At 63.1% G+C, this 225,158-nt stretch carries 213 protein-coding genes, 2 tRNA genes and 7 pseudogenes (2 of these 222 running past the window's edge); 117 read left to right on the forward strand and 105 right to left on the reverse strand.

The genetic code is table 11. The features are described 5' to 3' along the window. On the reverse strand, window positions 1-436 hold the 5' portion of the coding sequence (gene ilvD, locus ACZ46S_RS06255) for a dihydroxy-acid dehydratase (RefSeq protein WP_464063784.1). Its footprint begins 1,409 nt before the window's first position; only the first 436 of its 1,845 coding nucleotides appear in the window; the start codon lies at window positions 434-436; its stop codon lies off the left edge, out of view. A gap of 101 nt (window positions 437-537) precedes the next feature. Here ilvD and ACZ46S_RS06260 point away from each other — a divergent pair, with 101 nt between their 5' ends. Further along, window positions 538-1,452, forward strand: coding sequence for a LysR family transcriptional regulator (locus ACZ46S_RS06260; RefSeq protein WP_464063785.1), 915 nt, complete (start codon window positions 538-540; stop codon window positions 1,450-1,452). A gap of 242 nt (window positions 1,453-1,694) precedes the next feature. Then, window positions 1,695-2,135: a septal ring lytic transglycosylase RlpA family protein gene (locus tag ACZ46S_RS06265; RefSeq protein WP_464063786.1), complete on the forward strand. Its 441-nt coding sequence runs from the start codon at window positions 1,695-1,697 to the stop codon at window positions 2,133-2,135. A 114-nt stretch (window positions 2,136-2,249) separates the two neighbouring features. Here ACZ46S_RS06265 and metW read toward each other — a convergent pair whose 3' ends face one another. Together metW and metX are read right to left on the reverse strand one after the other, a co-directional pair. Continuing rightward, on the reverse strand, window positions 2,250-2,849 hold the full coding sequence (gene metW, locus ACZ46S_RS06270) for a methionine biosynthesis protein MetW (protein ID WP_295740709.1): 600 nt from the start codon (window positions 2,847-2,849) through the stop codon (window positions 2,250-2,252). 14 nt (window positions 2,850-2,863) lie between these two features. Then, entirely contained in the window at window positions 2,864-4,006 is a 1,143-nt protein-coding gene (gene metX / locus ACZ46S_RS06275) for a homoserine O-acetyltransferase MetX (protein WP_295740658.1), read from the reverse strand. A 117-nt stretch (window positions 4,007-4,123) separates the two neighbouring features. On the opposite strand from metX, the gene ACZ46S_RS06280 reads away from it, so the two are divergent. From ACZ46S_RS06280 to glmU, 5 genes are read left to right on the forward strand one after another with little or no spacing between them, the layout of a single operon-like run. Beyond that, window positions 4,124-4,984, forward strand: coding sequence for a chorismate mutase (locus ACZ46S_RS06280; RefSeq protein ID WP_295740655.1), 861 nt, complete (start codon window positions 4,124-4,126; stop codon window positions 4,982-4,984). Between the two features lie 2 nt (window positions 4,985-4,986). Next, the gene (gene hisC, locus ACZ46S_RS06285; RefSeq protein ID WP_464063787.1) at window positions 4,987-6,072 is read left to right on the forward strand and encodes a histidinol-phosphate transaminase; all 1,086 of its coding nucleotides are present in this window, start codon (window positions 4,987-4,989) and stop codon (window positions 6,070-6,072) included. After that, the gene (locus tag ACZ46S_RS06290) at window positions 6,065-6,952 is read left to right on the forward strand and encodes a prephenate/arogenate dehydrogenase family protein (protein ID WP_295740653.1); all 888 of its coding nucleotides are present in this window, start codon (window positions 6,065-6,067) and stop codon (window positions 6,950-6,952) included. The genes hisC and ACZ46S_RS06290 overlap by 8 nt, the downstream gene beginning before the upstream one ends. Window positions 6,953-6,963: 11 nt before the next feature. Beyond that, the gene (locus ACZ46S_RS06295) at window positions 6,964-7,284 is read left to right on the forward strand and encodes an NIPSNAP family protein (protein ID WP_464063788.1); all 321 of its coding nucleotides are present in this window, start codon (window positions 6,964-6,966) and stop codon (window positions 7,282-7,284) included. Window positions 7,285-7,286: 2 nt separating this feature from the next. After that, on the forward strand, window positions 7,287-8,570 hold the full coding sequence (gene glmU, locus ACZ46S_RS06300) for a bifunctional UDP-N-acetylglucosamine diphosphorylase/glucosamine-1-phosphate N-acetyltransferase GlmU (protein WP_464064265.1): 1,284 nt from the start codon (window positions 7,287-7,289) through the stop codon (window positions 8,568-8,570). A 32-nt stretch (window positions 8,571-8,602) separates the two neighbouring features. Here the strand turns inward: glmU and ACZ46S_RS06305 are convergent, their stop codons facing one another. After that, on the reverse strand, window positions 8,603-9,163 hold the full coding sequence (locus ACZ46S_RS06305) for a zinc-ribbon domain-containing protein (RefSeq protein ID WP_464063789.1): 561 nt from the start codon (window positions 9,161-9,163) through the stop codon (window positions 8,603-8,605). Window positions 9,164-9,308: 145 nt separating this feature from the next. Between ACZ46S_RS06305 and ftsE the strand changes: the two genes are divergently transcribed. The 4 genes from ftsE (at window position 9,309) to ACZ46S_RS06325 (ending at window position 12,184) form a co-directional block, all read left to right on the forward strand. Further along, window positions 9,309-9,983 (forward strand): cell division ATP-binding protein FtsE, encoded by a 675-nt coding sequence (ftsE, locus tag ACZ46S_RS06310; RefSeq protein ID WP_295740645.1) that lies wholly within the window; start codon window positions 9,309-9,311, stop codon window positions 9,981-9,983. Beyond that, window positions 9,973-10,866 carry a cell division protein FtsX gene (locus ACZ46S_RS06315; RefSeq protein WP_464063790.1) on the forward strand — a complete coding sequence of 298 codons (894 nt, stop codon included), beginning with the start codon at window positions 9,973-9,975 and terminating at the stop codon, window positions 10,864-10,866. Before ftsE ends, ACZ46S_RS06315 begins: the two co-directional genes overlap by 11 nt. Next, window positions 10,863-11,495, forward strand: a complete 633-nt coding sequence (locus ACZ46S_RS06320) for a YdcF family protein (protein ID WP_464063791.1) — start codon at window positions 10,863-10,865, stop codon at window positions 11,493-11,495. The genes ACZ46S_RS06315 and ACZ46S_RS06320 overlap by 4 nt, the downstream gene beginning before the upstream one ends. 263 nt (window positions 11,496-11,758) lie before the next feature. Further along, window positions 11,759-12,184, forward strand: coding sequence for a lysophospholipid acyltransferase family protein (locus ACZ46S_RS06325; protein WP_464064266.1), 426 nt, complete (start codon window positions 11,759-11,761; stop codon window positions 12,182-12,184). Here the strand turns inward: ACZ46S_RS06325 and ACZ46S_RS06330 are convergent. From ACZ46S_RS06330 to ACZ46S_RS06345, 4 genes are all read right to left on the reverse strand, one after another. Further along, window positions 12,175-13,296 (reverse strand): MFS transporter, encoded by a 1,122-nt coding sequence (locus tag ACZ46S_RS06330; protein WP_464063792.1) that lies wholly within the window; start codon window positions 13,294-13,296, stop codon window positions 12,175-12,177. The two genes, ACZ46S_RS06325 and ACZ46S_RS06330, sit on opposite strands and share 10 nt — an antisense overlap. 96 nt (window positions 13,297-13,392) lie before the next feature. Beyond that, complete coding sequence (locus ACZ46S_RS06335; protein ID WP_295740635.1) at window positions 13,393-13,650, reverse strand: GlsB/YeaQ/YmgE family stress response membrane protein; 258 nt, start codon at window positions 13,648-13,650, stop codon at window positions 13,393-13,395. Window positions 13,651-13,728: 78 nt separating this feature from the next. Beyond that, the gene (locus ACZ46S_RS06340; RefSeq protein WP_464063793.1) at window positions 13,729-14,733 is read right to left on the reverse strand and encodes a lysylphosphatidylglycerol synthase domain-containing protein; all 1,005 of its coding nucleotides are present in this window, start codon (window positions 14,731-14,733) and stop codon (window positions 13,729-13,731) included. Beyond that, complete coding sequence (locus ACZ46S_RS06345) at window positions 14,730-15,677, reverse strand: ferritin-like domain-containing protein (protein WP_295740631.1); 948 nt, start codon at window positions 15,675-15,677, stop codon at window positions 14,730-14,732. Before ACZ46S_RS06345 ends, ACZ46S_RS06340 begins: the two co-directional genes overlap by 4 nt. A gap of 77 nt (window positions 15,678-15,754) precedes the next feature. On the opposite strand from ACZ46S_RS06345, the gene hpnA reads away from it, so the two are divergent. The 7 genes from hpnA (at window position 15,755) to ACZ46S_RS06380 (ending at window position 24,744) form a co-directional block, all read left to right on the forward strand. Then, a complete protein-coding gene (hpnA, locus tag ACZ46S_RS06350; RefSeq protein ID WP_464063794.1) occupies window positions 15,755-16,777 on the forward strand; it encodes a hopanoid-associated sugar epimerase in 1,023 nt (340 codons plus the stop codon). After that, window positions 16,774-17,877 (forward strand): glycosyltransferase, encoded by a 1,104-nt coding sequence (locus ACZ46S_RS06355; protein WP_464063795.1) that lies wholly within the window; start codon window positions 16,774-16,776, stop codon window positions 17,875-17,877. Before hpnA ends, ACZ46S_RS06355 begins: the two co-directional genes overlap by 4 nt. Continuing rightward, the gene (gene hpnC, locus ACZ46S_RS06360; RefSeq protein WP_464063796.1) at window positions 17,874-18,743 is read left to right on the forward strand and encodes a squalene synthase HpnC; all 870 of its coding nucleotides are present in this window, start codon (window positions 17,874-17,876) and stop codon (window positions 18,741-18,743) included. The genes ACZ46S_RS06355 and hpnC overlap by 4 nt, the downstream gene beginning before the upstream one ends. Continuing rightward, a complete protein-coding gene (gene hpnD / locus ACZ46S_RS06365) occupies window positions 18,740-19,585 on the forward strand; it encodes a presqualene diphosphate synthase HpnD (RefSeq protein WP_295740623.1) in 846 nt (281 codons plus the stop codon). The genes hpnC and hpnD overlap by 4 nt, the downstream gene beginning before the upstream one ends. Further along, window positions 19,586-20,767 (forward strand): hydroxysqualene dehydroxylase HpnE, encoded by a 1,182-nt coding sequence (hpnE, locus tag ACZ46S_RS06370; protein ID WP_464063797.1) that lies wholly within the window; start codon window positions 19,586-19,588, stop codon window positions 20,765-20,767. A 60-nt stretch (window positions 20,768-20,827) separates the two neighbouring features. Continuing rightward, a complete protein-coding gene (gene shc, locus ACZ46S_RS06375; RefSeq protein WP_464063798.1) occupies window positions 20,828-22,741 on the forward strand; it encodes a squalene--hopene cyclase in 1,914 nt (637 codons plus the stop codon). 122 nt (window positions 22,742-22,863) lie between these two features. Beyond that, window positions 22,864-24,744, forward strand: a complete 1,881-nt coding sequence (locus ACZ46S_RS06380; RefSeq protein WP_464063799.1) for a putative bifunctional diguanylate cyclase/phosphodiesterase — start codon at window positions 22,864-22,866, stop codon at window positions 24,742-24,744. Between the two features lie 9 nt (window positions 24,745-24,753). On the opposite strand, the gene ACZ46S_RS06385 is transcribed toward ACZ46S_RS06380, so the two are convergent. From ACZ46S_RS06385 to cysD, 3 genes are read right to left on the reverse strand one after another with little or no spacing between them, the layout of a single operon-like run. After that, window positions 24,754-25,491: a 3'(2'),5'-bisphosphate nucleotidase CysQ gene (locus ACZ46S_RS06385; protein ID WP_464063800.1), complete on the reverse strand. Its 738-nt coding sequence runs from the start codon at window positions 25,489-25,491 to the stop codon at window positions 24,754-24,756. Beyond that, on the reverse strand, window positions 25,488-27,398 hold the full coding sequence (gene cysN, locus ACZ46S_RS06390) for a sulfate adenylyltransferase subunit CysN (protein WP_464063801.1): 1,911 nt from the start codon (window positions 27,396-27,398) through the stop codon (window positions 25,488-25,490). The genes ACZ46S_RS06385 and cysN overlap by 4 nt, the downstream gene beginning before the upstream one ends. Beyond that, the gene (cysD, locus tag ACZ46S_RS06395) at window positions 27,398-28,360 is read right to left on the reverse strand and encodes a sulfate adenylyltransferase subunit CysD (protein ID WP_464063802.1); all 963 of its coding nucleotides are present in this window, start codon (window positions 28,358-28,360) and stop codon (window positions 27,398-27,400) included. The genes cysN and cysD overlap by 1 nt, the downstream gene beginning before the upstream one ends. Window positions 28,361-28,612: 252 nt before the next feature. Here cysD and ACZ46S_RS06400 point away from each other — a divergent pair, with 252 nt between their 5' ends. From ACZ46S_RS06400 to ACZ46S_RS06430, 7 genes are all read left to right on the forward strand, one after another. Then, window positions 28,613-29,383 (forward strand): SDR family NAD(P)-dependent oxidoreductase, encoded by a 771-nt coding sequence (locus tag ACZ46S_RS06400; protein WP_464063803.1) that lies wholly within the window; start codon window positions 28,613-28,615, stop codon window positions 29,381-29,383. Between the two features lie 69 nt (window positions 29,384-29,452). Next, the gene (locus ACZ46S_RS06405; RefSeq protein ID WP_464063804.1) at window positions 29,453-30,709 is read left to right on the forward strand and encodes a gamma-glutamyltransferase; all 1,257 of its coding nucleotides are present in this window, start codon (window positions 29,453-29,455) and stop codon (window positions 30,707-30,709) included. 1 nt (window position 30,710) lies between these two features. Next, window positions 30,711-31,871, forward strand: a complete 1,161-nt coding sequence (locus tag ACZ46S_RS06410; protein ID WP_464063805.1) for a pyridoxal phosphate-dependent aminotransferase — start codon at window positions 30,711-30,713, stop codon at window positions 31,869-31,871. A gap of 93 nt (window positions 31,872-31,964) precedes the next feature. Then, the gene (locus ACZ46S_RS06415; protein WP_295740603.1) at window positions 31,965-32,714 is read left to right on the forward strand and encodes an electron transfer flavoprotein subunit beta/FixA family protein; all 750 of its coding nucleotides are present in this window, start codon (window positions 31,965-31,967) and stop codon (window positions 32,712-32,714) included. 2 nt (window positions 32,715-32,716) lie between these two features. Continuing rightward, window positions 32,717-33,646: an electron transfer flavoprotein subunit alpha/FixB family protein gene (locus ACZ46S_RS06420; RefSeq protein WP_464063806.1), complete on the forward strand. Its 930-nt coding sequence runs from the start codon at window positions 32,717-32,719 to the stop codon at window positions 33,644-33,646. 2 nt (window positions 33,647-33,648) lie between these two features. After that, window positions 33,649-34,515: a 3-hydroxybutyryl-CoA dehydrogenase gene (locus ACZ46S_RS06425; protein WP_464063807.1), complete on the forward strand. Its 867-nt coding sequence runs from the start codon at window positions 33,649-33,651 to the stop codon at window positions 34,513-34,515. A gap of 90 nt (window positions 34,516-34,605) precedes the next feature. After that, window positions 34,606-35,554 (forward strand): IS630 family transposase gene (locus ACZ46S_RS06430; RefSeq protein ID WP_464061470.1). Its coding sequence is split into 2 segments (ribosomal slippage): window positions 34,606-34,947 and window positions 34,949-35,554, totalling 948 coding nucleotides; the frame shifts between segments, so codons are not numbered across the junction. 186 nt (window positions 35,555-35,740) lie between these two features. Here the strand turns inward: ACZ46S_RS06430 and ACZ46S_RS06435 are convergent. Then, window positions 35,741-36,075: pseudogene (locus tag ACZ46S_RS06435) on the reverse strand (integrase core domain-containing protein); the annotation flags it as partial. Between the two features lie 108 nt (window positions 36,076-36,183). On the opposite strand from ACZ46S_RS06435, the pseudogene ACZ46S_RS06440 reads away from it, so the two are divergent. Continuing rightward, window positions 36,184-37,392: pseudogene (locus tag ACZ46S_RS06440) on the forward strand (IS110 family RNA-guided transposase). Between the two features lie 58 nt (window positions 37,393-37,450). On the opposite strand, the gene ACZ46S_RS06445 reads toward ACZ46S_RS06440, so the two are convergent. From ACZ46S_RS06445 to ACZ46S_RS06500, 12 genes are read right to left on the reverse strand one after another with little or no spacing between them, the layout of a single operon-like run. Further along, window positions 37,451-38,461: an SMP-30/gluconolactonase/LRE family protein gene (locus ACZ46S_RS06445; protein ID WP_464063808.1), complete on the reverse strand. Its 1,011-nt coding sequence runs from the start codon at window positions 38,459-38,461 to the stop codon at window positions 37,451-37,453. 11 nt (window positions 38,462-38,472) lie between these two features. Further along, window positions 38,473-39,171, reverse strand: coding sequence for an SDR family NAD(P)-dependent oxidoreductase (locus tag ACZ46S_RS06450; protein WP_464063809.1), 699 nt, complete (start codon window positions 39,169-39,171; stop codon window positions 38,473-38,475). Window positions 39,172-39,179: 8 nt separating this feature from the next. After that, window positions 39,180-40,316: an FAD-dependent oxidoreductase gene (locus ACZ46S_RS06455; protein ID WP_464063810.1), complete on the reverse strand. Its 1,137-nt coding sequence runs from the start codon at window positions 40,314-40,316 to the stop codon at window positions 39,180-39,182. A gap of 13 nt (window positions 40,317-40,329) precedes the next feature. Further along, window positions 40,330-41,442: an alpha/beta hydrolase family protein gene (locus ACZ46S_RS06460; protein WP_464063811.1), complete on the reverse strand. Its 1,113-nt coding sequence runs from the start codon at window positions 41,440-41,442 to the stop codon at window positions 40,330-40,332. A gap of 57 nt (window positions 41,443-41,499) precedes the next feature. Next, complete coding sequence (locus tag ACZ46S_RS06465; RefSeq protein WP_464063812.1) at window positions 41,500-41,835, reverse strand: Rieske (2Fe-2S) protein; 336 nt, start codon at window positions 41,833-41,835, stop codon at window positions 41,500-41,502. Further along, window positions 41,817-42,743 (reverse strand): VOC family protein, encoded by a 927-nt coding sequence (locus ACZ46S_RS06470; RefSeq protein ID WP_464063813.1) that lies wholly within the window; start codon window positions 42,741-42,743, stop codon window positions 41,817-41,819. The genes ACZ46S_RS06465 and ACZ46S_RS06470 overlap by 19 nt, the downstream gene beginning before the upstream one ends. After that, complete coding sequence (locus tag ACZ46S_RS06475; RefSeq protein WP_464063814.1) at window positions 42,743-43,699, reverse strand: NAD-dependent epimerase/dehydratase family protein; 957 nt, start codon at window positions 43,697-43,699, stop codon at window positions 42,743-42,745. The genes ACZ46S_RS06470 and ACZ46S_RS06475 overlap by 1 nt, the downstream gene beginning before the upstream one ends. Continuing rightward, complete coding sequence (locus ACZ46S_RS06480) at window positions 43,696-45,531, reverse strand: phytoene desaturase family protein (protein WP_464063815.1); 1,836 nt, start codon at window positions 45,529-45,531, stop codon at window positions 43,696-43,698. The genes ACZ46S_RS06475 and ACZ46S_RS06480 overlap by 4 nt, the downstream gene beginning before the upstream one ends. A 12-nt stretch (window positions 45,532-45,543) precedes the next feature. Further along, a complete protein-coding gene (locus ACZ46S_RS06485) occupies window positions 45,544-46,524 on the reverse strand; it encodes a fumarylacetoacetate hydrolase family protein (protein WP_464063816.1) in 981 nt (326 codons plus the stop codon). A gap of 10 nt (window positions 46,525-46,534) precedes the next feature. Then, on the reverse strand, window positions 46,535-47,284 hold the full coding sequence (locus ACZ46S_RS06490; RefSeq protein ID WP_464063817.1) for an SDR family NAD(P)-dependent oxidoreductase: 750 nt from the start codon (window positions 47,282-47,284) through the stop codon (window positions 46,535-46,537). After that, on the reverse strand, window positions 47,281-48,582 hold the full coding sequence (gene hisD, locus ACZ46S_RS06495; protein WP_464063818.1) for a histidinol dehydrogenase: 1,302 nt from the start codon (window positions 48,580-48,582) through the stop codon (window positions 47,281-47,283). Before hisD ends, ACZ46S_RS06490 begins: the two co-directional genes overlap by 4 nt. Further along, the gene (locus tag ACZ46S_RS06500) at window positions 48,579-49,067 is read right to left on the reverse strand and encodes a VOC family protein (RefSeq protein ID WP_464063819.1); all 489 of its coding nucleotides are present in this window, start codon (window positions 49,065-49,067) and stop codon (window positions 48,579-48,581) included. The genes hisD and ACZ46S_RS06500 overlap by 4 nt, the downstream gene beginning before the upstream one ends. A gap of 128 nt (window positions 49,068-49,195) precedes the next feature. Here ACZ46S_RS06500 and ACZ46S_RS06505 point away from each other — a divergent pair, with 128 nt between their 5' ends. Then, window positions 49,196-50,077 carry a LysR family transcriptional regulator gene (locus ACZ46S_RS06505; protein ID WP_464063820.1) on the forward strand — a complete coding sequence of 294 codons (882 nt, stop codon included), beginning with the start codon at window positions 49,196-49,198 and terminating at the stop codon, window positions 50,075-50,077. On the opposite strand, the gene ACZ46S_RS06510 is transcribed toward ACZ46S_RS06505, so the two are convergent. The 3 genes from ACZ46S_RS06510 to ACZ46S_RS06520 all read right to left on the reverse strand — a co-directional run bounded on the left by ACZ46S_RS06510 (window position 50,078) and on the right by ACZ46S_RS06520 (window position 53,500). Continuing rightward, window positions 50,078-50,881, reverse strand: a complete 804-nt coding sequence (locus ACZ46S_RS06510; RefSeq protein ID WP_464063821.1) for an SDR family NAD(P)-dependent oxidoreductase — start codon at window positions 50,879-50,881, stop codon at window positions 50,078-50,080. Continuing rightward, window positions 50,878-52,185, reverse strand: coding sequence for a carbohydrate porin (locus ACZ46S_RS06515; protein ID WP_464063822.1), 1,308 nt, complete (start codon window positions 52,183-52,185; stop codon window positions 50,878-50,880). Before ACZ46S_RS06515 ends, ACZ46S_RS06510 begins: the two co-directional genes overlap by 4 nt. Window positions 52,186-52,267: 82 nt before the next feature. Beyond that, a complete protein-coding gene (locus ACZ46S_RS06520; protein ID WP_464063823.1) occupies window positions 52,268-53,500 on the reverse strand; it encodes an MFS transporter in 1,233 nt (410 codons plus the stop codon). A 565-nt stretch (window positions 53,501-54,065) separates the two neighbouring features. Here ACZ46S_RS06520 and ACZ46S_RS06525 point away from each other — a divergent pair. Next, the gene (locus ACZ46S_RS06525; protein ID WP_464063824.1) at window positions 54,066-56,363 is read left to right on the forward strand and encodes a hypothetical protein; all 2,298 of its coding nucleotides are present in this window, start codon (window positions 54,066-54,068) and stop codon (window positions 56,361-56,363) included. Between the two features lie 38 nt (window positions 56,364-56,401). On the opposite strand, the pseudogene ACZ46S_RS06530 reads toward ACZ46S_RS06525, so the two are convergent. Beyond that, window positions 56,402-57,753 (reverse strand): annotated as a pseudogene (locus ACZ46S_RS06530) (IS3 family transposase). Window positions 57,754-58,413: 660 nt separating this feature from the next. Between ACZ46S_RS06530 and ACZ46S_RS06535 the strand changes: the two are divergent. The 6 genes from ACZ46S_RS06535 (at window position 58,414) to ACZ46S_RS06560 (ending at window position 64,298) form a co-directional block, all read left to right on the forward strand. Next, on the forward strand, window positions 58,414-59,559 hold the full coding sequence (locus ACZ46S_RS06535) for a porin family protein (protein ID WP_464064267.1): 1,146 nt from the start codon (window positions 58,414-58,416) through the stop codon (window positions 59,557-59,559). A 156-nt stretch (window positions 59,560-59,715) separates the two neighbouring features. Then, window positions 59,716-60,816, forward strand: a complete 1,101-nt coding sequence (locus tag ACZ46S_RS06540) for an ABC transporter substrate-binding protein (RefSeq protein ID WP_464063825.1) — start codon at window positions 59,716-59,718, stop codon at window positions 60,814-60,816. Further along, window positions 60,813-61,673: an ABC transporter permease gene (locus ACZ46S_RS06545; RefSeq protein ID WP_464063826.1), complete on the forward strand. Its 861-nt coding sequence runs from the start codon at window positions 60,813-60,815 to the stop codon at window positions 61,671-61,673. Before ACZ46S_RS06540 ends, ACZ46S_RS06545 begins: the two co-directional genes overlap by 4 nt. A 32-nt stretch (window positions 61,674-61,705) precedes the next feature. Then, window positions 61,706-62,455, forward strand: a complete 750-nt coding sequence (locus ACZ46S_RS06550) for an ABC transporter permease (RefSeq protein ID WP_464063827.1) — start codon at window positions 61,706-61,708, stop codon at window positions 62,453-62,455. Beyond that, window positions 62,455-63,516 carry an ABC transporter ATP-binding protein gene (locus ACZ46S_RS06555; RefSeq protein ID WP_464063828.1) on the forward strand — a complete coding sequence of 354 codons (1,062 nt, stop codon included), beginning with the start codon at window positions 62,455-62,457 and terminating at the stop codon, window positions 63,514-63,516. The genes ACZ46S_RS06550 and ACZ46S_RS06555 overlap by 1 nt, the downstream gene beginning before the upstream one ends. Beyond that, complete coding sequence (locus tag ACZ46S_RS06560; protein ID WP_464063829.1) at window positions 63,513-64,298, forward strand: inositol monophosphatase family protein; 786 nt, start codon at window positions 63,513-63,515, stop codon at window positions 64,296-64,298. Before ACZ46S_RS06555 ends, ACZ46S_RS06560 begins: the two co-directional genes overlap by 4 nt. 323 nt (window positions 64,299-64,621) lie before the next feature. On the opposite strand, the gene ACZ46S_RS06565 is transcribed toward ACZ46S_RS06560, so the two are convergent. The 6 genes from ACZ46S_RS06565 to ACZ46S_RS06590 all read right to left on the reverse strand — a co-directional run bounded on the left by ACZ46S_RS06565 (window position 64,622) and on the right by ACZ46S_RS06590 (window position 71,733). Beyond that, on the reverse strand, window positions 64,622-64,849 hold the full coding sequence (locus ACZ46S_RS06565; RefSeq protein ID WP_464062722.1) for a hypothetical protein: 228 nt from the start codon (window positions 64,847-64,849) through the stop codon (window positions 64,622-64,624). After that, complete coding sequence (tnpC, locus tag ACZ46S_RS06570; protein ID WP_464063830.1) at window positions 64,846-66,504, reverse strand: IS66 family transposase; 1,659 nt, start codon at window positions 66,502-66,504, stop codon at window positions 64,846-64,848. The genes ACZ46S_RS06565 and tnpC (ACZ46S_RS06570) overlap by 4 nt, the downstream gene beginning before the upstream one ends. Before the next feature lie 69 nt (window positions 66,505-66,573). Next, the gene (gene tnpB / locus ACZ46S_RS06575; RefSeq protein WP_464062720.1) at window positions 66,574-66,921 is read right to left on the reverse strand and encodes an IS66 family insertion sequence element accessory protein TnpB; all 348 of its coding nucleotides are present in this window, start codon (window positions 66,919-66,921) and stop codon (window positions 66,574-66,576) included. Continuing rightward, window positions 66,918-67,376 (reverse strand): IS66-like element accessory protein TnpA, encoded by a 459-nt coding sequence (tnpA, locus tag ACZ46S_RS06580; RefSeq protein WP_464062719.1) that lies wholly within the window; start codon window positions 67,374-67,376, stop codon window positions 66,918-66,920. Before tnpA (ACZ46S_RS06580) ends, tnpB (ACZ46S_RS06575) begins: the two co-directional genes overlap by 4 nt. Before the next feature lie 543 nt (window positions 67,377-67,919). Next, the gene (locus ACZ46S_RS06585; RefSeq protein ID WP_464063831.1) at window positions 67,920-69,878 is read right to left on the reverse strand and encodes an ATP-binding protein; all 1,959 of its coding nucleotides are present in this window, start codon (window positions 69,876-69,878) and stop codon (window positions 67,920-67,922) included. Between the two features lie 328 nt (window positions 69,879-70,206). After that, window positions 70,207-71,733, reverse strand: coding sequence for a DUF6538 domain-containing protein (locus tag ACZ46S_RS06590; protein ID WP_464063832.1), 1,527 nt, complete (start codon window positions 71,731-71,733; stop codon window positions 70,207-70,209). A 269-nt stretch (window positions 71,734-72,002) separates the two neighbouring features. Between ACZ46S_RS06590 and ACZ46S_RS06595 the strand changes: the two genes are divergently transcribed. From ACZ46S_RS06595 to ACZ46S_RS06610, 4 genes are read left to right on the forward strand one after another with little or no spacing between them, the layout of a single operon-like run. Next, on the forward strand, window positions 72,003-73,298 hold the full coding sequence (locus tag ACZ46S_RS06595; RefSeq protein WP_464063833.1) for a tyrosine-type recombinase/integrase: 1,296 nt from the start codon (window positions 72,003-72,005) through the stop codon (window positions 73,296-73,298). 48 nt (window positions 73,299-73,346) lie between these two features. After that, window positions 73,347-73,628, forward strand: coding sequence for a type II toxin-antitoxin system RelE/ParE family toxin (locus ACZ46S_RS06600; protein WP_464063834.1), 282 nt, complete (start codon window positions 73,347-73,349; stop codon window positions 73,626-73,628). Window positions 73,629-73,638: 10 nt separating this feature from the next. Continuing rightward, the gene (locus tag ACZ46S_RS06605) at window positions 73,639-74,001 is read left to right on the forward strand and encodes a HigA family addiction module antitoxin (RefSeq protein ID WP_464063835.1); all 363 of its coding nucleotides are present in this window, start codon (window positions 73,639-73,641) and stop codon (window positions 73,999-74,001) included. Between the two features lie 16 nt (window positions 74,002-74,017). Continuing rightward, window positions 74,018-74,401: a helix-turn-helix domain-containing protein gene (locus tag ACZ46S_RS06610; RefSeq protein ID WP_464063836.1), complete on the forward strand. Its 384-nt coding sequence runs from the start codon at window positions 74,018-74,020 to the stop codon at window positions 74,399-74,401. 354 nt (window positions 74,402-74,755) lie between these two features. Here ACZ46S_RS06610 and ACZ46S_RS06615 read toward each other — a convergent pair whose 3' ends face one another. Beyond that, window positions 74,756-75,661 carry a LysR family transcriptional regulator gene (locus ACZ46S_RS06615; RefSeq protein ID WP_464063837.1) on the reverse strand — a complete coding sequence of 302 codons (906 nt, stop codon included), beginning with the start codon at window positions 75,659-75,661 and terminating at the stop codon, window positions 74,756-74,758. 102 nt (window positions 75,662-75,763) lie between these two features. On the opposite strand from ACZ46S_RS06615, the gene ACZ46S_RS06620 reads away from it, so the two are divergent. From ACZ46S_RS06620 to ACZ46S_RS06630, 3 genes are read left to right on the forward strand one after another with little or no spacing between them, the layout of a single operon-like run. Beyond that, on the forward strand, window positions 75,764-77,074 hold the full coding sequence (locus ACZ46S_RS06620) for a CitMHS family transporter (RefSeq protein ID WP_464063838.1): 1,311 nt from the start codon (window positions 75,764-75,766) through the stop codon (window positions 77,072-77,074). After that, window positions 77,071-78,411, forward strand: coding sequence for an acyclic terpene utilization AtuA family protein (locus tag ACZ46S_RS06625; RefSeq protein ID WP_464063839.1), 1,341 nt, complete (start codon window positions 77,071-77,073; stop codon window positions 78,409-78,411). The genes ACZ46S_RS06620 and ACZ46S_RS06625 overlap by 4 nt, the downstream gene beginning before the upstream one ends. Then, on the forward strand, window positions 78,411-78,710 hold the full coding sequence (locus ACZ46S_RS06630; protein WP_464063840.1) for an AtuA-related protein: 300 nt from the start codon (window positions 78,411-78,413) through the stop codon (window positions 78,708-78,710). Before ACZ46S_RS06625 ends, ACZ46S_RS06630 begins: the two co-directional genes overlap by 1 nt. Here the strand turns inward: ACZ46S_RS06630 and ACZ46S_RS06635 are convergent. The 3 genes from ACZ46S_RS06635 to ACZ46S_RS06645 all read right to left on the reverse strand — a co-directional run bounded on the left by ACZ46S_RS06635 (window position 78,707) and on the right by ACZ46S_RS06645 (window position 79,753). Continuing rightward, complete coding sequence (locus ACZ46S_RS06635; protein ID WP_464063841.1) at window positions 78,707-79,033, reverse strand: helix-turn-helix domain-containing protein; 327 nt, start codon at window positions 79,031-79,033, stop codon at window positions 78,707-78,709. The two genes, ACZ46S_RS06630 and ACZ46S_RS06635, sit on opposite strands and share 4 nt — an antisense overlap. Before the next feature lie 197 nt (window positions 79,034-79,230). Beyond that, window positions 79,231-79,446 carry a hypothetical protein gene (locus ACZ46S_RS06640; RefSeq protein WP_464063842.1) on the reverse strand — a complete coding sequence of 72 codons (216 nt, stop codon included), beginning with the start codon at window positions 79,444-79,446 and terminating at the stop codon, window positions 79,231-79,233. A gap of 70 nt (window positions 79,447-79,516) precedes the next feature. Beyond that, window positions 79,517-79,753 carry a helix-turn-helix domain-containing protein gene (locus ACZ46S_RS06645; protein WP_464063843.1) on the reverse strand — a complete coding sequence of 79 codons (237 nt, stop codon included), beginning with the start codon at window positions 79,751-79,753 and terminating at the stop codon, window positions 79,517-79,519. A 132-nt stretch (window positions 79,754-79,885) separates the two neighbouring features. On the opposite strand from ACZ46S_RS06645, the gene ACZ46S_RS06650 reads away from it, so the two are divergent. From ACZ46S_RS06650 to ACZ46S_RS06735, 18 genes are all read left to right on the forward strand, one after another. Then, the gene (locus tag ACZ46S_RS06650) at window positions 79,886-80,350 is read left to right on the forward strand and encodes a hypothetical protein (protein WP_464063844.1); all 465 of its coding nucleotides are present in this window, start codon (window positions 79,886-79,888) and stop codon (window positions 80,348-80,350) included. Window positions 80,351-80,419: 69 nt separating this feature from the next. Then, window positions 80,420-80,845, forward strand: coding sequence for a hypothetical protein (locus tag ACZ46S_RS06655; protein ID WP_464063845.1), 426 nt, complete (start codon window positions 80,420-80,422; stop codon window positions 80,843-80,845). Next, window positions 80,842-81,033, forward strand: a complete 192-nt coding sequence (locus ACZ46S_RS06660; protein ID WP_464063846.1) for a hypothetical protein — start codon at window positions 80,842-80,844, stop codon at window positions 81,031-81,033. The genes ACZ46S_RS06655 and ACZ46S_RS06660 overlap by 4 nt, the downstream gene beginning before the upstream one ends. Beyond that, on the forward strand, window positions 81,030-81,536 hold the full coding sequence (locus tag ACZ46S_RS06665) for a hypothetical protein (RefSeq protein WP_464063847.1): 507 nt from the start codon (window positions 81,030-81,032) through the stop codon (window positions 81,534-81,536). The genes ACZ46S_RS06660 and ACZ46S_RS06665 overlap by 4 nt, the downstream gene beginning before the upstream one ends. 476 nt (window positions 81,537-82,012) lie before the next feature. Continuing rightward, window positions 82,013-82,690 carry a hypothetical protein gene (locus tag ACZ46S_RS06670; protein WP_464063848.1) on the forward strand — a complete coding sequence of 226 codons (678 nt, stop codon included), beginning with the start codon at window positions 82,013-82,015 and terminating at the stop codon, window positions 82,688-82,690. A gap of 70 nt (window positions 82,691-82,760) precedes the next feature. Then, window positions 82,761-82,958: a helix-turn-helix domain-containing protein gene (locus tag ACZ46S_RS06675; protein ID WP_464063849.1), complete on the forward strand. Its 198-nt coding sequence runs from the start codon at window positions 82,761-82,763 to the stop codon at window positions 82,956-82,958. A 431-nt stretch (window positions 82,959-83,389) separates the two neighbouring features. Then, complete coding sequence (locus ACZ46S_RS06680) at window positions 83,390-83,665, forward strand: hypothetical protein (RefSeq protein WP_464063850.1); 276 nt, start codon at window positions 83,390-83,392, stop codon at window positions 83,663-83,665. A gap of 14 nt (window positions 83,666-83,679) precedes the next feature. Beyond that, window positions 83,680-84,624 carry a DUF7146 domain-containing protein gene (locus ACZ46S_RS06685; RefSeq protein WP_464063851.1) on the forward strand — a complete coding sequence of 315 codons (945 nt, stop codon included), beginning with the start codon at window positions 83,680-83,682 and terminating at the stop codon, window positions 84,622-84,624. Continuing rightward, window positions 84,617-85,834, forward strand: a complete 1,218-nt coding sequence (locus tag ACZ46S_RS06690; RefSeq protein ID WP_464063852.1) for an AAA family ATPase — start codon at window positions 84,617-84,619, stop codon at window positions 85,832-85,834. The genes ACZ46S_RS06685 and ACZ46S_RS06690 overlap by 8 nt, the downstream gene beginning before the upstream one ends. Next, the gene (locus ACZ46S_RS06695) at window positions 85,831-86,115 is read left to right on the forward strand and encodes a hypothetical protein (RefSeq protein ID WP_464063853.1); all 285 of its coding nucleotides are present in this window, start codon (window positions 85,831-85,833) and stop codon (window positions 86,113-86,115) included. Before ACZ46S_RS06690 ends, ACZ46S_RS06695 begins: the two co-directional genes overlap by 4 nt. After that, window positions 86,112-86,594 (forward strand): hypothetical protein, encoded by a 483-nt coding sequence (locus ACZ46S_RS06700; RefSeq protein WP_464063854.1) that lies wholly within the window; start codon window positions 86,112-86,114, stop codon window positions 86,592-86,594. Before ACZ46S_RS06695 ends, ACZ46S_RS06700 begins: the two co-directional genes overlap by 4 nt. A gap of 14 nt (window positions 86,595-86,608) precedes the next feature. Further along, window positions 86,609-87,106 carry a crossover junction endodeoxyribonuclease RuvC gene (locus tag ACZ46S_RS06705; protein WP_464063855.1) on the forward strand — a complete coding sequence of 166 codons (498 nt, stop codon included), beginning with the start codon at window positions 86,609-86,611 and terminating at the stop codon, window positions 87,104-87,106. Continuing rightward, window positions 87,103-87,561 carry a DUF5681 domain-containing protein gene (locus ACZ46S_RS06710; RefSeq protein WP_464063856.1) on the forward strand — a complete coding sequence of 153 codons (459 nt, stop codon included), beginning with the start codon at window positions 87,103-87,105 and terminating at the stop codon, window positions 87,559-87,561. The genes ACZ46S_RS06705 and ACZ46S_RS06710 overlap by 4 nt, the downstream gene beginning before the upstream one ends. Before the next feature lie 74 nt (window positions 87,562-87,635). Beyond that, window positions 87,636-87,842 carry a hypothetical protein gene (locus ACZ46S_RS06715; protein WP_464063857.1) on the forward strand — a complete coding sequence of 69 codons (207 nt, stop codon included), beginning with the start codon at window positions 87,636-87,638 and terminating at the stop codon, window positions 87,840-87,842. Then, window positions 87,839-88,132, forward strand: coding sequence for a hypothetical protein (locus ACZ46S_RS06720; RefSeq protein WP_464063858.1), 294 nt, complete (start codon window positions 87,839-87,841; stop codon window positions 88,130-88,132). The genes ACZ46S_RS06715 and ACZ46S_RS06720 overlap by 4 nt, the downstream gene beginning before the upstream one ends. Window positions 88,133-88,274: 142 nt before the next feature. Beyond that, on the forward strand, window positions 88,275-88,535 hold the full coding sequence (locus tag ACZ46S_RS06725) for a hypothetical protein (RefSeq protein WP_464063859.1): 261 nt from the start codon (window positions 88,275-88,277) through the stop codon (window positions 88,533-88,535). Next, window positions 88,532-90,085, forward strand: coding sequence for a hypothetical protein (locus ACZ46S_RS06730; RefSeq protein ID WP_464063860.1), 1,554 nt, complete (start codon window positions 88,532-88,534; stop codon window positions 90,083-90,085). The genes ACZ46S_RS06725 and ACZ46S_RS06730 overlap by 4 nt, the downstream gene beginning before the upstream one ends. After that, on the forward strand, window positions 90,082-92,265 hold the full coding sequence (locus tag ACZ46S_RS06735; protein ID WP_464063861.1) for a lytic transglycosylase domain-containing protein: 2,184 nt from the start codon (window positions 90,082-90,084) through the stop codon (window positions 92,263-92,265). The genes ACZ46S_RS06730 and ACZ46S_RS06735 overlap by 4 nt, the downstream gene beginning before the upstream one ends. On the opposite strand, the gene ACZ46S_RS06740 is transcribed toward ACZ46S_RS06735, so the two are convergent. Beyond that, entirely contained in the window at window positions 92,234-92,410 is a 177-nt protein-coding gene (locus ACZ46S_RS06740; RefSeq protein WP_464063862.1) for a hypothetical protein, read from the reverse strand. The genes ACZ46S_RS06735 and ACZ46S_RS06740 overlap by 32 nt on opposite strands. Window positions 92,411-92,985: 575 nt before the next feature. On the opposite strand from ACZ46S_RS06740, the gene ACZ46S_RS06745 reads away from it, so the two are divergent. From ACZ46S_RS06745 to ACZ46S_RS06765, 5 genes are all read left to right on the forward strand, one after another. Further along, window positions 92,986-93,657 carry a heavy metal response regulator transcription factor gene (locus ACZ46S_RS06745; RefSeq protein ID WP_464063863.1) on the forward strand — a complete coding sequence of 224 codons (672 nt, stop codon included), beginning with the start codon at window positions 92,986-92,988 and terminating at the stop codon, window positions 93,655-93,657. 44 nt (window positions 93,658-93,701) lie between these two features. Next, entirely contained in the window at window positions 93,702-94,325 is a 624-nt protein-coding gene (locus ACZ46S_RS06750; RefSeq protein WP_464063864.1) for a hypothetical protein, read from the forward strand. Then, window positions 94,253-95,059: an ATP-binding protein gene (locus ACZ46S_RS06755; protein WP_464063865.1), complete on the forward strand. Its 807-nt coding sequence runs from the start codon at window positions 94,253-94,255 to the stop codon at window positions 95,057-95,059. The genes ACZ46S_RS06750 and ACZ46S_RS06755 overlap by 73 nt, the downstream gene beginning before the upstream one ends. Window positions 95,060-95,203: 144 nt before the next feature. Further along, window positions 95,204-96,097: an efflux RND transporter periplasmic adaptor subunit gene (locus tag ACZ46S_RS06760; protein WP_464063866.1), complete on the forward strand. Its 894-nt coding sequence runs from the start codon at window positions 95,204-95,206 to the stop codon at window positions 96,095-96,097. 3 nt (window positions 96,098-96,100) lie between these two features. Continuing rightward, window positions 96,101-99,139 (forward strand): efflux RND transporter permease subunit, encoded by a 3,039-nt coding sequence (locus ACZ46S_RS06765; protein WP_464063867.1) that lies wholly within the window; start codon window positions 96,101-96,103, stop codon window positions 99,137-99,139. On the opposite strand, the gene ACZ46S_RS06770 is transcribed toward ACZ46S_RS06765, so the two are convergent. From ACZ46S_RS06770 to ACZ46S_RS06780, 3 genes are all read right to left on the reverse strand, one after another. Next, the gene (locus tag ACZ46S_RS06770; protein ID WP_464063868.1) at window positions 99,094-99,546 is read right to left on the reverse strand and encodes a DUF4113 domain-containing protein; all 453 of its coding nucleotides are present in this window, start codon (window positions 99,544-99,546) and stop codon (window positions 99,094-99,096) included. The genes ACZ46S_RS06765 and ACZ46S_RS06770 overlap by 46 nt on opposite strands. 129 nt (window positions 99,547-99,675) lie before the next feature. After that, window positions 99,676-99,981, reverse strand: a complete 306-nt coding sequence (locus tag ACZ46S_RS06775; protein ID WP_464063869.1) for a hypothetical protein — start codon at window positions 99,979-99,981, stop codon at window positions 99,676-99,678. 35 nt (window positions 99,982-100,016) lie between these two features. Beyond that, window positions 100,017-100,244: a helix-turn-helix domain-containing protein gene (locus tag ACZ46S_RS06780; RefSeq protein ID WP_464063870.1), complete on the reverse strand. Its 228-nt coding sequence runs from the start codon at window positions 100,242-100,244 to the stop codon at window positions 100,017-100,019. Between the two features lie 133 nt (window positions 100,245-100,377). Here ACZ46S_RS06780 and ACZ46S_RS06785 point away from each other — a divergent pair, with 133 nt between their 5' ends. Further along, the gene (locus ACZ46S_RS06785; protein ID WP_464063871.1) at window positions 100,378-100,608 is read left to right on the forward strand and encodes a hypothetical protein; all 231 of its coding nucleotides are present in this window, start codon (window positions 100,378-100,380) and stop codon (window positions 100,606-100,608) included. A gap of 98 nt (window positions 100,609-100,706) precedes the next feature. Here the strand turns inward: ACZ46S_RS06785 and ACZ46S_RS06790 are convergent, their stop codons facing one another. From ACZ46S_RS06790 to ACZ46S_RS06830, 9 genes are all read right to left on the reverse strand, one after another. Beyond that, entirely contained in the window at window positions 100,707-101,750 is a 1,044-nt protein-coding gene (locus tag ACZ46S_RS06790; protein WP_464063872.1) for a ParA family protein, read from the reverse strand. Between the two features lie 668 nt (window positions 101,751-102,418). Then, window positions 102,419-102,494: transfer RNA gene (locus tag ACZ46S_RS06795), tRNA-Glu, on the reverse strand. Window positions 102,495-102,533: 39 nt separating this feature from the next. Beyond that, complete coding sequence (gene recJ, locus ACZ46S_RS06800) at window positions 102,534-104,303, reverse strand: single-stranded-DNA-specific exonuclease RecJ (protein WP_464063873.1); 1,770 nt, start codon at window positions 104,301-104,303, stop codon at window positions 102,534-102,536. Between the two features lie 40 nt (window positions 104,304-104,343). Further along, window positions 104,344-105,159 carry an energy transducer TonB gene (locus ACZ46S_RS06805; protein WP_464063874.1) on the reverse strand — a complete coding sequence of 272 codons (816 nt, stop codon included), beginning with the start codon at window positions 105,157-105,159 and terminating at the stop codon, window positions 104,344-104,346. 200 nt (window positions 105,160-105,359) lie between these two features. Continuing rightward, window positions 105,360-105,755 carry a hypothetical protein gene (locus ACZ46S_RS06810; protein WP_464063875.1) on the reverse strand — a complete coding sequence of 132 codons (396 nt, stop codon included), beginning with the start codon at window positions 105,753-105,755 and terminating at the stop codon, window positions 105,360-105,362. 133 nt (window positions 105,756-105,888) lie between these two features. Beyond that, window positions 105,889-107,043 carry a molecular chaperone DnaJ gene (dnaJ, locus tag ACZ46S_RS06815; protein ID WP_464063876.1) on the reverse strand — a complete coding sequence of 385 codons (1,155 nt, stop codon included), beginning with the start codon at window positions 107,041-107,043 and terminating at the stop codon, window positions 105,889-105,891. 187 nt (window positions 107,044-107,230) lie between these two features. Next, the gene (gene dnaK, locus ACZ46S_RS06820; RefSeq protein WP_026440234.1) at window positions 107,231-109,141 is read right to left on the reverse strand and encodes a molecular chaperone DnaK; all 1,911 of its coding nucleotides are present in this window, start codon (window positions 109,139-109,141) and stop codon (window positions 107,231-107,233) included. 196 nt (window positions 109,142-109,337) lie between these two features. Further along, a complete protein-coding gene (locus ACZ46S_RS06825; protein ID WP_464063877.1) occupies window positions 109,338-110,912 on the reverse strand; it encodes a 2-isopropylmalate synthase in 1,575 nt (524 codons plus the stop codon). A gap of 263 nt (window positions 110,913-111,175) precedes the next feature. Then, a complete protein-coding gene (locus tag ACZ46S_RS06830) occupies window positions 111,176-111,499 on the reverse strand; it encodes a TM2 domain-containing protein (RefSeq protein ID WP_295738858.1) in 324 nt (107 codons plus the stop codon). 148 nt (window positions 111,500-111,647) lie between these two features. Here ACZ46S_RS06830 and ACZ46S_RS06835 point away from each other — a divergent pair, with 148 nt between their 5' ends. Next, window positions 111,648-112,685: an HAD-IA family hydrolase gene (locus ACZ46S_RS06835; protein WP_464063878.1), complete on the forward strand. Its 1,038-nt coding sequence runs from the start codon at window positions 111,648-111,650 to the stop codon at window positions 112,683-112,685. A gap of 127 nt (window positions 112,686-112,812) precedes the next feature. Here ACZ46S_RS06835 and ACZ46S_RS06840 read toward each other — a convergent pair whose 3' ends face one another. Then, window positions 112,813-113,703 (reverse strand): SDR family oxidoreductase, encoded by an 891-nt coding sequence (locus tag ACZ46S_RS06840; protein WP_464063879.1) that lies wholly within the window; start codon window positions 113,701-113,703, stop codon window positions 112,813-112,815. Between the two features lie 82 nt (window positions 113,704-113,785). Between ACZ46S_RS06840 and ACZ46S_RS06845 the strand changes: the two are divergent. Further along, window positions 113,786-114,532, forward strand: a pseudogene (locus ACZ46S_RS06845) (helix-turn-helix transcriptional regulator); the annotation flags it as partial. 114 nt (window positions 114,533-114,646) lie between these two features. Continuing rightward, entirely contained in the window at window positions 114,647-117,367 is a 2,721-nt protein-coding gene (locus ACZ46S_RS06850; RefSeq protein WP_464064268.1) for an ATP-dependent DNA helicase, read from the forward strand. A gap of 206 nt (window positions 117,368-117,573) precedes the next feature. Here ACZ46S_RS06850 and ACZ46S_RS06855 read toward each other — a convergent pair whose 3' ends face one another. Together ACZ46S_RS06855 and ACZ46S_RS06860 are read right to left on the reverse strand one after the other, a co-directional pair. After that, entirely contained in the window at window positions 117,574-117,867 is a 294-nt protein-coding gene (locus tag ACZ46S_RS06855; protein ID WP_464063880.1) for a hypothetical protein, read from the reverse strand. 12 nt (window positions 117,868-117,879) lie between these two features. Beyond that, entirely contained in the window at window positions 117,880-118,224 is a 345-nt protein-coding gene (locus ACZ46S_RS06860) for a hypothetical protein (RefSeq protein ID WP_464063881.1), read from the reverse strand. 223 nt (window positions 118,225-118,447) lie between these two features. Between ACZ46S_RS06860 and ACZ46S_RS06865 the strand changes: the two genes are divergently transcribed. Further along, window positions 118,448-119,062 carry a recombinase family protein gene (locus tag ACZ46S_RS06865; protein ID WP_295738873.1) on the forward strand — a complete coding sequence of 205 codons (615 nt, stop codon included), beginning with the start codon at window positions 118,448-118,450 and terminating at the stop codon, window positions 119,060-119,062. A 159-nt stretch (window positions 119,063-119,221) separates the two neighbouring features. After that, on the forward strand, window positions 119,222-119,596 hold the full coding sequence (locus tag ACZ46S_RS06870; RefSeq protein WP_464063882.1) for a VOC family protein: 375 nt from the start codon (window positions 119,222-119,224) through the stop codon (window positions 119,594-119,596). Window positions 119,597-119,646: 50 nt separating this feature from the next. On the opposite strand, the gene ACZ46S_RS06875 is transcribed toward ACZ46S_RS06870, so the two are convergent. Further along, the gene (locus tag ACZ46S_RS06875) at window positions 119,647-120,510 is read right to left on the reverse strand and encodes a LysR family transcriptional regulator (protein ID WP_464063883.1); all 864 of its coding nucleotides are present in this window, start codon (window positions 120,508-120,510) and stop codon (window positions 119,647-119,649) included. 93 nt (window positions 120,511-120,603) lie between these two features. Here ACZ46S_RS06875 and ACZ46S_RS06880 point away from each other — a divergent pair, with 93 nt between their 5' ends. Then, a complete protein-coding gene (locus tag ACZ46S_RS06880) occupies window positions 120,604-121,899 on the forward strand; it encodes a chloride channel protein (protein WP_464063884.1) in 1,296 nt (431 codons plus the stop codon). 26 nt (window positions 121,900-121,925) lie between these two features. Here ACZ46S_RS06880 and ACZ46S_RS06885 read toward each other — a convergent pair whose 3' ends face one another. Beyond that, window positions 121,926-122,996 carry an IS630 family transposase gene (locus ACZ46S_RS06885; RefSeq protein WP_464063885.1) on the reverse strand — a complete coding sequence of 357 codons (1,071 nt, stop codon included), beginning with the start codon at window positions 122,994-122,996 and terminating at the stop codon, window positions 121,926-121,928. A gap of 179 nt (window positions 122,997-123,175) precedes the next feature. Between ACZ46S_RS06885 and ACZ46S_RS06890 the strand changes: the two genes are divergently transcribed. Further along, window positions 123,176-123,673: a hypothetical protein gene (locus tag ACZ46S_RS06890; RefSeq protein WP_464063886.1), complete on the forward strand. Its 498-nt coding sequence runs from the start codon at window positions 123,176-123,178 to the stop codon at window positions 123,671-123,673. Here the strand turns inward: ACZ46S_RS06890 and ACZ46S_RS06895 are convergent. Further along, a pseudogene (locus tag ACZ46S_RS06895) lies at window positions 123,657-124,535 on the reverse strand (IS5 family transposase). The gene ACZ46S_RS06890 and the pseudogene ACZ46S_RS06895 overlap by 17 nt on opposite strands. A gap of 178 nt (window positions 124,536-124,713) precedes the next feature. Here ACZ46S_RS06895 and ACZ46S_RS06900 point away from each other — a divergent pair. The 9 genes and pseudogenes from ACZ46S_RS06900 (at window position 124,714) to ACZ46S_RS06940 (ending at window position 132,837) form a co-directional block, all read left to right on the forward strand. Then, window positions 124,714-125,553: a hypothetical protein gene (locus tag ACZ46S_RS06900; protein ID WP_464063887.1), complete on the forward strand. Its 840-nt coding sequence runs from the start codon at window positions 124,714-124,716 to the stop codon at window positions 125,551-125,553. A 2-nt stretch (window positions 125,554-125,555) separates the two neighbouring features. Then, the gene (locus tag ACZ46S_RS06905) at window positions 125,556-126,239 is read left to right on the forward strand and encodes a Swt1 family HEPN domain-containing protein (RefSeq protein WP_464063888.1); all 684 of its coding nucleotides are present in this window, start codon (window positions 125,556-125,558) and stop codon (window positions 126,237-126,239) included. 4 nt (window positions 126,240-126,243) lie between these two features. After that, window positions 126,244-127,053, forward strand: a complete 810-nt coding sequence (locus ACZ46S_RS06910) for a DUF499 domain-containing protein (RefSeq protein WP_464063889.1) — start codon at window positions 126,244-126,246, stop codon at window positions 127,051-127,053. Window positions 127,054-127,130: 77 nt separating this feature from the next. After that, complete coding sequence (gene tnpA, locus ACZ46S_RS06915) at window positions 127,131-127,571, forward strand: IS66-like element accessory protein TnpA (protein WP_464063890.1); 441 nt, start codon at window positions 127,131-127,133, stop codon at window positions 127,569-127,571. Beyond that, on the forward strand, window positions 127,568-127,957 hold the full coding sequence (gene tnpB, locus ACZ46S_RS06920; RefSeq protein WP_464063891.1) for an IS66 family insertion sequence element accessory protein TnpB: 390 nt from the start codon (window positions 127,568-127,570) through the stop codon (window positions 127,955-127,957). The genes tnpA (ACZ46S_RS06915) and tnpB (ACZ46S_RS06920) overlap by 4 nt, the downstream gene beginning before the upstream one ends. Window positions 127,958-127,998: 41 nt before the next feature. Next, window positions 127,999-129,402, forward strand: a pseudogene (gene tnpC / locus ACZ46S_RS06925) (IS66 family transposase); the annotation flags it as partial. 264 nt (window positions 129,403-129,666) lie between these two features. Continuing rightward, a protein-coding gene (locus tag ACZ46S_RS06930) for an IS630 family transposase (RefSeq protein ID WP_464063892.1) occupies window positions 129,667-130,615 on the forward strand; the annotation gives its coding sequence in 2 pieces (ribosomal slippage) (window positions 129,667-130,008 and window positions 130,010-130,615; 948 coding nt in all). A 73-nt stretch (window positions 130,616-130,688) separates the two neighbouring features. Beyond that, window positions 130,689-131,996, forward strand: coding sequence for an IS701 family transposase (locus ACZ46S_RS06935; protein WP_464063893.1), 1,308 nt, complete (start codon window positions 130,689-130,691; stop codon window positions 131,994-131,996). Window positions 131,997-132,079: 83 nt separating this feature from the next. Beyond that, window positions 132,080-132,837 (forward strand): IS5 family transposase gene (locus tag ACZ46S_RS06940; RefSeq protein WP_464062101.1). Its coding sequence is split into 2 segments (ribosomal slippage): window positions 132,080-132,398 and window positions 132,398-132,837, totalling 759 coding nucleotides; the frame shifts between segments, so codons are not numbered across the junction. 115 nt (window positions 132,838-132,952) lie between these two features. Here the strand turns inward: ACZ46S_RS06940 and hpnK are convergent. The 4 genes from hpnK to ACZ46S_RS06960 are packed head-to-tail and all read right to left on the reverse strand — an operon-like array spanning window position 132,953 to window position 135,250. Continuing rightward, window positions 132,953-133,738, reverse strand: coding sequence for a hopanoid biosynthesis-associated protein HpnK (gene hpnK, locus ACZ46S_RS06945; protein WP_464063894.1), 786 nt, complete (start codon window positions 133,736-133,738; stop codon window positions 132,953-132,955). A gap of 3 nt (window positions 133,739-133,741) precedes the next feature. Beyond that, entirely contained in the window at window positions 133,742-134,209 is a 468-nt protein-coding gene (locus ACZ46S_RS06950; RefSeq protein WP_295739771.1) for a DUF1178 family protein, read from the reverse strand. Further along, window positions 134,206-134,463, reverse strand: a complete 258-nt coding sequence (gene grxC, locus ACZ46S_RS06955; protein ID WP_295739773.1) for a glutaredoxin 3 — start codon at window positions 134,461-134,463, stop codon at window positions 134,206-134,208. The genes ACZ46S_RS06950 and grxC overlap by 4 nt, the downstream gene beginning before the upstream one ends. A 55-nt stretch (window positions 134,464-134,518) precedes the next feature. After that, entirely contained in the window at window positions 134,519-135,250 is a 732-nt protein-coding gene (locus ACZ46S_RS06960; RefSeq protein ID WP_464063895.1) for a ComF family protein, read from the reverse strand. A 27-nt stretch (window positions 135,251-135,277) separates the two neighbouring features. On the opposite strand from ACZ46S_RS06960, the gene ACZ46S_RS06965 reads away from it, so the two are divergent. Beyond that, window positions 135,278-136,027, forward strand: a complete 750-nt coding sequence (locus tag ACZ46S_RS06965; protein WP_464063896.1) for a methyltransferase domain-containing protein — start codon at window positions 135,278-135,280, stop codon at window positions 136,025-136,027. Here the strand turns inward: ACZ46S_RS06965 and radC are convergent. The 4 genes and pseudogenes from radC to ACZ46S_RS06985 all read right to left on the reverse strand — a co-directional run bounded on the left by radC (window position 136,022) and on the right by ACZ46S_RS06985 (window position 142,535). Further along, window positions 136,022-136,741 carry a RadC family protein gene (gene radC, locus ACZ46S_RS06970; protein ID WP_464063897.1) on the reverse strand — a complete coding sequence of 240 codons (720 nt, stop codon included), beginning with the start codon at window positions 136,739-136,741 and terminating at the stop codon, window positions 136,022-136,024. The two genes, ACZ46S_RS06965 and radC, sit on opposite strands and share 6 nt — an antisense overlap. Window positions 136,742-136,821: 80 nt before the next feature. Continuing rightward, window positions 136,822-139,871 (reverse strand): annotated as a pseudogene (locus ACZ46S_RS06975) (efflux RND transporter permease subunit). 7 nt (window positions 139,872-139,878) lie between these two features. Beyond that, window positions 139,879-141,048, reverse strand: a complete 1,170-nt coding sequence (locus tag ACZ46S_RS06980) for an efflux RND transporter periplasmic adaptor subunit (protein ID WP_295739784.1) — start codon at window positions 141,046-141,048, stop codon at window positions 139,879-139,881. After that, window positions 141,027-142,535: an efflux transporter outer membrane subunit gene (locus ACZ46S_RS06985; RefSeq protein WP_464063898.1), complete on the reverse strand. Its 1,509-nt coding sequence runs from the start codon at window positions 142,533-142,535 to the stop codon at window positions 141,027-141,029. The genes ACZ46S_RS06980 and ACZ46S_RS06985 overlap by 22 nt, the downstream gene beginning before the upstream one ends. A 107-nt stretch (window positions 142,536-142,642) precedes the next feature. Here ACZ46S_RS06985 and ACZ46S_RS06990 point away from each other — a divergent pair, with 107 nt between their 5' ends. Beyond that, window positions 142,643-143,287: a TetR/AcrR family transcriptional regulator gene (locus ACZ46S_RS06990; protein ID WP_464063899.1), complete on the forward strand. Its 645-nt coding sequence runs from the start codon at window positions 142,643-142,645 to the stop codon at window positions 143,285-143,287. A 90-nt stretch (window positions 143,288-143,377) separates the two neighbouring features. Here ACZ46S_RS06990 and moaA read toward each other — a convergent pair whose 3' ends face one another. The 7 genes from moaA to ACZ46S_RS07025 form a co-directional block, all read right to left on the reverse strand. Beyond that, window positions 143,378-144,349, reverse strand: a complete 972-nt coding sequence (gene moaA, locus ACZ46S_RS06995; RefSeq protein WP_464063900.1) for a GTP 3',8-cyclase MoaA — start codon at window positions 144,347-144,349, stop codon at window positions 143,378-143,380. 36 nt (window positions 144,350-144,385) lie between these two features. Then, window positions 144,386-144,562: a DUF3553 domain-containing protein gene (locus tag ACZ46S_RS07000; protein ID WP_464063901.1), complete on the reverse strand. Its 177-nt coding sequence runs from the start codon at window positions 144,560-144,562 to the stop codon at window positions 144,386-144,388. Further along, entirely contained in the window at window positions 144,549-145,181 is a 633-nt protein-coding gene (locus ACZ46S_RS07005; RefSeq protein ID WP_464063902.1) for an RluA family pseudouridine synthase, read from the reverse strand. The genes ACZ46S_RS07000 and ACZ46S_RS07005 overlap by 14 nt, the downstream gene beginning before the upstream one ends. Beyond that, the gene (locus ACZ46S_RS07010) at window positions 145,181-145,777 is read right to left on the reverse strand and encodes a GNAT family N-acetyltransferase (RefSeq protein WP_464063903.1); all 597 of its coding nucleotides are present in this window, start codon (window positions 145,775-145,777) and stop codon (window positions 145,181-145,183) included. The genes ACZ46S_RS07005 and ACZ46S_RS07010 overlap by 1 nt, the downstream gene beginning before the upstream one ends. A 100-nt stretch (window positions 145,778-145,877) precedes the next feature. After that, entirely contained in the window at window positions 145,878-147,788 is a 1,911-nt protein-coding gene (gene rpoD / locus ACZ46S_RS07015; protein ID WP_295739808.1) for an RNA polymerase sigma factor RpoD, read from the reverse strand. Between the two features lie 79 nt (window positions 147,789-147,867). Next, window positions 147,868-149,697, reverse strand: a complete 1,830-nt coding sequence (gene dnaG / locus ACZ46S_RS07020) for a DNA primase (protein WP_464063904.1) — start codon at window positions 149,695-149,697, stop codon at window positions 147,868-147,870. Then, window positions 149,698-150,156 (reverse strand): GatB/YqeY domain-containing protein, encoded by a 459-nt coding sequence (locus ACZ46S_RS07025; protein ID WP_464063905.1) that lies wholly within the window; start codon window positions 150,154-150,156, stop codon window positions 149,698-149,700. A 91-nt stretch (window positions 150,157-150,247) separates the two neighbouring features. Between ACZ46S_RS07025 and carA the strand changes: the two genes are divergently transcribed. The 5 genes from carA (at window position 150,248) to ACZ46S_RS07050 (ending at window position 157,854) form a co-directional block, all read left to right on the forward strand. After that, on the forward strand, window positions 150,248-151,576 hold the full coding sequence (carA, locus tag ACZ46S_RS07030) for a glutamine-hydrolyzing carbamoyl-phosphate synthase small subunit (protein WP_464063906.1): 1,329 nt from the start codon (window positions 150,248-150,250) through the stop codon (window positions 151,574-151,576). Window positions 151,577-151,643: 67 nt separating this feature from the next. Continuing rightward, the gene (locus ACZ46S_RS07035) at window positions 151,644-152,843 is read left to right on the forward strand and encodes an ATP-binding protein (protein WP_464063907.1); all 1,200 of its coding nucleotides are present in this window, start codon (window positions 151,644-151,646) and stop codon (window positions 152,841-152,843) included. Window positions 152,844-152,857: 14 nt separating this feature from the next. After that, the gene (gene carB, locus ACZ46S_RS07040; RefSeq protein WP_464063908.1) at window positions 152,858-156,100 is read left to right on the forward strand and encodes a carbamoyl-phosphate synthase large subunit; all 3,243 of its coding nucleotides are present in this window, start codon (window positions 152,858-152,860) and stop codon (window positions 156,098-156,100) included. An 82-nt stretch (window positions 156,101-156,182) separates the two neighbouring features. Beyond that, window positions 156,183-156,656 (forward strand): transcription elongation factor GreA, encoded by a 474-nt coding sequence (gene greA / locus ACZ46S_RS07045; RefSeq protein WP_295739823.1) that lies wholly within the window; start codon window positions 156,183-156,185, stop codon window positions 156,654-156,656. 1 nt (window position 156,657) lies between these two features. Then, window positions 156,658-157,854 (forward strand): threonine ammonia-lyase, encoded by a 1,197-nt coding sequence (locus ACZ46S_RS07050; protein ID WP_464063909.1) that lies wholly within the window; start codon window positions 156,658-156,660, stop codon window positions 157,852-157,854. A 71-nt stretch (window positions 157,855-157,925) separates the two neighbouring features. Here ACZ46S_RS07050 and ACZ46S_RS07055 read toward each other — a convergent pair whose 3' ends face one another. From ACZ46S_RS07055 to cysS, 4 genes are all read right to left on the reverse strand, one after another. Then, window positions 157,926-158,471, reverse strand: a complete 546-nt coding sequence (locus ACZ46S_RS07055; RefSeq protein ID WP_464063910.1) for a hypothetical protein — start codon at window positions 158,469-158,471, stop codon at window positions 157,926-157,928. A gap of 147 nt (window positions 158,472-158,618) precedes the next feature. After that, window positions 158,619-159,671 carry an aldo/keto reductase gene (locus ACZ46S_RS07060; RefSeq protein ID WP_464063911.1) on the reverse strand — a complete coding sequence of 351 codons (1,053 nt, stop codon included), beginning with the start codon at window positions 159,669-159,671 and terminating at the stop codon, window positions 158,619-158,621. Window positions 159,672-159,879: 208 nt separating this feature from the next. After that, window positions 159,880-160,647 carry an RNA methyltransferase gene (locus ACZ46S_RS07065; protein WP_464063912.1) on the reverse strand — a complete coding sequence of 256 codons (768 nt, stop codon included), beginning with the start codon at window positions 160,645-160,647 and terminating at the stop codon, window positions 159,880-159,882. After that, a complete protein-coding gene (cysS, locus tag ACZ46S_RS07070) occupies window positions 160,647-161,999 on the reverse strand; it encodes a cysteine--tRNA ligase (protein ID WP_464063913.1) in 1,353 nt (450 codons plus the stop codon). Before cysS ends, ACZ46S_RS07065 begins: the two co-directional genes overlap by 1 nt. Window positions 162,000-162,078: 79 nt before the next feature. Here cysS and ACZ46S_RS07075 point away from each other — a divergent pair, with 79 nt between their 5' ends. Beyond that, complete coding sequence (locus ACZ46S_RS07075) at window positions 162,079-163,455, forward strand: dipeptidase (RefSeq protein ID WP_464064269.1); 1,377 nt, start codon at window positions 162,079-162,081, stop codon at window positions 163,453-163,455. 153 nt (window positions 163,456-163,608) lie between these two features. On the opposite strand, the gene ACZ46S_RS07080 is transcribed toward ACZ46S_RS07075, so the two are convergent. Continuing rightward, window positions 163,609-164,028, reverse strand: a complete 420-nt coding sequence (locus tag ACZ46S_RS07080; RefSeq protein WP_464063914.1) for a YraN family protein — start codon at window positions 164,026-164,028, stop codon at window positions 163,609-163,611. Between the two features lie 49 nt (window positions 164,029-164,077). Beyond that, a complete protein-coding gene (locus ACZ46S_RS07085) occupies window positions 164,078-165,124 on the reverse strand; it encodes an AI-2E family transporter (protein WP_464063915.1) in 1,047 nt (348 codons plus the stop codon). A gap of 189 nt (window positions 165,125-165,313) precedes the next feature. Here ACZ46S_RS07085 and ACZ46S_RS07090 point away from each other — a divergent pair, with 189 nt between their 5' ends. From ACZ46S_RS07090 to ACZ46S_RS07105, 4 genes are read left to right on the forward strand one after another with little or no spacing between them, the layout of a single operon-like run. Next, window positions 165,314-166,195 (forward strand): helix-turn-helix domain-containing protein, encoded by an 882-nt coding sequence (locus ACZ46S_RS07090; RefSeq protein WP_295739843.1) that lies wholly within the window; start codon window positions 165,314-165,316, stop codon window positions 166,193-166,195. After that, window positions 166,195-167,028, forward strand: a complete 834-nt coding sequence (gene sseA / locus ACZ46S_RS07095; RefSeq protein ID WP_464063916.1) for a 3-mercaptopyruvate sulfurtransferase — start codon at window positions 166,195-166,197, stop codon at window positions 167,026-167,028. The genes ACZ46S_RS07090 and sseA overlap by 1 nt, the downstream gene beginning before the upstream one ends. Next, entirely contained in the window at window positions 167,029-168,210 is a 1,182-nt protein-coding gene (gene metC / locus ACZ46S_RS07100; RefSeq protein ID WP_464063917.1) for a cystathionine beta-lyase, read from the forward strand. It begins immediately after the preceding gene. Continuing rightward, window positions 168,207-169,466, forward strand: a complete 1,260-nt coding sequence (locus ACZ46S_RS07105) for an MgtC/SapB family protein (protein WP_295739852.1) — start codon at window positions 168,207-168,209, stop codon at window positions 169,464-169,466. The genes metC and ACZ46S_RS07105 overlap by 4 nt, the downstream gene beginning before the upstream one ends. Window positions 169,467-169,554: 88 nt before the next feature. Here ACZ46S_RS07105 and ACZ46S_RS07110 read toward each other — a convergent pair whose 3' ends face one another. Together ACZ46S_RS07110 and ACZ46S_RS07115 are read right to left on the reverse strand one after the other, a co-directional pair. Further along, complete coding sequence (locus tag ACZ46S_RS07110) at window positions 169,555-169,842, reverse strand: antibiotic biosynthesis monooxygenase family protein (RefSeq protein WP_295739855.1); 288 nt, start codon at window positions 169,840-169,842, stop codon at window positions 169,555-169,557. Between the two features lie 3 nt (window positions 169,843-169,845). Beyond that, the gene (locus ACZ46S_RS07115) at window positions 169,846-170,691 is read right to left on the reverse strand and encodes a fumarylacetoacetate hydrolase family protein (protein ID WP_464063918.1); all 846 of its coding nucleotides are present in this window, start codon (window positions 170,689-170,691) and stop codon (window positions 169,846-169,848) included. 123 nt (window positions 170,692-170,814) lie between these two features. Between ACZ46S_RS07115 and ACZ46S_RS07120 the strand changes: the two genes are divergently transcribed. Continuing rightward, window positions 170,815-171,132 carry a YciI family protein gene (locus ACZ46S_RS07120; protein ID WP_464063919.1) on the forward strand — a complete coding sequence of 106 codons (318 nt, stop codon included), beginning with the start codon at window positions 170,815-170,817 and terminating at the stop codon, window positions 171,130-171,132. Window positions 171,133-171,415: 283 nt separating this feature from the next. Here the strand turns inward: ACZ46S_RS07120 and parA are convergent, their stop codons facing one another. Then, window positions 171,416-172,045 carry a ParA family partition ATPase gene (parA, locus tag ACZ46S_RS07125; RefSeq protein ID WP_464063920.1) on the reverse strand — a complete coding sequence of 210 codons (630 nt, stop codon included), beginning with the start codon at window positions 172,043-172,045 and terminating at the stop codon, window positions 171,416-171,418. Between the two features lie 28 nt (window positions 172,046-172,073). Between parA and ACZ46S_RS07130 the strand changes: the two genes are divergently transcribed. From ACZ46S_RS07130 to ACZ46S_RS07140, 3 genes are all read left to right on the forward strand, one after another. Further along, window positions 172,074-173,420 (forward strand): NAD(P)H-hydrate dehydratase, encoded by a 1,347-nt coding sequence (locus ACZ46S_RS07130; RefSeq protein WP_464063921.1) that lies wholly within the window; start codon window positions 172,074-172,076, stop codon window positions 173,418-173,420. A 186-nt stretch (window positions 173,421-173,606) separates the two neighbouring features. Beyond that, the gene (locus tag ACZ46S_RS07135; protein WP_464063922.1) at window positions 173,607-174,122 is read left to right on the forward strand and encodes an RcnB family protein; all 516 of its coding nucleotides are present in this window, start codon (window positions 173,607-173,609) and stop codon (window positions 174,120-174,122) included. Window positions 174,123-174,256: 134 nt separating this feature from the next. Next, window positions 174,257-176,575, forward strand: a complete 2,319-nt coding sequence (locus ACZ46S_RS07140; RefSeq protein ID WP_464063923.1) for a transketolase — start codon at window positions 174,257-174,259, stop codon at window positions 176,573-176,575. 135 nt (window positions 176,576-176,710) lie between these two features. Here ACZ46S_RS07140 and ACZ46S_RS07145 read toward each other — a convergent pair whose 3' ends face one another. The 6 genes from ACZ46S_RS07145 to hslV all read right to left on the reverse strand — a co-directional run bounded on the left by ACZ46S_RS07145 (window position 176,711) and on the right by hslV (window position 181,404). Next, window positions 176,711-178,099: an MFS transporter gene (locus ACZ46S_RS07145; protein ID WP_464063924.1), complete on the reverse strand. Its 1,389-nt coding sequence runs from the start codon at window positions 178,097-178,099 to the stop codon at window positions 176,711-176,713. 80 nt (window positions 178,100-178,179) lie between these two features. Continuing rightward, the gene (locus tag ACZ46S_RS07150) at window positions 178,180-178,452 is read right to left on the reverse strand and encodes a hypothetical protein (RefSeq protein ID WP_464063925.1); all 273 of its coding nucleotides are present in this window, start codon (window positions 178,450-178,452) and stop codon (window positions 178,180-178,182) included. Window positions 178,453-178,493: 41 nt separating this feature from the next. Next, window positions 178,494-179,003: a demethoxyubiquinone hydroxylase family protein gene (locus ACZ46S_RS07155; RefSeq protein ID WP_295739877.1), complete on the reverse strand. Its 510-nt coding sequence runs from the start codon at window positions 179,001-179,003 to the stop codon at window positions 178,494-178,496. Then, window positions 179,003-179,473, reverse strand: coding sequence for a disulfide bond formation protein B (locus ACZ46S_RS07160; protein ID WP_295739880.1), 471 nt, complete (start codon window positions 179,471-179,473; stop codon window positions 179,003-179,005). Before ACZ46S_RS07160 ends, ACZ46S_RS07155 begins: the two co-directional genes overlap by 1 nt. A 62-nt stretch (window positions 179,474-179,535) precedes the next feature. Next, window positions 179,536-180,852: an ATP-dependent protease ATPase subunit HslU gene (hslU, locus tag ACZ46S_RS07165; protein WP_295739883.1), complete on the reverse strand. Its 1,317-nt coding sequence runs from the start codon at window positions 180,850-180,852 to the stop codon at window positions 179,536-179,538. Then, the gene (gene hslV, locus ACZ46S_RS07170) at window positions 180,853-181,404 is read right to left on the reverse strand and encodes an ATP-dependent protease subunit HslV (RefSeq protein ID WP_295739888.1); all 552 of its coding nucleotides are present in this window, start codon (window positions 181,402-181,404) and stop codon (window positions 180,853-180,855) included. It lies immediately after the preceding gene. Window positions 181,405-181,600: 196 nt separating this feature from the next. Between hslV and ACZ46S_RS07175 the strand changes: the two genes are divergently transcribed. The 3 genes from ACZ46S_RS07175 (at window position 181,601) to ACZ46S_RS07185 (ending at window position 184,105) form a co-directional block, all read left to right on the forward strand. Continuing rightward, window positions 181,601-182,491 (forward strand): helix-turn-helix transcriptional regulator, encoded by an 891-nt coding sequence (locus ACZ46S_RS07175; protein WP_464063926.1) that lies wholly within the window; start codon window positions 181,601-181,603, stop codon window positions 182,489-182,491. 84 nt (window positions 182,492-182,575) lie between these two features. Continuing rightward, entirely contained in the window at window positions 182,576-183,457 is an 882-nt protein-coding gene (locus ACZ46S_RS07180) for a hypothetical protein (RefSeq protein ID WP_464063927.1), read from the forward strand. A 102-nt stretch (window positions 183,458-183,559) separates the two neighbouring features. After that, on the forward strand, window positions 183,560-184,105 hold the full coding sequence (locus ACZ46S_RS07185) for a nucleoside 2-deoxyribosyltransferase (protein WP_464063928.1): 546 nt from the start codon (window positions 183,560-183,562) through the stop codon (window positions 184,103-184,105). Between the two features lie 52 nt (window positions 184,106-184,157). Here the strand turns inward: ACZ46S_RS07185 and ACZ46S_RS07190 are convergent, their stop codons facing one another. Then, window positions 184,158-184,844 carry a response regulator transcription factor gene (locus ACZ46S_RS07190; RefSeq protein WP_295739898.1) on the reverse strand — a complete coding sequence of 229 codons (687 nt, stop codon included), beginning with the start codon at window positions 184,842-184,844 and terminating at the stop codon, window positions 184,158-184,160. A 96-nt stretch (window positions 184,845-184,940) separates the two neighbouring features. Here ACZ46S_RS07190 and ribA point away from each other — a divergent pair, with 96 nt between their 5' ends. Together ribA and ACZ46S_RS07200 are read left to right on the forward strand one after the other, a co-directional pair. Further along, on the forward strand, window positions 184,941-186,062 hold the full coding sequence (ribA, locus tag ACZ46S_RS07195; protein WP_464063929.1) for a GTP cyclohydrolase II: 1,122 nt from the start codon (window positions 184,941-184,943) through the stop codon (window positions 186,060-186,062). Next, the gene (locus ACZ46S_RS07200; protein WP_464063930.1) at window positions 186,055-186,546 is read left to right on the forward strand and encodes a L,D-transpeptidase family protein; all 492 of its coding nucleotides are present in this window, start codon (window positions 186,055-186,057) and stop codon (window positions 186,544-186,546) included. The genes ribA and ACZ46S_RS07200 overlap by 8 nt, the downstream gene beginning before the upstream one ends. 4 nt (window positions 186,547-186,550) lie before the next feature. On the opposite strand, the gene ACZ46S_RS07205 is transcribed toward ACZ46S_RS07200, so the two are convergent. Continuing rightward, window positions 186,551-187,003 (reverse strand): DUF805 domain-containing protein, encoded by a 453-nt coding sequence (locus tag ACZ46S_RS07205; protein WP_464063931.1) that lies wholly within the window; start codon window positions 187,001-187,003, stop codon window positions 186,551-186,553. Between the two features lie 122 nt (window positions 187,004-187,125). On the opposite strand from ACZ46S_RS07205, the gene lepA reads away from it, so the two are divergent. The 3 genes from lepA to ACZ46S_RS07220 all read left to right on the forward strand — a co-directional run bounded on the left by lepA (window position 187,126) and on the right by ACZ46S_RS07220 (window position 190,192). Continuing rightward, window positions 187,126-188,931 carry a translation elongation factor 4 gene (gene lepA, locus ACZ46S_RS07210; RefSeq protein ID WP_464063932.1) on the forward strand — a complete coding sequence of 602 codons (1,806 nt, stop codon included), beginning with the start codon at window positions 187,126-187,128 and terminating at the stop codon, window positions 188,929-188,931. A 132-nt stretch (window positions 188,932-189,063) separates the two neighbouring features. Beyond that, a tRNA-Ser gene (locus ACZ46S_RS07215) sits at window positions 189,064-189,154 on the forward strand. A 105-nt stretch (window positions 189,155-189,259) separates the two neighbouring features. Beyond that, window positions 189,260-190,192 (forward strand): glycosyltransferase family 2 protein, encoded by a 933-nt coding sequence (locus ACZ46S_RS07220; RefSeq protein WP_464063933.1) that lies wholly within the window; start codon window positions 189,260-189,262, stop codon window positions 190,190-190,192. A 139-nt stretch (window positions 190,193-190,331) separates the two neighbouring features. Here the strand turns inward: ACZ46S_RS07220 and ACZ46S_RS07225 are convergent, their stop codons facing one another. Together ACZ46S_RS07225 and pdxR are read right to left on the reverse strand one after the other, a co-directional pair. Beyond that, window positions 190,332-191,309: a cation diffusion facilitator family transporter gene (locus ACZ46S_RS07225; RefSeq protein ID WP_464063934.1), complete on the reverse strand. Its 978-nt coding sequence runs from the start codon at window positions 191,307-191,309 to the stop codon at window positions 190,332-190,334. After that, a complete protein-coding gene (pdxR, locus tag ACZ46S_RS07230; RefSeq protein WP_464063935.1) occupies window positions 191,309-192,805 on the reverse strand; it encodes a MocR-like pyridoxine biosynthesis transcription factor PdxR in 1,497 nt (498 codons plus the stop codon). Before pdxR ends, ACZ46S_RS07225 begins: the two co-directional genes overlap by 1 nt. Before the next feature lie 58 nt (window positions 192,806-192,863). Between pdxR and ACZ46S_RS07235 the strand changes: the two genes are divergently transcribed. Then, window positions 192,864-193,517 (forward strand): pyridoxamine 5'-phosphate oxidase family protein, encoded by a 654-nt coding sequence (locus ACZ46S_RS07235; protein WP_295739920.1) that lies wholly within the window; start codon window positions 192,864-192,866, stop codon window positions 193,515-193,517. Between the two features lie 139 nt (window positions 193,518-193,656). On the opposite strand, the gene ACZ46S_RS07240 is transcribed toward ACZ46S_RS07235, so the two are convergent. Next, on the reverse strand, window positions 193,657-194,418 hold the full coding sequence (locus ACZ46S_RS07240) for an SDR family NAD(P)-dependent oxidoreductase (RefSeq protein WP_464063936.1): 762 nt from the start codon (window positions 194,416-194,418) through the stop codon (window positions 193,657-193,659). A 99-nt stretch (window positions 194,419-194,517) separates the two neighbouring features. Between ACZ46S_RS07240 and ACZ46S_RS07245 the strand changes: the two genes are divergently transcribed. From ACZ46S_RS07245 to ACZ46S_RS07260, 4 genes are all read left to right on the forward strand, one after another. Continuing rightward, entirely contained in the window at window positions 194,518-195,417 is a 900-nt protein-coding gene (locus tag ACZ46S_RS07245) for a LysR family transcriptional regulator (RefSeq protein ID WP_464063937.1), read from the forward strand. A 102-nt stretch (window positions 195,418-195,519) separates the two neighbouring features. Continuing rightward, a complete protein-coding gene (locus ACZ46S_RS07250) occupies window positions 195,520-196,914 on the forward strand; it encodes an MFS transporter (RefSeq protein WP_464063938.1) in 1,395 nt (464 codons plus the stop codon). Beyond that, entirely contained in the window at window positions 196,911-197,609 is a 699-nt protein-coding gene (locus ACZ46S_RS07255; protein ID WP_464063939.1) for a response regulator transcription factor, read from the forward strand. Before ACZ46S_RS07250 ends, ACZ46S_RS07255 begins: the two co-directional genes overlap by 4 nt. Continuing rightward, complete coding sequence (locus tag ACZ46S_RS07260; protein ID WP_464063940.1) at window positions 197,593-198,930, forward strand: sensor histidine kinase; 1,338 nt, start codon at window positions 197,593-197,595, stop codon at window positions 198,928-198,930. The genes ACZ46S_RS07255 and ACZ46S_RS07260 overlap by 17 nt, the downstream gene beginning before the upstream one ends. A gap of 95 nt (window positions 198,931-199,025) precedes the next feature. Here ACZ46S_RS07260 and ACZ46S_RS07265 read toward each other — a convergent pair. After that, window positions 199,026-199,783 (reverse strand): IS5 family transposase gene (locus tag ACZ46S_RS07265; protein WP_464062101.1). Its coding sequence is split into 2 segments (ribosomal slippage): window positions 199,026-199,465 and window positions 199,465-199,783, totalling 759 coding nucleotides; the frame shifts between segments, so codons are not numbered across the junction. Between the two features lie 189 nt (window positions 199,784-199,972). On the opposite strand from ACZ46S_RS07265, the gene ACZ46S_RS07270 reads away from it, so the two are divergent. Further along, the gene (locus tag ACZ46S_RS07270) at window positions 199,973-201,091 is read left to right on the forward strand and encodes a GGDEF domain-containing protein (protein WP_464063941.1); all 1,119 of its coding nucleotides are present in this window, start codon (window positions 199,973-199,975) and stop codon (window positions 201,089-201,091) included. Between the two features lie 126 nt (window positions 201,092-201,217). Here ACZ46S_RS07270 and ACZ46S_RS07275 read toward each other — a convergent pair whose 3' ends face one another. After that, window positions 201,218-202,039, reverse strand: coding sequence for an aldo/keto reductase (locus ACZ46S_RS07275; protein ID WP_464063942.1), 822 nt, complete (start codon window positions 202,037-202,039; stop codon window positions 201,218-201,220). A 57-nt stretch (window positions 202,040-202,096) separates the two neighbouring features. Continuing rightward, window positions 202,097-203,080, reverse strand: coding sequence for an MYG1 family protein (locus ACZ46S_RS07280; RefSeq protein ID WP_464063943.1), 984 nt, complete (start codon window positions 203,078-203,080; stop codon window positions 202,097-202,099). Window positions 203,081-203,325: 245 nt separating this feature from the next. On the opposite strand from ACZ46S_RS07280, the gene ACZ46S_RS07285 reads away from it, so the two are divergent. The 3 genes from ACZ46S_RS07285 (at window position 203,326) to ACZ46S_RS07295 (ending at window position 206,891) form a co-directional block, all read left to right on the forward strand. Further along, complete coding sequence (locus ACZ46S_RS07285) at window positions 203,326-204,594, forward strand: flavin-containing monooxygenase (protein ID WP_464063944.1); 1,269 nt, start codon at window positions 203,326-203,328, stop codon at window positions 204,592-204,594. A 63-nt stretch (window positions 204,595-204,657) separates the two neighbouring features. Beyond that, window positions 204,658-205,029, forward strand: coding sequence for a winged helix-turn-helix domain-containing protein (locus ACZ46S_RS07290; RefSeq protein WP_464063945.1), 372 nt, complete (start codon window positions 204,658-204,660; stop codon window positions 205,027-205,029). A gap of 122 nt (window positions 205,030-205,151) precedes the next feature. After that, window positions 205,152-206,891 carry a methyl-accepting chemotaxis protein gene (locus ACZ46S_RS07295; protein WP_464063946.1) on the forward strand — a complete coding sequence of 580 codons (1,740 nt, stop codon included), beginning with the start codon at window positions 205,152-205,154 and terminating at the stop codon, window positions 206,889-206,891. A 292-nt stretch (window positions 206,892-207,183) separates the two neighbouring features. On the opposite strand, the gene ACZ46S_RS07300 is transcribed toward ACZ46S_RS07295, so the two are convergent. Then, on the reverse strand, window positions 207,184-210,444 hold the full coding sequence (locus tag ACZ46S_RS07300; protein WP_464063947.1) for an EAL domain-containing protein: 3,261 nt from the start codon (window positions 210,442-210,444) through the stop codon (window positions 207,184-207,186). A 349-nt stretch (window positions 210,445-210,793) separates the two neighbouring features. Between ACZ46S_RS07300 and ACZ46S_RS07305 the strand changes: the two genes are divergently transcribed. After that, the gene (locus ACZ46S_RS07305; RefSeq protein WP_464063948.1) at window positions 210,794-211,471 is read left to right on the forward strand and encodes an HAD family hydrolase; all 678 of its coding nucleotides are present in this window, start codon (window positions 210,794-210,796) and stop codon (window positions 211,469-211,471) included. A 57-nt stretch (window positions 211,472-211,528) separates the two neighbouring features. Here ACZ46S_RS07305 and ACZ46S_RS07310 read toward each other — a convergent pair whose 3' ends face one another. Then, window positions 211,529-212,989: a mannitol dehydrogenase family protein gene (locus ACZ46S_RS07310; protein ID WP_464063949.1), complete on the reverse strand. Its 1,461-nt coding sequence runs from the start codon at window positions 212,987-212,989 to the stop codon at window positions 211,529-211,531. Between the two features lie 404 nt (window positions 212,990-213,393). On the opposite strand from ACZ46S_RS07310, the gene ACZ46S_RS07315 reads away from it, so the two are divergent. Together ACZ46S_RS07315 and ACZ46S_RS07320 are read left to right on the forward strand one after the other, a co-directional pair. Then, window positions 213,394-214,758: a DUF1800 domain-containing protein gene (locus ACZ46S_RS07315; RefSeq protein ID WP_464063950.1), complete on the forward strand. Its 1,365-nt coding sequence runs from the start codon at window positions 213,394-213,396 to the stop codon at window positions 214,756-214,758. Continuing rightward, on the forward strand, window positions 214,755-215,984 hold the full coding sequence (locus ACZ46S_RS07320; RefSeq protein ID WP_464063951.1) for a DUF1501 domain-containing protein: 1,230 nt from the start codon (window positions 214,755-214,757) through the stop codon (window positions 215,982-215,984). The genes ACZ46S_RS07315 and ACZ46S_RS07320 overlap by 4 nt, the downstream gene beginning before the upstream one ends. Window positions 215,985-216,100: 116 nt before the next feature. Here ACZ46S_RS07320 and ACZ46S_RS07325 read toward each other — a convergent pair whose 3' ends face one another. The 8 genes in view from ACZ46S_RS07325 to ACZ46S_RS07360 are tightly spaced (at most 52 nt apart) and all read right to left on the reverse strand, a layout consistent with a single transcriptional unit that may run on beyond the window. Then, entirely contained in the window at window positions 216,101-217,027 is a 927-nt protein-coding gene (locus ACZ46S_RS07325) for a carbohydrate kinase family protein (RefSeq protein ID WP_464063952.1), read from the reverse strand. 15 nt (window positions 217,028-217,042) lie between these two features. Then, window positions 217,043-218,299: an ROK family transcriptional regulator gene (locus tag ACZ46S_RS07330; protein WP_464063953.1), complete on the reverse strand. Its 1,257-nt coding sequence runs from the start codon at window positions 218,297-218,299 to the stop codon at window positions 217,043-217,045. Then, complete coding sequence (gene xylB, locus ACZ46S_RS07335; RefSeq protein ID WP_464063954.1) at window positions 218,299-219,741, reverse strand: xylulokinase; 1,443 nt, start codon at window positions 219,739-219,741, stop codon at window positions 218,299-218,301. The genes ACZ46S_RS07330 and xylB overlap by 1 nt, the downstream gene beginning before the upstream one ends. Beyond that, window positions 219,741-221,117, reverse strand: coding sequence for a D-arabinitol 4-dehydrogenase (gene dalD, locus ACZ46S_RS07340; RefSeq protein WP_464063955.1), 1,377 nt, complete (start codon window positions 221,115-221,117; stop codon window positions 219,741-219,743). The genes xylB and dalD overlap by 1 nt, the downstream gene beginning before the upstream one ends. Window positions 221,118-221,128: 11 nt before the next feature. After that, window positions 221,129-222,208 carry an ABC transporter ATP-binding protein gene (locus ACZ46S_RS07345; protein WP_295740418.1) on the reverse strand — a complete coding sequence of 360 codons (1,080 nt, stop codon included), beginning with the start codon at window positions 222,206-222,208 and terminating at the stop codon, window positions 221,129-221,131. A 12-nt stretch (window positions 222,209-222,220) separates the two neighbouring features. Then, window positions 222,221-223,042 (reverse strand): carbohydrate ABC transporter permease, encoded by an 822-nt coding sequence (locus tag ACZ46S_RS07350; protein ID WP_295740416.1) that lies wholly within the window; start codon window positions 223,040-223,042, stop codon window positions 222,221-222,223. Between the two features lie 12 nt (window positions 223,043-223,054). Then, window positions 223,055-223,948, reverse strand: coding sequence for a carbohydrate ABC transporter permease (locus tag ACZ46S_RS07355; RefSeq protein WP_295740414.1), 894 nt, complete (start codon window positions 223,946-223,948; stop codon window positions 223,055-223,057). A 52-nt stretch (window positions 223,949-224,000) separates the two neighbouring features. Continuing rightward, on the reverse strand, window positions 224,001-225,158 hold the 3' portion of the coding sequence (locus ACZ46S_RS07360) for an ABC transporter substrate-binding protein (protein WP_464063956.1). It continues 153 nt past the right edge of the window; the window shows 1,158 of its 1,311 coding nt (coding positions 154-1,311); the start codon falls outside the window, past its right edge; its stop codon occupies window positions 224,001-224,003.

The raw sequence follows: 225,158 nt of genomic DNA on the forward strand, positions 1-225,158 counted from the left end.
CGCCGGAGACGAAGATGGTGGGGATGTTCAGGCGCAGGCTCGCCATCAGCATGCCCGGGGTGATCTTGTCGCAATTGGAGATGCAGACCAGCGCGTCGGCGCAATGGGCGTTGACCATATATTCCACCGCATCGGCGATCAGCTCGCGCGAGGGCAGCGAATAGAGCATGCCGTCATGGCCCATGGCGATGCCGTCATCCACCGCGATGGTGTTGAATTCCTTGGCGACACCGCCGGCGGCCTCGATCTCGCGGGCGACCAGCTGGCCGAGATCCTTCAGATGCACATGGCCGGGGACGAACTGGGTGAAGCTGTTGGCGATGGCGATGATCGGCTTGCCGAAATCCCCATCCTTCATGCCGGTGGCGCGCCAGAGCCCGCGGGCGCCGGCCATGTTGCGGCCATGGGTGGTGGTGCGGGAACGGTAGGCGGGCATGTTCATCTCCGGATGTCGCGTTTCCTGCCCCATTAGACCCGTTCACAGCGGAGGTAAAATATATTATTTCAACAAAACTAGGTCGTAGGACATATCAGTAAATGGACGTCCGGCAGTTGCGGCAATTTCTGGCGGTGGCGGAGACGCTGCATTTCGGGCGGGCGGCGCGGATGCTGAACATGACCCAGCCGCCGCTCAGCCAATCCATCCGCGCCCTGGAGGGCGAGCTGGGGGCGCCGCTCTTCATCCGCACCAAGCGCAGCGTGGCGTTGAGCGCCTTCGGCGCCGCCTGGCTCGGGCATGTAAGGCAGGCGCTCGGCGGGATCGACGCGCTGGGGGAGATCGCGCAGCAGCTCATCCTTGGCACCAAGGGCCGCCTGGCCTTGAGCTTCGTCTCAACCGCCGATTATTCCGTGCTGCCCTCGCTGGTACGGCGGTTTTCGACGCTGTACCCGGATATCGACATCGCCCTGACCGAGGCGACGAGCAATGTTCAGATCGCCCTGCTGCAGGACGGCAAGGCGCAGGCGGGGATCATCATCGCCCCGCAACATGGCGGCCTTCCGGCGTCCCTCACCTATCGGCGGCTGCTGCGCGAGCCCTTGCTGGTGGCAATGCCGGAGGACTGGATCGCCGCCGGCCGGGTGCAGCTTCAGGAGGACGGCCTGAAGCCGGCGCATATTCTGGACCTGCCCTTGGTGATTTTCCCGCAGCCGATGGCGCCCTCCTTCTACGAGCTGGTGTTCGGTTTCTATCGCGCGCACGGCGTTGAGCCGCGCGTGGTGCAGTTCGCGACACAAATGCAGACCATCATCAGCCTGGTTTCGGCTGGGCTGGGCATCGCCCTTGTGCCGGCCTCGCTGCGGCATCTTGCCCGTACCGGCGTGCGCTATAGCAAGCTGCAAGGCGATGCGCCGGTGCTGGAAACCGGGCTGGCCTGGCGGACGGATGACGATACGCCGAGTCTTAGGCATTTCCTGCATCTGGCCGAGGCGGTTGCCGACGATCCCCCCTGATCGGGCAACACGGACGGATTTTATTTACGCCGGACGGTTATCTGCAAATTCAGTTTCCTGCGCTTCGACCTTAAAATATTCGGCCGGATTGCCACGGCACCTGCACGAAATTCGATTCGACAAGAGGATGACGCCATGCAAAAGCCTCATTCTTGACCAACAACAAACGCATGGAAATGAACGCACCCACGCCTCGCGCCCCATCCGGTTTCGCCCGGCTGCGCCTTGCGCCTGTTAGCGCCATGATCCTGGGGGCCGGGCTGCTCTCGGCCTGCGCCACCCCGGCCCCGCCGGCCGCGGCGCCGCAGGTCAGCGTCGCGCAGCCGCCGCCCGCCCCACCGCCGCGCGCGCCGCAACTGGTTGATGCCGGCCCGGAACTGACCGGCACGGCCTCCTGGTACAAGCCGGGCCCGGGGCTACGCCGGACCTGCACCGGCGAACTGTTCCGCAAGGATGGCATGACCGCCGCCTCCCCCAGCATTCCGGTGGGGACGCGGGTGCGCGTCTCACTGGCGGATGATGGCCAGGATGACCGCTCGATCATCGTGCGGGTGAATGATTGCATGCCCCACGGCCACCGTATCCTCGACCTTTCCGAAGGTGCTGCGGCGCAGCTGGGTTTGGTCAATCTGGGCGTTGCCGAAGTGAACGTGACCCCGGTGATGCTGGTGGATAACCGCTAGCACGAGATAGGTTTATACCCACTCGCTCTGCTCATGTTTTGGCGAGCAATTTCATGCGTTTAGGGCGACCCTGGCGCGTCAATCTCAACGCATATCGCTCTCGCGCGGCTGGCCTCAGGCCTTCCGCAGCAGAAACAGCCCCTGCTCGCCGAACAGATTGGCCAGACGCGCCGAGCGGCGCCACGGGGTGCGGCGCCCTTCCTCATCCGCCGCCTGCCAATCCTCGACGACATACCCATCCGCATCGCACAAGGCGAAGAAATCCCGGATCGTGCAGGGATGGATGTTGGGCGTCTCGAACCACATCCGGTTCCAGTTGGCCGTCATCGGCATGCGGCCGCGAAACAGTAATTGCAGGCGCAGATTCCAATGGCCGAAATTCGGGAAGGAGACGATGGCGTGGGTTGAGATGCGCAGCATCTGCCGCAGCACCTCACGCGGCTGCTCGACCGCCTGCAGCGTGCGGGAGAGGATGACGTAATCGAAGGCGTGATCGGGGTAGGTCACCAGCTCCGTATCGGCATCGCCCTGCATCACCGGCAGCCCATGCGAGATGGCCCGCTGCACCTCCTGCATGTCGATCTCGATGCCGCGCGCGTCACATTGCTTGGCGCGGATCAGATGCTCGATGAGCTGGCCGTCCGCGCAGCCGACATCGAGCACCCGCGAGCCGGGCTGCACCATGGCGGCGATCAGGGCCAGATCCACGCGCATTTTTTTGGCGCCGCTCATGCCAGCCCCGCATGCTCGGCGCAGCCGACGAGAAAGCCGCGCAAAGTGGCGTGGAAATCCGGCTCGTCGAGCAAGAACGCATCATGCCCCTTGTCGGACTGAACCTCGACGAAGGACACGTTGGCGGCGGCATGGTTCAGCGCCCGCGCGATGGTGCGGCTCTGCGCGGTGGGAAACAGCCAGTCCGAGGAGAAGGAGACCAGCAGGAAACGCGCGCTGGCGCCGCGAAAAGCCTGCGACAGCCCCTCTTCATGATCGCCGGCGAGGTCGAACAGATCCATGGCGCGGGTGATCGAGAGATAGGAATTGGCGTCGAATCGGGTGACGAAGCTCGAGCCCTGATATTGCAGATAGCTCTCCACCGCGAATTGCTCGCCCAAAGCCGAAAGCCCCTCCGCATTTTGCAGCTTGCGGCCGAATTTCCGGGTCAAGGCCTCTTCCGAGACGTAGGTGATATGCGCCGTCATCCGCGCCACCGCGAGGCCGCGTTCCGGCCGCACGCCCTGCGCCCAGTAATTGCCGTTGCAGAAGGCCGGGTCCGCGAAGATCGCCTGCCGGCCGATTTCGTGAAAGGCGATGTTCTGGGCGGAATGGTAATAGGCCGCCGCGATCGGCACCGCCGCGTACAGCATCTCCGGATATTGCACCGCCCAGGACAAAGCCTGCATGCCGCCCATCGAGCCGCCGACAACCGCGAACAGCTTGCGGATGCCGAAATGCTCGACCAGCCGCTTCTGCACCCGCACCATGTCATGGATGGTGATGACCGGAAAATCCCGCCCCCAGAGCTCGCCGGGCGCCTCGCCGCGCGGCGAGCGCGGGCCGGTGGAGCCCATGCAGCCGCCCAGGACATTGGAGCAGATGACGAAATATTTGTCGGTATCGATCGGCGCGCCGGGGCCGACGACGCGCTCCCACCAGCCGGGCCGTCCCGTCTCCGGGTTCTGTTCAGCGACATATTGATCGCCGGTGAGCGCATGGCAGATCATGATCGCGTTGCTCTTCGCGGCATTCAGCGTGCCATAGGTGCGATAGGCCACGGTCACGCTGGGCAAAGCGCGACCGCAATCGAGCATGACCCCCTCGGGGAAGGTCACGCATTGATGCGGGAAATCGGTAGAGGCCGGCGTCTGGTCCATTCTGCCAATCGCATATGCGCTGGCCCTCCCCGGGGCGCAATCCCCATCCTGACATGGAAGAACAACTGCCGGATATGGCTTGGCGGGGTTGGGCTGGTTAGGGTATCTAGGCGCGCGATGAACGACCTTCCCTCTCCAGCCCCGCGCCTGGCCGAATTGCGCGCGGAACTCGACGCCATCGATGACCAGATCCACGATCTGTTGATGCAGCGGGCCCGCGTGGTCGAAAATGTCGCCAGCCAGGGCGGCAAGCAGGGCACCAAGATCCGCCCCGGGCGGGAAGCGATCATTCTGCGGCGGCTGCTGGCGCGCCATCAGGGCGCCTGGCCGGCCCAGGCCATCGTGCGGATCTGGCGGGAAATGTTTGGCGCGGCGTTGATCATCGAAGGCGGCCAGACCATGGCGGTTTGCGATGGCGAAGGCGGTGAGGCCCGCCTGGCGCTGGCGCGGGAGCATTTCGGCCCGCTGACGCCGGTGCGCCGGCATCATAACCCCGCCCAGACCCTGTCCGATCTGACCCGCGAGGGCGGCGCCCAGCTCGGCGTGCTGCCGCCGCTGGGCGAAGGCGACGATGCGCAAGGCGGCTGGTGGCAGCTTCTGGCCTCGAACGGAACCCCGATCTATGTCATCGCCAAGCTTCCGTTCTGGACGCAACGCGCCGAAGGCTTGCCGCTGGGCGAGGCGTTGGTGGCGGCGACCGTGCCCCCCGACCCGAGCGGGTTCGATCGCGGCCTGCTGCTGCTGCGCTTCGGCGCCGAAGCCTCGCGGGCCCGGCTGATCGAGCTGGTCAAGGCCGCCGGCTTCGACCCGACGGCGCTCTGGGTCAAGCGGCTGGCGGGCGATACCGGCGTGCTGGCGCTGCTGGAAGTGACCGGGCTGATCGCAGACAGCGACCCGCGCCTGTCGGCCATTGCCGGGCTGGAGACGCCGCCGCGCGTTGTCGGCGGCTATGCGCTGCCGCTGGAAGAGACCGCCTGATCATGAGCAGCCCTGTCGCGCGCCCGGAGATTTTCTCCGTGGCGTCCTATGTCGGTGGTGAATCCAAGCTCGCGGGCTTCGAGCATCCGGTCAAGCTGTCATCCAATGAGGGCGCGTTCGGGCCGCCGCCGGGGGCGCTGAAAGCCATGGCGGAGGCCGCATCCGGGATGCATCGCTATCCCGATGGAAGCAGCGCCAAGCTGCGCGCGGCGATCGGCGCGAAATTCGGGTTGGACCCGGACCGCATCGTCTGCGGCAATGGTTCGGACGAGGTGCTGACGCTGCTGATCCAGTCCTATGGCGGACCGGGGACCGAGCTGATCATGAGCGAGCACGGATTCTCGATCTATGAGATCTCCGGCAAGCTGGCGGGCTGCACGGTCATCAAGGCGCCGGAGCGTGAGCTGACCACCGATGTCGATGCCATATTGAGCCTGGTGACCCCCGCCACCCGCATGGTGTTCATCGCCAACCCCAACAACCCGACCGGCACGATGCTGGCGCAGGGCGAGGTGGAGCGGCTGCGGGCCGGGCTGCGGGCGGATATTCTGCTGGTGCTCGACGCCGCCTATGCCGAATATGTCGAGCGCGAGGATTATGATGCCGGGGTGAAGCTGGTCGATGCCGGCGACAACACGGTGATGACCCGGACCTTCTCGAAGATTTTCGGCATGGGCGGGGCGCGGCTGGGCTGGTGCTACGCGCCGGCGGCGGTGATTGACGTGCTTAACCGCACCCGCCCGCCATTCAACATCAATGTGTTCGCCGCCGCCGCCGGGATGGCGGCGCTACGCGAGGATGGCTGGCTGGAGCATAGCCGGGCGCATAACGGCGTTGAACGCCGCCGCCTGAGCGAGCGCCTGACCCAGAGCGGCCTCAAGGTCATCCCCTCCGAGGCCAATTTCATCCTGGTCGATTTCGTCACAATCGAGCGGGCTTCGGCCGCGGATGCCTATCTGCGCCAGCGCGGCTATATCGTCCGGCAGGTGAAATCCTACGGCCTGCCGCATTGCCTGCGGATCACCATCGGCACCGCAGCGGAATGCAGCCGGGTTGCGGAAATTCTGACCGAGTTCTGTCATGGCTGAGCCCTTATTCAAACGTCTGACGCTGATCGGCATTGGCCATATCGGCGCCTCCATCGCCGGCGCGTTGAAGCTGCATCCTGGCACGGTCGGGCAGCTGGTGATCGCCGACGCCAACCCGGCTCACCTGAAGCGCGCCGAGGAGCTGGGGCTTGGCGATGTCTATTATGCCGATGCCGCCGCTTCGGTCAGCGATGCCGACGGGGTCATCCTCTGCACGCCGGTCGGCAGCTTCGCGGGGCTGGCGGAGGCGATCGCGCCGCATCTGCGGCCGGGCTGCATTCTCTCGGATGTCGGCTCGACCAAGCAATCGGCGATTCGCGATGTGCTGCCCTTTGTGCCGGCGGGGGTTGCCTTCGTGCCGGCGCATCCGATGGCGGGCACGGAATTTTCCGGCCCGGATGCGGGCCTCGCCAATCTGTTCGAGGGGCGCTGGTGCCTGCTGACGCCGATCGAGGGCATGGACGAGGCGGCGGCGCAGAAGATCGAAGCCTTTTGGCGGGTGCTGGGCGCGCGCACGGCGCGCATGGGGGCGGCGCATCATGACCGGGTGCTGGCCATCGTCTCGCATCTGCCGCATCTGCTCGCCTTCACCATCTGCGGCACCGCGGATGATCTGGCGGACGAGACACGCGAGGAAGTGCTGCAATTCGCCGCCACCGGGTTTCGCGATTTCACCCGCATCGCGGCCTCCGATCCGGTGATGTGGCGCGACATCTTCACCAACAACAAGGACGCGCTGCTGGAGATGTTCTCGCGCTTCTCCGAGGACGCGCAGGCCATGGCCCGCGCCGTGCGCTGGGGCGATACCGACTATATCGAGGACAAGATCAACCGGGGCCGCAAGATCCGGAAAAGCCTGATCGACATCAAACAAGCCTGAGGACGCCAGAGATGATCGTGGATATCCGCACCTATAAGTTCCAGCCCGGCAAGATGGGCGCCTGGCTGAAACTCTATGAGGAGCTGGCCTGGCCGCTGCAGAAAAAGCATCTGGGCGAGTGCCTGGGCTTTTACACGACCATCGAGGGCGAGCTGCATCAGGTGGTGCATATCTGGCGCTATCAGAGCCAGGCTGACCGCGAGGCGCGGCGCAACGCCATGGCGCAGGAGCCCGGATGGGCGCAGTTCCTGGCGGAAACGGCGAAGCTGGAGGGGTTCCTCTCGATGGAAAACAAGCTGGCGCGGGAAACGCCGTTTTTCGCCGCCAAATGACCATGCAGAGCACCGCCGTCATCATCGCCGCCGGGCTGGGCACGCGGATGAAATCCAGCCTGCCGAAAGCCGCGCACAAGATCGCCGGGCAGCCGATGCTGGTGCATCTCATCCGCGCCGCGGAGCAGGTGTTCGACCGGATCGTCGTGGTGATCGGGCCGGATATGCCGGCCCTGGCGGCGCTGGCGGCCCCGCATCAGGTGGCCATCCAGGCCGAGCGGCTGGGCACGGCCCATGCCGCACGCCAGGCGCAGGCACAGTTCGGCGAGGGGCCGGTGGCGATTTTCTATGCCGACAACCCGCTGGTCTCGGCCGAGACCATGCGCGCCCTGCTGGCCCGCCTGCGGGAAAATGATGCCGGCCTCGTGCTGCTGGGCATGACCCCGCCGGATGCGGCGAAATATGGGCGGCTGGTGATGGAGGGCGCCTATCTCGCACGGATCGTCGAATATAACGACGCGACGCCGCAAGAGCGCGCGATCACCTTCTGCAATGCCGGCGGCATGGCGGCTTCGGGCACGGATATGAGCCGCTGGCTCGGGCGCGTCGGCAACGACAATGCGAAAGGTGAGTTCTATCTCACCGACATCGTCGCCCTGGCCCGCCAGGAGGGCGTCAATGTCGCGGCCTTGGACGCGGCGCATGATGAATGTCTCGGGGTGAATTCGCGCGCCGAGCTGGCGCTGGCGGAGGCGGCCTTTCAGAGCCGCGCCAGGAGCCGCTTCATGCGCGACGGGGTGACATTGCAGGCGCCGGATACGGTGTTTTTCGCGGCCGATACGCAAATCGGCGCCGATACGGTGATCGGCCCGCATGTCGTCTTCGGCCCTGGCGTCGCCATTGAGGAAGGGGTGGAGATCAAGGCCTTCTCGCATCTCGAAGGGTGCAGCGTGAAGACCGGCGCGGTGATCGGCCCCTATGCCAGGCTGCGCCCTGGGGCGGAGGTCGGCGAGGACGCGCATGTCGGGAATTTCGTCGAGCTGAAGGCGGCGAAGCTCGGCAAGGGCGCCAAGGCCAATCATCTGACCTATCTCGGCGATGCGGAGATCGGCCCTGGCAGCAATATCGGCGCCGGGACGATCACCTGCAATTACGACGGCAAGGCCAAACACAAGACCATGATCGGCGCGAAAGCCTTCATCGGCTCGAACAGCGCGCTGGTGGCGCCGGTACGCATCGGCGATGAGGCGCTGATCGCCGCCGGGTCCGTCATCACGCAAGATGTGCCTGACCAGGAAGTGGCCTTCGGCCGCGCCCGCCAGGTGACGAAGCCGCGCAAGGGCTGAACCATGATCGGCGCCTGAACGGCGCCGATGCCTCAGCGCAGATGCAAAGCCTGGAACAGCCCGGCGCTGGCCGGGATGAGGCGGATCAGCAGATGCCGCTCGGCCACCGCCAGAGCGATCACCAGCAGCAGCACCAACAAGACGATCAGCAGCGGACTGGCCGCCTGTCTGGTCTGGCGCGTGGCCGGGGGCTCAACCTGATCGGAATCCTGGCTGCGCGCCGCCCGCACCAGGCTGGCGAAGCGGTCCGCATCCCCATCCGGGATGTCGGGCTTGCTGGTATCGGGCTCGGTATCGCGCGCGGGCGGCGAAGCGGCCGCGGCGGCATGGGGCGCCGACGCCTCCTGACGAAGGGCAGCCTGCATCTCGGCGGCGGCTTCGGGATCGACCGGCTGACCGAAGCGGCGATTCGCAACCTCGCTGGCCGGCATCTCGGAGATCGAAGCGGCCTCCGGTGGGGCCTCAGGCGATGGGGCTGGCGCAAACGCCCAGCCATGCCCGCATTGTTCGCAGCGCAGGCGGCGCACGCTCTCGCCGAGCAGGTTGTCGGGAACGTCATAAAGCGTCTGGCAATTGGGGCAGGCGATCCGCATTGCGTTGCAATGGATGGCATTTTTAGCATGAAGCCGCAATAAGACCTTCAGCCTGCAAAGCATTTTGTCGAAAATAAACGCCCCGCAGATCTTGCTGGCCCCCGCCTTGTCGCGGCACTAGTGGCATTATGAGAGGACTGACCTGATGATCAGGTTCGACGATGTATGGCTGCGTTACCACCATGCAGCGCGGGACGGTGAAGCGGAGGCCCTGCGTGCCGTCAGCTTTGAAATCGAGGAAGGCGGGTTTCGCTGGCTCACCGGCCCCTCCGGGGCCGGGAAGACGAGCCTGCTGAAGCTCATCTATCTGGCCGAGCATCCCGCGCGTGGCCGCATCGAAATTCTCAACACCCGGGCCAACCGGCTGAGCCGGCGCGACGCCGCCCTGCTGCGCCGGCGGATCGGTGTGGTGTACCAGGATTTCCGCCTGCTGCCGCAGCTCGATGCCTATGATAACGTGGCGTTGCCGATGCGCCTGGCGCGCCGTGGCGAGGCCCAGGTGAAGGCGGATGTGACGGAGATTTTGCGCTGGGTCGGGCTTGCGCACCGCATGCATGCCCGGCCTGACGAGCTCTCCGGCGGCGAGCAGCAGCGCATTGCCATCGCCAGGGCCGTGGTGGCCCGGCCGCGGCTGCTGGTCGCCGATGAACCGACGGGAAATCTCGATGACGAACAGGCACAGCGCCTGATGCTGTTGATCACCGCGCTGAACAAGCTCGGCACGACCGTGGTTGTGGCCACCCATAATGCCGCGCTGGTGGAGCATTATCCGTTTCCCCGCCTGAGCCTGGAAAATGGCCGTCTGGTGCATGATGGCTAGGCATCGCGGAGATCTGCTGGGGCTGCGCTCGGCCTTGTCGGACCGGCTGCTGCCGGTGCTGGTCGGGGCGATGAGCTTTCTCGCCGCGCTGGCACTCGGCGGCGCCCTCGCCTGCGCGAATTTGGCGCAGAGCTGGCAAGGCGACACCGCCGCCGCCCTGACCATCCAGATCCCGCAGCCGGCCGACCCGGATGCCGGCAACGATGGCACGCGCCTCGCCGCCGTGCAGCGCGCGCTGGCGGCGAATCACGATGTTGAGGACGCCACGGTGCTGACCACGGCGGAGATGAACCGGCTGATCGCGCCCTGGATCGGCGGCGATGCCGCCTCACTCGGGCTGGCCCTGCCCGCGATCATCACCGCGCAATGGACCGGCAGCGGCAGCAGCGATGCGCTCGCGGCGCAGCTGCAGCAGCTCAGCCCGGGAACGGTGATCCGCACCGGCGCGATCTGGGCGCAGCGCGTCGCCACCTTGACGACCAGCCTGCAAGGCTGCGCCCTGGCGGTGCTGCTGATCGTCGCCCTGGTGGCCGCCGCCGTGGTCGCGGTGGCGACACGCTCCGGTCTGGCGCAATTGCGCGACACGATCGAGATTGTGCACGGGCTGGGCGCGTTGGAGGCGGATATCGCGACACGCTTCGCCGGCCGGGCGACATGGTTGGCCCTGGCCGGCTCGCTGGGCGGGGCCGTGCTCGCCGCCCCTGTGCTGGCCTGGCTGGCCTGGCTGGCCAGCCCGTTCACCGGACCGGCGCATCCGGCAAGCCTGTTCAACCTGCCGCCGTCCCTGCTGGCCCTGCTCCCGCTCCTGCCCGCCTGCGCGGCGCTGATTGGCTGGAGCACAGCCCAGATCACGGTTCGGGGCTGGCTCCGGCGGCTGCCGTGAGGTTTCGCCAGCGCCCGCGCCGCCGCCGCTGGTCGCTCACGCGGCTGCTCTCACGCGTGATATTGCTGGTGCTCGGCGCCTGGTCGGCCGGATTTCTGGTCTATCTGGGTGTCGTCTTCACGGCCATGCCGCCCAACCCGTTGCCGCCGGCGGATGGCATCGTCGCGTTGACCGGCGGCGATGACCGGATCAGCGCGGCGCTGGCGCTGCTTGCCGAGCACGAGGCGCCGCTGCTGTTGATCTCCGGTGCCGGCAAGGGCACCTATCTCGGCGACTTCACCCAGGATGATCGCAGTGCCGCGACCCGGTATGCCGATGCGATCACGCTGGGGCATATGGCGGCAACCACCCATGATAATGGCGCCGAGACCGCCGCCTGGGCCAAGGCGCACCATATGCGCTCGCTGATCGTGGTCACGGCGGATTACCATATGCCGCGGGCCTTGCTGGAAATTCAGCGCGCCCTGCCCGGCGTGGCGCTGATCCCCGATCCGGTGCGCCCGCCGGCGATGCGCGACCGCTTGACGCTGCCGACAATTCGATTACTGGCCATCGAATATAGCAAATATCTGGTGGTGCGCGCCGGGCTGGGCGGCCTGTTCAGCACCAACGACGCTGGAGATTATTGACGAACGATGCACCATGTCCGGTCTTTTGCCTTCAACGCCGTTCTCTGGGGCGCGGGCGCGGTGCTCAGCATCTGGTGTACCCTCTTCGGGCGGCATTTCAGGGATGGCATTCTGCGCACGGCGCAGCTCTGGACGCGGATCAGCCTGTGGGCGCTGCGCGCTTTCTGCGGCGTCAGCCTTGAGGTGCGGGGCCTGGAGAATCTCCCGACGGGGGCTGTGTCATCGCCGCGCAGCATCAATCGGCGCTGGACATCCTGCTTTGGATCAGCCTGCTGCCCGCCCCGGCCTTCGTGTTCAAGAAAGAGCTCAAGCGCATCCCGCTGTTCGGCGCGCTGCTCGAGCCGAGCGGCATGATTTCGGTTGACCGAAGCGGTGGCCGCAAGGCGTTGCGCGACATGGTCGAGCGCGCGCATCAGGCGGTCGCGGCGGGGCGGCAGGTGGTGATTTTTCCGGAAGGAACGCGGGTGGCGCCAGGCGTGCGCGGCGAGCTGCGCCATGGCATCGCCGCCATGGCGCAGGGGCTCTCCGCCCCGTTGCTGCCGGCGACGACCGATTCCGGCCTCCGCTGGGGGCGCAAATCGTTTCAGAAATCCCCAGGGCCGGTACATATCACCATCCACCCGGCGATTTTGCCGGGCATGAGCCGGGAAGAGCTGCTCGCGACCCTGACGGCGCTGTTTTACGGGTGAGCCACGCTTCTTGAGGCGAACAAAGTGAGGCCGAGCAGGATCGCATCCAGACCGAACGCGCTCTCCAGCCCGAACCGGTTGGAGACGAAGCCTATCATCACCGGCCCGCTGAGAAACCCGGCATAGCCGATGCCGACAACCACCGGCATGGCGTGCTGCACGGACATGCCGGGCACATGCGATGCGGCACTGAACAGCAGCGGCGCCATGTTGCCCGTGCCAAACCCGACCAGGCCGAAACCGATCACCCCCACCCAGCCGAAGGGGATGAAAATCGCCAGGGCAAACCCCAGCAGGCTGACCAGCGCGCCGAGCCGCATGATGGATGTCTGGCCAAACCGCATCGCCAGATGGTCGCCGGTCAGCCGGGCCAGGGACATCATCACGGCAAAGGCGGCAAAGCCCAGCGTCGCCTCGTCGATCGGCATATGCCGGGAAAACCGCAGATAGATGGCGCTCCAGTCGGTGCAGGCCCCTTCCGTCATGAAGGCGGCGTAGCAGCACAGCCCCAATATCACCGCCCGCCGGTTCGGCCAGACGAACTGGCGCGAGACCGGCGGAGAATCGGCTGATTTCGGCAGCAGCCGGAAGGATTGCGTCAGCCCGGCCAGCACCATCGCGGCGCTCACCAGGCAAATCGCCAAAACCGGCGTCCCCAATTTCAGAAACACGCTGTCGGCCAGGGCGATCAGCAGCGTGCCGATGCTGTAGCAGGCATGGAAACCCGACATCAGCAGCCGGCCCGATCGCGCCTCGATGGCGGCCCCTTGCGCGTTCATCGCCACATCCAGGAGGCCGAAATTCACGCCGTAGGCGAAGAGCAGAAGGGTGAAGATTTCGGGCGATGGCGCCATGCCGAGCAAGGGCAGCATCAGCCCCATCACCAGCCCGCAGGCGACGATGCAGCTGCGGCTCCCCCAGCGTCGAATCGCGAGCCCTGCCAGCGGCATGGCGGCGACACCGCCAGTGCCACCGGCGAGAAGAATGCCGCCCAGCGTGGCGTCGTCCAGCTGAAACCTGATCTTCGTATAGGGAATGAGAAAGGCCCAGACCGAGATCCCGAAACCCGCCACACTGAAGACGAGTTTTACCGTCCAGACCCGCGCATTCATGGCCGGAACCTATCCCCTCCCCGGCCGGCGGACAAGCGCGGCCCGTCAACAAAAAAGGGGCCGCGAGGCCCCTTCTAAGATCGATATGACAATGACTTACAACGCTCGGCGTCCGGCGATGGCGTGATAGATGACCAGCACGACCACCGCCCCGACAACGGCCACGAACAGCGACCAGAGATTAAATCCCGTCACCGGGACAGCGCCCAGAGCCGCGAAAATCCAGCCGCCGACCAGCGCGCCGACAATGCCGAGCACGATGTCCATGACCGGACCGCGGCCGCCATTATCGACAATCAGGCTGGCGATCCAGCCGGCGATCAACCCCAAAACGATCCAACCGACGATTGACATGGTTATGACTCCGGAAAAGTTACCTCGTCACCGAAATGGGCGGCGCCCCGCCCTCACACAACCATTGCGTCCAGAACTTCACCCGGCGTTCATGTTGAGTTTCAGCTTCCGCGCCTCCAGCCCTTGCCAGACGATCAGCACCGGCACCGCGATCACGAAATCCCGCGCGCGGCGCAGCAGCGACAGCGACAAGGCGATGTCCGGCGGAATGCCGAACAATCCGCCCAGCAGGGTGTAGGCCGCTTCCTGGACGCCAACGCGCCCTGGAATGAAGAAGGCCAGCGCCATGATCGCGTGCAGCATCGCTTCAATACAAACCGCATCGATCCAGGATAAATCCACCCCCAGAGCGTGAAACCCGATATAGGACGCCGTCCCGGTACCAATCCAGCACAGGAAATGGACAAAGGCAGCCCAGGCGAGACGGTGATGCTGGGTGTACATGCCGTTCAGCGAGCTTTGCAGCTTTTCCGCGTGGTCGGCCGCCCCCTGCCCGGTTGTTCCGGCGATGCGGGTGGCGAGGGCCTTAAACAATTTGGTCCCGGAGCCGCGTTGCGCGACGATCAGCCCGACCCCCAAAAACATCGCGACGGCCAAGCCGATGGACACCGGCATCAATAATTCCGAGCCCGGCACCTTGTTCGAGAGGATGACCAACCCGACCCCGACGAAAACCAGCTGCGCCAGGAATTCCGTGGTGATGTCGCCCAGCGTCGAGGCCACGGCGTCGGCCGTCGCCACCCCGCCCAACGTCATCACGCGCGCGCCCAGAACATATCCGCCAACCTGGGAGAATGGCAGGAACTCGCCGGTCGCGTCGCGCACGGCGCGGCCCCATACGCAGAGCCAGTAAGAGCCTTTCTGCCGTGAGCGCAGCAGGATCCGCCAGCTTCCCCCCAGCCCGAGCAGAATGACCAGCTGGGCCAGCACAAATTCGGCCGCCCCCAGCGCGCTGACCGATGCCAGCGCCCGCAACACGTCCGCCGCGCCGAAATAGACGATGAGCCCGGTGATGACCGCCAGCCCGGCCAGCGTCAGCACCGCTGGGATAAGTTTGCTTTTTACCGACAAATATTTTCTCAACGTCTCTGAATACGTGCTTTCAAGCGCAGAACCCACAGGCCAAGGCGCCCCAGAAACGGCATCGTCCCGGGGCGTTTCAGGCGTGCATCATACCCTGCCATGCGCCTTTTATCCTCTTCCAGACAGATTTCCAAAAGCTTGGGAAGATCCATCTCGTCACTGATCGCCGATGACCCGTTCATGGTGAAATTGGCATCCGCCCCTTCCAGACCATCCACATCCTTGGCCAAGCCGATCCGCTCATAGATCAGATAGGCCCAGACCGCCCAGATTTTCGCTTCGAACCAGGGCCGGAGATACCATCGCAGATTTGCCCGCCGCCACGCCAACCAGTTGGAGAAAAACAGAATATGCCGGCCTTCCTCCTGGACGACAGGCTCGAAGGTCTCCACCAGCTTGGCCGGAAAATAGCCCGAGCGCTTGGCCAGCTCGAACAGCCCGTAAGCGAAAAAACTATCGATACATTCCGAAAAGCCGGTGACCAGCCAGCCCCATTCGGCGTCGTTGGGGAGCGCGTAATCGGGTTCTGGCCGCATCGGGATGCCGTAGGCCGAAACCAGCCGGGAGAGCACATCGCGGTGGCGCGCCTCCTCGCCGGACATATGCAGCAATGCCGCGCGCAATGAAGGTTGCGGCACGGTCTGCGCATAAAAGGCGATTCGGGCGGCCGCCTTGATTTCCGTCTGCACGGCGATGTCCCAGATCGGCAGGGCGGTGATCCGGCTTAAGGTCTCCGGTTCCAGCTTTGGCCAGTCCAGCACCGCCGGTTTGTAGGGATTATAGGTGGCGGCGAGCAGGCTGGTGAACATCCGAAAATGCGCGTCCGACCCGGCCTTGATCGGGCCGGCCTCCGGGAATTGCCAATGCCGTGCCTGGTGATCGGCCGAAACCACCTCATCTTCCGTGGCGGCGGCTCTTGTCGGGATCACACGAATCTCGTTCATCTTCATCCTCGGTGTTGCGCCAAAGGCTGCAATGGGTTCTACAGCCAGTGTCCTGTACGGTATATGGCGCCGGCCGGATGACTGCACAGCACGAGGAAGACGAATTGGCACAGGGTGATCTGGTGCTGGTGACCGGGGCGACCGGCTTTGTCGGGGCCGCCGTCGCCAAGGCGGCGCGCGCGGCGGGGTATCGCGTGCGGGTGACGGCGCGTCAAAACTCCGACCGGCGCAATCTTGCCGGGTTTGAGGATCAGGCTGTCTATCTGGACCTTGCCGAGCCCGAAAGCTTCCCGGCGGCGCTCAAGGATTGCCGGTATCTGCTGCATGTGGCGGCCGATTACCGGCTCTGGGTGCCCAACGAGGCCGCGATGCGCAAGGTCAATATCGATGGCAGCGTCGCCTTGCTGCGTGCCGCGCAGCGCGCCGGGGTGGAGCGCAGCATCTATACCAGCTCGGTCGCGGCACTCGGGCTGACGGATGACGGCTCCCCGGCGGACGAGACCACCCTTATCCTCCCGGCCCACCATGTCGGCGCCTATAAGCGCAGCAAGTACGATGCCGAGCAGGCCGTACGCCGCCTGGCGCAAGAGCAGGATATCGTGATCGTGAATCCCTCCACGCCGGTCGGCCCGGGCGATGTCAAACCCACACCGACCGGCCAGATGGTGCTGGATGCGGCACGGGGGAAGATGCCCGCCTTCGTCGATACCGGCCTGAATGTCGCGCATGTGGACGATGTCGCGGCCGGGCATCTGCTGGCCCTGACGCAAGGCCGCTCCGGCGAGGGCTATATTCTCGGCGGCGAGGATTTGATGCTGCGCGATCTGCTGGCGCTCGTGGCCGAGCTCAGCGGGCGCGCCGCGCCGAAACTGCGCCTGCCCTTGGCGCCGCTGATGCCGCTCGCCTGGGCGATGGAGCGCATCGCCGAGCGCACCGGCAAGACCCCGCTGATGACACCGGATATTCTTCGCATGGCCAAGAAAAAAATGTTCTTTTCCACGCATAAAGCCCGGACAGAGCTGGGCTACGCGCCGCGCCCGGCGCGCCAGGCGGTGGCGGATGCGCTGATCTGGTTCCGCAAGGAAGGGCGCCTGACATGATCCTGCTGCTGGCCTTCGCGATCTGGCTCTATCTGGCCTTCTTTCATGGGCGGTTCTGGGATTCAGCGCCGGAACTGCAACCCGCCTTGCCGTTGGAGACGCCTCAGGTCGATATCATCATTCCCGCGCGCGATGAGGTGGAGACGATCGGGCCGGTCATCGCCTCGCTGCTGGCGCAGGATTATGCCGGGCCGTTTCGCGTCATTCTGGTTGACGACAACTCCACGGACGGCACCGCGGCGGCGGCGGGCGCGGATCCGCGCCTGAGCATTTTGACCGGCGCGCCGAAACCCGCCGGATGGTCGGGAAAGCTGTGGGCGCTATCGCAAGGGGTGGCGGCCAGCGAGGCGCCGGTGATCCTGTTCGCGGATGCGGACATCACCCATGACCCACGGCATCTGGCCAGTCTGGTGGCCAAGATGAACAGTGACCGGCTGGACATGGTCTCCGAGATGGTGCGGCTGAACTGCGCTTCCCGGGCGGAGACATTCCTGATCCCGGCCTTCATCTATTTTTTCCAGATGCTCTATCCCTTCGCCAGGGTGAACGATCCGCGCTCGCGCGTCGCCGCCGCGGCGGGGGGGACCGTGCTGATCAAGCGCGCCGCGCTCGCGCGCATCGGCGGGCTGGAAGCGATGCGCGACGCCTTGATCGACGACGTGACGCTGGCGGGCAAGGTGAAAAAATCAGGGCCGATCTATCTCGGCCATTCCGGTCTCGCGACCTCGATCCGCCCCTACCCCGCCCCCGGCGATATCTGGGACATGATCGCGCGGACGGCCTTCACCCAGCTGCGCTATTCGGCCCTGCTGCTCGCCGGCACCATCATCGGGCTGGCTCTGGTCTGGCTGGTCTTTCCCTTCGCCGCGCTCTGCACCGGGTTTGGCTGGCGCGCGGCGCTGGGGCTGGCCATCTGGGCGATCGCCGCCCTCACCTATTTCCCGACCCTGGACCGCTATAAGGTGCACCGGGCCTATGCCATCGCCTTGCCCGCCATTGCCCTGTTCTACATGGCCGCCACCATCGGCTCCGCCTGCAACCATTGGCTGGGGCGCGGCGCCAAATGGAAGCGCCGCGCCTATGCCGGGGATAAAACATGATCGCCAATGACAACACCGCGCCGCGCTTCGCCAGCCGGGAAGACAGCGTCGAATCCTGGTCCGGCAAGGACAAAAGCGATGAGAATTTTCCCGTCGCCTCGCTGCTGATCGCCAAGCCGCTGCGCGCGCGGGTGCATGCCTATTACGATTTCGCCCGCAATGCCGACGATATTTCCGACAGCGCGACCCTGCCGGCGGCCGACAAGATCACCCGGCTGGACGCGATGGAGGCGGTGCTGACCGGCGCCCTGGACGAAGGCAGCCCCAGCGCCCTGACGCTGCGCCAGTCCTTGGCGGAGTCCGGCGTGACGGCTGAGCATGCGCGCGAATTGCTGGTGGCGTTCCGGCGGGACGTGACCAAGCTGCGCTATGAAAGCTGGGAGGAGTTGCTGGATTATTGCCGCTACTCGGCCGCCCCGGTCGGGCGCTATGTGCTCGATGTGCATGGCGAATCCCGGGAGACATGGGCGCCCTCGGACGCGCTCTGCGCCAGTTTGCAGGTGCTCAACCATTTGCAGGATTGCGCCAAGGATCTGCGCGCGCTGGACCGTTGCTATGTGCCGCAGAGCTGGTTGCGCGAACAGGGCCTGACCACGGACGACATCGCCCGGCCAGAGACAAGTCCGGCCCTGCGGCTGGTCTTCGACAGGATGCTGGACGCCACGGAGGCGCTGAACCGCGACGCCGCCGCCCTGCCAGGGCGCGTCAGATCCCGCCGGCTGCGGATTGAAACCGCGATCATCTGCGCGCTGGCGCGGCGGCTGACGTCGTTGTTGCGCGCCGGCGATCCGCTGGCCACACGGGTCAAGCTGTCCAAATTCGACCTTCTCAACGCCAGCCTGAAAGGGCTCAGATACGCGTTATGATCCGCCCCGACGATACCGCCTTCATCACCGCGCTGGTGAAGGCGTCCGGCACCTCATTCTATCACGGCATGAAAATCCTTGCCCCCGAGCGCCGGGATGCGATGTATGCGATCTATGCGTTCTGCCGCATCGTCGATGACATCGCCGATGAGGAAGGACGGGATTTTCCAACCAAACAGGCGGAGTTGCAGGGCTGGCGCGAGCGGATTTCCGCGCTGTACGGGCAGGGCATCGCGGACTGTCCCGTCACCCGCGCCTTGCTGAGCGTGATCCAGGATTATCAGCCCCGCCAGGAGGATTTCATCGCCATCATCGATGGCATGGAGATGGATGCGGGGGCGCCGATCATCGCGCCGGATCTGGCGTTTCTCGATCTTTATTGCGACCGTGTCGCCTCCGCAGTCGGGCGGCTTTCCGTGCGGGTCTTCGGCGACGCCTCCCCGGCGGCGGATGAGGTGGCCCATGCGCTCGGCCGCGGACTGCAGCTGACGAATATTCTGCGCGACGTGGCCGAGGACGCGGCCCGTGGACGCATCTACCTGCCGGCGGAACATCTTGCCGCGGCCGGCGTGCCGGCGGACCCGGCGCGGATTCTCGATGCCCCCGGCCTGGCGCGGGCCTGCGGCGCGGTTGCGGCCATGGCCGAGCAGAATTTCAGCCGTGCCCACGCCGCGATGGCAAGCTGCGATGCCAAGGCGATGCGCCCGGCGCGCATGATGGAGGCCAGCTACCGCCCATTGCTCGCGCAACTCCGGCGGCGGCATTTCGATTATCGCCGGGGCCGGGTGAGCCTGCCGAAATGGCGCAAGCTCTGGCTGGCCGCACAGCTTCTGGTGGGCTGAATGAAAATCCACGTCATCGGCGCCGGGCTGGCCGGGCTTTCAGCCGCCTGCGCCCTCACGGAGGCGGGCCATCAGATTCTGCTGTCCGAGGCAGCGCCACAGGCCGGCGGGCGCGCCCGCTCCTATTTCGACAAGCAGCTCGGCTGCCGGATCGATAACGGCAACCATTTGCTGCTGTCCGGCAACAAGGATGCGTTGCGTTATCTACGCCGGATCGGCGCCGAGGACACACTTACCGGGCCGGACGAGGCAAATTTTCCGTTTCACGACCTGAAGACCAATCGCGGCTGGACGCTGCGGCTGAATCACGGCCGGATACCCTGGTGGATCGCCGCGCCGCGCCGGCGCGTGCCCGGCACGCGCCTCGTGGATTATCTTGCCTTGAAGAGATTGCTGCAGGCGCGCCCCAGTGATCTGGTCGAGACGCTGGTCGGGCGCGGGCCGCTTTATGAGCGCCTGCTGGAGCCGCTGGCCATCGCCGCCCTCAACACCATGCCAGACATCGCCGCCGCCCAGCCTTTGGGGGCTGTGCTGGCGGAAACCGTGGAGCGCGGCGGTTTTGCCGCCTTGCCACGCTGGGCCAGGCTGGGGCTTTCGGAAAGCTTCGTGGACCCGGCCTTGGCCTGGCTGCGGCAGCGCGGCGCCGAATTGCGGTTTGGCGAGCGCGTCACCCACCTCCCCCCGGACCAGCCGACAATCCTGGCGGTTCCGCCCTGGGTTGCGAAAGAGCTGATGCCGGAGCTGGACGTGCCCGACGCGTTCGAATCGATCTGCAACCTGCATTTCAAAACGCCACGCGGGCCCGCGGAAGCGACCTTCCATGGCGTCATCGGCGGGCTGACGGAATGGATCTTCCTGCGCGAGAACGTGATTTCCGTCACCATCTCGGCCGCCAACCGCCATGCGCATCTGGGGCAGGATGCCATCGCGGCACAGGTCTGGGGGGAGGTCTGCCAAGTGCTGGGCCAAACCCTGAAGCTGCGGCCCTATCGGGTGCTATGGGAAAAGCGCGCCACATTCGCCTGCACCCCCGCGCAGCTGGCCAAGCGGCCAGGGCCGCGCAGCCCCCGCCCTTTGGTTGCGCTGGCCGGGGATTGGACCGACACGGGCCTGCCGGCGACGATCGAAGGCGCCATCCGCTCGGGCGAGGCCGCGGCCAAGGCCCTGCTGAGCCAGATCTAATCTCAGCCATGCTCGCATAGGCACTGGAAAACCCCGGAAAAAACTGCCAAATCCGCTCCGATGAACGCCATTCTGGACGATGCGATTGAACAGGCCCGCGCCTCCCTCCGCACGGAGCAGCGCGAAGATGGGCATTATTGCTACGAGCTGGAAGCCGACGCCACGATTCCCGCCGAATATGTGCTGCTCGAGCATTATCTCGACCGCATCGATGACGGGCTGCAAGCCAAGATCGGCGTCTATCTGCGCCGGATCCAGGGCGACTACCCCGGCTGTGAAGGCGGCTGGCCGCTGTTTCACGGCGGCAAAATGGATCTCTCCTGTTCGGTGAAGGCGTATTTCGCGCTGAAGGCGATCGGCGACAGCCCGGAGGCGCCGCATATGCGCCGCGCCCGCGCCGCGATATTGGCAGCCGGCGGCGCCGAACGCAGCAATGTTTTCACCCGCTTTCAGATGGCCCTGTTCGGTGCCGTGCCCTGGACGGCCTGCCCCGTCATCCCGGTGGAAGCGGTGTTGATGCCGGACTGGTTCCCCTTCACGATGCGCAAAGTATCCTACTGGTCGCGCACGGTGATGGTGCCGCTGATGGTCTTGGCGGCGGTGAAGCCACGGGCGCGCAATCCCCGCCAGATCCGCATCGACGAGCTGTTCGTCACCCCGCCCGATCAGGTGAAGGACTGGATTCGCGGCCCCTACAAATCCGCCTGGGGCCCGGCCTTCAAGATATTGGACGATGTGCTGCGGATCGCCGAACCGGCCTTCCCAATGCGCACCCGCGACAAGGCCGTGCGCAAGGCGATCGATTGGAGCATCGAGCGGCTCAACGGTGAGGATGGGCTCGGCGCCATCTATCCGGCAATGGCCAATGCCGCGATGATGTTTGACCATTTCGGCGATGCCGCGCATTTTGACATCGCCTGGAATGCTGTTCGCAAACTGCTTGTGGTGGGCGAGACCGAGGCCTATTGCCAGCCTTGCCTGTCACCTGTCTGGGACACGGCGCTCGCCGGACATGCCTTGGCGGAAGCCGGCGACAAGGACGCGCTTGCCGCCGCCTGCGATTGGCTGATCCCGCGTCAGGAACTGGAACTTGTCGGTGACTGGGCCGATAACACGCCAGGCACACGCCCCGGCGGATGGGCCTTCCAGTACAACAACCCGCATTACCCCGACGTTGATGACACCGCCGTGGTGGCGATGCTGCTGCACCGCGCCGGCGACCCGAAATATGCCGAAAGCATCTCCCGCGCGCGGGAATGGATCATCGGCATGCAATCGACCAACGGCGCCTGGGGCGCCTTCGATATCAACAACGACCGGCAATATCTCAACCATATTCCGTTCGCGGATCATGGCGCGCTGCTCGACCCGCCGACCGAGGATGTCTCCGCGCGCTGCATCTCTTTTCTCGCGCAGCTTGGCCACGCCGAGGACCAGCCCGCGATCCAGCGCGGCATTGCCTACCTGAGAGAGACGCAGAAGCCTGACGGGTCCTGGTTTGGGCGCTGGGGCACGAATTATATCTACGGCACCTGGTCGGTGCTGTGCGCCTTGAATGCAGCCGGAATTGCGCATGACGATCCCATGATCGAAAAGGCGGCTTCGTGGCTTATCTCCAAACAGCGCCCCGATGGCGGGTGGGGCGAGGATTGCGAGACCTACGCAGACGCGCCTGCCGGAGAATTCCACGGCGTCGCCGCCCAAAGCCTACCGAGCCAGACGGCCTGGGCCCTGCTCGGCTTGATGGCGGCGGGATTGGTGGAGCATGAAGCCGTGCAACGTGGCATCCAATATCTGCAATCGGCGCAAGGCACCGATGGAAGCTGGAGCGAAGCGCCTTATAATGCCGTCGGGTTTCCGCGCGTCTTCTATCTGAAATATCACGGCTATCCGCGTTTCTTCCCGGTTCTGGCACTCAGCCGCTACCAACGGCTGATCGCCCGAAATGACCGCCATGTCGAATTTGGCTTCTGACAAGGGAAAATAGAGCAAAAAGACAAACCCACAAAAATCGTCTTGATTTTTGAACAGAATCTCTCCTAACGTAACGTAACTTTCTCTTCACGTCGTTTGTTTTGGCGGTTACGCTCGATTTTATGGATGATATTCGACTCGCTTCGATTTTCCGGCCTGAGAATCAATTCAAAGCTTGGACGAACATCATCTCCATCGACGAAACCGCGATTACGCTGGAAGCGCTTTTTCAGAGAGAACAGGCGCTTCCCGGGGTCATAATCGAGGAAAACCACCAAAGCCGTACCCTGTTGAGCCGCCGTGTGTTTTTTGCGGTGATCAGCCGGCCATTTGGGCGGGAGGTTTTTTTAAAGCGCCCCTTACGGGAACTGATCGCCTCAGCGAAACCGGAAACGCTCATTTTAAGCGAGGATACACCGCTTTCCGTGGCTTGCCGCGCGGCCCTGGCGAGATGCGATTCAAACCGGTTCGAGCCTTTCATCATGATGAGCGGCGCGTCAGCGTTTATTATCGAGTTGGCGGATCTGCTGTTGGCGCAAGCCGACGCGTTGGAAAAAACCGTTTTTGAAAAAAGCCTACTTGCGGAAACGGCAACGCAGACGGCGAGCGACTTGAAGCAGGCGCTGCAGGAGCAGCATCAACTGGCCGAAGAGCTCGAGCGGGCCAGGACACTGGCCGAGCATGATGCAACGCACGACTCTCTGACAGGGTTGCTGAACCGCAAAGGCTTCTTTGCGGAAATGCGGGCCGCGATGGCGGCGAAGGCGAGCGGCCGCGGTCCGGATTACGGCCTGCTGTTTCTTGACCTCGATCGCTTCAAACTCATCAATGACAGTTTGGGGCATCATAGAGGCAATGAACTTCTGATTCAGGTGGCTGAAAGATTGTCGGCTTTGGCCGCACGGTGCAATTCATCAACACTCCAGGACGCGTCCTCGCAGGATAAATGCATTGTCGGGCGGCATTCCGGTGATGAATTCGTTTTGCTGCAGAGCATAGACGAGGATCCTGATGCGATTTTAAAAACAGCACAGACCTTGCTGGCCTCTCTTACCGCCCCCTACATGCTAGGCGGCAAGCCTTATACAATCGGCGTAAGTATCGGGCTCGTCGGCGCCCTCAGCCATTACGAGGACCACGAACCCGCACTGCGCGACGCCGATATCGCCATGTATGAGGCGAAACGGCATAAGGAACAACCGATTGTTCGCTTCGAATCGCCAATGCACAAGACGGTCGAGCGGCGCGTTGAGCTTGAAGCCGAACTCAGGGAAGCTGTTCACCGCAACGAACTTGTACTGCATTATCAACCAATCATCGATACGTTCACCGGCGATGTCTTTGCCTATGAGGGGCTATTGCGCTGGCAAAGAGAGCGCGACATCATTCCCCCGGGAGAATTCATCTCCGTGGCCGAGGAGACTGGGCTGATCAACGAAATCGGCTTGCATGTCATGAGATCCGCATGTCACTGGATGAAAAACCACACCCAAAAAGGCGGCAATGCGAATAGCTTGGTCAGTTTGAATATCTCGGCGGTACAGTTGGCGAACACCGAACTGCCCGCTCAGTTCGAAGCGATCTGCCTGAACGAAGCCGTGCCGACAAGCCGGTTTATTCTTGAAGTCACGGAACAATCCGCAATGTCCTATCCCGAACGTTCCCTGAACATTCTTGAGGATTTGAAGCAGCGCGGCTTCCGCCTGGCTCTCGACGATTTCGGGACCGGGTATTCTTCATTAAGCTGGCTGCATAAATACCCCTTCGATCTTTTAAAAGTCGATCGTTCGCTGATTGCTGGGGTCGGTCAAACCGCGAACTCAGAAAAAATGGCCGCCGGTATCTTGCATCTTTCTAAAATTCTCGGGTTGCACGTGATCGCCGAAGGGGTGGAGCGGCTTTCGCAAAAGCAGACACTCAACGAGACAGGATTTCAATTGATGCAGGGCTACCATTTCGGCCGCCCTGCGCCATCCTGGCCGATCGAAGCCAGCCCGTTTTAAAAGGTTCCGTTATTCAACCGGGCGGCACGCGGATAGTTTTTGAAAAACCTGAGGCGCCAATTCTTTCCTACAGATCAGCAGATCCGGCAGATAAGGATCGGCATTGTTATAGACCAGATCAGTTCCGTCCACGCGTGAGGCATGCAATCCAGCCGCCAAAGCTACAGCAGCCGGGGCGCAATTATCCCATTCATACTGCCCTCCGGTGTGGAGATAGATATCGGCATCACCACGCAGAACCGCCATCGCCTTAGCGCCCGCGGAGCCCATCGGCACCAGCTCCGCCCCCAGAGCCTCGGCGACATCGAGCGCTTCCTTCGCCGGCCGCGAACGGCTGACAAGCATCCGCAATTTTTCAGGGCTCTGCTTTACGTCATGAGGCTCGGAGAGCATGACCACGCCGCTTGCGGGAAGAGCGACCGCGCCTATTTTGGCCACGCCATTGATCGCAAGGCCGACATGAACCGCCCAATCATCGCGGCCTTCGGCATATTCGCGCGTGCCGTCCAACGGATCGACAATCCAGACACGCTCCGCCTGCAGCCGGGACGGATTGTCTCTTTCCTCTTCGGAGAGCACGGCATCATGCGGACGATTTTCTGCAAGCGCCTCCATGATGAAGGCATTCGCGACGCGATCCCCGGCCTTTCCCAACGCCTTGCCGGAGAACAAGCCCGCCCCCCGCAGCTCAAGCAACAATTTCCCCGCCGCCTCCGCGATGGCCTTGGCCAATTCAAGATCGGTCACGGAATCAGCCTCTCCACGATCATGTCCGCGGCCTCTTCTGGCGTCATCCTGGACGTGTCGATGCGAATCTCTGGATCGAGCGGCGCCTCATAGGGGCTGTCGATCCCGGTGAAATTCTTCAATTCGCCCGATCGCGCCTTCTTATACAGCCCTTTGACATCGCGCCGTTCTGCTTCCTCCAAGGCCGTATCAACAAACACCTCGACGAACTCATTCGGTGCCATCATCTGCCGTACCATGTCACGCTCCGAGCGGAACGGCGAAATGAAGGCGGTGATGACGATCAACCCGGCATCCGTCATCAGCTTCGCGACCTCACCGACGCGGCGAATATTTTCGATACGGTCGGCCTGCGTGAAGCCAAGATTCTTGTTCAAGCCATGACGAACATTGTCACCATCGAGCAGGAATGTATGCCGGTTCATCCGGACCAGTTTTTTCTCGACCAGATTGGCAATCGTGCTCTTGCCCGCGCCGGAAAGCCCCGTGAACCAAAGCACCACAGGCTTTTGGTTTTTCAAATTGGCTCGAACGTCCCGCGACACATCAAGCGCCTGCCAATGCACGTTTTGAGACCGCCTGAGCGAGAAATGCAGCATCCCGGCCGCAACAGTCGCGTTCGTCATCTTTTCGATGATGATGAAGCCACCCAGCGTTCGGTTGGTCTCGTAGGCTTCGAACGGGATCGCGCGGTCGGTGGTGATATTCGCGACACCGATCGCGTTCAGCTCAAGCGTCTTGACCGCCGTCCGCTCGAGCGTATTGACGTTGATCTGATATTTGGGCGCCTGGATTGAAGCCGAAACCGTCTGTGTTCCGATCTTCATCCAGTAAGAGCGGCCAGGCGTCATCATCTCGTCGGCCATCCAGACGATGGTTGCTTCAAACTGGTCGGCAACCTGCACCGGCTCATCGGCCGCGGTGATCACATCGCCGCGCGAGCAATCGATTTCGTCGGCCAGGCACAGCGTCACGGACTGGCCGGCGACAGCCTGCTCGAGATCCCCCGAGAATGTCACGATCCGATCGATCGAAGAGGTTTTTCCGGACGGCAGAACACGAATTGCATCACCGCGCTTGACGCAGCCTGTCGCGACGAGACCGGAGAAGCCGCGGAAATCCAAATTCGGCCGATTCACCCATTGCACCGGCATGCGAAACGCCTTGCCCTGGTCCGCCGTCACATCCAGTTCAACATTTTCGAGAAGCTCGACCAAGGGCACGCCCGTATACCAGGGCGTGTTCTTGGAGCGCGCGGTGATATTGTCGCCCACATACCCGGAGATCGGCATGGGGGTGAATGATTTGATCCCTATGCTTTGCGAAAAGCTTCTATATTCCTCGACAATGCGATCATATTTCTGCTCATCATATCCGATCAGATCCATCTTGTTCACCGCCAGCACGAGGTGCCGGATGCCGATGAGATGGGCCAGATAAGAGTGGCGTCGCGTCTGGGTCAGAATCCCCTTGCGCGCATCGACGAGAATGATGGCAAGATCAGCCGTGGAGGCGCCCGTCACCATGTTTCGGGTATATTGCTCGTGGCCTGGCGTGTCTGCGACGATGAATTTCCGCTTTTCAGTCGCAAAGAACCGATAGGCGACGTCGATGGTGATCCCTTGTTCGCGCTCCGCCGCGAGGCCATCAACCAGCAACGCAAAATCGATATTCTGCCCTTGCGTGCCGATTTTCTTGGAATCGGACTCAAGTGCCGCCAGCTGATCCTCGAAGATCATTTTTGAATCATACAGCAGGCGCCCGATCAGGGTCGATTTTCCGTCATCGACGGAACCGCAGGTGATGAAGCGCAGCAGGGATTTATGCTGATGCTGCAGGAGATAAGCGTCAATATCCTCGGCGATCAGCGCATCGACCTTATAGGAGCCGGTCTGAATTTCGGACATCAGAAATATCCCTCCTGCTTCTTCTTTTCCATGCTGGCGCCACCTGCATCCTTGTCGATCACACGCCCCTGCCGCTCGGAGGTGGTGGTGAGCAGGGTTTCCTGGATCACTTCACTGATGGAATGAGCCTGGCTTTCAACCGCACCCGACAAAGGATAGCAGCCAAGCGTGCGAAACCGGACGGATTTCATAACCGGCGTTTCACCATCGCGCAGGCGAAACCGGTCATCATCGACCATGATCAACAACCCGTCACGCTCCACGACAGGGCGTTCAGCCGCGAAATAAAGCGGTACGATCGGGATGCGCTCCAGCTGGATATATTGCCAGATATCCAGCTCGGTCCAGTTGGATATTGGAAAGACGCGAATGCTTTCGCCCTTGTTTTTCCTGGCGTTGTAGAGATTCCACAATTCCGGGCGCTGCGCCTTGGGGTCCCAGCGGTGGTTGGCCGACCTGAAGGAGAAAATCCGCTCCTTCGCGCGGCTCTTTTCCTCATCCCGGCGCGCGCCGCCGAAGGCTGCGTCAAACCCGTATTTGTCGAGCGCCTGCTTCAGCCCCTCGGTCTTCCACATATCCGTGTGCAAGGGGCCGTGATCGAAAGGATTGATGCCTTTCTCTTTCGCTTCCGGATTTTGATAAACAAGCAATTCCATGCCGCTCTCTTTGGCCATGCGGTCGCGCAGCTCATACATGGCCTTGAATTTCCAGGTCGTATCGACATGGAGCAGCGGAAATGGCGGGGGCGAGGGGTAGAAGGCCTTGCGGGCGAGATGCAGCATCACCGCGCTGTCTTTGCCCACGGAGTACAGCATGACGGGGTTTTCACTCTCCGCCACTACCTCACGCATGATATGGATGGCCTCAGCTTCCAGGCGCTGCAAATGCGTCAAAATTTGCGGCGCGGCAGTGGCGGGCAGATCAGGTGTCTTCAACAAAGCGCACTCCTGGGAAGCTGGCATTCGATCAATTTAGGCCTTCATACAGGCTGCGCAATGCACCGGCTGAACCGCTCTGGCAAGCCCAAACACGAATTCCCTACAGGATTCAGGAGCTTATTGCCGACCGGCGACATCTGGTGCGATTTTTTTGTCCCACGTCCCGCATCAAGGGGCGTTTTTTCTGGACCCATATCGCCCGCCAGCCGGGGCTTGGGTTTACCGGGCGGCTCGTCTATTTCCCTCAGGGCAGTTATCGGTCGAAGAGGGAAGATCATGGAAGGCGTCTTGGTTACCGGAGGCGGGCGGCGGCTGGGCGGCATCATCGCGCGGCATCTCGGCACAAGCGAGCGTCATATCTTCGTGCATTACCACAACTCCGCCGAGGGCGCTGACCAGGTTGTCCACGATATTATCGCCGCCGGCGGACATGCCAGCGCGGTCGGCGCCGATCTTGGCGATGCGCAACAGGTCGAGGCGGCCTTCCGCCAATGTGACAGCATCTGCCCCCTCGGCCTGCTGATCAACAGCGCCTCGGGCTTTGACTATGACAGCGCGGCTTCGGTGACGCCGGCGGGGCTGGAAGCGCATATGCGGGTCAATCTCTTCGCCCCGGCGCTGCTCACCCAATATATGTATAAATCCCTGGTCAGCCGGAATAAGGCTGGTGTTGCCATCAGCATCGTCGATAACAAGGTGTTTGGCCTCAACCCGGATTACTTCTCCTATAGCCTATCGAAAATCGCGCTGCAGGGCATGATCCAGATGCACGCCATGGCGTTGGCGCCAACACTGCGCGTCGCCGGCATTGCGCCGGGGCTGACCCTGATCAGCAAATTGCAGTCGGAAGCGGAGTTCGAGCGCAGCCATCGCAACAACCCGATGGGCCAGGGCTGTACGCCGGATCAGATTTTGAACGCGATCGATTTCATTCTCGCCAGCCCCGCCTTTCATGGCCAGACGCTGGTGATCGACGGCGGACAGGTGCTGCAGAGGCGCGGACGGGATGTCGTCTTCCTGGAAAACCCGTCTTTGGCCGTACCGTGAGGCTGGCGTTGCGAGTCATGGCGTTCACGGCTAAGCAAACCGGGTCACGTGTCTCAAGGGTCAATTAACTTGCAGAACCGCCTTCGCTCCCTCGGCGCCCTCGCCGCCTTTTCCCTGCTCACCGGCTGCGGTGTCGGCCACTCTCTCGGACATGAGTTGCTCGGCTTGAACGATGGCAGCCCGACCTCCGGAACGGTGCCCTCCCAGTTCGGTTATGCCGTGGCCGACGAGCCCGAGGCGGCGGTGATTGGGCGCGACATCCTGAACCGTGGCGGCAATGCGGTTGACGCGGCCGCGGCTGAAGGCTTCGCCCAGGCCGTGACCCTGCCCTCCCGCGGCGGGCTCGGCGGCGGCGGCGCCTGCATCATCAAGATGCCCGGCCCGGATGGGAAAATGCAGAAGCCGGTCATGCTGAGCTTCCCCGCCGGGCTTCCGGCGCAGACGAGCGGCGACCGCCCGGCCGCCGTGCCGCTGCTGGCGCGCGGGCTGCTGGCGATGCAGGTCCGCTATGGTCAATTGCCGCTATCTTCGGTGATTGTCCCGGCCGAACGGCTGGCCGGCGGCGCCCCGGTCTCGCAGGCCTTGGAGAGCGATCTCCAGGTGGTGGGCAACGCCCTGCTGGCGGACCCGCAGGCTGCGGCGGTGTTCGCCCCCGGCGGCACGCTGCTGGCGGCGGGCGCCAATTTACAGCAGCCCGACCTGGCCGCCACACTGGAGAGCCTGCGCGTGAACGGCGTGAACGGGCTCTATGCGGGCATCGGCGCGGCGCAATTCGCAAAGGCCGCCGACCAAGCCGGCGGCGGCCTGACCACTGGCGATCTGGTGAACGCGACGCCGCACTATGGCGCGCCGGACATAACGCAGCAGGGGGATTATCAGGTCGCCAGCCTGCCCGTGTCGCCTGACGCCGACGGACGGGCGCTGCCCGCCTCGGCTAGCTTCATGGCCTTGGACAAAAAGGGCGGCGCGGTGATTTGCGTGACCTCGATGAATAATCTCTTTGGCACGGGGCGGATTGCGCCGGGCACCGGCATCTTGCTGGCCGCCTCGCCCAGGACCGCCCCAACGCCGGATCTGGCCGCCGAAATGGCCTATACCAGCGGCAGCTACGCCTTCCGGGCGGCGGCCACCGGCACCGGGCAGAACGCCGCGGCGGCGGCGGCGCGCATTGGCCTCGACAACGCGTTGAGCGGCAAAAACGCACCCATCCCCGCCCCTGGCCGCGCCAATATCATCTCCTGCCCGAACAATGTCCCCGGCGGCGAGGCCAGCTGCCGCGCCAGCACCGCGCCGGGCGCCCATGGATTGGCCATCGGCGGGCGCTGAATTGGCTCTGAAAATCGGCGCGGGACGGCTCGTCCCGCCCTTTCAGGTGATGGATGTCATCCTCGCCGCCAACCAGCGCGCCGCCAACCTGAAAGCCGGTGAGGCGAAGATTTTACGCATGGAGGTCGGTCAACCGGGGACCGGCCTGCCCGCAGGAGCCCGCCAGGCCGTTGAGGCCGCCCTGCGGAGCGGCGCCGCCTTGGGCTATACTGACGGGCTGGGCCTGCCATCGCTGAAAGCCCGGATCGCCCGGCATATCGCCGACTGGTATGGCATAGACGTCTCGCCCAACCGCATCGCGGTAACCGTCGGCGCCTCGGGCGGATTTCCCCTGGCGTTTCTTTCGAGCTTCGACGTTGGCGACGTGGTCGCGCTCGCAGCACCCTACTACCCGCCTTATTACAATATTTTACTGGCACTCGGGCTGCGGCCGCTGGTCCTGCCTTGCGGCATCGAGACAGGGTTTCAGCCGACGGTGGAAATGCTCGACGCCCTGCCCCGCAAGCCTGATGGGCTGATCGTCGCCAGCCCGGCGAACCCCACCGGCTCGATGCTCGCGCCGGACAAGCTGGCTGCGCTTTGCCATTATTGCGATGCGGCCGGAATCCGCCTGATCTCGGACGAGATCTATCACGGCCTCACTTACGGCAAGCCGCAGGCCTCCGCCGCCCAATATTCCGCGAGCGCCATCGTCATCAACTCGTTTTCCAAGTATTTTTCCATGACCGGCTGGCGGATCGGCTGGATGGTGCTGCCCGAGGACATGGTGCGCATCACCGAGCGCCTCGCCCAGAATATGTTCATCTGCCCGCCCCATATCGCGCAGGTGGCGGCTGAGGCCGCCATGGATTGCCGGGTGGAACTCGAAGCGAATCGCGCCGGGTACGCCCATGCCCGGGAGGTGCTGATGGCGGGGTTGCGGGATGCCGGCTTCTCCACATTCTCCCCACCAGATGGCGCCTTCTATCTTTACGCCGATATCGAAGGCCGGGCTCAGGACAGCGCCGCCTTCTGCGCGCGCCTGCTGGCGGAGCAGAATATCGCCGCCACGCCGGGCCTGGATTTCGACGCGCAACGCGGCGGCCGGTATTTCCGCCTCAGCTATTGCGGGCCTCTGGAGGATGTCGAAGCGGCCATCTCCAGGCTGAAACGGCTCGGCTGAGTTTATTTACTCGCGAGTAAATAAAGGCTATCCAAAGCGTCGGGCATCGCATATCAAGGATGACCCTTCGAGGGACAGTTCAGAGGTATCAAAATGAAATTGCTGGTCGCCGTGAAGCGGGTGGTCGACTATAACGTCAAGGTTCGCGTCAAGTCCGATGGGTCTGGCGTGGAAACCGCGGGCGTGAAAATGTCGATGAACCCCTTCGATGAAATCGCCGTGGAAGAAGCCGTTCGCCTGAAGGAAAAAGGCATCGCGTCTGAGATCATCGCGGTCTCGATCGGCGTGACCCAGGCCCAGGAAACCATCCGGACCGCGTTGGCCATGGGCGCTGACCGGGGCATTCTGGTGGAAACCGAAACCGCTGTTGAGCCTTTGGCCGTCGCCAAAATCCTGAAGGAAGTGGCGCTCAAGGAAGGTGTTGAGGCGGTCATCCTCGGCAAGCAGGCGATCGACGATGACATGAATGCAACCGGGCAGATGCTCGCCGCCCTGCTCGACTGGCCGCAGGCGACATTTGCCTCGAAAGTTGAGATCGCCGACGGCGCCGCGACCGTGACCCGCGAAATCGACGGCGGCCTGGAGACGGTGAAACTGACCCTGCCGGCCGTGATCACCGCGGATTTGCGGCTGAATGAGCCGCGCTACGCGTCGCTGCCGAACATCATGAAAGCCCGCAAAAAAACCATCGATACGCTCAAGCCGGCGGATCTTAACGTGGATGTTTCGCCACGTTTGACCTTGATCAATGTCAGCGAGCCGCCGACGCGCAAAGCTGGCATCAAGGTGCCGGACGTGGCCAGCCTGGTCGAAAAACTCCGCAACGAAGCAAAGGTGATCTGATCATGACGTCTTTGGTGATCCTTGATTTTGACGCCACCGGCATCAAGCAGCCGTCGCGCTCGGCCATTGCCGCGGCGGCCCGGCTTGGCGATGTGCATGTGCTCGTCGCCGGCCAGAATGTCGCCGACACCGCCGAACAGGCTTCGAAACTCGCTTGCGTGTCCAAGGTGCTGGTGGCGGATGACGCGGCTTATGCGCATCACCTCGCTGAACCGATGGCCGCGTTGATCATGTCGGTTGCGGGAAATTACAGCCATATTCTGCAGGCCGCCACCGCATCCGGAAAAAACGTCCTGCCCCGCGTCGCGGCGCTGCTGGACGTGCAGCCTATTTCCGATATCTCGGATGTTGTCGATGCCGATACCTTCGTCCGGCCGATCTATGCCGGCAACGCCATGGCGACCGTCAAATCCGCTGACAAGGTGAAAATCATCACCGTGCGCGCGGCCTCCTTTGACCCCGTCGCCGCGGAAGGCGGCGCTGCGCCGGTTGAGGCCATTTCCGCGCCCCGCCCTGCGGAAAAATCAATCTATGTCGGCGAGGAGATTTCCAAGTCCGAACGGCCGGAACTCACCGCCGCGCGCATCATCATCTCGGGCGGCCGAGGCATGCAGGCGGGCGATAATTTCGCCAAGCTGATCGAGCCCATCGCCGACAAGCTTGGCGCCGCCGTTGGCGCGTCGCGCGCCGCCGTCGATGCGGGCTATGTGCCCAATGATTATCAGGTAGGCCAGACCGGTAAAATCGTCGCCCCCGAGCTTTACATCGCGGTTGGCATTTCCGGCGCCATTCAGCATCTGGCCGGCATGAAGGACTCCAAGGTCATCGTGGCCATCAACAAGGATGAGGACGCGCCGATCTTTCAGGTGGCCGATTACGGACTTGTCGGCGACCTGTTCACGATTCTGCCCGAACTAGAGAAGGCCCTTTAATCATGAGCATCCGCAAAATCGGTATCATCGGCGCGGGTTTGATGGGAAACGGCATCGCTCACGCGGCGCTGATATCCGGTTTTGAGGTGGTGCTCGTGGACGCGTTCGCGGCGGCTTTGGATAAAGGCCTGGCAACGATCCATAAAAACATGGACCGGCAGGTCTCCAAGGCGACGATAACGGAAGCCGACAAAGCCAGCGCGCTGGCGCGCCTCACCAGCTCGACCGATTATCATGCCTTGGCCGGAACCGATATCGTCATCGAAGCCGTTCCCGAATCCCTGCCTGTCAAAGAGGCGATCTACGCGGAACTCAAGGATGTTCTGGCGCCGGAGACCATATTGGCCTCTAATACCTCCTCGATTTCCATTACCGCTCTGGCCGCGTTGTCCGGGCGGCCGGATAAATTCATCGGGCTGCATTTCTTTAATCCCGTGCCGATGATGAAGCTGGTCGAGATCATCCGTGGGTTGGCCACCTCGGAAAATACCTATGAACTGGCAACCAAACTTGCCGCGCAACTGAACAAGACGGCTGCGATTGCGCTGGACGCCCCTGGTTTCATCGTCAATCGCCTGCTTTGCCCCATGCTGAATGAAGCCATCTTCATGCTGGCGGAAGGCGTTGCGGACGCAAATTCGATCGATAACGCGATGAAGCTCGGCGCCAATCATCCGATGGGGCCACTGGCGCTGGCTGATTTTATCGGACTGGACACGCTGCTTTCGATCATGCGCGTGCTTCATGCGGAACTGGGCGAAGACAAATATCGCCCTGCCCCGCTGCTTGTGAAATATGTGAATGCCGGATGGATTGGGCGTAAATCCGGGCGCGGATTTTACAATTACGAAAGTGCCGCGAAAGCCTAGAGTCCTCTGCGAATAGCTTGAATCGTATCTCTTTACCGACGCGGGGCTGATGTGATTCACGATTAGGACTGGTTGAGGAGGCAAGCGCTGATGCCTCGAGCCTATTCTTCTGATCTTCGTGAACGCGTGATTTCGGTTGTGGAGAGCGGTGAGGAGACTTGCCGGTCTGCGGCGCGGCGTTTTGGCGTGAGCGCATCGTCTGCCATCAAATGGGTTCAGCGCCTGCATCGGGTTGGTGACCGACGCAGCGCTGGCACTGGTGGCCACCGGCCCTCGAAGGTGAAGCCTGAGCGGGCCTGGCTTCTGGCGGTCATTGAGGAGCGGTCCGACATCACGCTGGCGGCGTTGAGCGTGCGCCTGTGGGAAGAGCGTGGCGTGCGCGCCGACACTGGCATGTTGTCGCGGTTCTTCCGCGCTGAGGGTAGCAGCTTTAAAAAAAACCGTGCTGCCCGCCGAGCAGGACCGGCCTGACATCGCCTTCAAGCGGGCGCGCTGGCGGCGGTATCAGGGAAAAATCGACGCATCTCGCCTGGTGTTTATCGACGAGACCTGGGCCAAAACCAACATGACCCGCACCCATGGGCGCTGCCGGCGTGGGCAAAAGCTGCACGCCAAGGTGCCGCACGGGCATTGGAAAACCTTGACCTTCATCGCCGCCCTGCGGGCCGACAAGGTTACCGCGCCCTGTGTACTCGATGGACCCATCAACAGCCGCAGCTTCACCGCCTATGTCGAGCAATTTCTGGTGCCGACGCTGCGCCCCGGCGATGTCGTCATCCTCGACAATCTCGGCAGCCACAAGGCCAAGACAGCGCGCGATGCCATAAGAAAAGCCGGCGCCAAACTCTTCTTCCTGCCGCCCTACAGCCCAGACCTTAATCCCATCGAGCAGGTCTTCGCAAAGCTCAAAACCCTACTCAGAAAAGCCGCCGAGAGAACCGTCGAAGCCACATGGCGGCGCATCGGGTCACTGCTCGATCACTTCCCGCCAGAAGAATGCACAAATTACCTCAAACACGCAGGATATGCGTCAACCTAATCACAGAAGATTCTAGCCGTCTGGTTGCGGGACATCATTGGCATAATCGAGGCTTTCATCGATCTTGGGCGGCGGGTCATTGCTGTCTGCGGGCTTTGGCAAGCCCCCGAACAGTAATCCACCTACAAAGTCGTTAATTGCACGGCGGCTGGGAGGTATTGCTGTGGCCGGCACCGCGCCTTTCAACGCGGCTGGCGGTGGCGGCCACAGCAATACCTCTGGCGCTGGCGGCCGATAGCCGAGTGATGAGTGCGGACGGATGGTGTTGTATTGCCGGCGCCAGGCTTCGATGAGGATTTTGGCCTCTGCCAGGGTATAGAAGATTTCGCCGTTGAGGAATTCGTCGCGCAGGCGGGCATTGAAGCTTTCGATATAGCCGTTCTCCCAGGGACTCCCTCCGCTGCCATTCTACCAGCTTCGCTGGCGGAACCTTGGGCAGCTCCGCCTGGGGTGATGTAGGCGGTCTGCGCACCAACACCGGTGATCCACGCCTGCACGGCCTTGGCAATAAATTCAGGCCCATAGCACACATTGGGAACGGCGAAGTGCCACGCATGAGGCGGCCATGGTTGGGCAAAGAATCTCTAGAATGCAGGTGTTCTACGCCCAATTCAGGAGATTGCCCTACCATGACCAGACAAGATCTTACACCCAATCATGGCGTTCTCGTAGCCATAGACATTGCAAAGGCTCGTAATGAGGTGCTGCTGCAGATCCCCGGCAGCCCGCGACGCCGGCGCTTGACCATCCTCAACCAGCGTGCTGATCACGACAGGCTGATCGGCCAGCTCACGATCCTCGGTCAGCCGGTCGTGTGCGGATTTGAGGCGACCGGCAATTATCACCGCCCATTGGCCTGGCGGTTGCTCGAAGCCGGCTTCGATGTCCGGCTGATTTCCAGCGTGGCACTGGCCCGTACACGCGAGGCGCTGCATAATGGCTGGGATAAGAATGAACCCAAGGACGCCCAGGTCATTCTGCACATGCTCAGGATCGGCGCCTGTCAGCGGTATTATGATCCTCTCGTCCAGGGAATCAGCGATATTCAGGAATTGTCAAAGACCTATGAGGCGATTTCAAAAGCCAAGACAGAAGTGATGCACCGGCTGCAGACCCATTACCTGCCACTCTATTTCCCGGAGATCGACCGTTTCCGGCAAAGCAGCCGCAGCGAGTGGCTTCTGGCTTTCCTCGACCGCTTTCCCACACCTGCCAGCATTCTGGTTTTTAGCAAGGATGCGTTCATAGAAGCGGCCTGGACGATTGTTGGGCGCAAAGTCGCAAAAACATAATTGCTCGGTGACATCTACGAGACGGCCACGACCTCCATCGGCCTGCCGATCCCAACAGATGCTATCGCCATCCGGATGTTCCGGATGGTCATTGCCGAAGCGCGCAGCCTCATCCGCCAGCGTGCCGAGATTGAGCAGGTCGCCGAGGCTATGCTGAATCAGAACCGGGACTACCTGCTCTTGCGCCAAATTCCCGGTATCGGCCCCATCAACGCCATGACCATCATAGCCGAGGCCGGCGATATCCGCCGCTTCGGCCATCACCGGCAATTCCTGAAATTCTGCGGCCTCGATCTCGCCACTCAGCAATCAGGCACCTTCCGCGGCCAAACGAAACTCTCAAAATACGGCAATGCCCGGCTGCGCCGCATATTCTGGATCGCATCACAAGTCGCCATTCTTCAACGCGAGAATAGCTTTCGCGACAAATTTGAGCGTTATATCGCCAAGGATCGCAACAACAAGGATCTCAGGCGTAAAGCATCCGGCCTTCCCGGGTCACTTCTCAGTGGAAATCAACAGGCCGACATCAAATCGGAACGCTAGCCGGATTCAAGTTGGAATTCATGGCCGGCTTCGTCGGAATCCGCACTGTTAAGTGTAGTCATGGCCAATGTGCCAGTTTCTGCCCAGCCACAGGAGCAGTAAAACAGGGCAAGGTGTTACCCAGTAGGCTACCCAGATAAACCGTGTGTAGATCCGGCCCACCGAACGTCAGGCTCGCCATCATCGGCGCCAAAGTCCCCTTACACGCCCCCATGAGCGCCGGGGTCGTGGTGCCTGCAGCGTAATGATGCTCATATTCCGCCAAAGCCGCCGGGTTGCCGTCGTCCAGTAGCGTCAGCACCTCACCGTCTGGGGTTAATGCGATGAGGCGTTCAGTCAGAATCAGTGTGATCCAGAGGTTCCCATAGGCATCGAAGGCAAAACCATCCGGGAAGCCGCCGAGATCGGCGGGGCCATAAATCTCGCGGCCATAGGTGCTGCCATCCTCACGTACGCGTAAGCGGGAGATACGGCGTGCATTGGTCTCCACCACATAGAGCCATTCCTCCTTGTCGTCGAAACGGATTTCATTGGTACCAACAAACCCATCCGCAACAATACGCAGTCCGTTCTCATCAATCAACCCGACATAACCATCCGCCGTCTTCTCATTGATCGAGCGCGTCCAAGGCACCTGCCGGGTGGTAACGGTAAACCAGATACGTCCGCGCCTATCTGTTAGCACGAAATTCGTCTTGCCAAGCGGCTGTCCGTCGAGACTGTCATACAGCGTTCGGGATTCACCATCACGGGTCATCAACTCGATCGCATCCGTCCCGAAATTGGCAATAACGATGTCGCCAGCTTTATTAAAGGCGATACCATTGGGTAGGCTACCACTCATCACTGCGTTATCGGCAGTTAATTGCCGCTCGCCGACGCCTTTCTGGCGGATCACTGTCTGCCCCCCATCCGGCGCGATACGCATCACCCCCCTCGCATCAGCAGTCCAGATCGTGCCATCCGGCTCTGCCAGAATACATTCCGGGCGTTGCAAATCGCGTCCATGAAAGCGGAGTTTTGCTCTGTCTACCTGCCAACCGCGTAGCGGATTATCCTTCATAGTCATGTCTTTATCCCCTAGAATCCAAAGCCGCCGCCATCAGCGTTGATAACCTGACCCGTGACGAATCCGGACGCCTCCGAAGCCAGAAACAAAAGCGGTCCCACCAGATCTTCAGGCTCTTCCGTGCGCGGGATGAATTGCCGTGCTTTCACCCCTTCAAACGCATCGGGCGGCAAATTGGCGAGGGTGCCATCATGCATTGTAAGTCCTGGCGATATCGCATTCACTGTGATCCCACTTCCACCAAGCTCAGATGCCAAGGCACGCGTTAAGCCGATCACAGCCATCTTACTCGTGGCATAAGCCGTCATTCCCGGTGGCGGCCCCCAGACCGTGGAAGATGCAAAATTAATCACACGCCCATAACCGCGCGCTGCCATACCGGGACACAGCGCCTGAGCCAGCAGGAACGGCGCTTCCACATTCACGGCATGAATTTGTCGCCAGACTTCGGAGGTAAGCTCAGCAAATGGCACGAGCGGCATGAAGGCGGCATTATTAATGAGGATATCAACCGTACCCGCTTCCGCCGCCAGATGTTTCACGGCACCGGGGGCCGTCAGGTCCACTATAATTTGCTTGGCGGCAGACGGTGCCGGAAATGCCGTACGGTCGGTGACGACAAGGGCATAGCCCGCCTGAATGAGCGCCTTGGCGAAGACCTGCCCAAGGCCGCCTGCCGCGCCGGTGAGAAGAACAGTGCGTTGTGTCATGGCAAACCTCAGATCGGCAAAGTCAGTTCGTGCATGGCTTGGGTCATGACCTCGTAATGCTCGTCACGCGAGCCACCATGCTGTTCAATCTCTCCCAACCGCAGGGAACTGCTTACGACCAGCCTTGCGCGATCATATCGACGGCCGACATAGGAGATCAGCGCGCCCTCCAGCGAATGGCAGCGGAACAGCTCTTCCGCAAGCACCACGGCACCTTCCACCGCAATACCTGCCCCCATGGCGAGGTGCGGCGTAGTGGCATGCACAGCATCCCCCAGGAGCACCACGCGCCCCCTGTGCCATGGCCCCGGCACCATCAACTCCGCCAGCGGGCGGTAGACGATGGAGCAGGAAGAAAGATCGCCTCCATCCTGAAGCTTTTCACGAAACTCCTTTACCGCCCCGCCAAACTCCTCCAGAAGCCCGGCCAAAAGATGCGGCCATGCCTGCAATTCCAAAAACTCCATTCCCGCGCGCTTATCCAGCAGGAATAGGTAACCTTGCGTATCGCTCACGGGGTTCAGCCCGGCCTTTGCCGTTTCACCCATCAGGATCGTAGAATTGCGGCGCGTACGCGGCACAATGGCGCGCCAGGAGCCCTGCCCCGTGAAGCGGGGTACTGGTGCATCGGGAAACACAACTTCGCGTACCTTGGAATTCACGCCGTCCGCGCCGATTACGAGATCATAGCGGCCCGAACTGCCGTCGGTGAGGCAGACATTTACGCCCGCCACGTCCTGCACCAGAATATTGAAGGTCACACCCACGCGCACCTTCACGCCAGCGCGCTCCGTGGCACGGCGCAATATATCGGCCAGAGCGGGACGCAAAATGCCGCTGGCCGCGGGCAAATCTTCCGCGCCAACCGCGTGCTCCAGCGGATTGGTCCGCAGCACCCTGCCATCGGCGGCGCAGATATCGATCTCCGACCAATAGCCGCCTTGCGCCAGAACCTCATCGACAACACCAACCTGCCGCAGGGCCCGCAAGGTGGCGCCGCCAAGCGTGATACCCGCCCCTGCCGCGTTCCAATCCGGGTTGATTTCTACAAGCTCCACCTCAACGCCACGCTTGGCAAGCTCTATGGCCGCACACATGCCGCCAATGCCGCCGCCCACGATAAGACAATTCTTGATCAGGCCCATTGTATTCTCCCCTTCAGGCGGTATGGCCGCCTAGTATCTCGGCCAGCCAATCGGCGATGATCGCACCGGCATTGTTCGGATTATCAAGCGAGGAATGTTCAACTCCACCCTCCCGCACTGTGAAAATCATCAAATCGCGCTGGGGAGAATTCACCAATTGCTCATAGGTCTGGTGCGCGTATTTCATCGGAATCTGACGGTCGTTCTCACCATGCGTGACCAGGAAAGGTACTTTGATTCTATCCAACACGCCATCGAGATGCATCGCCTCGGCTTTGACGAAAAAATCATCTTTGTCCGTCGCGCCGAACACCCATTCCACATGCTTCCAGTAATGCGGTACTGGGTTTTCGCCTTCCCGCCTCAGCCGTGCCTGTTGCACGGCACGCCAGTCATGGTTTGCGCCCCACACAGCACCGCAGGCAAAACGCGGCTCGAAAGCAACCGCGCGCGGGCAGTAATAGCCGCCGAGGGACACGCCGAGCGCGCCGATACGCTCAGGATCTATATCGTCGCGCGATTGTAGGTAATCGACGATTTTAGATGCCCAGATCTCAGCATTCGGTACAGCGGGAAGATTTTGCAATCGCAGCGCCTCGCCCGTGCCCGGCTGATCGATGAACAGGGCCGAGAGTCCGCGCTTTGCGAACATCGTACCCATGATGCTTTTCTGCAAAAGCTCTTTGGTGCTGTCGAGACCGTTCATCACCACCACGATTGGCGCACGAGACGGCCCGTTTTCCGCTCGCACAAACAGCCCAGCCAGATGCGCGCCACCATAGGGAATCTCGATCCGCTCGCAATTTACACCCGCCAACTCACGTTCCTTGGCGAACAAAGCCAGAGACTGCCGGTACATCTCCAGCCGTTTCTCAAATCCGTGAGCCTGCATGCGCTCGGCGATGGCGTAATACAAAGCCGCACGGCCGAACTGCTCGCCAGCAGAGAATTTCCGGCCCTTAGCAAGGTTTTCTTCGGCAAGCTCGATCAACCTGTCGCCGCCCGCCCTCCAGGCGGTAAAGAACGCCTCGGTTCCCGGATCATCTCCACCCGCGGCGGCATCACGCAGGGGGGCGCACATCGCATCCACCTCACCGACATTGCCGCCATGCGTCAGCGCGATCATCACTGACAGGCTCCAGACATAGTTTGTCGAAAAATACTGAAACATATTCGATCCTTTTCAGATCTCGGCCCAGATCTCGCCGTTGATGACGAAAAAGGGCACGGCGGTCAGCGACTGTCCGGCGCATGGACCGGCGAAACAAAGTCCGGTCTCGGGCAAGAAATGCGCGGAATGAGCAAAGCAGGTAATATGCGCCCCGCCCGGTGAAAGAAAATGATGGCGCTTCAACTCCAAGGGCCTGTGATTATGTGGGCAATCATTTTTCCACAAAAACAATTTGCCGCCACGCTTCAACGCGATCACCTTGTCGTCGTTGCCAGCCGGCGCGAGACCAACGGCCCCGCCTTCCGGTATGTCCGCCAGGACGCCAAGCCTTATTCGCCTGGGGCCCATTTGTCCTTAGCCTCAAAAAGGAAAATTTGTGAATTGTCTGCACCAGGCAGCATTTCGCGCGGTGTCCACGCGTCATCATGCAAATCCATATCCGCGTCAAACTCCATGGTACCCCCGAAGGGAGAATTGAAGTACCAGAAATAGTTGCTGCCCATGATGTGACGCCCCGGGCCCCAGAAGCTCTTGTAGCCGCGCTGGGCGAAGCGCCAGCCCGCATGCAGCACTTCATGTCCGGAGCCCAGATGGAAGGTGAAATGATTCATTCCGACCATGTGGCTATTGAAGCTCTGAATCATGAACAGGTTGTGATGGTCAAGCGTACCGGCCGGCCGCATGAACGGCCCCAGCCCGATGAAGCGGTCCGTCACGCGGAAGCCCAGCCGGTCCTGATAGAAGGCTTCGGCCTTTTTGACATCCGGCACGAAATACACAACATGCGAAAGCGTACGTGGACGGATAATCTCCGTCTTGGAGGCCGCGCACTCATTCACCCCACGGCCTGGTTGCTGACCGGGAACATTGAAGCGCAGTAAAGGCAACTCGAACTTACGGCGGCGCGTGATACGGAAGCCAATGGCGAAGCCAGCGTCATCGACGGCGTGAATCGTGCCTTCGGAATCAGTGCGCACTTCACGGTCCTTGCACAGCTCGGCGGCGATCTCTTCCAGCACCACCTGACTCGGGACGCCATAGATCGTCTCGCGCAGATTTGGCGACGGCGCATTGGACGGCGGCAAGGAAGCGTCGCTCGCATGGCGCAATACCACGGATGTCCCGTCCGCCGCCTCGTAGGCGCCGCCGGCCGGCCCCGCGTCGCGCTCATCCAACCCGTAATCGAGCAAGTAGGTCCGTGCGGCCGCCATGTCCTCGGCACCAAAAACCAGCGATTCTAAACCTAGAATTTGCATTATTCCTGTCCTTCCTCCAACATCGCGCGCGCCACCAGACCGGCCGCGGTGCCATCATGTTTAAAACCAAGCGCCAGTGCGCGCGGCGTTTCGATCGGTGGGTAGCTGGCGAAGTTCACCTGCACGAATACGTCCGGCTCGTACGTCACCAAGCCCGTCCGATCCGCGCCGAAACGTGCCGCCAGCGCCGCCACCACATCGGCTATGCTCAGGCGCAGCACCGGCATTTGCACCACGCGCCGCAAGGGCAAGGTCGCCGGGTCGAGTGTTGCGGCATGCAGAAGATTATCCACGCAGGCGCCAACGGAAATCCACCAGGCCGTGCCATCAGCCGATACAGGTAAAGTGATGGGTCGGCCGTCACGCAGCCTCCAGAAAAGCTGGCTCATGAAAGCCGAAATCAACCCAGCCCCATCCCCCGGCCTGGCGACGACACCGGGAAGGCGAAGGCTACAACCCTGCACCCAGCCCCTGCGCGAAGCGTCCGCGACCAAAATTTCTCCCGCGAGCTTCTGCGCGCCATAGCTCAGTGCTGGCGCGGGCAGTGTTTCCTCCGTCACTACAGGCGGCAGCGTCTCGCCATAAACGGCAACGGTACTGGCGAAAACAAAGCGCGGCGGCTCGGCCTGTTCGCGCAAATCCTCCAGCAGGCCGAGCGTGGCATCAAGATTTACTGCGCGACCGAGATCATAATTCCGCTCCGCGGCCCCGCCGGGAATGGACGCCAGGTGAAACACGGCATCAACCGGCTCCGCGAAAGCCTGACGTCGAAGCGCCCTATCGGAGATGCTGCCGGCGACTTGCCTGATCCGCGCATCATCAGGTGCTGTTGCAAAGCTCGTGTCCAGAAGCGTGAGCCGTTCGACGCGCTGGCCGCCAAGCCCCTTGGCAAGAAGCCGCCGGACGACCCCACCGCCCACAAATCCCCCAGCCCCTGTTACGACGACATGGGTCATGGCTGCCCCCCCTTACGGAAGGGCAAACTTGCCAGGAAGGCGAGATTCCTAGCGCCCAGAAGTTTCAGCCCCGCACGGGCGGAGGGCCCATCCAGCCGCGCCTCCATGGGCAACGTCCCCAGGCTGGTGCCCTTGATCACCAACTCCTCGCCATCGCGGCGGATCGCCTCGACGCGCATCAATTCTTCATCCGCCGGGCCACGCAGCACCATGCCCTCGCGCGGCACCGCCACCTGGGTCTTCGGCGCCTCTGGTTTTTCGCCAATTTTCGAGAAATCCATTCCCAAATCATCGAACATCGCAATCGCCGTAGCGCGTCCGGCACCATACACGCCGCCGCCCGGATGCTGGAAAGGGCCGGCGAGATAGAGCCGCTCCACCCCCGGCACGCGGAACTGCCCAAGATCGCGCGTCGGGCGGCTGCCGGCACTTTGATAAAAATACGGCGCCACGCCGTGCAGGTCGCCGCGCATCATGGAATTAGGCGAAGACCGCTCAAGATCCACCGGGCTGACGATCTTGCGCGCGATGATGTTATCGGACGTCAGGTTGGAAACAAATCTGCGGTAATGCGCCAGAGACAGATCGCCAATCTCTTCCTTCACCTCGTCCCAGTTCCGGCCATCGGCCAGCTTGTAGGGGGCAAAGGTAATACCATGGAACATGCCGCAACCGGGCGGCACACGCGACGGATCGCCGATGCTCTCATCCCCGCCCGCACACAGCCGGCGCGGTGAGATCTCGCCGCGCCGGAGTGCATGGAAGTCGGCGATCATCTCGTTGAGATTGTCGGTCGCCATGAATTCTAGCATGGTGGCATAGCCGACCTCTTCTCCTGCGTAGTATTTCGCCTTTTCACGCAGATCGTAATGGCTGACCATGATGCTGAACGGTGCCAGTGTCGCGCGCGCCGCGCGTTCACGCACGGGCGCGGGTACGCCTGCAACGAACTTGCCTAGCACATGCGGATGTATGGCGCCGATGACAGCGTCGCGCGCGATGAATTCCTCGCCGCTCGTCAGGCGCACGCCCGTGGCGCGCCCGGCGCTGGTAACCACCTGCATCACCTCGGCATCGCAGCGCACCTCGCCGCCATGCGCCTCGATGCAGCGCACCAGCGCTTCCGTCAGCTTGCCGCTGCCGCCCACAGGCTGGGATACACCGTAAGTGTGGATGATGCCCGGCATCAACAACACCCCCATGCCGGTGCCCAACTCATCTGGGCATTGTAGATTTTCCGAAACGAGCCGCAACAGGTGAATCTTGATCTTGTCGGATTCATAAAGCTGGTTGACGAGATCGAGGCAATCCCGCTGCATATAGTCCAGCATGAGCTGGCCTTCCTCGCTCTTATCGAGCATCGCGACCAGATCGGCCAGAGGCGGTGGTGGCGCATACAGGCTGGGCATGAAGAGCTGAAGGATCTTCATGCTCATCAGGGAGAATTCGCGGTATGTCTGCGCATCCCTTTCCGAGATGGTAGCGAAGTTCGCGCAGGTCTTGTCTAGATCCTTGTAAGTGAACAACACGGACTGGTCCGGGAAGATCGTCGCATGCGGCACGGGGGAATAATGATAGTCCAGACCAAATTTCGAGATCAGCCCCAGTTCGTCCTGGCGAATCATCGGGTTACCCTGAATCATGATATGCACGGAACTGTGCTCGTCGTGCCAATAGCCGGGCGTATTCAATTGCCGTGTCGAAACGCCGCCTCCCGGATAGGATTTGCGTTCCAGGACCAGAACCCTCTTGCCCGCCTTGGCGAGATAGGCGGCGGCGGTGAGACCGTTATGGCCCGCCCCCATAGCGACAATGTCGTAGTTATTGCTCACACGCTTCCCCTGTCAGTCCGCTTTCACAAAACGATGCTCGATTGCGCCGAAAATGCTGGCGCCCGCCTCGTTTCTCGCCTCAAAACGCAGTGTCTCACCAAATTGAATAAAATCCGTCATCGCTTTGCCGTATGCGATGGTCTCGACGGCGCGGCGTTCCGCCAGACAGGCGGAACCCACCTGCTCGTAGCCGCGATTGGAAACCGTGCCCGACCCCAAAATTGTGCCCGCCTTCAGATTACGGTTATAAGCTAGGTGCGCCAACAGCTCGCCGAAACTCCAATCCATCTCCCGCCCATTCGGGTGGCCAAACCATTCGCCGTTACGTGATACGCGCATGTCCAGCTCGACCCGGCCATTCGCCCAGGCATCGCCCAGTTCATCCGGCGTCACCGCGACGGGACCGAACACCGAAGCGGGCTTGGCGTTGATGAAGCCAAATCCCATCGACAGCTCGCGGAACAGATGCTTACGCATTGACACGTCGTTGAGGATGGTCACGAGCCGTATTTGGCTTTCCGCCTCCTCCGGCGTGCTGCCCATGCCAATATCGCCGGTGATGACCGCGAATTCGCCCTCGAAATCGCATTGATCCTCTTCGGTCGGAAAGGGGTAGTCATCGCGCGGACCGCGAAATTCATCACCTTGGCGCTGCACCAGCACCGCGATGCCTGGCGTCTTCTTCACCGTCAGGTTAAAGGAGCGCTCCATAATGTCGCCATGATTGAGGAAGGCCGAGGCATCCACGAACTGGTGGGTCCGCGGCAGCGGCGCGGTGACGGCAGCAGGATCGAACGCGAATGCGCCGGGCGCCTTTCCAGCGTTCAACGCCTGGTATAAATCTTCAAGCCTTGGGCTAAATTCGTCCCAATTTTCGAGCAGGCGTTGCAGCGTGGGCACGATGCCGGCGGCCGAAACCGCGTGGGACAAATCCCGTGACACGAGCAGCAATGCCCCATCTCGGCTGGATGTTTTCAGACTGGCAAATTTCATGTCCGTTCCTTCAGGCCAGGGGGCGGCCGCCATCCACGGGAATGATCGCCCCCGTGGTGAAATTAAGTTGTACGGCGGCAAGCACCGCCAGGCCGATCTCTTCGGGGGCAGCCAACCGCTTCAGCGGCGTGCGGGCAGCCTGTTCGTAGCGCCAGGACTGGTCCATGGATTTCACGAATTCCGTATCCACCAGCCCCGGCGCGACGGAGACGACGCGGATGCCAGGCGCGAGCGCGCGTGCCAGCGACTTCGTCATATTGTCCAAAGCCGCCTTGGAGGCGCAATATGCCACATTGCTGCCCATTGCTGTAACCGCGGCAATGGATGAGATATTCACCACCACACCCTTGCCTTTGGCGGCAAGCAAGTGCCGCAAGGCGCGAACAGCGGCGAACGGGCCACGCACATTGGTCGCCAGAATCTGGTCCATCAGCGCGTCGTCCAACCCGTCGAGATCCGCGTGCGGCACGAAGCGCGTCGTTCCCGCGCAATTCACCAGGATATCGCAGCGCCCATAGCGGGCGGCAATATCCCCGGCCAGCGCCGCCAGCCCTGCACTATCCGTCACCGGAGCACGTAACGCCATATGCGGCAACGCGGCGGGCGGCAAGGAAGCCGCCAACGCCTCTGCGGCAGCGGCGGAGCTGTTATAGCCCACCACCACGCCCGCTCCGGCGCCGGCCAAGGTACGGCAAATCGCCTCCCCCAGCCCGCCGGCGCCGCCGGTAATGATTGCCAGGGAGCCGGCGAGACTTGTCACGCCGCCTGCCCCGCCGCGCTGGAACCACCAAAACGGCGCACGCGGATAGCCGCCTGCTCAGCATGGCCGGGGAGATGTTCCAGCCTGCATAACCTGTCACACACCTCGCCGATAGCGGCCGAAGCCTCGCTTGTCAGCACGCGCTGGTAGGTGTGGGTCTTGATGAACTTGCCCACCCACAGACCACCCGTATAGCGCCCGGCGCCTTGCGTCGGCAGCGTATGGTTTGTGCCGATCACCTTGTCGCCATAGGCGACGTTGGTGCGCTGGCCAAGGAAGAGCGCGCCATAGCGGGTCATGCGCGCCAGATACCAGTCCGGGTCCTTCGTCATCACCTGCACATGCTCGGAACACAGCCGCTCAGCCTCCGCCAGCGCCTCCTCGTCCGTATCGCACAGAATGATCTCACCATAATCCTCCCAGGCCGTGCGGGCGGTCGGCGCACTTTCCAGCCGGGCAAGAACGGTCTCGATCGCTGCGGGCAGTTCAGCCGCGATTTTCTCGCTGGTGGTTATGCAATAGGCGGGTGAGGTAGGGCCATGCTCGGCTTGCCCCATCAGATCCACAGCCACAAGCTCGGCATCCACAGTGTCGTCGCAAATCACCATCGTCTCGGTGGGGCCGGCCAGCAGATCGATGCCCACGCGCCCGAAAAGTTGACGCTTCGCCTCCGCGACAAACGCGTTCCCTGGACCGACGATCATATCCACCGCCGCGATGCTGTCGGTGCCTATCGCCATGGCCGCCACGGCCTGTACACCGCCAAGGCAATAAATCTCATCCGCGCCAGCCAGATGCATCGCCGCGACAATCTCGGCACTCGGCTTACCGTTCTGCGGCGGCGCGCAAGCCACGATGCGTTTCACCCCCGCCACCTTGGCGGTCAGAACACTCATGTGCGCCGAGGCAATCAGCGGGTATTTGCCACCGGGAATGTAACACCCCACCGAGTTCACTGGGATATTGCGGTGCCCCAGCACGACGCCTGGCAGCGTCTCGATCTCGACGTCGCGCAACGTAGCTTTCTGAATCTGCGCGAAGCGGCGAATCTGCGCCTGCGCGAACTTGATGTCCTCCAAAGCCTGCCCGGAAAGGCTCGCTATGCAGGCGTCGATCTCGTTCTGCGTAAGGCGGAAGCTCTCGGGTTCGAATTTATCGAATTTCGCCGCGTATTCGCGCACCGCCTTGTCGCCGCGCCCTTCGATATCGGCGATGATCGCTTCCACCGTGGCGCGTATCTGCGCATTGTCAGCGGCGCGCTGCGCTTTGCGGACGCCTGTCTTCAATTGCCGAATCACGTCTTACTCCCATTTTCAGGATACGCCGATGCAGGCGCAAAAGGTTGCAAGAATTCTATTAGATTGCCCGCACAGTCGCGCACAAATGCAACAGGCTGGCCATTCACCGTCACTTCAAAGGCAATATCCGCCCCCGCCGCCCTCAGCCTCGCGACGGTCGCGGGGACATCTTCCACCTCCAGGCAAAGATGCTTATTGCCATGCGTCTTCAAATCTAAATTCGGCACCCGCCGGTCGGCTGGCAGCGGCGCCGCACCTGGCACCTCAAAGAGCTCAATCCTGAAATCCCCACACTGCATGAAGGCGACTTCGGCCGGAATGGCGGTCATGTAGTGTCTTCTTTCAAGCGTGAAGCCAAGCATTCGGCCATACCAGTCAAGCGCGGCATCCAAATCCGGCACCGAAACGCCGAAATGATGCGCGCGCCATGCCCCCGCAACGCTCATGTCGCTAATATCCTGGCCATTTTTCACACCCCATGTCATTTTGTCATTCGTGACTGGGGATATTAAGCCTTAGGCAGACATTACTGGAAATCAGAATATTTCAAACTAAAGAATTGACGAAATCAACAGCTGAGGCAAAATAAGGTATGCGGCTCGGTCATTTTGATATGAATTTGTTCGTGGTCCTGGATGCTCTTCTAGACTTGAAGAGCGTTACCAAGGCCAGCGAACGCCTATGCATCGGCGCTTCCGCCACATCCAGCGCCCTCGGCCGGCTGCGCGAGCACTTTAAGGATGATCTTCTTGTCCAGATCGGACGCCGCATGGAACTCACTCCCCTTGCAGAATCCCTGCGCGAACCTGTGCGCGATATTCTCCTGCGTTCACAATCCACATTGACCAGCAAGGCCGCCTTTGAGCCTGCAACCGCGCAGCGTCATTTCGTATTTAATGCCTCAGATTATTCGGCAACCGTGTTCCTGGCCCCGCTTCTGCAACACCTATCGCGCGTGGCACCAGGCATTTCGTTGGATATCATCGAGCTTGGAAACAACAACCTTGCCAAACTTGAACGCGGTGAGGTGGATATCGCCCTCTATCCTGAGCGCAATGCCAGCCCGAACTATCCGGCTGAAACCTTATTTGAGGAAGACTATGTTTGCGTGGCCTGGGAAAAAAGCCGTCATACCGGCCCCCGGATCAGCTTTAACGACTATGTCGCGGCCAAGCACATCTCGGTCCGCATGGGAGAGCAGCGTGTCCCCTCCTTTGAGGAATGGTTTCTATCCGCTCATGGTATCAAGCGCCAAATTGTCGCTACGAGCTCAACCTTCAATGCTCAACCTATGATGATCCTGGGTACGGAATACATCGCCACCATGCATCGCCGGCTGGCGCAAATTTACGCGCGCCTGTTGCCTTTGCGACTGCTCACGCCTGAATTCGAAACACCGGGCTTATGCCTGGTGATGCAATGGAATCACTTCAACAACAGCGATGCGGGGCATCGCTGGTTGCGTGAGCAACTTAAAACCATTCAGCCTGTCTGATTACCAAGCCGTGGAACCGCCATCGACCGCCAGATTGGCAGCGGTGACCCAACTGGCTTCATCGCTTGCCAAATAAAGCGCCGCCCACGCAATATCCTCTGGCTGTCCAATTCGCTTCAACATTGCCTTGGCTACAGCCTGATCTTTAAACCCCGGATCCTGCGCCATATGAGCGCGCGTGGCGGGCGTTTCGATCAACGCCGGTGAAATCGCGTTGACTCGTATGTTATGCAACGCACCTTCCATGGCGAGTTGTCTTGTCATACCAAGCACCCCCGCCTTACCCGCGCAATGGGCCAAGGCGGGCGATCCCGGCAGAGCCATCACAGCATTGGCAGAAGCGAAGTTGATCACCGCCCCTCCGCCTGCGGCGACCAGTGCCGGCCAAACCGCCTTGCATAAAAGAAACACAACATCCAATTCGCCGCGGAGGGTGAATTGCCATTGCGCTGCATAATCCATCTCATGCAACCATGCAAAGGCCGCGAAAGCCGCGGCGTTTACAACAATATCCACCCCACCCATCTGCGCGCGGGCAAAAGCCACGAGCTCCTCGGCCCCGCCCGGCGCAACAAGATCATGCGGATACATACAATGCAAAGTGAGGTTCTGGCGTCTAGCCTCCTCCAAGAGCGCTTTCGCCGCTTCGGAGGAAATGTCACACCCCGCCACCTCTGCCCCCTGCATCAAGAAAAGCAGCGCGCAGGCCCGGCCAATTCCGCCACCGAGTCCCGTTACGATCACACGCTTGCCCGCCAGCCTGGTTCCACGCTCAAGAGGCTTATGTTGTTTTACTTGGTTCATGGATAGTTATAATGCCCGAAACCGGCCATTTGACCAATCAACGCCACAAACGTGAAACCTACATTGAACCCGTCATGCGGCTTGTGCGTGGAGGTGGGGGATGCCCAGGCGCTCGAATTTAAGATATAAGTCGCATAGGGCTGGAAAATAAGGCTCGGTGTCAGCACAAACGTGGCATCCGTACCAAAGCCATATTCATTGGGTCCAACCGTATAAGGGCTGCCTGTTGACGAAAATTGAGCTTTCTGCAGGTAAGCCTGCTCGTCGGATGTCAGCCGGACCCAGGTGAACTTCAACCCATAACTATCGAATGGTCGGCTGGGAAACAGCCCCTGTACCGTCAAGCCCGCATCGAGATTATCCCGCAAGCCATCGCCCGTTTTGCTGTTGAACTCTGTGACATCGGCCACAAACGCAGAAAGCGATGTTGAGAGAGGATTCTGGTTTCTACGCCAAAAAGTCTGCTTTGCACTCAGAAATATGCCAGTATTTCCATCCGTCACCTGCCCCGTCAAGGGGTCAGACTGACTCAACGTATTACGGTAAAACATTGCTTCATACGCGCTTGGATAAAGGGAATTCTGGGGGTTCGTACGATAGCTTACATCAGCAAGATAGACATTTCCCGACGGGACGCCGTAATGATAGGATTCCCAGCCATTTGAGAATGGAAAGGCCGGATCATATTTCCAAAACCCGCCTTGGACACGCCATGCGGGGGTAAAATTATACCCGGCTCGCGCGCTCCAGTTCGCATAAGGCGGCGGTGCAAACCCGGCGTTTTTCTGAATCATCGTGGTAGAAGAAATGCAGGCAAATTGCTGGCCGCATGTCGCCAGCGCGAAGTAATCGCCCGCATTGCTGCGGCCACCTTCAATAAAAGCCTTATCGTTCAGGAATTTTTGCTCCAGTGTAAAGCGCTGCAGATGCGCTGTCCAGGGTATATACGGCCCCGGATTGCCCCCGATCACGTCACCGACCTGATTGCCATAATTCAGATTGGTGATCTTCGGAATCACCATCTCCTGAAAATGTATAGATGTTCCTTTTAAGCCTATCATCTTGCCAAGATCGAGATCCGCCCCCATATCTAAAATGGAGATGAACTCACTGGCACCGGTTTCTTGCCCCTGATCGGGCGATGCGATACCAAGCTGAACAAAAGTAGCATTCGGATAAAACCCGGCATCGTTCAGTGTTTTGCTGATGCCACTTAAGGGACCACTGGAGGTTTGCGCTGATGCCAAACCCGCAACGCCGACAAAAAAGGTTGTTGCGAGAATAAGTTTTTTCATCTTGTTCATTTTCCTGTTCTGACGCAGCCGTGCGGGCGTATTGATTCCTGCCCTATACAGGCACAGCTGCCATCTTGATTATTGGTTATTATTATATCGTATTGACTACTTTGCTATGGCCTGCTGACACCATGCCCTGAACAATCGCCAGCAACAACGCCACAAGGATTGCAGTTCCACCGAACGCATAGAAAGCAGCCAGAGGATTCCCTCCCAGGGCTTGCTGAACGACCCCAAACAAAAAGCCGGAAATCGGTTGTGCGATGAAAAAGGATGAAAAATACGCCCCCGTTCCTTTGCCCCGATATTCATAGGTCAGCAAACCAAGCACCCAGGTCATCAACCCGGTCAACATGAAACCGCAGCCGAACTCGTGAATAATCATACCCAGCGTGAGCAGCGGCAAAGTCGACATCGCCGCCATTATAATCAACCCGGCACCGCCCAAAATAAAAGCCAGCACAACAAGCGACTGTACCTTTACTCTGCGTTTACGCAGCTGGTTGAACGTGAACGCCCCCCCAGGCATCGCCACTGACCCAATAGCGCCGATCATACCCGCCGTCGCTGGCGACTTAAAACCGTGTGCCGAGGAAATCACACCGATTTCAATCTGCGGCAACATAAAGACAATGCCACCAGCAATCGTCACTACGCAGATTGCCAGTAGACGAAAGATCGGCAAAGATCCAGAAGCCATGACCACCTCATCCAACTCTTGGCGAGAATGATGCCGCTCCGGCTCCCAGGTGAAGGCCAGAACAGCCAACAAAAACACCACAGCGAGGGCGTAAACCGCATAGGGCATACGCCAGTCATGGCTGGCCAGCGCACCGCCAATCGCAAAAAAAGCTGTAGCGGAAAGCGAGGCAATGCCTGTATTCATTGCAAGGAATTTCTCGCGGTCGAGATCACTGAAGAAATCACCCAACATCGTGATGGACGCCGACATCAAAACCGTCTCGGCAACACCAACCCCCAGTCGGCTGATGATAATATCCGTGAGGTTCGAAAGATAAAGCGGTGCAGTTCCAAATACAGGATAAGCGATCAGGCTGCCAATCAGCAACTTACGCCGGCCAATCCTATCGATAATCATACCTGCGAATGGCGACAGCAAGGCGACGCACAAAGCCGGACACGTCAAGGAAAACACCACGAGCTGCTGAGCACCGTGTACCCCGGCAAAAGCCTGCATCATTGGGGGCACGGCTGGCGCCAGCAGCACCACCGCCATGGTCGAAAGCAAGCCTAATGAGACGAGCAAGATTCCCTGAAGATTTCCTGGCTGCCGATAAACAGCCCGCTTTGGTATATTGGACATAGTTCCCCTATTGGGCGCTTCGCGCCATAACTTGTTATCGTAATCCCAGAAGCACGCTTTCACCGAACGCAAAGAGGCGGAACACCGTTGCACGAAGCAGCTTAGAGAAGTTCTATTCAGTCTCCGGGGACAAGGTTAATCAATTCAATTATAACGCTTTATTTTGCCCCGAATGGACTTCTTGATACTTTACCTAAACCTCTGCGGTCTCGGACATGTTACTCTCCAAAAGGCTCTTGATTATTCTTCTGGCACTATAGTCCCGAAAATTCATATTCTATCAATCAGATTGTAATGGGCCGAACATTTGATGCAATCGAATCATATGCTTTGTTTTACTATCTCTACAAACGCCACCGTATGCGCTAGCATTCCTTGGTCTGTGGTAGCCGCATAAGATATTACCGCACGGAACCTACGAGATTAGAGATAGCGATTGCACCTGAACCGCCCTGGTTTTGGCGGAGGCTGTTTGGTTTAAGTTACAATAGCAACTGAACTGCGGTCCCTGGCCAGCAAGGCCGGCATTGAGCAGCCCCAGCTTTCAACACACGTCATCCACCAGTTGGCCAAAGATAATCTCGCCGAGACGCCGATCGCTAAGGCGACAAATGCGGCGCGCTATCGACGCGACGAGGCTAAGGCCGCACGCGATGCGGAGCGCGCTTTGTTGGCCGGCAAGCACGTGAATGCCTGGAAAGCGAAGCAGCGACAGATGGTCGCGCATGCCTTTGCAGAAGAGGCTCAGCGCCTCTCTGACAGCTTCGACCGCACAACCAAGCGCTGGAGGGTCACGGCTAAGAGCCCGGCCCGCGCCGGCACCGCTCAGCCGTTCCTGGATCAGGTCCACGGCATTCTCAACCGCCTCGGCGTTTCCGTGAAGCGTGACCCAGGTGAGCTCAGCCGAGCCTTGGAAGGCAGCAGCCTCGAGAAATTCCTGACCGGCCAGGCGCATCAGGGCTATCCCATCCAGGTGCCGTCCTTCATGCTGGATCCCAGCTTCAGCAAGCACTATCCCGACCTGTCCGCCTCGGAGTTTGAGGCGACACGGGATGCAATCGCGTCCCTGCTCCATGTCGGGCGCACCCAGGGCGAGATTCAGCTGCAGGGGCGCCGCGAGGATCTGCAGACTGAGGTGGATGCTGCCGAGGACATGATGGAGCACCTGCCTAATGTGGCCGTCAGTGAACGTCTCAACCCAGGCAAAGCCAAGGATCTTGAGGCTGCGGTTTATAATGCCGGCTCCCTCTTCCGCCGCGTGGATGGCGCCATGGTCAAGATGGAACAGCTCTTCCAGGATTATGGCGGGCAGCATGCCCCCGACGCTCGGAGCAATCCGTTTCTGCGTGTCCTCGACCGGCTGAAAGAGGGCCAATACGCCAACGATGACCGCCAGACTGCGATGGCCGAGCGCTATCGCGCATTGAAGGACCAAATGCCGAAAGGCTGGGCCAAGTCCCTCCGCACCAGGATCGAGACGCCCGAACTGCTGGATTTCCGCACCGGCCGGCCGATGCGCATGACCCGGGACGAGCTGATCGGGCTCATGCTGAACATGGGCAATGACAGCAACTTCAAAAAGCTCTTCGAGGGCTACAAATGGTCTCCGCAGGCCGTCGAAGCCGTCGTCTCACGCTTGGCACGGCCAGAGGACGTTACCTTCGTGAACGCAATCCACGGCATCATGCGCGAGATGTTTCCCGATATTGATGCCATGCAGCGCCGCGTAACCGGTGTGGGTATGGGTCGGTTCGAGGATACACCGCGCGACCTGCTGGCTGGGCGGCTTACCGGGGGATACTTCCCGATCGATTATGACCCGGTGCGCGCGCCGACAGAGCGGGCTCGGATGAATGCCGAAGGCGTTTTTGATGAGAATTACCGCTTCGCGACCACCCCGAAGGGCCACACGATCGCCCGTACCGACTATGTCGCACCTCTGCGCCTGGGTACGTCAAATATCAGTCGGGCGATTGGGCAGCAGATTCACGATCTGTCTTTCCGGGAACCCATCCAAGATGCGGTGAAATTCTTCAATCATCCCGCCATTGTCCGGCTGATGAAGGAGAAATCTGGGCCTGAATATCAAGCCTTGGTCACGGATTGGTTGCGCTATGCGGCCAACGCCACGAACACCGATGACCGAGCCCTCTCCTTCATAGACGGCATTTTTCGCCATGTGCGCATCGGCGGTAGCGTGGTTGGAATCGGTTTCCGTGCTTCGACTCTGCTCAAACATGGCTTTTCTGCCCTGGTGAACAGTGTCGGTGAGGTGGGCGGCATTGAGCTGCTGGGTGCCGCCAAGGATCTCTATGGGCCCAGCGGCCCCAAGCTTCGCTCCTGGGTCATGGAGAACTCCGGCGAGCTGCGGCACCGCCAGGAGAACTTGGACCGAGATGCCCGGACACAGTTTTCGGCAATGATGGGCGAGAGCACATGGATCTCAACGATCCAGCATTATGGCTTTTGGCCCGTGGCAATGGCCGACATGGGTTCGGCTATGCCGACCTGGGTGGCCGCTCAACGCAGCGCGATCAATAAGGGGATGTCAGCGGCAGAATCCTTTGCCGAAGCAGATCGCGCGGTGCGTAACGCCCATGGTTCCGGTGCCGCCCTGGATCTGGCAGCCGTGCAGCGGCCTACGGGGCGCTTCTCGGAGCTGATGAAATGCTGGACCATGTTCTATGGCTTCTTCGACCACATGTATAACCGCGGCGTTCGGCAGGTTGCGCGCTCGTCAGTGTCGGGCGTTCAGAACCTGCGGCAGGGTGATTATGTCGGCGCTCGCCGCGATTTCGTGGACGCACTTGGCCGGACGTTCTGGTGTCCGTCGTCGAATGATTTGAGACAATTGGCAGCGTGATTTAACGGAGGTTTTGGCTCACCTATTGGGTTAAAAGTTTAAGCGGCTATTTGGTTATGGCGCAAGCGTCTTTGCTGGACGGTTTGACGCTTGATTTGTTCCCGCTCACGCAGGATGCCCTGGGCCCTGCCATGATAGGCATCGGCTGGCGTAACGTTGCCGAGGCTCTCATGATAGCGGCGGTGGTTGTAATGCTCGATGAAGGCGCCGATTTGGCGTTCAAGATCACCCGGCAGGTAATAGTTTTCGAGCAATATGCGGTTTTTCAACGTCTGATGCCAGCGCTCGATCTTGCCCTGGGTTTGCGGATGACACGGCGCACCACGGATGTGCTCGATATTTCGCCGCCCGAGCCATTTGGCCAGATCGTCGGCGATGTAACACGGCCCGTTATCGGACAGCAGGCGCGGCCTTTGCGCGACTTTAGCTGAGGCACAGCCTGAAGCTTCGAGGGCCTGGTTCAGCGTGTCGGTGACATCCTCGGCCTGCATGGTGGTGCATAGCTTCCAGGCGATCACGTAACGCGAATAATCATCGAGGATGGTTGAGAGATACATCCACCCCCAGCCGATGACTTTCAAATACGTGAAGTCTGTCTGCCAGAGCTGGTTCGGCGCCGTGGTTTTGGTTTTGAATTCATTAGCCGCTTTGACGACGATGAAGGCTGGCGAGGTGATCAGATCGTGCGCCTTGAGCAGCCGGTAGACCGATGCTTCGGAGACGAAATAGCTTTCTGTATCCGTGAACGTCACTGCCAACTCCCGCGGGCTGAGCTCAGGCTTGTCCAAAGCCAGATTGATGATTTTATCGCGCACGTCATCGCCTATGCGGTTCCACACGCGGTCTGGCTTTGAGGGGCGGTCAGCCAGCGCCTCAGGCCCGCCGGCACGATAGTGCTCGTACCAGCGATAAAATGTCGGGCGGGGGATGCCGAGCTGCTCCAGCGTCCGGCGCACCGGTAGGTGAGATTGCTCGACCAGGCGGATGATCTCGAGCTTCTCGGTGGCGCAATACCTCATTCGCGGCCGTCCCCAGCCCCGATCATGCTTTTTTTAAGCAGGCGTAGCTCGAGCGCCTGCTCGGCTACCACCTCCTTGAGGGCCTGGGCTTCATGGCGCAGCGCCTTTACCTCGCCTGAGGTCGCTTCCCGCGCTGTATCGCCCGCCAGGCGGTGCTTGCCCGCTTCAAGGAATTCCTTGGACTAGGAATAATACATACTCTCGGCTATGCCCTCGCGCCGGCATAGCTCGGCGATGCTGTGCTCACCCCGCAGCCCATCCAGCACAATGCGGATTTTATCTTCCGCCGAATAATGCCGCCGGGTCGCACGGCGAATGTCACGCACCACCGCCTCGGCAGGCGGCTTTGAAGTCGAGGATTTCTGGCTCATCTACGCTCCTTCGTCGCTACGATGAGCCAGAAATCCTCCCTTACTCAAGATGCCAAATCTGTCTCATGGGCGCTGACGGGGGACAGTGATAATCTCCATCCACCCCGTCCTTAACGACGACCTTAAGGACGTACTTATGGACGGCACCTCCAAAACCTCAGAAGGCGGCATTCACCGAGCGGAGACAAGTCAGTTCACTGATAGATATCAGTAATGGTATTGTCATATAACATACTAGCTTTTGATAGCTTTGCCTTATCATAACAAGGCTTAGTTAATCGTTTAACACAATCTTCACATTAAGGGAGCGTCTGGGCGTCTTTCTGCTATAGGCTTGTCTTGCAGCAGCCTTTATATGGGCGTCGTCGCTTCACAAGCATTAAGATATGTAGGGCTAAATGAAGAGAGGAAATGGAAATAGCGCACAACTAAAGTCAGTTCATAACCGAGATAACATACACTTAATGTGTATGTTCTGAGATCAGTATAAATTGTTCCAGCAAAAAATAAAACTTTAAAACTATAAAATTTTTGTTTGCCTGAGGATTTGTTGCTTAGGCCTGCGAACGCTGTTGTGTAATGTCGTTTGAAAATCTAACAATAGGTGGAATGATGATAATAAAACGAGTGGTAAGTCAAAAGGGTTTGGCTGTCTTGAGCGTGGTGGCGTTCACTGCCTTGTCTGCGCCGAGTTTTGCGATGACTCTTCCGTCGCCACAAAAAATCGACGCAGGTCCGCTCGGAACGCTCAGTTTAAGTGGTGGTTTCGACGGATTTTTCTACGCTATCTCGGGGGCCGGTACGAATGGCGTGGCAACTAGCATTTTGGGCGATAAGAAATCGACCGGATCGGAAGCGCGTGTTCTTGACCTTAAAGTACAAAAGAACACTGGCCCACTTCAATTTACTGTCGAAGTGAAACCAGACGACTCTCTGTATTTTGGTATAAGCCCTTCTTCTATGAGTGCAAAGGAATTTACGCTCGGGCCGATCTATGCTGCATACGGGACTTGGGCGCCGACGGCATACTTCAATATTTCGGTTGGCCAAGTTTATTCGACAGAAGGATGGGAATCGTCCTCAGACTGGAAGAACGCTAACCTGATCGACTCGCCGCTCTACTACGTTCAGAATTCATCGAGCCGCGGTGTGCAAGCAAACTATACTTATGGCAAGCTCTCCACTACCCTGACGTTCGGAGATGGCTTTGATTCCGGGGTATTCAATACTTTTCAAGAATTGCTGACCTACTCCTTAAATGATAACAATGCGCTATCCTTTTATGGTACCCAGAATGTCGGGACCACAGGGCCGAACACTTTCGCATACGGTCAGGGGAAAACTGGTACCGGATATCCTGGCTACAATGCTGCCTATGTTAACTCCGACATGTATGGTGGCTACTATGACTATACCAACGGAAATTTGAATGTTCTGCCGGAGGTGCAGTATGTGTATTCCAAGCCCAACCATCGGTTAAAGCTTGACAAATTTACCAGCAATTTTGGCGCTGAAGTTATCACCAATTACCAATTTGGCAAAACGCCGTGGTCGATTGGCAGCATGTTGTTCTACTATAAAAACATCGGCCCTGAGGCGTGGTATCTGAACGCGAACTCTGGAGCTGTCGGGATTGGCATCACACCGTCTTGGATTCAAGGTCATCTCTTCGTTCGAGGAGAAGTCGGCCTAATGCATCTCACTGATCTCGGAACCTCTTCTGTTAAGACTCCAGGTGGTTTCGGCGCCAACGGAACTAATCGCAACCAGGTAATGAGCGTTCTTTCGGCAGGCATCGTATTCTAACGCCACTGATTTTAACAAAAGCTTCACATCTAGCCGGTGCAAGCCCGGCTGGATGTATGGGCAAGGTCAACGCGCAGGCCAATGTGTCAACGTCACGTCGGTGGCATCCAGCAGCGTGATATTGATCAAGGAATAAAGAAGTAAGGGATACACAACATGAATGACCTAATCTCAACACCGCGCCGCACTTTTCTTAAATTTGCCGGAGCAGGGCTCAGCACGAGCATACTGCCTAATATAGCCTGGGCTGCTTCTCCCACGCTGCTCAAGGCCGCGCAGCAGGATGGAAGCCTTAATACCATAGCGCTACCTGCGGACTGGGCAAATTACGGTGAAATTATTGAAACCTTCGAAAAAAAATACGGCATCAAAGTTAATAATGAAGCTCCTGACGACAGTTCTGCGCAGGAATTACAGTCGATCCGCTCGCTGAAGCACCAGTCGCGTGGGCCAGATGTGGTCGATGTCGGCCCTGCCTTCGCACTGAACGGCGCTCAGGAGGGGCTATTTCGCCCCTACAAGGTTAGTACGTGGAACAGCATTCCTGCCTCGATGAAAGATCAAAATGGGCTTTGGTACGGCGACTATTTTGGCTTGGTGTCTTTTGGTATCAATCGTTCCGTTTCTAAAGTTGTTCCCCACACATGGGCGGATCTGAAAAAGCCGGAGTTCAAGGGCATGATTGCCCTGAATGGTAGCCCACTCGGGGCAGGGGCCGCGTTTGCCGCCGTGGTAGCGGCGGCGCTGGCGAATGGTGGTTCTCTCGATAACATCATGCCCGGTATTGAATTCTTTGCCGACCTTGCAAGGCGCGGCAATTTCAACCCATCGGCGGCAACCTCGGCTAGTCTGGTTTCTGGTCAGACCCCCGTTGTGATTAACTGGGATTATCTCAACCTCGCTCAGGCGAAGAAGGCACAGGGCATGACGCCAATTACGACGGTCATTCCTATGGACTCGACGCCGTATGGGGCATTCTACTGCCAGGCGATCAGCGCGTTTGCGCCGCATCCGAAGGCGGCAGAGCTTTGGCAGGAGTTCATTTATTCTGATGAAGGGCAACTTCTCTATCTCAAGGGCTTCGCCCATCCGGCACGGTTCTCGGCGATGGCGAAGGCGGGTGCTATTCCGAAATCGTTGATGGCGGAGCTACCACCAGCTAAGCCTTATGGCGAGGCGGTATTCGCAAACGACGCGCAGACCAAAGCGGCGCAACAGGTGCTGGCTGCCAACTGGACAAAGCTCGTTAAGTCGTGAGAGTTCCTTTTAAAGCCACCGAAGGCGGGCTGACGCTCGCCTTCGTCGGGCCACTTATCATTTACGTGATTGCCTTCCTCGTGCTGCCAACACTCATGTTACTAGCAGAGGCTTTTTCTGGCACGCACGGTCCGACATTTAAGTACGTCGCAGCTTTGGGGCGAGGTCAGACGCTGGTAGCATTCCGCAACTCAATCATGCTTTCAGCACTGGCATCACTGGTTGGTGCCGCCTCTGGCGGTGTCTGCGCCTATCTGATACTGCGACCGGATATGCCACGAGGCATACGTTCACTAGTGACCAGTTTTAGCGCGGTAGCTGCAAACTTTGCTGGCGTACCACTAGCCTTTGCTTTCATTGCGACCTTGGGCAGTCTTGGTGTTATTACGATGTGGCTCAAATCGGTTGGTGTCGATCTTTATGGTCTGGGCTTCAGCCTGTATTCACTTCCCGGCCTTGTGCTAGTCTATGCCTATTTCCAAATTCCACTTATGATAATCGTATTTACCCCGCCTTTGGAGGCACTGCGGCGCGAGTGGCGTGAAGCGGCCGAGAATCTTGGGGCTTCGGCATCTGATTACTGGCGTTATGTTGGACTGCCGATTTTATTTCCCTCGGCGCTTTCTGCTTTCATTTTGCTATTTGGAAACGCGTTCTCGGCCTACGCGACACCTTATGCACTCACCTCTGGGATTGTTGCGTTAGTGCCCGTTGAGATTAGCAACGTTCTATCTGGAAACGTAATGGTTTCACAACAGACCGGTGCCGCTCTGGCGCTAGGGATGATCGCGGTAATGGTCGCGGTCATGGGCGTTTATGCGCTCACAGCACGGCAGATTGGCCGTTGGAGGCAGTGATGAGGCATATAATTGGACGACTGCATTCAGAGATGTATCTCGCACTGCTTGGACTGTATTTCTTGGCCCCCCTTTTTGCGACAGGTATGTTCAGCATGTGGGAGGGGGGATCACACTACGGCTTCGCGGCGTATGTGGGGTTATTCCACCAACCCAAGCTTTGGCAAAGCCTTTTTCTCTCCATTCGATTGGCGGTAGAGACGATCTTGCTGGGCCTCGTCGTTCTGGTACCGGCAATATTCTGGCTAAATCTCAGGGCGCCGCGGCTAAGGCCGGTGTTTGACTTTATCTCGGTGCTTCCATTCGTTGTGCCTCCGATTGCGCTCGTCGCCGGTATGACGGCACTCTATACGGGTCCGAATTGGCTTGTGAGCACCCCCAACTACTTGGTGATACCCTACGTGATTCTTGCTCTTCCTTATACCTATCGTACGCTTGATCTTGGAATGCGCGTACTTGACCTTCGCACCATGACAGAGGCATCACAAAGCCTCGGTGCCGGTTGGGGGAGTTTGGTTTTCCGTGTCGTGATGCCGAACCTAAAAACAGCACTGTCGGGTGCGGCATTACTGACAATAGCCATTGTTATGGGAGAGTTTACTTTCGCTAACATCCTGCTATTCAATACATTCGCGGTTTATATAAACTATATTGGACAAACGTCGGCGACACAGGCTGCCGCGCTTACGCTGTTAAGTTTTTTGATTACTTGGTTGGCTATGCTCGGCGTTCTGGCCTCGGGCCGCAGCGGACGTGGTGTGCGAATGGGAGGATCAAGCTGATGTCGTATCTTAAAATAGAGGGGGTGCTGAAGCGGTTTGGCGACAAGACTGTGCTGCCTGGCATCAATCTCGTGCTGAGACAAGGCGAGTTTGTTTCGCTACTCGGTCCTTCTGGCTGCGGTAAGACGACATTGTTGCGCATTGTCGCAGGTTTCGAGCGGCCGGATGCCGGAATGGTGGAGGTCGCCGGTAATAACATTACCGCCTTGCCGGCGGCACGCCGTAATATGGGGATGGTATTCCAGGCATATTCGCTGTTTCCCAATATGACGGCGGAAGAGAATGTTCGCTTTGGGTTGAAGGTGCGGCGTGACGCGCCGGCGACGCAGCGGGCGCGGGCAGCGGAACTGTTGGAACTCGTTGGTCTCGCCGATCATGCCCGGAAATATCCCCACCAACTATCGGGCGGTCAGCAGCAGCGCGTGGCGCTGGCGCGAGCGCTGGCGATCGGCCCGGCACTGCTGCTGCTCGACGAGCCACTTTCGGCACTCGATGCAAAAGTTAGGGTGCAGTTACGAGAGGAGATTCGCCGCATTCAACAGGAAACCGGGGTCACAACGTTATTCGTTACCCATGATCAGGAAGAGGCACTGTCGATTTCGGACAGGGTCGTAGTAATGCAAGAGGGACGGATCGCTCAGGCGGGCACGCCGTCCGAGATTTATGGTGAACCCGCGAACATGTTCGTGGCGCGCTTCGTTGGGGCAGCGGCGGAGCTACGCGGCAGGGTGTGGGACGAGCAAGCCGGGTTGGTGGAATTGGGCGGACGCCCTGTTCCAGCGGCGCGAGCACGCGGGTTGCCGCGAGGTGCGGACGTTCATGTCCTGCTACGTCCGGAGATGGTGCGGCTCTGTCCGCCAGGCGCTGTGCAAGCGTTGCTGGAGGGCGTGGTTGCGTCCAGGGTTTTCTTCGGGGCGTCGACCTCGATCCGCATCGAATTAGATGGCGGTCTTAACCTCACGGCTGCCATGCCGAGTGCTGATGCGGGTTTGGTGGTGCAAGGAAGCCGGGTTGCAGTCTGGTGGGACGAGAAGGCGCCACGCGTGCTGGCAGCAGAATGATCCCTGATGGTTCGATTGAAGCGGCGCTTGCGGCGGCTGATGCGGCTAGGGCCACGATCAGGAGATATTTTCGCGCCGGGCTGGGAGCTGACGATAAGGCGGATGCGAGTCCGGTGACCGCGGCGGACCGGGCGGTGGAGACGGCAATGCGGGTTGCGCTTGAATTGCACACTCCGGGTTTTGGCGTGATCGGCGAGGAATTCGGCGACGACAGGCGGGGGCGGTTTAATTGGGTGATCGATCCTATCGATGGGACGCGCGAATTTATCACGGGGCGCACGAGTTTCGTAACTCTGATTGGCTTGGTCGAGGATGGTGTGCCTGTATTGGGGCTGATTGACCAGCCTGTGACCGGTGAGAGGTGGTTGGCGTCAGGCGGACGGATTGAGTTTAGCGGCCCGTTCGGCGGCGTGCCGGGCTGTCGGCGGCGTGCCGCGCTCGGTGAGGCGGAACTGTCTTGCACAGGTCCGGAATGGTTTGCGCCAGATGAGCGCGCTGCTTTCGAGCGGCTAAGTTGTGCCTGCAAGCGCGTATCCTGGGGCGATAATGCTTATGCAGCGGGGCTGCTTGCGCTTGGCGCAATCGATATCATAGCCGAAGCCGGCCATAAGCCCTGGGACTGGGCCGCGTCTGTTCCGATTGTGGAAGCCGCTGGCGGGGCGATCTGCGATTGGGACGGCCGTCCATTGCGGCTTGATGCGCAAACCGATGGAACTGTGCTCATACTGGGAGATCCGTCCTTACGCGCCGTGGCTCTTTCAATCCTTCGGAGTGATTGCTAGTAAAACTTAGGACATCTCTGAATAAGGTGAGCTTGGCGGGCGTGCTCGACCTATCGCTTAAAGGAGCGCTATAGCGTTGAGATAGTTCTCATCATTGTTGATTTCCACTGAGAAGTGACCCGGGGAGGCCGGATTTTTCCACTGAGAATTGACCCATGTTTGACTGTTTCCCCGTCTGGAAGAGGCGGGGGCGAACGGAGTGTTGGACATGGCGTTTTTGAGCATTATTCGCCGGTGGCATAAGCGTGAGCATGTGCCGATCCGGGAGATTTCCCGGCGGCTTGGGGTGTCGCGGAGTACGCATCCGGTGAATGACGCGGGCCTTAGCTTTTCGGTTTCCGGCGTTCTCTGATGATGTCTTCCAGGTTTTCGATGCCGAAGTCAGAGAATGCTGCGATGCCTTCGCCCTCTGGTCCATAGACCCAGATCAGCCCGTCTTCCGGTTCCATTTCATCGATGATTTGGTTTAGCCACTCCTCGTCCTCTCCGATCTCCTGGGCGACGAGAGCGATGGTCTTGATCGCGTAAATTTTGTTCAGTTGTGTTGTCATGCTGCGCAAGGCTCCGCTGAGGCTTGTGGCCCGGTCCAATTCCAGGGCATCAATTCGTCGAGCCTGTGCGCTGGATGACTGGCGATACGGGCGAGGATATCGGCGAGCCATGCCTGCGGGTCGACGCCGTTCATTTTTGCCGTGGTGATCAGGCTGTACATTGCGGCGGCCCGCTGCCCACCGCGATCGGAACCGGCGAACAGCCAGTTGCGGCGCCCCAGAGCCAAGCTGCGGATGGCCCGTTCCGCCGCGTTGTTGCTCAGGCAAATCCGCCCATCATGCAGGAAGCGGGAGAAGGATGCCCAGCGGGTGAGCATGTAATCCATCGCCTTGGCAACATCGTTATGGCGCGAGAGTTTAGCGCGCTCGATGCGCAGCCAGGTCTCAAGATCAGCAACCAGCACAGCGCTGAATTCCTGACGCACGGCCAACCGTTCAACGGGCGGTTTGCCGTTGATCGCCCGCTCGATTTCGAACAAAGCGTCGATCCGCTGCACCGCAGCCAGCGCCATCGGTGCGATGAAGGCCGGCATGCGGCCCTGCGCCTTGCGCTTGGCGTTCTTCGCGATATCGGCCAGTTCGAAGAATTTCCGGCGCGCGTGCGACCAGCAGGCAGCCTCGATGATGGGCCCGGGCGAGCGGCCGACTTCGTAAAGCTTGTTGTAGCCGCCGTAGGCATCTGCCTGGAGGATACCGCTGTACCGGGCCAGATGGGTCTGTGGATGAATGCCCGCCCGGTCGCGCGAGTAGTAAAATACCGCACAGGGCGGTCCAACGCCACCGAACGGCCGGTCATCACGGACATAGACCCAAGCGCGCGCAATATCGGTCTGGCCCCTTGCCAGCACCGGCACGGTGGTATCATCGCCATGCACGCGCGCGGCCGCGAACACGGTGGCTTCCATGTGCCGGAACACCGGCGCCAGCGCGACACAGGCGGCTCCGACCAGATCGGCCAGGGTCGAGACGCTGAGGGGCACGCCTTCGCGGGCAAATCGTTCGGACTGGCGGTTGAGCGGCTGGTGCTGGCCGAATTTCTCATACGCGATCATCGCCAGCAGGCTGGGGCCGGCGAAGGCGCGCGGGATGACATGGAACGGTGCCGGATTCTGGCTGATCGTCTCGCAATCGCGGCAGGTGAATTTCTCCCGCACATATTGCAGCACCTTGTGCTGGCGCGGTGTGCTCTCCAGCGTCTCGGTCACCGTCTCGCCAAGCTTGGCAAGCCGCTTGCCGCCGCAGCATGCGCAGGCACCGGGCCCCGGCAGAACGATCCGCTCACGCGGCAGATGCTCGGGGAAGGGCTGGCGGGATGGACGCTTGCGTGTGACACCGGCGGCAGAGGTGGTGCTGCCCTTTGCCGCTGCCTGCTCGGCCCTCAGCTCGTCCTCGGTGGCCGTGGCTTCGAGATCCTCAAGCTCAAATTCCATCTGGTCGAGCAGGCGTGCCGTACGTTCCGCCCGCGGGCCATAGATGGTGCGCTTGAGCTTCTCAATTTGAAGCTTCAGATGCGCGATATAGGCCGCGATATCCGACCGCTCAGCCTGGGCCGCGGCGGCATCCGCCCGGGCAACATCAAGTGCCGCCAGCGCCGAGCGGGCAATCTCTTTCAGGGCCTCAATGTCATCGGGCAGTGCGGCGGGAGCGACATCCATATCCTGATAGAATCACAAACCCGCAGCGTCATGCTACAGAATTCAGCGCTCCAGCGACACAAATTCCAACTATCCAGCAGCTTGTGGACGCCAGCTTTGCTGCGGATTGCGCCAATCGATGCCTTCAAGAAGATAACCCATCTGTCCGGGGGAAAGTGCCACGACACCGTCGACGGTGTGCGGCCAGATGAACTTTCCGCGGTCCAGCCGCTTGGCATACAGTGACAGGCCAATACCGTCATGCCAGAGCGCCTTGAGAAGGGATCCGCTGCGACCGCGGAAGAGGTAAACGTCGCCAGCGAACGGATCACGCCCAAGCCCTTCCTGCACCTGTAGTGCCAGCCCGCGCATGCCACGGCGCATATCGGTATGGCCAGACGCCAGCCACACCCGCGCCCCGGAGGCCACCGGAATCATCCGCGCAGCACCGCCATCACTTGGCGCAGCGCGCCCGCTCCGACTTGGTCATCGACCCGCACGCATGTCCCATCCGGCAGGATGATCTCGATCCGGCTCGTGCCAAATTCCGCCGCTCGAGCCGCCGGCGCCGCACATGGCGCGGGCGCGTTCATCGGCTTATCGGCGGATTTTTCTTGGCGCTCGGCGCTCCCCTCGCTTTCCAGCACCCTTATCGGCAGAAATTCGGGCACAACCGGCGCAGGGGCCAATTCACCGCTGCGAACCTGATGCCGCCATGTCCAGAGCTGACCACGAGAAACATCGTGACGCCGGGCCACATGGGCAAACACCGCTCCAGATGCCTCAGCCTCAGCGACAATCCGAAGCTTCTCCTCCAACCGCCAGCGACGCCGGCGCTCAACCCCAGATAAAATCTCCATCCCAAACCGTCCCATGCTCATAATGACGCTCATACAAGCGCCGTTATGAGCGCTCCCTACGAAGCTGCGGCAGGCGGTTTAGACCGGATGGATACTCAGCAGAAAACATTTACACTTTTGGAAGGTCTGCTTCAGAGCATCCATTTAGAGCCCGGGAATGACCGTAAAGGGCGCGTACCGTCCGTCTAATATTTTGGACGATTCGGGCCGTAAACGGTCCGACCGCTTCTCAAGCGAAGAGTGGCGGAAGCGGACATTGCCTGGCCCCCCGCGTAACGGAAGCTATCAACCCGAGGCTGGCAATGCGGCTCCCTTCGTCTGCTATGAGCGGACATTCTGTCGTAACATCATCCCCAAGAACATCCGACCTCGATGCGGCCTGACACCACATGTCCCGACGCGCGTTATGAGCCCACGCATGGATACGGAGGTAGGATGCAGATCGATCCGAAGACATTCCTCAAGGCTTTCGGCGCATGGGCAAAGTAGTTGGCAGGAGGATCCTAGTAGACGGCCCAAGCTAATGTTAGAACCCACCGAGTTAATCACTTCCGCGCCCCCCCTCCGCAGACGCCCTCAGTCTAGGCCGAGGTACTTGAAAAATGCGTGGTTACGTGCTTTTGCGGAGCTTAGAATCTCCCTGAACGACGAAATTTCAATGAATAACCTCCAGTTCGGATCCCACCAGTAGTATGAAGACGTCCCTGCCCTCTGGCTAAATTGGCCAAGCTGGCGCATCACAGCCAAAAGTGACGGGGTGACATCGGCGACAATATGACACGTGAAAGGTGTTTCTTCTGAAATAGTCCGCAGAGGAGTCCCGTCAAACTTCACGGCTTCACGAGAGCGGCGTAACTGATCAACGTAACTTCGCACTTGAGAAATCGGATTGTCGGTGAGAGTATAATCGTCGCGCTTCGGTCGTTTGAATTCGACTATGGTAATGGGCTGATTCGAATCCTCTGTTTGAAAACCGATACTGAGATCGAAAAGCGTTATATCGGGCCGATCCGTCGACGCGTCTTCACCTCCGATCTGCCGGTTCATCCTTTTGTCAGAATTGAAGTAAGTATAAAAGGAGAGGCGATCGTCGAGAAGCCACAGATTGTGCTCCTCATAAGTTAACTCCTGGCTGGTCGTATTGAGCGGGCAAATTATGCCGTGGACCACCTTCTCGTAGTGAGAGGTCATATCCTCAGTATCTTTAAATCGGAGACCTGCCTCAAAAATGTCTAATATCGCTCTACGACGGGCAACGTATTCTGCTAGAGAAGAGGTTGCATCCTCTTTGAGACGTTGCATAAAGTGCTCTGTTTCCTGCGCGACGTTTGGCAAATCTCTATGATAGGACTCGTGGTAACTTCTCTTTCTTCTTTTGTAGTCTCTCAAGCCGGCGCGAGAGAGTTCAACGAAGATCTCCTCTTCACTTTGTGTGGAGAGGTGTAACTTTTCGGCAGTTGCAGGTGCGTGCCGTGCAACGTAAAAGAAACGAGGGTGTTCTCGCCCTATCTCGATAATTCTCGACGCCTGCTTCTCTCGAATTTCACGGATTTCTGGCTCAAGAAATCGCTTTGCCCATTCCTTCGCCACGTTAACAATTGCTGCGACCTCTTCTTCATCCAGAGAAAACGCCGTGCGATTATCATTGACGTTTTCATTCAAAAAATCAGCCTCGACATATCCGAGAAAGGCATACGATCCATTAATCGCCTTAAGTCCAAGTACGCTGTCCAACTCGTGCCGTGACACGGCACGCCCATGTGCACCTAGATAAAGTGCATTAACACTCCTCTCGTCGTCAGAAATGCTCTTTGGTAGCAGAAAACAATGAAGGATAAAGTCAGCGTTAATTCCAGGTACTTGAAACGGGTAATCTCGATCTCTTTCCACCTTCGCGGTGAACGTGTCGAACAAATCTATCGTGTCAATGCCATCAGTCAATGTGATTTCGGGATGCGACATGTTCGTGAAATAAGCAACAAAGTGAGCAACCAAGCGGCTCGCGATTGTGTCTAGCTTCTTCGGAAGTCTAACTGCAAATTCACTTCGAAAAGGGTAGATCTGTATGCTGGCACCGATGTCAGCGACGGATCCAGAAAACTCCTTGTAGTCCGCAAGCGGACTCTCCATATTAAACTTGAATGAGCACCCGGTTGGATGTCCATCTTCATCTAGGAAGCAGCTGATGATAGTTGCTTGCTCTGCGACTTTCAACCAAAGCAGCCTACCCACGCCTTTGCCGCCGATCTTGATTTTCTTTCGACTATCAAACTTTTGGAACGAGACCAAGTTTTCTCGGGTAAAGCCGATCCCGTTATCAACAATTGTAAATCCCGAATATGCCCCTTCACCATCTTTATGCACTGAGACCTTGATGCGTCCCTGAGACAGGTTATCTCGCCCAAAGCGCTCTTCAATCGCATGGATCGAATTCATTACTGCTTCGAAAAGCGGAAAAAGCGCATTTTTTGCATTGGGCGCCAGCGATACGTTTTCGATTCGCCCGATGCTATCGCTAAGCCAGCCTTGAGCCATTTCTCACCACCCTGCCAACAATCATATAACTATCCGGGAGGTATCGTGGTGACAAGAGATTGTCACGGATTTCCCTTTCCGACCGATCCCGCCTTTCTTCATTTTCTTCTGGTTCTTCCACACACCTGACCAGCGGAGAAATCGTTATTCTATGGTGCCCCCAATTCCGAGGCGCCCAGAAAGTCAATTTTCAAACAAGAGTGTCCTGTATCCACTTTTTCCATACCGAAACCAGACAATCTTTTGTCTCCTCCGCCGATGACGGGAGCGACCACAAGTGTCGAGTTCGGAGCAAGCCCTCTGGTGGCCCGGGCGACCGGCTTGGGCGCTAACCAGACAAACGATTATCGCCTGCCGCTATCCTTCTCCCCCGCATATCAAACGGCGCTTTCACAGACGTCACCATCAAAACCGCTTCCTGCTCCGACAGCGCACGGCCATATCCGGCACCGACCGATCCCCCTTCATGGCCAAACACCTTATTCGAGAGCTCATCGCCAATATTCGCGGCCCGTAGCATCTGCCTGAAGCTGTGCCGGAGTGAGTAGAGCACCAGATCCGGGCTCTCAGTGACATGCTTGCTGATATAGCGGTTCAGATATTTCGACCACGCCGCAGCCGTGCGCGGTTTACAGTCAAGTTCCACCAGTCCGCGCCCGGCTTCGGCCTGACGCGACGCCCAATCCAGTATCCCCATTTGGATCAACTCAGGGATCAACGGCACCAAGCGCGGTGCGGCCCGTGTCTTCCTGCCAGATTGCCGCAAATCAAGACACCAGACCTCTCCCACCTGCACCAACGCCGCCGGCGCGGTGGCAATTTCCTCGGTCCGCGCGCCGGTGAAGGCCGCCAGCGCCAGGAACCAGGCCGCGGCCTCATCTTCCTGGGTCAAGCTCGTGCCGGTGAACAGCGGACTGCCGAACAGTCGACGCAATTCGTCCGTTGTAAACGCCCGGCGGCTGTCCACGCCCATCCGCTCGTCACGCGTTTTGTCCCGGCCCTTCACGCCGCCGAAGCGATCATCCTCGACATGTCCCGCTTCAACCGCCCACTCCATGAAATTCTTCACGTGATTCAGCATCCGCACGATGCTGGCATGGCTCAGCTTACCGCCCCGCCCGCTCTCTAAATCCCGCAAACGATCGGCAAACAGTTTCAGATCGCTGCGCCGGATTTCGGCAATGGGCTTATCACCGATAAGCTTGCGCCAGGTTTCGAACGCATGATTATAACTCCAGACCGTCTTGGCGGTCAGCCCCGGCTTGTCAGCCAAAAAGGCTGAGGTGAGGCTGTGCCAGGGCGGCGAGATCTCGACCACCCGCTCTGGCGGCTCATCATAAACAGCGTCTTCCACCTGCATCGGTGTCCTGAACGCATCTCGCCTTGCCACAAATCGCGGCCGCTCGGCCTCTTCATAAGAGACAAACGGTTCAACCTCTTCAAACGTCACCCCGGCGCGCCAGCCCACCTGGACCCTACCGGTCAGCGCCCTGAGCTGGTCCTGGTACTGCGCTTTAAGCGCCTCCATCTCCTTTTCATGCTGGAGGCGCAGCTGGTCCAGGCGCGCATGATAGTCACAGCCCAGACGAAACGCCGCATCCGCGAGAGCATCGGCTCCCGTGGGCGGCATCCCCAAACTGTGCAGCGCGTCTCTCATCCTGAGACACAGCATGTGGAGAAACGGTGAAACCACCAAATATATTTTTGCGGCGCGCAGCTTCGCCTGCGCGGCATCGCGGGTCAGCAGCGAGGCGACCACATGCTCCCGGCCCAAAACAGCCCCCGCCAAAGGCGGCACCCGCAGCCGGAAATAATACCTTTCTCGACGTCTTTCGACGTAGGAACACAACGCCATTTTGTCGTCCCCAGGTGGCACAAGCGTGTGTCACAAACGGGGGACGACATCCAAAATATTTAGCAATATCAATGGCTTGGAAATCATGGCGTCCCCAAGGGGATTCGAACCCCTGTTACCGCCGTGAGAGGGCGGTATATATGGTCCGGCGACGTCCCGCTGTGTTTATAGACTCTTTGAATCCATTGAAAAACAATCCGTCTCTATCTCATTGCGTCCGGCTACGTATAGTGAGTAAATAGTGAGTAAGCCAAGCCCAAGGACTCGCTATGCCCCGAAAAGCCCGCGATGAGAAACTGGATACCCGCTCCGCGCGGCTGCGCCTTGCGCCCCGGCACGCGGCTTATTGGCGAAACATCCAAGAGGGCCGGGCGATCGGCTATCGGCGCGCTTCCGCCGGCCGGGCCGGTCAGTGGCAGGCACGATATCTGGATCGCGACGAGGCCGGAGACCGGGTCTGGCGTTTCACGTCTATAGGAACCGCCGATGATCTCCTGGACGCCGACGGGGGAACGACGCTGAATTTCGCCCAGGCGCAGGAGAAGGCCCGTGAATGGTTTGCCGAGGTCTCGCGCACGAGGGGCAAAGTCGTCGAGCCCATTACGGTCGAGAAGGCCATGACCGCCTACGTTGAGGACTATAAAGCCCGCGGCGGCAGGGACCTCCGAGGGCTGCAGAGCACGATCAACGCCCACATCCTGCCAAAGCTGGGCGACCGGCTTGTGACGGATCTCACCCCTGCCCTCGTTCGGTCCTGGCACCGCGCCCTGGCCACGGCTGCACCCCGCGTCCGGACCAAGAAAGATGCCTCCAAACCTGCCACCCGGGCCGCAAAGCCGGATGACGGTGAAAGCAACCGCCCCAGGCGCGCAACCGCCAATAGGATCCTGACCGTGCTGAAGGCGGCGCTCAACCTGGCCTATGCTGACGGTCACGCTCCCTCGGATGATGCATGGCGCCGGGTTGCTCCGTTCAAAGGCGTGGATGCCGCACGCGTCCGGTTTCTGACCGACGCCGAGGCGACGCGGCTTGTGAACGCCGCTGCCCCAGATTTTCGTCCGATCATCACCGCCGCCCTCCTCACCGGCGCGCGATGGGGAGAACTAGTCCGCTTCCGAGTTGCCGACTTCAGTGCGGAAGCCGGCACCCTGCATGTGGGACGGAGCAAGACCGGCAAAGCGCGCCACATCATGCTGACCGATGAGGGGCGGGCTTTTTTCGCTCAGCTTTGCGTGGGAAAAATAGGCAAAGCCCTCATCCTCCCGCGCCCCGATGGAGATGCATGGGGGCAAAGTGAGCAGCAACGCCCCATGAAAGCTGCCTGCGAAGCGGCCAGCATCACGCCCGCCATCGGCTTCCACATCCTGCGGCACACTCATGCCAGCCGCCTGGCCATGTCAGGCGTGCCTCTTGGGGTCGTGGCTGCCCAGCTTGGGAACAGCGAGGCGATCTGCTCGAAGCATTATGCCCACCTCTGCCCTGGCTATGTGGCGGAGAGCATCCGGGCCGCCTTTGCGCCGCTGGGGATCGTGCAGGAAAGCAATGTCACGCCCATAAAGGCTTAGGGAACATGTACGCTTGACGTACATATATATACGAGGTACATACATACCGTGATCAAAAGTTTTCACGACAAGATCACCGCCGCCCTATTCCAAGGACTTACCCCCAGGGGCGTCGGTTCCGATGTCGTGAGGCGCGCCAAGATGAAGCTTGATCTCTTGGAGGCTGCCGCGACGCTGGACTTCCTGCGCTCCCCGCCGGGCAACCGGCTGGAGGCGCTAAAGGGAGATCGTGCCGGGCAACACTCAATTCGCGTGAACGGCCAATGGCGGATCTGTTTCACTTGGCGCGATGGCGATGCATACGATGTTGAGTTCTGCGACTATCACTGAGGAGGGTGAAGTGGCCATTTCGAGAGACGCTCTGGAAGCTGGCAGCGTTGATCTGTCCGATATTGTCGATAGCTCCGCGGCGCTACTGGAACCTGTCCCGCCGGGAGAGTTGCTACGCGAGGAGTGGCTGGAGCCGCTGGGAATCACGGCCTATAGGTTGGCCAAAGACATCGACGTGCCGCCCAACCGGGTGACCGCGATCTTGAACGCCGAGCGCGCCATCACGGCTGATACGGCGCTACGTCTGGCCCGGTATTTTGGCACGGATGCGCAATCTTGGATGAACCTGCAGGCCCGCTACGACCTGGCTATGGAGCAGCGCGCTCATGGCGAGGAGATCGCGCGCACCGTTCGGCCCCGGGCGATGGCATAAGCCAGGAGCTTGATGGATGGACATTCGCAGCATCAAGACCGAGACGAATTATGACTGGGCGCTCAAGGAAATCGAGCAGTATTTCGAGCGTGAGCCGGCGCCTGGCACGCCTGAGGCCGAGCGGTTTGACGTGCTCGCGACCCTGATCGAGGCTTACGAGGCCAAGCATTGGCACATCGAGGCTCCAGACCCCGTTGCGGCCATTCAGGAAGTGATGGAGCGCCAGAACCTCAAACAGGCCGACCTTGGGCGCCTCCTGGGCTCACGCTCTCGCGCCTCGGAAATCCTGGCCCGCAAACGCCCCCTGACCATGAAGCAGGCTTGGACCCTGCACGAGCAATGGCATATCCCGGCCGAAGTGCTGCTCAGGCCCACGGTTGAGGATGAGCGGGCGGCATGACCGTCCAGAGAAGCACCCCAGCTATCGCTTTCTTAACCGAGGCCGGGGCAAAGGTCGCACCACCCTTTTACCAACTTGGATCCTCGTCGAAATATCCGTAAGGGGGCGCCGGCATGCGCAACGGACACTTCGTCCGTCAGCACAAAACGCTGCGCTGCTCTCCTGCTATGGCGGGCGGCCTCAGTGCGGCACAATGGTGGAATGGAGGAGGTGGTTGGTGATTGATTCCCTCGCCGGCACGCCGAACCGCGCGGCGACCTACAAGAAGGCCGAACGGCCCGAAATTTCAAACTGACCCACTACCGGAGATTACCATCCTTCGAGACTTTTCACGGCCTCTCGGCGGCGCAGCCTTTATCGCGCTCGCGCTTTCAGCGTTGAGGACAGTGCTTTCAGGAAATGCTCGGCTGCCGGCGCAAGCGCCCGCCCGGTCCGCCGTAATGTACCGATCTCGCGATGGATCACCGGTCCACTTAATGGCCGCCAGACCAGCCCCTGCGCGGCGATCAAGGGCAGCGTCATATTCGGCAGCGCGCTGATCCCCAGCCCAGAGGCGATCAGATGGCCGGCCGTGCCGAGGAAGCTGCATTCATAGAGCTGCGGCACCGGCTGGCCGATCTGCAGAAAGGCCGCATCCGTGTAGGCGCGCACGCTACTGCCCTGCGCCATGGCGATAAAGGGATGATCGGCGAACACCGACCAGTCATGACCCTCAGCCTTCGCGAGCTCGTCATCTTCGCGGCAGACGAGCCCGAACAGATCCTGCGCGATCGGATGGTAGGTCAGCGCCTCTGAAGGGCTGGGGCGCACCGTCAGGCCAATATCCGCCCGGCCGTCCAGCACGTGATCGACCACCGAGCCGGAAAGCCCGTCCTTGATCTGGATTCGCACGTGCGGCCAGCTTTGCCGGAACGCGGCAATGACCGGCGGCAGCAGCACCGCCGCTAGCGACGGCAGCGTGGCGATGGTGACATAGCCGCGTTGGCCGGCGACGAATTGCGCCACCTCCCCCAGCGCGCCGTCGAATTCCTGGACCAGCCGCGCCGCCGTCACCCGCAGCGCGTCGCCGGCCGGGGTAAGCGCCACATTACGCGTATCGCGATCGAACAGCCTGGTGCCCAGAATGGTCTCGACCATCCGGATGGTGCGGCTCAGCGCCGGCTGGGACATCGCCAGCCCCCGCGCTGCCTCGCTGAAGCTCGCAGTCTCCGCCACGCGCAGGAAGCAATGCAGCTGATGCAGGGTCAGATTTATGCGCATAGTGAATGAATTTATTCCATAAATGTCTTTGTTGCATAGGGTTTTCGCCCCCTATACTCCCCCGATCCGGCGCAGACCGGGAAAAACGGAGGATGTTCCATCATGCTAGCCCTGCTCGGCACCGCCACGGTTCTCGTGCTGCTCGCCACCATTATGCTCAATTGGCTGACGCCTCTGGTCGCGCTTATTGCCGTGCCGGCGGTTGCAGCGCTGCTGGGCGGCTTCGGCCTGACCAGTGCTAATTTCGCCGTTCATGGCATATCGGCCATCGCGCCGGTTGCAGGCATGTTCGTTTTCGCCATTCTCTATTTCGGCATCATGACCGATGCCGGCATGCTGGACCCGATCATCGCCCGCATCCTGCGCGCGGTTGGGCTGAAGCCCACGCGCATCGTGGTCGGCACCGCCTTGCTGGCGCTGCTGGTGCATCTGGATGGTTCCGGTGCGGTCTGCTTTCTGGTCACCATCCCGGCCATGCGCCCGCTTTATGACCGGCTGGGCATGGATCGGCGGGTGCTGGCCTGTGCCGCCTCGCTGGCGGCCGGCGTGAATTTTCTGCCTTGGACAGGCCCGACCTTGCGCGCCGCAGCCGCGCTGAAGCTGCCGGTCTCCGCCATTTTCACCCCGATGATCGGGGTGCAGGTGGTTGGGTTGGCCTTCGTCTTCGCGGCCTCCTGGTGGCTGGGCCGACGGGAGGAGGTGCGCCTGGGCCTGGCGGGCGTGAGCCATGGGCATGGCGACGCGCCCGTTGCCACCATGCGGCCATTGACGGACGAAGAAGCCCGGCTGCGCCGCCCGCATCTGTTCTGGCCAAATCTGGTGCTCACGATCGCCATCATGGTGGTGATGATTGGCGGCTGGGTGGAGCCGGTGGTGATGTTCATGATCGGCGTGGTTATTGCCCTGATCCTTAACTACCCCAATCCAGCCGAGCAGCGCGCACGGGTGGATGCGCACGCCAAAGCGGCCCTGCTGATGGCCAGCATCCTGTTCGCCGCCGGGGTGTTTACCGGCATTATGGGCGGCACCGGCATGTTGAAGGCGATGGCCAGCGCCGCGGTGGCGCATGTGCCGGCCGGCGCCGGGCAGCATATTCCCTTCGTGCTGGGCCTGCTCTCAATGCCCCTTTCGCTGCTGTTCGACCCGGATTCCTTCTATTTCGGCGTGCTGCCGGTAGTGGCCAGCGTCACCCAGAGCCTGGGCGGGCATCCGGTACAGGTGGCCCAGGCGGCCTTGCTCGGGCAGATGACGGTGGGCTTCCCCGTCAGCCCGCTCACCCCGGCCACCTTCCTGGTGGTGGGGCTCGCCGGGATTGAGCTCGGCGCGCATCAGCGCTTCTCTATCCCGCTTCTGCTCGCGGCCTCTGTCATCATGACCTTCGCCGCCGTGCTGTTTGGAGTATTTCCTTTATGAGGACCATCAGGATCGGCGCTGGCGCTGGCTATTCGGGGGACCGGATCGAGCCGGCGGTGGAGCTCGCGACCCATGGCGCGCTGGATTACCTCGTGTTCGAATGCCTGGCCGAGCGCACCATTGCCTTGGCGCAGCAGGCGCGGCAGCAGGACCCGCAGGCCGGCTACGACCCGCTGCTTGCAGCGCGCCTGCAGGCCGTGCTGCCCGCATGCGCGCGCAACAAGGTTCGGATCATCACCAATATGGGGGCCGCCAATCCCGTGGCGGCGGCGCGGCGCACGGCGCAGATTGCCCGTGATTTGGGGCTCATCGGACTACGCATTGCCGCCGTCACCGGTGACGATGTGCTGGAAGACATACGCGACAGCGCCCTGCCGCTGCTGGAATTTGACGCCACGGTGCAGGACATCGCGCCGCGGATCGTCTCTGCCAATGCCTATCTCGGCGCCGGGCCGATCGCGCAAGCATTGGCGGCGGGGGCGGATATTGTCATCACCGGCCGGGTCGGCGACCCTTGCATGTTCCTGGCCCCGCTGATCCATGAATTCGGCTGGCGGATGGATGACTGGACCAGGCTGGGGCGGGGCACGTTGATCGGGCACCTGCTCGAATGCGCCGGGCAGATCACGGGCGGCTATTTCGCCGATCCTGGGCGCAAGGACGTGCCCAATTTGGCCCGGCTCGGCTTCCCACTGGCGGAGGTGGACGAGACCGGCCAGGCGATCATCACCAAAATCGCCGGCTCCGGCGGCAAGGTCAGCCAGCCAAGCTGCACCGAACAGCTGCTTTATGAGGTGCACGACCCGGCGCGCTATCTGCAGCCCGATGTGGTCGCGGATTTTACCGATGTGCGCTTTCAGGATGACGGAGATGACCGCGTCCGCGTTACCGGCGGGTTGGGGCATCCGGCGACCGGGACGCTGAAAATCTCCATCGGCTATCGCGATGGGTTTATCGGCGAAGGACAGATTTCCTATGCCGGCGCCAATGCCCTTGCCCGCGCGGAGCTGGCGCTAGAGATTGTAAAGGAAAGGCTTTGCCTGACCGGCCTGCGCAGCAGCGAGCTGCGGTTCGAGCTGATCGGGCTAAACGCTGTCCATCGCGGCCCAGGAGCCGCTGGCCACCCGGAACCGGTGGAGCTGCGCTTGCGTGTCGCCGGGCGAACGGAGACGATGGAAGAGGCGGTCAGGATCGGCAACGAGGTTGAAACCCTCTACACCAACGGTCCGGCTGGCGGCGGCGGGGCGTGGAAATCGGCTCGCGAGATCCTTGCCGTTGCTTCGACGCTGCTGCCAAAATCCGCGATCCAGCCTGCCATAAGCTACGAGGTATCCTGATGAGATTGCACGAAGTGGCCCACGCGCGCACCGGAGATAAAGGCAATATCTGCAATATTTCCGTGATCGCCTACAACGCCGAGGATTATGCCAGGCTTAGCGAGAACCTCACAGCGGCCCGGGTGAAGCAACATTTTGCCGCTTTCGTCGAGGGCGAGGTAAGACGCTATGAGCTGCCCAGCCTGCACGCCTTGAACTTCGTTCTGCACGGCGCGCTAAGCGGCGGGGTGACGCGCTCTCTGGCGCTCGACCAACACGGCAAATCATTGGCGAGCAGCCTGCTGGAGCTGGAGATTTAAAGGTTAAACTTTTTGCCGCCACGTTTTGAACCGCTTTTTGGCTTCCCGTAGATCAGCTGTGCGAAGCGTAGAGCGATACTCTCGTCCGGCAAAATGTGAGTGTCCGCAGTAAGCCGACACACCCCCAAACTGCGGTTGCCTCTCCTAGCTACTGCAGCCTCTTCATCGCGAATCCAGGCCTCAACCTTATTAGGGTCGAAGGTCCATGTGCCACCTAGTTTAGCAGCACCCGGCAACTTCCCAGAGAGCGCCATCTCTTGAACTTTGCGCACAGACAAGCCGGTCATTTTAGCAATCGTCGCTGTTCTTACTCGATCAACCATTGCCGCCCACAAAGTCCAGTACGTGCCAGATCTCAGTCGTCATTCGTGATGTTCTCCCGTTCGTTGCTTCTTCAACCTAACCCCAGCTCCACCGCCATTCTCTGGGATAAATTCCACGCCGGCAGCTGCCCGAGTTAGCCCGATCGGATCTTGGTACTGACAAAAGCACGCGAAGCTTCCCCTTGCGGGAACGCAAATCAGTTCTTTTTTGAGCCTTTTACTGCCCTGTATACCAAAGCCACAATCGCAAGCAGTAATAATCCCAAAAAGGCTATCATAGCGATGTAAGTATTTTGGGCCTTATCAAGAAACAGGTTGCTTAATGCGACCGAGCCGATACCGAAGGCGATACCAATCTTCGATGCTGACTGACCGCGTTTTCGAGGCTTCGTGAATGTGGGTTTCTGGGGCATGTCGCGGCAGTACAAGAGGTTGGAGCTGCCACCATCCTACCTCCGAGAATTAAAACGGTCGATCACATTCTTATAACCTCTTCCTTAACCTCACCCCGGCCCCGCCCCCGTTCTCGGGAATGAACTCCACGCCGGCGGCTTCCAGGGCGGTTTGCAGGGCGTCCAATGTGCGCTCGTAAGGTGAAGAAGCCCCCCGCTCGAAATCGGCGATGGTTTTCTTGGATACCTTGGAGGCCCGCTCCAAATCATCTTGCGACAATCCTATTAGAGCACGAGCTGCTCGACACTGCTCCGGTAAGATCGGCATAAAACTCTACATCAAAAGTGTTGACTTTGGCGTTACTCTACATTAAAAGAGAAGTCGGAAGCAACAGCTTTCCGGCTAATTCCAGGGGGTAGGAGCCCTGGAATCAGCCTAACCCCGAGCAAGGAGAGAGCCATGCCCGAAGCTGCGCATACCCATACACCAACCCCGCTTGCCGCCATAGCCGCGGCTCGCCCCCTGACGCCGCAGCCCCTCGGCGCGCCGTACGATGCGTCTCTCCACGGGGCGAGGATCAAGTCGCCGGCGGCCTGCAGCGCCGTCTATGACTTCGACGGCAGCGCGTTCGGCGCCTTTGCCGAGAAACACGGCATCCCGACCGACGCCCCGATCCCGCAACAGGCTTTCCGGCTCGTCAACGAAGCCTGGGCCCTCGAGTGCGCGCCTATCAATCCGCGCGCCGACCTGATTATGGCGCGCGACGAACGCCGCGAAGCGCTTCTGGACGGCGCCCGCGCCGTGATTGCTCTGGAGGCGATCAACCGCTTCGAGGCCGCCAATACCCGCCTGGGCATGGCGCTGCATGGCCTGGGCGAAGCGATCGCCGCCGCCCGGGCCGATCTGGGCCGCCGCGCCGCCTAATCCACTTCCCAGACATCACCCGATTTGAACGGCGCTCCTGGCACGCCCGGGGCGCCGATGGAGAGACGCATGCCGATTTCCAGCAAACACCATACCCAGACGAGCCGGCGCATAATGCTTGGTGCCGTGCCCTTGGCCGCTGCCGCCGCGGCGATGCCTGGCGTTACGCTAGGGCAGCTTGACCGGGATCGGGAGCTGATTGCCATCGCTGGCGAGGCCACCGCGCTGGTACGTAAGATCGATGCAGCCTACCCCCACAACGCCACCCTCGCGGAAGAGCGGGCATATGATGCCGAAATGGAGCCGCTGAACGCCCGCGTCGATGAGCTGGCCGAACGGATGGAAGGCATTCAGGCCACGGCGTTGCCCGGCATCCGTGCCCGAGCCCTGTATTTGATGACCAAATATGAGCGCTTGATGGCCAGCCAGGACACCCCTCTTGAGCGGCAACTCGCCGCCCTGCTGCGCGACCTGACGGCGGGAGGCGTGGCATGAGCCGCCGCAAGCAAGTCGAGGCGGTTTCGACCCCTCTGCCGCCAGCGCTGCACACGAAGCTCCTCGGGCTTGGCGCCAGGATCATCACCGGTGACATCGGCGAGCTGGAGGCGCTCGATATTCTGGAAGCCGTGGCGCTGAATGCGCCGATGCGGGACGCGCCAACCAAGGCGGGGAGAGCAGCATGAACGCCATGTTCCAAATTCCGCCGCAGCCCGATTTGCGCGCCTTCATCGTCTACGACCATGTGCCGGATGGATGTTTGGTCCATCAGGTGACAGACGACGTTTCGGAGCCGCTGCTGCACGAAGGCGAGCGGATCATTGTCGACGCCGCGGACCGGGTACCGATGCCGGGCGAGCTGTTCTTGATCGAGTATGGGAGCGCAGCGCGCCCGCGGCGCCGCATCGTACGGCTCAGCTTCCGGACCATTCAGGTCTGCTGCACGGACGCAGACGGGCGCAACGTCTCCCGGGAAGAGCCAGCCTGCTGGGCCGCGGCCTACACTGCCCCGAAAAGCCTGGCCGAACTCGAACTGCAGTGCTGGGAGCAACGCCTGTCACGTCGCCCGATTTTGCTGAGCGATGGCCCTTATGCACTGAACGAGCAGGGCACCAACGAATATCTCGAGGAGCAGCTTATCGGGAAAATCGTTGGCATCTACGATCCTGCGCCGGGTGGCGACGTATGATGAGCCTTTCCAACATTTTCGAGCCCCAGCCTCTGGCGTGGGAACGGCTCTTGGCAGGCTGCGCCTTGAACGGCGCGGACTTGGCGGAAATCAGCCGCCCGCGCCAAGAGCCCAGGAACGCGCCGTACCGAGAGATCGGGTGCCGGTCTATCGAGGGGCGGTTGCGATCCGCTGGCTGGCGCCTGGTGCCGGTGCCGTTGCTTTTGTCGTACGGCCAGGCCGGCCACGAGCTATCGTGGCAGCGATGCGCCGAATGGATTGCCATTCCGCCGGAGGGTGCCGGGCGCGCGGTCTCGTTCAGATCCCGCAGAGCGGCTCTGGAATGGGCGAAAACGGCGGCAGCAAAGCCCCCTTCACAACCGCTGCAATCTGCCGGAAACTCCCGAATCGGCGGGGCTAGGATGGCCCCCGAAAACCCGGTCTCCGCTCGGGCTGCCCCGCCGAACCTTCTGGCGGAGAGTACTGCGGAGGCAGGTGTGGATATCAATGTCTCGTTTCCTGACTGGGTGCCAGAGATTGCTGTTCATACAATCAAGGAACTCTTGGAAACGGATTATTTTCAAGATCACAATGAACACAGGCTCATAATGCTTCGGCTAGCAACGGACAGCCGTATGAAGTCTGTGTGGGAGGAAATAGGTCGCGGGCACCGGAAAAACTACCGCAAGACAGGAGTGAATTTTCATAAACTCAAGATATACCCTGAATGGAAACGGGTTCTTGACGCTCATGGCGCGGAGCCTAATGAGCAGGCGCCTCGGGTTTTGCTCACTTTTCTTGCGACTCTCTTACGTATGAATCCTAGGGTTTTGACGAGGGCGGCGTTAAACGCCGAGGTCGAGCAGCTTAAAGATGTCTGCTGGCAATGTTTGAAACTCGCTCGCGCTGGCGACAGCTCCCAAGACTGGATTGGTTTGGCGACGTACTGGGAAGGTCGGGCAAATGACCTCATTGCCCAAGGGGAAAGCCTTCTGTTTTTGAAGAGGCAGCGGCTTCCGCCACACGTAGTTGGCATACTACGAGGTGTAGTTTTGGTTACTTATGATTTGTTTGGATCGGCAATGTACCGGACGGCAGCTACGCTGGCCACCATTATGACTGATCAGGAAATTTCACCAAAGACTGTCGAGAAACACGCAAAAAACCTAAAATAGAGCATCCGAAGAGCACTTTGAACGCTCCACACCGGGATGCAGCAACACGCTGCACTGTTTAGGAGCGAGCATGACCGAATTGGCGCTGACGATCGAAGATGCTGTTAAGGTGAGCGGCTTGGCCCGCAGCCGTATTTACATCTTGCTGGGCGAAGGAAAGCTCGAAGCCCGCAAGTCCGGGCGCAGGACGCTCATCCTGGGCGACAGCTTGCGGCGCTATATCGAAAGCCTTCCGCCGGCTCGGTTCCGCGCGCCCCAGGCCGCCTGATGGACACCGCCCGCTGGGCGGCCATGTCCGATCCCGAATGTAACCCGCACTTCCGGCGCCGCTGGGATCTGCCTCCCCCGAAACTGAAAAGCCCCCTGGCCGGTGACACGGCACAGAGGGCGGAACTTCAAAGCACATCGATGCCTAGCCATTTAGCTGAAGCACTCATCGTTTTCAAGAAGTTTGGCTGCACCGGGGAGGCGCCCGATGCATAGCCAAAACCTCTTTGCGCCTGCGTCTGTTCAGAGCTCGGTTCCGGACAGCCATGCCGTCTTCTGCGCATGGCGCCGGCACACCCTGCAGGCGTTTCGGAGCTGGCTGCTGACGGCGCCAAACCCCGCGGATGTGATCTGTGAGCTCGACGGAACGGTTAGTGCCCTGAGGCTCATGGCCGAACTCCACCAGCCTGGCGCCGTCCAGAGGGAGGTTTGATGACGCATCCTTACTTCACTGGTGATTTGCGGCTGCATGCTAACGCATCCACGCCTTGGCGCTATACCGGCCGGCTGGATCTGCCGTCCGGCCGGTATTGCTCGATCCGGGCGTCCGTCGCGGAGGACGACATGGGGCGCTTCTTCAAAATTGAAGGCGGCTTGCAGCCCGGCCTGAGTGCGGCTGAGCTCGAGGCCACGCTCACGCAGATCGAGGCCGAGCGGGCACGGGATGCCCAGCGCGAACTCGACATCACAGACGAGCTGCCGTTTTGATCCGGGCCCCCGACATGCGCGAGGTCTCCGGACTGCTCGCCGCGCAGATCCAGACTCTGGCGCCGCAACTTCTGGGCGTCGCGCCTTCCTCGAAGTCCCGCACGGAATGGCGCTTTCGGACGCGTGGCTCCATGGCTGTGGCGATCGCCGGCAAGGACCGCGGCTTGTGGCATGACCATGAGGCCGGCCAGGGCGGCGATGCGCTCGATTTGATCGCCTACACGCGGCATTGCGATCGCAAGGAGGCGTGGCGCTGGGCCCTTGATTGGCTCGGTCAGCGGCCGGTGGAATTGCCCGCGCCCGTATCAAGCGTGAGACGGGAAGACGCGAAGCAGGAAGCGGAAGAAGCCCGCAAGGTGGAGACAGCGCGCAGCATCTGGATGAAGGCTGTGCCGGCGGCGGGATCGCCCGTCGAAACATACCTGGCCTGCCGGGGTTTGCAACTGCCGCCCGAAGCGCCTTTCAGGTTTCACCCATCCTGCCCCCGTGGACAGCAGCGGCTGCCGGCCATGCTTGCGCTGATGACCGATCCGGCGACGAATGAGCCCTGCGGCATCCACCGAACATTCATCCGGCCAGACGGCAAAGGCAAAGCGGATGTGAAGCCTTCCAAGATGATGCTCGGCGCCGCTGGGGTGATCCGCCTGGCGCCAGATGATGCCGTCACGAGCGGCCTCGGCATTTGCGAGGGGATCGAGAACGGCCTCGCCATCATGCAGCGCGTGGGCTGGGCTCCTGTCTGGGCCTGCGGCTCGGCGGGCGGCATCGCAAAATCTCCCGTTCTTCCCGGCATTGAGGCGCTGAGCATCTTCGCGGATGCCGACGATAAGGGGGCCGGCCTGGCCGCGGCGCGCGAATGTGCCGAGCGCTGGACCGCCGCCGGCCGGCAAGTGACTATCCACCGGCCCCCTGCAGGTACGGATTGGCTGGACGCGATGCAGGGGGCGCCCGATGCTTGAGCATTCGCCAGAGAGCGCCATGCGTGCCGCCGGCGGGGAAGTCGAGTTCTTCCACCCTGCCAATGGCCCTGACGACGCCAGGAGCCGGGAAGACAAGCCCGGCCGCCCGCTGATGTTCATCGATCCGACGCGCCTCGCGGGCGAGGCGGTCCCGAGCATGGAGTGGATCGTCCCGGACTGGCTGCCGGTGGGATATACCACCCTGAATTATGGCGATGGCGGCGTCGGCAAGACGCTCCTCAGCCAGCAGCTGATGACGAGCTGCGCGACCGGAAAGCCGTGGTGCGGCCTCGCGGTTCTGCGCTGCAGGGTGATGGGGTTCTTCTGCGAGGATGACGAAGCGGAGCTGCACCGCCGGCAAGAGCGCATCAACAATGCACTCGGAATATATTTCGATGACCTGGCCGATATGCGTTGGGCATCCGGCGTGGGAGAAGATAACCGACTGATCGCCTTCCTTCCGGATGGAACGCCGCAGCTGACGCCCCGCTATGCCGAGCTGCTACGGGCGGCCAAAGAATTCGGGGCCCGGCTGATCGTCATCGACACCGCGGCCGACACGTTCGGCGGCAACGAAAACGCCCGGGCCGAAGTGCGGCAATTCATCGGGCATGCCCTCAACCGCCTGGCCCGGGAAATCGGCGGCGCCGTGCTGCTGAACGCTCACCCGTCACGCTCCGGCATGGGTCAAGGCGGCGATGTTGACGGCGGCAGCACCGCCTGGAGCAACTCTGCCCGGTCACGCTGGTCTCTTGTCCGCCCCAAAGGCTCGGAGGATGAGCCGGCCGATAGCAACGAGCGGATCCTGACGCGGCGCAAGGCCAACTACGCCTCCATCGGTGAAAACATCCGGCTGAAGTGGGCGAATGGCGCGCTGATGCCGGTTGATGCCGAAGCGGGTTTTTCGCGCGCGATTAAAACTGCACAGGTCGACCAAGTCTTTCTTACTTTGTTGCGTGATGCGCTCGAACAAGGGCGACACGTTTCAGCAAGCAAGAACGCCGGCAATTTCGCTCCGAAGGTATTTGGGCAATCACAGAACCGCCAAGACTTCAGCAGGCGAGATTTTGAACAGGCGATGGAGCGTCTTTTCAGCGGCAAAAAAATCCAAGTCTCACCTTATGGGCGTCCGGGCAAATGGCGGGAGCATCTCACCTTTGCTCAAGTTGATTTTGACGGACAAGCAACCCCGGAAGGAGGCGAAAATTGATTGCCCAGGTTGTTTATAACCCACTGAAATCGTTAAGCCCAGGTTCATGCCCCGGTGTCTTTGCCCAGGTTGCCCAGGTAAGCTTTAACTACTTGAAATTGCTTCGCCCCGGTGTTGCCCAGGTGTTGCCCCACTCTGTCCCCCATACCCCCTATACGCTTCGCGCACCCTTTAGGGTGGTGCGCGAGCGTAACGAAGGGGAAAAACCCCGGCGCGCGGAAGGGGTGTTCAAAGCATCATCGAGCGGCGTTTTTCGGCTGGTCGGGACGGCGGCCCGATGAACGACATCACCGCCATCACGGCCCCACAGGACATCGACCGGATCATCGCGGCGGTGGCCCAGATCGCGCCTTGGCTGCTCCCGCTCTACCGGGCCGTGCGGGCCAAGGAGATCAATCTCATCACGCCGTACCGTGGCGCGACGATCCGCAAGACCATCCTGGCCGACGCGCGGCGCCCCTGCATCGTGCTGATCGGAGACGACGACTACCGGTCGACCGGTCCGGAAGGCTGGCCCTGCGCTCGTCGTGTGAAGGCCTGGAGCGCGCAGGCCATCGTCCACGCCGCAGGAGGCGAGCAACCCCACTACGAGGCCGCTGTGACCGCTGCAACGGCCTGCAGACGCCTGTTGCTGGCGGAGACCTCGTCCGCATGCCGCGACGCCTGGCTGGCCTTCCTGGCTCCGAAACCCGTCCACCTCATCGCCACCCGCGGCGCGGATACCCAGCCCGCCCGCATGACGCCGGAGAACACCCATTGACCAACCCATCCCCCATGCCCATCGCCGGCAGCGCTCCGGCGCTTCTCGCCCTCGACCTCGGCACCTCGACCGGCTGGGCCCTGCGGCGCGAGGACGGCGTGATCCTGTCCGGCACCGCCAGCTTCAAACCCGGCCGGTACGAGGGTGCCGGCATGCGCTTCCTGCGTTTCGCCCAGTGGCTCGATAGCCTTGGCCGCCCCGAGGCCGTCTATTTCGAGGAGGTGCGGCGCGACCGCGGCGTTGATGCTGCCCACTGCTACGGCGGCCTTCTCGCCACGCTCACCGCTTGGTGTGAGGCCCGGGGCATTCCCTATGCCGGCATCCCGGTGGGCACGATCAAAGCCAGCGCCACCGGCAAGGGCAATGCCAGCAAGGACGCGATGATCGCCGCCATGCAGGCCGCGGGCTTCACGCCGGGCGATGACAACGAGGCCGACGCGCTGGCGATCCTGATGCACATCAGCGCGCCGCAAGTGCCTGCTCGTCCCCTGCAACCGGAGGCGCGTCAATGACCAAAGAGCCTGTTTCAGGCCTGTATAAGCAGGCCGGCCGGTTCGCCAAAGGCCGGAGCGGTAACCCCCGAGGGCGCCCCAAGGGAGCCCGCCATCGCGCCTATGTGGCGTTGGACGCTATCGGCAACGCCGAGGCCCCGGAGATCCTCAAGGCAGTCGTGGTCGCGGCCAAGGGCGGCGATATGCGCGCCGCCGAGATCATGCTCCGACGGGCATGGCCCGAACGGAAGGGGCGCCCGATCCCGCTCGAGATGCCCGAGACCGATACGGCCGAGAGCGTGGCCATGGCCATGCGGAACGTCACGGCGGCCCTGGCGGCCGGGAAAATCAGCCCCGAGGAGGCACAGGCCATTGCCAGCGTGCTGGAGCACCAGCGCCGCGCCATCGAGACTGAGCAGCTGGAGAAGCGCATCGCAACACTTGAGCAGCAGACAGGAAAGGACCCGGAGAAATGAGGGGCATGCAGCGACGCGTTGCAAATTTGGAACGAACCGCAGGCGCTGCCGGCGAGAAGCCTCTCGTCCGCTTCATGCAGTTCGTCGACCCGGACAACGAAGACCAGGAAACGCTTGCCTGGCTGAACAGTGATCCATCTCAGCGCTGGTACCGGCGGGACGGTGAAACGCTGGAAGCTTTTTGCGTACGGATCGAAGCCGAGCTGATGGTGCCGGGGCCGGCGCGGGCGATCATCCTAACGCTGGGCCATCCCCAAGATCTCGAGGAGTTGACACAATGAAGACCCTTTCGCGCCGGCTAAACTCCTTGGAAAGCGCCGCCGGCATGAACAATGCCGATCGTCTGACGATCTGGACTTGCTGGTTCAGCAGCCCGGTCACCAGGGCGACCTGCAATGGCCGTTACCTCGAGCGCCGACCGGAAGAGAAGCTCGACGAGTTCATGGCCCGGGCAGAGGCTTTTTTCCCTTGGCCAAAGGGTAGCAGCCTGCGTCTGATCGCCCAGGACGGCGAACAGGCAGACGAAATAAATCGCGACGAGACACCAGGGCTGGACAGTCTTGGACAGTAGTGGACGCCTTCGGACGATCTGCACAAAATAGCGAAAAACGACTGTTTTCCTATGAAATTCAGAACTTATCAGATATATTTTTATCATCGAGCCGTGAAAGGGCCATCCAGAAATGGAGCTAGACGAGTTTCAGAGTGACCGTTTGAACGAGATCTCGCCAGAGCAAGCAGCACTGTTCGACGGCCAGAAATTCTTGCGGTCCCTTCACGCCTGGTTGAAAACCAACCCGCCGCTGCATCGCGTTCAGGAGATGCGGCAGTTTATGCTCACGTCATTTGATACGGTCGATGCTCTTACCCCCCGTTCAACCTCGGGAATCCTTGCTTCTGCTTGCGGCGCTCCTTTGCTGGAAACTGCATTATATCCGCCCTACAAAAATAAAGCGGAGAGTATAATCCAATGAGCACCACTCTCGATCCCTCGATCATCACCGGCCAGCTGCAGCAGCAGGCGGAAAACACCGGCCCGCAGCAAACCAAGGATTGGCTTGGCGCCCGGCAGCTGCTGCTCCAGAACCAGCAACTCGCGGCAAAGCAGGCCGCCGGGCAGGATTTTCAGAAATCCATCAACCCGCTGACCGGACAAGTCGATTACGGCAAGTTCAACGCGTTGCTCGGCGGCGATCCGCGCGCAGCTTTCGCAGCTCAGGATTCCTCTCAGGCTGGGCTTGTAAACCAGAAAACGCAGCAGGCGAACCTCCAATCCGAGGTTCAGACTTACCGCGCCCGGCAGCAGGCGTTTGCTGGGCTGTTGGATAGCTGGAAGAACAAGCCAAACCTGAGCCTCAGCGATGTGATCGACGGTGTGACCAGCCTGGACAGCGAGCTTGGCATCCCCGCTTCCACAAGCGCGAATATTGTAGCCTCGTTCGATCCAAACGATCCGCAGGGATGGTTAAGCCATGAAACTGCGCAACATCAAGCTCTCGCTGCCGCTGTAGATCAGCAGTTTCCGCAGTCTGGAATTCTCAATAATGGCCGCTCCCAGATCGTGTTTAACCGCGATCCGATCAACGGCGCGATCACCCCGGTTGCGACGATCCAAAACACGATGTCGCCGGGTGAGGCAAATCAGCCGGTGACAGTGACAGGCCCCAACGGTCAAGTTTTCCAGATGACAAGGGACCAGTTTGCCACGTTCTCCAATGGAAACAGCACAGCGGCCCCAGCGCCTGCGGGAAGCGGCAGTACCAGCAGCTTTGCGCCGATGCCCGGAACGGGGCGGCCTCCCAATCCCTCCGCGCCCGGCGCTCAACCAGCTTCACCGCCAGTTATGCCCGGCATCGCTGAGCCTGCACCACTTCAAAGCACTCAGATTGGAGCAGATACGGATTATGCAAAAGGCGTCATCAATGCTTCGACTGCCGCCCCTGGCGCACTTGCAGCGCTGACCAACATCAGGGCTGCATTGCCGGGTGCCACCACGGGTCCGATTTCCGATGATGTGACCACGATTGCGAGCGCACTAAGCGAGATGGGCATCAAGGGGCTTGGCAATGACGTAGCTACCCAGACGCAAAACCTTGCCAAGAATAGCGTGCAGCTGCTGATGCAAGCCGGTCAAAATATGGGCGTTCCGACGGATCAGAAACTAATGACCGCAGGTATGGGCGTCCCGAATCCACACCTTACCCAAGATGCAAACGCTACAATGGCAGCGGAGATTTCGGGCATGTGGTCCTATCAGCTTGCAGCCGCAAAACGGCTGCAGCAGGCTGAAAGCCAGGGCGTTCAAGCGGGAAGCCCACAATTCGCTGCGCTCCGGCAGGAGTTGAATAACCCCATGCTCACCACGGCGGCGCAGTTCATGTACATGTCCCCACAGGCACGCGGACGCGTGCTGGCGGCGCTGGGGCCCAAGACGATCAACGGCAAGCCAAACCCACAATGGCAAGCCTTGAGCGATGGCCTAAACTGGATGAAGGACTATGGCAGCAACCTGCCTAACCCATGAGCACACCAACCAATCAGGCTCTGATCGAAGCAGCGGCGAAGCAATATAATCTCGACCCCGCATACCTCGGCGCCTTCATCCAGCAAGAGAGCGGCGGCAAGTCTTTTGCCCTCTCGCCACAAGGCGCGCAGGGGCCGGCCCAGCTGATGCCGGACACCGCAAAAGGGCTTGGCGTTCAAGATCCGTACGATCCACGCCAGGCAATTTTTGGTGCCGCTCAGCTTCTCGACCAGAATTTGAAGGCGGCAAACGGCGATCCGGCGACAGCTGCCGCAATGTATTTTGGGGGACCTAACCGCTCCAAATGGGGCCCGAAAACGCAAGCCTACGTGTCAGATATCGGCAGTAAATGGAAGGCTCAGCAGAGCGACATGGCGAACACTCCGACAAGCGCCCCGGCCTCCGCCGGATATACCATCGATGACCTGGAGAGCATGGCGCAGATGCCGGCGAGCACTTCAGCGCCCGCAGCAAGCCAGTCCAGCGCGCCTCAGGCGGGGCGGTATACGGTGGATGATCTGGAAACGATGGCGAAGCCCGCCGCCGCACCGATTCAGCCGCAAGCACCAAAACGGCCGCCCGCGACCATTGCGCAGGACGCGGAAGCCATAGGCGCCGGGCTCGGGAAGGGCTTCGGCTCAACGGTCCTGGGCGCACAGCAGCTTCTGGGTAAAGGAACGCAAGCTCTCGGCAACGCCGTCGGCGCGCCGGCAATCACCGGAGCCGGGAACTGGCTGGTAAACAATGCAGCACAAGGCTTGTCCAACCTGAACGCTCAGAACGCGCCGTATGCCGCCCAGGCTCCTGTTGCGAATCAGGCGGGCGGCCTCGGCGGCTCTGTGGCGGCGACGTTGCCGCTTACCCTCCTGGCGCCTGGCGCGGGTGCGGTTAAGACAGGAATGCTTCTCGGGGGCGCGAGCGGCCTTGCATCGCCAGTTTCGCCTGATGATCAGAACTATTGGCGCACGAAAGCGCAGCAGGGCGTCCTCGGCGCGCTGGTTGGAGCTGGCGGATCTCTGGCGGCGAAAGGCGTCGGTGCTTTGATCGGATCTCCGGCCTCTGCCGATGCCCGCACGCTCCTGACCCAAGGCGTGCCTCTGACACCTGGCCAGATCCTGGGGCCGCGGGCATCGAAGGCCGAGGATATGCTGAGCAGCCTTCCCCTCCTGGGGGGCGCGATCAAAGGCGCGCAACAGCGAGCTGTCGATGGCTTCAATGTCGCGGCATACAATCAGGCGCTGGCGCCAATTGGTCAAAAGTTCGAGGGTACCGATATCGGCCAGGGTGGAATTGAGCAGGTCGAACGAAAGATCAGCTCGGTTTACGATGCCGTTCTTCCGAAAATGCAATTCACCCCGGACCAGCAATTCTTGCAGGACCTGAACGGTATTCAGCAGCAGGCCCAACAGCTTCCCGCGGCCCAGCAGCAAACCTTTGCACGGATCGTTCAGGCGCAGCTTGCGGGTAAGCTCTCGGTGAATGGAGGCGTTCTGCCGGGGAGCGAATTAAAAGGTGTCCAAGGGGAGCTGGCGCGGCAATCCTCCGGCTACCTCAAGGATCCGTCCTTTGATAACCGCCAGCTCGGCACAACGCTGGGCGACCTTCGAAACGCCATCGATTCAAGCCTGATGCGGACCAATCCGCCGCAATTGGCGCAGCAGCTTTCGAACGCAAACTCTTCGTGGGCAAATTTTGTGCGACTTCGGACTGCGGCGGCTTCAACCGGGGCTGGGAATAACGAGGGTCGGTTCACCGCAGCGCAGCTGCAGAGCGCCGTCCGCGCGAATGACAAAAGCGTTGGCAAGGGAAGTTTCGCCAAGGGAAATGCCTTGATGCAGAACCTCTCTCAAGCCGGCCAAAATGTGTTGGGGGCAAAGTACCCAGATTCTGGCACCGCTGGCCGAGAGATGCTTGGGGCGCTTCTGGGGGGAGGTCTCGTCACCGGGTTGGCGGAGCGTCCTGTCTATACTGCGGCTAGCCTGGGCGCGGCTGGATTGGGTTCTTTGGCCTATGGCCCCACAGGACAGAAGATCGCACAGGCACTTTTGGCGGCGCGCCCAGCCTTCGCTGCGCCGATTGGTGGCGCTCTTTCAGGGGTAGGCCAGCGTGTCACTCCGGGAGTTGCGGCGCTGCTCACCGGCAACCGCGTTACAAACGAAACACCCAGCCCAGCGCCTTAATGGGTAACCAAATCAAGCCCAGAAAATAGAGGTCCAGCTGGGCAAAGCCCCAGAGCGTTGCAGCGCCCGGCTGCCAAAAGATCGCCTTCAGAAACAGGTCGATCACCAGGATCGCCCAGATGCAAAGCTTATCCCACGTTGTCATAAGGATACCCTACCATGGCCGTGACAATCGGAGCGCCGGCAAAGCTCTGCTGAGGGAACATTACGTAGAGCATGTCGAAGACAAAGCCGACGATCGCGGCGGACGTGAACATGGACGGATTCAAGCATGAATTGGCCTGCGCAGGCGACGAAATTCCTCCGCGTTTAACCGCTGGTTCAGCGCAAGGCGGACCAGCGACCACCGCCGCCCCGATAGAACACAGAAAGGCAACGGCGCCGATCACAGCCCCTGTCATTCGCTAGGGCCGGCTTCGGGGGATCAGCGCCCTTTATTGTTGCTCCCCGCCCTGTACCGCCTCCCTGGGCGCGGAGATTATCTGGTTGACCGCTACAGCAAATGCAAGAAAAGTGCAGGGGAACTGTCCAAGCGAGTTAATCAAAAGTCAAATTGACAAGAAAGGCCTTGTTTGAACAAGGATTACTCAGGCTCGCGGGAGTTAATGCCCTGCCTCCACAAGCAAGCGGTTGCAACATTGTCCGTCAGCAGGTCCATGATTTCCTTGCTTGCTCAATCGACGCGGCAGATATAGCTCCGATTTCTAAACGGGATGGCGAATGCAACTTCTACTGGCCGAGGACGAACAAAAGACAATCGACTACCTCACTAAGGGGTTGCGTGAGGATGGTCATGTTGTGGACGCCGTCAGCAATGGCGCGGACGCGCTTGCCCTGGCGCTGGCCGGCGAGTTTGACGCGATCATTCTGGATGTGATGATGCCCGGCCTCGATGGCTGGGAGGTGCTCAAATGTCTGCGCGCCGCCGGGCGGGCCACGCCGGTGCTGTTCCTGACCGCGCGAGATCATGTGGAGGACCGGGTGCGCGGCTTTGATCTCGGCGCCAATGACTATCTCATCAAACCGTTTGCCTTCGCGGAATTGCTGGCCCGGCTGCGTAATCTGGCGCGTCTGCCCAAGGCGGCACCCGGCTCCAGCCTGATGACCGTGGGGGATCTGGAGATCGACACGCTGCGCCACCGTGTCAGCCGTGCCGGCATGGGGCTGCAGCTTACCTCCAAGGAATATGCGCTGCTGCTGTTGCTGGCCCGCAACCAGGGGCGTGTGCTCTCGCGCACTCTCATCTCCGAGGCAATCTGGGGCCTGTTCCACGACCAGCAAGCCAATGCGGTGGACGCGCTGGTCCGCCGCCTGCGCGCCAAGCTCGACACGCCCTTTGAAACGGCCTTGCTGCACACGATCCGCGGCACCGGCTATGTGCTGGATATATGATGCGCCGCGTCCTCCGCCCTGCCTCCATCAGCGGGCGCTTGGCCTTGCTCTACACGCTGGGCGCACTGCTCGCGGTGGGATTGTTCGCGTTGCTGGCAAACTGGAAGCTGGAGGCGAATTTCACTGTCGCGCATCGGGATTTTCTTCAGGCCAAGGTCGCGGAGTTTCAGGATGATCTGAATGATGGCGGCGGCGCGCCAAACCTGCTCATCAATGAGATCTTGAAGGAAACTGACGGGGCGCGCCTGCGCGCCTACGAAGCTAGGGTGCTGGTGGCGGGCAAGCGGGCGGGCGAAACGCCAGGCATGGCCATCTTGTTGCCCGCGCGTTTATTTCCTCCCGTGCGTGGTGTGCAAAATCTAACACTCACCCGCTACCAAACCGGCAACACCTCTTGGCTGCTGACCAGCCTCCCCCTGCAAGGGCCGCAGGATGTCGTTCTGCAAATCGGGCTGGACATCACGCGGGATGAAGCGCTGCTGACCGATTTTCACCGCGCTCTGGCCGTGTTCTTCCTGCTGATGGTGCCGCTTTTGCTGGGGCCGGACGGCTGGCCGCCGCCCATGCGCTGGCGCCGCTGGCGCGCATCGCGAAGGTGGCGCAGAGCATTACCCCGGCTCAGCTGTCCCGGCGCATTCCGCAGGACCCGCCATGGCCGCGCGAGCTGACCGGGCTGGTGCAGGTGTTCAACCAGATGCTGGATAATCTCGAATCAAGTTTCGAGCGTCTCTCGCGTGTCTCGGCGGATATCGCGCATGAGCTGCGCACACCGCTTTCCAACCTGAATGGCAGCCTTGAAATCTGCCTTACCCGCCCACGCGGGGAGGAGGACTACCGCGCCGCCATCGCGTCCGCGATCGAGGACGCGCAGCGCCTCACCGGGCTGATCGAGAATTTGCTGTTTTTGGCGCGGGTGGAGAACCCCAGCCACGCGCTGCGCCTTGAGCGCTGCGAGGCCAGTGAAATCTGCGCCTGGGTGGCGGCGCAATATGAGGTTCAGTCTCGGCCCAAGGGGTTGCGCCTGCACATCGAAGGCGCGGCCACGCTCTATGCGGACACGCTGCTGCTCCGCCAGGCCGTGGGGAATGTGCTGACCAACGCCGTGCGTCACGCGCCGCCGGGCTCGGAGATCGTGCTGGCCATTTCGGGCAGCCCCGCCAGCGGGGTAGAAATCACCATTTCCGACCAGGGGCCGGGCATCGCGCCCGCGCATCTGCCCCGGCTGTTCGATCGCTTCTACCAGACCGATCCGGCGCGCGGCCACGAGGCGAAGCAAGGCTCAGGGCTGGGGCTGTCCATCGTGCGTTCGATCATGGAGTTGCACGGCGGGCGGGCGGAAATCCAGAGCGCGCCGGGGCAAGGTACGCGCGTGATTTTGCAATTTCCCTCCATGGAGGGCTGAAAATGATAAATTTATCATCGAAATAGCGCCGTTCTGCCCGGAGGGCGCGCTTATCAAGACTGGATGTTTCGAGGTTCCAGATACGCGCCGCTCTGGCTTGTTTTGGCCGCCTTAGTGCTCACAGCCCAGGCACCAGCCGGCTGGGTGACTGTGCAGGCCACCCAACAAGCGCCACTCCTGTCCGGGTTTGCCACCGTGCAGCCAGGTACTCCAGTTACCATTACGGCCTTGCAGGCGGGCATCCTCACCAGCCTCTCCGTGGTGCCGGGCGACACCGTGAAGCCAGGGCAGATGATCGGTCAACTCGGCGGGCCTCAGATCGCGGCGGCGCTGGCCACGGCGCAAGGGGCCAGCAATGCCGCCAATGCCGCTCTGGCGGCGGAGCGGGGCAAGTTCGCGGATCATCTCTCCACCAAAGTGGCGGTGGCGCAGACCGAAGCGGCGGCGGCTTCGGCCCGCGCTCAGCTTGCGGCACTGCACGCCGCCGCCAGCTTGCAAAGCCCGGTGGACGGGCAAGTGCAAAGCCTCGCCGCTGGGCCTGGGACAGCCTTGCAGCCGGGCCAGCTGGTGGCGGTGGTGCAACCGGCTGCCGGCGCCTGGGTGAAGGCCGTGTTTTACGGCCTACAGGCCGCAACGCTTTCCCCAGGCGCCGCGGCGCGGTTCAATCCGGCTAATGGCCAGCCCGCTGTACCGGTCACGCTGCGCGGTGTGCAGGGCACGCAACCCGATGGCCGGGTGGTGCTGGCTTTTTCCGGTGCGGGTTTGCTGCCGGGCGAAGCGGGTACGCTCAGCCTTTCCTTGCCGCCCCGTCCCGTGCTGCTGGTGCCCAGCGAAGCGTTGGTGATGGATGATGGACGCTGGTGGGTGATGCTGCGTGACCCGCAAGGCGACCGCGCCGTGCAGGTGGTGCCGGGTGCCACTGACGGCGCGCAAACCCCAATTCTCTCGGGGCTCAAGGCCGGGGATCAGGTCATCGTCCAGGACGCCGCTCTGCTCTACCATCGCGGCATCGCCGCCCAATATCAGCCGCCGGATTAGCCCATGCCCGCCGCTTTACGCCGCCTGCTGGGCCGCCCGGCTCTGTGGTTGATGGTCTATGCCGCCTTGCTCGGTTACGGGATGTTCGCCCTGTTCAATATCCCCGAAGAGGTGTTGCCCGCCTTCAACTATCCCGAAATCAGCGTGACCGTGCATCTGCCCGGCACCACCGCCACGGATATGGAGGCGATGGTCGCCACCCCGCTGGAAGGCGTGCTGCTCGGCTTGCCCGGCGTCTCGAATGTCCGCAGCACCATCAGCGACGGGCTGGTGGAGACCGACCTGCGCTTTGCCGCCACCACCAACGCCCAGGCGGATTTGCAGGCGGTGAATGGTGCCATTGAGCGGGCCCAGACCAGCCTGCCGCCCGGCGTGCAGCCTTTCACCGAGATTATGGGCAACGCCATCAATGAGGTGGCGGATTACGCGGTGCGCATTGCCCCCGGGGTATCACAGGCGCGGGCGGCGCGGGCGGTAGCGATGCAATTGGTCCCGGCCTTGCGCGCCGTGCCGGGGGTGCAACTCGTCACCTCCGCCGGGCTCGGCGGCGAGGCGCTATGGGTACAACCCAACCTCATCGCCATGGAACAGGCCGGGGTTTCCGTGCAGGCCTTGCGACAGGCACTGGCGGGGCAAAGCATGCTGGTGCCGGGCGGCACGCTTAGCCTTGGCCATGCCGATTCCCTCATCACCTTCGGCGATGCCCCCAGCGCGGCAAAGCTGGCGCAAGTGCCGGTGATGGGGCCGCACGGCTCTATTCCTCTGGGGGCGCTGGCGCGTGTCGTGCACGGCACCGAACCGGTGCATCAACGCGAATTGTTGGATGGTACCCCCGCCATCGCGTTGGTTGTTTTCAAGCAGCAGGGCGCGTCCACCCTGCCTGTCACCCGGGCGCTAACAGAGGCCATCAAATCCGTAACGCTGCCGGACGGTGTTTCCGTGCTGCGGATTTACGACCAGGGTCATCTGGTGCGGGCCACGAGCGATGATTTGCGCCGCAATCTGATGATCGGCGGCGTGCTGGCCATCGCCGGGCTGCTTGCCGTGCTGGGGCTGGGTAGCGGCGCCTGGTTGCTCGCCTTGTCTCTGCCAACATCGCTGCTGCTGGGCGTCGCCGGGCTGTACGCCACCGGGCAGAGCCTCAACCTGCTCACCTTCGGCGCCATCATTGTGGCGCTGGGGCTGGTGGCGGATGATTCCATCATCGTGCTGGAGAGCATTTGCCATCGCTGGGAAGCGGGCGATGAGACCTGGCCCGGCATTTGGCGGGGTTTGCGGGAGATCATGGCGCCGGACATTATCGGCACGCTCACCACCGCGCTGGTGTTCGTACCGCTGCTGTTCACCGGAGGGCTGGCGGGGCTGTTCTGCGTGCCCTTTGCGCTTGGCATGATCTTTTCGCTCGGTGCCTCGCTGCTGGTTTCGCTCACGCTGATTCCGCTGGGCCTTGGGCTGCTGCCGCGCCACGCCGTGCGCCCGCCGCGCGCCGCCAATTCGCTGCTGCCGCGGTTGATGGGCTGGAACCGCCACCTGTTCCGCCTCGCTTTGGCCTACCCGAAACGCGCCGTGGCGGCTTGCGTGGCGCTGCTGCTGCTCAGCTTCGGCGCGATGAGCCTGGTCTCGGTGAATGTGCTGCCTTTGCCGAATGAGGGCGTGCTGCTGGAATCCTTTACCCTCGCCCCCGGCACCTCGCTGGCGGATACAGATGCGCTGATGCGCCGCCTCACCGCCCGGCTGGCAAAAGACCCTGCGGTCGAGCATGTTCTGGCGCGCATTGGCTCGGCTGCGGACTCCACCTATACCGAGCCTGCCTATGCAGGGGAGATCACCATCCGCCTGAAACCCGGCGCAGGCGGCGCCAGCCTGGATGCCATCGCCAACCGCGTGCAGGCGGAAACACAATTCCCTTCGCTACAAACCGGCGTGGACACGCCCACCATCGAACGGTTGGGCGAAAGCCTGAACGGCCTGCCGCAGCCCTTCGCCCTGGATTTATACGGCGATGATCTCTCCCAAATGTCCGCCACCGCTAAGGTCATTGCCCAGCGCCTTGGCCGCGTGCCGGGGTTGAGCGATCTGTTCAACGATGAGGGCTATCCCGAAACGCAGTTGCGCATTACGCCCCGCCCAGCGGCGCTTGCGGCTGCCGGGATGACGCCATCAGTGTTGATCGGTGAGGTCTCCGCCCTGATGGCCGGGCAGGTGGTGGCTGAACTGCCGGATGGCGCCGCGCCGCTGCCGCTTTATCTGCGCCTGCCGGACCCGCGTTTGCTCTCCCTGGAGGGGCTCGACGCTTTGCCGGTAGGGCCGGGCAGCGCCACGCCTTTAAGTGCGCTAGCGGATGTCTCGCTCGCCACCAGCCCCAACCAGTTCATGCATATCGACGGCGCGCGGGCGCTGGAAATTCTCGCCACCCCCACGACCGCGCCCAATATCGCTATCGCCCAGGCGCGGCGTGCTTTGGCCGGGCTGAAATTGCCGCCGGGTGAGCGGATCGTTTTCGGTGGGCTGTACCCGATGCTGGAACGCGCCGCCCTGGGGTTGGGTGTGGCCACCATCGCCGCCATCGCGGCCTTGGCCTGGGTGCTGTTCCTGCGCTTCTCCGGCCAGTGCGTGCCGTTGCTGCTGTTGGCGCAGATTCCGTTGGCGATGACCGGCGGCGGGTTGGCCCTGGCGGCGAGCGGGCTGGGGCTGAACGGCATCGGGTTGATCGGCTTTCTGGCCTTGGCGGGGGTGAGCCTGAACCATGGCGTGGTGCTGCTGGACCGCGCCCAGCGCAACGAGGCGGCAGGCTTGAGCCCGTATGAGGCGATGGACGAGGCGCTGAACGTGCGTTTCCGGCCCATCTTCCTCACCACCGCCGTGGCGATTCTCGGCATGTTGCCCACGGCTTTGGGCTTTGGCACAGGCGCCGCACCAGAGCAGGGACTAGCGGTGGTGATCGGCGGCGGCATTCTCTGGAGCGCCCTGCTTTGCACCAACCTGCTGCCCGCGCTCTATCTGGCCGGGCGCGGCGGGCCAAAGCCGGAGCGCCAGCCATGAAGCGCATGATCCTGCTGGCCCTGGCCGGACTTTCCGGCTGTGCCATCTACCATCCCGCTCCCTTGCCGGACACGGCGCCGATTGCACCGCCGTTGCCCACCACGAAACCCCTGACGTTGGCACTGCTTGCCACCCTGGCCGTGCGGCGAAACCCTTCCCTGCCTGGCCGCCCATCCCGTCCTGCTGATGGCAGTACTGGCTGGCTTCAGCGTGCCGCGCACGAACCGAGCGTTAATGCCATCCATTGCGGCCATGACCTTGGCCGTCCTCACCGGATTTCGGGTCATAGGAAAGGACGCCTGCACGCGCGCCGGCTGCAGGTTGTTCAACATCACCCCATCTTGGCGTAGCGGAAGCCCAGGGCCAGGGGGCGGCTTGGACGAGCCAGAAGACGGGCACGGAGACATCGTTGAATATCGCCAGCACCTTGTCGCAGACGTAGCACATGGCCTCGCCTCGCCGCGGCTCCTCGGAGCGGAGGTGACCGACCGAATAGCGCGATCCGCACAGCGGACAGTTGAAGGTTCTCGCTTGCTTCACTGGCCGTTCTCCGTGGCGCGGTCGCCCGCGGCGTCGGCCTCGCGCCGGCAGACATAGGCGCCGTGCTTCGTGCGCCCGTACCAGCGCTCCCCCTGAAAGTGGTAGATGCCCGAGTTGGTATTCAGCCAGACCACCGTGTCCTTGGGGCAGTGCGCCTGCGCGGCGTCCTGGGATGGGAAGAGCGCCTGGGCACCGGCCGGCAGCGGCAGCAGGAGAAACGCCGCCAGGCTCAACTTCCGAAAGAACGCCGCCATCCAAGCCCCCAGGTTGATGCGGCAACGGAACCACGGCCCGGAAGGCATGGCAAGAAGCTCCCACCGCTCCCCAGAAGAAGCAGCTACGGCGCCCGCTTCCTCTTCCTTCCCGCCAGCAGCGAGGGCGGCGCGGCGCCTTCCGGTCCCGGATCGGCGAACAGCGCCGCGATCTCCACGCCCAGCGCCGCCGCGATCTTCTCCAGCACCCTCACCGTCGGGTTCTTAAGGCGCCGCTCGATCCGACTCATGTAGGTCCGGTCGCCCCCCGCGTCGACGGCGAAAGCCTCCTGCGACACCATTAGCACGGACACGATCCCGATTGACGGTCTCGTACACCCCACCTAAACATCAAGTACCGTCGACTATGTTAGGCGGCGACGCCGCTATCAGCGGTGGTACAACACGACACAGCACATCAGCTTACACCTTAACAGGAGTATCCTAATGTTTTGTGATGAAGAAGATTACGCTCGTGCGCAGCTTGCATATCGTCGAATGGCGGCGCGAGACTTAAAGCTGAATGGCGTTCATTGGCCGATCATTCCTGATCGACGGTGGTGCGACGAGATAGACGACAAAGGCAACATATTCATTGCCGGTTACGATGCTGGGGTAGATGGACTACCCTTGGTTAAGTACCGCGTTACTGACAAGCGCATGGTACGGGTTATTTAGAAAGCGTTGCCCATCCCATAACCAGCAAAGGCCAAGGGGATGGGCACGCGGCACAATCAAGATGTTGTGAACAAACCCCGCCGGAGCGGAGTTTTTGCTTAGAGCAAAGATATAAGAAATTCCAACTCACGTTCATAATTTGTTTTTGATTCATTGACTTGAAGCCGCTTCCCGTTGTCCACAGGATGAAACGCTCCGACCTTAAGCTGGGGTATCGGAATGCTCTTTGCTCCGCTTATTCGTCCCGCAGACATAAAGTCATCCGTGAGCGCGAAAGCGTCGGCCGGATCTGAAAAATCAAACAAGTGCGGATACTGCGCTGCCACATCATACGCTCTCTCTATATACATTTGAGACGCCATGTCTTTGACGCCCATCTTGTTGCTTCGAGCACCGACCATCGTCATCACGACGGCCGCAACTTTTGGCGCCGAGAAGCCCCCTGCGCGCTCCCTCCAAATGTTAAAGTCGCTGGTTGGAGAGGAAAGCATTTCAAGAGTAAGCCTGAGCGAGTCAATTGAGTGTTCGTCCACCCTCACAGGTATGATTATCGCCTCGGCGGCGCACCAAGCTAGGTGGGTTGCTCCAGCATAAAACGGGCTGCAATCCATAAGCGTGACTTCACATTTTTTAAGCTTTGCCTCGGCTTCTAAAATAGCCTTCAAGCTCATCAGGATATTAGCAACAGCCTGCTTGTTGTTGGCTGCCATAGCTTGCTGCAGTTGTTGATACAAAGACGAAGGAAATGCAAAAAGCTTGGAATCTCCTGGAATAAAATAACAAGGTTTTGCGCCCTTGAAACTGTCATTGATTGCGCTGACCAGATAGGAAATATCAATGGGCGCCTCGCCGAACGCGGGACCGAGAACCATGGGCTGGAGCGCATCGGCAATTGTCACGTTGTACGGATTTTTCCTCATCACAACCTCAGTAAAATTCTTCTGAGGGCAGAGGTCGGCCGCTAATGTGGCGCGAGACCTAGAAAGCAAATAGGCAAGGTTGAACGACAGCGTAGATTTTCCAATCCCACCTCGAAGATTGGAGACACAATATCTGCTGTATTTAAATTGCTTAGGCATTGGCGTCTGGTTCGCTACCGACGCCTCATGCCTCTCAATAATTTTTGTGAGACCCGTTGCCATATTGACCGCCTTTCAGGAAGCAGGTTCACACAAAATTTGCAGGCAGTCAACAAAAATGCAGGTTATATATTTTTTTGCTGGTTTCATAATTTTATGCAGGACCATCAAAAATTTGCTGGAGCAGTTTTGTTTGTTGTTTTGGATAGGGTCCATCGCGCCAGGCCCGCAAACACTGCACAAAACGCAGCGGCGCCTTCCAAGCTCTGAATTTTGGAAATGATTTCTGTTCCCGCGCCGCGTGCCGGCTATGACGAGACGCCAAACCAGATCACCTCCGTAACTGCTCCGAAGCACCACCCTAACAGCGCCGCAAAGCCTGGCGACCGGACGGCCCCACGCTTCAAGGCCTGAACAGCGGGCCGCGTCCGACCGCTGAAAATGCGAACGCCACTTGCCCGCCCCTGGACCGGAAGCTCACACCGAAGCGGTCAGCATCTTCCACAGGAGCAAACAGACAGCCCACAACAGCCAGTAGAGATCAGAGCCGAGGTTAAGCCAATCATGGACGGGCATATGTCAGGACGTCCTTCGCAGGTACCAGATCGCCGAACTCTCAGCCGCCTTCGGCAGGCGAAAATCCCGCAGCGTCCCGCACTGCATAGTGAGTAAATTGTGAGTAAGCGCTCTCAACCAGAGCCGCAAAACACCAAAATTTCCAATGAAATCAATGGCGTCCCCAAGGGGATTCGAACCCCTGTTACCGCCGTGAGAGGGCGGTGTCCTAGGCCTCTAGACGATGGGGACTAAAGGTGGAGCGCCTGATAAGGCCCTCTTCGCCTCGCGTCAAGCCGGCGCGGCGTCGGTGATGAAAAAACCTGCCGAGACCCTGCCCTGCCAGGATTCCGCCCGCAAATGTCCCGCCAGATGCAGCGGCGCGCCGCCAACGCGGCTCAGCGCCTCGGCCAGCGGGCCTTCCTTGGCACGGAACAGCAGCGCTTTCATGCGCCCGCCGCCCTCGCCTTCCAGCATCACCCGGATGGTGTTGCCATCCTTGCCGATGCGGTCGCTCTTCACCACCCGCGCGCGCGGCAGCACGAAGAGCGGCTCCTCATTGCCGGTGCCGAACGGCCCCAGCCGGGCGACCATCTGCGCCAGCGCCGCATCCGCCCCGGCCAGCCCCAGCACGCCATCCAGTACCAGCTCGGCACTCGGCGGCAGCAGCGCGGCGGTGGCCAGGCGGTCGTTCAGAAAGCCGTGGAAGGTGGAAAGCGCCGTCTCAGGAGCCGAGAATCCCGCCGCCATCGCATGGCCGCCACCGGTCGCCAGAATCCCGCTCTGACGCGCCGCGATCACCGCCGCGCCGAGATCGATCCCCGGCACCGAGCGCCCGGAGCCCTTGGCGATGCCATCGGCGATGCCCGCCACCAAAGCCGGCCGGTTGAAGCGCTCCTTCACCCGCCCCGCGACGATGCCCACCACCCCCGGATGCCAGCCTTCCTGCGCCAGCAGGATGATGCCATGCCCGCCCGCCACCTGCGCCTCGGCGCGGCTCATCGCGTCGCTCGTCACCCCGGCCTCGACGGTCTGGCGCTGCTTGTTCACCGCATCCAGCGCCTGGGCCAGCTCGGTGGCGAGCGCGGTATCCTCGGCCAGCAGCAGCCGCAGCCCCATATCCGCCTCGGCGATGCGCCCGGAGGCGTTGATGCGCGGCCCCAGCGCGAAGCCGCAATGCATCGCGCTCGGCGCCTCGTTCAACTTCGCCACCTCCAGCAGCGCCGCCAGGCCCGGGCGGGCGCGCCTGGCCATCACCTTCAGCCCCTGCACCACAAAGGCGCGGTTGAGCCCGCTCAGCGGCATCACGTCGCAAATCGTCGCCAGCGCCACCAGATCGAGCATCTCGCGCAGATCCGGTTCCGCCTTGTCGGAAAAGAAGCCGCGCCGGCGCAGCGTGCGCAGCAGCGCCACGGCGGTGAGAAAGGCCACCGCGGCGGCGCAGATATGCCGCAGCTCGGAGGGGCAATCCAGCCGGTTCGGGTTTACCGTGGCGCAAACCGGCGGCGGCGGGCCCTCGGATTTATGGTGGTCGAGCACGATGATGTCGGCGGCATTATGCAGCGGCGCGAAGGCCGCGTGCGCCGCGGTACCGCAATCCACGCAGACGATCAGGCTCGCCCCCCGCTCCACCATCGCCCGCAGCGCGTTGGTATTCGGGCCATAGCCCTCGGTCAGCCGGTCGGGGACGTGATAGGTCACTTCGCAGCCGAGCTGACGCAGCAGCGTCACCATCAAGGCCGCCGAGCAGGCGCCATCGACATCGTAATCGCCGAACACGCCGACCATCTCGCCCTTGATCACCGCATCCGCCAGCCGCCCGGCGGCGACATCCATGTCGATCAGGCTGGAGGGGTCGGGCAGCATCGCCCGCAGCGTCGGGTCGAGGAAACTGGGGGCGTGGTCAACGGTCACGCCGCGCGAGGCCAGCAGCCGCCCCATCAGCTCAGGAATGCCCAGCTGTTGCGCCAGCCCCTCGCCCTGGCGCTCCGCTTGGCCCGGCCGCCAGATCCAGCTCTTGCCGCTTAGACTCTGGGTGATGCCGAAAACATGCGCGTCCATCCGCCGGTTCAGCCAGAATGCGCGAGTCGATGCAAGCCGGTCAACGAATCAGCTGATAATGCACGGTGTAGCGCACCGTCACATGGTCGTCCTTGGCGTCCGCCGGGAAAGGCGGCAGGGTATTGTCCCTGAAAAGCTGCTCCCAGGCCTGATCCAGGAAGGGCGAGCCGGCGGAATCCAGCAGCCGCAGCCCGGTCACATGGCCCTGGCGGTCGACGGTGAATTCCACCGTGGCGGTGCCTTCCTGATTCTGCTCGATCGCGGCTTGCGGATAATAAGCGTGCTCCTGCACCCATTTGGTCAGCGCCGCATCCCAGTCCGCGCCGGCATTGCCCTTCACCGAGAAATCCGAGGCGGTGGCCGCCTGCGCGTCGGAGGTTGGCATGTTCAGCTTCAGCCCGCGCGGCGCAGGGGGCGCGGCGGGGGCGGCCGGGGACGGATTGCCGTAGCTCATCCCGTTCAGGAATACATATTTCTGCGGCGGCGCGGCGCGGTGCGGGCGCGCCGCATGGGCCGGACGCGGCGGCGGTGCCGGGATCGGCGGCGGGTTGGGCAGCGCCGTCAATGGCATATCCGGCACCTGCACTTCCGTCGCGTCCGGATTGGGCGTGGGCTGGGCGGGCGCGGCAGGCGGGGGCGGCGGCGGCTTTGGCGCCTCGGCCGGCTGCGGCGGGCCGTGCAGCGGGCTTTGCGGCGCAGTAGTCTGCGGGCCGGTGCCCTCGCTGTCGAACACCACGGACACGCCGGGCGGGCTTTGCGGCTCGGGCGGGGTGCGCACCCGCACCAGCAGGGCCGCAGCGATCACCAGCGCATGCAAAAGCAGCGCCGCCCCCAGGCCCAAGGGTTGCGGCGCCATTTGCGAACCGGCGTGGCGAGATGCGCTCTCGCCACCGTTACATCGTCAGGTCCGACCCCGGCAGGCTCAGGGACCGTAATAATAATATCCCGGAGGGGGCGGAGGTGGCGGGGCATAATAGGCGGGAGGCGCTGCGTAATAGGCCGGCGCGGCACGTTGCTGGATCGTCTCGCCATGTCCCACCATGCACTGCGCGTAGGCTACATTATACCGGTGCTGCAGCGAATCCGCCGTCGCCTGGGTATTATTACCCGCCACGGCGGCGCCGCCAAGCAGCCCCGCCCCGGCGCCGATGGCCGCCCCGCGCCGACATTGCCGGAGAGCGAGCCCAGCACCGCGCCCGCCCCCGCGCCGATGGCGGTGCCAAGTGCGGCGGTGGCGACGGAGTTATTCTGGGAATTTTGCGCGGTCGCCCCGGCATAGGGCATCTGCGACTGGGCATAGGCCTGGCAGCTTGCCTGATCCGCCTGGAACTGCTCCCAGCTTTTGCCGGGGCCGGGCAGTGCCGTAATGGTAGGGCCGGTCGGCGTGGCCGCCGTGCAGGCCCCCAGAGCCAGCAGCGGCACCAAGGCCGCCACCGTGATTTTGTTCAACATCCGAAACTCCCTAACAAGGCTTTCAAACCACCCACTTATCTAATCCCTGGCCGGGCCTTCGCCAACGCGCCGGCCAGACGGATTACAATTCGTAGCGTGGCGAAATTGCCGGATTTATAGGGCAGAAATAGGACTAATTGCCCTCCGCGACACCTTTTAAGAAATCCTTCACCTTCGCGAAGAAGCCTTCATGCTCCGGGCTGCCGGCCTGATGGCTGGCGGATTCCTGGTCGAACTGCTCCAGCAGCTCGCGCTGGCGCTTGGTCAGGTTCTGCGGGGTCTCCACCGCGACCTGGATATACATATCGCCGCGCTGGGTCGAACGCAGCACCGAGAACCCCTTGGCGCGCAGGCGGAACTGATCGCCGGACTGGGTGCCCGCCGGGATCTTCACCCGTGCCGCCGTGCCGTCGATCGCCGGTACCTCGATCTCGCCGCCCAGGGCCGCCTGCGCCATGCGCAGCGGCACCCGGCAGAAAATATTCGCCCCGTCGCGCTGGAAGATCGCATGCGGGCGGATCGCGACATGCACATAGAGATCGCCCGGCTGCGCGCCGCGCGGCCCGGCCTCGCCCTCGCCGGCCAGGCGGATGCGGGTGCCATCCTCCACCCCGGCGGGGATTTGCACCGCAAGCGTGCGCTCACGCGGCACCGTGCCAGCACCCGCGCAGACCCGGCACGGGTTGCGCACGGTATGGCCGGCGCCACCGCAGGTCGGGCAGGTGCGCTCGACCACGAAGAAGCCCTGCTGGGCGCGCACCCGGCCGGCACCGCCGCAGGTGGCGCAGGTATCGGCGCTGGCATTCTTGTCGGCGGAGCCGGAGCCGTTACAGGCATCGCAAGCCATCCGGGTCGCCACGCGCACATTCGCCTTGGTGCCGGAGAAGGCTTCCGTGAGGTCGATGGTCACGGCGGCCTTGATATCGGCGCCGGTCTGCGCGCGCTCCGCCCCGCGCCGGCCGCCGCCGCCGAACATCTGCTCGAAAATATCGCCGAGCCCGCCCTCGAAGCCGCCGAACCCGCCGCCAAAGCCGCCGCCGCCGCCGCCGCCCATGCCGCCATTCTCGAAGGCGGAATGGCCGAACCGGTCATAGGCGGCGCGCTTCTGCTCGTCCTTCAGAACATCATAGGCCTCGTTCAATTCCTTGAATTTCGCCTCCGCCGCCTTGTCGCCCGGGTTGCGGTCCGGGTGGTACTGCATGGCGAGCTTGCGGTAGGCCTTTTTCAGCTCATCGGCGCTGGCGCCCCGCGCGACACCCAGCGTGGCGTAGTAATCCTGTTTGGCCATGGCGGCGCTTTATTCCCTAGCGGCTAGCGCAACTTCCGAACAAACGGATTCGTTTGACCGGATAAAGTTGCTTGCTCAAACAAAAAGCCAGAGCCTCGTTCGCGACCCAATGTGAACGGATCAGCTCCAGAAACGGAAAATCCCGGGGCCCTCGCCCCGGGATTTCTTGGTCAGCTCAAACCCGGTTTCAGGCGGATTTGTTCTTGTCGTTGACGTCCTCGAAATCGGCGTCCACGACCTTCTCGCCATTCGGCCCGGTGCTCTCCGCGCCCGGCTGCGCCGCACCGGCGGCGGCTTCGGCCTTGTACATCGCCTCGCCGATCTTCATCGCCACCTGGGTCAGCTTCTCGGAAGCGGCCTTCACCGTCTCCGCGCTGCCGCTCTCCAGCGCGCTCTTGGCTTCGGCGATCGCAGCCTCCGCCTCGGTCTTGTCGGCCGGGGCGATCTTGTCGCCGCCATCCTTCAGGGTCTTCTCAACCTGGTTGATCAGCCCTTCGGTCTGGTTGCGCGCTTCCACCGCCTCGCGCCGCGCCTTGTCGGCCGCCGCGTTCTCCTCGGCATCCTTCACCATGCGCTCGATATCGGCATCCGACAGACCGCCAGAGGCCTGAATGCGGATCTGCTGCTCCTTGCCGGTCGCCTTGTCCTTGGCGGAGACGGAGACGATGCCGTTGGCGTCGATATCGAAGGTCACCTCGATCTGCGGCACGCCGCGCGGCGCGGCGGGGATGCCCTGCAGGTCGAAATTGCCCAAGAGCTTGTTGTCCGCCGCCATCTCGCGCTCGCCCTGGAAGACCTTGATGGTCACGGCGGTCTGGCCGTCCTCGGCGGTGGAGAAGGTCTGGCTCTTCTTGGTCGGGATCGTCGTGTTGCGGTCGATCAGACGGGTAAACACGCCACCCAGCGTCTCGATGCCCAGAGACAGCGGGGTCACGTCCAGCAGCAGCACGTCCTTGACGTCGCCCTTCAGCACGCCGCCCTGGATCGCCGCGCCGATCGCCACGACCTCGTCGGGGTTCACATTGCGGGCCGGCTCCTTGCCGAAGAAGCTCTTCACCGTCTCGATGACCTTCGGCATGCGGGTCATGCCGCCGACCAGGATCACCTCGGAGATCTCACCGGCGGTGACACCGGCATCCTTCAGCGCCGCGCGGCACGGGGCCAGCGTGCGCTCGATCAGATCCTCGACCAGGCTTTCCAGCTTGGCGCGGGTCAGCTTCAGCACCAGATGCTTCGGCCCGGTGGCATCGGCGGTGATGAAGGGCAGGTTGATCTCGGTCTCCTTGGAGGAGGACAGCTCGATCTTCGCCTTCTCCGCGGCTTCCTTCAGCCGCTGCAGCGCCAGCTTGTCCTTGCGCAGGTCAATGCCCTGGTCCTTCTGGAACTCGGCGGCCAGGTAATCGATGATGCGGGCGTCGAAATCCTCACCGCCGAGGAAGGTGTCGCCGTTGGTGGATTTCACCTCGAACACGCCATCGCCCAGCTCCAGCACGGAGACGTCGAAGGTACCGCCGCCAAGGTCATAAACCGCGATGGTGCCGGCGTTCTTCTTGTCCATGCCGTAGGCCAGAGCGGCCGCGGTCGGCTCGTTGATGATGCGCAGCACCTCAAGCCCGGCGATCTTGCCGGCATCCTTGGTGGCCTGACGCTGGGCGTCGTTGAAGTAGGCCGGGACGGTGATCACCGCCTGGGTGACGGTCTCGCCGAGATAGGACTCGGCGGTCTCCTTCATCTTGGTCAGGATGTAGGAGGAAATCTGGCTCGGCGAATATTTCTCGCCGCGCGCCTCAACCCAGGCATCGCCATTATCGCCCTTGGCGATGGTATAGGGCACCAGCCCCTTATCCTTGGCGACGGTCGGGTCGTCGTAGCGGCGGCCGATCAGGCGCTTGACCGCGAACAGCGTGTTGGTCGGGTTGGTGACGGCCTGGCGCTTGGCGCTCTGGCCGACGAGACGCTCGCCCGAATCAGAGAAAGCGACCATGGACGGCGTGGTGCGCGCGCCCTCGGCGTTCTCGATGACGCGGACATCCTTGCCCTCCAGCACCGCCACGCAAGAATTGGTGGTACCAAGGTCAATACCGATGACTTTGCTCATATATATGCTCCTTTGCAGCGGGTGGCGCCGGCCCGAAGCACCGGGGTCACCCCTTTGAGATGAGTTCTATCTATTCATTGAAACGCCCGGGCACAAGAGCTTTGCGCTCATGTCCCGGGCGTGAAAAACGCGCCGAAAAATTAACTTTCGCCGGGGAAAACGGTGCTATACTGGCCGTTTGCCCCGGTTTTGGGGTTCACGCGCTCATCGCCTCCGGGGCGGTGCGGGCGCGCTTGGTCACCAGCTTGTTCAGCGCATGGATATAAGCGCGCACGGCGGCGACGATGGTGTCGGTATCCGCCCCCTGCCCGTCCACGCTCTTGCCCTCCTCGGTCAGGCGCACCGTGCAGCGGGCCTGGGCGTCGGTGCCCTCGGTGACGGCGCCGACGGAGAACAAGGCCAGCTCGGCGGTGTGCGGGAAAATGCTGCGCATGGCGTTGAAGGCGGCGTCCACCGGCCCGTCGCCGCGCTCATCGGCGGCTTTCACCGCGCCGTCGATCTCCAGCTCCAGCTTGGCCCGCGCCGGCTCGCGCGAGCCAGCCCAGACCTCCAGCCCGATGAACTTGATCGTCTCATGGCTGCGGACAACCTCGTCATCCACCAGCGCGACGATATCCTCGTCATACACAACCTTCTTGCGGTCGGCCAAAATCTTGAAGCGGGAGAAGGCGTCGTTCAGCGCGTTGTCGCCAATGTCGCCATAGCCCAGCGCGTTCAGCTTGTCGCGGAAGGCGGCGCGGCCGGAATGCTTGCCCATCACCAGCGAGGTCTTCTGCCAGCCCACGCTCTCGGGCGTCATGATCTCATAGGTGGCGGCGTTCTTCAGCATGCCGTCCTGATGGATGCCGCTCTCATGCGCGAAGGCGTTGCGCCCGACGATCGCCTTGTTCGGCTGCACATCGAAGCCGGTGATCGTCGCCAGCAGCTTGGAGGTGCGCAGGATGCGAGGGGTGTCGATCTGGTGCTGGTAGGGGGCCGCATCCGGCCGGGTGCGGATGGCCATCACCACCTCTTCCAGCGCGGCATTGCCGGCGCGCTCACCGATGCCGTTGATCGTGCACTCGATCTGCCGGGCCCCGCCCTTCACCGCCGCCAGCGTGTTCGCCACGGCCAGCCCCAGATCATTATGGTTATGGGTGGACAAAATCACCTGATCCGCCCCCGGCACCGTCTCGCGCACGGTGGAGAAGATCCGCACCATATCCTCCGGCACCGCATAGCCGACCGTATCCGGGATATTGATGGTGGTCGCCCCGGCCTTGATCGCCGCTTCCACGCAACGCAGCAGGAATTCCATGTCGGTACGGGTTCCATCCTCGGCGGACCATTCCACGTCGTCGGTGAACTGCCGCGCCAGGGTCACGGATTTGGTCACATGCTCCAGCACCGTCTCCGGCTCCATCTTCAGCTTGTACTTCATGTGCAAGGGCGAGGTGGAGATGAAGGTATGGATGCGCTTGCGCTCGGCGGCGCGAATGGCCTCGCCGGCGCGGGTGATGTCGTTGGGGGCCGAGCGGGACAGGCCGGTGATCACCGGGCCCTTCACCGTCTCGGCGATCTTCTGCACGCTCTCGAAATCGCCCGGCGAGGCGATCGGAAAGCCGGCCTCGATCACATCCACGCCCAAAGCCGCCAGCGCCTCCGCCATGCGGATCTTCTCGTCCAGATTCATCGAGAAGCCGGGGGATTGCTCGCCGTCGCGCAGCGTGGTGTCGAAGATGATGACGCGATTATCGTCGATCTTGCCAAAATTGGGGTGGGTAAAGCTCATAACTCTGCTCCGAATTCATCTGCCATAGATTTTGTGCCGTGGGTGTTGTTCTTTGGCATTCCCCTGAGCGGCGGGCGCGGTCATCGGACACGCGCGAAAATCACTTATCGCTCAGGGGCGGATAAGTCGAAGGAGCAGCCCAGCGAGGGTGGGGGCAGAAGCCATGTCTTGCTTTAAACCGATTAAAGCATCAGGCGCAAGTACGGCGGCGGTACGAGACGGGCCTGGCGCCGGACATGCCGGATCCAGGCCCGTTCAATCAATCAGCCATATTTGGCGGCGAATTTATCCTGCGGCGTCACCAGATAGATGATGCCTTCGATAAACGCGACAATGGCGGGGATTAAGGTCCAGCAGAGCAGCAAATAGACCACCCCCCAGCCCTTTCGGCCAAGATAAAATTTGTGAATGCCGAACCCACCCAAAAACAGCGCCAGAAGCCCGGCAACGACATGGTTGCGGTCACTCCCGCCCATCAGCCGGACACCGCATTTCGGGCAAATTTCGGCTTTCTGGCTGACTGCCTCCCCGCAATCGGCACAAAGCTTCTGGTCGGCACGCCGGACCGGCATAACGTCATCATTCATCTGCTAAACCTTATTATATAACGACATCATCCTTATTACCGTATTAACTTAATTTCACAATCGGAAAAATTTTTCTCCCGCATCTGCTTCCAAGCCGGCCACGAAAACCGCGTTTCCCTCTCTTTCCAACTTTGCTAGCGCTGTCAGCATGGACATTCCCGATCACATCCAGGGCCTGATCTTTGATTGCGATGGCACGCTGGTGGACACCCCGCCCCTTTACGCCACCGCCTGGATGGCGGCCTTGGCGGAATTCGGGGCCAGGCTGGAGCTGGAATGGTTCCGCCCCCGCGCCGGCCTCTCCGAGGCGCTGCTGCTGGACGATGTGGAGCGGCATTTCGGCACCCCCCTGCCGCGCGCGGCGGTGGCACAGCTGACCCGCGCGCATGTGATGGAAAATCTGCACAGCCTGCGCGAGATCCAGGCCGTCGCCGACATCGCCCGGGCCCAGGCCGGGCGGCTGCAGCTGGCGGTCGCCTCCTCCGGCCCGGCCGAGATCGTGCAGGCCACGCTGGAGGCCACCGGGCTGCGGCCATTATTCAACCAGATCGTCACCATCGAGGATGTCGCCAACGCCAAGCCGGCCCCGGATCTGTTCCTGGAAGCCGCACGGCGCATGGGGCTGGCCCCCTCCACCTGCCTGGTGTTCGAGGATAGCGCCCAGGGGCTGCAGGCCGCCCTGCTCGCCGGCATGCCGGCGATCGACATCAACAAGCTGATTGCGGACACCGCCTCGCTGCCGGACGGGTTGCGCCGTGCCACCCCGGCCGATCAGCCGGAGGTGGAAGCGTTGATCGACGCGGCGTACCGCCATTACATCCCGCGCATCGGCGCCAGGCCGGGGCCGATGCAGGACGATTACGCCCAGCTCATCGAAGCCGGGCAGGTGCTGCTGCATGGCGCGCCAGGGGCGTTGCAGGCGGTACTGGTGCTGATCCCGCAGGAGGATGCGCTGCTGCTGGACAATATCGCCGTCTCCCCCGCCGCGCAGGGCCAGGGGCTGGGGCGGCGCCTGCTCGACCATGCCGAGGCGGTGGCGCGCGCCGCCGGCTACAAGGCGATCAAGCTCTACACCCATGAGCTGATGACGGAGAACCGCGCCATCTATGCCAAAACCGGCTATATCGAGACGCATTTCGCCCGGGAAAAGGGGCTGAACCGCGTCTATCTGCGCAAGGATCTGTAGAGCAAAAGTTTTTTGGTGCCGCTTTTTTCAAAAAAGCGGCGAAACCGTTGGGGTTTTGGCGACACCGCCACCAACCCCCCAGAGATTCTCGCGACGTTTTGAAAAAACGCCCCTCCCCTCGAAAAATTTACGCCGTCTCCAGCTCCAGCCGCTCCAGATCCTCCAGCATCGTCGGCCCGGTCGGCGTCCAGCCCAGCGTCGCGCGGGTCCAGGCGCTGGAGGCCGGCATGTCATGCCCGGCGAACATCGCCAGCCAGCCGAAATAGCCCTGCGCCTCCTCCGGGGTGATCGACTTCACCGGCAGTTTCAGCTGCGCGCTCAGCACCCGCGCGATATCGCGCATCGCCACCCCTTCCTCGGCCACCGCATGATACACCGCCCCCGGCCGCGCCGCCTCCAGCGCCAGCCGGTAGAGCCGCGCCACATCCGCCCGCGCCGCCGCCGGCCAGCGATTCGTCCCCTCGCCGATAATCGCCAGATAGCCATGCTGCAAAGCCAGCTGGATGTAATAGCTCACCAGCCCCTGCCGGCGCGGATCATGCACCTGCGGCAAGCGCATGATCGCCCCCGCCCCGCCCTGGTCCGCCAGCGCCCGCGCCGCCTCTTCGGATGCCGCGCGCGGCACGCTCGCATCCGGCCGCGCCGCCTCCGTCGCCACTTCCCCCGCCTCGTTGCGGGCAATGCCGGTGCCGGAGGTGACGATCAGCGGCTTTTTGCTCCCCGCCAGCCCCGCCCCCAGTGCGGCGACGACATGCCGGTCATCCTCGCAATTCGCCATGAAGGTGGAGAAATCATGGTTGAAGGCCAGATGCGCCACAGCGTCGGCCTCGGCGGCGGCCTTGGTCAGCAATGGGTAATCCTTCATATCGCCGTGCAGGGCGCGCGCCCCGGTCGCTTCCAGCGCGGCGCGCTTGGCCTCGTCGCGATACAGCCCGGTCACTTCATGCCCGGCCAGTATCAGCTCCTTCACCAGAGCGGACCCTATAAATCCTGTCGCACCCGTTACGAAAATACGCATGGTCAAATCCTTCCATTTTGCCTCTGGCGGAAGATTTGGCCCGCACGCTATGATAGAAAAGTCGTGAGTTTATCCTATTATAATGTCTCATAGCCTCGCCCCCGCCAGCCTCCTCGGCAGCTACCTGAAAGACCGCCGCGCCCGGCTGGACCCGGCGGCGCTGGGTCTGCCCGCCGCGCGCCGGCGCACCCCCGGCCTGCGCCGCGAGGAGGTCGCCCAGCGCGCCAATATCAGCCCGGCCTGGTACACCTGGCTGGAACAAGGTCGCGGCGGCGCCCCCTCGGCCGATGTGCTGGACCGCATCGCCCGCGCCTTGATGCTGACCGATATCGAGCGCGAGCATCTCTTCCTGCTCGGGCTCGGCCGCCCGCCGGAGGTGAAATATCGCACCGGCCCGGTCACCCCACGCCTGCAACGGGTGCTGGATGCCCTCTCCCCCACCCCGGCGGTCATCCGCACCGCGATCTGGGATGTCGCCGCCTGGAACCGCGCCGCCTGCGTGCTGCTGGCCGATTACGACGCGCTGCCGCCGGAGAACCGCAACATATTGCGCCATATGTTCCTGGAGCCGCGCGCCCGCGCCGCCCAGCATGACTGGGAAACCGTCGCCCGTTTCGTCCTCGGCGCCTTCCGGGTGGATACCGCCCGCAGCGGTGCCGCCGCCGAAATCGCCCCGCTGGTCGAGGAGCTCTCCCGCAAAAGCCCGGATTTCGCCCGCATGTGGCAGGAGCACGACCTCCACGGCGCCCCCGGCGAGGCGGTGAAGCATATCAAGCATCCGCTGCTCGGCCCGCTCGCCTTCGAATATTCCGCCTTCGCCGTCGATGGCCGGCCGGATCTGACCCTGGTCATCTACAACCCGCTTGATGCGAAAGATCTCGCCCGCCTCGCCGCTTTGCTCGACACCCCCAAGACAAACCGTGAACAGCCACCTATAACGGGGATGATGCCGCCCCTCCCCGCCCTGCCCGCTTTGGCCGCCGGCCATGGCCGCGCCGTCCTGCTGGATGCGGACGGGGTGATTTCGACCATCAATCCCGGCACGGTGGCACGCCAGGTCGGCGCCTCCATCCCGCTCGCCATCCATGTGCCCGCCACCCTCCGGCGCCTCGGCAACCCGGCGATTCAGCTGCTGGACCTGCTGGAACTCTTCGCCTTCGTGCATCCGGCGCAAAGCCTCGCCCCCACCCCGGCCGGGCTGGCACGCGCCCTGGAACTCCCCGTCCCCAGCTCGCTCGACTCCGCCGCCCAGGCGCTGCCGGAAATGGCCGCCCTGCTGCTCACCCGGCTGGCGGCGGGCAAGGACACCCCGGCCAACCGCGACGCCGCCGGCCTTGCCGCCCGCATGGGGGCGGCCGGCTGGCTCTGGGCGCCCTATGTGCTGGCAGCTCTCGGCCAGCCCGAGGCAAAGCCGGACGGCATGGCGATGCGGCTGTGGAAACGCCTGCCGAAATGGGAGGAGGTCGCCCCGCGCCCGCCGCCCTCCAGCTTTCCCGTCACCCCGGTCGAAGCCCGCTCGCGCCTGGCCTCCCTGCTCGGCCCCGAGGCCGAACAACGCCCCGCCCAGGCGGATTTCTGCTCCGCCGCCACCGCCGCCTTCGCCCCGCGCGCGGTCGAGGGCAGCCCGCAAGTGGTCCTCGCCGAGGCCGGCACCGGCACCGGCAAGACCATGGGCTATCTCGCCCCCGCCTCGCTCTGGGCGACGCGTAACAAGGGCGCGGTCTGGGTCTCCACCTATACCCGGCATCTGCAGCGCCAGATCGAGCAGGAAGCCCAACGCCTGCCCGCCGGCACCAATGTCGTGCTGCGCAAAGGCCGGGAGAATTATCTCTGCCTGCTGAATTTCGAAGACGCGATGAACGCCGAAACCCGCGCCATCCCGCTCGGCCTCGTCGCCCGCTGGGCCGCCGCGAGTGCCGATGGCGATCTCTTCGGCGGCGATCTGCCCGGCTGGTTCGCCGAGCTTTACGGCCAGGGGCTGCTCGCCTCCATCGCCGACCGGCGCGGCGAATGCATCCATGCCGCCTGCCCGCATTTCTCCACCTGCGTCATCGAGCGCGTCATCCGCAATGCCCGCCAGGCGGATCTGGTCATCGCCAACCATGCGCTGGTGATGGCGCAATCCGTCTGGGGCGGGCTGGATGATGACAGCGTGCCCACACGCTACGTCTTCGACGAAGGCCACCATATTTTCGACGCCGCCGACAGCGCCTTCTCCTTCGAGCTGTCCGGCACCGCGATGGCGGAGCTGCGCCGCTGGCTGCTGGGGCCGGAGGGCACGCGCTCGCGCGCCCGCGGCCTGGCGAAGCGGCTGGAGGATATGGCGGCGGTGGACGAGGCCACCCATAAAGCCATCACCCAGGCCGTGCATCTGGCCAAATGCCTGCCCGCGCCGATGTTCTCCGTGCGGCTGGAGCCGGAACTCGCCGCCGACGACAACCCGGCCGAAGCCCTGCTGCGCGCCCTGCGCGCCCAGGCCCGCGCCCGCGCCAGCGAGGCCGATCTCAACGCCCCCTTCGGCTTCGAGACCGATCTGCACCCGCTGAATGAGGACGCGCTGCCCGCCGCCCGCAAACTCTCCAAAGCCATGGCCCTGCTGCGCGCCCCCCTGGTGGCGTTGCGCGAGCGCATGCTGGAGCGGCTGGAGACCGAGCCGGACCTCGAAGAGGCGATGCGCCAGCGCCTGGAGAGCGCCGCCCGCAGCCTGAAACGCCGCGCCATCGACCCGCTCGCCGGCTGGGGCCGCATCCTCGACGGCATGGAGGCCGAGCCCGCCCCCGGCGAGCGCCCCGCGCGCATCGAATTCCTGCGTCTGGACCGCGAGGCCGGCACGGACAAGGACATCGCCCTGCTCTCGCATCTGCTGGACCCGACGGAAGCCTTCACTCAATCCATCGCCGCCCCGGCGCATGGGCTGCTGATCACCTCCGCCACGCTGCGCGACGGCACGGACATGGAAGAGGCCTGGGAAAATGCCGAGGCGCGCACAGGTGCCGCTCATCTCGCCGCCCCCGCCATCCGCGCCGCCTTCGACAGCCCCTTCGATTACGGCGCGCGCACCCGCGTGGTGCTGGTCTCGGACGTCAACACCCAGGATCTCGGCCAGCTCGCCGGCGCCTACAAGGCTTTGTTCGAGGCGGCGGGCGGCGGCGGGCTCGGGCTGTTCACCGCGATCTCGCGCCTGCGCGCCGTGCACGCGAAAATCGCCGCGCCGCTGGAGGCGAAGAACATCCCGCTCTACGCCCAGCATGTCGACGCGATGGATAACGCGACGTTAGTGGACATCTTCCGCGCCGAGGAGCATTCCTGCCTGCTCGGCACCGATGCGATGCGCGACGGCGTCGATATCCCCGGCAATGCCCTGCGGCTGGTGGTGTTCGAGCGCACCCCCTGGCCCCGCCCGGACATTCTCCACCGCACCAGGCGCACCCATCTCAGCCACGGCGCGCCGAAGGATTACGACGACGCGATCGTCCGGCTGCGCCTGCGCCAGGCCTTCGGCCGGCTGATCCGCCGCGCCGACGACCGCGGCGTCTTCGTCCTGCTCGACCGCGCCTTCCCCTCAAGACTGCTCACGGCTTTTCCGGAACAGGCAAGGATCATCAAATCCTCGCTCTCGGAAGCGGTGACGGGGATCGGACGGTTTTTGCGGGAGGAGGTTTGAGGGGGCGAGATGGGCCGATTGCTGCACGCTTGAAGGGCTACAAACGGTCTCGGAATCCACTAGATTTTTGATCTGCGAACGCGCAGCGATTCCTGTGCTCCGTCAGCCGATATGGAGAGCTTGCCCCCATTTATGATAAAAGCTCCACGCTGGTCATCGCAGGACGTGAACGGAATACTGTTGGCTGCGGCTCTATGATAGAAAGATCAGTCAATGAATTCCAATCCAATTGCTTTTCCCATGACCCACACGCGGCGGACAAGCCGTGGGTCTTGGGTTCCTGCCTGGAAATAAAATTTTTCTGGAACTTGCGTCAACCATTCAGTTTCAACACGCGCGCCTATCTTCGATAATTCGACAACCAAACAGTCAATACCAGCTGGCCGCTTATTGCTAAAAAGCAGCTTACCACCCCAAAGTATTCGGCAGCATGCAGCCTTTCTCCGATCCCGCTTGCTCGCTGGAAAAGGCAGCGTAACATTCGAATGATTCGGGTTCATTTGTAAGATTTTCTAAGTTTCGGTGCCAGAAATAAGCAAATTCTTGCACGACAGATCGAGATAATCACCTGAATATGACTGATGATATTCATCGAACATGTCGAGATATGCTTCCGCCTCTTTTATGGCGTCTTCCGCCGACGAGAAGTTTCGAATGCCTGCGTTGTCAGCCATGAGCCCCCATGGGCTCAAACCATTTTCGTCAGCTGCGCGTGGAACCATGACAACCCATGGCTTTCTGGCCCCCGGACGACTGACTGAAGCCAAGCCTACACAAACGAAGCGGTTTTCCCCACGTTTGTCCCAAGTGTAGTTAGAAAAATTATCTATTTTGTTAATTTTTCTAAATATATTCATACTTCTCTCCTTATTAGGGGTCCCTTATTTAAGAGAAGCAAAAGCTATGACCGACAGCTCTACCGTTAGCTTGAATTATCAAGTTTTTGGATCTGGGTTGTCCTTTCGATTGTTAGTGAAAAGGGACCCCTTTTTGTCAATATCCCAGTCGCTATTGGTCTCGGTCTCTTCTTCCTCTACGCGCCCATATGCTGAGAATGTTAATTCGATTATGGGACAGCAAATGAGCACCATTGGGTACGCCCGCGTGTCAACGGACGAGCAAAATTTGAGCCTTCAAATCGACGCTCTTAAAGCAGTAGGGTGTGAGAAGATTTTCTCTGATCAAGGCATCTCCGGGAGCCTCGCAAGTCGGCCCAACCTCAACAGAGCTCTCCGAACCCTAAGGGCTGGAGACAAGCTTGTGGTATGGCGTCTCGACCGGCTAGGCCGGTCTCTCGTCAATCTGATTCAACTGCTTGATCAACTGGGGGAAAAGGGGGTCAGGTTTCATTCTCTGAATGAGAATATTGATACCACCTCGTCGGGGGGCAGATTGGTTTTTCACATGATGGCCGCCCTAGCCGAGTTCGAACGCACTTTAATCAGTGAGCGGACCCGCGCCGGCATGGCTGCCGCGAGGGCTAAAGGTAAACATGTTGGACGCCCACCGTCATTGACTCATGAGCAGTGCCTCGACGCCATGCGGCTCATCAAGTACGAAAACCACTCGCTCAAAGCTGTTGCAGAACGTTACAATGTTACCACACACACACTACTCCGCCGGATCAATCTGGAAGTAAAACAAAACCATTCTCTTTCTGGCGGGGCTGGGCCAGTTGCTGCCCAACCGCTTTAGAGGGAAAAAACAGAGTAACCCGCCATTGACTGCCGGCAGTCGTACCGGCAGAGGACGGCCCAATGTCGCCGCTTGATTACCGCCTGAGAGCTGACGCTAGACGGCAGGCTCTGAGTGTGAAACCGTGCGCTAAAAACCCACCACATCATAGAGAAGATCATGCTTGACCATGTAACGATCAAAGTGTGTGATCTTGAAAAGTCGCGGTTGTTTTATGATCAAGCCCTTGCACCATTGAACATCATGCGCGTGTATGATGGCGAAGCAAATTTTTCTGGCTATGGGTCCGAAGAAAAGGCTTATTTCTGGATTGGTGGAAAAAATCCCAAACCTATAACGGGAATGCACATAGCGTTTGTCGCCAAGAACCGCGCTGCGGTTGATGCTTTCTATGCAGCCGCGCTCGCCGGAGGTGGTCGCGACAACGGCGCACCAGGGCTTAGACCTCATTATCATGACGATTATTACGGCGCCTTTGTGCTTGACCCTGACGGACACAATATAGAGGCTGTCTGTCATTGTCCGATTGAATGACCGCTTGGGTTGGGTCGGCCAACGACGCAGAACCAGCCGTTCCGCTCCCCCTACCCCCCGCGCAGCCGTCCCCGGCCCGCCAGCAGCACCTGCCCCAGCGCCGTCACCGCGTCGCTGCCGCCATAGCGGCCGCCCAGCAGCACGAACTCCACCGGCCCCAGCGAGGGCAACGCCCCCGGCGGCACGTCCTCCAGCCCGGGCGGGATCAGTTCCGCCGCCAGCGGCACCACCCCCAGCCCCGCCATCGCCGCCGCGCGCAGCCCGCTCAGACTGCCGCTGGTGCAAGCCACGCGCCAGGGCATGCGGTTGGCGTCCAGCACCGCCAAGGCGCGTTTGCGGGTCATGCTCGGCGGCGGATAGATCACCAGCGGCACCCGCGCCCCCGGCGCCAGCGCCAGCCCCTTGCGCCCCACCCAGCGCAGCTCATCCACCCAGGCGCGCTGGCCGCGCACATCCCCCTCCCGGCGCTTGGCCAGAATCAAATCCAGCTGCCCGGCATCGAAGCGCTCATATAAATCCTCGCTCAACCCCACCGTCAGTTCGAGATCCACCTGCTCATGCCGGTCCCGGAAATCCGCCAGCAGCTCCGGCAGCGCCGAGAACACGAAATCCTCCGAGGCGCCGAAGCGGATGCGCCCGCGCAGCGCCCCGCCGGCCAGATATTCGCCGATCCTGGCATTCGCCCCCAGCACCTGCCGGGCGAAGGGCAGCACCGCGTCTCCATCCGGGGTCAGCCGCACATGGTGGGTATCGCGCGCCAGCAGCCGCTTGCCGGTCTGCGCCTCCAGCCGCGCCACATGCTGGCTGACGGCGGACTGGCTGATCCCCAGCTGCCGGGCGGCGGCGGAAAACCCGCCCGCCTGGGCGACGGCGACGAAGCTGCGCAGCAGAACGGGATCGAGCAACAGGTCCATGAGTCTGCTTATAACAAACCACAATAACAAATATAACTGTTATTTCGATTCAAAATCGCGCAAAGCATCGCTGGAGACAAGGAGCATTTTCCAATGAGCGGCACGGCGCGGCATTCCCTGAAACTGGCCCTGGTGACCATCCTGGTCGGCGTCGCCGGCGGGATCGGCGGCGGCAGCATGGCGCTGCTGCTGCATGCCGTGCAGCATGTCACCTATGGCTACAGTCTGCGGGATCTGGTCGGGCCGGAGAGTTTCCTCACCGCCGTCGCCGCCGTGCCGCCCTGGCACCGCGCGCTGGCGCTTGCCGGCGCCGGGCTGGTGGCGGGGCTGGGCTGGTGGGCGGTGTATAATCGCGGCGCCAAGCTGGTCAGCATCAAATCCGCCGCCAGCAGCGGTAAGCAGATGCCCTATGCCAGCACCACCGGCCACGCTTTGCTGCAGATCATCACCGTCGCCATGGGCTCGCCCTTGGGGCGGGAGGTGGCGCCGCGCGAAATCGCCGCGCTGCTGACGCAGCGCCTCACCGCCTGGGCCGGCATCACCGGGGAGGAGGCGAAAATCCTGCTCGGCTGCGGCGCCGGGGCGGGGCTGGCGGCGGTCTATAACGTGCCGCTGGGCGGCGCGGTGTTCGCGCTGGAGGTGCTGATCCTGCGGCTCGACCCGCGCTCGATCCTGATGGCGCTGGCCAGCTCCTGCATCGCCGCCATGCTCGCCTGGTCGGTGCTGGGCGATGTGCCGCAATATCACATCCCGGATTTCACCTTGTCCGCGCCGCTGCTGGTGCTGTGCGTGCTGGCCGCCCCCATCATCGGGCTGGCCGGGCATGGCTTCGCCCGCCTCACCGCCGCCGCGCGCAAACATATGCGCACCGATGCCCGCCTCATCCGCCGCTGCCTGGCGGTGTTCACCCTGATCGGCCTGGCCGCCATGGCCTTTCCGCAGCTGCCCGGCAATGGCAAGGGGCCGATCCAGCTCGGGCTGGAGAGCGCTCTGCCGCTGCATCTGACGCTGGCATTGCTGGGGCTGAAGCTGGCGGCCATCGCCGGCGCCCTCTGGGCCGGCGCGGAAGGCGGGGTGCTGACGCCAGGGCTGACCGTCGGCGCCTTGCTCTCCACCTTGCTCGTGCTGGGCTGGAACATGGTGCTGCCGGCGGTGCCGGCCGGTGCCTTCGCCCTGGTCGGCGCCGCCGCCTTTCTCGGTGTCTCGATGGAGATGCCCTTCACCGCGGTGGCGCTGATGTTCGGCTTTACCCGCGTCGGGCAGGATTTCCTGGTGCCGCTGATCCTCACCGCGGCGCTGGCCAGCGCCACCAGCCGGGCCGTGCCCTTGGTCCAGGCCGCATTGGCCAACCGTCGCGCCCCCGCCCCGGAGGGCGAAACCGCGATTTAGTGTCCTGATTCTGAAGTTTCCCTGATTTATTTGGTGGCGAGGCAAAAACGCCTGATAGACGCGAGTATGTCATCGGCGGATTTGGTCCATTTGAACAGCTTTGCATCGTTGTTTCGAGCATCGATGAAGGTGTGGATGGCGGTTTCGAGTTCCGTGGTTGAACGATGGACACCGCGCTGGATCTGCTTTTCGGTCAGCATTGCGAAGAACTGCTCGACCTGGTTGATCCACGAGGCGCTGGTCGGGGTGAAATGCACATGCCAGCGCGAGCGTTTGGCAAACCAATCACGGATAACCTGGGTCTTGTGCGTGGCATAATTGTCCATGACGATGTGGATGTCGAGATCGCTCGGTACGGCATCTTCGACACGGTCAAGGAACTTTCTGAATTCTGTAGAGCGGTGCCTGGGATAGCATTTGCCGATGATCTTGCCGGTTGCGATATTGAGTGCTGCGAACAACGATGTCGTGCCATGGCGCGTATAGTCATGGCTGCGCCGTTCGATCTGGCCGGGGCGCATCGGCAGCAGCGGTTGAGTGCGATCAAGTGCCTGTATCTGCGACTTTTCATCAACGCATAGAACCATGGCACGTTCGGGCGGCGCCATGTACAGCCCGACGATATCGCGCACCTTGTCAACAAACAGCGGATCGGTGGAGAGCTTGAAGGTCTCGGTACGATGAGGTTTCAGCGAAAACGCCTGCCAGATGCGGTGGATCGTCGAGGGGGCATAGTTGGTTCTGCGTGCCATCGATCTCAGCGACCAATGCGTGGCACCTTCGGGCAGCGTTTCCAGCGTCAAACGGATCGTGTCTGCGATTGCTTCGTCACCAATCTTGCGCGGCGCGCCGGGACGGGGTTCATCATACAATCCATCAAGCCGATCGGTGGCAAAGCGTTTGCGCCAGACCGAGACCGTCATCTGGGTGCAGCCAAGCCGCGCTGCTATCTCCTTATTTTGCAAACCATCGGCAGCCAGAAGAACAATACTCGCGCGGCGAGACAACCCAGCCCAGACCTTGCGCCCTCGCTTCAGCCGCTCAAGTTCCGTGCGCTCCCCCTCATCAAGTTCAATTGCTACCGCGACCTTGCCCATTGATCATGCCATTTCAATCCAGCATAATCATAGATATTTATCGATCATGACACTAGACGCTCTAGCAACGTATTTGGCTTTTTCAGTCGATAAGGCAGCTAATTACTGGTCTTCGATCTGTGCATGGAACATGCGGAGCAGAAAAGCTCTTTTCCACTTTTGGCAGGCAATCATTGCCAATGGTTTGGGACTATACGGAGGCAAATCCGTTTTGCAGTTATTCTGGAAACTATCTTTTGGGCGTCGAACAAACGGCGAAGAACTTGGATAAGTTATTCGCAAATGTTGGCCTTGCAAATATTTTGAATGCGGATGCAAGAAGAAGAACTTTTGCTAAGGAATCGATTGTTATCTCGACGGACCCACCATATTACGACAACATTGGTTATGGCGATATATCAGATTTTTTCTATGCGTGGCTTAGAGATTATCTGGGAAGCCGATATGAGGATCTATTTAGGCGGCTAAGTGTTCCTAAGGACGAAGAATTAGTGGCCCAACCCCATCTAGATGGGGGAAGACAGGCGTCCGAAAGCAAATTTATGAAGGGCATGTATGAGGCCTTGTCTTCGATGGCATATGAAGCTAACGCTGCTTTTCCGCAGGCTATATACTATGCCTTCAAGCAGTCTGAGAACCTGACTCTGAATGATAATGGGCCTAACCTTTTCGTGTAATTTTTCTTGTAAGCAGGCGGATGTGTGCGAGCAGGACCCAAGCGGTTGCGCTGGCGATTGTTGCCTCGACATCCTTGGCGAGACGGCGGCATCGGCCGAGCCGGGCAAAGGTTCTCTCGACCCCCTCCAACAGCCTTCCACCGGCTTACGCCGGCGGAACCTTTGCTGTTTCCGCCCATCGACGAGGCAGGAGTTCGAAACCTTCTGCATTGTCGGAGCGCTTTACGATTTGGATAGTCCATTTCCCTATTTTTTCGAGGCGTCCTTGCAGTTTAGGCCCGGCATAGCCGCCATCGGCGAAGACGTGCCGCAGCGACGGGTATTTCTTGTGGATAGATTTGAGCACGTCGGGCGCACCGTCGCGGTCTTGAACATCGGCGGGATGGATAACCACGCCCACGAGGTTCCCGAGTGTATCCGTGACGATATGCCGTTTGCGTCCCTTGATCTTCTTGCCCGCATCAAACCCGCGCGGCCCGCCGGCCTCGGTCGTTTTCACCGACTGGCTATCGATCACGCCCGCCGTTGGCGATGCCGAGCGCCCAGCCAATTCCCGCGCCTGCGCGACCAGGGCGCGGTTAATGCGCATGAGCGTGCCATCACGGCTGAAGCGGTAGAAATACGCCTGCACCGTCGTGAAGGGCGCGAACTCCCTGGGGAGTTGCCGCCACTGGCAGCCAGTGGACAGTATGTAGAGAATCGCTTCAACAATCACGCGCAGCGACACAGAGCGCGGCCGCCCCCGCCGCGCAGGCGCTGGCATAAATGGCGCAATCAAAGCCCATTCGACATCGGTAAGGTTGCTTGCATAGCGCAGATCATCCCGGCAGTATCGCTGCCGAGCGGTTTCAGTCCAAGTCATCGTGATTCCGTCAGTTGTTGCAAACCAACAGAATCACAACTAACTGAAATCGCTCAACTATCTTTTTCGGTCAGGTTCTGAGGTAAAGCAAGACGGCATTACTTCTGCTGTCTGGTCTTCGTTTTTACAGTCTGTCGTCGATGCAGGATTTATTGTCGATGGTACGTGGCCCATGCGAATGGAATACACGACCAATTTGAAGTCGAAAATGAATGTTCTAGCATCTGCTGTAGTCCTCGTCTGCCGAAAGCGACAGGCTGATGCGCCGACCATCACCCGCGGCGAGTTCCTCCGGTTGTTGAAACGTGAACTACCCGACGCCATCGAGAATATCCGCAAAGCAGGCGTTGGGCCGGTAGATATGCAGCAATCGGTTATCGGTCCAGGTATGGGCGCGTTCTCGCGCCACGCAAAAATTCTAGAAGACGATGACAGTGCCATGAGCGTGAAAACTGCGCTGGCACTCATCAACCGTGTGTGGGAGGAAATAGAGAACGAGCTTGACGCGACATTCGATGCCGAAACCCAAGTGGCGCTGGTGTGGTATGGTTCTTACGGGTTCGATGCACGGCCTTCGGGCGATCTCATCATGCTCTGCACGGCCAAGAACACATCTGAACGCGCTTTGTTTCATTCCGAAGTGTTCGAGGATCGCAAGGGCAAGGCGGCTCTCACCGCGCGGGAGAAACTACCGTCGGATTGGAGTCCGACCAAGGACACGCACCTGACCGTGTGGGAATGCGTGCAGCATGTCGCCCGCACGCTTCGTGCCGATGATGGCGGGGAGGACGATGCAGCACGGTTAGTCGCCGGCATGGGACAAAAATCCGCCGAGGCTCGCAAGCTGGCCTATCGGCTGTTCGAGATTGCGACGCAAAAAGGCTGGTCAGCCGAGGCGCTGGTTTACAACGAACTCGCCGAGATTTGGCCGAAGCTGGAAGACAAGGCGGCGAATATTGAGACCCTGGCGCCAAAAGGCGCACCAAGGGAACGTGATTTGTTCGATCTGGGGGCCTAAAAATGTCAGCGGCGAAGGAAACGTTGCGGCGCGTGAGGGAAGGGTTGGACCATCTGCAAGATGGTTTACGACCATTCGTCGAAGCCAAGATGAAGGCCAGGCATGGGGCAAGCTGGCTGCATTATGCCAGCCGCGCGGCGGGCAGTGCTGTCAACGCGCCGCTGGACGTGTACGGGCTGCTAAAGACGATTTTGGATAATTGGAACGAGACATTTCAGGAGGGGTTTTCCCGCAACGAGCGGCACCGGATTCGCAGTTTCGTCACGGTCGCATTCGACGCACGCAACAGCACGTCGCATTTGACGCTGCCGCTGCAAGATGCCGAGGCTCTGCGCTATCTGGACGCAATTCTGGAACTCCTGCGCGCAGTGAAAGCGGCGGAAAGCATCACGGCAGAGGTGAAACAACTATACGAAGCGCAGCGGACCTCCGGCGTGGCGGCAGCCCCCGCACCCACGCCGGAAGCCCGTCCCACCTTGTCCCTCGCGCAGCCGGAAGACGCTCCGGCCACGAAACTGAAACCGTGGATCGAGGTGGCGCTGCCGCATGCGGATGTGATGGAGGCGCGGTTCCGGCAGGCGGAATTCGCGGCGGACTTGTTCGCAGTAGATTCCGGCAATGTGGACGCTGTGAGCGATTACGCTACGGCCAACGGATTTTTCGGCATCACCTTCCTGACTGACTGAAGGGATGCAGCGCGTGCTGAACACGGTGCTGGAACGGCTAGGGAGCAAAGGTGGCGACCCAGTGATCGGCCTGCAAACCGCGTTTGGTGGCGGCAAGACACATACAATGTTGGCGGCGTATCATCTGGCAAAGGCGAGCAAGTTGGGGCCGCTGAAAGGTGTGCCCGAGCTTGCTGCAAAAGCAGGGGTGACGGCATGGCGGCCTACGAAGGTGGCCGCATTCGTCGGCACCGCCGCGGGGGTGGATACGCATCTGACGCTGAAGGACGGGCCGAAGGTGAAAACCTTGTGGGGCTATATCGCCTGGCGCCTGGCAGGAGCAGAAGGGCTTGCGCTGGTTGCGGAGGCTGAGAGCGCAGAAACAAATCCGGGCTCCGCGCGGTTGGTCGAGCTGTTCAAGCGTTCCGGCCCGGCGTTGATTCTGCTGGATGAGCTGGTGGCCTATGCGCGGCAATTGCCGGATGAACGGTTCGAGCCGTTTTTGTCGTTCATACAGTCGCTCACAGAAGCGGCAAAAATGGTGCCGGGGATACTCATCATCGGCTCGCTGCCGGAGAGCAATTTGCAGGCGGGCGGCGATAAAGGCGTGGCGGCGCTGAAGCGATTGGAAAGCGTGTTCGGGCGTGTGCATTCACCGTGGCTGCCGGCCTCGGGCAATGAGACCTATGAGATTATACGGCGGCGGTTGTTTCAGCCGTTGGATGCTCTGACTCATCATGCAGCCTTCATCGCTATACAGACCTTCGATGGTTTGGGAACTTTACCAAAATTCGAAGAGATTTCACCAAGAAGCCAATATTATAAAGTACTGTAACCGGCGTGAGCCTCCCACCTCGCGGCGCGGTTTGAATTACTGGACATTGTTCCCCTAAATTTGTGTGGGGTGACGCTGTGGCAACTGACGGTCCTAATGCCAGACATCAGCACAGTCATGAGGACATTGAGTATCATCGTGTCGAGCTGATCACCGGGCGGCGCCGGCGGCGGGATTGGACGCGGGAGGAGAAGGCGGAAATTCTTGCCGCGAGTGCTGTGCCTGGTGCGGTGATTGCGGATGTTGCGCGCCGTTATGGGGTGAGCCGGGGCCTGCTTTGGACATGGCGCCGGCAGGCGATAAATGATCTGGCGGCGGCGGGGGATTTTGTGCCGTTGCGTATTGTCGATGACGTGGCTTGCGATCCCGCGGCTGAGCCGGATGGACTGCCTTCTGCCCGGCCCCCAGCTGTGGGATCGATTGAGATAGAGATCGGGCGTGCCCGTATCCGTGTGGAAGGCGTGGTTGATCCGGCTGTTTTGCGTCAGGTGCTCGGTCTGATTGGTCCTGTCCGATGATCCTGGGTATTCCGGCCCGGCCTGGTTTAAGGGTGATGGTGGCATCCAAGCCAGTGGACTTTCGCAAAGGCATGGACGGGCTTGTGGCTCAGGTTGCGCAAGTTTTGGCGGCCGATCCATTTGCGGGCGATGTCTTCGTCTTCCGGGCCAAGCGCGCGGACCGGCTTAAGCTGCTGCTTTGGGATGGTACGGGGCTTTGCCTGGTCACCAAACGGTTGGAGGCGGGCGGATTTACCTGGCCGCCGGTGCAGGACGGGGCCGTCAGCTTAAGCCCCGCGCAGATGCGCTTGCTCTTTGCCGGCATGGATTGGACGCAGATTGCGGCGCGCACGCCGGCGCCAGTGAGGCCCTTGATCCCGCCGGAAAATCTGCAAAAATCGCCGTAATTTCCTGGCGGCGCGGCAGGCTTGTTTGGTATCTTTCCGGCATGCCGGATGACCAACATTCCCCGCATGATCCGGCGCATTTGCTGGCATTGAATGCAGCACTTCGGGCGGAGAACGAGACTCTCCGGGCCGTTGTGGCGGCGCTGAAGCGGGCGTTGTTTGGCGCACGATCCGAGAAACAGGTTGGACCCGAAGCCCAATTGCCGCTCGGTTTGGAAGATTTTTCCGGCACGCCGGTGGAACCCGCCACATTGCCGGTGCCGGCAAACACAAACCGGCCAAAGCGGGCAAAAGCGGCGCGCAATATTGGCGGGCTGCCGGCGCACCTGCCGCGGGTGGACATCACGATCGAACCGGCAAGCCAGGCTTGTCCCTGCTGCCAGGGGGAGCTGCATGTGATCGGCGCGGATGTCAGCGAGATGCTCGACGTGGTGCCGGCGATGTTGCGCGTCAAACGCATTCATCGGCCGCGCTATGGCTGCCGTTCTTGCGAGGGGGCGGTTGTGCAGGCAAAGGCGCCGCCGCGGCCGGTCGATGGCGGGCTGCCAACCCCGGCATTGCTCGTGCATGTGGCGGTGATGAAATTCGCCTGGCACACGCCGCTGAACCGGCAGGCGCAAATACTGGCCGGCCAGGGGATCATGCTCGATCGCTCGACCCTGGTGCATTGGGTCGCCCGGCTGGCCTGGTGGCTGAGACCGCTGCATGAATTGCTCCGCTCGATCGTTCTGAGCGCTCCCAAAATATTCTGCGATGATACGCCCTTGCCGGTTCAGGACCGCACCCGCAAACGAACGCGCATTGCAAGGATTTGGGCTTATGCGATCGATGACCGTCCCTGGGGCGGGGCATCGCCGCCAGCGGTGGTGTATGTATATGCCGAGGATCGCAAAGGTCAGCATGTCGAGGAACATCTGGCGGGCAGAGCTTGCGTGCTGCAGGTTGATGGCTATGCCGGCTATAACCGGCTGACCAAGGATGGCCGCGCCGGTGGCCCGGTGACATTGGCTTTTTGCCTGGCGCATGCGCGGCGAAAGTTTTTTGAGGTGCACAAGGCAACGGATTGCCCGGTTGCCGCGGAAGCGCTGCGGCGTATTGCAGAAATCTATCGCATCGAGACACGTATCCGCGGCACCAGCCCCGAGACGCGCGTGGCCAGGCGCCAAGCGGAAACCCTGCCTCTGCTGGAGGCGTTCAAGCCTTGGCTGCTCGACAGGTTGGCGGAAGTCTCGGCCAAATCCACCCTGGCCAAGGCGATCCGCTACACGCTGGGCCATTGGGCCGGGCTGTGCGTGTTCCTGAACGATGGCCGGGTGGAAGTGGACAACAATATTGTCGAGCGCAGAATCAGGCCCATTGCCTTGGGTAGAAAAAATTCACTCTTCGCCGGTTCGGCCGGCGGCGGTGAGAGCTGGGCGATACTCGCGTCCCTTATCAACACAGCCTTATGCCGCGCGCGGCATAATGCCGTGACGATAAGGCTGTAGATTGCGGCCGCACGCTCGCCGCCGCGGTCTGATCCGGCGAACAGCCATGCTTTACGGCCGAGGGCGATGCCGCGCAGTGCCCTTTGTTTTAGCACTACTTTGGCAGAAAATTCGGTAGATTTTCATTTTTAGAGTCCTCTGCGAATAGCTTGAATCGTATCTCTTTACCGACGCGGGGCTGATGTGATTCACGATTAGGACTGGTTGAGGAGACCAGTGCTGATGCCCCGAGCTTATTCTTCTGATTTGCGTGAACGCGTGATTTCGGTTGTGGAGAGCGGTGAGGAGACTTGCCGGTCCGCGGCGCGACGTTTTGGCGTGAGCGCATCGTCTGCTATCAAATGGGTTCAGCGCCTGCATCGGGTTGGTGACCGACGCAGCGCTGGCACTGGTGGCCACCGGCCCTCGAAGGTGAAGCCTGAGCGCGCCTGGCTTTTGGCGGTCATTGAGGAGCAGGCCGACATCACGCTGGCGGCGTTGAGCGTGCGCCTGTGGGAAGAGCGTGGCGTGCGCGCCGACATCGGCATGTTGTCGCGGTTCTTCCGCGCTGAGGGCATCAGCTTTAAAAAAAACCGTGCTGCCCGCCGAGCAGGACCGGCCTGACATCGCCTTCAAGCGGGCGCGTTGGCGGCGGTATCAGGGAAAAATTGACGCGTCTCGCCTGGTGTTTATCGACGAGACCTGGGCCAAAACCAACATGACCCGCACCCATGGGCGCTGCCGGCGTGGGCAAAAGCTGCACGCCAAGGTGCCGCACGGGCATTGGAAAACCTTGACCTTCATCGCCGCCCTGCGGGCCGACAAGGTTACCGCGCCCTGTGTACTCGATGGCCCCATCAACAGCCGCAGCTTCACCGCCTATGTCGAGCAATTTCTGGTGCCGACGCTGCGCCCCGGCGATGTCGTCATCCTCGACAATCTCGGCAGCCACAAGGCCAAGACAGCGCGCGATGCCATAAGAAAAGCCGGCGCCAAACTCTTCTTCCTGCCGCCCTACAGCCCAGACCTCAATCCCATCGAGCAGGTCTTCGCAAAGCTCAAAACCCTACTCAGAAAAGCCGCCGAGAGAACCGTCGAAGCCACATGGCGGCGCATCGGGTCACTGCTCGATCACTTCCCGCCAGAAGAATGCACAAATTACCTCAAACACGCAGGATATGCGTCAACCTAATCACAGAAGATTCTAGGATTCCCGAATCGGTTTTTGACTGATTCATGGGTGGTCGGCATTAATGAGGCTGACCATGGCGGCCGTGAGATTGGATTGGACCGAGGAGCTTGAGCGCTGGCTTGAACCATTCTTGGATGCGCTTGGGCATAGCACGCGCCGGCGGATGTGTCCTGCTTATGTGGCTGGGCTGATTGGCCCTGGCGATCGCAAGAGCGTTCAGCCGATGGCGGCCCGTGATAACGGCATAAATTATGACCAGCTTCACCATTTCATCGGCAGCAGCGTCTGGGATGCGGCGCCGTTGGAAGCGGCTCTGCTGGTCGAGGCCGACAAACTGGTTGGCGGCAATGATAGCTGGTTGATCATCGACGACACCGCCTTGCCGAAGAAGGGACGCAACTCGGTTGGCGTTGCGCCGCAATATGCTTCCGCACTTGGCAAGACCGCCAACTGTCAGTCGCTGGTTTCGGTTACGCTTGCTTCGCGCGAGGTGCCGGTGATGGTCGGTCTTCGGCTATTTCTGCCGCAGAGCTGGACGGACGATCCCAAACGCATGGCGCGGGCCCGTGTGCCGGCGGATCGACAGTCCATGCGAACAAAGCCGGAAATTGCCATTGAGGAGATCGACCGTGTCATCGCTTCCGGCGCGCGTTTTGGTTGTGTGCTTGCCGATGCGGGGTACGGATCAAGCGGGCCTTTTCGCGAAGCTTTGAGCGAGCGTGGTCTGCTATGGGCGGTGGGGCTGTCCCGGCGCCAGAACGTCTATCCGGCCGATATAGCCCTGTCCTTCCCCGTTGCAAAAGCGGGGAGACGCCGAAAATACCATGTCCCTGACCAGGCTCCGATCTCCGCAGAGCTAATGCTGACCGGGAAAAAATGGAAAAAGATCACCTGGCGTCAGGGCACGAAAGGTGGGTTGACATGCCTCTTTGCCGCCTGCCGTGTTCGGGTGGCCGACGGCCATAAGCATCGAATGCTCGATAATCGCGTACAGTGCATGCCGGGCGAGGAGGTGTGGCTCGTCGGCGAGCGGCGTTCGACAGGCGAGCAAAAATACTATCTGTCAAACCTGCCGGCCGATACCACCATCAAGACGCTGGCCGCCGCGATAAAAGCCAGGTGGGTCTGCGAACAGGCCCACCAGCAACTCAAAGAGGAACTTGGCCTTGATCACTTTGAGGGCAGGTCCTGGGCTGGGCTACATCGACATGCCCTGATGACAATGATCGCCTACGCCTTCCTTCAATCCCGCTGCCTCAAAGCAGCGGGACGAAAAAAAAAGGATCGAGGGGCCACCACCGCAACCGACCATGCCGGCAATCAGAAACGAGATCCTCAATCTCTTCGCGCGGCCGCCACCTCAAAGATGCCCGCACTGTGACAAGCCACTGACAAAAAACACTAATAAAAATATGCCAAAGTAGTGTTAGAGTTCTGATTCAAGGCTTGAGGAGGATTCGAGCCTTGAGCAGACGAACACTGACGGACGAGCAATGGAGCCGGATTGAGGGGCATCTTCCTGGGCGTGTTGGCACGCCTGGGCGGAGCGGGGTCGACAACCGGCTGTTTGTTGATGCGATCCTTTGGATGGCTGGTAATGCGGCGCGGTGGCGGGATTTGCCGGAGGTATTTGGCAAATGGACGGCGGTGCATGCGCGTTTCCGGCGCTGGTCTCATGCTGGCGTATGGAAGACGCTTTTCCATGCTCTGGCCGACACGCCGGATTTTGAATACGTCCTGATTGATAGCACCATCTCGAAAGTCCATGCCGATGCGGCAGGGGCAAAAGGGGGGCTGAAATTGCCGCTATCGGCCGTTCACGCGGGGGGCTGACAACCAAGCTGCACGCCGCCGTCGACGCGCTCGGCTTGCCGCTGCGCATCCATCCGACGCCGGGACATCATGGCGATTGCCCGCAGGCGCAAACCCTCCTGAAGGGCTTGCAGGGCGTCGGCCACGTCATCGCCGATGCCGCTTACGACGCCGACCCGCTACGCGCCTTCATTGCCAATGATCTCGGCGCAACCGCCCAGATCAAGCCTAATCCCAGCCGCGCCATCATCCCGCCAATCGATTGGAGGCTCTACAAGGAACGCCATCAGCTCGAGTGCTTCTTCAACAAACTCAAACGCTTCCGAAGGATCGCACTCCGATGCGAGAAAACCATCAAAGCCTTCATGGGGTTCGTGCATCTCGCTTGCGCCATGATCTGGCTACGATGAATGCAGACAGAACCTAAAGCAATATGTGTTTAGGTTGACGCGCCAGCGTCAAAATAAACACATGAAATTGCTCGCTAAAACAAAATCTAGAGCATCAAGCTAAAAGCTTGATGCCCTAGACGCCATAGCGGGCGAGCAGCGCCTCGAATTCCGCCACATGCTCATAATCCGGCATCAGCCGCACCAGCGCCGCATCCCGCCGCGTCGCGGGGTGGGTATAGATTTCCGTCCGCCCGTCCGGCACCAGCGGCAGCAGCCTGGCGATGCGCGCGGCCGTCACATGCCCGGACCATTTCAGCCCAAACACCTGGTCCGGCACCTCCAGCCCGCGCGCTTGGGCGCGCAGCAGCCGGGTCCAGCCATATAAGGCGCGGTCCCCGAAGGTGACGCGCTCGCCCAGGGCCGCCATCACCGCCGGCGGCTCGGCCGGCACGCGCAGCCGCTTCAGCCCGTAGCGCCGGCCGATCTCGATCATCAGCCGGGCGATGGTCGGGTGCAGCAGGAAATGCTTGTGCGCGTCGGCATGGTGCAGTTCCAACCCGGTGGCGGCGAAGGCCGCGAACTGCGCCTCGATCTCGGCGCGCAGCTCCCGCCTTGCCGCGGGCGAGAAGAAATAGCGCACACCCAAAGCCGCCTGATTGGTGGAAAACCGCCCATCCGGGCCGGTGATGCGCGGCAGGCGGGCATGGCCCAGCAGCGAATCGCCATCCACCAGCACCAGATGCAGCCCGACCTTCAGCCCCGGCAGCGTCCGCGCCCGGCGCACCGCGTCCTCTGCGGCGGGGGCCGCGACCATCAGGCTCGCCTGGCCCAGCACGCCCTCGCGATGCGCATGCTCCACCGCCTCGTTGACGCTTTCGGTCAGGCCGAAATCATCGGCGGAGAAGATGATCTCGCGCATGGCTCAGCTATCGTTGCGCGGCGCCCAGGGGATACGGGCGAAGGCGATGCCGTCCTCGGCCAGGGACTCGGCCTCCTCCTCTGAGCTTTCGCCATAGATGCCGCGCGGGGTCGCCTCGCCATAATGGATGCGCCGGGCTTCCTCTGCGAAATCCGCGCCGACATAGTCGCAGTTTTTCTCAACCTCTTCGCGCAGCTTCTGCAGCGCCGCGCGCACCGCATCCGGCAGCGCGCCGCCGGCGGCCTGCGGGCCGGGGGGGAGCGCATCGGCCGGCGGCGGCTCGGGCGAGACCACCAGCTCGCGCCCCTTGCGCGGGATCGAGGGGGCCATCAGCGCCCGGCTCACCTCGACACTGCCGCAGGACGGGCAGGCCACCAGCCCGCCGGCCGCCTGGCTCTCGAAGCCTTCGGAATCGCGGAACCAACCATCGAACTCATGGCCGGCGGCGCAGCGCAGCTGGTAATGGATCATGGCGTGAGCAGCGGCTCCAGCTGGCCGGCGCGCTCCAGCGCCAGCAGATCGTCGCAGCCGCCAATATGCTGGCCGGCGATGAAAATCTGCGGCACGGTGGTGCGCCCGCCGGAGCGGCTGATCGCCGCCTCCCGCGCCGGCGTGCCGTGCGGGGCGCTGATTTCCGTGAAGGCCACCCCTTTGCGCTCCAGCAACGCCATGGCGCGCATGCAATAGGGGCAGTAAGGCTGGGTATAGATCTCGATTTCAGGCATTTGCCTCCCACTTAGCTTGCGTGCCGCTGAATGCAAGGTGAATCTCAGCGCCCCTTCATTGCAAACGCGGATCCGCGACGCGCGCCAGGGTCAGCACATCCACCCGCACGGCCCCGGCGGCGCGCAGCGCCAGGGCGCAATGATGCGCCGTCGCCCCTGTCGTCATCACATCATCCACCAGCAGAATGCGCTTGCCCGCCAGCCCGGCATAAGGGCGGACATGGATGGCGCCCTGCAGCGCCGCCTGGCGCTGCGCCGCCCCCATCCCTTCCAGCTTGGCGGTGGCGCGGGCCCGGCGCAGCACGTCAAGGCTCACCGGCCGGCCGGAGAGCCTGGCCAGGGCGATTGCCAGCAGCGCCGCCTGATTATAGCGGCGCTCGCGCAGCCGGGCGCTGTGCAGCGGCACCGGCAGCAGCAGATTGGCCGATTGCAGCATCTCCTCCCCGGCCCGGCGCATCAGCCGGGCCATGCCGCTGGCCGCCTCGCTCTGGTCGCTATATTTCAGCGGCAGGATCATCCGCTTGGCGAGCTCGTCATAACGCAGCGCCGCCCGGGCCTGGGTGAAGGCCGGGGGCGACGCCGCGCAGCCGGTGCAATGCAGCGTTTCCCCCGGCAGCGCGGCAATGCTCAGCGGCACGCCGCAACGGGCGCAAAACGGCGCGGTGATGAAATGCGCGGTCTTGAAACAGTCCAGACAAAGCTGCCCCTCCGCCTCCACCAGCCGGTGGCAGGCGAGACAGGAGGGCGGCAGCAGGCTATCCAGAACCCAGCGCAACAGGGGTTTCATGTGCAGAGGATTTTCGATTTCGCGACAATGGTAAAGCATCGTGAGCGCGCCGCCGGCCGGTTGGGCCATATCGCCCCGGTGCTGGAGGATCTGACCGCGCGTTTGCTGGACCGGCTGGACGACACCACCATCCGCTTCGAGCGGGCGCTGGATTTTGGCGGACGCGGCGCCGTCGCCCCGGCGCTGGCGGCGCGCGGCATGCTGGTGGACAGCGCGGATACCTCGCCGCGCCTGGCGGCGCTGGCCGGCGGGCGGCCCTTGATACTGCCCGGCCCCGACGATTTCGGCCTGGCGCCGGGGGCGTATGATCTGGTCGTGGCCCCGCTCTCGCTGCATTGGCTGGATGACCTGCCGGGCGCGCTGATCCAGCTGCGCCGGGCGCTGAAGCCGGGCGGGCTGCTGCTGGCCAGCCTGCCGGCCTTGGGCACGCTGCATGAGCTGCGCCTGGCGCTGCTGGAAGCGGAGGAGGCGCTGACCGGCAAGGTCAGCCCGCGCGTCTCGCCCTTTCCGGAACTGCGCGACTGCGCCGGGCTGCTGCAACGCGCCGGCTTCAGCCATCCGGTGGCGGATCTTGAGGAGATCACCTTCCTGTACGCCAATCCCCTGGCGCTGCTGCATGAGCTGCGCGACGCCGGGGAGACCAACGCCTTGGCCGGGCGCAGCCGCGCCATCCCGCCGCGGGCGCTGTTCGCGGCGGCGCTGGCGGCGCTGCCCCAGCAGGACGGGCGGCTGGCCGTGGCGCTGCGCCTGGCCATGCTTACAGGCTGGGCATCATAACAGCCCCGCCTTGCGAAAGCTCAGCCAGCGCCCGTTGCCGACAATGACATGGTCGTGCAGCACCACGCTCAGCGCGCTGGCGGCCTTTTTGATCTCGCGGGTCATCGCGATATCCTCATCCGAGGGCGAGGGATCGCCGCTGGGGTGGTTATGGACAAGGATGATCGCGGTGGCGTTCACCTCCAGCGCGCGCTTGACCACCTCGCGCGGATAGACCGGGGTGTGGTTGACCGTGCCCTGCGCCTGCGGCTCGTCGGCCAGCAGCCGGTTGCGGTTATCCAGGAATAATAGCCGGAACTGCTCGATCTTCTCGCGCGCCAGCACCGCCTGCAGATATTCCATCAGCCGGTCCCAGTTGCTGAGCACCGGGCGATAGAGCACTTCCGCCTTGGCGAGACGCTGGGAGGCCGCCTGCACCAGCTTCAGCGCCGCCACCCCGGCCTCGCCCAGCCCCTCAATGCCCAGCAGATCCGGCACCGGGGCGGAGATGGCATTGGCGTAGGAGCCAAAGCGCCCCAGCAAAGCGCGGGCGATCGGCTTGGTATCCCGACGCGGCAGCGCCAGGAACAAGGTCATCTCGATCAGCTCGTGATCGGCCAGCGCCTCCGGCCCGCCGGTGAGAAAGCGCGCCCGCAGCCGGGCGCGGTGCCCCTCCGTGCCGAGCGACATCGGCGCCGGGCGCAGCTCCGGCGTCAACGCCTCCAGCATCGGCATCTCGGCAAATCCTTTTGCGGCGCGGCTTCGTTTCATGCGCGCACAGGTTGCCACAGCTTAAAAGTTTTTCAACCCTTTATTTAGTTCGATGCCGGTTTATGATCTTCCGCCAGCACCAGATACACCGCCGGCACCACGAATAGCGTGAACAAGGTGCCGATGGACAGGCCGCCCGCGATCACCATGCCCATCGCATAGCGCGAGGCAGCACCTGCGCCATTGGCGAAGACCAGCGGCAGCACGCCGACCACCATCGCCGCCGTGGTCATCAAAATCGGCCGCAACCGGATATTGGCCGCATGTTCGATCGCCTCGCGCTTGCCCATGCCGGCCAGCCGCGCCTCGTTCGCCACCTCGGTCATCAGAATACCGTGCTTGGAGACCAGCCCCATCAGCGTCACCAGCCCGACATCGGTGTAGATATTCAGGCTCAGACCGCCAATGCCGATATAGATGAAGATCAAGGCGCCCGCGATGGACATCGGCACCGAGACCAGGATGATCAGCGGGTCGCGGAAGGAGTTGAACAAGGCCGCCAGCGCCAGGAAGATGATGATCAAAGCGAAGGCGAAGGTGAAGATGAAGGCGCTGCTGGTCTGCACGAACTGGCGCATCAGCCCGCCATAATCCAGCGTGTCGTCCGGCGGCAGAATTTTCTTCGCCAGGCTTTGCAGCGTATGCAGCGCATCCGCCTCGGCCACGCCGGGCGCCACCACGCCTTGCAAGGTTGCCGAATTCTGCTGCTGGAAATGATTGATCGTCTCCGGGATCACGCTGGTCTTGATCGTCGCGATGGCGGAGAGCGGAACATTGATGCCCCCGAGGAGAGCACGTAATAATCGTTCAGATCCGCGACATTCAGCCGCGCGGTGCGCTGCGTCTGCGGGATCACCTTGTAGGAACGGCCATCGAGATCGAAATAATTCACATAGCCGCCGCCCAGCGCCTCACCCAGAGCCGCGCCGATCTGGCTCATATTCAGCCCGAGTGCCGCCGCCTTGTCGCGGTCAATCACCACTTCCGCCTCCGGCTGGTCGATCTTCAAATCGCTCTGCAGGAAGATGAATTTGCCGCTGGCCAGCGCCGCCTGCAGCAGCTTCTGGGTGTCGGGATAGAGCACGTTGAAGTCGCTGGTGCTCTTCACCACGAACTGCACCGGCAGGCCCGAGGAGCCCGGCAGCGGCGGCAGCGGGAAGGCCGCGACCTGCTGGCCGGCATCCACCTTGTTGGCATCCGCCTGCATCAGCGTCTGCAGCGTGGCGGCGGGGCGGCGCTCGCCCCAGGGCTTCAACACCGCGCCGATGATGTTGGTGCCCGGCACGTCGATCTGGAAACTATGCGCGACGTCAGGATATTTCAGCAGCGAGGCGTTGAAATGGCTGTCCCACATGGCGCGCTGGCCGGTGGTGCTGTCAGGTGCCGAGGTGGAGCTGAACAGCACGATGCCTTGATCCTCCACCGGCGCCAGCTCGCTCTTCGCCCCGGCGGCGAGGAAATAGATGCTGCCCAGCACAATGGCGGCGAAGATCAGCGTCACCGGCACCGTCTCCAGGCTGGAATGCAGCATCCTGGTATAGGCGCGGTGCACACGGGCGAAGGCGGCATCGATGAAATTGATCAGCTTGCCTTCCCAGTTGGGCTGCTCGCGATCGATATGTTTGAGGAACCGCCCGCTCAGCATCGGCGTCAGGGTCAGCGCCACCACAGCCGAGATCGTCACCGAACCCGCCAGCGTCAACGCGAACTCGGTGAACAGCGCGCCGGTGAGGCCGGACTGAAAGGCGATCGGCACATAGACCGCGATCAGCACCACCGTCATCGCCACGATCGGCCCGCCCAGCTCGGCCGCCGCGGCGCGCGCCGCGATGATCGGGCTTTCCCCGAGATCGAGATGGCGGTTGACGTTTTCCACCACGATGATCGCATCATCCACCACCAGCCCGATCGCCAGCACCAAAGCCAGCAGCGTCAGCAGATTGATGGAAAACCCGAACGCCGCCATCATCGCGAAGGCGCCGATCAGCGAAAGCGGGATCGCCACCACCGGGATCAGCACCGAGCGCGGCGAGCCTAAGAAGGCGAATACCACGAGCGTCACGATCAGCAGCGCCTCAAGCAGCGATTCCACCACTTCGCGGATCGAGGCATTCACGAACACCGTGCTGTCGTAAACGATTTCGCCGGTCAGGCCGGTCGGCAGATTGGTCTGGATCTGCGGCATGATCTTGCGCACGCCGGAAATCACGTTGAGCAGATTGGCCTCAGGTGCCACCTTGATGCCGATATAGACGCCGAGCTTGTTGTCGAAGGTCACGTGCTGGTCGTAGCTGTCCGCGCCCAGCTCCACCTTCGCCACATCCTTGAGCCGGATGATGGCATTGTTCTGCTGCTTGACGATCAGCTGGCCGAATTCGGCGGCGCTGTGCAGCCCGGTATTCGCGGTCAGCGTCACCTGCGTCATCGTGCCCTTGGTGTTGCCCAAAGCCGAGATGAAATCATTGGTGGAGAGCGCGTTCCAGACATCGCTGGGGGTGAGGCCAAAAGCGGCCAGCTTCTGCGGGTCCAGCCAGATGCGCATGGCGTAATTCTGCCCGCCCAGAATCTCCGCCGTCTGCACACCCTGCACCGCCTGCAGCTGCGGCTGCACGACGCGGGTGATATAGTCGGTGATCTGGTTGGCATTCAGCACCGAGCTGCGAAAGCCGATATACATCGCATCGACCGACTGCCCCACCGCCAGCGTGATCACCGGCTGCTCGGTGCCGCTGGGCAACTGGTTCAGCACCGAATTCACCCGCGCCGAAACCTCGGTGAGCGCCTGATCCGGATTATGGTTGAGCACCAGATTGATGGTGATGGTGGAGACGCTGATCTGGCTCGACGAGGTCATGTAGTCGATGCCGTTGACCTGGGCGACGGCGTTTTCCAGCGGCGTGGTCACGAAGCCCGCGATCGTATCAGGCGAGGCGCCGGGATAGGTCGTGGTGATGGTGATGGTGGCGTTCTCGGTCTCGGGGAATTGCTGCACCGGCAGCGTGCCCACCGCGCGCAAGCCCATGACCAGGATCAGCACCGACACGGCGATGGCCAGCACCGGCCGGGCGATGAAGAGATCGGTAAAGCGCTTCATCGCTTTTTCACTCGTTCGGCGGGTTCGGGTTGGGATCGTTGCTGGGCTGGATCGTGTTGTTCACCGCCACCGGCGAGCCATTATGCAGCTTCACCTGGCCGGCGGTGACAACCTCGTCGCCTGGCTTCACCCCATCCAGGATCTGCACCTGATCGCCCCGCGTCGCCCCCAGCGTCACGAACACCTGGTCGGCCACCAGCGCGTTGCCCTGGCCGTGCTTCACCACATAGACGGTATCGCCATAGGAGCTGTAGGCGATGGCGGTCTGCGGCAGCGTCACCGCCTCCTTCGGCGCCCCGGTCTCCACCGAGACGCTGGCGAACATGCCCGGGCGCAGGCGCAGATCGTCATTCTGCAGCACGGCCCGCACGGCGATGGAGCGGGTGGCGGAATCCACCGTGGCGCCGATCGCGGCGATCTTCGCCGGGAATGTCTGCCCCGGATAGGCGTCGATCTTCAGATTGACCACCTGCCCCACCTTCAACGCCACCAGCGCCTGTTGCGGCAGATAGAAATCCACAAAGAGCGGATTGAGCTGCTCCAGCGTGACGATGGCGGTGCCGGGCTGCAGATACTGGCCCAGATTGACCTGGCGAATGCCAAGCCGCCCGGAGAAGGGGGCGCGGACGATCTTCTCATCCATGCTCGCCTGCTGCGCCGCCACCTGCGCCTGCGCGGCGGCGAGATTGGCGCGGTCCGTATCCACCGTGGATTGCGCCACCGCATTGGCGGCGAACTGCTTCAGGTCGCGGGCGTAATTGATCTCATCGAGCTTCGCCTGCGCCTGCAGCTGCGCCAGCACCGCCGGATCGTTGTTCGCGCGCAATGTCAGCAGCACATCGCCCTTCTGCACATCCTGGCCGGATTCGAAATGGATGCTGTCGACGATGCCGCCGACCTCGGCCGAGAGCGAGGCGCCATTGATGGCGGTCACGGTGCCGACAGACTGGATCGCCGGCTGCCAGGGTGTTTCCTGCGCCTGGATGGTCGCCACCGTCTGCACCTGATTGGCGAAGCCTTTCAGGAATTTGGCGATGAAGACCGCGCGCAGCGCCCCCCAGCCAAAGACCAGGCCAAGAATGAGCACCACGATCAGCAGCATGATGATGGTGCGCTTCACGGGTCTGGCCGGCTTGCTCATGACGATGCTGTCCTTCATGGAATCACCCCGCAGCATTGGCTGGTCACATCCTGGCGGTGCCACCAGCCGCCGCCCAGCGCCTGATACAGCGCCGCGGTATCGGCCAGGCGCGTGGCCTTGGCTTTGACCGCTTCGATGTCGGCGGTCTGGTAGGTCACCTCGGCATTCAGCACCGCGGTGAAGGGCTGGCCGCCCAATTTATACTGCGCCTGGGTCACTTGCAGGCTGGCGGCGGCGGCATCGCGCGCGCTCTGCGCCGCCGCCAGCGTGGCCGCGTCATATTGCAGCGCGGTCAGCGCATCCGCGACATTCTGGAAGGCGGAGATGACGGTGGATTGATATTGCGCCCCGGCCCCGCGCAGTGCCGCCAGCGCGCCCTTGCGCTGCGCCGCCAGCTGCCCGCCTTCGAAAATCGGCTGGGTCAGCCCGGAGACGAGGTTCCAAAGCAGCGTCTGCGGCGTGAACAAGGTGCCGGGGGTGAGGGATTCGTGCCCGATCTGCGCCGAGAGGGTGATCTGCGGCAGCATATTCGCATCCGCGACGCCGACATTGGCCGAGGCCTCATGCAGCTGCGCGGCGGCGGCCTGGATGTCCGGGCGCTGCGCGACGATGGCGCTGGGCAGGCTCACCGGCAGATCCGCCGGCAGGGTCAGATCATCCAGCGTGAAGCTCTGCAGATGGAAATTGCCCGGAAACTGCCCGGCATAGGCGGCGAGCTGGTTCTGCGCCTGGGCGAGCTGGGATTGCAGCGGCGGCAGGCTGGCCTGCTGCTGCGCCAGGGTGGATTGCTGCTGCAGCACCTGCGCCTGCGGCACGCCGCCGAGACGCGCCTGGGTCTGCAAAATCGTCAGCAGCTTCTGCTCATCGCCAATCACCTGCCGTGTCGCCTGGATCTGCCCGTTCAGCGAGGCCTCATTGACCGCGGCGGTGACGATATTGGAGGTCAGCGTCAGATAGGAAGCTTCCAGCTCCCAGCGCTGATATTCGGCGGTGGCGATGTAATTCTCGATCTGCCGGCGCTCGCCACCGAACACATCCACCGAATAAGAGACCGAGAGCGAGGCGTTATAGAGCGTGTAGGGCCGCAGCTTGGCGCCGCTGCCGCCGCCGAAGGCGGCAAGCCCGGCGGAGGAGCCCTGGTCGCGCTGCGCGCCGAGGCTGGAGGAGATGCTGGGGATCAGGCTGCCCTGGGCGGCGCGCACGGTTTCCTGCGCCTGCACCAAGGTCTCCTGCGCCGCTTTGAGGCTGGGATTATTCGCCAGCGCCTGGGCGATCAGCGCGTCCAGCGCCGGGGAGCGGAAGAGATGCCACCAATCGCCCGGTATATCAGCCCCTGGCCGGAAGACCTGCGCGGCGCCATCGGCGCGGCCGGTGACGGCGGGGAGAGGCTGCGGCGTCAAGGCCACATTCGGGGCGGCGGGCGCGTGATAATTGGGGCCCACCGCGCACCCGGCCAGCGCCGGCAGCACCGCCAGGGCCAGCGCGGATGAATTTACTCCGAAACGGAAACCAGCGGGTTTCATGCCAGCACGGGTACGTGGCTTTCATTCTACCGTCAAGCTCATTTTTGACGATATTATTTAGATAAGAAAACTTGATGGTTTCCTTTGTGCCGCTCTATAGCTCATTCATGAGTCCCGCATCGCCGCCCGCCGAAACGCCCCCCACCGCCTCGCCAGACCGGCTGGAGGCGCTGATTGCGGCGGCGGAACAGCTTTTCCTGAGCAAGGGCTATCACAACACCACCATGGCGGACATCGCGCGCCAGGCCGGCATGTCCAAGCGCACCGTCTATACGCTGGTGCCCTCCAAGGCGGATTTGTTCGGCGAGCTGTTAGCGCATCAACGCCAGACCAGGCTGCAATTCACCGAGCCGTCACCGGGCGCCAGCCTGGAAGACACGCTCTGCGCCACCCTGGCCGCGCTGGCGCAATTCCTGCTGGACCCGGTGCAGATTTCCATGACCCGGCTGCTGATCACCGAATTCAGCCATGATCCGGATTTCACCCAAAGCTTCCTCGCCGGGCGGATGCGCAAGGGCAAAACCCATCTGCAAGGCTGCCTGGTCGAGATCGCGATCGCCCAAGGGGCGAGCCCGGAAATGGCGGCGGAGATGTCGGGCATGCTGTTCGGCATGGCACTGGGGGAATTCGTGTTCGGGGTATTGTGCGGGCTGCGCACCGTGCCGGCGCCAAAGGTGCTGAACACCCGCATCCGCACGGCGGTGAAGATGTTTCTGGCCGGATTGCAGGCACTCAAGGCTGAAGAAAAATAAGAGTTTTTTGGTGCCGCTTTTTTGCAAAAAAGCGGCGAAAAAAGTTCGGGTCGGCGGCAAATGCCTTGCCACACCCCGAAGATCAGCCCGTCAGCCGCCAGTGACGGACATATGCCGCGCCACCGCCACCCGGCTGATATCGAAATCATGCCCTTTCGGCTTCGCCGCGATGCCGCGCTGGATCGCCTGGATCAGCCCCGCATCATCCGCGCTGGCCCGCAGCGGCCGGCGCAGATCCACCGCATCCTCTTGGCCCAGGCACATATAAAGCGTGCCGGTGCAGGTCAGCCGCACCCGGTTGCAGCCTTCGCAGAAATTATGGCTGAGCGGGGTGATGAAGCCGATCCGCTGCCCGGTCTCCTCCACCCGCATATAGCGCGCCGGCCCGCCGGTCTGATACTCGCTGGCATGCAGGCTCCAGCGCTGCGCCAGATCCCGGCGCACGGCAGCGAGCGGCAGATGCGTCTCTTCCCGATGCGTCACCTCGCCCATCGGCATGGTCTCGATCAGGCAGAGATCGAAGCCCTGGCGGCCGCACCATTCCAGCATGGTGTCGAACTCGTCGTCATTCACGCCCTTCAGCGCCACCATGTTGATCTTCACCGCCAGACCGGCCGCCTGCGCCGCCTCCAGCCCGGCCAGCACCTGCGCCAGCCGGCCCCAGCGGGTGATGCGGGCGAATTTCGCCTCATCCAGCGTATCCAGGCTGACATTGATCCGCTTCACCCCGGCCCGCGCCAACCCGGCCGCATACTTGGCCAGTTGCGAGCCATTGGTGGTGAGCGTCAGCTCCTCCAGCCCCTGCCCCAGCCGGCTGCCCAAGCCTTCGATCAGGCTCATCACATTGCGCCGCACCAGCGGCTCGCCGCCGGTCAGGCGTAGCTTCGTCACCCCCAGCCGGATGAAGGCGGCGCAAAGCCGTTCCATTTCCTCCAGCGTCAGCAGCTCATCCCTGGGCAGGAATTGCATGTCCTCGGCCATGCAATAGGCGCAGCGAAAATCGCAGCGGTCAGTGACCGAAACGCGGAGATAGGAGACAATACGGCCGAACGGATCGATCATGGCGCTCTATTTCGGACTGTTCCGGTCCGATTGCAATCATGCCGGATCGGCGAGATCCAGGATCACCCGGTCGGTATCCACCAGCACCTTGCCGGCATGCTCGAAATTCACCGTCACCCGGTTGCCGATGGCGCTCTGCACCTGGCCCAGCCCCCAATCCGGGCGCTGCGGATGGCGCACATACTGGCCCGGCTCGTATTCAGAGCGGTCCAAGGCAGGCCTCCACGAAATCCGCCATATGCGGCGGCGGCGGCGCGGTGGCCTCCACCCCCAGCCCGGGCAGCACCAACCGGCGCGCCAGCAGGCACATCATGCCCTGGCCATCGCCATAGACCGGATCGCCCGAAACGGCATGGCCCAGATGCGCGGCATGGGCGCGGATCTGGTGGGTGCGGCCGGTATGCAAAGTGAACTCGACCAAAGCCCGCCCTGCATGCGTGCCCAGCACCCGCCAGCCGGTGCGGGCCGCGGCGCCTTCGGGCGAGACCACCATGCGCCAACGCCGGTCCTGGGTTTCCTTCAGCAACGGCGCGTCGATCTCACCGGAATCCTGCGCCGGCACCGAGGACAGAACACCCCAATAGAGCTTCAGCGCCTCGCCCGCCGCCAAGGCCGCCTGCGCCGCCAGCAGAAACTGCTTGCCGCGCGCCACCAGCAGGCAGCCCGCCGTATCCTGGTCCAGCCGATGCGCCAGCCACGGCCCGGTATTGCCCCGGCGCCAGGCCGGGAAGTGATCCTCAACCGACGCCCCGCCCGTCCGTCCGGGATAGACCGGCAGCCCGGCCGGCTTGTTCACCACCAGCGCCCGGTTATCCTGAAACAGCAACTCCATCAGCGGCGCAGATGCTCTGGAATGGTGAAGCCGAGCCGGGTGGGAATATCCCACACCTCATCGCCCCGCCGATATTCCCGGAACCCCGCCGCCAGATAATTCGGCAGCGCGCGGGGGTGGTCGGCATTGCAGGTATTCACCGTCATGCCGCGCAAGGCGGTGGCGCCCTCGAACACCGCATCCACGGCATGGTCCAGAAATGGCCGGCCCAGCCCGCGGCCGATAAAGTCCCGCCGCAGCCCGAAATAATTCAGGTTGATATAAGGCCAATGGCCGGCATCCAGCTCATAGAACCCGGCCAACTCGCCTCCCACCCGCAACAAATGCAGCGAGAGCGTGCTGGCGGCGAGATGGCGCTCCAACATCGCATCCGGCATCACCCGGCGCAGCCACCAGAGCCAGGGCGCGCCGATTTCCTCGTACAAAGCCCGGTAGCTCGCCAGATCCAGCCGCTCGCGGGTGACGGTGACACCCTCCGGCAGCACCACGCTTGGCCGCGTCGGCCGGGCCATCATTCGCAGGAAGATGACGGTGACATGAGCGCGCTCGGTCGCCTCACCCGGGGCCGGCTTTGCGTAATCCAGGATCTCGGGCATGGCGTTCCCTCATGGTTTTTGGGGGCCGGGGGCGTGGCGCGCTCTTGCCTCCGCCCCGGCGTTTTTGCAGCTTTTTGAAAAAAGCTGCACCAAAAACTTTTTAATCGTCCAGGAAGCTGCGCAGCTTGCGCGAGCGGCTCGGATGCTTGAGCTTGCGCAGCGCCTTCGCCTCGATCTGACGGATACGCTCACGGGTCACGTTGAATTGCTGGCCGACCTCTTCCAGCGTGTGGTCGGTATTCATGCCGATGCCAAAACGCATGCGCAGCACGCGCTCCTCACGCGGCGTCAGGGACGATAGCACGCGGGTAGCAGCTTCGCGCAGATTGGCCTGCACCGCCGCATCCAGCGGGATGATCGCCGCCTTGTCCTCGATGAAATCGCCCAGATGGCTGTCTTCCTCGTCGCCGATCGGGGTTTCCAGCGAGATCGGCTCCTTGGCGATCTTCAGCACCTTGCGCACCTTCTCCAGCGGCATGCCGAGCTTCTCGGCCAGCTCCTCCGGGGTCGGCTCGCGGCCAATCTCGTGCAGCATCTGCCGGCTGGTGCGCACCAGCTTGTTGATCGTCTCGATCATATGCACCGGAATCCGGATGGTGCGGGCCTGATCGGCGATGGAGCGGGTGATCGCCTGGCGGATCCACCAGGTGGCGTAGGTGGAGAATTTGTAGCCACGGCGATATTCGAATTTATCCACCGCCTTCATCAGCCCGATATTGCCCTCCTGGATCAGATCCAGGAATTGCAGGCCGCGATTGGTGTATTTCTTCGCAATCGAGATCACCAGGCGCAGATTGGCCTCGATCATCTCTTTCTTGGCGCGCGTGCTGTCGCGCTCGCCACGCGACACCGTGGTGTAGACCCGGCGGAATTCCTCGATCGGCAAGCCGGCCTCGGCGGCCACGCGGCCGATCTGCGCGCGCAGCTCATTCGCCTGCGCGCCATGCTTCTTGGCGAACTCTTTCCAGCCCTTGCCAGGCAGCTCCGCCACCGCCTCAACCCAGCCCGGATCCATCTCCCGGCCGCGATAATGTGCCAGGAACTCGTCGCGCGGCACCTTGGTGCTCTCGGCCAGGCGCAGAAGCTGGCCTTCCAGCCCGTTCAGGCGCTGGTTCAGCACCTTCAGCTGCGCCACCAGCTCCTCGGTGCGGTTATTATGCAACCGCACCTGCTCGACCTTGGCGACCAGCTCGTCGCGCAGCTTCTCATAGGCCTTCTCGTTGCGGGCATTCACATCCCCGCCGGCGGTCAGGTTCTCGATGCGCTTGGTCTGCATCTTCGAGAGCTTGTCGTAGAGCTTCTCGATCTCGTCGAAATTCTGGAAAATCTCGGGCTTGAGCTTCTCTTCCAGGGCGGAGAGGGACATGCCGGCACCCTCGCCCTCCTCGTCCTCGTCGATCTCCTCATTGGCGTCGAAATTCTCGGCCGCCTCGCCCGGCTCGGCGCCGGCCTGCATGGCTTCCAGATCGATCACGTCGCGCAGCAGCACCCGGCCATTATTCAGCGCCTCATGCCAGGCGATGATGGCGCGGAAGGTCAGCGGGCTCTCGCAGAGCCCGCGGATCATCATGTCCCGCCCGGCCTCGATGCGCTTGGCGATAGCGATTTCGCCTTCGCGCGAGAGCAGCTCCACCGTGCCCATCTCGCGCAGATACATGCGCACCGGATCGTCGGTGCGGCTGACCGAGGCCTCGGAGATATTGCCGGACGGCTCGTCGTCGCTGTCCATCTCGTCCTTGGGCGCGGCGGCGGTCTCCGCCTCCTCGCTTTCCTCGGACTCAACCACCTGGATGCCCATTTCATTGAGCATCGCCATGATGTCTTCGATCTGCTCGGAGCTGTTCTGCTCCGCCGGCAGGACCGCGTTCAGCTCATCAAAGGTGATGTAGCCGCGCTCCTTGCCCTTGGCGATCAGGCGTTTGACGGCACCGGACTGGGTGTCGAGCACATTGGCATCCGCCTCTGCCTCGGGGGCGGCATTTTCCGTGGTGGCGGTCGGCTTGGTGGCCATGGTCAGGTCAGGTCTCCGGTCTAAGCGGCTCGTATATTTTACAAGTCATTTACTAGGCAACATGCGCGCCCAGAATGGGTCAGATTTCTTCAGCCCCGGCCGCCCCCGTGCGGGCGCGGTCCAGCAGCTGCACATAGCGTATGAAGCGGTCGCTTGCACTCTGGTCGTCAGGATGGGCCAGCCAGAAGGCCTGGGCTTCGTCACGCTGCCGACGCAACGAGTCGATGCTGAAATCCATCAATTCGTACAAACTCCACCAACTTCGTCCGGCTTCCGCCGGGCTTGCACCCTTGATGAGGCTCAATTCGGCCTTGGCCAGCGCCGCCAGTTCGGCGGCGCGCGCATCAAGGCCGAGCTTCCGGAGATGGGTGAGAAGCGATTCGGTGTCAAGGGTTTTGCCGGAGAGCACATAGGCGTGCAGCGCCTCCCGGAAGGGCTCGTCCTCCGCCGGCAAGGCGATATTCGAGAACGGCTCCTCGAACTCCGGCAGCAAGGCCGGGTGCGCCAGCAGAATGGCCAGCATCAGCCGCGCCCGCCTGGCATTGGCGGCCTCCGCGTCCGGGGCGGCCCGGGGTGGGATTTTCACCGGCGGCGGCGCTGGCGCGAAGCGCCCGCCCTTGCCAAAGCCGCCAGGCTGGAAGCGCGGCGCCGGGGCGCGGCGGGTGGCGGCGAAAAACGCGTCTTTCAACGCGTTGCGATATTCCTCGGCCAGGAATTTATCCGGAATGCTATTGGCCGCCCCCAGCAGACGCTGGCGAAAGCGGGTGCGGCCTTCAGGTGTCGCCAGATCCTGCCCGGCCTTCAGCATGTCGAACAGCACGGCCGAGAGCGGCTGCGCCTTGCCCAGCTCCGCCTCGAACACGGCACGGCCGCCGCGCTTGATCAGACTGTCAGGATCGTCCTTGGCCGGCAGGCGCAGCAATTTCAACGTCTTGTCGGGTGTGAGCTGGCTCAGCGCCAGCTCGGCGGTCTTCAACGCGGCGCGCTGGCCGGCGGCATCGCCATCGAAACACAGCACCGGGGCCGGGGAGAGGCGCCAGATTTCCTCCAGATGCTCCTCGGTCAACGCCGTGCCGAGCGGGGCCACCGCCCCGCCAAACCCGGCCTGGGCCAGGGCGATGACATCCATATAGCCCTCGACCACGATCAAGGCCGCGCCCTTGCGCACCGCCTCGCGCGCCAGGTTGAGCCCGTAGAGCGAGCGGCGCTTGGAGAACAAAGCCGTCTCCGGCCCGTTCACATATTTCGGCTGACCCTCGCCCATGATCCGCCCGCCAAAGGAGATCAGCGCCCCGCGCCGGTCGCGGATCGGGAACATCACCCGGCCGAAATACATATCCGTGGGGCCGCGCTCGCCTTGCTTCATCAGCCCGGCCTCGATCAGCTGGTCCGGCTTGATGTTCTGGCCGCGCAAGGCGGTGGCAAGCTGCCCCCTGCCCTCGCCGGAGAAGCCGAGCTGGAAGCGGCGTATGGTGTCGTCCGACAGGCCGCGCCCGCGCAGATAGGCCAGAGCCGCCCGCCCCTCCTGGCCCCAGAGCCAGAGCTGATATTCCTTACAGGCCGCTTCCAGCACCTCAGACAGGCTGGAACGCCTGGCCTCCGCCTGGGCCGCCTGCGGGCTTTGCTTGGGGACTTCCAGCCCGGACTGAGCAGCCAGATCCTCCACCGCCTCCATGAAGGAGGCGCCGGTGCTCTTCATCACGAAGGTAATGACATCCCCATGCTCGCCGCAGCCAAAGCAATGGAAATGGTCGTCATAGACGTAGAAAGACGGCGTCTTTTCCCCATGAAACGGGCAGCAGCCTTTGCGCTCGCGCCCGGAGCGGCTGAGCTTGACCGATTTGCCGATCACGGTCGCGATCGGCAGCCGGGCCCTCAGCTCGTCGAGGAAATTCGCCGGGAGCGCCATTTAGCCGGCCAAAGCCGCCTTCACCGCCTGCGAGGCCACACCCATGTCCAAGGCCGCGCCATGCTTGGCCTTCAGCGCGCCGACAACCTTGCCCATATCCTTGGGCGAGCTGGCCCCGGTGGCGGCGATCGCCTCGGCGATGGCGGCGTTCAGGGCGTCGCCTTCCAGCGTCTGCGGCAGGAATTCGGAGATCACCGCGATTTCGGCCTCTTCCTTCGCCGCCAGCTCCTCGCGGCCGCCCTGGCGATACAGCGCCACCGAATCCCGGCGGGATTTGATCATCGAGCGCAGCATGGCCTGGATTTCATCGTCCGGGATCTGCTCCACGCCTTTCGGCCGGGCGGCGATGTCGGTATCCTTCAGCTTGGCCTGGATCATGCGCAGCGCCGAGGTGCGCTCCGCATTGCGCGCCAGCATGGACGCCTTCACCGCGGCGGTCAGATCTTCGCGAATAGCCATTTCATACCCTCACTTGCTGGTCCGGAAAAAATTTCCGGCCCGTCCTATTCCATAATTGAGATCGGAGCAAAATTCCGCTAGAGAGGCTGCCATGGCAATCTCCCTCGATGAAATCCTGCGCCGCCTCGGCGGCAGCGACGCCGCGGCCACGCTCACCGGCGTCTCCCCCGAAGCCGTGCGCAAATGGCGCAGCAGCAACGCCATCCCGCCGCGCCATTGGCCCGCCATTATGGCGGCAACCGGGCTCACCTGGGAAGAGCTTTCGGCCGCGCCCGAGAGCACCGAGGTCCCGCCCGGCGCCACCGCCGCCCTGGTGCTGGCGGATGGAACGGTATTCTGGGGCCGCGGCTTCGGCGCGCAGACCACCAGCGCCCCCTCGGAGCTTTGCTTCTCCACCGGCCTCACCGGCTATCAGGAGACGATGACCGACCCTTCCTTCGCCGGGCAGATTGTCACCTTCACCTTCCCGCATATCGGCAATGTCGGCACCAATGCCGAGGATATGGAAGCGACGCAGATTTTCGCGCGCGGCATGGTGACCAAGGAAGATGTCACCTCGCCTTCCAATTACCGCTCCACCGCCCCGCTCGGCGCCTGGCTGAAAGCCCAGGGCATCGCCGGCATCGCCGGCGTGGATACCCGCGCGCTGACCCTGCGCATCCGCGATCTGGGCGCGCCGAATGCCGTTCTCTCCTATCCGGAGGATGGCAAGTTCGACCTCAAGGCCCTGGCCGCGCAGGCGGCGGGCTGGGCCGGGCTGGAAGGGCTCGATCTGGCCAAGGAGGTCTCCTGCACCCAGTCCTATGAATGGACCGGCGGCACCTGGGGCTGGGCCAACGGCTTCGCCGAGACCAAGGGCGGCAAGAAGGTCGTGGCCGTGGATTACGGCGCCAAGCGCAACATCCTGCGCTCTCTGGCCTCCGCCGGCTGCCAGGTGACAGTGGTGCCCGCCACCGCCACCGCCGAGGATATTCTGCGCCACCAGCCGGATGGCGTGTTCCTTTCCAACGGCCCTGGCGATCCGGCGGCCACCGCCGCTTACGCGGTGCCGGCGATCCAGGGTGTGATGCAAGCCGGCGTGCCGATTTTCGGCATCTGCCTCGGCCACCAGCTGCTGGCCACCGCGCTCGGCGGCAAGACCTACAAGCTGGAGCGCGGCCATCGCGGCGCCAACCAGCCGGTGAAGGATCTGACGACGGGCAAGGTGGAGATCACCTCGCAGAATCACGGCTTCGCGGTGGATGAGAAGAGCCTGCCCGAAGGTGTGGAGGTCACCCATGTCTCGCTGTTCGACGGCTCCAACGAAGGCATCGCCGCCCCGGCAAAGAAAGTGTTTTCGGTGCAGTATCACCCGGAAGCCAGCCCGGGCCCAAGCGACAGCGCGTATCTCTTCACCCGCTTCGTCGAGCTGATGGGCTGAATATAGGGAGTTTACTAATTTATACGATTTAATCCGTATAAATTAGTAACTCGTCTATAACCCCCTCATGGACCCTTTGCGCAACCCTTTCGCCCCCGGAGCCGGCACGCCCCCGCCTGAATTGAGCGGGCGCGAGGCTTTGCTGGCGCGCGCCGCCCAGGCATTGGGCCGGGTGCAGAATGGGCGTACTGAAAAAGGGCTTGTGCTGGTCGGGCTGCGCGGCGTCGGCAAGACGGTGCTGCTCAACGAAATCCGCCGCCGCGCCCAGGCGCAGGGGCTACGCACCTGCCTGGTGGAAGCGCATGAAGGCAAGAGCCTGCCGGCGCTGCTGATCCCGCATCTGCGCCGGGTGCTGCTGGATCTGGACCGGGCCGAGGCGCTGAGCGCCACGGTCAAGCGTGCCCTGCGGGTGCTGAAAAGCTTCATGACGGGCTGGAAAACCAAGATCGGCGAGGTCGAGGTCACGCTGGATATCGATCCCGAGACCGGTGCGGCCGATAGCGGGGATCTGGAGGCGGATCTGCCTGAGCTGATCGCCGCCCTCGGCGAGGCCGCCGCCGCGCGCAACAGCGCCCTGGCGCTGTTCATCGACGAAATTCAGTATTTCAAGCCGGCCGAGCTCTCCGCCTTGATCATGGCGCTGCACCGGGTGGCGCAGGAGCGCCTGCCGGTGGCCTTGTTCGCCGCCGGGTTGCCGCAGGTCACCGCCCTGTTCGGCCATTCCAAATCCTATGCCGAGCGGCTGTTTGACTTTCCCGAGATCGGCGCGCTGAGCCCGCTGGAAGCGATTGAGGCGCTGGCCAAGCCCGCCGCCGCCGAGGCGGTCTATTTCGACGAGGCGGCTCTGGGGCTGATCTATCAGCAAACCCGCGGCTATCCGTTCTTCGTGCAGGAATGGGGCTATCATTGCTGGAACAGCGCCCCCGCCCCGCGGATCGGCCTTGCCGACGCGCAAACCGCCAGCGACATCGCGCTGCGCCGCCTTGATGAGGGGTTTTTCCGGGTCCGCTTCGACCGCCTGACCCCGCGCGAGAAAAACTATCTGCGCGCCATGGCCGAGCTCGGCCCCGGCCCGCACCGCTCCGGCGAGGTGGCGGCCAGGCTGGAGAAAAAATCCCCCGCCCTCGCCCCGCTGCGCGACGGGCTGATCGGCAAGGGTATGATCTACGCCCCCGCCCATGGCGACATCGCCTTCACCGTACCGCTTTTTGACGAATTCATGCAGCGCGCGATGAAGCGCGCTCCCCTCAACTCCCCCGCTGCCTGACCTGGAGCCAGAACATGCCCAAACGCACAGACATCAAGTCCATCATGATCATCGGCGCCGGGCCGATCGTCATCGGCCAGGCCTGCGAGTTCGATTATTCCGGCGCCCAGGCCTGCAAGGCGCTGCGCGAGGAAGGCTACCGGGTGATCCTGGTGAACTCCAACCCGGCGACGATCATGACCGATCCGTCACTGGCGGACGCCACCTATATCGAGCCGATCACCCCGGAGATGGTGGAAAAAATCATCGCCAAGGAGAAGCCTGACGCGCTGCTGCCGACCATGGGCGGGCAGACCGCGTTGAACACGGCGATGGCGCTGGCCAAGTCCGGCGCGCTGGAGCGTCTGGGGGTGGAGCTGATCGGCGCCAATGCCGAGGTGATCGACCGCGCCGAGGATCGTCTGAAATTCCGCGACGCCATGGCCGAAATCGGCGTCATGGGCCCGAAATCCGCCATCGCCCATAATCGCGAGGAAGCCGCGGCCGCACTTGAGCAGGTCGGGCTGCCGGCGGTCATCCGCCCCTCCTTCACGCTGGGCGGCACTGGCGGCGGCATCGCCTATAACCGCGAGGAATTCTTCGAAATCTGCATGGGCGGCATCGAGGCCTCGCCGACCAATGAGGTGCTGGTCGAGGAATCCGTACTGGGCTGGAAAGAGTATGAGATGGAGGTGGTCCGCGACAAGGCGGATAACTGCATCATCATCTGCGCCATCGAGAATATCGACCCGATGGGCGTGCATACCGGCGACAGCGTCACCGTCGCCCCGGCGCTGACGCTGACGGACAAGGAATATCAGATCATGCGCGATGCGAGCATCGCCTGTCTGCGCCGCATCGGCGTCGAGACCGGCGGCTCCAACGTGCAGTTCGGCATCAACCCGGAAGATGGCCGCATGGTGGTCATCGAGATGAACCCGCGCGTCTCGCGCTCCTCCGCGCTCGCCTCCAAGGCCACCGGCTTTCCCATCGCCAAGGTCGCGGCCAAGCTCGCGGTCGGCTACACGCTGGATGAGCTGCAGAACGACATCACCAAGGCCACCCCGGCCAGCTTCGAGCCGGTGATCGATTATGTCGTCATCAAAATCCCCCGCTTCACCTTCGAGAAATTCCCCGGCACCCCGGCGCTGCTCTCCACCTCGATGAAGTCGGTCGGCGAGGCGATGGCGATTGGGCGTAACTTCCAAGAGGCGCTGCAGAAGGGCCTGCGCTCGCTGGAAACCGGGCTCTCCGGGCTGGATGAGATGGCCGCCCCCGGCGATGGCGGCATGGATGCCTTCCGCGCCGCCCTCTCCACCCCGCGCCCGGACCGCCTGCTGGTCGCGGCGCAAGCGCTGCGCGCCGGGATGAGCCTGGAAGACGTCAACGCCGCCACCAAGTTCGACCCCTGGTTCCTGGAGCAGATGCAGGGCATCATCGCCGCCGAGACCGAGGTGAAGGCCAATGGCCTGCCCAAGGATGCGTTCGGCTTCCGCCGCCTGAAGGCGATGGGCTTTGCCGATAAGCGCCTGGCCCAGCTTTCCGGCCAGAAGGAGGCCGCCGTCGCCGCGGCGCGGCTGAAGCTTGGCGTCACCCCGGCCTATAAGCGCATCGATACCTGCGCCGGCGAATTCGCCTCCGCCACCTCCTATATGTACTCCACCTATGAGGGCAGCTACGGCACGCCGCTGGACGAGGCGGATGTCTCGGACAAGCGCAAGGTGGTGATCCTCGGCGGCGGGCCGAACCGCATCGGCCAGGGCATCGAGTTCGATTATTGCTGCGTCCACGCCGCCTATGCTTTGCGCGAGGCCGGCTATGAGACGATCATGGTCAATTGCAACCCGGAGACCGTCTCCACCGATTACGACACCTCCGACCGGCTCTATTTCGAGCCGCTCTTCGCCGAGGACGTGATCTCGCTGCTGCGCAAGGAGCAGGAGAAGGGCACGCTCCTGGGCTGCATCGTGCAATATGGCGGCCAGACCCCGCTGAAACTCTCGCTCTCGCTGGAAGCCGCCGGCATCCCGCTCCTGGGCACCTCGGCCGATGCGATCGATCTGGCCGAGGACCGCGAGCGCTTCCAGGAGCTGCTGAAGAAGCTCGGGCTGCGCCAGCCGGATAACGGCATCGCCCGCTCCACCGAGCAGGCCGAAGCCATTGCCGAGCGCATCGGCTATCCGGTCATCATCCGCCCCTCTTACGTGCTGGGCGGCCGGGCGATGGAAATCGTCTATGACCGCTCCGGCCTGGACCGCTATATGCGCGAGGCCGTGCGCGCCTCCGGCGAGAACCCGGTGCTGATCGACCGCTATCTGAACGAGGCGCTGGAAGTGGATGTGGACTGCATCTGCGACGGCACGGATGTTTATGTGGCCGGGGTGATGGAGCATATCGAGGAAGCCGGCATTCATTCCGGCGATTCCGCCTGCTCGCTGCCGCCCTACTCGCTCTCGCCGGCCATCGTCGCCGAGCTGCGGGCGGAGACGGTGGCGCTGGCGAAGGCGCTGAACGTGGTCGGGCTGATGAACGTGCAATACGCCATCCAGAACGACACGATCTATGTGCTGGAAGTAAACCCCCGCGCCTCGCGCACCGTGCCCTTCGTCGCCAAGGCGACCGGCGTGCCGGTGGCGAAAATCGGCGCGCTGGTGATGGCGGGTGAAAAGCTTTCCAGCTTCAAGCTGGATGACAGCGTGCAGCCGCGCCATGTCGCGGTGAAGGAGGCGGTGTTCCCCTTCGCCCGCTTCCCGAATATCGACACGCTGCTCGGGCCGGAGATGAAATCCACCGGCGAGGTGATGGGGCTGGACACCAATTTCGCCCGCGCCTTCGCCAAGGCGCAGCTCGGCGCCGGGGTGAAGCTGCCGCTTTCCGGCACCGCCTTCGTCTCGGTCAAGGATGTCGACAAACCCGCCTTCCTGCCGGTGGCCCGCCGCCTGACGGAGCTGGGCTTCACCCTGCTCGCCACCGGCGGCACCGCCAAGGTGCTCACCGAGGCCGGGATTCCGGTGAAGAGGGTGAACAAGGTGCTGGAAGGCCGCCCGCATTGCGTGGATGCCATCCTCTCCGGCGATGTACAGCTGATCATCAACACCGCCTCCGGCGCGCAATCGGTGGCGGACAGCTTCGATATCCGCCGCTCCGCCCTGACCCATGGCGTGCCCAACTTCACCACCATCGCCGGCGCGCGGGCGGCGGCGCATGCCATCGCCGCCCTGATCGGCGGCACTCTTGAAGTTGCGCCGCTTCAGTCGTACTTTCCCCAATCCTTCTGATGGCCCGCCGGCGGGAGACCGCCGGCGACCATTTTCTTGACCTCTAACCACCCGGGGGCCTTTGGGCCCCTGAGGAGATGCAGTGCAGAAATTTCCCATGACCGCGAGCGGGCTCGTGGCCCTCGAAGACGAATTGCGGAACCTGAAGGCCGTTGAGCGTCCAGCGATCATCCGCGCCATCGCCGAGGCGCGCGCCCATGGCGACCTCTCCGAGAACGCCGAATATCACGCCGCGCGCGAGCGCCAATCCTTCATCGAAGGCCGCATCGCCGAGCTGGAGGAGATCACCTCCGCCGCCGAAGTGATCGACCCGACCGCGCTCTCCGGCGACACCGTGAAATTCGGCGCCACCATCCTGCTGGTGGATGAGGATACCGATGCCGAGGTGTCCTACCAGATCGTCGGCGTGCATGAGGCCGATATCAAGCAGGCCCGCCTCTCCGTCACCTCGCCGCTGGCGAAAGCGTTGATTTCCAAGCGCGTCGGCGACACCGTGGCGGTGCCCGCCCCGGGCGGCGACCGCTCCTACGAAATCCTGAAAATCAGCTACGTCTGAGATGATCACGTACGACGATGTCCTGGCCGCCGCCGCGCGGATCCAGGGGGCGGTGCTGCGCTCGCCCTTCCTGCGCATGGATGGGCTCTCCCGCCTGACCGGGGCGGAGTTGTATGTGAAGCTGGACCATCTGCAGGCCACCGGCGCCTTCAAGGAGCGCGGCGCCGCCAACCGCATCGCGCTGCTCACCGAGGCGGAGCGCCAGCGCGGCGTGGTGGCGATGTCGGCCGGCAACCATGCCCAGGCGGTGGCCCGCCACGCGGCCCTGGCCGGCATCAAGGCCACCATCGTGATGCCCCGCCACACCCCGGCCACCAAGGTCACCCGCACCGCCAGCTGGGGCGCGCATGTGGTGCTGCACGGGGAAAATCTGGCCGAAGCCGCCGCCGAGGCGCGCCGGCTGGAAGCCGAAGAGGGGCTGTTCTTCATCCACCCCTATGACGACCCCGCGGTGATGGCTGGCCAGGGCACCATGGCGCTGGAAATGCTGCAGGACGTGCCGGATCTGGACGCCATCGTCGTCGCCACCGGCGGCGGCGGACTGGTCGCCGGCTCCGTCACCGTCGCCCGGCATCTGCGCCCTGAATGCCAGGTCTACGGCGTCGAAGTCGAGCATTACGCCGCCTTCGCCCAGGCGCTGGCGGGCCAGGAGATCAAGGTTGGCGGCCCGACCATCGCCGAGGGCATCGCCGTGCGCGATATCGGCCAACGCCCGCTGGCGGTGCTGAAGGCGCTGCAGGTGCCGGTGCTGGTCGTCTCCGAACATGCGGTGGAGAGCGCCATCGACAGTTTCGCGGAAAACGCCAAGCAGGTCACCGAAGGGGCGGGCGCCGTCGGCCTCGCCGCGGTGATGAGCTTCCCCGAGCATTTCCGCGGCAAGAAGGTCGGCATCTCGATCTGCGGCGCGAATATCGACCCGCGCATCCTGGCCAACACGCTGATGCGCTGCCTGCTGCGCGATGGCCGGCTGCTGCGCCTGGTGCTGGAGATGCCGGACCGGCCCGGCATGCTGGCCGAGGTCTCGCGCCGCATCGGCGATCTCGGCGGGAATATCCTGGAAGTCGCGCATCACCGCCTGTTCTCCAGCCCTTCGGTGCAGGATGCGCAGCTGGAAGTGATGATCGAGGCGCGGGACGCGGCGCATGGCGAGGCGATCGAGGCGTCGCTGGCGGAGCTGTTCGTGCTGCGGCGGCTGTAACAGATAATATCACGATGCCGGCGGGGGCTCTGCAAAGACGCCTCCGCCCGCAGCGGGGGTTTTGGCCGGCCTTATTTAACGCCGTCCAAATGATAGACGATTTTCGATTGCATCGTGCCGGTCTGCGACCCGATTTTGAAGTTGGTAACCGCACCAACCCTGATCCCGAGCACCAGATTTCCCGCCTTCACCACCGAATAATTGGTGCCGTCATAGGTCACAACGGTGCCACCACCCAGGATTGGCACCAGCTGATGGCCTGCTGATTTCGCGACGAATTTCTCGATATAGGCGTTCGTCTCCTGAAAGCCTTTGAGGTCGACAAAGAAGACAGTACTCTTCGGGGGCTTATTCGCCCCGAACAGATCATCTTTGCGACGCTCAGGTCCGGCCACACTCTTCACCTTCGTCGCGGGGCCCTTCCGCCGGTTATTGTAAACATCCAGCGCCAGTGACTTCAGGGTTTGTTCATCGGGTAGGGTTTGCGGAAAAACCCGCACATGCTTTTCCAAGAACGTGTTCTTGTCAGCAAACGTCCCTGTCAAAACCTTGTGGGTTCCGTCATAGCTGGCATCGGGATTATTGGTGTTTTCATTGTTACGCCAAAGAACAGCCACGGCTTGTCTCTCCGCAATTTGAAGGCTTGTTTCAGACCGTCACCAACACGGCAGACGGCACCTCATTACGAAGAGACATAGCCAGAGTGGCGTCATTACGGAAGCAAAAAATCAACCTCGAATTGCACTCCTCTGACGCACAACGTCTTACCTCTCAGGCGCCTTGAACGGCAGCGGCACGCGGTTGCGGGCCTGGCGCTCGATCATCCAGCCGGGATATTCCGGCGGCAGCGCGCTCACCTCGGCCAGCTTGTCCAGCTCATGTTCGGTCAGCATCAGATCGGCCGCCGCGAGATTATCCTCCAGCTGCTGGGTGTTCTTGGCGCCGATGATCACGCTGGTCACATGTTTCTGCGCCAGCAGCCAGGCCAAAGCCACCCGCGCGACCGAGACCGCATTCGCATCGCCGATCTCGCGCATCACCTCGATGCAACGATCCGCCCGGTCCTTATCCACCGGCGGGAAATCGAAGGAGAGCCGGCGGGAATCATTTTCCTTCTCGCCCCCGGGCCCGTATTTGCCCGAAAGATAGCCCCCCGCCAGCGGCGACCAGACCATCAGCCCCAGCCCTTCCTCATTCAGCAGCGGCACGATCTCGCGCTCCAGATCCCGCCCGGCGATGGAATAATAAGCCTGCAGCGTCTCGAACCGCGCAAAGCCGCGCCGCTCCGAAATCCCCAACGCCTTGGCGATCTTCCAGGCGGACCAGTTGGACACGCCGACATAGCGCACCAGCCCTTGGGCGACCAGATCATCCAGCGCGCGCAGCGTCTCCTCGATCGGGGTGATCGGGTCATTGGCGTGGATCTGGTAGAGATCGAGATAATCCAGCTGCAGCCGCTCCAGGCTCTGCTTCACCCCGTCCATGATATGCCCGCGCGATGCCCCGCGCTCATTCACGCCAGGCCCCATCTCGCCATAGACCTTGCTGGCAATCACCACATCCGAACGCTTGGTGCCGAGATTTTTCAAAGCCTGCCCGAGCAGACGCTCGGATTCGCCAAAGGAATAGACATCCGCCGTGTCGATGAAATTGACCCCGGCCGACAACGCGGTGCCGACGATGCCATCCACCTCCTCCTGGCGCAGCGCGCCGATGGCCTTCCAGAACCCGGCATTCTCATTGCCGCCGAACGTCATGGTGCCGAGGCAGATTTCAGACACGTAAAGGCCAGTGCGGCCCAGCTGCTTGTATTTCATCCGGTTAATCTCCTGAACGGCGGGCATATGGGGAGGCGGAGGTGCTTGCGCAACCAGCCAGCTCAGCGCGGCGAACATACCGCTTGGGTTACGCCCCCGGCCTGCCGGACGCTGCTGCCTCAAGCTTTCAGCGCAGGGCGGCAGCTTTTGTTTTAGCACGCAATATCACGTGTTTATCTTAAAACTGGCGCGTCACCCTGAACGCGCTCTAACGCGGCCCGCGCCGCAGCTCCGAGATGATCCCGTGCAGCGTGTTCAGCTCCTGCTTCGTCACCTCGCCGCGGGTGAAGAAATGCCGCAGATTGCGCACCATGCCGGGGCGCTTCTGCTCATTGCGCAAAAACCCCACCTCATCGCAGGCGCGCACCAGATGCGCCATGAAATTATCCAGCTCGCCTTTGGTCGCCGGCGCGGTCTCATTCACCTGCAGCTCACGCGGCGGCTGTTCCGGGCTTCGCGCCAGCCACCATTCATAGCCCATCACCATCACCGCCTGGGCGAGGTTGAGGGACATGAAATCCGGGTTGAGATCATAGCGAATCAGGCTGTCCGCATGGGCGATGTCGTCATTATCCAGCCCGGTGCGCTCCGGCCCGAACAAGATGCCGGCCTTCAGCCCCCGCGCCCCGATGGCGACGATCTCATTCGCCCCGCCGCGCGCGGTCAGCACCGGCTTGATGATATGGCGCGGGCGCGGACAGGTGGCGAAGACACGGTGCAGATCCGCCACCGCCTCCCCCACGCTCTCAAACACCTGCGCATTGTCCAGAATCCGGTGCGCGCCGGAGCCGGTGATCCAGGCGCGCGGCAGCGGCCAGCCATCGCGCGGGGCGACGATGCGCAGATGAAACAGCCCACCATTGCCCATCGCCCGCGCCACCGCGCCGATATTCTCGGCCATCTGCGGGCGCACCAGAATCACCACCGGCGAAGGCTCGATCGGGCTCAGCTCCGCCCCGCCGCTGCGCCCGGTCATCAGGCCTTCCTGAGCGTGTAGGTGTTCTTCGGCCCGTCCTCGATGATCACGCCATGTTCGCTCAGCAACAGATCGCGGATGCGGTCGGATTCAGCGAAATCCTTGGCGATGCGCGCCAGCACGCGCTGCGCCACCAGCCCCTCGATGGCGCTTTCATCGATGCCGCCACGGAACCATTCATCCGGGCTCAGCGCGAACAGCCCGAGCAGCTCGCCCGCCGCCTTCAACGCCACCGCGCCGACTTCATTCCCGGCAAAGGCCAGATCCGCATATTTATGCAACGCGGCGATGGCGCCTGGCGTGTTCAAATCATCCAGCAGCGCGTCCCAGACCAGATGCAACGGCACTTTGCGCTCGCGGGCGTTCGGGTGGAGCTGGATGGCGCGGTAGAACCGGTCCAGCTCCTTGCGCGCTTCGGCCAGCGCCGCGTCGGAGAAATCCAGCGTCGAGCGATAATGGCTGCGCATCAGCAAAAACCGGATCGCCTCGCCGGGGGCCTTTTCCAGCACCTCATGCAGGACGAGGAAATTGCCGAGCGACTTGCTCATCTTCTCGCCATTCACCAGCAGCATGCGGTTATGCACCCACACATTGGCAAACTGCGAGCCAGGAAAAGCGCAGCAGCTCTGCGCGATTTCGTTCTCATGGTGCGGGAAGATCAGATCATCGCCGCCGCCATGAATGTCGAAATTTTCCCCCAGATGCTTCCAGCTCATCGCCGAGCATTCAATATGCCAGCCCGGCCGGCCAAAACCCCACGGGCTCTCCCAGCCCGGCAGATCCGGGGTGGAGGGCTTCCAGAGCACGAAATCTCCGGCATCGCGCTTATAGGTGGCGACATCCACCCGGGCACCTGCAATCAGCTCATCGGGCGTGCGGCCGGAGAATTTGCCGTAATTCAGGTCGGAGGCGACGGAGAACAGTACATGCCCATCCGCCTCATAAGCATGGCCATTCTGGATCAGCTTCTCGATGATCATGATGATCTCGGCCATGTGTTCCGTCGCACGCGGCTCGATATCGGGGGGCAGCGCGTTCAACGCCGCCATATCCTGATGATACCAGCGGATCGGCCCTTCGGTGACTTCGGCGATCGACACACCCCGCTCCTTGGCGCGGAGATTGATCTTGTCGTCCACGTCCGTGATGTTCCGGACATAGGTCACCTTGGGGTACATCCGGCGCAGCAGCCGGATCAGCACGTCGAAAATGACCACATTGCGGGCATTGCCGATATGGGCGCGGTCATAGACCGTCGGGCCGCACAGATAGGCCCGCACATTCGCCGGGTCGATCGGCATGAAGGGCTCTTTGGCGCGCGTGCGGGTATTATAGAGGCTGAGATGCGACATGATACGGCTCTTTTGGAGGGTTTTGCCGCCAAATCAAGCCGCATTGATTTTTTCTCGCTCGGGGTCTCTGATGGCGGCCATGGAAAACATCCTGCACGCGGTGGATGCCGCCCTGCCCGCCTCGCTGGAGCGGCTATTCGCCTTCCTGCGTATCCCCTCCATCAGCGCCCAGCCGGCCCATGCCGGAGATTGCCGCAAAGCCGCCGAATGGGCGCGCGACACGCTGGCCGGCATGGGGTTCGAGGCCAGGCTTTCAGAGACCAAAGGCCATCCCGGCGTCATCGCCCAGAATTTTTCCGCCGGCCCCAACGCGCCGCATGTGCTGTTCTATGGCCATTACGACGTGCAGCCCGCCGACCCGCTGGAGCTGTGGAATTCTGACCCGTTCGACCCGCAACTGATCGAAGGCCCGCGCGGCCCGCGCATCGTGGCGCGGGGTGCTGTGGATGATAAGGGCCAGGTGGTCAGCTTCCTGGAAGCCGTGCGCGCGCATCTCGCGGTGAACGGCAAGCTGCCGGTGCGCCTGACCGTGCTGCTGGAAGGCGAGGAGGAAAATGGCAGCCCCTCTCTGGCCGAGTTGCTGACCAATGAGCGCGATAATCTGCGCGCCGATTTCGTGCTGGTCGCCGACACCAATATGTGGAATTTCGAAACCCCCGCCATCACCGCCAGCCTGCGCGGCCTGGCGGCGATCGATGTGCGGCTGCACGGCCCCGCGCGGGATCTGCATTCCGGCCTGTTCGGCGGCATCGCCCTGAACCCGATCTTCGCCCTCACCCATATTCTGGGCCAGTTGAAGGACGATCAGGGCCGCATCCAGCTGCCGGGCTTCTACGACAATATCGCCCCCGTCTCCGCCACGCAGGAAGCCGCCTGGGCCGGGCTTGGCTTCGATGCAAACGCTTTTCTCGGTGATGTCGGGCTGCACCAGCCGGCGGGCGAGGCCGACCAAATCCCCCTGGCCCAGCTCTGGGCCCGGCCGACTGCGGAGCTGAACGGCATCTATGGCGGCTATCAGGGCGATGGCAGCAAAACGGTGATCCCCGCCCACGCCACCGCCAAACTGACCTTCCGCCTGGTCGCCGGACAGGACCCGGTGAAGGTTCTCGACGCTTTCGAGCGTTTCGTCACGGACCGCCTGCCGAAAGATGCACGGGCGGAGTTCACCCGTGGCGGCGCCGCCCCCGGCTACAGCCTGGCCCCGAACGCCCCCTTCCTGAAAGCCGCCCAGGCGGCGCTGCAGGCCGAATATGGCACCCAACCCGCCCTGATCGGCTCCGGCGCCTCGATCCCGGTGGTGGAGGCTTTCAAAACCATCCTCGGGCTGGACACGCTGCTCGCCGGCTTCGGGCTGGACGATGATTGCATCCATTCCCCAAACGAGAAATTCGAGCTGGCCTGCTTCCATCGCGGCACCCGCGCCCATGCCAGGCTGCTCGCCGCCTTCGCCGGCTAGAGCATCAAGCTTTTAGCTTGATGCTCTAGCGTTTGTTTTAGCGAGCAATTTCATGTGTTTATTTTGACGCTGGCGCGTCAACCTAAACACATATTGCTCTAAACGGATCTCGCACCTGCCCTGAAGCCGTTCTGCCCCAAGGCGCGAGCGGCTTCAGTTCAGCCGGATCGCATCCTCGATGATCTCGATGCCGCCCGGCACAACCAAGGCGGCATCGAAGCGCATCGCCTCCCGCGCCCACGCAGGGTTGTTCGCCAAAGCAATCGAGGCCGCCTGGAGCAGGCGCGCCTGCTGGCGGGCGGAGAGCGCGTAAGCCGCCTCGGACAGGCTGGGCCGCGCCTTCACCTCGACAAAGATCAGACAGCCCGCATCCGCAGCGACGATATCGATCTCGCCCCCCGCCGTCTTCAGCCGCATGGCCAAAATCTCATAGCCCCGCCGGCGCAACATCGCCGCAACCTCTTCCTCCGCCCGCCGCCCTTGCGTTTCGGCCGCGCAGCGTCGCGCGCGCCCGCGCGTATAGGCAGGAAAAACCGGAACAAGCGGGCTAATCTGGTCTGTCTGCAGTCTCATATCCGCAGTACACCACAAATTAATTAATTTTTTCCCAATTTCCGCAACCTCAAGGTTGCCGCCACGTCCCGCGCGGCTGCCGGGCGAACTGTTCCGCCATGGCGATACCCAGCGCCAGCAGCACCGGCCCCAAAAAGATACCCAGCGCGCCGAAAGCCAGCGCGCCGCCGAGCACGCCGATCAACGTGACCGCATAAGGCAGCGCCGCGCCACGGGCTATCAGCCAGGGCCGCAGCACGGAATCCGCCCCGCCGACAACGACGAAACAATAAACCGCCAGCAAAATCCCCGCGACCGGATGCCCGGCCGCGATCATGTACAGGCAAAGCGGCACATAGACGAGCACCGCCCCGGCCGGGACGATCGAGATCAGCCCCGCGAACACCGCCAGCACCAGCGCCTGCGGGGCGCGCGCCACCTCGAACCCGATCGCGTATAATACCCCCTGAAACGCCGCCGTGCCCAGAATGCCGAACACCACGCCGCGCACCGTCGCCGCCACCAGCGTGATCAACTCGGTCAGCATCACCGGCTCGATCACCCGCACCAGCACCAGCCGGATCCGCTCGATCATCTGCGCGCCGGAGACAAAAAACAGAAAGGTGAACAGCAGCGCCACCACGGTTTCCACGAGCCCATGGGTGACATGAAACAACAGCTGGATCCCGGTATGCGCCACCGTGCCGATCACCGGCCGCGCGGAGCTGACCACCCCGCCGAGATCGTTCGCGGAATTATTCCAGAAATCCGCCAGAAAACCGCCGATCACCGGAATTTTCTGCATGAAGGGCGGCGCCGGCGGCAGACCGTTCTGCAGGGCATCCGCCACCCAACCCTGGCTGACACGCGCCTCTTTCGCCGCCACCATGGCCAGATGCACCAGCGGCACCAGCAGCAGCACCGCCACCACCAGCGTAATCAACCCTGCCGCGAGAACCGGCCTGACATACGCGCAGCCTTTCGTATAGATCGGCCAAAGGCAGAAGACCAGGATCCCCGCCCACAGCATTGCCGGCAGAAAAGGCAGCAAGATCAAGGCACAGCCAAGCCCCAGCGCAATCGCCAGGGCAAGCAGGATCAGCCGGTCGGGTCTCATGGGATCTGTGTGCCGGGCTTCCGGAAAACGCGCAAGCCTGCGGGAACTGGGACGAATCTCACCGCCAAAAAAGCGTCTTCACATTTCGGAATTTGTACCGGTTAGGAAAATATCTGCTACTTGGTCTTGATTTATGAGATTTTTTCCAGGAAGTTGGGAAGGTACAACGCCTGGTGGGGATGGCACGTCATGATGCGTTTCAATGAAATCGGCCAGCAATTGCGGGCCTATCGAATGGAATCCGGCCTGAAGGCGGAAGAGATTTCCGCCCGGCTCGGCGTCTCCCGCGCCGCCCTCTACCGCTATGAAAAGGGCGAGGTCATCAAGCTGGATACCGTCAACCGTCTGGCGGAATTGCTGAAAATCTCACCGCTGACACTGCTTGGCATCGGTGTCGAATATTATTCCAAGCCGGTTGGCTATACCGAGCGCCTGCGCCAGATCGAGGAAACCGCCGACCAGATCCTGCAGGTCTTCGGCGCGGTCTGCTACCTGATCACCTCCGATCATTTCGATGCGATTCTCTCCCAGATGCTGGACGAGCACGCCGAATCGATGGGCGCCGACAAGCACGCCGCCCGCGCCGCCGCCGAGCAGCTGGTGGGCGTGCTAATCGCCCGCAAGCAGATGTATCAGGCCCGCAAACCCTCGATCATCGGCATTTTCACCACCGCGGCGATCCAGAAATTCCTGGCCGAAGGCATCGCCCCGGCGGCGCGCGTCTCGGACCGGCTGCGCGTGCTGGCGCGCGAGGCGGCGATCCGGGAGATGGAGCTGATGGCCAATCTGATGGAAAGCGAGCCGATCGGCCTGCAGCTCGGGCTGATGGCGCAGGGCGAACCGAATGGCCCGTTCGTGCTGCTGCGCTCGCGTGAGCGCGCCTCGCTCGCGATCAACCCGTTTCCGGCGGACGCGCCGCCCAACCTGCAATCGGGTGTCGCGATGATCACCAGCGCCGAGGATGCCGTGGCCGCGCATCAGCGCGTCTCCGAACTGACCTGGCGCGAGGCGGTGAAAGGCGCGACCGCGGCCGCCCGGGTGCGTGAGCTGATCGCCGCGGTGCGCGGCTGATGAGCCCGCTGCTGCGGCCGGCGGCGCTGCTGGCCGCGCTGGGCCAGCCCGGTCTCGCCATTCTGGACGCGACCTATTTCCTGCCGAATGAAGGCCAGGACGGGGAAGCGAATTTCCGCCAGGCGCATCTCCCCGGCGCGCGGTTTTTCGATATCGACGCGGTGGCCGATCATACTTCCGGCCTGCCGCATATGCTCCCCTCACCCGCGGATTTCGCCGCGGCGATGCAGGATCTGGGGATCAGCAACACCACCCGGATCATCGTCTATGACCAGCGCGGCATTTTCTCGGCGCCGCGTTTGTGGTGGATGCTGCGCGTCTTCGGCCATGACAATGTGCAGGTGCTGGATGGCGGGCTGCCGGGCTGGATCGCCGCCGGCGGCATCACCGAAACCGGCGAACCCGGCCCGGCCCTGGCCGGCCAGTTCACCCCGGCCTTCCGGCCGGAGATGGTGCGCAGCCTCGCCGATATGCGCGAAAATCTCGACACCAAAGCGGCCCTGATGCTCGATGCCCGGGCCGGGGCGCGCTTTCGCGCCGAGGTGCCGGAGCCCCGCGCGGGCATGCGCAGCGGCCATATCCCCGGCGCGCGCTCCTTGCCTTTTAACGATCTGCTGGAAAACGGCCATTACCGCGCCCCGGCGGCGTTGCGCGAGATTTTCGCCAAAGCCGGGGTGGACGGCACCAAACCGCTCATCGCCTCCTGCGGCTCGGGGGTGACCGCCTGCGTGCTGGCCCTCGGGCTGGTGCAGGCGGGGCTGCCGGAAGCGGCGATCTATGACGGCTCCTGGTCCGAATGGGGCGCGCGCTCCGACACGCCGATCGAGGTCTGAATGGCACGCAAGATCGAAACCGCCCTGGTTCAGGCCGGCCGCGCCCCGGTGCGCCAATATGGCTTCGTCAACCCGCCGCTGAAGCGCGGCTCCACCGTGCTGCATGAGAGCATCGCGGCGAAAAAGGAGGTCGGCCAGCGCGCCGCCTTCGAGCCGGTGGAAAATTACGGGGTGATGGGCAGCGACACGCATTTCGCCCTGGAAGCCGCCCTGGCCGAGATCGAGGGTGGCAGCCGCGCCCAGGTCACCGCCAGCGGCCTCTCCGCCATCACCGTGCCGCTGCTGGCTTATCTGAAAACCGGCGAACATATTCTGGTGCCGGATTCCGTCTATGGCCCCACCCGCAGCTTCTGCGATTCGCTGCTGAAGCGCTTCGGGGTGGACACTACTTATTACGACCCGATGATCGCCCCGGCGGCGCTGGAGGCATTGTTCCAGCCCAACACCAAAGTGCTGTTCACCGAAAGCCCCGGCAGCCACACTTTCGAGGTGCAGGACATCCCGGCTTTGGCCAAGGTCGCACATGCGCACGGCGCCAAGGTGTTTCTCGACAATACCTGGGGACTGCTGCATTTCGCGCCGTTCGCGCATGGGGTGGATGTCTCCATCCACGCCCTGACCAAATATGTCGGCGGCCATTCGGACATTATTCTTGGCGGCGTGGTGGTGAATAGCGAGGAGGATTGGCGCTGGCTGCGTCTGGGTTCGCTGGAGCTCGGCAATTACGCCAGCCCGGATGATTGCTGGCTGGCGCTGCGCGGCCTGCGCACGCTGCATGTGCGGCTGAAGGCGGCGGAGAAGGCCGGGCTGGAGGTCGCCAACTGGTTCGCCGCGCGCCCGGAAGTGGCGCGGGTGCTGCATCCGGCCCTGCCCTCCTGCCCCGGCCATGAGATTTTCAAACGCGACTTCACCGGCGCCTGCGGCCTGTTCGGCGTGGTCTTCCAGCCCGAATTCTCCGCCGAGGATGTGGTGCGGATGATCGATGCGCTGCAAATGTTCGGCATCGGCGCCAGCTGGGGCGGGTTTGAGAGCCTGGTGCTGCCCACCACCGGCACCATCCGCCGCTCCGCCGGCACGGGCAGGTTCGAGGGCGAGGCGGCGCGCTTCCAGATCGGGCTGGAGAGCGTCGAGGAGCTGATCGCCGATCTCGAACAAGGGCTGGCGGCGCTCAAGGCGCCATGAGCCCGCTGCCGCCCCTGCTGTCAGTGTTTCTCGGCACGGCGGGGCTGGCCTTTATCATCGGGCTGGAGCTGCACGCCTATCGCCGGCGCGGCGCCGGGGCGCTGCCGCCGGAAGCCGAAGGCTTCGGCACCACCCGCACCATCACCCTCATCGCGGTGCTGGGCTTCGTGCTCTGGGTCATCGCCCCGGTGGCGCCGTTCTGTGTCGGGCTGGCGGTGCTGGGGCTGGCGCTGCTGCTGGATTACCGCAAACGCGTGCAGGGCGGCGATGGCTCGCTGGTGCCCAGCGTGGTCGGGCTCATCGCCTACAGCCTGGGGCCGCTGGCGCTCACCGCCCCCTTGGCGCTGCTGGCCGCGCTTGCCGTGCTGGTGCTGCTGGCGCTGGGCGAGCAGGCGCGCATCCGCCGCTTCTCGGACGCTTTCCCGCCCGAAGAAGGCGTCACGCTGGCGAAATTCCTGGTGCTGGCCGGGCTGATCTACCCGCTGCTGCCGGCGACCGACCTGCCTTATCTGCCCGGCATCGGCTGGACCAAGATCTGGATGGCGGTGCTGGTGATCTCCGGCATCTCTTATCTCGGCTATCTGGCGCATCGTTATCTGGTGCCGCGCGCCGGCACGCTGCTCACCGGTCTGCTGGGCGGGCTCTATTCCTCCACCGCCGCCACGCTGGTGCTGGCACGCGGGCTGCGCGCCGCGCCGCAGGATGCCGGCTTCGCCCCCGCCGCCGTCATCCTCGCCACCGCGATGATGTATGCGCGGCTGCTGGCCTTGATCGCGCTGCTCGGCCATGTGCGGGCGGCCCTCGCGCTGGCGCTGCCGTTTGGCGGGCTGTTTCTGGCCTCGCTGGCGCTGGCCGGGGGGCTGGCCTGGCGGGCGCGCGGTGCCAGCACGCAACCACACCCAACGGTGAGCGCCAACCCGCTGGATCTGCCGGTGGCGTTTCTCTTCGCCGGGCTGTTCGTGCTGTTCGCCTTCATCACCCAGCTGGTTACCACGCGCTTCGGCGCGTCGGGGCTGCATGTGCTGAGCTTCGCGGTCGGGTTTTCGGATATCGACCCGTTCATCCTGTCGCTGCTGGACGGCAAATTCGCGGTCAGCCCACAGGCGGTGACGGCGGCCATCTTGATTGCCAGCGCCAGCAATAATTTGCTGAAGGCGGCCTACGCGCTGGGGTTTTCCCGCCACCGCGCGATGCTGCCCGCCGCTCTGTGGCTGTGCGCGGCGGCGGCGATCTCGTTTGGGATCGCTTTGTTATAATCGGTTTGGGGTTTTGGCACCGTTATTGCCACCGCCCCGAACGTTTGTGGGAACTTTTTGAAAAAAGTTCCCACACCCTCAAAAACGTTTAGATCACCACTTCCCCATGCCAGACCTGCGGCGGCTTCTCGAAGCAGGCGCTGACATTGGCCCGCCACTGGGTGAACGCCGCCGTCGCCCGGAACGCCTCATGCGCCGCCACGCTCTCCCACTGCACCAGCAGCACGAAGCGTGTCGGCTCTTCCACCAGCCGCTGCACGCTCATGCCATGGCAACCCTTCGCCGCCAAAAAGAGCGGCTTGCTCTTTTCGGCACCCGCGATGAAATCCTGCTCCATCCCGGGCTTGACCAGAATATCCGCGAATTCAGTGACCATCTCTCAACCCCCCACCGTCTTCGCGCGCTGCTCACCCAGCCCTTCCACGCCCAGCCGCAGGCTCTGGCCCGGCCGCAGGAAGATCGGGTTGGGTTTCTGGCCCATCCCCACGCCCGCCGGGGTGCCGGTGGCGATGATGTCGCCCGGATACAGCGTGATGAACTGCGAGACGTAGGACACCAGCGTCTTCACCCCGAAGATCATGTTCGCGGTGGTGCCGTCCTGCATCATCCGCCCATCCACCTCGCAGAACAGCTTCAGCATCTGCGGGTCCGCGACCTCATCCTTGGTCACCAGCCAGGGGCCGACCGGGCCGAAATGATCCGCCCCCTTGCCCTTGTCCCAGCTGCCGCCGCGCTCGACCTGCCAATGCCGCTCGCTGACATCATTCACCACCGCATAGCCGGCGACATAATCCAGCGCCGCATCCTCGGAAACGCGCGACGCCTTGGCGCCGATCACCACCCCCAGCTCCACCTCCCAATCGGTCTTTTCGGACCCGGGCGGGATGATCACATCATCATACGGCCCGCAAAAAGCGGAGAGGGATTTCAGGAACACGATCGGCTCCTTCGGCGCCTTGGCGCCGGTCTCAGCGGCATGATCGGCATAATTCAGCCCGATACAGACAAAATTCCGCGGCCGCGGAATACAGGCGCCGATGCGGTGCTCCGCCTTCAGAATCGGCAGCGTTTCCGGCTCCAATTTCTGCAATTGCGCCAGCCAGTCTAGCGTCATCTCCTCGCCGGTGACATGGATCAGCGCGTCCTCCAACGTGCGGATCTGCCCCTGCCCGTCGAGAATGCCCCATTTCTCCTGGCCTTCATCCCCATAGCGCAGCAATTTCATGCGTTCATCCTTTCTTTCAGCCGTCGGCGTTCAACACAAAGCTGGGTGGCGAACATGCGGCGTGTCAAGCCAGCTGTTTCATACTACCGATGCATGAGCAAATCTGGAGGGGTCGCCAAAACCATGCCGTTGTTCATTCTTCACGCCAAGGACCGCCCGGATGCCCTGCAGCTCCGGCTCGACCATTACGCTGCCCACCGGGCTTTCCTGGAGGAGCAGGACGAAATCGGCAAGGTCAGCGTCATCATGTCCGGCCCGCTGCAGACCGATGATGGCGAGCAGATGATCGGCTCGCTGCTGCTGCTGGAGGCGGAGAACCGCGAGGCGATCGACAAATTCGTGCAGGATGACCCGTTCACCCGCGAAAATGTGTGGGGCGAGGTGAGCGTGACCCGCTTTTATCGCCGCCGCTCCCCGGGCCGGGACCTGCCAATGCCCTGAGGTAGGTCTGCATTATAGTTCATTAAAAAAGGCCGGTCTCTTTAAGAGACCGGCCTTTAGCATCTGATTCGATGCCTACGTTTCTTGGCTCCCTAAACTTGGCGGCTGGCATTGACTGCCCCGTTCGACAACCTGCTCCATTTCGGAACATTTTGATGACGGTTATGTGCCACGGCGGCATTCATGGCGGAAAAAAGGCAGGCTGACAACCCCTGAGATGCTGTTTTTTGCAGGATAACAGCGTTAACAAGAATTTTCTTTCATGCCGCCTTCCGGTTGCAAATCAGCCCAACAATGCGCGCAAAGCCTGCACCGCCGCGCGCACCTCCTCGGCCGCCTGGGTGGTGGCGCCGGCCTCGGTCACACCCAGCCCGTCGGCAAACGCATTGGCGTAGCCGGCGCGGTTGGCCAGCGCCACCGGCAACAGGGTCAGCCGCCGTGCCGCAATCTCCGCTTCCAGCCGCTTGCGCAGTTTCGAGGCGGCGGGGGCGCGGTTGAACAAAAGTGCAGCCGGGCGCCGCTCCTCGGCCGCCAGCTTCAGCGTCCCCTCCGCCGCCCAGAGATCGGGCGGGGCCGGGTTCATCGGCACCAGCACCAGGTCCGCGCCGCGAATCGCCCGCCTGGCATCGCTGTCGATCACCGGCGGGGTATCCACCAGCACGTAATCATGGGTGGATTTCAGCTTTTCCAGCTCATTCGCCAGCCGCCAGCCGGACACCGCGATCACCTCCAGCGCCGGGCTCGCCTTCGCCGCGCCCTCGCGCAGCCGGCCCCAGGCGGTCAGGCTGCCTTGCGGGTCGATATCCAGCAGCGCCACCCGCCCCTGCTCGGCCAGGGCGGCGCCGAACTGCGCCGCGATCATGGTCTTGCCCGCACCGCCTTTTTGCTGTGCAACCGCGATAATCTGTCCCATCTAAAGCCTCCTGCCTCAGGTGGAGTAAATGGCATATTCGTTTGAACGGCCAGAGAATTTTGCGGGTGCGTTGCTGACCCCGACGGAGATGGGCGCGGCCGACGCCCGGGCTGGAAACGGCGCGGCGCTGATGCAGGCGGCCGGACGGGCGGTGGCGCGCGCCATTTTGCAGCGCATCCGCCCCACCCGCACGCTGGTACTGGCCGGGCCGGGCAAGAATGGCGGCGATGGCCATGTCGCCGCCGCCTATCTGGCGCGGGCCGGCTGGCATGTGCGCGTCAAATCCCCCGGCGCGGCGACGCTGGACGATGTCGCCCGCGCCGGGCTGGTCATCGATGCCTTGTTCGGCGCCGGGCTGTCGCGCGATCTTGATGGGCACTGCGCCGCCCTGCTGCGCGCCGCGAAGCGGCTGGTCGCCATCGACGTGCCCTCCGGGCTGGACGGCGCCACCGGCCAGGTCCGCGGCTTCGCCCCGCGGGCCGAATTCACCGTCACCTTCGTGCGCAAGAAGCCCGGCCATCTGCTCTATCCGGGGCGCGGCCTGTGCGGGGAGGTGCTGCTGCGCGATATCGGCATGCCCGACTCCATCATTGCCGGCCTCGCGCCGCGCTGCTGGGAGAACAGCCCGGCCCTGTTCACCCTGCCGCCGCGCGCGCCCACCGGCCATAAATATGGCAGCGGCGATGTCACCATCCTCTCCGGCAGCCTGCCGGGCGCGGCGCGGCTGGCGGCGATGGCGGCGCGCCGGGCCGGGGCCGGCATGGTCAGCATCTCAGCGCCCGATGCCGCCGCCCTGCCCGAAGCCGGCATCATGCTGCGGCGCGAGCCTTTGGCAGAGCTGTTACAGGATCAGCGCCGGCAAAACTGGGTGGTCGGGCCGGGGCTTGGCATCGATGCCGCCGGCCCGGCCCTGGCAGAGCTGCTGGCGGCGGGGGGCAGGCGCATCGTCGCGGATGCGGACGCCCTCACCGCCTGCGCCGGAGCGCCGGAACGGCTGCACGGTGTTACCGTCATCACCCCGCATGAGGGCGAGTTCACCCGCCTGTTCGGCCCCATCGGCCCCGACAGGCTGAGCGCCGCCCGCGCCGCCGCCGCGCGCATCGGCGCGGTCGTGGTGCTGAAAGGGCCGGATACGATCATCGCCGCCCCGGAGGGCGAGGCCGTCATCAACGCCAACGCCCCGCCTTGGCTCGCCACCGGCGGCACCGGCGACGTGCTGGCCGGGCTGATCGCCGCCCTGCTGGCGCGCGGCATGGCCCCCTTCGCCGCCGCCTGCGCCGGGGTCTGGCTGCATGGCGCGGCCGCCACCAAAATCGGGCCGGGCCTGCTGGCGGAGGATCTGCCAGACCAGCTCGGCAAGCTGGCACAAAGATGATTTCTCACTCGGCGCCGCGCCCATTGGCAAAGGCTGAGCCAGCAAGCCGCGAGACCCAAAACAGGTCAGCGCCAACGACATAATCTCGCCGCAATGGAGAAAAATTTTATCACAAAACCCGTATTTCCTGGCCTGGAATTGCCCTTTTCCACCCCAATAATCCTTTCATCGAAAGGAGACGCAGTCATGCGCTTTAGCAAAACTCTCATTTCCGGCGTCGCCGCGCTGGCTCTGCTGGCGGCCCCGGCTTTGGCCCAGCCCGACCATGGCGGCCCCGATGGCGGCCCGCCGCATGGCGCCCCGCAAGGCGACAATCACGGCGGTCCGCAAGGTGGCAATCACGGCGGTCCGCAGGGTAGCGACCATGGCGGACCGCAGGGCGGCCAGCATAACGGGTCCAGCTTCTTCGGCCTGCAGGGCCAGACTCATGGCGCCCCGCAAGGCGAGGATCACCGCCCGCCAGGCGCCGAGCCGCATGGCGGCCCGCCATACCACCACGGCCCCAGCGGCCCGGACGGTCACTGGGCGCGGGGCGACCATTTCAACGGCTCGCGCCGGGTGGTCCCGCATGAGGAGTGGGACCGCTACCATCTGCACCGGCCGCCGCCGGGCTATGAGTGGGTGAATTATAACGGCCAGTTCCTGATGATCGCGATCAGCAGCGGCATCATCGCCAGCATCGTCGCCGGCTCAGCCTACTAGTCGTGGATACTGCCATAACCCCGCCCGCAAGGGCGGGGTTATGCATTCCCTGTTGACGCAAAAGGCATTATAGTGCCGGTATGAATGAGATGCGGCCGCTCGGGCACAGCACGGGGACACATAGTACAGGGACCTTGGAAACCTTGGCGGCCATCGAGCGCAAATTGCTCTGGCTGTCCTCCTGGATCATCCATAACGCCAACCATATCCGCCCCAACCTCACCGCCGAGAAGGTCGGCGGGCATCAGGCCAGCTGCGCCTCCGTCACCTCGATCATGACGGCTTTGTATTTCGACGCGCTGCGCCCGCAGGACCGTGTGGCGGTCAAACCCCACGCCTCGCCGGTGCTGCATGCGGTGAATTACCTGCTCGGCCGGCAAAGCCGGGAGAAGCTGGAGCTGTTTCGCCAGTTCGGCGGCGCCCAGGCCTATCCTTCGCGGGCGATGGACGGGGCGGAGATCGATTTCTCCACCGGCTCGGTCGGGCTCGGTGTCGCCATCACCAGCTTCTCGGCGCTGATCCAGGATTACGTGCAGGCGCATGAGATGCTCCCGCCCGGCGCCAAACGCGCCCGCAATGTCGCCGTCGCCGGCGATGCGGAGCTCGATGAGGGCAATATCTACGAGGCCCTGCTGGAGGGCTGGAAGCACGATGTCCGCGATGTCTGGTGGGTGGTGGATTGCAACCGCCAGAGCCTGGATTCCGTGATGCCCGACCGGCTCTTCGGCCGCTTCGAAGGGCTGTTCCGCGACATGGGCTGGCGCGTGGTGACATTGCGTTATGGCCGCGCCTTGCAGGACGCCTTCTCCCGCCCCGGCGGCAGCGCCCTGCGCGCCTGGCTGGATGACTGCCCCAACTCCGTCTATTCGGCGCTGACCTTCCAGGGCGGCCCGGCCTGGCGCGAGGCGCTGCTGCGCGATATCGGCCGCAGCCGCCCCCTGCGCGCGCTGATCGACCCGCTGGACGATGCCGCGCTGGCGGGCCTGATGACCAATCTCGCCGGGCATGATCTCGGTACCCTCACCGGCGCCTTCTCCCAGGCCGCCAGTTCCGACCAGCCGACCCTCTTCCTCGCCCACACCATCAAGGGCAACGGCCTGCCTTTGGCCGGGCATAAGGACAATCATGCCGGGCTGATGACGCCCGAGCAGATGGACGAGTTCCGCGCCGCCATGAAGATCCGACCCGGCCATGAATGGGACCGGCTGGAAGGGCTGGAAGACCCGCACCGGATCGAGCGCTTCATCAACGAAGCCCCTTACGCGCAGCCGCTCTCCCCGGCCGGGCGCCGGCTCACCGCCCCCGCCGTGCCGGTGCCCGCTGGCCTGCCCGGCCCGCGCACCGCCGGGCGTAAAATGAGCACCCAGGCCGGATTCGGCGAAATCCTCTCCGAAATCGGCCGCGCCCAGGGCGAGAGCAAGGCGCTCTCCCAGGCCATCGTCACCTCCAGCCCGGATGTGGCAACCTCGACCAACCTCACCTCCTGGATCAATCGCCGCTCGATGTTCGCCCGCAAGGCGCAGGAGGATGTGTTCCGCAAGAGCAAAGTCGCCTCGATGGTGCGCAAGGACATGCATCCCGGCGGCCAGCATATCGAGCTGGGCATTGCCGAGCAGAGCCTGTTCCTGCTGTTGGGTGCGGCCGGTCTGGCGCAGGATCTCTACGGCGCCCGGCTGCTGCCGGTGGGCACGGTGTACGACCCGTTCGTCAATCGCGGCCATGATGCGCTCTATTATGCCTGTTACCAGGATGCGCGCTTCCTGCTGGTCTCCACCCCGTCCGGCATCACGCTGGCGGCGGAAGGCGGGCAGCACCAGGCCACCAACACCCCGCTTTTGGGCATCGTGCAGGACAAGCTCGCCACCTTCGAGCCGGCCTATTGCGACGAGCTGCGCATCCTGATGCGCCATGCCTTTGAGTATATGCAGAAGCCGGACGGCTCGGCGGTCTGGCTGCGCCTCTCCAATTTCGCCCTGCCGCAGCCCACGCGCACGCTCAATGAGGCGCATGTCATCGCCGGCGCGCATTGGATCACCCCGCCCGCCCCGGGTGCGGCCATCGCCATCGCCTATCAGGGGCCGATGGCCGCCGAGGCGGAAAAGGCCTTCGCCCTGCTGCGGGAGGATGTGCCCGAGGCCGGGCTGCTCGCCATCACCAGCCCGAACCGGCTCTATGCCGGCTGGCGCGCCGCCCAGCGCCAGCGCCGCGAAGGGGTGAAGGCCAGCGCGCACATCGAGGACATCCTCGCCCCGCTGGCCCCCGGCTCGGCGCTGGTGACGGTGCTGGACGGCCACCCGGCGGCGCATAGCTGGCTGGGCGCGGTACGCGGCCAGCGCGTGATGGCGCTGGGGCCGGACCATTTCGGCCAGTCCGGCACGGTGGCGGAGCTGTACCGGGAATATGAGATGGACGCGGACGCGATTCTGGATGCCTGCGCGGAAGCGCTAAGCTAAGTTCCAAAAGTTTTTTGGTGCCGCTTTTTTACAAAAAAGCGGCGAAGAACGTTCGGGGTGGTGACGACGCCGTTGCATCCGCCCGAACGTCTCGTGGCCCTTTTTGAAAAAAGGGCCACACCCCAAAAACTTTCGCTAATTTTCCTGCTTCGCCAGCACCCGCGAGAGGCTGCACCCCGCCGCCACATAGGCCACAAACGCCGCCAGCGCCAGGCAAGTCTGCGTCGGCATCGGATGCGCCAGGCCCAAAGTCAGCGCCACCAGCATGCCGCCGATCGTCTGCCCGAACAGCCGCGCCACCGAGATCATCCCCGACGCCCCGCTGATCCGCTGCTTCGGTGCGGTCATCAGCATCGCCTTGTTGTTCGGCGGCTGCAGCATCGAAAACCCGGTGCCGGCCAGATAAATCCGCCACATGATGTTGAGGTCGCTCGGGTCATGCGGCAGCAGCCGCAGCAGCAGAAACCCTGTGCCGCAGATCACCATCCCCAGCGTCGAGAGCATCGCGGCCGGATAGCGATCCGTCAGCCGCCCGATGATCGGCGCCGAGAGCACGATCGCCACCGGCCAGGAGGTGATCACCAGCCCCGTCTCCGCCGGGCCGCGATGCAGCACATCGGTCAGGTTGAAGGGCATCGAGATCATGAAGAAATTCGAGGCCACGAACGAGAGAAACCCGGTGACGAAGGCAATCGAAAAGCCGCTGCGCGCCAGCAGATCCACCGGCAGCAGCGGGTTGGCGCGGGTCAGCTGCAGCCGCACCAGCAGCGCCATCGCCACCGCTCCGACCAGGATCAACCCCAGCCCCTGCGCCGTGCCCCCGCCCTGGGCGAAATTATCCCCGCCCATGACGATGCCCGAAAGCCCGAGCGCCAGCAGCATCACGCTCAGCAAATCCAGCCGCACCGGGCTTTGCGGGGTGCGCGGCAGCGAGGTGACGGCGAAATAGAACGCCACCGCCCCCAGCGGCAGATTGATCAGGAACAGCCATTTCCAGCTCGCGAAGGACAGCACGAGGGCGGCCAGAGACGGCCCCAGCGCCACCCCGAGCGCGATGGTCAGGCCATTCAAGGCAATGCCCCGCCCGAGCAGATTGGCGGGGTAAATATAGCGGATCAATGCGGCATTCACGCCAAGAATGCAGGCCGCCCCCACGCCCTGCACGGCGCGCGCCAGCGCCAACTCCGGCAGGGTCTGCGACATCGCGCATAACAATGAAGCGGCCGAAAACACCAACAGGCCGAGCACGCACATGCGCGCATGGCCAAAGCGCTCCCCCAGCGTCGCCACCGGCAGCAGCGCGATCAAATTCGCCAGCTGGTAGGCATTCACAATCCAGATCGCCGCGGAGTTGCTGGTGTGCACGTCATGCGCGATGGAGGGCATGGCGATATTCACCACCGTATAATCCACCGCGGAGAGCAAAACCGCCATGGCAACGGCGATCATCGCCCGCACCCGCGCCGGCTTGGGAAGGCCCTCGGACAAGGACGGCGTGGCAGGCTGAGCCAGTGTTGCGGACATATTTCCCGCTTACTGGTCAAATCGCCGAAAAAACAGGGTTTTTCTTTGGGACACAGCCATGCGGGCGCTCGTCCCAGCGCTTAATCCTCAGGTATCTCCGCGTGCCAGATTTCGATGAACCCCGCCTGGTAGCAGCCGGCCGAAAACGCGTTATGCAGATTTTCCAGCTCCGGTTCGATATCTTCCTCCAGGCTGGCATCCACCATCGCCCAATAGAAGCGCGCCAGCACCCGTGCCTGTTCGGCACGCTCCACCCGCCCGGCGGTCAAAATCGCCTCTGCCGCCGCATCGCCCAGCGTGCGGGCATAATCCAGCGCCAATTGCCGGTCGGCCTCAAAGCGAAACGGGATCAACGCGCGAGCCGGTGGCGCTGGCAAGCTGCGCCCAAAAACCTCTATACCGCCTCGCTGATCTTGATCGCCGCCTTGCAGCCGGCCTTGATCAGCCCGGTCAGCAATTTATAGGCCGGCGCCTGCTCGGCGCCGTTCTCGAGCCCGATATCGCGATGCTCCAGCTCTTCCAGCCGGAAGCGCTCGATCGTCTCGGCCAGCTCCTGCTCGCCCGCGGGCAGCGCGTCGCGCTGGGCGGCGTAATGCTCGTCGATGGTCTCCTCCACCGCCACGGTGCAGGCCATCGCCGCTTTCTCGCCCAGCGCCGCGGTCAGCGCGCCGAGCGCGAACCCGGCGACATGCCAGATCGGCAGCATCGCCGTCGGGCGGGAGCGGCGGGCGGCGATCAGCCCCTCGAAGGTCTGCTTATGCACCGTCTCCTGCTCCAGCATATGGCGCAGCAGATCGCCCTTCGGCCCGCGCCCCAGCACCGCCAGCTGCCCGGCATAGATGCGCTCGGCGCCATATTCGCCGGCATGGTCCACACGTACAAACCGCTTGATCGTCTCGTCCATCACCGCCTCCGTTTCGGCCGCCGCACCGCCATGCTGAAAAACAGCAGGGTCAGGATGATGGCGGCACAGAAATCCATCTGCGCCATCGAGATCGGGAGCCCGGCCAGCAAATGCACCGGCCGGTCGCACGGCACCGCCGGGGTCATCGGCAGCGCGGCACCCGGGGTGAGCATGCCATTGCATTCCGGCAAGGGCGAGGGCCACCAGCCGAACTCGACACCGACATGCAGCCCGGCGATGCAGACATCCGCCAGCATCGCCAGCCCGGCCAGCCCCAGCAGCACCCGGCCAGACCGCCCGCCGAACAGCGCCGCCAGCAGCCCCAGCAGGACGACGATGCGATAGGGCCAGCGCTCCATCAGGCACAGCTCGCACGGCACCAGATGCAGCCCATATTGGGCGAAATACGCGACACCCAGCGCCAAGGCCGCCAGGAGGGCCGCACTCAATCCAGCCAGTCGGACATTCATGCCCGCCTTTTGCTCTCTTTTGCGCGGGCCGCCAAGCTCCGCCACGCCCCGGCTGATGCCGCCTACAGAATGAAGCGCGACAGATCGCCCTTGCTGGCCAGCGGCGCCACCTTCTCATTCACATAGGCGGCATCGATGGTGATCGCCTCGCCGGAGCGGTCCGTCGCGGAGAAGGAAATCTCCTCCAGCATCCGCTCGATCACCGTCGCCAGCCGCCGCGCGCCGATATTCTCGACCCGCTCATTGATGTCGAAGGCGAGCGAGGCGATCTCGTCCACCGCGTCATCCGCGAAGGTGAGATCCACCTTCTCGGTGCCGAGCAGCGCCACATACTGCTTGAGCAGCGAATGCTCGGTATCGGTGAGGATGCGCTTGAAATCATCGCGCGAGAGCGAGCTCAGCTCGACGCGGATCGGCAGCCGCCCCTGCAATTCCGGCAGCAGATCGGACGGCTTGGCGACATGGAAGGCGCCCGAGGCGATGAACAGGATATAATCCGTCTTCACCGGCCCGTATTTGGTCGAGACGGTGGTGCCCTCGATCAGCGGCAGCAGATCGCGCTGCACGCCCTCGCGCGAGACATCCCCGCCCTTGAAGCCGCTATCGGAGCGCGCGCAGATCTTGTCGATCTCATCGAGAAACACGATGCCGTTCTGCTCGGCATGGGCCAGCGCATCCTTGGTCAGCTGCTCGGTGTCCAAGAGCTTGTCCGCCTCCTCGCGCTGCAAGGCCCGGCGCGCATCCGGCACCAGCATTTTCTTCTTCTGCGCTTGGCGGCCGAACATGCCCTTCATCATGTCGCCAAGATTGATCGCCCCGCCCGGCGGCATGCCCGGCATATCCATCATGCCGATCGGCGTGCCCGGCGCTTCGGCAATCGACACCTCGATCTCCTTGTCCTCCAGCTCGCCGGCGCGCAGCATGCGGCGGAATTTCACCCGCGTATCGGCGGATGCCCCCTCGCCGACCAGCGCCGTGATCAAACGCTCTTCCGCATTGAGTTCCGCCTTGGCTTCCACGCCCTTGCGGTTCTGCTCACGCAGCATGGTGATGGAGGCTTCCACCAGATCGCGCACGATGCTCTCCACATCCCGGCCGACATAGCCGACCTCGGTGAATTTGGTGGCTTCCACTTTCAGAAACGGCGCCTGGGCCAGCTTGGCGAGGCGCCTGGCGATCTCGGTCTTGCCGCAGCCGGTCGGCCCGATCATCAGGATGTTTTTCGGCACCACCTCGTCGCGCATCTCCTCCGGGAGCTGCTGGCGGCGCCAGCGATTGCGCAAGGCGATGGCCACGGCGCGCTTGGCGTCGTTCTGGCCGATGATGAACCGGTCGAGCTCGGAGACGATCTCGCGGGGGGAATAAACAGGAATGTCCATTTAAATTGTTTCAACAACCAGGTTTTCGTTGGTGTAGATGCAGATATCGGCGGCGATCTTCATCGCCCGACGGGCGATCTCCTCAGCGGAGAGATCATCCACCGTCATCAGCGCACGGGCGGCGGCGAGCGCGTAATTGCCGCCGGAGCCGATGGCGATGATGCCATCTGCGGGCTCCAGCACGTCGCCATTGCCGGTGAGGGTAAAGCCCCTCTCCTTGTCGGCGACGATCAGCATCGCCTCCAGCCGGCGCAGATAGCGGTCCGTCCGCCAATCCTTCGCCAGCTCCACGCAGGCGCGTTCCAACTGGTTGGGAAACCGTTCCAACTTCGCTTCGAGCCGTTCCAGAAGGGTGAAGGCGTCTGCGGTGGCCCCGGCGAAACCGGCGATCACACTGCCATTGCCAATACGCCGCACCTTGCGCGCGTTTCCCTTTACAACGGTGTTGCCGAGCGATACCTGCCCGTCCCCGGCCACGACAACCTGGCCATTGCGGCGAACGGACAAAATGGTGGTGCCATGCCAGCCCACCGGATCGTAATGCTCTGTCATGGCACAAGAGATGGCACCCGCCTTGTTCTCCGGCAAGGGGCGCGATTTTTGCGCAAAACGCGCAGCTGACGGCGCAAAATCCGCCTCTCGACAAAGGCTTTGTGCACTATATTACAAAATATTCGCCGCATCCCCTTTGTCCTTCGGCAAAAAAGTGCTAACGCGCGGCGATGGCTTCCGAATTGAACCAGACCCCATGACTCCGATCGACGAATCCGAAATTCTCCCTGGCCTGGGCAAGCGCGTGAAATTGCTGCGCGCCCGCAGGGGCATGACCCGCCGGGTGCTGGCCGGCGAGGCGGATGTGTCCGAGCGGCATCTGGCCAATCTGGAATCCGGCACCGGCAATGTCTCGATTCTGGTGCTGGCGCAAGTCGCGCAGGCGCTGGATTGCTCCCTGGCCGAGCTCTTGGGCGACGAGACCACCTCCTCGCCGGAATGGCTCTCCATCCGCCGGCTGCTGCATGGGCGTGAGCCGAGCGAAATCGCCCGCGCCTTGCAGGGTTTGAGCGACATGTTCGGCAATAGCCGCCCGCATGGCGGCGCCACGCGGCATCACCGCATCGCCCTGGTGGGGCTGCGCGGCGCGGGCAAATCCACGCTGGGGCAGATGGTGGCGGCCAAGCTCGGCTATCCCTTCGTCGAGCTGCGGCTGGAAATCACCCGGCTGGCCGGCTGCGCCCCGGCGGAAATCCAGGCCCTCTACGGCTCCAACGCCTATCGCCGCTATGAGCGCCAGGCGCTGGAGGATACGCTGCAGACCTACCCGTCCTGCGTCATCGCCACCGCCGGCGGGCTGGTGAGCGACAATGCCACCTTCGATCTGCTGCTGAATAACTGCCTCACCGTGTGGCTGCAGGCGACCCCGGAGGATCATTTCACCCGCGTCCTGGCCCAGGGCGATCTGCGCCAGCTGCCCGGCAACCGCAACGGCGTCGAGGATATCCGGCTGACGCTGGAGAGCCGGGTGGGCTTCTACGCCAAGTCCGACCTCGCCTTTAACACTTCGGGCAAGACGCTGGATGAAGCCTTCGAGGGTCTAATGGGGATGCTGCGCCAGCATGCCTGGGCGGCCGAGGCCGTCTAGAGCCGGATGACATAAGATGGGATCGCTGCGCGATTGCATCTTATGTCTGAATCGCACTCTAAACCGCGTATCGCGCCCGCTGCTTTGAACATGCGCAGCCCGCCCAACCCGTTTTACGACCCGAACTGGCCGGCGCTGGCGCAGGCCGCGCAGCAGGCGCTGCGTGCGGCGCGCAGCGCCGAGGCCCAGGCGCCGCTGGGCAGCCCGGCCCATCACCTCGCCCTCGCCGCGCTGGAAGAGGCCCGCCAGGCCACCGAACGCGCCCAGCGCGCCGCCTTCCCCCGCATCGCCGACTATGCCGCCTGGCGTTTTTCGGACCTTCCCGAAGCCAAGGACGGGTTTTCCGTGCTGCCCGACCCGGCCAGTTTCGAGAGCCTGGCGGCGGTGGACCAGGCCTGCGTCAGGCTGCTGCGCCAGCGCCAGGAAGGGGCGGATGTCAGCGCCATCCTGCTGCGCGACGGCCAGCCCGCCAGCCTCGCGGCCTTCGCCGACCCGGCCGCCCTGCTCTCCAGCTGGCGGCAATTCGGCAGCAACGGGCCGGAGGCCCTGGTGAGCGCCTGCGAGCTGGGCGAGGCCATCCATCTCTGCATCGCGCATCGCTGGGGCGGTATCGGCCCCAATTCCAATGCCCGCTATCTGCACGCCGCCAGCCAGCTGGCGCAGGAGACCATCCTGCTGCGCCTGCCGGCGGCGGCGATCCTGTTCCAGGATGAGGGCTTCCGCCTCGCCGCCAACCGCGAGACGCTGCGCGCCGCCAACCAAATCGCGGCGCGGCTGGTCTTCTACCGCCATCTTCTGCCCGGCGCCGGGCAGCGCGAGGAATTCGCCCGGGTGACTTTGGTCTGGAACGGGGCGCGCTGCATCGAGCCGGATTGGGAGGCGGAGATCTATGGCAGCCTGCCCTTGCCGTTGCGCGCCGCCCTGTTCGCCACCCCCGCCCCGGCGCCGCGCCTGCCGGGCGGCTGAGCGGCCCCAGCAGCGCGCAGCGCCCCGGTGCCGCCGGCCAACCGGAACGCCCCGCGCGCAACCCCCCTTGACCGGCACCGCCCGCCCCGCAAATCCTGCGCCATGGCTGTTCCGAAACTCTATCTCGCCGGGCCGGACGTGTTTCTGCCCCACGCCGCCGCGATGGCGCGGGCCAAGCGCGATCTCTGCGCGGCGCATGGGCTGGAGGGCATCGCCCCCTTCAATCCGGATCTCGACCTCAACCGCCCCCCGGCCGAACTCTGGCGGGCGATCTATGCGGATGATCTGCGGATGATGCGCGCGAGCGATGCGATCCTCGCCAACCTCACCCCGTTTCGCGGCGCCTCGGCGGATGCCGGCACGCTGGTCGAGCTGGGCTGGTTTCTCGGCCAGGGCAAGCCGGTCTTCGGCTATTCCAACTCGGCGCAAAATTTCGCCACCCGCGCCGCGGCGCAGATCGAGGCGGTGGGCGACGCGCTGCCTGGGCTGCTCGTCGAGGATTTCGGCTGCGCCGATAATCTGATGATCGAAGGCAGCCTGAGCCTGCCGCTCACTTTGCCCGCGGATGGCCTTGGCCGCCCCTTCGATTCGCTGGAAATTTTCGAAACCTGCCTGGCCCGCGTCGCCGACTGGTTCCGGCACGCCTAGAGCAATATGTATTTAAGTTGCCGCTGCCGCGTCAACCTCCACACATATCGCGCTAAACATTCAGACTATACCCGCCGCCATCGGTGACCAGCAGCTTGGCATTCTGCGGGTCCGCCTCGATCTTCTGGCGCAGCCGGTAGACATGCGTCTCCAGCGTATGGGTCGAGACGCCCTCATTATAGCCCCAGACCACCTCCAGCAGCGTCTGCCGTGGCACGGCCTTGCCGGCGCGGTAGAGATGCTTGAGAATCGCCGCCTCCTTGTCGGTCAGGCGGATTTTGCCGCCCTTGGCGTCCAGCAGCTGGCGCGCCGCCGGGCGGAAGCTGTAGGGGCCGAGCTTGATCTCGGCATCCTCGGAATTCTCGAAACTGCGCAGATGCGCGCGCAGCCTGGCCAGCAGCTCATTCAGCCGGAAGGGCTTGGCGAGATAGTCATTGGCGCCGGAATCCATCCCCTGCACCACATCCTCCTCCTCGACCGAGGCGGTGAGCATGAGAATCGGCGCCTTGAGGCCGCGCGCGCGCAGGCGCTTGCAGAATTCCCGCCCGTCCCCGTCCGGCAGCCCGACATCGAGCAGCAGCGCATCATAGCGTTTGCCATTGGCGAGCCGGGTCTCCGCTTCGGCAAGGCTTCCCGCCTCTTCGGGCGCGAATTCGCCGTTGACCTGCAATTGCTCGGCAAGCGCTGTGCGCAGCGCCACATCGTCGTCAACCAGCAGGATCGGTCGCGGGTCCGCCATGTTCGACTCCCTTGATATCTGAGCAAATTCTACCCCGCTTTCACCGGCCTGTCAGCCTCTCTGGCCAGATCCGCGGCGGCTCACTATTTTACATAAATGAATTCGCCGTTGCGTTCCGTTCAAGCCCCTCTCGGCACCCCCCGCACCCGGGCGGTGCACCGCGCCATCGCCGATGCCAGGCGTGGCGTGCCGGTGGTGCTGGCCGCGCGCCGGCCGCTGATCATCGCCCCGGCCGAGACGGTGGGGGCGGAAGGGCTGCGGCTGATCGATCTTCTCTCCACCGGCCCGGCCTCGCTGCTGCTCGCCCCCTCCCGCGCCGCCGCGGTGCTGCAGCATGACGTGCCGGAAACCGCCCCCGCCATCGCGCTGGAACTGGCCCGGCCGCTGATCGACGCGCAAACCCTGAAACGCGCCGCCGACCCAACGATGGAGCAGATCCTGCCCCGATTCTCCAGCATCGCGGCGCCGGACGAGGCCGCGGCCGCGCTGGCCCTGGGCAAGCTCGCCCGGCTGCTGCCGGCGATGGTCGCAGCCCCCGTGCGCCCTGGCTGGGCGACACGCCGCGAAGGGGCCGACCTGCTCACCGTCCCGGCCGCCGATCTGCTGGCCTATCCGCTGGAACTGGCCTCCACCTTGATGAAGGTGGCCGAGGTCTCGGTGCCGCTGGATGCGGCGCGCGACGCCCGGCTGGTCGCCTTCCGGGCGCTGGACCAGGGGATCGAGCATATGGCCATCCTGGTCGGCACGCCGGAGACGCAGGATGCCCCGCTGGTGCGGCTGCATTCGGAATGTTTCACCGGCGACCTCTTGGGATCGTTGCGCTGCGATTGCGGCCCGCAACTGCAAGGCGCCATCGCCCGCATGGGCCAGGAAGGCAGCGGCGCGGTGCTGTATCTGGCCCAGGAGGGGCGCGGCATCGGGCTGATCAACAAGCTGCGCGCCTATACGCTGCAGGATCAGGGGCTGGACACGCTGGACGCCAACCGGGCCCTGGGCTGGCAGGCGGATGAGCGCAATTTCCACATCGCCGCCGCCATGCTGGAAGCGCTGGGGATCGAGAAAATCCGCCTGCTCACCAACAACCCGGAAAAGCTCGAAAGCCTCGCCGCCTGCGGCATCAATATCGTCGAGCGGGTGCCGCACCAGTTCGAGGCCAATGGCGTCAACGATTCCTATCTGGAGACGAAAGCCAGGCGCTTCGGCCATCTGCTTGGTTGAGTTCATCCTGCAAGGCGAGACGCTGCGCGGCGCCGGACTGACCTTGCGCGCCGCCCACGGGCGCGGCGGCATCACCGCCCAGAAACGCGAGGGCGATGGCGGCACCCCCACCGGGCTGCTCAAGCTGGTGCGCGTGCTCTACCGGGCCGACCGCCTGCCCCCGCCGCGCTGCGCGGTACCGCTGGAGCCGCTCTCCCCGTCCGATGGCTGGTGCGACGACCCGGAGGATGCCGCCTACAACCAGCCCGTCCGCCTGCCCTTCGCCGCCAGCCACGAGGCGCTGTGGCGCGAGGATGGGGTCTATGACATCATCGGCGTGCTGGACTGGAACCTTGCCCCCATCGTGCCGGGCCGCGGCTCCGCCATCTTCTTCCACATCGCCACCCCGGACTACGCCCCCACCGCCGGTTGCGTGGCGCTGAACCGGCGCGACATGCAAACCGCCCTGGCGGCGGGGTTGAGCGGGATTCGCGTGCCTGGCTGAAGCTTCAGCCCTGCTTGCTGCGCTGAAGTGAGAAAATCAGAATGGTGAGGCTCAGCCCGAACGACACCAAATCCAGCACCAGCGCCACCAGATCGGCCGCGATGCCGGGATCATGCCGCATGGTGTCCATCGAGATCGAGCGCGCGACATGCGTCAGGAAGGAAATCAACACCCACCAGCCCGAATGGCCGGCATCGTGCAGCCGGCGTACCTGCAGGCTGATGGTAGGAAGGATCGTGCCCAGGAACAGCAGCCCAAAAAGCGCCGCCAACAGAATCCCCACCAGCTTCACGCCCGAGCCGTCATGCGCCACCATCGCGACGACGCCGAAAATACCCAGCCCCATCAGCAACGGAATGACCCAGAGCTGAAACCACCAATAGGCCGGACGCGACGCCCTGCCGGAAAAATTGAAATAATTCCCGTAGCCTTCCTTGATCGCCCCGACAAATCCCATAACAACCTCGAATTATTAACGGTTTGGCAATGCTTTGCCAAAACCCGCTATTCGCGCAAGGGGCGGCGGCTTTTCCAAAGCCCTTATCGACGCGCCCCCCCAAAATGCCCTAAAGACCCGCCATGACCGGCACACCTCTCGACCTGATCCGTAATTTCTCCATCATCGCCCATATCGACCATGGCAAATCCACCCTGGCCGACCGGCTGATCCAGCATTGCGGCGGCCTCACCGCGCGCGAGATGACCGAGCAGGTGCTCGATAATATGGAAATCGAGAAAGAGCGCGGCATCACCATCAAGGCGCAGACCGTGCGCCTCGAATACCCGGCCTCGGACGGCAAGACCTACGTGCTCAACCTGATGGACACGCCCGGCCATGTGGATTTCGCCTATGAGGTCAGCCGGTCCCTGGCCGCCTGCGAAGGCTCGCTGCTGGTGGTCGATGCCTCCCAGGGCGTGGAAGCCCAGACCCTGGCCAATGTCTACCAGGCGCTGGATGCCAATCACGAGATCGTCCCGGTGCTCAACAAGGTGGACCTGCCCGCCGCCGATGTGCCGAAGGTGAAGCAGCAGATCGAGGATGTGATCGGCATCGACGCCTCCGAGGCGGTGGAAATCTCCGCCAAGACCGGCCTCAATATCGAAGGCGTGCTGGAAGCTTTGGTCGCCAAGCTGCCGCCGCCGCAGGGTGAGGAAGACGCCCCGCTGCAGGCGCTGCTGGTGGATTCATGGTACGACCAATATCTCGGCGTCGTCATTCTCGTGCGTATCAAGAACGGCGTGCTGCGCCGGGGCCAGAAGATCCGCATGATGTCCACCGGGGCGGTACATCCGGTCGAGCAGCTCGGCGTCTTCACCCCGAAAATGCGCCAGGTCGAGGCGCTCGGCCCGGGCGAGATGGGCTATATCACCGCCGCCATCAAGACCGTCGCGGATTGCAATGTCGGTGACACCATCACCGAGGATCGCCGCCCCGCCGCCGCCGCCCTGCCCGGCTTCAAACCCTCCATCCCGGTGGTGTGGTGCGGCCTGTTCCCGGTCGATGCCGATGATTTTGAAAAACTGCGTGAAAGCCTGGCCAAGCTGCGCCTCAACGATGCCAGCTTCCATTATGAGGCCGAGACCTCGGCGGCGCTGGGCTTTGGCTTCCGCTGCGGCTTCCTCGGCCTGCTGCATCTGGAAATCATCCAGGAGCGCCTCTCCCGCGAGTTCGACCTCAACCTGATCGCCACCGCCCCGTCGGTGGTCTATCACGTGTTCAAGACCAATGGTGAGATGGAGCCGCTGCACAACCCGGCCGACATGCCGGATGGCTCGATCATCGACCATATCGAGGAGCCCTGGATCAAGGCGACGATCATGGTGCCGGATGATTATCTCGGCTCCATCCTCACACTCTGCTCGGAGCGGCGCGGCCAGCAGCTCGACCTGACCTATGTCGGCAACCGCGCCATGGCGGTCTATAAGCTGCCGCTGAACGAGGTGGTGTTCGATTTCTACGACCGCCTGAAATCGGTGAGCCGCGGCTATGCCAGCTTCGATTATTCGCTGGAGGATTACGCCGAATCGGATCTGGTGAAGATCTCGATCCTGGTGAATGCCGAGCCGGTGGACGCGCTCTCCTTCATCGCCCACCGCTCCCAGGCCGAGAGCCGGGGCCGCTCCATCTGCGGCAAGCTGAAGGAGCTGATCCCCAAGCAGCTGTTCAAGATCGCCATCCAGGCCGCCATTGGCGGGCGGGTGATCGCGCGCGAGACCATCTCCGCCCTCTCCAAGGACGTGACGGCGAAATGCTATGGCGGCGATATCAGCCGCAAGCGCAAGCTGCTGGAGAAGCAGAAAGAGGGCAAGAAGCGCATGCGCCAGTTCGGCAAGGTGGAAATCCCCCAAAGCGCCTTCCTGGCGGCTTTGAAGATGGACGCGTAACGCACCGTTTTTTCAGGATTTTTATAAAGACACGCCGCCCGGCTCCGGCCTGGCGGCGTTTTTTTCGCCCATCCCCCCCGCCCCCCTTGGCAGGCGGGGTGAGTTTGGGTAGAGAGTGCCCCACCGCGCGCTGGACAGATGGCCGAGCGGCTTAAGGCGCACGCTTGGAAAGCGTGTGTACGTTAATAGCGTACCCAGGGTTCGAATCCCTGTCTGTCCGCCACCCTCGTTTCAGAACCACCCTCGTTTCAGAAACAGACTGCGTCCTTCGCCGCCCTTTGCGCTGGACAAGCCATTCGCGATTGCCCACAACCAAAGCGTGACCGATATGATCCCGCTCATCTCCCTCATCGTGCCCTGCTACAACGAAAGCGAGGCCATCGCCCCGTTCGCGGCCACGATTATCCCGTTGCTGGAGGCCATCCCCGAGACGCAATGGGAGATCATCTGCGTCGATGACGGCAGCAAGGATGACACGCTGGCCCAGCTCATCGCCCTGTCCCAGCGCGACCCTCGCTTCAAGCTGCTCGAACTCTCCCGCAATTTCGGCAAGGAGGCGGCGATGACCGCGGGGCTGGATGCGGCGCGTGGCGATGCGGTGATCCCCTTCGATGCCGACATGCAGGACCCGCCGGAGCTGATCCCCGAAATGCTCGCCGCCTGGCGGGCGGGCGCCGAGGTCGTGCTGGCGCGGCGGGTGGACCGCTCGACCGACAGCGCGATGAAGCGCCAGACCGCCTTGGCCTTCTACAAGCTGCACAACGCCCTCTCCCACACCAAAATCCCCGAGAATGTCGGGGATTTCCGGCTGATGGACCGGGTCGTGGTCGAAGCGCTGAAAACCCTGCCCGAGCGTCAGCGTTTCATGAAGGGGCTATTCGCCTGGGTCGGGTTTCGCACCGTCACCATCGATTATGTCCGCCGCCCCCGCAGCGCCGGGCAGAGCAAATTCTCCGGCTTCAAATTATGGAATTTCGCGCTGGAGGGCTTCACCAGCTTCTCCACCGCGCCGTTGAAAATCTGGACCTATCTCGGCATCGCCGGGGCGCTTCTGGCGCTGCTCTATGGGGTGCTGATCCTGCTGCGCACGCTGTTGCTGGGCAATCCGGTGCCGGGCTACGCCTCCTTGTTCGTCGCGGTGACGTTCTTTGGCTCGGTGCAGCTGATCTCGATCGGCCTGCTCGGCGAATATATCGGCCGCATCTACATGGAAGCCAAGCAGCGCCCCACCTACATCGTCCGCAAGCGGCACGGGGATTAGAGTGCGATGACGTTAGATTGACCCGCCTTGCGGGTAAATCTAACGTCTGAATCGCCCTCTAACTTATGATTTAGAGACGGATTCAGACATAAGATGCAATCGCGCAGCAGCTCATCTTATGTCATCCGGCTCTAATGCGCTAAAAACTTTCATCCGGCCGCAGGACGCAGCGCTCGGCGATCGCCAGGCTCTCGATCTGGATGGTGACATGGCCGATGCCAAAGCGCGCCTTCGCCTCCTTGGCGATGCGCGCCAGCAGCGCCTCCTCATTGCCGCCCTCCTCGCGCACCAGATGCGCGGTCAGCGCCACATCCGTCGTGCTCAGCCCCCAGATATGCAAATCGTGCAGCGCCGCGATATCGGGCAGGCCGCGCAGATAAGCCTCCACCGCGTGCCGGTCGACGGAGGCGGGCACGGCATCCAGCGAGAGATTCACCGAATCGCGCAGCAGCGCCCAGGTGGCGATGACGATGACGGCGCTGACCGCGAGGCTGACCACCGGGTCCACCCAGGCCCAGCCGGTGAACAGAATCACCACACCCGCCGCCACCGTGCCGGCCGCCACCAGCGCATCGCCCAGCATATGCAGGAAGGCGCCGCGAACATTGAGATCCCCCTTGCGCCCGGCCATGAACAGCAAGGCGGTGCCGCCATTGATGAGAATGCCCAAGGCCGCGACCACGATGATCACCATCCCGGCCGGATGCTGCGGGGCGAACAGGCGCAGCACCGCTTCCCAGGCGATGGCGCCGGTGACCACGAGCAGCAGCACCGCATTGCCCAACGCGGTGAGGATGGAGGAGCGGCGCAGCCCGTACGTATAGCGCGCCGAGGGTTGGCGTTTCGCCAGCCAGGTCGCCGCCCAGGCCCCGGCCAGCCCCAGCACGTCCGAGAGATTATGCCCGGCATCGGCGAGCAGCGCCATCGAATGGCCGGCGACACCATAGACCGCCTCGCCGATCACGTAAGCCAGGTTGAGGGCGAGGCCGATGGCGAAGGCGCGGCCGAAATCAGCGGGGGCATGGCTGTGCCCGGCATGGCCGTGGCCTGCATGATTATGGCCCGCATGCTCGTGGCCATGCTCGTGCTGATGGTCGTGATCGTCATGGTCATGCATCACGCGCGCTCCGCTAAAGATTTCTTCTGGTCTAACGCAAAGCCTGAGCCACAGGAACCGGCCTCACCCAGCCCGGCGAGGCACGCCCCCAGCCGCGACGCCGCGGCGCGCAAATCCCCCGGCTCAAACCCGGCAAAGCCCAGCAGCAGCCCCTGCACCGGCGGCGCTTCGTAAAAATATTGCGAGAGCGGGACCAGCGCCAGCCCGGCCTCGCGCGCCGCCGCCGCCACCGCGCCGTCCGACCATCCGGCCAGGCGCGGCCCGAAGCGGACGATGAAATGCATCCCCGAAGGCTCGATCGCCGGCACCAGCCAGTCCGGCACCAAAGGTGCCAACGCCTCACGCAACGCGCTCTGGCGCTGGGCGTAGAGCCGGCGCATGCGGCGCAGATGGGTGGCGAATTCGCCGCTTTGCATGAAGCGCGCCAAGGCCGGCTGCGGCACCAGCGAGGCCAGCGTGCCGGCCCGGCCAACGATCTCATGCAGCCGCGGCAGAAACGCCGCCGGCACCACCATGTAGCCAAGCCGGATGCCCGGCGAGAGCAGCTTGGAAAAACTGCCGATATAAAGCGTGCGCGCGCCGCGATCGAGGCTGGCCAGCGCCGGCAGCGGCTGGCCGGTGAAGCGGAATTCGCTGTCATAATCATCCTCGATCACCAGCGCCCCGGCGCGCTGCGCCCAGTCCAGCAGCGCCAGGCGCCTCGCCGCGGGCAGCGTCATGCCCAGCGGGTATTGCCGCGAGGGCGTCACCACCACCCCGGCCGCATCCGGGCGCAGCAAAGCCGGGTCCAGCCCTTGCGCATCCACCGGCACGGCCACGCAGTGCAGCCCCGCCGCCGCCAGCTGGGCGCGCACCGGGGCGTGGCCGGGCTCCTCCACATGCACGATCCCGCCGGGCGCCAGCAGCCTTCCCGCCAGCCCCAGCGCCTCGGTGGCGCCGGAGGTGACGATGATCTGCCCGGCCGAACAGCCAATGCCCCGCCAGGCGCCGAGATGTGCGGCAATGGCCGCGCGCAAAGGCGGCCAGCCGAACCGGTCCGGCACGCCGAGCAGCCCTGGGTCCGGCGCGCGCCAGGCCGCCTCCAGATGCCTTGCCCAGGCGGCGTGCGGAAACTGGCCCATATCCGGCTGGCCGGGATGAAAGGGCCGCACCGGCTGCGTGCCGGAAGCGGCCGGGCCATCCGCCGCCCGCGCCAAAGGCGGCGCCAGATGCGGCAGGTCCCGCGCCACGAACAGCCCGGCCCCTGGGCGGCCTTGCAGATAGCCCTCCGCGGTGAGCTGGTCCAAGGCGGTGAGCACGGTGGCGCGGGAGATGGAGAGCTCCTGCGCCAGCTTGCGGCTGGGCGGCAGCCGCGCCCCTGGCGGCGCGCCGGCCAGAATCAGCCGCCGCAGCGCCTCCGCCAGCTGCACATGCAACGCCTCGCCGCCGCGCGCCAGGGTCAGGCCGAGCAAGGCGGCATCGAAATTGGCCTGGTTTTGAACGATTGAATTGGTCATTTCAAACAGACCAATATCGCGCCAATCTGTCCGCCATCAAGTCCCATCAGAGAGCGTCATGACCGAAGAGCTTCTGCAAACCGACCGTACCCGCCTGCGCCGTTCGCATCCGCGCGGCTCTTTCGACCGCGCCGTGGTGAACGCGATCCTGGACGCGCAGCCAATGTGCAGCGTGGGCTATGTGATCGACGGCAAGCCCTACGTGACCCCCACCCTGCAATGGCGCGAGGGCGATCATGTCTATTGGCACGCCTCCTCCGCCAGCCGCGCGCTGCGCGCCGCCACCGGGCATGAGGTGTGCCTGACCGTGGCGATTCTGGATGGCTATGTGATGGCGCGCTCGGGCTTTCATCATTCGGTGAATTCGCGCTCGGTGATGCTGTTCGGCACCGCGCATCTGCTGCCGGATGAGGAAAAGCAAGCAAAACTCAGCGCGTTTATCGATGGGCTCTGGCCCGGCCGGGCCGCGACGCTGCGCCCGAACAATGCGCAGGAGCTCAAGGCAACCTCCATCCTGGCGCTGAAGATCGAGGAAGGCAGCGCCAAAATCCGCACTGGCGGGCCGAAGGATGACGAGGAGGATTACGCGCTGCCGATCTGGGCCGGGGTGATTCCGGTGACAACCCAGATCGGCACGCCGATCGATGATGAGCGTCTGACGGCGGGGATCGAACCGCCGGCGCATCTCACAGCGATGGCGCGAAAATTCTAAAAGTTTTTTGGTACCGCTTTTTTTCAAAAAAGCGGCAAAAACGTTGGGAGTGGTGACGACGGCGTTGCCAACGCCCCGAACTTCGTGGGGCCTTTTTGAAAAAAGTCCCCACACCCCCAAAAACTTTTGCAAACTTCTCTTACAGCACCATCCCGCCGGAAATCTCGATCCGCTGCCCATTCACCCAGCGATTTTCCTCACCCAGCAGCGACGCCACCGCCGGGCCGATATCCTCCGGCTCCCCCACCCGCCCCAAAGCGGCAAAAGACGCCACGCGCTGGTTCATCTGCGGGTTATCCCGCACCATGCCGCCATTGAAATCCGTGGCAATCGCCCCCGGCGCCACCGTGTTCGCGGTAATGCCCCGCGCCCCCAGCTCCACCGCCAGATAGCGCGTCAGCACCTCCACCCCGCCCTTCATCGCCGCGTAGGCGGAGGCGCCGGGGAAGCTGAAGCGCGCCAGCCCGGAGGAAATATTGATGATGCGGCCGCCATCTTCGAGCAGCGGCAGCAGCGTCTGGGTGAGGAAGAACACCCCCTTCAGATGCACGTTGCAGAGTTTATCGAACGCCTCCTCGGTGGTTTGCGCAAACGGCGCATGATGGCCGAAACCGGCGTTATTCACCAGATGGTCGAAGCGCTCACGCCCCCAAACATCCCGCAGCGCCTGCCGCACCTCCACCGCAAACCCCGCGAAGCGCGTCACATCCCCGGCATCGAGTTGCAAAAACACCGCCTTGCCGCCCTTGGCCGCGATCGCCGCCTGCACCGCCTCGGCCTCCGCCTTGTTGCTGTGATAGGTGCCGATCACATCCTCCCCGCGTGCCGCCAGCGCCAAGGCCATGCTGCGTCCCAGCCCGCGGCTGGCCCCGGTGATCAAGGCGATTTTCTTCGTGCTCATCTCAAACACTCCTGTAATTTTCGGTGAGGCGGAGATGCGCCTTTTCGCCGCGCAAATAATCCGGCAAAATCCGGCAACATCATCCGGGGATCGCGAACAATGGACAGATTCGACCATATGCGCATCTTCGTGCGGATCATGGAGCGCGGCAGCTTCGTGCGCGCCGCCGAGGATCTCTCCTTGCCCGCCTCCACCGTCACCGACGCGCTGAAGCAGCTGGAAGCCCGCCTGGGCACCCGGCTGCTCCAGCGCACCACCCGCCAGGTCCGCGCCACCCCGGATGGCGAGGCCTATTACCGGCGCTGCCTCTCCATCCTCGCCGATATCGAAGACGCCGAAAGCGCCTTCAGCAGCGCCAAGCCGCGCGGCTTTCTGCATGTCGAGGCGCAAGGCAGCCAGGTGCGCCGCATCATCCTGCCCGGCCTGCCCGCCTTCCTGGTGCGCTACCCGGACCTGGAACTCTATGTCAGCGAGGGCGACCGCTATGTGGATCTGATCCGCGAAGGGGTGGATTGCGCCCTGCGCGCCGGCCAGCCGACCGAGAGCGATCTGATCGCCCGGCGCCTGGCGCTGATGCCGGAAGGCACCTTCGCCTCTCCCGCCTATCTCGCCCGGCACGGCACGCCGCAGAGCTGGGACAAGCTCACCGGGCATAAGATGGTCGGGTTCCGCTCCTCGGCCACTGGCGGGATTCTGCCACTGGAATTCCGCGTCGGCAAGGTGGTGAAACATGTCGCCCTGCCCTGTGTGCTCTCGGTGAATGGCGCGGAGAGCTACAAGGAAGCCGCGCTGCAAGGGCTGGGGCTGATCCAGGTGCCGCATTACGGGGTGGAGGCGGAGCTGCGCGACGGCCGGCTGGTCGAGGTGCTGGCGCATACCCCGCCCACACCGCTGCCGCTCTACGTGCTCTATCCGCGCAACCGCCAGCTCTCGCCGCGGGTGCGGGTGTTCATCGATTGGGTGGCGGGCGAATATGCCCGGCATCTGCCGGCACGCTGACAGGCCCCGCCACCCAAGCTATAGATATTTGAAAATTTCGAGGAGCGCTTCGTTCTTGCCGATGCAGACCAAGGCCAGCCCGCCAGACCGGAACGGCAGCGTATGAGCGCGCAGGAGGCCGCGCGCATCGCCGCCCGGCTGGACCGTCTGCCGCTCTGCGAGGCGATCTGGCATCCGGTGCTCTATATCTCGCTGGGCGGGGTGTTCGAGTTCTACAGCGTCTTCCTCACCGCCTATATCGCCCCGCGCATGGTCGATGCCGGGCTGTTCACCCCGGCCAGCCTCGGCCCCTTCGCGGCGCTGCGCGATATCGCGGTCTCGGGTGCCGGCACCTTCGTCTTCTGCACCTTCGCCGGGCTCTGGGCCGGGGCGGTGCTGGGCGCGCCGCTGATCGATTATTGCGGCCGCAAGCGGGTGTTTTTCTGGTCGCTGCTCTGGTACAGCGCCTGCACCGCGATCATGGCCTGCCAGCAGAGCGGTGCTGCCCTCAATCTCTGGCGCTTCATCGCCGGCATCGGCTTCGGGGCCGAGCTGGTGGCGATGGATACCTACATCGCCGAGCTGATCCCCGCCTTCGCCCGCGGCCGCGCCTTCGCCCTCAACCAGACCATCACCTTCACCATCGTCCCCTTCGCCGCCCTGCTCGCCTGGCTGACGCCAACGCAAATCCTGCCCGCTTTGCCGGGCTGGCGGCTGGTGATGCTGGTCGGCGCGGCGGGGGCGCTGGTGGCCTGGCCGCTCTGGCGGCTGCTGCCGGAGAGCCCGCGCTGGCTGGCGCTGAAAGGCCAAATGGCGGCGGCCGAGGCGGTGATGCAGGGGCTGGAGGATGCCGCGCAGCGCGCCGCCCCGCTGCCCGCCCCCGCCATCGCCCAGCCCGAGGCCGAGGGGCGCGGCACGCTCTGGGAGATGTTCACCCCGCGCTATATCGAGCGCACGCTGATGCTGAGCCTGTTCAACATCGCCCAGGTGGTCGGCTTCTACGGCTTCGCCGCCTGGGTGCCGGCATTGCTGATCGCGCGCGGCATCACCATCGTCGATAGTTTCGAATATTCCTTCATCATCGCGCTGGCCAACCCGTTCGGCCCGGCGCTGGGGTTGATGCTGGCGGACCGGCTGGAGCGGCGCACCCAGATCGTGCTCGGGCTCGGGCTGATGGCGCTGTTCATGGCCGCCTTTTCCATCGCCCGCGCGCCGATTCTGTTGATCCTGATCGGGGTGATGTTCACCCTCGCCGCCAATCTGATGTCCTATGCCTATCATGGCTACCAGGCGGAGCTTTACCCCACCCGCATACGCGGCCGCGCCATCGGCTTCACCTATGGCTGGAGCCGGATGGCCGCCGCCTTCGCCGGGCTGGCGGTGGGGTATTTCCTCTATGCCGGCGGGGTGCCGGCGGTGGCTCTGTTCATCGGCGTCGCCATGCTGGTCGGCATGGTGATGATCACCGTCTTCGGGCCGGACAGCGCCGCATTACCGTTGGAGGAGATCAACCATTGAGCCCGCGCCCCGCCCGGCTGCTGATCGTCGAGGATGACGATGAGATGCGCGCCGATCTGGAAACCGCCCTGCGGGCCGAAGGCTATGCGGTGGAGAGTGCTGCCGATGGCCGCCAGGGGCTGGAGCGCGCCGCCACCGGCGGCTTCGACGCGCTGGTGCTCGACCGCATGCTGCCGCATCTGGACGGCATCGCCATCATCACCGGGCTGCGCGCCATGGGCATCGCCACGCCGGCTTTGTTCCTCACCGCGCTGAGCCGGGTGGATGAGCGGGTCGAAGGGCTGCGCGCCGGCGGCGATGATTATCTGGTCAAACCCTTCGCCATCCCCGAACTCACCGCCCGGCTGGAGGTGCTGCTGCGCCGCCGCGCGGCCCAGGCCAAGCAATCGCTGCTGCGGGTCGGCACGCTGGAGCTCAACCGCCTCACCCAGAAGGCCAGCCGGGGCGGCAAGACCATCCTGCTGAAACCCCGCGAATTCCGGCTGCTGGAATATCTGATGCTGAATGAAGGCAAGGTGGTCACCCGCGCGATGCTGCTGGAAGCGGTGTGGGACTTCCATTTCGAACCGCAGACGATGGTGGTGGAATCCCATATCAGCCGCGTGCGCGCCAAGATCGATCAGGGCTTCCCCACCGAGATGATCCAGACCGTGCGCGGCCTCGGCTACCGGCTCGCGGATGATACGCAGGATTAAGCGCGCCCGGCTGGTGCGCATGGCGAGCTTCCGCCTCGCCGTGCTCGGCACGCTGCTTTCCACCCTGGCGGCGATGCTGGCCTTCGCGCTGATCTATAACGCCACCGCCAGCGCCGCCAGGCAAAATCTGGCGCCGGCCCTGACCCAGGCGCGCGCCGCGCTGGGGGAACAAGATGCCAGTGCGGACGCGCTGCGGGCCCCGGTGGCGCGCGCCGCGCAGGGGCGCGATGGCTTGTTCTACGCCCTGTTCGCGCCGGATGGACGCGAGCTGGCCGGCAATCTGCCCCTGCGCGCGGCGGCGCCCGGTTGGCGGGTGCTCAACCGCTGGGCGGGGGACCAGCTGCCGGACGGGATGCAGGAGATCATCGGCCTGGAGACGGCGCTGGCACAGGGCGGAACCCTCTTCATCGGCGCCGACGCCTCCGCCCTCGCCGCCCTCAACCGGCGCATCGCCTATATCTTCGCCAGCGTCTTCGGCATCGCGCTCGGGCTCGGGCTCTTGATCAGCCTGGTCATCGCCTTGTTCAGCCTGCAGCGCGTGCAGGCGATCAGCCGCACCAGCCGCGAGATCATCGCCGGCGATCTCTCCCGCCGGGTCAAGCTCTACGGCCATGATGACGAGCTGGACGTGCTGACCGCGGAGGTGAACACCATGCTCGCCACGGTGGAGGGGCTGGTGCTGAATGCCCGCCACGTCACCAACGCCATCGCGCATGATCTGCGCTCGCCGCTGGCGCGGCTGCGCAACTTCCTGAAAACCGCCCCGCCGGACGCGAGCGCCCTGGCCGAGGCCACGGCGCGGACCGAGGAGATTTTGAAACTCTTCGCCGCCATGCTGCAGATTGCCGAGGTGGAAGCCGGCGCGGTGCGCGGGCGCTTCACCCGGGTCGATCTCACCGCCCTCTGCCTCAGCCTGGCCGAAACCTATGAGAATGTGGCCGAGGATCTCGGCCAGGATTTCCAGGCCGAGATCGCGCCCGGCCTGGCGCTGCGCGGCGATGCCAAGCTGCTCGCCCAGATGCTGGTCAACGGCATCGAGAACGCGCTGCGCCATTGCCCGCCCGGCACCGCCGTCAGGCTCCGCGCCCAGCCGCAGGGCAGCTGGATCGAGATCAGCATCAGCGATCGCGGCCCCGGCATCCCGGCCGCCTTGCGCGAGGCCGCCTTCGGGCCCTTCGTGCGGCTGGCCCCGCAGGCGCCGGGCACCGGGCTGGGGCTCAGCCTGGTGCGGGCGGTGGCGCGGCTGCATGAGGGCGAGGCGGCGCTGCTGGACAACGCCCCCGGCCTGATCCTGCGGCTGCGCCTGCCGGCGCCGGTTTAGAGCCTCAAGCTTTTGTTTTAGCGAGCAATTTCATGCGTTTATTTTGACGCTGGCGCGTCAACCTAAACACATATTGCTCTAGGTTCTGTCTGCATTCATCGTAGCCAGATCATGGCGCAAGCGAGATGCACGAACCCCATGAAGGCTTTGATGGTTTTCTCGCATCGGAGTGCGATCCTTCGGAAGCGTTTGAGTTTGTTGAAGAAGCACTCGAGCTGATGGCGTTCCTTGTAGAGCCTCCAATCGATTGGCGGGATGATGGCGCGGCTGGGATTAGGCTTGATCTGGGCGGTTGCGCCGAGATCATTGGCAATGAAGGCGCGTAGCGGGTCGGCGTCGTAAGCGGCATCGGCGATGACGTGGCCGACGCCCTGCAAGCCCTTCAGGAGGGTTTGCGCCTGCGGGCAATCGCCATGATGTCCCGGCGTCGGATGGATGCGCAGCGGCAAGCCGAGCGCGTCGACGGCGGCGTGCAGCTTGGTTGTCAGCCCCCCGCGTGAACGGCCGATAGCGGCAATTTCAGCCCCCCTTTTGCCCCTGCCGCATCGGCATGGACTTTCGAGATGGTGCTATCAATCAGGACGTATTCAAAATCCGGCGTGTCGGCCAGAGCATGGAAAAGCGTCTTCCATACGCCAGCATGAGACCAGCGCCGGAAACGCGCATGCACCGCCGTCCATTTGCCAAATACCTCCGGCAAATCCCGCCACCGCGCCGCATTACCAGCCATCCAAAGGATCGCATCAACAAACAGCCGGTTGTCGACCCCGCTCCGCCCAGGCGTGCCAACACGCCCAGGAAGATGCCCCTCAATCCGGCTCCATTGCTCGTCCGTCAGTGTTCGTCTGCTCAAGGCTTCAAGCCTTGAATCAGAACTCTAAAACAAAGGGAATCCATGAATGCAGACAGGACCTAAACCACCGAATAAAAATTGGTCTCCATCAAAAGCGTAAAGAGAGCAAAACGGTCATGTCGTTGGGATTGCTTGAATTAACCGGCCGTAATATGTCTCATTCTCTGGACAAAACAACTCACCCCGACGATGCCGCCCGCCAACCTGTTCCTCATCCTGGACCTCATGACCTGGCTCGGCGCCCTTCTGCTGCTGGGCGTCAGCATCATCATGCGCTCGGCGACGCTGCGTTACTGGGGCGGCGCCTATCTGGCCGGCGCCATCGGCATCGCCGGCGTGGTGGTCGGGGTGAGATACTGGCCTTGGGCCGCCTATGGGCTGGGACCGGCCCTGGTTCTGACCGGCTATTGGCTGATGTGGATGGGGCTGCGCCAGCTGCGCCCCGGGCGCCCGCTCGTGCTCTGGCCGGTGCTGGTCGCCGCCTTCTGGTGCGTGGTCAGCGACTGGCGGGTCTTCGCCCATAATGAGCTGCTGCGCCTCGCCGTGTTCAGCCCGGCCGGCTTCCTCTGCATGGTGGCGATCGCGCATGAAAGCCTGCGCATTCCGGCCCGGGTGGAGGTGCGCTGGCTGCTGGCGGGGCTGGCCCTGCTGCATGCCGCCTTCTATGCCGCGCGCAGCATCTCCGCCCTGCTGTTCCCAAGCCCCGCCACCACCCAGCTCTGGCTCTACATCACCCCGGCCGAGGCGATCCTGTATGAATTCTGCGATGCCTTCCTGATCCTGTTCGCGGTGCTGGCCACACGTCAGGACGTGCTGCGCACCCAGGCCCATACCGACCATCTCACCGGGCTGTTGAACCGGCGGCGGTTTTTCGAGCTGGCCCAGCGCGTGCTGCGGGAACAGCCCTGCGCGGTGCTGGTGTTCGATGTCGATTACTTCAAAACCGTCAACGACACCCATGGCCATGCCGGCGGGGACGAGGTGCTGCAGGTGCTGGGCGAGGTCTGCCGCGCGCATCTGCGCAAGGGCGATCTGATCGGCCGGGTCGGCGGCGATGAGTTCGCGATGCTGATCCGCGACGATGAGGACGCGGCGCGCCGCGTCGCCGCCCGCATCCGCGAGGCCTTCACCACCGCCTGCCAGGCGCGCGGCTATGCCACCGGCGTCACCTTCGGGGTCATCTCCGGCGAGGCTGTGCCGGTCGAAACCCTGCTCGCCGCCGCCGATGCCGAGCTCTACATCGCCAAACGCCAGCGCAGCCTGCAAGCCCTGCCCGCCCCGGCCAGCCTCACCTACCGGCAAGGCTGAGACGCGGTGCTGACCAGGCGCCATGCGCGCCCGGGCGGCGCTGCGCGTGCAGCCGGCGGCGCCCGGGAAGATGTAGGGACTTTTTGAAAAAAGTTCCTATAACTCAAAAAACTTTCTCAATTTAGGCTATAGCATGGCCAACGGCACGGCCCGCTTCGGCGGCGCGAAGGCCTTGTCGATGGCGGCCAGATCCTCTGGCGTCAGCTGCAGCTTCAGCGCCCCCAGATTTTCCTCGATCCGTGCCGCATGGCCGGTTTTGGGAATGCTCACCACCCCCTCCTGACGCAGGCCCCAGGCCAGCGCCACCTGCCCGGGCGTTGCCCCATGCGCCGCCGCCACCGCCTTCACCGCCGCATTCTCCAGCACCTTATTATGCTGCCCCAGCGGCGTGTAGGCCATCACCGGAATGCCCCGCGCCTGGCACCAGGGCAGCAGATCGAACTCGATCCCGCGCGATTGCGGATTGTACAGCACTTGGTTGGCCGCGCAGCCCTCGGGCAGGCCCCGCATATCCTCAAGATCGAAATTCGACACGCCCCAGGCCCGGATCTTGCCCTGCTCCTGCAGCCGGGCGAAGGCCTCGATCGTCTCCTCCACCGGCACGCTGCCGATCCAGTGCAGCAGATAGAGATCGAGATAATCCGTCCCCAGCCGCTTCAGGCTGGCCTCGCAGGCGCGGATCGTGCCCGCCTTGCTGGCATGGGAGGGGGCGACCTTGCTGACCAGCAGCAGCCGCTCCCGCTCGCCCTGCACCGCCTCGCCCAGCAGCGTCTCGGCGGCGCCGTCACCGTAAATCTCGGCGGTATCGAACAAAGTGATGCCCTGGGCGATGGCCGCCTTCAGCGCCGCCAGCTCCTCGCCCCGGCGCGCCGGACTCTCGCCCATGCGCCAGGTGCCCAGCCCCATCGCCGGCAATGCCAGCCCGCCGGCCTGTTTCATGCTGCGCATCGCGGCTCCTCCTTGGCTTGCGTGATCCGCCTCAGCTTGGGGCCGCCGGCGCCGGTTTCAAGCCTCGGCCGGGCTCTCCGCCACAGCCGCAGCCGGGGCCTGCGCCAGCATCTTCATCGCCATCGCCAGCGCGCCCGCGCGGCTCTTCGCGGCGCCGACAAAGCGGCGCACATGCACGAACACCGCATCCTCCACCCCGCACACCGCCGCCAGCGCCTCGCCCTGCAGCCCGGCCCAGCCCTCGGGGAAGGGCAGACGCTGCGCGAAGGAGCCGGGCTCCGGCGGCATCGTATCGATCATCCAATTGCCGTTGGAGGCCGGCGAGATGCAGAACAAAATCGGCAGCTCATGCGCGAAGGCGGCACTCTTCCAGGGCATGCCGGCCTCCAGCACCAGCAGCCTTGCATCCGGCCCGGCCTGGTAGGCGGCCAGCACGCGGGCATCCGCCTCCATGCGGCTGCGCTTGGCCTCCACCTTCAGCGCCAGCGCCCCGGCCGCGAAATCCGCGGCGCGCAGAAACGCCGCATCGCCGGCGGTCGGGCCATTCGCCTCATCGCTGTCCCAGCTCGGATTATAATCGCCGATCAGCGCCGCCAGCCCGAGGCTGTCGCGCACCACCGGCCCGCTCATCGAGACACCGTTATCGATCTCGTCGATCCGCTTCACCAGCCCCTCATTCAGCTCCGCCGCAATCGCCTCGGCAAAGCCCTGCGCGGCCGCCGGCAGCAACGCCGCCACCGCGCGCACGCCATAAACCTGCCAGAGCAGCCCGGCGGCGGAATAGGGCGTGCCATCCTCGCGCTGCGGCGCGCCGATCTGGTGATGGTCGAAGCGCTGCGCCTGCGGATCGTAAACGCTGCCGACATCGAAGACGATGTCCCCGCTCTCGATCAGTTCGGGCTTGCGGGTACGCAGCAGAACATGGTCCTCGCCGGGCCGGGAGAGCCCCAACGCCAGGCGCAGCACGGCATAGCCGAACACCTCGTCGCAATGGAACTTGCCGCTATGGGTGACAAGGCGCGGCAATTGGGCAGGGATCATCGAGGCATTCCAGTCTGGCAGGGTCAAAATCCCCCCTGCCCTACAAAGCGCGGCCGCCCCCGTCCAGCTTTGCCGCCGCCAAACCCGGCCCAATTTTTCGCCAGCCCGCCCAATGCTTCACCATTTTGAAACCAGGACAGGCTCTGGTTCATTTCCGTCGAAGCCATGGATAGGAAAATCGTTCTGCCCGTTTCCCCTGGCCCTGTGTAGCATCCTGGCTTTCTGGCAGAGGGCGATTTGGTTTGATGGCTGACGAAATGATCGAGGTGCTGGTGATCGGCGCCGGCCAGGCCGGCATCGCGGCGGCGGAGCATCTGGGGGCGGCTGGCATCCCCTATCTGGTGCTGGAGCGCGCACGCATCGCCGAGCGTTGGCGCAGTGCGCGCTGGGACTCGCTGGTGGCCAACGGCCCCGCCTGGCATGACCGGTTTCCGAACATGGAATTCCCCCGTCGCGGCCCGGACGCCTTCGTGCCGAAAGAGGAAGTCGCCGATTATTTCGAGGCCTATGCCAAACAGATCGACGCAAATCTGCGCTGCGGCGTCGAGGTTCTGGCGGTGCGCCGCAATCAAGACGCGCCCGGCTTCATCGCGCAGACCAGCCAGGGGCGCATCGCCGCGCGCGCGATCATCGTCGCCACCGGGGCCTTCCAGACCCCGGTCCATCCGGCGCTGATCCCTGAGCAGCCCGGCCTCACCCAGCTCCATTCCAGCGCCTATCGCAACCCCGCCCAGCTGGCGCCGGGCGCGGTGCTGGTGGTGGGCTGCGGCTCCTCGGGCACGCAGATCGCCGATGAGCTGCAGCGCGCCGGGCGCAAGGTCTATCTCTCCGTCGGCGCGCATGACCGCCCGCCCCGGCGCTATCGCGGCCGGGATTTCTGCTGGTGGCTTGGGGTGCTGAATAAATGGGACGCCGAAGCCCCGCCCAGCACCGAGCATGTGACCATCGCGGTGAGCGGCGCGCGGGGCGGCGAGACCGTCGATTTCCGCCGTCTGGCCCAGCGCGGCATGATCCTGCTCGGCCTCACCGAAGCCTATACGGACGGCAAGCTGCGCTTCGCCGATAATCTCAAACAGACTCTCGACAAGGGCGACGCCAATTATCTGGCCCTGCTCGACGAGGCCGACGCCTATATCGCCCGCAACAAGCTGGATTTGCCGCTGGAAGAAGAGGCCAAGCTCATCCCCGCGGACCCGGACTGCGTGCGACACCCGATCCGCGCGCTCGATCTGGCCGAGGCCGGCATCACCAGCATCATCTGGGCCACCGGCTTCAAGGCGGATTATAGCTGGCTGCACCTCGATACCTTCAACGCCAACGGCACGCCCCGCCATGCGCGCGGCGTGGCGGCGGAGCCGGGGCTGTATTTCCTCGGCCTGCCCTGGCAATCCCGCCGCGGCTCCTCCTTCATCTGGGGCGTCTGGCACGATGCGAAATTCGTCACCGACCATATCGCCAAGCAGCGCGCTTATCTCGCTTATGAGGGCATGGCGCTGCCGGAGCTGAATGGCTGAACGCGTTGCCAGCCTGACCGCCCCTGCCCTATTCTGTCCCTGGATTGCAACAAGGCGGACAGAATGGCGGCGGCACCCTATCGGCTGAGCCTGCGGATCTACCTCCCCAACGGGCTGCGGCTCGGCCCGGGCAAAATCGCCCTGCTGCAGGCGGTGGCGGCGCAAGGCTCGATCAGCGCCGCCGCCCGCGCCCAGCGCATCTCCTATAAACGCGCCTGGGATTTGCTGGAGGACATGAACCGGCTGCTGGAAGCGCCAGTGATCGAGACCATGCATGGCGGCAAAACCGGCGGCGGTGCGCGCCTCACCGCAACCGGCACCGCGCTGCTGGCGCATTACCAGGCGGTGCTGGACGCGGCGGAAGACAAGGCAGGCCCGGCGCTGCGGGCTATCGCTTCGCTGGGGCAGCGTCCAGAAGATACAACGGAGCATTGAAAGAGGCGGCATAGTTTCGATCAGCTGCGCCAATCTGTTCGGATGGCGGAAAAAATTAATCCTTCCGCAAGCTTAATCATCAAAGCTCTGACAGGTTGATCGTTGAGGGAAAGCTGCGCCTAATGTCCATTTTTAATCTTCTCGGTAGCGCGGGAGCAGCGGCCACGCTGGCCGCTTTGTCCGCCTCGCTGGGCATCATCGAGTTCGACATCAGCGGAAAAATACTGAACGCCAACGAAAATTTCTGCAAAGCCATCGGTTACGAATTGGCTGAGATCAAAGGGCGGCATCACAGCATATTTGTCGATCCCGCCTATGCCCAGAGCCAGGACTATAAGGAATTCTGGGCGAAGCTCCGGCGCGGCGCGTATGAAGCCAGCGAATATAAGCGCATCGGCAAGCATGGCCGCGAAGTATGGCTGCAAGCCTCTTACAATCCGGTTAAAAACCGGCGCGGCGCCGTCGTCAAAATCGTCAAGCAGGCGACCGACATCACCGCCGAGAAGCTGAAAAGCGCCGAAACAAAAAATATATTCGAGGCGATTTCCCGGGCCCAGGCGATGATCGAGTTCACCGTCGATGGGCAGATCATCACCGCCAACGATCATTTTCTGAACGCCATCGGCTATCGGCTTGAGGAGATTAAAGGCCGGAAGCACAGTATGCTCGTCGAGCCGGATTATGCGCAGTCCGCGGATTACCGGGCATTCTGGCAAAAGCTGGCGGCGGGCGACTATATCGCCGCGGAATTCAAGCGCATCGGCAAGGGCGGCAAGGAGGTTTGGCTCCAGGCCTCTTACAACCCGATCTTCGATCTCAACGGCAAGGTGGTCAAGGTGATCAAATTCGCCACCGATATCACCGGGCGTGAACGCGCTGTCCAAGGCATCGCGGCCGGCTTAAGGGAATTGTCCGCCAATAATCTCACCTACCGGATCAATGATCTGTTCATCCAGGAATTCGAACCGGTTCGCCTCGATTTCAATGCGTCGCTGGACAAGCTGGACGCGACGATGCGCGGAATCGCCACCAACACGCAGGCGGTCCGCAACGGCTCGTCCGAAATCTCCGCCGCCTCGGACGACCTCGCCCGGCGCACCGAGCAACAGGCCGCCAGCCTCGAAGAGACCGCCGCGGCGTTGGATCAGATCACCACGACCGTCAGCGAGGCCGCGGGAAGCGCCAAGGCGGCGCGCGACATTGTGGACAAGGCCCAGGCCGAGGCGGAACGCTCCCGGACGGTGGTGACCGAAACCGTCAGCGCCATGGCGGGAATCGAAACCTCCTCCAAACAGATCAGCAATATCATCGGCGTGATCGACGAGATTGCGTTCCAGACCAATCTGCTGGCCTTGAATGCGGGAGTCGAGGCGGCGCGTGCCGGCGATGCCGGGCGGGGCTTCGCCGTGGTCGCCACGGAGGTGCGCGCCCTGGCCCAGCGCTCCGCCGACGCGGCGAAGGAAATCAAAGCGTTGATTTCCACCTCCGGCCAGCAAGTGGAAACCGGGGTACGGCTGGTGAACGAGACCGGCAGCGCGTTGGAGAGTATCGCCAAACAAGTCTCAAGGCTGAACGGCTTGATCGTCAACATCGCCGCCTCGGCGCAAGAACAGTCCTCCGGGCTCGGCCAGATCAACAGCGCCATAAACGATCTGGATCAGGTGACCCAGAAAAACGCCGCGATGGTGGAGGAAGCAAGCGCCGCCAGCCATGGCCTGACGCAGGAAGCCGAGACGCTGGCCAAGCTCATAGGCCAGTTCCGGATCGGCAATGCGGGGGCAAGGCCGGCCGGCGGCCGGGCGCCAGCGAGAGGCCGAGCCGAGCCAGCCATATCCGGCGGCTTTGCCGCCTTGGCCTCTTAGAGCCTTCAGCTTTTAGCTGAAGGCTCTAGCTTTCGGTTTGGCGAGCAATTTCATGTGTTTAAGTTGCCGCTGCCGCGTCAACCTCAACACATATCGCTCTAGCCCATGGGCCGTTCACATTGGCGCGCGGAACACGCCCAGTTTTTTCGTTTGAAAAATTAATCAGTTTTTGGTGCCGCTTTTTCAAAGAAAGCGGCGATCATGTCGGGGCTTTTTGCAAAAAGCCCCGACACCCCCACGAATTTTTATCCGTTTTGCAGCGGATTTTTAAAAGGACTCGTCAAAAAAACTCTCAACCTACCGACACACCGTAAATCTTCTCCAGCCACTCCCTCGCCGGGATCGGCCGGCTGAACAGATAGCCCTGCATGCGCGCGCAGCCATGGCGGCGCAGGAAGCTCACCTGCTCGGGCGTCTCCACCCCTTCCGCCACCACATCCAGCCCCAGCCTGCCACCCATCGCCAAAATCACCTCGACGATGGCCACGGAAGACGCATCCTCCGGCACCTGGCCGACAAATCCCTTATCGATCTTGATCTCATGGATCGGCAGCTGCTGCAGATAATGCAGGCTTGAATAGCCGGTGCCGAAATCATCCACTGAAAACCGCACCCCATGCGCGGCCAGGCTGCGCATGATCGCGCCGATCTCCAGCACATCCTTCACCAGCAGATTTTCGGTGATCTCCAACGTCAGCCGGTCGGGCGCGATGCCGGAATTCTCGATCGCATCCAGCACATGGCTGACAAAAGCCGGATCGCGGAATTGCCGGGGGCTGACATTCACCGCGAGCCGGGTGAGCGGACGATACGCCTTCACCCGCGCCAGCAGGCTGCAGGATTCACGCAGCACCCAGCGCCCCAGCGGCACGATCAGGCCGGAGCTTTCCGCGACGCTGATGAACTGTGCCGGCGAGATGATCCGCCCATCCTGCCCGCGCAGCCGGATCAGCGCCTCGGTGCTCACCGCCAGCCCGTCCTCGTCCACCTGGTCCTGCAGCCAGATCTCGAAACGCCCGGCCTTCAGCGCGCCGCGGATCTCATCCTCCACCGCATGCCGCGCCATCAGCGACTGATACATCGCAGGCTGGAACATCACCACCTCGGCATCGCCGGTCTTGGCCTGATACATCGCCGTGTCCGCCTCGCGGATCAGCGCATCCAGCGTATCGTCGGGCTTGGGGAAGATGGTGAAGCCGATGCTGGCGCCCAGATGATATTCCCGCTCGCCCAGCATGAAAGGCTGGCTGGCCAGCGCATCCTTGATCTTGCGCGCGACGATGCCGGCATGCTGGGCCGCCGCCTCGCCAGTGGCGCCGGCCTCGGTCAGCAGCACCACGAATTCATCGCCGCCGACGCGCGCCACCGTGTCGCGGGCGCGCAGCACCAGCTTCAGCCGCACCGCCACCTCGCGGATCACCTCATCCCCGGCGGCATGGCCGAGCATGTCGTTGATCACCTTGAACCGGTCGAGATCGATGAACAGCAGCGCACCCTGGCTGCCGTTGCGCCGCATCTCGGCCAGCGCCTCGCCCAGCCGCTCATTCAGCAGCCGGCGGTTCGGCAGTTCGGTCAGCGGGTCGAGATGGGCAAGCTGATAGATCTTCTCTTCCGCCGTGCGCCGCTCGGTGATGTCGATCCAGGCGCCGACGATGCGGAAATGCGCCGCCCCTCCCACCCGGCGCAGCGTCATCTCGTCGCGGATCCAGCGATAGCTGCCATCGCGATGGCGGATCTGGTAGCGAAGCGTGCACTGGCCTTTTTCCTGCACACACCGCATGGCATCCGCCAGCTGGGGGCGATCCTCCGGATGAATCCGGCTGCGCCACCAATCCTGGCTGCAGGCATCGGCCGGCGCGTAGCCCAGCATGTCCTGGATATTCGGGCTCACCCCCAGCGGCGTCACCTCCTCGCCGGTCACCGCCAGCTCGTAGAGCACCACGCCGCTGGCTTGCAGCAGCCGCTCCAGCCGGGTCTCGCTCTCCGAGCGGGCGATGACGGCGACATCGCGCTCCCGCCGGGTCTTGATCGTCTCCAGCGCCTTGCCGAGATTGGCGGTCAGCTCGCTGAGCAGGATCTGCTCCTCGTCGCCGAAGGCCATCGGGGTGGCGGAATAGAGTACGAACACGGCTTCGGGGGGCGTCTGCGGCGGCCCGAACGGCAGCGCGATGACGGCGCGAAACCCGTTCGCCAGCGCCTGCTCGCGCCAGGGCGCGAAGCTCGGTTCGCGGGCGACATCATGCACCACGGCCATCCGGGCGTCGCGCAGGGCGCGCCCGGCTGGGCCTTGGCCCGTAGGCACGTCCGCCCAGGACAGATTAAGCCGGGCGGTATAAGCCTCTACCGCGCCATGATGCGCGACGACCTGAATGCGCCGCGCCTGATCCTGCCGGGCCAGCCCGATCCAGGCGCCCTGATAGCCGCCAACCTCCACCCCCAACCGGCAGGCGGCGGCGAACAAGGCACGCGGACGCTTCGCCTGCTCGAAGGCCTCGGTGGAGGCGTGAATGGTGCGCAGCGCCCGGTTGGCGCGGGCCAGCGCATCCTCGCGCTGGCGCCCCAGCAGCAAGGGCGTCAGCCGGGTGATGAATTCCAGAATCAGCCCATGCATCCCGGCCGGCACGTCCGGCCGCTCGAAGCCCAGCACCAGGCCAAAGCGCCACGCCGCGAGGTCGAACGGATGCATGATCTGCCGGCGCAGGCCAGCGCCCACCAGCTCCTCCAGCCGGGGATAGTGGCGCAGATCGTCCGCCGGGCTCAGCGGCCCGGTATCCGCCACCTGGCCCTGCGCCAGCTGGCTGCCAAAGCTGAACAGGTTGAACGGCATGCGCCCGAACCAGGGGGTCATCTCCGCCGCCGCCAGGCCGCTTTCCGGCTGAAAATAGGATTTCACATATTCGATCTGCGCCGCCGCCGGATGCAGCGCCATCAGCATGCAGATCGCCGCCCCCATCCGTTCGGCGCAATAAGCCAGCGCCTGATCCAAAGCCGCGTCAAAATCCGGCGCCCCGGCGATGCCCGAGGACAGGCAGTTCCAGAAGGCCGTGTCCGCCGAGGCGGCAATCTGTTCGCGCTGCAGCCGGCGCACCTCCAGCTCGGTGATCACCGCGCCCGCGAGGTCGCGCAGGAAGCCACGCTCAGCCTCGGCGAACCGGCGCCCAGGGGTGGCATCGCGCACGCATAGCATGCCGATGCGATGCCCCTGCGGCGTGATGACCGGGATGCCGGCATAAAAGCGGAAGGGCAGAGACGGGCCGGCATCCTGGATCACAAAACCGTCTTCCTGGCGGATGGCGTCCTGGCAGAGCGCCAGTTCCGCTTGCGTCCAGCCCGCCGCCGCCGCGCCGCCGCCGCTCCAGACGCGCTGACCATCCTGGAAGCGCAGCATCCCGGCCTGCACGCCAAGCCCTTGCGCCGCGAGCCGGGCGAACCGCTCGAACGGCGCCGGCGCCGGCGCATCCATCACCGCATAGCGCGCCAGAGCCGCGAGCTGGCGCTGCTCCAGCTCCACGCCGGAAACGCGAGCCTGCCAGAATTCATGCAAATCGATCATGCCGGCCAAGGGACTAACATGACGGCCGAATTGTTAAAAAAAACGTCCAGGTCGGGAGTCTCCAATACTCATTTCGGCAGCTTGCGCGTCAGGAATGTTTAAAATTTTACGTCTTGTCCAGCCCCTGTTTTTCAGGCCGGGACGAAGCGCCCAGCCGCGCCGCCCCCAACCGGTGAGGAAAATCGCCCCAAATCTTGCTTTTTGCCCCCCCTAACGCTAGGACAGCGCCACAGCCACAGGCGCGCGGGGACCCTCCGTTCCCCGCCCCGCCGCTGCCATTTGGCATTTCCGCAGACGGCTTCTGCACAAATCGCATCTGAAGATGTGCATCGTTTGGAAAGGACAAAGAATGACATTCGCCACGCCCGTCGAGGCCGTGATCTTCGATATGGACGGGCTTCTGCTCGATACCGAATCCCTCGCCATGGCCGCCCTGGTCTCCGCCGGTCAGGCGCTGGGCTATGACATGAAAGACGAATTCTGCTATCTGATGATCGGCGCGCCGGCGGATAAATGCCGCGCTTTGGTCACCGAAAAATATGGCGCGGATTTCCCGCTGGAACGCTATTTCGCCACCCAGGAACAGCATCTGCGCGAGCTGGTCGATGCCGGAAAGATGCAGCTGAAAACCGGCGTGATTGAAATTCTGGACGAGCTGGACCGGCAGGGCATCAAGCGCGCCATCGCCACCTCCTCCTCGCGCCTGCGCACCGACCATCATCTGCAACTGGCCGGCATCGCGCATCGGTTTCAAGAAATTGTCACGCGCGATGACGTCACCCGCGGCAAACCCAATCCGGACCCGTATCTGAAGGCCGCCTCACTGCTCGGCGTGGCGCCGGATCGCTGTCTGGCGCTGGAAGATTCCTATAATGGCGTGCGCGCCGCGGTGGCCGCGAAGATGCGCGTGATCATGATCCCGGATCTGCTGCCCGCCACCGATGAAATGCGCAAGGTCGCGCATCGCATCGTCACCTCGCTGCACGATGCCGTCACCCATCTGCAGGAATTGCGGCAAGCCGCGTAAAACCGCGCCGCTGATCATGAAAAACCCGGCCATCTGGCCGGGTTTTTCATGCGTGGATCAATGTGTGATGGTTTCGTGACGAAGCCGCAGAAGCAGCGCCTCGCGCACCGAGAGCCCCCGCAGATCCCGCAAGGCGGTGGCCAGCTCATCGACCAACGCCTCGTCGCCCGCCGCACCGGCGCCGAAAATATCCTCCTGGCTGAGGAACAGCCGCGCCTGCGCCTGTGGCTGCGCGCTTTGCTGCGCCAGCGCCAGCAGCGCCTCCTTGCGCGGATCGGTGATCACCAGAGGCCGCGCCGCCCCCTGGCGCTGGGTGAACCAGCTGATCCAGCCGGCGATGGCCAGCACGGTCAGCGGCGCCGGGCGCCCCGCCGCGCGGTTTTCCAGAAGCGGGCGGAACAGCCGGGTCGCCATCTTGGTCGAGCCATTGCGGCCGATGCGCGAAACCTCGTGGCGGATCGCGGGATTGCGCAGCCGCGCCATTAAAACCGAGGCGTAATCCTGCAATTTCGCTGCCGGCATCGCCAGCGTCGCGCCTTGCTCGGCCTGCATGAATTGCAAGGACGACGCCGCGAAGGTGGCATCGCCCATCGCATCGGCGATGGTCTTGTAGCCGGCGAGCCCGCCGAGATAGGCCAGCATCATATGCACGCCGTTGAGCATGCGCAGCTTCGCCAGCTCATAGGGCGCCACATCGCTGACGAACTGCGCCCCGGCGGCTTCCCAGAGCGGACGCGGGCCGGCGAAATCCTCGATCACCCATTGCAGAAACGGTTCCATCGAAACCGGCGCTGCATCGGCAAAGCCTGTGAGTTTCAGCGCATCCTCACGATCCGCCGCACTCGCGGTCGGAACGATGCGGTCCACCATCGTATTCGGGAAGCGGACATTGCGCGCGATCCAGTCCGCCAGCCTCCCACTGCGCAGGCTGGCGAAATTCACCACCGCGTCGCGCAGCGTGCGGCCATTCTCGGCGATATTGTCGCAGCTGATGATCACCGGCGGGCGCCCGCCCTCGGCATAGATCCGCTCCAGCCCCAGCGCAATCGCGCCGACGGCGCTGCGCGGGCGCAACGGCTTCAGCAGATCGTGCTGGATATCCTTATGGCTATCCATCAGCCGGCCGCTGCTCGGCTCCAGCAGATAGCCGGTCGGCGTGATCGTCAGCGTGACGATTTTCGTCCGTGGATCCGCGATGCGCGCCGGCAGCCCGAACGGATCGGTCGGCGCATGCACGATATCGCGCAGCACAGCGACGATTTCCGCCTTGGTGCCGGCCTCGCTGCGTTCCAGCGCGGTATAAAGCCCATCCTGCGGGCGCAATTGCTCGGGCACGGTGGCGCGGGTCATGCTGGCGGCGGCAATGCCCCAGCCCAGCCCGGCCTGCCCTTGCGCCTCGATGGCGCGTTGCGTGGCCAACGCCTGGTGGGCGCGATGGAAGGCGCCACAGCCCAGATGCAAAATGCCGCATTCAAGCGCCATCGGATCGAAATCAGGCAGACGCGTACGCAGATTCACGGCGTCCAGACGATCGAGACGAAGCCGGCGAGGCTCCGTAAATTTTGATTTTATTGTGGTATTTTCATCAATTCTATCGAGCAACAAATGCGGCCCTCCTCTGCTAGGCGTCAGGAGACATTCCGCTTCAAAGAAGCAAAACACAAAATCTCAAGGATTTTAGCTGATCATCAGCCGTGAGGTCCACCCAAAACGGCTTCGGCGCCTTATTATCGCCAAAATCAGACGCTGCGAATTTCCATTCTTCCTTTCACAGCGGCGCATCTTTCGTAACGGATAAGCAAATGAAAAAACCGTAACATTCGACCTGAAATGGGGTTTGGCGATTCGTATTTGCCGCAATGCGGCATCTCGGTTGCCCTTCGTAACAGAATTTCAAACAGCGCCGATGCTATAACGCCGCCATGGAACAGCTCGCGATGCACGCCTTGGTGCGCTTTGGCTATGGCGGCGGCCCGCAAACCCCGCCCCCGGCGGATGCGCGGGCCTGGCTACACCAGCAGATCACCGGGCCGGACCCTGCTTTGGCCGCCGGCGCCTTCGCCAGCCTGCCGACCGGCCAGGCGGCCCTGGATGTGCTGCGCGAGGATGCGATGCTGCGCCGTCAGGCCCTCGCCGCGCAAGCCGCCGGCCAGCCCCCGCCGGCCAAACCCGCTTTCAAAGAGCGCACGCACCAGCTTTACGTGGATGACGCGCTGGCGCAGATCGATTTCGCCGCCACCACGGACGCGCCCTTCCGTGAGCGCCTGGTCTGGTTCTGGGCCAATCATTTCAGCGTCTCGATCCTGCAGGGCAACACCGCGCCGCTGGTCGGCCCCTTCATCCGCGAGGCGATCCGCCCGCATGTCAGCGGCCATTTCGCCGATATGGTGCTGGCGGTGGAACGCCATCCGGCGATGCTGCTCTATCTCGATAACCAGCAATCCATCGGCCCCAACAGCCGCGCCGGCCAGCGCAGCGGCAAGGGCTTGAACGAAAATCTCGGCCGCGAGTGTATGGAGCTGCACACGGTCGGGCTGGAGGCGGGCTACAGCCAGACGGATGTCACCAACATGGCCAAGCTGCTCACCGGCTGGTCGGTCGCCACCACCGCGGAAGGCGGCGGGGATGAGCTGACCGGCTATAAATTCCGCCCCAACGCGCATGAGCCGGGGCCGCAGATTGTCATGGGCCAGCACTTCCCGGACGGCGAGGAAGGCGGCATCGCAGCGCTGCGATTTCTGGCCACCTACCCCACCGCCTATCACCGCATCGCCACCGGCCTCGCCACCCATTTCATCGCCGACAACCCGCCGCCCCAGGCCGTGGCCGCCCTCACCCAGTCTCTGGCGCGCTCGGGCGGGCATCTGCCCAGCGCCTATGCCACGCTGATCGAGCTGGGGCTGCGCGCGCCGAAGCTGGCCAAGGTGAAAACCCCGTTCGACTATACCATCTCCTTGCTGCGCGCCGCCCCGCCCCCGGCCCCGCCAAAGCCCGGCGCGGTGCTCTATATGCTGGCCCAGCTCGGCCAGCCGCTCTGGGCCGCCCCCTTGCCGAATGGCTGGCCGGACAATGCCGGCAGCTGGGCGGACCCGGATCTGATGCTGGGCCGGGTGGATGCCGCCTATAGCTATGCCGGGCTGCTCGCCGGGGCGGACCCGCACGCCATCGCCGCAACCGCGCTGGGGGAGCTGCGGAAACCCGCCACCTTCCAGGCCATGGCGCAGGCCGGCTCCCCGCGCGAGGCTCTGGCCATGCTCTTCACCAGCCCGGAGTTTCTGCGGCGATGATCCCGCATCTGCCCCTCTCCCGCCGCGCCGCCCTGCTCGGCCTCACCGCCACCGCCTTTGCCGGGCAGACCCGCCTGGCCCTGGCCAGCGCGCCGACGGATCAGCGCTTCATCGTGGTGCTGCTGCGCGGCGCGCTCGACGGCATGGCCGCCCTGCCGCCTTATGGCGACGCCAATCTGGCCGGTTTGCGCGCCGGGCTGATCCCGCCCGCCATCGGCCAGCCGGACGGCATGCTCGATCTCGGCGGCTTCTATGGGCTGAATCCGGCGCTGCCCCATCTGCACGCGATGTACCAGGAAGGGGAGGCGCTACCGGTGCATGCCATCGCCGGCCCCTACCGCACCCGCAGCCATTTCGAGGCGCAGGACCTGCTGCAGCTGGGCACCGAGAGCAATTCCATCAGCTCCGGCTGGCTGAATCGGCTTCTGCTGGAGCTGCCGGCCCAGCATGGCCCCGTCGCCAAGGGGCTGGCGGTGGGGCTGGCGATGCCGCTGCTGCTGGAAGGCCGCGCCCCGGTCGGGGCCTATGCGCCGCTCGGCATCGCCGCCGCCCCGCCGGATCTGGTGCAGAAGGCCCTGGCGTTGAACGCGCCGGACCATGTGCTCGGCCCCGCCCTGGCCCAGGGCGTGCGCGAGATGCAGTTCAATGCCCGCATCCAGCAGGCCGAATCCAAGGAAATGTCCGACGATCCGGCGCCGATGACCAAGACCGCCAAGCGCGTCTACGGCTTTCCGCTGCTGGCGCAGAAGGCCGGACAGATGCTGGCCGCGCCGGACGGGCCGCGCATCGCCGCCTTCGAGCTGGAAGGCTGGGACACGCATGGCAACCAGGTGGCGGCGCTGAAGGGGGCGCTGGTCAATCTGGATACCGGGCTCGCCATGCTGAAACAATCGCTCGGGCCGGCCTGGGGCAGCACGGTGATTCTGGTCGCCACCGAATTCGGCCGCACCGCGGCGATGAACGGCACCAAGGGCACGGACCATGGCACCGCGACGGTGGCGTTTCTCATCGGCGGGCGGGTGGATGGCGGCAAAATCCGCGCCACCTGGCCGGGGCTGGGCCAAGCGCAGCTCTTCGAACACCGTGATCTGGCGCCGACGGCGGATATACGCGCCCTGGCCAAGGGCGCGCTGGCGGCGCAGTTCGGGCTGCAAGGCGCCGCGCTGGAGCGCATATTCCCCGGCAGCCTGGACGCACCGCCAATGGCGGGGCTGCTACGGGCCTAAAGTTGCAAAAGTTTTTTGGTGCCGCTTTTTTTCAAATAAGCGGCAAAACCGCCTGGGGTGGAGGCAACCAGGCTGCCACCACCCAGGACCCTCCTGGGCGCTTTGAAGCTATTGCCCTAAGCCAGCGCCGCCGCCACCTCATCGCGCCGCGGCAAATCCGCCCCGGCGCGCTGACAGGTCAGCGCCCCGGTCACGATCGCCTGCCGCAACGCCGCCTCCGGCAAAATTTCCAACCCGTCCCGGCTCAGCTGCCCGGCCGCCGCCAGACCCTCCAGCAGCCCGGCCTGGAACGCATCCCCCGCCCCCACCGCATCCACCATCGTAATCGCCGGGGCCGGCAGCGCCATCTCGCCGGCCTTGGTAAAGGCCACCGCCCCGTGCTCGCTGCGCGTCACCACCACCAAAGCCGGGCGCTGCGTCAGCCAGCCGCGCGCCACCGCCAGCGGGTCCTGCCCCGGATAAAGCAGCCCCAGATCCTCCTGCGAGACCTTCACCATATCCGCCACCTGCAGCCACTCGCCCAGGCTGGCGCGCCAGACGCCCATATCCGGCTCCACCGTCGGCCGCACATTCGGATCATAGGAAATCACCCTCTGCCCCGCCTGGGCGCGGGCAAAGCCCAGCAGCGTCGCCCCGCAAGGCTGCACCACCAGCGAAAAGGAGCCGAAATGCAGCGCCTGCACCTGCGCCGGCACGTCCGGCAGATCCGCCGGCTCCAGCAGCCGGTCCGCCATGCCCGCCCCATAAAAGGCGTAATGCGGCGAGCCCTGCGCATCGAGCTCGACCAGGCTCAGCGTGGTCAGCGCCGCCTTGTCCGGGGAGAAACGCATCTCCACCCCCTCGCCCGCCAGCGCGGCGCGCAGGCTCTGGCCCATCGGCCCGCTGGAGAAGCCGCCGAAAAACCCCACCTTCGCCCCCAGCCGCGCCAGGCCGAGCGCCACATTATAGGGTGAGCCGCCGCGATAGGCCTGCATCTGCAAGGCCGCCCCCGCCTCGCCACGCGGGAAAATATCGTAAAGGGCTTCACCACAAACCAGGAACATCGTCTCTCCTTCCCATCACCCCGCCGCCGGGCCGGAGCCCAGCAGCGGCTTCGCCTCGGCGCTGAATTTGCGCGCCAGAACCTCATTATTCGGCGCGAAATGGGCATAAAATGGCAGCAGCGCGGCGCCGATGGCAGGACCATCCGGCCCCAGCCCGCCCTGGCGCAACACCGGCATCATCAACCCGCTCGGCACCAGCCGCGCCAGCGCCTCGCCCACCAGCGCCACGATCCGCGCCAGCGGTGCCGGCGGCAAAATCCCGTCAATCACGATCGCCTCGACATCCACTACCGAGAGCGCGCCGATGATCGCCTGCGCCAGCGCCGCCGCGCAATCCGCCTCCCATTGCCCCAGCCAGGGCTGCGCCGCCTCGCCCAGACCGGCGAGATCGCCGATCCGGTCGATCGCCACCTGATTCGCCCGCAAATGCCGCAGCAGCACATAGATCGAGGCGCGATGCTGCAGCAGCTCGAACGGACCGGCGGGGGGGGCTGCCCCCGGCAGGGTGGAGGCGGAAACGGGAAAAGTGTTGAAGGCGGCGGCATTGCCGTTCGGCCCGGTTTCCAGATTGCCGCCCAGCACCAGCCCGCCGCCGATGATGGTGCCGAGATAGAGATAGATGAAATTGCGCTCCGCCATCCCCTGGCCGCGCACCAGCTGGGCGGTGGCGGCGGCGGAGGCGTCATTCTCGAAAAACACCTCGCGCCGGGTCTGCGCCATCAGAAAGCGGGGGAAGTTGAAATCCCGCCAGCCTTGCGCCAGCGCGGCGGGGAAGCCCAGCTCCTCCTGCCAGTTATCCAGAAAATAGGGCATGGTCACACCCACCCCGAGCAGCCGGGCGCGCTGGCGCGAGGCAAGCGAGGCTTCTAACGTGGCGATGGCGTCCAGCGCCAGGGCGGAGACGGTCTCCGGCGTCGGGTAAGGATATTCATGCTCGACCTGGCACAGCACCTTGCCGGAGAGATCCACCAGCACCGCCTGGATCGCCCGCCGCCCGACATGCAGCCCGATGGAAAAGGCCCGCTCCGGATTGGCCTCATACAGCACCGAGGGCTGGCCGATCTGCCCGGTGCGCTTGCCCGCCTGCACCAGATACCCGGCCTTGTGCAGCGCATCGACAATCCCCGCCACCGCCTGCGGGGTGAGATTGGCGCCGCGCGCGATCTCGGCCTTGGAGGCCTGGCCGAGCCGGCGGATCGCCTCCAGCACCACCCGCTCATTGTAATGGCGGATCTGCATGGCATTGCTGCCCTGGCGGGAGGCGGCGGCCATCACAGCCCCGATGCCGCGAAGGCGGCGCGGAAGCGCTGATAGCGGGCCATGTTCAACCCGGCCTGGGGGCTGAAAACCTCCCGCACCGCCGGCGCGCGGCAGATTTCCTCCTCCGCGCCGCCATCGGCCAGCCAGGCCAGACGCGCCGCCCCCAGCGCCCCCGCCGCCGCGCCGCCCTCGGCCAGATGCAGCGGCACGCCGAGGATATCGGCCAGCATCTGGTTCCAGAGCGGGCTGCGGCTGCCGCCGCCGACCAGCAGCAGCCCCTGCGCCCCGGCGCCCTCGCCCAGCGCCAGCAACCCGTCGCGCAGGCCGAACGCCACACCTTCCAGCACCGCATAGCCGAGCGCGGCGGGGCCGTGATCCTGCCCCAGCCCGAGCCAGGCGCCGCGCGCCGTAGCGCTATTATGCGGTGTCCGTTCGCCGGTCAGATAAGGCAGAAACAAAGGCGCGGCGTCGCACTCTTCAGGTCGCAGCGCTGCGATCTCGGCCAGCAGCGCGGCTTCGTCGGCACGGCCGGTCAGGCGCGTCACCCAGCGCAGGCTGGCGGCGGCGGAGAGCATCACCGACATCTGATGCCAGCGCCCCGGCAGCGCATGGCAGAAGGCATGGATGCAGGCCTCCGCATTCGGCGCGAACCCCTCGGTGGCGCGGAAAATCACGCCGGAGGTGCCGAGCGAGAGAAATCCCTGCCCCGGCCGCACAATCCCCATCCCGACCGCGCTGGCGGCATTATCCCCGCCGCCCCCGGCGACGATCACCTCCGCCCCCATGCCCCAGCGCGTCGCCAGCGCCGGGCGCAGCCGCCCGGCGACATCGCTGCCCTCGGCGAGATCCGGCATCTGCTTGCGGCGCATACCGGAGACCGCCAGCAGCTCGTCCGACCAGTCGCGCCGGCCCACATCCAGCCAGAACGTGCCGGAGGCGTCCGACATGTCCGACATCGCCGCCCCGGTCAGGCACAGCCGCAGATAATCCTTGGGCAGCAGCACCAGCGCGATGCGCGCGAACAGATCCGGCTCATGCCGTGCCATCCAGAGCAGTTTCGGCGCGGTGAAGCCGGGCATGGCGCGGTTGCCGGTGAGTGCGGGGGCGTGCGGGCAGGCTTCATCCAACGCCACGCATGCGGCGGCGCTGCGGCCATCATTCCAGAGGATCGCCGGGCGCAGCGGGCGGTGTGCGGCATCCAGCGCCACCGCGCCATGCATCTGGCCGGAGAGGCCGATGCCGCGCACGGCGCGCATCGCCGCCGGTTCGCGTTCGGCCAGCTCGTCCAGGGCCGAGAGCAACGCCGCCTCCCAGTCCGCCGGGTCCTGCTCGGACCAGAGCGGATGCGGGGTGGAGACGCTCAAGCCCCGCTCCGCCTGCGCGACCACGCGGTGATCCGGCGCCAGCAGCAGCGCCTTCAGCGCCGAGGTGCCGAGATCCAGCCCGAGATACATTACCGGCTGGCGCGCCAGGCCAGGGCACGCTCATGCGCGCGGCCGATGGCGGCTTCCAGCCGCGCATCCCCGGCCAGATCGCCAAACAGCACCGTGTCACGGCAGAAGGCGAGCAACGGCAGCGGGCCGTCCAACATGGCGCGCACGGCAGCCTCGTCCATCGCCTGGTCCTGATATTCAAACGGCAGCCTGCCCGCCGCCCATTCCTGCAGGAACAGGAAGAACAAAGCCGGGATCATCGCCACACTCTCGATCCCTTCCCCGGCGGCGAAGCGCTGGCGGATGGTCGGCGTCACCCAGCCGGGGATTTTGGAATAGCCATCGGCGGCGACGCGCTGGTTGGTATCGCGGATATAGGCATTGGAGAAGCGCTCCAGCACCTTGTCCCGGTAGGCGGCGAGGTTGATCGGGCTGGGCTCGAGCACCGGCAGCACGTCGTTGGTGACGTAATCATAGGCGAAGCCGCGCACGTCCTTGTCCAGCGTGCCTTCATGGATGAACAGATAGCCGGCCAGCGTGCCGGCCCAGGCGATGGTGGAATGCTGGGCGTTGAGAAGGCGGATTTTCGCCTCCTCATAAGGCTGCACCGAAGCCACCAGCTCCGCGCCGACTTTCTCCCAGGCCGGGCGGCCAGCGGCGAAATCATCCTCGATCACCCATTGGATGAAATCCTCCCCCATCACCGGGCATTGATCATCCCCCCCGCAGGCGGCGCGCACGCGCGCGGCCACGTCCGGCAGCGGGCGCGGGGTGATGCGGTCCACCATGCAGGCGGGCGTGGTGGTGTGAGTCTTCAGCCAGGAGAGCAGCTGCTCATCGCCGCGCCGGTAGAGGAATTCCGCGAAGCCCTCATGGAAGCGCTCGCCATTGCTGCGCAGATTATCGCAGGAGAGCAGCGTGACCTTGCCGGAGCCCGCGGCCATGCGCGCATGCAGGATGGCGGTGAGCGCGCCATAGATGGTCAGCATCGTGCCCTGCTCAAGATCACTGACCAGATCAGGGAAATTCAGATCCAGCTTATGCTGCGGGGTGAGATAATAGCCGGCTTCGGTGACGGTGAAGGAGATGATCTTCACCTCCGGCCGGGCGCCATAGGCGATGAGGCCTGCCAGCCCCTCCTCCCAGGGGATAACATGGCGGATGGAGCGGATTTCCTGATAGGCGCGCACCCCCGCCGGGGTCACGGTCTCGACATGATAGACGCCGTTCTGCGCGATCAAAGCGGCTTCCACCGCCTGCATATCGGCGCGGATATTGGCCCCGGCCAGCACCCAGCTTGCATCGCCGAGATCGTGCAGCGCCTGGAGATAGACGGCCTGATGCGCCCGGTGGAACGAGCCCAGACCGAGATGCAGAATGACAGAAGGATGGGACATGGGGTTGTCTTTCAGGTGCCCGGAAGGGCGATGGCTTGACCTTGTTCATCGAAAAGCGATGCGGCGTGGCCGCGTAGCGCGAAATGCAGCGTCTCGCCAAGCCGCACCGGCGCATCGGACGGGAGTTTCACCGTCAAGGGCTGCGCCGCGCCGATATCGGCATAGGCGATGGTCTCGTTGCCGAGATGCTCCACCACCTCCACCTTGCCCGCCAGCGCGCCCTCGGGCGCCAGCTCGATATGCTCGGGCCGCAGCCCCAGCGTCACCTTCGCCCCGGGTGCCAGACGCGCCGGCACCGCGAAGCCCGCCCCGCCTTCCAGCTTCAGCATGCTGCTGGCGCCATCGCTCTGCACCACCTCGGCGCCGATCAGATTCATCTTCGGCGAGCCGATGAAGCCGGCGACGAAGAGATTGGCCGGGTTGTGATAGAGCTCCAGCGGCGTGCCGACCTGCTCGATCCGCCCGGCATTGAACACCACGATGCGATCCGCCAGCGTCATCGCCTCGATCTGGTCGTGGGTGACGTAGATCATCGTGCTCTTGAGATCGTTATGCAGCTTGGCGATCTCGATGCGGGTCTGCACGCGCAGCGCCGCATCCAGGTTGGAGAGCGGCTCATCGAACAAAAAGGCTTTCGGCTGGCGCACGATGGCGCGGCCGATGGCGACACGCTGGCGCTGGCCGCCGGAGAGATTGGCGGGCTTGCGGTCCAGCAGCGCATCCAGCTGCAAGGTTTTCGCCGCCACCGCGACGCGCGCATCGCGCTCGGCCTTCGGCACCCCGGCCAGGCGCAGCGCGAAGGCCATATTATCCGCGACATTCATATGCGGATAGAGCGCGTAGCTCTGGAACACCATGGCGAGGCCGCGCTTGTCCGGCGGCACCTGGTTCACCCGCACCCCGTCGATCAGCAGCTCGCCGCCGCTGATCTCCTCCAGCCCCGCGATCATCCGCAAGAGCGTGGATTTGCCGCAGCCCGAGGGGCCGACAAAGACGATGAATTCGCGATCCTCAATGGTCAGGTCGATCCCCTTGATCACATCGACATGGCCGTAGGATTTGCGCAGATTTTTAAGTTCGAGCGTGCACATCAGCAGAACATCCTATTTCACCGCGCCGAAGGTCAGGCCGCGGACGAGCTGGCGCTGGGTGAGCCAGCCGAAGATCAGAATCGGCGCCACCGCCAGCGTCGAGGCCGCCGAGAGCTTCGCCCAGAACAGCCCCTCGGGGGCGGAGAAGGTGGCGATGAAGGCGGTGAGCGGGGCGGCGTTGGAAGAGGTGAGGTTGAGGCTCCAGAAGGCCTCGTTCCAGGTCAGGATGATCGAGAGCAAAGCGGTGGAGGCAATGCCGGGCCCGGCCAGCGGCAGCAGCACGATGCGCAGCTGTGCCAGCGGCCCGGCCCCGTCCATGCGCGAGGCCTCGATGATATCACCCGGAATTTCCTTGAAGAATGTATAGAGCATCCAGACGATGATCGGCAGGTTGGCCAGCATCATCACCAGCACCAGCCCGGTGAGTGTGTCCAAAAGCCCGCTTTTCTGGCAGATCAGATAGATCGGCATCAGCACCCCCACCGCCGGCATCATCTTGGTGGAGAGCATCCAGAGCAGCAGATCCTTGGTCCAGCGATTGGGAAAGAACGCCATCGCGTAGGCGCCGGGCATCGCGATCAACAGCCCCAGCACGGTGGCCCCCAGCGCGATGCCGACGGAATTGCCGAGCGCGCCGAGATAATCGCCCTCATGGATGACATGGGTGAAATTGGAGAGGATCGGGTGGAAGATCAGCAGCGGCGGGGAATGCACCGCGTCGATCTCGCTCTTGAACCCGGTCAGCACCATCCAGGCGACGGGAAAGAACATCAGCAGCGCCGCGCCCCAGCCCAGCACGAAGACGATCAGTTTTTGCAAAGGTGAAGCTTTCATCTCTGGCTTTCCTTACAGATCGACATTGCGGGCGACGCTGCGGATGAGGAACAAGGCGACGATATTGGCGAGGATGACGGCGATGACACCGCCCGCCGAGGCGCCGCCGACATCGAACGCCACCAGCGCCTTCTGGTAGATCAGGTAGGTGAGCGTGGTGGTGGCATGGCCGGGCCCGCCGGAGGTGGTGACGAAGATTTCCGCGAACACCGCCAGCAGATAGATCGTCTCCATCATCATCACGATGGTGATCGGCCGGGAGAGATGCGGCAGGATCACGTAGCGCAGAATCTGCGGGCCGCGCGCCCCATCCATCTTCGCCGCCTCGATCTGCTGGCGATCCAGCGACTGCATGGCGGTGAGCAGAATCAGCGTGGCGAACGGCACCCATTCCCAGGAGACGATCATCACCTCGCCGGCCATCGGCGCATGGGTGAACCAGTCCAGCGGGGTGAAGCCGAGGCTGCGGGCGATATAGGCGAAGACGCCGTTCACCGGGTCCATCAGCAGGTTTTTCCAGACCAGCGCGGCGACGGTGGGCATCACGAAAAACGGCCCGATGACCAGCAGCCGGGCGATGGCGCGGCCGGGAAATTCCTGGTCATAGAGCACCGCGAAGGCCACCCCCAGCACCAAGGTGATGATCAGCACGGCGGCGACCATCACCAGCTCATTCAGGATGGAGGCGAGAAAGGCCGGGCTTTCGACCAGGAATTTATAATTGCTCCAGCCGGCGAAGCCGCTGATCGTCGGGTCGACCAGATTATAGCGCTGGAAGGAGAACCACAGCGTCATCGCCAGCGGCACCAGCGCCCAGAGCAGCAGCACGCCCACCGCCGGGGTGAGCAGCGGCCAGGTGCGCATCAACTTGGCGCGATGCTGCGTTTTGGGTTTTGCGTTGGCCATGTCTGGGGTTTCCCTTACGAGGCGGGCGGCGCGCGGCCGCCCGCATTGGCTTTTACTTCAGATAGCCCGCCTGCTGCATGGCGCTGGTGGTGCTGTCCTGCGCGGATTGCAGCGCCGCCTGCACGCTGGTGCTGCCGCTCAGCGCCCCGGCGATATCCTGGCCGACCGTGGTGCCGATCTGCTGGAAGGGCGGGATGGTGACGAACTGGATGCCGGTATAGGGCACCGGCTGCAGCGTCGGGTGCTGCGGGTCAACACTCTGCACCGCCGCCAGCACCTGCTTGGCGAAGGGCGCCGCGGCCAGGTAATCCGGGTTCTGGTAGGTGGACATGCGCGTGCCCGGCGGGGCCAGCACCCAGCCATCGGTCTTGCCGACCAGATCGATATATTGTTTGGAGGTCGCCCAGGCGATGAATTGCTTCGCCACCTTCTCCTTCTTCGAGGAGCTGGGCACGGCGAGCGACCAGATCCACTGCCAGGAGGCGCCCTTATCCGTCACCGCGATCGGCGCCTTGGCGAAGCCGACCTTGCCGGCGACCTGCGACTGCTTCGGATCCTCCAGCATGCCGGCGGCAACCGTGCTATCCACCCAGATCGCGCAATGGCCGGTGGCGAACAGCGCCTCGACCTCGTTGAAGCCATCGGAGGCGGCACCCGGAGGGCCATCCTTCTGCATCAGCTTCACGTAATAATTGATCGCGTCTTCCCAGGGCTTGGTGGTGAGCTGGGGCTTCCAGTCCATGTCGAACCAGCGGCCGCCATTGGTGTTCACCAGCGTGCCGAGGAAGGCCATGTTCTCACCCCAGCCCGGCTTGCCGCGCAGGCAGATGCCGTATTGCTGCTTGGATTTATCGGTGAGCTTGTCGGCGAACTGCTCGATCTGCGCGTAGGTCGGCTGGTCCGGCATGGTCAGCCCGGCCTTCTCGAACAGATCCTTGCGGTACATGGTGAAGGAGGCCTCGGAATAGAACGGCACCGCATACATGCTGCCATTCACGGTCAGGGCGCTGCGCACCGGCGCCAGCAGGTCGTTGTAATCATACGAGGCCGGGAAATCATTCAGCTTGTCGAGCCAGCCGCGCTTGGCCCAGATCGGGGTCTCGTAGGCGCCGATGGTCACCACATCGAACTGGCCGCCATGGGTGGCGATATCCGTGGTCACGCGCTGGCGCAGCACATTCTCTTCCAGCACCACCCATTTCACATGGTT

This window comes from Acidocella aluminiidurans (assembly GCF_055383125.1).

Excerpts from the sequence above, each read along its gene's own strand:
- ACZ46S_RS06260 (WP_464063785.1), top strand. The coding sequence starts at position 538 with ATGGACGTCCGGCAGTTGCGGCAATTTCTGGCGGTGGCGGAGACGCTG.
- ACZ46S_RS06265 (WP_464063786.1), top strand. The coding sequence starts at position 1,695 with ATGATCCTGGGGGCCGGGCTGCTCTCGGCCTGCGCCACCCCGGCCCCG.
- metW (WP_295740709.1), bottom strand. The coding sequence starts at position 2,849 with ATGCGCGTGGATCTGGCCCTGATCGCCGCCATGGTGCAGCCCGGCTCG.
- metX (WP_295740658.1), bottom strand. The coding sequence starts at position 4,006 with ATGGACCAGACGCCGGCCTCTACCGATTTCCCGCATCAATGCGTGACC.
- ACZ46S_RS06280 (WP_295740655.1), top strand. The coding sequence starts at position 4,124 with ATGAACGACCTTCCCTCTCCAGCCCCGCGCCTGGCCGAATTGCGCGCG.
- hisC (WP_464063787.1), top strand. The coding sequence starts at position 4,987 with ATGAGCAGCCCTGTCGCGCGCCCGGAGATTTTCTCCGTGGCGTCCTAT.
- ACZ46S_RS06290 (WP_295740653.1), top strand. The coding sequence starts at position 6,065 with ATGGCTGAGCCCTTATTCAAACGTCTGACGCTGATCGGCATTGGCCAT.
- ACZ46S_RS06295 (WP_464063788.1), top strand. The coding sequence starts at position 6,964 with ATGATCGTGGATATCCGCACCTATAAGTTCCAGCCCGGCAAGATGGGC.
- glmU (WP_464064265.1), top strand. The coding sequence starts at position 7,287 with ATGCAGAGCACCGCCGTCATCATCGCCGCCGGGCTGGGCACGCGGATG.
- ACZ46S_RS06305 (WP_464063789.1), bottom strand. The coding sequence starts at position 9,163 with ATGCGGATCGCCTGCCCCAATTGCCAGACGCTTTATGACGTTCCCGAC.
- ftsE (WP_295740645.1), top strand. The coding sequence starts at position 9,309 with ATGATCAGGTTCGACGATGTATGGCTGCGTTACCACCATGCAGCGCGG.
- ACZ46S_RS06315 (WP_464063790.1), top strand. The coding sequence starts at position 9,973 with ATGATGGCTAGGCATCGCGGAGATCTGCTGGGGCTGCGCTCGGCCTTG.
- ACZ46S_RS06330 (WP_464063792.1), bottom strand. The coding sequence starts at position 13,296 with ATGAATGCGCGGGTCTGGACGGTAAAACTCGTCTTCAGTGTGGCGGGT.
- ACZ46S_RS06335 (WP_295740635.1), bottom strand. The coding sequence starts at position 13,650 with ATGTCAATCGTCGGTTGGATCGTTTTGGGGTTGATCGCCGGCTGGATC.
- ACZ46S_RS06345 (WP_295740631.1), bottom strand. The coding sequence starts at position 15,677 with ATGAACGAGATTCGTGTGATCCCGACAAGAGCCGCCGCCACGGAAGAT.
- hpnA (WP_464063794.1), top strand. The coding sequence starts at position 15,755 with ATGACTGCACAGCACGAGGAAGACGAATTGGCACAGGGTGATCTGGTG.
- ACZ46S_RS06355 (WP_464063795.1), top strand. The coding sequence starts at position 16,774 with ATGATCCTGCTGCTGGCCTTCGCGATCTGGCTCTATCTGGCCTTCTTT.
- hpnC (WP_464063796.1), top strand. The coding sequence starts at position 17,874 with ATGATCGCCAATGACAACACCGCGCCGCGCTTCGCCAGCCGGGAAGAC.
- hpnD (WP_295740623.1), top strand. The coding sequence starts at position 18,740 with ATGATCCGCCCCGACGATACCGCCTTCATCACCGCGCTGGTGAAGGCG.
- hpnE (WP_464063797.1), top strand. The coding sequence starts at position 19,586 with ATGAAAATCCACGTCATCGGCGCCGGGCTGGCCGGGCTTTCAGCCGCC.
- shc (WP_464063798.1), top strand. The coding sequence starts at position 20,828 with ATGAACGCCATTCTGGACGATGCGATTGAACAGGCCCGCGCCTCCCTC.
- ACZ46S_RS06380 (WP_464063799.1), top strand. The coding sequence starts at position 22,864 with ATGGATGATATTCGACTCGCTTCGATTTTCCGGCCTGAGAATCAATTC.
- cysN (WP_464063801.1), bottom strand. The coding sequence starts at position 27,398 with ATGTCCGAAATTCAGACCGGCTCCTATAAGGTCGATGCGCTGATCGCC.
- cysD (WP_464063802.1), bottom strand. The coding sequence starts at position 28,360 with ATGCCAGCTTCCCAGGAGTGCGCTTTGTTGAAGACACCTGATCTGCCC.
- ACZ46S_RS06400 (WP_464063803.1), top strand. The coding sequence starts at position 28,613 with ATGGAAGGCGTCTTGGTTACCGGAGGCGGGCGGCGGCTGGGCGGCATC.
- ACZ46S_RS06415 (WP_295740603.1), top strand. The coding sequence starts at position 31,965 with ATGAAATTGCTGGTCGCCGTGAAGCGGGTGGTCGACTATAACGTCAAG.
- ACZ46S_RS06420 (WP_464063806.1), top strand. The coding sequence starts at position 32,717 with ATGACGTCTTTGGTGATCCTTGATTTTGACGCCACCGGCATCAAGCAG.
- ACZ46S_RS06425 (WP_464063807.1), top strand. The coding sequence starts at position 33,649 with ATGAGCATCCGCAAAATCGGTATCATCGGCGCGGGTTTGATGGGAAAC.
- ACZ46S_RS06445 (WP_464063808.1), bottom strand. The coding sequence starts at position 38,461 with ATGACTATGAAGGATAATCCGCTACGCGGTTGGCAGGTAGACAGAGCA.
- ACZ46S_RS06450 (WP_464063809.1), bottom strand. The coding sequence starts at position 39,171 with ATGACACAACGCACTGTTCTTCTCACCGGCGCGGCAGGCGGCCTTGGG.
- ACZ46S_RS06455 (WP_464063810.1), bottom strand. The coding sequence starts at position 40,316 with ATGGGCCTGATCAAGAATTGTCTTATCGTGGGCGGCGGCATTGGCGGC.
- ACZ46S_RS06460 (WP_464063811.1), bottom strand. The coding sequence starts at position 41,442 with ATGATCGCGCTGACGCATGGCGGCAATGTCGGTGAGGTGGATGCGATG.
- ACZ46S_RS06465 (WP_464063812.1), bottom strand. The coding sequence starts at position 41,835 with ATGGGCCCCAGGCGAATAAGGCTTGGCGTCCTGGCGGACATACCGGAA.
- ACZ46S_RS06470 (WP_464063813.1), bottom strand. The coding sequence starts at position 42,743 with ATGCAAATTCTAGGTTTAGAATCGCTGGTTTTTGGTGCCGAGGACATG.
- ACZ46S_RS06475 (WP_464063814.1), bottom strand. The coding sequence starts at position 43,699 with ATGACCCATGTCGTCGTAACAGGGGCTGGGGGATTTGTGGGCGGTGGG.
- ACZ46S_RS06485 (WP_464063816.1), bottom strand. The coding sequence starts at position 46,524 with ATGAAATTTGCCAGTCTGAAAACATCCAGCCGAGATGGGGCATTGCTG.
- ACZ46S_RS06500 (WP_464063819.1), bottom strand. The coding sequence starts at position 49,067 with ATGACATGGGGTGTGAAAAATGGCCAGGATATTAGCGACATGAGCGTT.
- ACZ46S_RS06505 (WP_464063820.1), top strand. The coding sequence starts at position 49,196 with ATGAATTTGTTCGTGGTCCTGGATGCTCTTCTAGACTTGAAGAGCGTT.
- ACZ46S_RS06510 (WP_464063821.1), bottom strand. The coding sequence starts at position 50,881 with ATGAACCAAGTAAAACAACATAAGCCTCTTGAGCGTGGAACCAGGCTG.
- ACZ46S_RS06515 (WP_464063822.1), bottom strand. The coding sequence starts at position 52,185 with ATGAACAAGATGAAAAAACTTATTCTCGCAACAACCTTTTTTGTCGGC.
- ACZ46S_RS06520 (WP_464063823.1), bottom strand. The coding sequence starts at position 53,500 with ATGTCCAATATACCAAAGCGGGCTGTTTATCGGCAGCCAGGAAATCTT.
- ACZ46S_RS06540 (WP_464063825.1), top strand. The coding sequence starts at position 59,716 with ATGAATGACCTAATCTCAACACCGCGCCGCACTTTTCTTAAATTTGCC.
- ACZ46S_RS06550 (WP_464063827.1), top strand. The coding sequence starts at position 61,706 with ATGTATCTCGCACTGCTTGGACTGTATTTCTTGGCCCCCCTTTTTGCG.
- ACZ46S_RS06555 (WP_464063828.1), top strand. The coding sequence starts at position 62,455 with ATGTCGTATCTTAAAATAGAGGGGGTGCTGAAGCGGTTTGGCGACAAG.
- ACZ46S_RS06560 (WP_464063829.1), top strand. The coding sequence starts at position 63,513 with ATGATCCCTGATGGTTCGATTGAAGCGGCGCTTGCGGCGGCTGATGCG.
- ACZ46S_RS06565 (WP_464062722.1), bottom strand. The coding sequence starts at position 64,849 with ATGACAACACAACTGAACAAAATTTACGCGATCAAGACCATCGCTCTC.
- tnpC (WP_464063830.1), bottom strand. The coding sequence starts at position 66,504 with ATGGATGTCGCTCCCGCCGCACTGCCCGATGACATTGAGGCCCTGAAA.
- tnpB (WP_464062720.1), bottom strand. The coding sequence starts at position 66,921 with ATGATTCCGGTGGCCTCCGGGGCGCGGGTGTGGCTGGCGTCTGGCCAT.
- tnpA (WP_464062719.1), bottom strand. The coding sequence starts at position 67,376 with ATGAGCGTCATTATGAGCATGGGACGGTTTGGGATGGAGATTTTATCT.
- ACZ46S_RS06585 (WP_464063831.1), bottom strand. The coding sequence starts at position 69,878 with ATGGCTCAAGGCTGGCTTAGCGATAGCATCGGGCGAATCGAAAACGTA.
- ACZ46S_RS06590 (WP_464063832.1), bottom strand. The coding sequence starts at position 71,733 with ATGGCGTTGTGTTCCTACGTCGAAAGACGTCGAGAAAGGTATTATTTC.
- ACZ46S_RS06595 (WP_464063833.1), top strand. The coding sequence starts at position 72,003 with ATGCCCCGAAAAGCCCGCGATGAGAAACTGGATACCCGCTCCGCGCGG.
- ACZ46S_RS06610 (WP_464063836.1), top strand. The coding sequence starts at position 74,018 with ATGGACATTCGCAGCATCAAGACCGAGACGAATTATGACTGGGCGCTC.
- ACZ46S_RS06615 (WP_464063837.1), bottom strand. The coding sequence starts at position 75,661 with ATGCGCATAAATCTGACCCTGCATCAGCTGCATTGCTTCCTGCGCGTG.
- ACZ46S_RS06620 (WP_464063838.1), top strand. The coding sequence starts at position 75,764 with ATGCTAGCCCTGCTCGGCACCGCCACGGTTCTCGTGCTGCTCGCCACC.
- ACZ46S_RS06625 (WP_464063839.1), top strand. The coding sequence starts at position 77,071 with ATGAGGACCATCAGGATCGGCGCTGGCGCTGGCTATTCGGGGGACCGG.
- ACZ46S_RS06630 (WP_464063840.1), top strand. The coding sequence starts at position 78,411 with ATGAGATTGCACGAAGTGGCCCACGCGCGCACCGGAGATAAAGGCAAT.
- ACZ46S_RS06635 (WP_464063841.1), bottom strand. The coding sequence starts at position 79,033 with ATGGTTGATCGAGTAAGAACAGCGACGATTGCTAAAATGACCGGCTTG.
- ACZ46S_RS06640 (WP_464063842.1), bottom strand. The coding sequence starts at position 79,446 with ATGCCCCAGAAACCCACATTCACGAAGCCTCGAAAACGCGGTCAGTCA.
- ACZ46S_RS06645 (WP_464063843.1), bottom strand. The coding sequence starts at position 79,753 with ATGCCGATCTTACCGGAGCAGTGTCGAGCAGCTCGTGCTCTAATAGGA.
- ACZ46S_RS06650 (WP_464063844.1), top strand. The coding sequence starts at position 79,886 with ATGCCCGAAGCTGCGCATACCCATACACCAACCCCGCTTGCCGCCATA.
- ACZ46S_RS06655 (WP_464063845.1), top strand. The coding sequence starts at position 80,420 with ATGCCGATTTCCAGCAAACACCATACCCAGACGAGCCGGCGCATAATG.
- ACZ46S_RS06660 (WP_464063846.1), top strand. The coding sequence starts at position 80,842 with ATGAGCCGCCGCAAGCAAGTCGAGGCGGTTTCGACCCCTCTGCCGCCA.
- ACZ46S_RS06665 (WP_464063847.1), top strand. The coding sequence starts at position 81,030 with ATGAACGCCATGTTCCAAATTCCGCCGCAGCCCGATTTGCGCGCCTTC.
- ACZ46S_RS06675 (WP_464063849.1), top strand. The coding sequence starts at position 82,761 with ATGACCGAATTGGCGCTGACGATCGAAGATGCTGTTAAGGTGAGCGGC.
- ACZ46S_RS06680 (WP_464063850.1), top strand. The coding sequence starts at position 83,390 with ATGACGCATCCTTACTTCACTGGTGATTTGCGGCTGCATGCTAACGCA.
- ACZ46S_RS06685 (WP_464063851.1), top strand. The coding sequence starts at position 83,680 with ATGCGCGAGGTCTCCGGACTGCTCGCCGCGCAGATCCAGACTCTGGCG.
- ACZ46S_RS06690 (WP_464063852.1), top strand. The coding sequence starts at position 84,617 with ATGCTTGAGCATTCGCCAGAGAGCGCCATGCGTGCCGCCGGCGGGGAA.
- ACZ46S_RS06700 (WP_464063854.1), top strand. The coding sequence starts at position 86,112 with ATGAACGACATCACCGCCATCACGGCCCCACAGGACATCGACCGGATC.
- ACZ46S_RS06705 (WP_464063855.1), top strand. The coding sequence starts at position 86,609 with ATGCCCATCGCCGGCAGCGCTCCGGCGCTTCTCGCCCTCGACCTCGGC.
- ACZ46S_RS06710 (WP_464063856.1), top strand. The coding sequence starts at position 87,103 with ATGACCAAAGAGCCTGTTTCAGGCCTGTATAAGCAGGCCGGCCGGTTC.
- ACZ46S_RS06715 (WP_464063857.1), top strand. The coding sequence starts at position 87,636 with ATGCAGTTCGTCGACCCGGACAACGAAGACCAGGAAACGCTTGCCTGG.
- ACZ46S_RS06720 (WP_464063858.1), top strand. The coding sequence starts at position 87,839 with ATGAAGACCCTTTCGCGCCGGCTAAACTCCTTGGAAAGCGCCGCCGGC.
- ACZ46S_RS06730 (WP_464063860.1), top strand. The coding sequence starts at position 88,532 with ATGAGCACCACTCTCGATCCCTCGATCATCACCGGCCAGCTGCAGCAG.
- ACZ46S_RS06735 (WP_464063861.1), top strand. The coding sequence starts at position 90,082 with ATGAGCACACCAACCAATCAGGCTCTGATCGAAGCAGCGGCGAAGCAA.
- ACZ46S_RS06740 (WP_464063862.1), bottom strand. The coding sequence starts at position 92,410 with ATGACAACGTGGGATAAGCTTTGCATCTGGGCGATCCTGGTGATCGAC.
- ACZ46S_RS06745 (WP_464063863.1), top strand. The coding sequence starts at position 92,986 with ATGCAACTTCTACTGGCCGAGGACGAACAAAAGACAATCGACTACCTC.
- ACZ46S_RS06765 (WP_464063867.1), top strand. The coding sequence starts at position 96,101 with ATGCCCGCCGCTTTACGCCGCCTGCTGGGCCGCCCGGCTCTGTGGTTG.
- ACZ46S_RS06770 (WP_464063868.1), bottom strand. The coding sequence starts at position 99,546 with ATGTCTCCGTGCCCGTCTTCTGGCTCGTCCAAGCCGCCCCCTGGCCCT.
- ACZ46S_RS06775 (WP_464063869.1), bottom strand. The coding sequence starts at position 99,981 with ATGCCTTCCGGGCCGTGGTTCCGTTGCCGCATCAACCTGGGGGCTTGG.
- ACZ46S_RS06785 (WP_464063871.1), top strand. The coding sequence starts at position 100,378 with ATGTTTTGTGATGAAGAAGATTACGCTCGTGCGCAGCTTGCATATCGT.
- ACZ46S_RS06790 (WP_464063872.1), bottom strand. The coding sequence starts at position 101,750 with ATGGCAACGGGTCTCACAAAAATTATTGAGAGGCATGAGGCGTCGGTA.
- recJ (WP_464063873.1), bottom strand. The coding sequence starts at position 104,303 with ATGGACGCGCATGTTTTCGGCATCACCCAGAGTCTAAGCGGCAAGAGC.
- ACZ46S_RS06805 (WP_464063874.1), bottom strand. The coding sequence starts at position 105,159 with ATGGCGCCGCAACCCTTGGGCCTGGGGGCGGCGCTGCTTTTGCATGCG.
- ACZ46S_RS06810 (WP_464063875.1), bottom strand. The coding sequence starts at position 105,755 with ATGTTGAACAAAATCACGGTGGCGGCCTTGGTGCCGCTGCTGGCTCTG.
- dnaJ (WP_464063876.1), bottom strand. The coding sequence starts at position 107,043 with ATGGCCAAACAGGATTACTACGCCACGCTGGGTGTCGCGCGGGGCGCC.
- dnaK (WP_026440234.1), bottom strand. The coding sequence starts at position 109,141 with ATGAGCAAAGTCATCGGTATTGACCTTGGTACCACCAATTCTTGCGTG.
- ACZ46S_RS06825 (WP_464063877.1), bottom strand. The coding sequence starts at position 110,912 with ATGAGCTTTACCCACCCCAATTTTGGCAAGATCGACGATAATCGCGTC.
- ACZ46S_RS06830 (WP_295738858.1), bottom strand. The coding sequence starts at position 111,499 with ATGAATGATGACGTTATGCCGGTCCGGCGTGCCGACCAGAAGCTTTGT.
- ACZ46S_RS06835 (WP_464063878.1), top strand. The coding sequence starts at position 111,648 with ATGGACATTCCCGATCACATCCAGGGCCTGATCTTTGATTGCGATGGC.
- ACZ46S_RS06840 (WP_464063879.1), bottom strand. The coding sequence starts at position 113,703 with ATGCGTATTTTCGTAACGGGTGCGACAGGATTTATAGGGTCCGCTCTG.
- ACZ46S_RS06850 (WP_464064268.1), top strand. The coding sequence starts at position 114,647 with ATGATGCCGCCCCTCCCCGCCCTGCCCGCTTTGGCCGCCGGCCATGGC.
- ACZ46S_RS06855 (WP_464063880.1), bottom strand. The coding sequence starts at position 117,867 with ATGAACCCGAATCATTCGAATGTTACGCTGCCTTTTCCAGCGAGCAAG.
- ACZ46S_RS06860 (WP_464063881.1), bottom strand. The coding sequence starts at position 118,224 with ATGAATATATTTAGAAAAATTAACAAAATAGATAATTTTTCTAACTAC.
- ACZ46S_RS06865 (WP_295738873.1), top strand. The coding sequence starts at position 118,448 with ATGAGCACCATTGGGTACGCCCGCGTGTCAACGGACGAGCAAAATTTG.
- ACZ46S_RS06870 (WP_464063882.1), top strand. The coding sequence starts at position 119,222 with ATGCTTGACCATGTAACGATCAAAGTGTGTGATCTTGAAAAGTCGCGG.
- ACZ46S_RS06875 (WP_464063883.1), bottom strand. The coding sequence starts at position 120,510 with ATGGACCTGTTGCTCGATCCCGTTCTGCTGCGCAGCTTCGTCGCCGTC.
- ACZ46S_RS06880 (WP_464063884.1), top strand. The coding sequence starts at position 120,604 with ATGAGCGGCACGGCGCGGCATTCCCTGAAACTGGCCCTGGTGACCATC.
- ACZ46S_RS06885 (WP_464063885.1), bottom strand. The coding sequence starts at position 122,996 with ATGGGCAAGGTCGCGGTAGCAATTGAACTTGATGAGGGGGAGCGCACG.
- ACZ46S_RS06890 (WP_464063886.1), top strand. The coding sequence starts at position 123,176 with ATGGTTTGGGACTATACGGAGGCAAATCCGTTTTGCAGTTATTCTGGA.
- ACZ46S_RS06900 (WP_464063887.1), top strand. The coding sequence starts at position 124,714 with ATGGAATACACGACCAATTTGAAGTCGAAAATGAATGTTCTAGCATCT.
- ACZ46S_RS06905 (WP_464063888.1), top strand. The coding sequence starts at position 125,556 with ATGTCAGCGGCGAAGGAAACGTTGCGGCGCGTGAGGGAAGGGTTGGAC.
- ACZ46S_RS06910 (WP_464063889.1), top strand. The coding sequence starts at position 126,244 with ATGCAGCGCGTGCTGAACACGGTGCTGGAACGGCTAGGGAGCAAAGGT.
- tnpB (WP_464063891.1), top strand. The coding sequence starts at position 127,568 with ATGATCCTGGGTATTCCGGCCCGGCCTGGTTTAAGGGTGATGGTGGCA.
- ACZ46S_RS06935 (WP_464063893.1), top strand. The coding sequence starts at position 130,689 with ATGGCGGCCGTGAGATTGGATTGGACCGAGGAGCTTGAGCGCTGGCTT.
- hpnK (WP_464063894.1), bottom strand. The coding sequence starts at position 133,738 with ATGCGCGAGATCATCTTCTCCGCCGATGATTTCGGCCTGACCGAAAGC.
- ACZ46S_RS06950 (WP_295739771.1), bottom strand. The coding sequence starts at position 134,209 with ATGATCCATTACCAGCTGCGCTGCGCCGCCGGCCATGAGTTCGATGGT.
- grxC (WP_295739773.1), bottom strand. The coding sequence starts at position 134,463 with ATGCCTGAAATCGAGATCTATACCCAGCCTTACTGCCCCTATTGCATG.
- ACZ46S_RS06960 (WP_464063895.1), bottom strand. The coding sequence starts at position 135,250 with ATGAAACCCCTGTTGCGCTGGGTTCTGGATAGCCTGCTGCCGCCCTCC.
- ACZ46S_RS06965 (WP_464063896.1), top strand. The coding sequence starts at position 135,278 with ATGGTAAAGCATCGTGAGCGCGCCGCCGGCCGGTTGGGCCATATCGCC.
- radC (WP_464063897.1), bottom strand. The coding sequence starts at position 136,741 with ATGCCGATGCTGGAGGCGTTGACGCCGGAGCTGCGCCCGGCGCCGATG.
- ACZ46S_RS06980 (WP_295739784.1), bottom strand. The coding sequence starts at position 141,048 with ATGCTGCGGGGTGATTCCATGAAGGACAGCATCGTCATGAGCAAGCCG.
- ACZ46S_RS06985 (WP_464063898.1), bottom strand. The coding sequence starts at position 142,535 with ATGAAACCCGCTGGTTTCCGTTTCGGAGTAAATTCATCCGCGCTGGCC.
- ACZ46S_RS06990 (WP_464063899.1), top strand. The coding sequence starts at position 142,643 with ATGAGTCCCGCATCGCCGCCCGCCGAAACGCCCCCCACCGCCTCGCCA.
- moaA (WP_464063900.1), bottom strand. The coding sequence starts at position 144,349 with ATGATCGATCCGTTCGGCCGTATTGTCTCCTATCTCCGCGTTTCGGTC.
- ACZ46S_RS07005 (WP_464063902.1), bottom strand. The coding sequence starts at position 145,181 with ATGGAGTTGCTGTTTCAGGATAACCGGGCGCTGGTGGTGAACAAGCCG.
- ACZ46S_RS07010 (WP_464063903.1), bottom strand. The coding sequence starts at position 145,777 with ATGCCCGAGATCCTGGATTACGCAAAGCCGGCCCCGGGTGAGGCGACC.
- rpoD (WP_295739808.1), bottom strand. The coding sequence starts at position 147,788 with ATGGCCACCAAGCCGACCGCCACCACGGAAAATGCCGCCCCCGAGGCA.
- dnaG (WP_464063904.1), bottom strand. The coding sequence starts at position 149,697 with ATGGCGCTCCCGGCGAATTTCCTCGACGAGCTGAGGGCCCGGCTGCCG.
- ACZ46S_RS07025 (WP_464063905.1), bottom strand. The coding sequence starts at position 150,156 with ATGGCTATTCGCGAAGATCTGACCGCCGCGGTGAAGGCGTCCATGCTG.
- carA (WP_464063906.1), top strand. The coding sequence starts at position 150,248 with ATGGCAATCTCCCTCGATGAAATCCTGCGCCGCCTCGGCGGCAGCGAC.
- ACZ46S_RS07035 (WP_464063907.1), top strand. The coding sequence starts at position 151,644 with ATGGACCCTTTGCGCAACCCTTTCGCCCCCGGAGCCGGCACGCCCCCG.
- carB (WP_464063908.1), top strand. The coding sequence starts at position 152,858 with ATGCCCAAACGCACAGACATCAAGTCCATCATGATCATCGGCGCCGGG.
- ACZ46S_RS07050 (WP_464063909.1), top strand. The coding sequence starts at position 156,658 with ATGATCACGTACGACGATGTCCTGGCCGCCGCCGCGCGGATCCAGGGG.
- ACZ46S_RS07060 (WP_464063911.1), bottom strand. The coding sequence starts at position 159,671 with ATGAAATACAAGCAGCTGGGCCGCACTGGCCTTTACGTGTCTGAAATC.
- ACZ46S_RS07065 (WP_464063912.1), bottom strand. The coding sequence starts at position 160,647 with ATGACCGGGCGCAGCGGCGGGGCGGAGCTGAGCCCGATCGAGCCTTCG.
- cysS (WP_464063913.1), bottom strand. The coding sequence starts at position 161,999 with ATGTCGCATCTCAGCCTCTATAATACCCGCACGCGCGCCAAAGAGCCC.
- ACZ46S_RS07075 (WP_464064269.1), top strand. The coding sequence starts at position 162,079 with ATGGAAAACATCCTGCACGCGGTGGATGCCGCCCTGCCCGCCTCGCTG.
- ACZ46S_RS07080 (WP_464063914.1), bottom strand. The coding sequence starts at position 164,028 with ATGAGACTGCAGACAGACCAGATTAGCCCGCTTGTTCCGGTTTTTCCT.
- ACZ46S_RS07085 (WP_464063915.1), bottom strand. The coding sequence starts at position 165,124 with ATGAGACCCGACCGGCTGATCCTGCTTGCCCTGGCGATTGCGCTGGGG.
- ACZ46S_RS07090 (WP_295739843.1), top strand. The coding sequence starts at position 165,314 with ATGATGCGTTTCAATGAAATCGGCCAGCAATTGCGGGCCTATCGAATG.
- sseA (WP_464063916.1), top strand. The coding sequence starts at position 166,195 with ATGAGCCCGCTGCTGCGGCCGGCGGCGCTGCTGGCCGCGCTGGGCCAG.
- metC (WP_464063917.1), top strand. The coding sequence starts at position 167,029 with ATGGCACGCAAGATCGAAACCGCCCTGGTTCAGGCCGGCCGCGCCCCG.
- ACZ46S_RS07105 (WP_295739852.1), top strand. The coding sequence starts at position 168,207 with ATGAGCCCGCTGCCGCCCCTGCTGTCAGTGTTTCTCGGCACGGCGGGG.
- ACZ46S_RS07110 (WP_295739855.1), bottom strand. The coding sequence starts at position 169,842 with ATGGTCACTGAATTCGCGGATATTCTGGTCAAGCCCGGGATGGAGCAG.
- ACZ46S_RS07115 (WP_464063918.1), bottom strand. The coding sequence starts at position 170,691 with ATGAAATTGCTGCGCTATGGGGATGAAGGCCAGGAGAAATGGGGCATT.
- ACZ46S_RS07120 (WP_464063919.1), top strand. The coding sequence starts at position 170,815 with ATGCCGTTGTTCATTCTTCACGCCAAGGACCGCCCGGATGCCCTGCAG.
- parA (WP_464063920.1), bottom strand. The coding sequence starts at position 172,045 with ATGGGACAGATTATCGCGGTTGCACAGCAAAAAGGCGGTGCGGGCAAG.
- ACZ46S_RS07130 (WP_464063921.1), top strand. The coding sequence starts at position 172,074 with ATGGCATATTCGTTTGAACGGCCAGAGAATTTTGCGGGTGCGTTGCTG.
- ACZ46S_RS07135 (WP_464063922.1), top strand. The coding sequence starts at position 173,607 with ATGCGCTTTAGCAAAACTCTCATTTCCGGCGTCGCCGCGCTGGCTCTG.
- ACZ46S_RS07145 (WP_464063924.1), bottom strand. The coding sequence starts at position 178,099 with ATGTCCGCAACACTGGCTCAGCCTGCCACGCCGTCCTTGTCCGAGGGC.
- ACZ46S_RS07155 (WP_295739877.1), bottom strand. The coding sequence starts at position 179,003 with ATGGACGAGACGATCAAGCGGTTTGTACGTGTGGACCATGCCGGCGAA.
- ACZ46S_RS07160 (WP_295739880.1), bottom strand. The coding sequence starts at position 179,473 with ATGAATGTCCGACTGGCTGGATTGAGTGCGGCCCTCCTGGCGGCCTTG.
- hslU (WP_295739883.1), bottom strand. The coding sequence starts at position 180,852 with ATGGACATTCCTGTTTATTCCCCCCGCGAGATCGTCTCCGAGCTCGAC.
- hslV (WP_295739888.1), bottom strand. The coding sequence starts at position 181,404 with ATGACAGAGCATTACGATCCGGTGGGCTGGCATGGCACCACCATTTTG.
- ACZ46S_RS07175 (WP_464063926.1), top strand. The coding sequence starts at position 181,601 with ATGACTCCGATCGACGAATCCGAAATTCTCCCTGGCCTGGGCAAGCGC.
- ACZ46S_RS07185 (WP_464063928.1), top strand. The coding sequence starts at position 183,560 with ATGGCTGTTCCGAAACTCTATCTCGCCGGGCCGGACGTGTTTCTGCCC.
- ACZ46S_RS07190 (WP_295739898.1), bottom strand. The coding sequence starts at position 184,844 with ATGGCGGACCCGCGACCGATCCTGCTGGTTGACGACGATGTGGCGCTG.
- ribA (WP_464063929.1), top strand. The coding sequence starts at position 184,941 with ATGAATTCGCCGTTGCGTTCCGTTCAAGCCCCTCTCGGCACCCCCCGC.
- ACZ46S_RS07205 (WP_464063931.1), bottom strand. The coding sequence starts at position 187,003 with ATGGGATTTGTCGGGGCGATCAAGGAAGGCTACGGGAATTATTTCAAT.
- lepA (WP_464063932.1), top strand. The coding sequence starts at position 187,126 with ATGACCGGCACACCTCTCGACCTGATCCGTAATTTCTCCATCATCGCC.
- ACZ46S_RS07220 (WP_464063933.1), top strand. The coding sequence starts at position 189,260 with ATGATCCCGCTCATCTCCCTCATCGTGCCCTGCTACAACGAAAGCGAG.
- ACZ46S_RS07225 (WP_464063934.1), bottom strand. The coding sequence starts at position 191,309 with ATGCATGACCATGACGATCACGACCATCAGCACGAGCATGGCCACGAG.
- pdxR (WP_464063935.1), bottom strand. The coding sequence starts at position 192,805 with ATGACCAATTCAATCGTTCAAAACCAGGCCAATTTCGATGCCGCCTTG.
- ACZ46S_RS07235 (WP_295739920.1), top strand. The coding sequence starts at position 192,864 with ATGACCGAAGAGCTTCTGCAAACCGACCGTACCCGCCTGCGCCGTTCG.
- ACZ46S_RS07240 (WP_464063936.1), bottom strand. The coding sequence starts at position 194,418 with ATGAGCACGAAGAAAATCGCCTTGATCACCGGGGCCAGCCGCGGGCTG.
- ACZ46S_RS07245 (WP_464063937.1), top strand. The coding sequence starts at position 194,518 with ATGGACAGATTCGACCATATGCGCATCTTCGTGCGGATCATGGAGCGC.
- ACZ46S_RS07250 (WP_464063938.1), top strand. The coding sequence starts at position 195,520 with ATGAGCGCGCAGGAGGCCGCGCGCATCGCCGCCCGGCTGGACCGTCTG.
- ACZ46S_RS07260 (WP_464063940.1), top strand. The coding sequence starts at position 197,593 with ATGATACGCAGGATTAAGCGCGCCCGGCTGGTGCGCATGGCGAGCTTC.
- ACZ46S_RS07270 (WP_464063941.1), top strand. The coding sequence starts at position 199,973 with ATGCCGCCCGCCAACCTGTTCCTCATCCTGGACCTCATGACCTGGCTC.
- ACZ46S_RS07275 (WP_464063942.1), bottom strand. The coding sequence starts at position 202,039 with ATGCGCAGCATGAAACAGGCCGGCGGGCTGGCATTGCCGGCGATGGGG.
- ACZ46S_RS07280 (WP_464063943.1), bottom strand. The coding sequence starts at position 203,080 with ATGATCCCTGCCCAATTGCCGCGCCTTGTCACCCATAGCGGCAAGTTC.
- ACZ46S_RS07285 (WP_464063944.1), top strand. The coding sequence starts at position 203,326 with ATGGCTGACGAAATGATCGAGGTGCTGGTGATCGGCGCCGGCCAGGCC.
- ACZ46S_RS07290 (WP_464063945.1), top strand. The coding sequence starts at position 204,658 with ATGGCGGCGGCACCCTATCGGCTGAGCCTGCGGATCTACCTCCCCAAC.
- ACZ46S_RS07295 (WP_464063946.1), top strand. The coding sequence starts at position 205,152 with ATGTCCATTTTTAATCTTCTCGGTAGCGCGGGAGCAGCGGCCACGCTG.
- ACZ46S_RS07300 (WP_464063947.1), bottom strand. The coding sequence starts at position 210,444 with ATGATCGATTTGCATGAATTCTGGCAGGCTCGCGTTTCCGGCGTGGAG.
- ACZ46S_RS07305 (WP_464063948.1), top strand. The coding sequence starts at position 210,794 with ATGACATTCGCCACGCCCGTCGAGGCCGTGATCTTCGATATGGACGGG.
- ACZ46S_RS07315 (WP_464063950.1), top strand. The coding sequence starts at position 213,394 with ATGGAACAGCTCGCGATGCACGCCTTGGTGCGCTTTGGCTATGGCGGC.
- ACZ46S_RS07320 (WP_464063951.1), top strand. The coding sequence starts at position 214,755 with ATGATCCCGCATCTGCCCCTCTCCCGCCGCGCCGCCCTGCTCGGCCTC.
- ACZ46S_RS07325 (WP_464063952.1), bottom strand. The coding sequence starts at position 217,027 with ATGTTCCTGGTTTGTGGTGAAGCCCTTTACGATATTTTCCCGCGTGGC.
- ACZ46S_RS07330 (WP_464063953.1), bottom strand. The coding sequence starts at position 218,299 with ATGGCCGCCGCCTCCCGCCAGGGCAGCAATGCCATGCAGATCCGCCAT.
- xylB (WP_464063954.1), bottom strand. The coding sequence starts at position 219,741 with ATGTATCTCGGGCTGGATCTCGGCACCTCGGCGCTGAAGGCGCTGCTG.
- dalD (WP_464063955.1), bottom strand. The coding sequence starts at position 221,117 with ATGTCCCATCCTTCTGTCATTCTGCATCTCGGTCTGGGCTCGTTCCAC.
- ACZ46S_RS07345 (WP_295740418.1), bottom strand. The coding sequence starts at position 222,208 with ATGTGCACGCTCGAACTTAAAAATCTGCGCAAATCCTACGGCCATGTC.
- ACZ46S_RS07350 (WP_295740416.1), bottom strand. The coding sequence starts at position 223,042 with ATGAAAGCTTCACCTTTGCAAAAACTGATCGTCTTCGTGCTGGGCTGG.
- ACZ46S_RS07355 (WP_295740414.1), bottom strand. The coding sequence starts at position 223,948 with ATGGCCAACGCAAAACCCAAAACGCAGCATCGCGCCAAGTTGATGCGC.